This is a genomic window from Kitasatospora sp. NPDC017646 (assembly GCF_044329365.1).
Taxonomy (GTDB): domain Bacteria; phylum Actinomycetota; class Actinomycetes; order Streptomycetales; family Streptomycetaceae; genus Kitasatospora.
In genome coordinates, this window is record NZ_JBIRJC010000007.1 from 1 (window position 1) to 218,376 (window position 218,376).

Annotated in this window: 202 protein-coding genes, 7 pseudogenes and 1 riboswitch; of the genes and pseudogenes, 88 read left to right on the forward strand and 121 right to left on the reverse strand. The window is 72.8% G+C overall.

Annotation, left to right across the window (positions count from 1 at the left end; genetic code table 11):
• A partial coding sequence (locus ACH4J0_RS13545) for a hypothetical protein (protein ID WP_396239503.1) occupies positions 1 to 296 on the forward strand: 296 nt, incomplete at its 5' end.
• Between the two features lie 180 nt (positions 297 to 476).
• On the opposite strand, the gene tyrS is transcribed toward ACH4J0_RS13545, so the two are convergent.
• Positions 477 to 1,745, reverse strand: a complete 1,269-nt coding sequence (gene tyrS, locus ACH4J0_RS13550; protein ID WP_396239959.1) for a tyrosine--tRNA ligase — start codon at positions 1,743 to 1,745, stop codon at positions 477 to 479.
• Positions 1,746 to 2,050: 305 nt separating this feature from the next.
• Here tyrS and ACH4J0_RS13555 point away from each other — a divergent pair, with 305 nt between their 5' ends.
• A complete protein-coding gene (locus ACH4J0_RS13555) occupies positions 2,051 to 2,581 on the forward strand; it encodes an HNH endonuclease (RefSeq protein ID WP_030285730.1) in 531 nt (176 codons plus the stop codon).
• Positions 2,582 to 2,650: 69 nt separating this feature from the next.
• On the opposite strand, the gene ACH4J0_RS13560 is transcribed toward ACH4J0_RS13555, so the two are convergent.
• The 7 genes from ACH4J0_RS13560 to ACH4J0_RS13590 form a co-directional block, all read right to left on the reverse strand.
• The gene (locus ACH4J0_RS13560) at positions 2,651 to 4,639 is read right to left on the reverse strand and encodes a PQQ-binding-like beta-propeller repeat protein (RefSeq protein WP_396239505.1); all 1,989 of its coding nucleotides are present in this window, start codon (positions 4,637 to 4,639) and stop codon (positions 2,651 to 2,653) included.
• Positions 4,640 to 4,749: 110 nt separating this feature from the next.
• A complete protein-coding gene (locus ACH4J0_RS13565; protein ID WP_396239507.1) occupies positions 4,750 to 5,055 on the reverse strand; it encodes a 4a-hydroxytetrahydrobiopterin dehydratase in 306 nt (101 codons plus the stop codon).
• A gap of 44 nt (positions 5,056 to 5,099) precedes the next feature.
• Positions 5,100 to 5,279 carry a DUF1272 domain-containing protein gene (locus ACH4J0_RS13570; protein ID WP_396239509.1) on the reverse strand — a complete coding sequence of 60 codons (180 nt, stop codon included), beginning with the start codon at positions 5,277 to 5,279 and terminating at the stop codon, positions 5,100 to 5,102.
• Positions 5,280 to 5,341: 62 nt separating this feature from the next.
• Positions 5,342 to 6,100 carry a sulfite exporter TauE/SafE family protein gene (locus ACH4J0_RS13575; RefSeq protein WP_396239511.1) on the reverse strand — a complete coding sequence of 253 codons (759 nt, stop codon included), beginning with the start codon at positions 6,098 to 6,100 and terminating at the stop codon, positions 5,342 to 5,344.
• A gap of 217 nt (positions 6,101 to 6,317) precedes the next feature.
• Positions 6,318 to 7,370: an SPFH domain-containing protein gene (locus tag ACH4J0_RS13580; RefSeq protein WP_396239513.1), complete on the reverse strand. Its 1,053-nt coding sequence runs from the start codon at positions 7,368 to 7,370 to the stop codon at positions 6,318 to 6,320.
• A 10-nt stretch (positions 7,371 to 7,380) separates the two neighbouring features.
• Positions 7,381 to 7,803: an NfeD family protein gene (locus ACH4J0_RS13585; protein ID WP_396239515.1), complete on the reverse strand. Its 423-nt coding sequence runs from the start codon at positions 7,801 to 7,803 to the stop codon at positions 7,381 to 7,383.
• A 141-nt stretch (positions 7,804 to 7,944) separates the two neighbouring features.
• A complete protein-coding gene (locus ACH4J0_RS13590) occupies positions 7,945 to 8,736 on the reverse strand; it encodes an ABC transporter ATP-binding protein (protein ID WP_396239517.1) in 792 nt (263 codons plus the stop codon).
• Positions 8,737 to 8,885: 149 nt separating this feature from the next.
• Between ACH4J0_RS13590 and ACH4J0_RS13595 the strand changes: the two genes are divergently transcribed.
• Positions 8,886 to 9,689 (forward strand): hypothetical protein, encoded by an 804-nt coding sequence (locus ACH4J0_RS13595; RefSeq protein ID WP_396239519.1) that lies wholly within the window; start codon positions 8,886 to 8,888, stop codon positions 9,687 to 9,689.
• Here the strand turns inward: ACH4J0_RS13595 and ACH4J0_RS13600 are convergent.
• From ACH4J0_RS13600 to ACH4J0_RS13610, 3 genes are all read right to left on the reverse strand, one after another.
• A complete protein-coding gene (locus ACH4J0_RS13600) occupies positions 9,686 to 10,363 on the reverse strand; it encodes a response regulator (protein WP_396239521.1) in 678 nt (225 codons plus the stop codon). The two genes, ACH4J0_RS13595 and ACH4J0_RS13600, sit on opposite strands and share 4 nt — an antisense overlap.
• Positions 10,356 to 11,552 carry a GAF domain-containing sensor histidine kinase gene (locus ACH4J0_RS13605; RefSeq protein ID WP_396239523.1) on the reverse strand — a complete coding sequence of 399 codons (1,197 nt, stop codon included), beginning with the start codon at positions 11,550 to 11,552 and terminating at the stop codon, positions 10,356 to 10,358. The genes ACH4J0_RS13600 and ACH4J0_RS13605 overlap by 8 nt, the downstream gene beginning before the upstream one ends.
• A gap of 140 nt (positions 11,553 to 11,692) precedes the next feature.
• Positions 11,693 to 14,287 (reverse strand): FHA domain-containing protein, encoded by a 2,595-nt coding sequence (locus tag ACH4J0_RS13610; RefSeq protein ID WP_396239525.1) that lies wholly within the window; start codon positions 14,285 to 14,287, stop codon positions 11,693 to 11,695.
• Between the two features lie 237 nt (positions 14,288 to 14,524).
• On the opposite strand from ACH4J0_RS13610, the gene serB reads away from it, so the two are divergent.
• Positions 14,525 to 15,772 carry a phosphoserine phosphatase SerB gene (serB, locus tag ACH4J0_RS13615; protein WP_396239527.1) on the forward strand — a complete coding sequence of 416 codons (1,248 nt, stop codon included), beginning with the start codon at positions 14,525 to 14,527 and terminating at the stop codon, positions 15,770 to 15,772.
• Between the two features lie 83 nt (positions 15,773 to 15,855).
• Here the strand turns inward: serB and ACH4J0_RS13620 are convergent, their stop codons facing one another.
• The 3 genes from ACH4J0_RS13620 to ACH4J0_RS13630 form a co-directional block, all read right to left on the reverse strand.
• Positions 15,856 to 16,383 (reverse strand): SixA phosphatase family protein, encoded by a 528-nt coding sequence (locus ACH4J0_RS13620; protein WP_396239529.1) that lies wholly within the window; start codon positions 16,381 to 16,383, stop codon positions 15,856 to 15,858.
• Between the two features lie 70 nt (positions 16,384 to 16,453).
• Positions 16,454 to 16,576, reverse strand: coding sequence for an SGM_5486 family transporter-associated protein (locus tag ACH4J0_RS13625; protein ID WP_396239531.1), 123 nt, complete (start codon positions 16,574 to 16,576; stop codon positions 16,454 to 16,456).
• Between the two features lie 96 nt (positions 16,577 to 16,672).
• Entirely contained in the window at positions 16,673 to 17,953 is a 1,281-nt protein-coding gene (locus ACH4J0_RS13630; protein ID WP_396239533.1) for a CynX/NimT family MFS transporter, read from the reverse strand.
• 123 nt (positions 17,954 to 18,076) lie between these two features.
• Between ACH4J0_RS13630 and ACH4J0_RS13635 the strand changes: the two genes are divergently transcribed.
• Complete coding sequence (locus tag ACH4J0_RS13635) at positions 18,077 to 18,751, forward strand: FadR/GntR family transcriptional regulator (protein WP_396239535.1); 675 nt, start codon at positions 18,077 to 18,079, stop codon at positions 18,749 to 18,751.
• Between the two features lie 140 nt (positions 18,752 to 18,891).
• On the opposite strand, the gene fabI is transcribed toward ACH4J0_RS13635, so the two are convergent.
• A complete protein-coding gene (gene fabI / locus ACH4J0_RS13640; protein ID WP_396239537.1) occupies positions 18,892 to 19,659 on the reverse strand; it encodes an enoyl-ACP reductase FabI in 768 nt (255 codons plus the stop codon).
• Positions 19,660 to 19,661: 2 nt separating this feature from the next.
• Positions 19,662 to 20,381 carry a 3-oxoacyl-[acyl-carrier-protein] reductase gene (fabG, locus tag ACH4J0_RS13645; RefSeq protein ID WP_396239539.1) on the reverse strand — a complete coding sequence of 240 codons (720 nt, stop codon included), beginning with the start codon at positions 20,379 to 20,381 and terminating at the stop codon, positions 19,662 to 19,664.
• 313 nt (positions 20,382 to 20,694) lie between these two features.
• Between fabG and ACH4J0_RS13650 the strand changes: the two genes are divergently transcribed.
• The 6 genes from ACH4J0_RS13650 (at position 20,695) to ACH4J0_RS13675 (ending at position 26,760) form a co-directional block, all read left to right on the forward strand.
• Positions 20,695 to 21,840, forward strand: a complete 1,146-nt coding sequence (locus ACH4J0_RS13650) for an MBL fold metallo-hydrolase (RefSeq protein WP_396239541.1) — start codon at positions 20,695 to 20,697, stop codon at positions 21,838 to 21,840.
• A gap of 313 nt (positions 21,841 to 22,153) precedes the next feature.
• A complete protein-coding gene (locus tag ACH4J0_RS13655; RefSeq protein ID WP_396239543.1) occupies positions 22,154 to 23,755 on the forward strand; it encodes a TldD/PmbA family protein in 1,602 nt (533 codons plus the stop codon).
• Positions 23,755 to 25,152 carry a metallopeptidase TldD-related protein gene (locus tag ACH4J0_RS13660; protein ID WP_396239545.1) on the forward strand — a complete coding sequence of 466 codons (1,398 nt, stop codon included), beginning with the start codon at positions 23,755 to 23,757 and terminating at the stop codon, positions 25,150 to 25,152. The genes ACH4J0_RS13655 and ACH4J0_RS13660 overlap by 1 nt, the downstream gene beginning before the upstream one ends.
• A 32-nt stretch (positions 25,153 to 25,184) precedes the next feature.
• Positions 25,185 to 25,733: an RNA 2'-phosphotransferase gene (locus tag ACH4J0_RS13665; protein WP_396239961.1), complete on the forward strand. Its 549-nt coding sequence runs from the start codon at positions 25,185 to 25,187 to the stop codon at positions 25,731 to 25,733.
• A 145-nt stretch (positions 25,734 to 25,878) separates the two neighbouring features.
• On the forward strand, positions 25,879 to 26,262 hold the full coding sequence (locus ACH4J0_RS13670; RefSeq protein WP_396239547.1) for a DUF3099 domain-containing protein: 384 nt from the start codon (positions 25,879 to 25,881) through the stop codon (positions 26,260 to 26,262).
• Positions 26,263 to 26,541: 279 nt separating this feature from the next.
• Positions 26,542 to 26,760: a hypothetical protein gene (locus tag ACH4J0_RS13675; RefSeq protein ID WP_396239549.1), complete on the forward strand. Its 219-nt coding sequence runs from the start codon at positions 26,542 to 26,544 to the stop codon at positions 26,758 to 26,760.
• 23 nt (positions 26,761 to 26,783) lie between these two features.
• Here ACH4J0_RS13675 and moaA read toward each other — a convergent pair whose 3' ends face one another.
• The 4 genes from moaA to ACH4J0_RS13695 all read right to left on the reverse strand — a co-directional run bounded on the left by moaA (position 26,784) and on the right by ACH4J0_RS13695 (position 31,136).
• Positions 26,784 to 27,773 carry a GTP 3',8-cyclase MoaA gene (moaA, locus tag ACH4J0_RS13680; RefSeq protein WP_396239551.1) on the reverse strand — a complete coding sequence of 330 codons (990 nt, stop codon included), beginning with the start codon at positions 27,771 to 27,773 and terminating at the stop codon, positions 26,784 to 26,786.
• A 98-nt stretch (positions 27,774 to 27,871) separates the two neighbouring features.
• Positions 27,872 to 29,479, reverse strand: coding sequence for a cation acetate symporter (locus ACH4J0_RS13685; RefSeq protein WP_396239553.1), 1,608 nt, complete (start codon positions 29,477 to 29,479; stop codon positions 27,872 to 27,874).
• Positions 29,476 to 29,832, reverse strand: a complete 357-nt coding sequence (locus ACH4J0_RS13690) for a DUF485 domain-containing protein (RefSeq protein ID WP_396239555.1) — start codon at positions 29,830 to 29,832, stop codon at positions 29,476 to 29,478. Before ACH4J0_RS13690 ends, ACH4J0_RS13685 begins: the two co-directional genes overlap by 4 nt.
• 260 nt (positions 29,833 to 30,092) lie before the next feature.
• Entirely contained in the window at positions 30,093 to 31,136 is a 1,044-nt protein-coding gene (locus ACH4J0_RS13695) for a zinc-dependent alcohol dehydrogenase family protein (protein WP_396239557.1), read from the reverse strand.
• Positions 31,137 to 31,281: 145 nt separating this feature from the next.
• Between ACH4J0_RS13695 and ACH4J0_RS13700 the strand changes: the two genes are divergently transcribed.
• Both ACH4J0_RS13700 and ACH4J0_RS13705 read left to right on the forward strand, forming a co-directional pair.
• Positions 31,282 to 32,277 carry a DEDDh family exonuclease gene (locus ACH4J0_RS13700; RefSeq protein ID WP_396239559.1) on the forward strand — a complete coding sequence of 332 codons (996 nt, stop codon included), beginning with the start codon at positions 31,282 to 31,284 and terminating at the stop codon, positions 32,275 to 32,277.
• A 31-nt stretch (positions 32,278 to 32,308) separates the two neighbouring features.
• Positions 32,309 to 33,112 carry an SURF1 family protein gene (locus ACH4J0_RS13705; protein WP_396239561.1) on the forward strand — a complete coding sequence of 268 codons (804 nt, stop codon included), beginning with the start codon at positions 32,309 to 32,311 and terminating at the stop codon, positions 33,110 to 33,112.
• 24 nt (positions 33,113 to 33,136) lie between these two features.
• On the opposite strand, the gene trxA is transcribed toward ACH4J0_RS13705, so the two are convergent.
• Both trxA and ACH4J0_RS13715 read right to left on the reverse strand, forming a co-directional pair.
• Entirely contained in the window at positions 33,137 to 33,469 is a 333-nt protein-coding gene (gene trxA / locus ACH4J0_RS13710; protein ID WP_396239563.1) for a thioredoxin, read from the reverse strand.
• 3 nt (positions 33,470 to 33,472) lie between these two features.
• Positions 33,473 to 33,880, reverse strand: a complete 408-nt coding sequence (locus tag ACH4J0_RS13715; RefSeq protein WP_396239565.1) for a MerR family transcriptional regulator — start codon at positions 33,878 to 33,880, stop codon at positions 33,473 to 33,475.
• A 109-nt stretch (positions 33,881 to 33,989) separates the two neighbouring features.
• Between ACH4J0_RS13715 and ACH4J0_RS13720 the strand changes: the two genes are divergently transcribed.
• Positions 33,990 to 34,751: an SDR family NAD(P)-dependent oxidoreductase gene (locus ACH4J0_RS13720; protein WP_396239567.1), complete on the forward strand. Its 762-nt coding sequence runs from the start codon at positions 33,990 to 33,992 to the stop codon at positions 34,749 to 34,751.
• 1 nt (position 34,752) lies between these two features.
• Here the strand turns inward: ACH4J0_RS13720 and ACH4J0_RS13725 are convergent, their stop codons facing one another.
• The 9 genes from ACH4J0_RS13725 to ACH4J0_RS13765 all read right to left on the reverse strand — a co-directional run bounded on the left by ACH4J0_RS13725 (position 34,753) and on the right by ACH4J0_RS13765 (position 41,670).
• Complete coding sequence (locus ACH4J0_RS13725) at positions 34,753 to 35,391, reverse strand: alkaline shock response membrane anchor protein AmaP (RefSeq protein ID WP_396239569.1); 639 nt, start codon at positions 35,389 to 35,391, stop codon at positions 34,753 to 34,755.
• Entirely contained in the window at positions 35,388 to 36,014 is a 627-nt protein-coding gene (locus tag ACH4J0_RS13730; protein WP_396239571.1) for a DUF6286 domain-containing protein, read from the reverse strand. Before ACH4J0_RS13730 ends, ACH4J0_RS13725 begins: the two co-directional genes overlap by 4 nt.
• Positions 36,011 to 36,364, reverse strand: coding sequence for a hypothetical protein (locus ACH4J0_RS13735; protein WP_396239573.1), 354 nt, complete (start codon positions 36,362 to 36,364; stop codon positions 36,011 to 36,013). The genes ACH4J0_RS13730 and ACH4J0_RS13735 overlap by 4 nt, the downstream gene beginning before the upstream one ends.
• Entirely contained in the window at positions 36,364 to 36,555 is a 192-nt protein-coding gene (locus tag ACH4J0_RS13740; RefSeq protein ID WP_030285647.1) for a hypothetical protein, read from the reverse strand. Before ACH4J0_RS13740 ends, ACH4J0_RS13735 begins: the two co-directional genes overlap by 1 nt.
• Before the next feature lie 27 nt (positions 36,556 to 36,582).
• Positions 36,583 to 37,122 (reverse strand): Asp23/Gls24 family envelope stress response protein, encoded by a 540-nt coding sequence (locus tag ACH4J0_RS13745; protein ID WP_396239575.1) that lies wholly within the window; start codon positions 37,120 to 37,122, stop codon positions 36,583 to 36,585.
• A gap of 164 nt (positions 37,123 to 37,286) precedes the next feature.
• Positions 37,287 to 38,093: an enoyl-CoA hydratase/isomerase family protein gene (locus tag ACH4J0_RS13750; protein WP_396239577.1), complete on the reverse strand. Its 807-nt coding sequence runs from the start codon at positions 38,091 to 38,093 to the stop codon at positions 37,287 to 37,289.
• 232 nt (positions 38,094 to 38,325) lie between these two features.
• The gene (locus ACH4J0_RS13755; protein ID WP_030285640.1) at positions 38,326 to 38,559 is read right to left on the reverse strand and encodes a helix-turn-helix domain-containing protein; all 234 of its coding nucleotides are present in this window, start codon (positions 38,557 to 38,559) and stop codon (positions 38,326 to 38,328) included.
• 329 nt (positions 38,560 to 38,888) lie between these two features.
• The gene (locus ACH4J0_RS13760) at positions 38,889 to 40,487 is read right to left on the reverse strand and encodes an ABC-F family ATP-binding cassette domain-containing protein (protein WP_396239580.1); all 1,599 of its coding nucleotides are present in this window, start codon (positions 40,485 to 40,487) and stop codon (positions 38,889 to 38,891) included.
• Positions 40,488 to 40,689: 202 nt separating this feature from the next.
• Positions 40,690 to 41,670, reverse strand: a complete 981-nt coding sequence (locus tag ACH4J0_RS13765; RefSeq protein WP_396239582.1) for a hypothetical protein — start codon at positions 41,668 to 41,670, stop codon at positions 40,690 to 40,692.
• A 368-nt stretch (positions 41,671 to 42,038) separates the two neighbouring features.
• Here ACH4J0_RS13765 and ACH4J0_RS13770 point away from each other — a divergent pair, with 368 nt between their 5' ends.
• Positions 42,039 to 43,244, forward strand: a complete 1,206-nt coding sequence (locus ACH4J0_RS13770) for a glycoside hydrolase family 26 protein (RefSeq protein ID WP_396239584.1) — start codon at positions 42,039 to 42,041, stop codon at positions 43,242 to 43,244.
• A gap of 7 nt (positions 43,245 to 43,251) precedes the next feature.
• Here the strand turns inward: ACH4J0_RS13770 and ACH4J0_RS13775 are convergent, their stop codons facing one another.
• The 9 genes from ACH4J0_RS13775 to ACH4J0_RS13815 all read right to left on the reverse strand — a co-directional run bounded on the left by ACH4J0_RS13775 (position 43,252) and on the right by ACH4J0_RS13815 (position 54,235).
• Positions 43,252 to 44,412, reverse strand: coding sequence for a GNAT family N-acetyltransferase (locus ACH4J0_RS13775; protein WP_396239586.1), 1,161 nt, complete (start codon positions 44,410 to 44,412; stop codon positions 43,252 to 43,254).
• Complete coding sequence (locus ACH4J0_RS13780; RefSeq protein ID WP_396239588.1) at positions 44,409 to 45,350, reverse strand: YveK family protein; 942 nt, start codon at positions 45,348 to 45,350, stop codon at positions 44,409 to 44,411. The genes ACH4J0_RS13775 and ACH4J0_RS13780 overlap by 4 nt, the downstream gene beginning before the upstream one ends.
• Before the next feature lie 46 nt (positions 45,351 to 45,396).
• Positions 45,397 to 46,512, reverse strand: a complete 1,116-nt coding sequence (locus ACH4J0_RS13785; RefSeq protein WP_396239590.1) for a glycosyltransferase — start codon at positions 46,510 to 46,512, stop codon at positions 45,397 to 45,399.
• The gene (locus tag ACH4J0_RS13790; RefSeq protein WP_396239592.1) at positions 46,509 to 47,390 is read right to left on the reverse strand and encodes a polysaccharide deacetylase family protein; all 882 of its coding nucleotides are present in this window, start codon (positions 47,388 to 47,390) and stop codon (positions 46,509 to 46,511) included. Before ACH4J0_RS13790 ends, ACH4J0_RS13785 begins: the two co-directional genes overlap by 4 nt.
• Positions 47,380 to 49,212, reverse strand: a complete 1,833-nt coding sequence (locus ACH4J0_RS13795; RefSeq protein WP_396239594.1) for a lipid II flippase MurJ — start codon at positions 49,210 to 49,212, stop codon at positions 47,380 to 47,382. The genes ACH4J0_RS13790 and ACH4J0_RS13795 overlap by 11 nt, the downstream gene beginning before the upstream one ends.
• Positions 49,209 to 50,549 carry an O-antigen ligase family protein gene (locus tag ACH4J0_RS13800; protein ID WP_396239596.1) on the reverse strand — a complete coding sequence of 447 codons (1,341 nt, stop codon included), beginning with the start codon at positions 50,547 to 50,549 and terminating at the stop codon, positions 49,209 to 49,211. The genes ACH4J0_RS13795 and ACH4J0_RS13800 overlap by 4 nt, the downstream gene beginning before the upstream one ends.
• 6 nt (positions 50,550 to 50,555) lie before the next feature.
• On the reverse strand, positions 50,556 to 52,079 hold the full coding sequence (locus tag ACH4J0_RS13805) for a sugar transferase (RefSeq protein ID WP_396239598.1): 1,524 nt from the start codon (positions 52,077 to 52,079) through the stop codon (positions 50,556 to 50,558).
• Positions 52,080 to 52,471: 392 nt separating this feature from the next.
• Positions 52,472 to 53,626, reverse strand: coding sequence for a glycosyltransferase (locus tag ACH4J0_RS13810; RefSeq protein WP_396239600.1), 1,155 nt, complete (start codon positions 53,624 to 53,626; stop codon positions 52,472 to 52,474).
• Between the two features lie 168 nt (positions 53,627 to 53,794).
• Positions 53,795 to 54,235, reverse strand: coding sequence for an SRPBCC family protein (locus ACH4J0_RS13815; RefSeq protein WP_396239602.1), 441 nt, complete (start codon positions 54,233 to 54,235; stop codon positions 53,795 to 53,797).
• Between the two features lie 105 nt (positions 54,236 to 54,340).
• Here ACH4J0_RS13815 and ACH4J0_RS13820 point away from each other — a divergent pair, with 105 nt between their 5' ends.
• Positions 54,341 to 55,234, forward strand: coding sequence for a HipA family kinase (locus ACH4J0_RS13820; RefSeq protein WP_396239604.1), 894 nt, complete (start codon positions 54,341 to 54,343; stop codon positions 55,232 to 55,234).
• A gap of 71 nt (positions 55,235 to 55,305) precedes the next feature.
• Here ACH4J0_RS13820 and ACH4J0_RS13825 read toward each other — a convergent pair whose 3' ends face one another.
• The 5 genes from ACH4J0_RS13825 to ACH4J0_RS13845 all read right to left on the reverse strand — a co-directional run bounded on the left by ACH4J0_RS13825 (position 55,306) and on the right by ACH4J0_RS13845 (position 63,022).
• The gene (locus tag ACH4J0_RS13825; protein ID WP_396239606.1) at positions 55,306 to 55,641 is read right to left on the reverse strand and encodes a hypothetical protein; all 336 of its coding nucleotides are present in this window, start codon (positions 55,639 to 55,641) and stop codon (positions 55,306 to 55,308) included.
• A 158-nt stretch (positions 55,642 to 55,799) separates the two neighbouring features.
• The gene (locus ACH4J0_RS13830; RefSeq protein WP_396239608.1) at positions 55,800 to 57,290 is read right to left on the reverse strand and encodes a S8 family peptidase; all 1,491 of its coding nucleotides are present in this window, start codon (positions 57,288 to 57,290) and stop codon (positions 55,800 to 55,802) included.
• A 247-nt stretch (positions 57,291 to 57,537) separates the two neighbouring features.
• Positions 57,538 to 58,653 (reverse strand): amidohydrolase family protein, encoded by a 1,116-nt coding sequence (locus ACH4J0_RS13835; RefSeq protein WP_396239610.1) that lies wholly within the window; start codon positions 58,651 to 58,653, stop codon positions 57,538 to 57,540.
• Positions 58,654 to 58,695: 42 nt separating this feature from the next.
• Positions 58,696 to 60,144 carry a glutamine synthetase gene (locus ACH4J0_RS13840; protein WP_396239612.1) on the reverse strand — a complete coding sequence of 483 codons (1,449 nt, stop codon included), beginning with the start codon at positions 60,142 to 60,144 and terminating at the stop codon, positions 58,696 to 58,698.
• Between the two features lie 76 nt (positions 60,145 to 60,220).
• Entirely contained in the window at positions 60,221 to 63,022 is a 2,802-nt protein-coding gene (locus tag ACH4J0_RS13845; RefSeq protein ID WP_396239614.1) for an MXAN_6230/SCO0854 family RING domain-containing protein, read from the reverse strand.
• A 545-nt stretch (positions 63,023 to 63,567) separates the two neighbouring features.
• Here ACH4J0_RS13845 and ACH4J0_RS13850 point away from each other — a divergent pair.
• From ACH4J0_RS13850 to ACH4J0_RS13890, 9 genes are all read left to right on the forward strand, one after another.
• The gene (locus ACH4J0_RS13850) at positions 63,568 to 65,343 is read left to right on the forward strand and encodes a 3-hydroxyacyl-CoA dehydrogenase family protein (protein ID WP_396239616.1); all 1,776 of its coding nucleotides are present in this window, start codon (positions 63,568 to 63,570) and stop codon (positions 65,341 to 65,343) included.
• A 230-nt stretch (positions 65,344 to 65,573) separates the two neighbouring features.
• Positions 65,574 to 66,494 (forward strand): TetR family transcriptional regulator, encoded by a 921-nt coding sequence (locus ACH4J0_RS13855; RefSeq protein WP_396239618.1) that lies wholly within the window; start codon positions 65,574 to 65,576, stop codon positions 66,492 to 66,494.
• A 384-nt stretch (positions 66,495 to 66,878) separates the two neighbouring features.
• Positions 66,879 to 68,216 (forward strand): crotonyl-CoA carboxylase/reductase, encoded by a 1,338-nt coding sequence (gene ccrA / locus ACH4J0_RS13860; RefSeq protein WP_396239620.1) that lies wholly within the window; start codon positions 66,879 to 66,881, stop codon positions 68,214 to 68,216.
• A 10-nt stretch (positions 68,217 to 68,226) separates the two neighbouring features.
• Positions 68,227 to 70,257: a protein meaA gene (locus ACH4J0_RS13865; protein WP_396239622.1), complete on the forward strand. Its 2,031-nt coding sequence runs from the start codon at positions 68,227 to 68,229 to the stop codon at positions 70,255 to 70,257.
• Positions 70,258 to 70,300: 43 nt separating this feature from the next.
• Positions 70,301 to 71,263 carry an HpcH/HpaI aldolase/citrate lyase family protein gene (locus tag ACH4J0_RS13870; RefSeq protein ID WP_396239624.1) on the forward strand — a complete coding sequence of 321 codons (963 nt, stop codon included), beginning with the start codon at positions 70,301 to 70,303 and terminating at the stop codon, positions 71,261 to 71,263.
• Between the two features lie 11 nt (positions 71,264 to 71,274).
• Positions 71,275 to 71,778, forward strand: a complete 504-nt coding sequence (locus ACH4J0_RS13875) for a MaoC family dehydratase (RefSeq protein WP_396239626.1) — start codon at positions 71,275 to 71,277, stop codon at positions 71,776 to 71,778.
• Positions 71,779 to 71,964: 186 nt separating this feature from the next.
• Positions 71,965 to 73,167 (forward strand): acyl-CoA dehydrogenase family protein, encoded by a 1,203-nt coding sequence (locus tag ACH4J0_RS13880; RefSeq protein ID WP_396239628.1) that lies wholly within the window; start codon positions 71,965 to 71,967, stop codon positions 73,165 to 73,167.
• A gap of 518 nt (positions 73,168 to 73,685) precedes the next feature.
• Entirely contained in the window at positions 73,686 to 74,378 is a 693-nt protein-coding gene (locus ACH4J0_RS13885) for a phosphatidylserine decarboxylase (protein ID WP_270143134.1), read from the forward strand.
• Positions 74,365 to 75,243 carry a phosphatidylcholine/phosphatidylserine synthase gene (locus tag ACH4J0_RS13890; RefSeq protein ID WP_030285592.1) on the forward strand — a complete coding sequence of 293 codons (879 nt, stop codon included), beginning with the start codon at positions 74,365 to 74,367 and terminating at the stop codon, positions 75,241 to 75,243. Before ACH4J0_RS13885 ends, ACH4J0_RS13890 begins: the two co-directional genes overlap by 14 nt.
• Before the next feature lie 69 nt (positions 75,244 to 75,312).
• Here the strand turns inward: ACH4J0_RS13890 and ACH4J0_RS13895 are convergent, their stop codons facing one another.
• From ACH4J0_RS13895 to ACH4J0_RS13905, 3 genes are all read right to left on the reverse strand, one after another.
• Entirely contained in the window at positions 75,313 to 76,749 is a 1,437-nt protein-coding gene (locus tag ACH4J0_RS13895) for a hypothetical protein (RefSeq protein WP_396239631.1), read from the reverse strand.
• 462 nt (positions 76,750 to 77,211) lie between these two features.
• A complete protein-coding gene (locus ACH4J0_RS13900) occupies positions 77,212 to 78,339 on the reverse strand; it encodes an alpha/beta hydrolase (protein ID WP_396239633.1) in 1,128 nt (375 codons plus the stop codon).
• A 111-nt stretch (positions 78,340 to 78,450) separates the two neighbouring features.
• A complete protein-coding gene (locus tag ACH4J0_RS13905; protein WP_396239635.1) occupies positions 78,451 to 79,146 on the reverse strand; it encodes a transcriptional regulator in 696 nt (231 codons plus the stop codon).
• A gap of 194 nt (positions 79,147 to 79,340) precedes the next feature.
• A riboswitch (cobalamin riboswitch) is annotated at positions 79,341 to 79,471 on the forward strand.
• A 113-nt stretch (positions 79,472 to 79,584) separates the two neighbouring features.
• Here ACH4J0_RS13905 and ACH4J0_RS13910 point away from each other — a divergent pair.
• The 6 genes from ACH4J0_RS13910 to cpt are packed head-to-tail and all read left to right on the forward strand — an operon-like array spanning position 79,585 to position 86,842.
• Complete coding sequence (locus tag ACH4J0_RS13910) at positions 79,585 to 80,625, forward strand: cobalamin biosynthesis protein (protein WP_396239637.1); 1,041 nt, start codon at positions 79,585 to 79,587, stop codon at positions 80,623 to 80,625.
• Positions 80,622 to 82,136, forward strand: coding sequence for a cobyric acid synthase (locus ACH4J0_RS13915; protein ID WP_396239639.1), 1,515 nt, complete (start codon positions 80,622 to 80,624; stop codon positions 82,134 to 82,136). The genes ACH4J0_RS13910 and ACH4J0_RS13915 overlap by 4 nt, the downstream gene beginning before the upstream one ends.
• Positions 82,133 to 84,274, forward strand: coding sequence for a putative cobaltochelatase (locus ACH4J0_RS13920; protein WP_396239641.1), 2,142 nt, complete (start codon positions 82,133 to 82,135; stop codon positions 84,272 to 84,274). The genes ACH4J0_RS13915 and ACH4J0_RS13920 overlap by 4 nt, the downstream gene beginning before the upstream one ends.
• Before the next feature lie 5 nt (positions 84,275 to 84,279).
• On the forward strand, positions 84,280 to 84,885 hold the full coding sequence (gene cobO, locus ACH4J0_RS13925) for a cob(I)yrinic acid a,c-diamide adenosyltransferase (RefSeq protein WP_396239643.1): 606 nt from the start codon (positions 84,280 to 84,282) through the stop codon (positions 84,883 to 84,885).
• Positions 84,886 to 84,889: 4 nt separating this feature from the next.
• Positions 84,890 to 86,290 carry a cobyrinate a,c-diamide synthase gene (locus tag ACH4J0_RS13930; protein ID WP_396239645.1) on the forward strand — a complete coding sequence of 467 codons (1,401 nt, stop codon included), beginning with the start codon at positions 84,890 to 84,892 and terminating at the stop codon, positions 86,288 to 86,290.
• Between the two features lie 9 nt (positions 86,291 to 86,299).
• Entirely contained in the window at positions 86,300 to 86,842 is a 543-nt protein-coding gene (cpt, locus tag ACH4J0_RS13935; protein WP_396239647.1) for a chloramphenicol phosphotransferase CPT, read from the forward strand.
• A 549-nt stretch (positions 86,843 to 87,391) separates the two neighbouring features.
• On the opposite strand, the gene ACH4J0_RS13940 is transcribed toward cpt, so the two are convergent.
• From ACH4J0_RS13940 to ACH4J0_RS13950, 3 genes are all read right to left on the reverse strand, one after another.
• Positions 87,392 to 87,562: a hypothetical protein gene (locus ACH4J0_RS13940; protein ID WP_396239649.1), complete on the reverse strand. Its 171-nt coding sequence runs from the start codon at positions 87,560 to 87,562 to the stop codon at positions 87,392 to 87,394.
• Positions 87,563 to 87,567: 5 nt separating this feature from the next.
• A complete protein-coding gene (locus ACH4J0_RS13945; protein WP_396239651.1) occupies positions 87,568 to 88,089 on the reverse strand; it encodes a hypothetical protein in 522 nt (173 codons plus the stop codon).
• Positions 88,090 to 88,167: 78 nt separating this feature from the next.
• The gene (locus ACH4J0_RS13950; RefSeq protein ID WP_396239653.1) at positions 88,168 to 88,773 is read right to left on the reverse strand and encodes a TetR/AcrR family transcriptional regulator; all 606 of its coding nucleotides are present in this window, start codon (positions 88,771 to 88,773) and stop codon (positions 88,168 to 88,170) included.
• Positions 88,774 to 88,914: 141 nt separating this feature from the next.
• On the opposite strand from ACH4J0_RS13950, the gene ACH4J0_RS13955 reads away from it, so the two are divergent.
• Together ACH4J0_RS13955 and ACH4J0_RS13960 are read left to right on the forward strand one after the other, a co-directional pair.
• The gene (locus tag ACH4J0_RS13955; RefSeq protein WP_396239655.1) at positions 88,915 to 90,105 is read left to right on the forward strand and encodes an FAD-dependent monooxygenase; all 1,191 of its coding nucleotides are present in this window, start codon (positions 88,915 to 88,917) and stop codon (positions 90,103 to 90,105) included.
• A gap of 445 nt (positions 90,106 to 90,550) precedes the next feature.
• Positions 90,551 to 91,207 carry a class I SAM-dependent methyltransferase gene (locus tag ACH4J0_RS13960; RefSeq protein ID WP_396239657.1) on the forward strand — a complete coding sequence of 219 codons (657 nt, stop codon included), beginning with the start codon at positions 90,551 to 90,553 and terminating at the stop codon, positions 91,205 to 91,207.
• Between the two features lie 293 nt (positions 91,208 to 91,500).
• On the opposite strand, the gene ACH4J0_RS13965 is transcribed toward ACH4J0_RS13960, so the two are convergent.
• Positions 91,501 to 91,701 carry a hypothetical protein gene (locus ACH4J0_RS13965; RefSeq protein ID WP_396239659.1) on the reverse strand — a complete coding sequence of 67 codons (201 nt, stop codon included), beginning with the start codon at positions 91,699 to 91,701 and terminating at the stop codon, positions 91,501 to 91,503.
• A 185-nt stretch (positions 91,702 to 91,886) separates the two neighbouring features.
• Positions 91,887 to 92,399, reverse strand: a complete 513-nt coding sequence (locus ACH4J0_RS13970; RefSeq protein WP_396239661.1) for a MarR family winged helix-turn-helix transcriptional regulator — start codon at positions 92,397 to 92,399, stop codon at positions 91,887 to 91,889.
• Between the two features lie 130 nt (positions 92,400 to 92,529).
• On the opposite strand from ACH4J0_RS13970, the gene ACH4J0_RS13975 reads away from it, so the two are divergent.
• A complete protein-coding gene (locus ACH4J0_RS13975) occupies positions 92,530 to 93,543 on the forward strand; it encodes an EamA family transporter (protein WP_396239663.1) in 1,014 nt (337 codons plus the stop codon).
• A 77-nt stretch (positions 93,544 to 93,620) separates the two neighbouring features.
• On the opposite strand, the gene ACH4J0_RS13980 is transcribed toward ACH4J0_RS13975, so the two are convergent.
• The 4 genes from ACH4J0_RS13980 to ACH4J0_RS13995 all read right to left on the reverse strand — a co-directional run bounded on the left by ACH4J0_RS13980 (position 93,621) and on the right by ACH4J0_RS13995 (position 97,953).
• The gene (locus ACH4J0_RS13980) at positions 93,621 to 94,535 is read right to left on the reverse strand and encodes a hypothetical protein (protein ID WP_396239665.1); all 915 of its coding nucleotides are present in this window, start codon (positions 94,533 to 94,535) and stop codon (positions 93,621 to 93,623) included.
• 96 nt (positions 94,536 to 94,631) lie between these two features.
• A complete protein-coding gene (locus tag ACH4J0_RS13985) occupies positions 94,632 to 95,678 on the reverse strand; it encodes a TolB family protein (protein ID WP_396239667.1) in 1,047 nt (348 codons plus the stop codon).
• A complete protein-coding gene (locus ACH4J0_RS13990) occupies positions 95,675 to 97,012 on the reverse strand; it encodes an MFS transporter (protein WP_396239669.1) in 1,338 nt (445 codons plus the stop codon). Before ACH4J0_RS13990 ends, ACH4J0_RS13985 begins: the two co-directional genes overlap by 4 nt.
• Before the next feature lie 5 nt (positions 97,013 to 97,017).
• Entirely contained in the window at positions 97,018 to 97,953 is a 936-nt protein-coding gene (locus ACH4J0_RS13995) for an alkaline phosphatase family protein (RefSeq protein WP_396239671.1), read from the reverse strand.
• Positions 97,954 to 98,216: 263 nt separating this feature from the next.
• Here ACH4J0_RS13995 and ACH4J0_RS14000 point away from each other — a divergent pair, with 263 nt between their 5' ends.
• Both ACH4J0_RS14000 and cobC read left to right on the forward strand, forming a co-directional pair.
• Positions 98,217 to 99,575 (forward strand): cobalamin biosynthesis protein, encoded by a 1,359-nt coding sequence (locus tag ACH4J0_RS14000; RefSeq protein ID WP_396239673.1) that lies wholly within the window; start codon positions 98,217 to 98,219, stop codon positions 99,573 to 99,575.
• Complete coding sequence (gene cobC / locus ACH4J0_RS14005) at positions 99,572 to 100,618, forward strand: Rv2231c family pyridoxal phosphate-dependent protein CobC (protein ID WP_396239675.1); 1,047 nt, start codon at positions 99,572 to 99,574, stop codon at positions 100,616 to 100,618. The genes ACH4J0_RS14000 and cobC overlap by 4 nt, the downstream gene beginning before the upstream one ends.
• On the opposite strand, the gene ACH4J0_RS14010 is transcribed toward cobC, so the two are convergent.
• Together ACH4J0_RS14010 and ACH4J0_RS14015 are read right to left on the reverse strand one after the other, a co-directional pair.
• A complete protein-coding gene (locus ACH4J0_RS14010; RefSeq protein WP_396239677.1) occupies positions 100,605 to 101,399 on the reverse strand; it encodes an MOSC domain-containing protein in 795 nt (264 codons plus the stop codon). The genes cobC and ACH4J0_RS14010 overlap by 14 nt on opposite strands.
• Positions 101,393 to 101,932, reverse strand: coding sequence for a hypothetical protein (locus ACH4J0_RS14015; RefSeq protein ID WP_396239679.1), 540 nt, complete (start codon positions 101,930 to 101,932; stop codon positions 101,393 to 101,395). The genes ACH4J0_RS14010 and ACH4J0_RS14015 overlap by 7 nt, the downstream gene beginning before the upstream one ends.
• Positions 101,933 to 102,129: 197 nt before the next feature.
• Here ACH4J0_RS14015 and ACH4J0_RS14020 point away from each other — a divergent pair, with 197 nt between their 5' ends.
• A complete protein-coding gene (locus ACH4J0_RS14020) occupies positions 102,130 to 102,306 on the forward strand; it encodes a restriction endonuclease fold toxin-2 domain-containing protein (RefSeq protein WP_396239681.1) in 177 nt (58 codons plus the stop codon).
• 84 nt (positions 102,307 to 102,390) lie between these two features.
• Here ACH4J0_RS14020 and glnII read toward each other — a convergent pair whose 3' ends face one another.
• The 3 genes from glnII to ACH4J0_RS14035 form a co-directional block, all read right to left on the reverse strand.
• Positions 102,391 to 103,413: a glutamine synthetase gene (gene glnII / locus ACH4J0_RS14025; protein ID WP_396239683.1), complete on the reverse strand. Its 1,023-nt coding sequence runs from the start codon at positions 103,411 to 103,413 to the stop codon at positions 102,391 to 102,393.
• Between the two features lie 173 nt (positions 103,414 to 103,586).
• Positions 103,587 to 104,540: an SCO1860 family LAETG-anchored protein gene (locus tag ACH4J0_RS14030; RefSeq protein WP_396239685.1), complete on the reverse strand. Its 954-nt coding sequence runs from the start codon at positions 104,538 to 104,540 to the stop codon at positions 103,587 to 103,589.
• A 194-nt stretch (positions 104,541 to 104,734) separates the two neighbouring features.
• A complete protein-coding gene (locus tag ACH4J0_RS14035; RefSeq protein ID WP_396239687.1) occupies positions 104,735 to 105,412 on the reverse strand; it encodes a uracil-DNA glycosylase in 678 nt (225 codons plus the stop codon).
• Between the two features lie 601 nt (positions 105,413 to 106,013).
• Here ACH4J0_RS14035 and ACH4J0_RS14040 point away from each other — a divergent pair.
• A complete protein-coding gene (locus tag ACH4J0_RS14040) occupies positions 106,014 to 107,252 on the forward strand; it encodes an IS110 family transposase (protein WP_396239689.1) in 1,239 nt (412 codons plus the stop codon).
• Positions 107,253 to 107,266: 14 nt separating this feature from the next.
• On the opposite strand, the gene ACH4J0_RS14045 is transcribed toward ACH4J0_RS14040, so the two are convergent.
• The gene (locus ACH4J0_RS14045) at positions 107,267 to 107,695 is read right to left on the reverse strand and encodes an SMI1/KNR4 family protein (RefSeq protein ID WP_396239691.1); all 429 of its coding nucleotides are present in this window, start codon (positions 107,693 to 107,695) and stop codon (positions 107,267 to 107,269) included.
• A 166-nt stretch (positions 107,696 to 107,861) separates the two neighbouring features.
• On the reverse strand, positions 107,862 to 108,953 hold the full coding sequence (locus ACH4J0_RS14050) for an amidohydrolase family protein (protein ID WP_396239693.1): 1,092 nt from the start codon (positions 108,951 to 108,953) through the stop codon (positions 107,862 to 107,864).
• A gap of 43 nt (positions 108,954 to 108,996) precedes the next feature.
• Between ACH4J0_RS14050 and ACH4J0_RS14055 the strand changes: the two genes are divergently transcribed.
• A complete protein-coding gene (locus ACH4J0_RS14055) occupies positions 108,997 to 110,130 on the forward strand; it encodes a pyridoxal-phosphate-dependent aminotransferase family protein (protein ID WP_396239695.1) in 1,134 nt (377 codons plus the stop codon).
• 51 nt (positions 110,131 to 110,181) lie between these two features.
• On the opposite strand, the gene ACH4J0_RS14060 is transcribed toward ACH4J0_RS14055, so the two are convergent.
• Positions 110,182 to 111,822, reverse strand: a complete 1,641-nt coding sequence (locus ACH4J0_RS14060; protein WP_396239697.1) for an APC family permease — start codon at positions 111,820 to 111,822, stop codon at positions 110,182 to 110,184.
• Between the two features lie 417 nt (positions 111,823 to 112,239).
• Here ACH4J0_RS14060 and ACH4J0_RS14065 point away from each other — a divergent pair, with 417 nt between their 5' ends.
• Positions 112,240 to 113,817, forward strand: a complete 1,578-nt coding sequence (locus ACH4J0_RS14065; protein ID WP_396239699.1) for a phosphonate degradation HD-domain oxygenase — start codon at positions 112,240 to 112,242, stop codon at positions 113,815 to 113,817.
• Positions 113,818 to 113,833: 16 nt separating this feature from the next.
• Here ACH4J0_RS14065 and ACH4J0_RS14070 read toward each other — a convergent pair whose 3' ends face one another.
• The gene (locus ACH4J0_RS14070; protein WP_396239701.1) at positions 113,834 to 114,613 is read right to left on the reverse strand and encodes a GntR family transcriptional regulator; all 780 of its coding nucleotides are present in this window, start codon (positions 114,611 to 114,613) and stop codon (positions 113,834 to 113,836) included.
• A gap of 337 nt (positions 114,614 to 114,950) precedes the next feature.
• On the opposite strand from ACH4J0_RS14070, the gene ACH4J0_RS14075 reads away from it, so the two are divergent.
• From ACH4J0_RS14075 to ACH4J0_RS14145, 15 genes are all read left to right on the forward strand, one after another.
• Positions 114,951 to 116,123, forward strand: a complete 1,173-nt coding sequence (locus tag ACH4J0_RS14075; RefSeq protein ID WP_396239703.1) for an ABC transporter substrate-binding protein — start codon at positions 114,951 to 114,953, stop codon at positions 116,121 to 116,123.
• A gap of 6 nt (positions 116,124 to 116,129) precedes the next feature.
• Complete coding sequence (locus ACH4J0_RS14080) at positions 116,130 to 117,128, forward strand: ABC transporter permease (protein WP_396239705.1); 999 nt, start codon at positions 116,130 to 116,132, stop codon at positions 117,126 to 117,128.
• Positions 117,128 to 117,937, forward strand: a complete 810-nt coding sequence (locus ACH4J0_RS14085) for an ABC transporter permease (RefSeq protein WP_396239963.1) — start codon at positions 117,128 to 117,130, stop codon at positions 117,935 to 117,937. Before ACH4J0_RS14080 ends, ACH4J0_RS14085 begins: the two co-directional genes overlap by 1 nt.
• Before the next feature lie 31 nt (positions 117,938 to 117,968).
• A complete protein-coding gene (locus ACH4J0_RS14090) occupies positions 117,969 to 119,054 on the forward strand; it encodes an ABC transporter ATP-binding protein (protein WP_396239707.1) in 1,086 nt (361 codons plus the stop codon).
• A 45-nt stretch (positions 119,055 to 119,099) separates the two neighbouring features.
• A complete protein-coding gene (locus ACH4J0_RS14095) occupies positions 119,100 to 119,825 on the forward strand; it encodes an HAD family hydrolase (protein ID WP_396239709.1) in 726 nt (241 codons plus the stop codon).
• Between the two features lie 7 nt (positions 119,826 to 119,832).
• Positions 119,833 to 120,153 (forward strand): DMT family transporter, encoded by a 321-nt coding sequence (locus tag ACH4J0_RS14100; protein WP_396239711.1) that lies wholly within the window; start codon positions 119,833 to 119,835, stop codon positions 120,151 to 120,153.
• A gap of 88 nt (positions 120,154 to 120,241) precedes the next feature.
• Positions 120,242 to 120,733 carry a hypothetical protein gene (locus tag ACH4J0_RS14105; protein ID WP_396239713.1) on the forward strand — a complete coding sequence of 164 codons (492 nt, stop codon included), beginning with the start codon at positions 120,242 to 120,244 and terminating at the stop codon, positions 120,731 to 120,733.
• 115 nt (positions 120,734 to 120,848) lie between these two features.
• On the forward strand, positions 120,849 to 121,148 hold the full coding sequence (locus ACH4J0_RS14110) for a hypothetical protein (protein WP_396239715.1): 300 nt from the start codon (positions 120,849 to 120,851) through the stop codon (positions 121,146 to 121,148).
• Positions 121,145 to 122,458 (forward strand): putative T7SS-secreted protein, encoded by a 1,314-nt coding sequence (locus ACH4J0_RS14115; RefSeq protein ID WP_396239717.1) that lies wholly within the window; start codon positions 121,145 to 121,147, stop codon positions 122,456 to 122,458. Before ACH4J0_RS14110 ends, ACH4J0_RS14115 begins: the two co-directional genes overlap by 4 nt.
• Positions 122,455 to 123,129, forward strand: a complete 675-nt coding sequence (locus ACH4J0_RS14120) for a hypothetical protein (protein ID WP_396239719.1) — start codon at positions 122,455 to 122,457, stop codon at positions 123,127 to 123,129. The genes ACH4J0_RS14115 and ACH4J0_RS14120 overlap by 4 nt, the downstream gene beginning before the upstream one ends.
• Positions 123,126 to 123,755: a hypothetical protein gene (locus ACH4J0_RS14125; protein ID WP_396239721.1), complete on the forward strand. Its 630-nt coding sequence runs from the start codon at positions 123,126 to 123,128 to the stop codon at positions 123,753 to 123,755. Before ACH4J0_RS14120 ends, ACH4J0_RS14125 begins: the two co-directional genes overlap by 4 nt.
• A 113-nt stretch (positions 123,756 to 123,868) precedes the next feature.
• A complete protein-coding gene (locus tag ACH4J0_RS14130) occupies positions 123,869 to 124,198 on the forward strand; it encodes a WXG100 family type VII secretion target (protein ID WP_396239723.1) in 330 nt (109 codons plus the stop codon).
• A 33-nt stretch (positions 124,199 to 124,231) separates the two neighbouring features.
• Complete coding sequence (locus ACH4J0_RS14135) at positions 124,232 to 125,860, forward strand: hypothetical protein (RefSeq protein WP_396239725.1); 1,629 nt, start codon at positions 124,232 to 124,234, stop codon at positions 125,858 to 125,860.
• A 20-nt stretch (positions 125,861 to 125,880) separates the two neighbouring features.
• Entirely contained in the window at positions 125,881 to 126,441 is a 561-nt protein-coding gene (locus ACH4J0_RS14140; RefSeq protein ID WP_396239727.1) for a hypothetical protein, read from the forward strand.
• Between the two features lie 609 nt (positions 126,442 to 127,050).
• Positions 127,051 to 127,683 (forward strand): hypothetical protein, encoded by a 633-nt coding sequence (locus tag ACH4J0_RS14145; RefSeq protein ID WP_396239729.1) that lies wholly within the window; start codon positions 127,051 to 127,053, stop codon positions 127,681 to 127,683.
• A 7-nt stretch (positions 127,684 to 127,690) separates the two neighbouring features.
• Here ACH4J0_RS14145 and ACH4J0_RS14150 read toward each other — a convergent pair whose 3' ends face one another.
• The 3 genes from ACH4J0_RS14150 to ACH4J0_RS14160 form a co-directional block, all read right to left on the reverse strand.
• Positions 127,691 to 128,206, reverse strand: coding sequence for a pyridoxamine 5'-phosphate oxidase family protein (locus ACH4J0_RS14150; protein ID WP_396239731.1), 516 nt, complete (start codon positions 128,204 to 128,206; stop codon positions 127,691 to 127,693).
• A gap of 160 nt (positions 128,207 to 128,366) precedes the next feature.
• Positions 128,367 to 129,035, reverse strand: coding sequence for a phosphatase PAP2 family protein (locus ACH4J0_RS14155; RefSeq protein ID WP_396239733.1), 669 nt, complete (start codon positions 129,033 to 129,035; stop codon positions 128,367 to 128,369).
• Entirely contained in the window at positions 129,035 to 129,700 is a 666-nt protein-coding gene (locus ACH4J0_RS14160) for a DedA family protein (protein ID WP_396239965.1), read from the reverse strand. Before ACH4J0_RS14160 ends, ACH4J0_RS14155 begins: the two co-directional genes overlap by 1 nt.
• 168 nt (positions 129,701 to 129,868) lie before the next feature.
• Between ACH4J0_RS14160 and ACH4J0_RS14165 the strand changes: the two genes are divergently transcribed.
• The 3 genes from ACH4J0_RS14165 to ACH4J0_RS14175 all read left to right on the forward strand — a co-directional run bounded on the left by ACH4J0_RS14165 (position 129,869) and on the right by ACH4J0_RS14175 (position 133,172).
• Positions 129,869 to 130,261: a BlaI/MecI/CopY family transcriptional regulator gene (locus ACH4J0_RS14165; protein WP_396239735.1), complete on the forward strand. Its 393-nt coding sequence runs from the start codon at positions 129,869 to 129,871 to the stop codon at positions 130,259 to 130,261.
• On the forward strand, positions 130,261 to 131,409 hold the full coding sequence (locus ACH4J0_RS14170; RefSeq protein ID WP_396239737.1) for a M56 family metallopeptidase: 1,149 nt from the start codon (positions 130,261 to 130,263) through the stop codon (positions 131,407 to 131,409). Before ACH4J0_RS14165 ends, ACH4J0_RS14170 begins: the two co-directional genes overlap by 1 nt.
• Before the next feature lie 161 nt (positions 131,410 to 131,570).
• Positions 131,571 to 133,172, forward strand: a complete 1,602-nt coding sequence (locus ACH4J0_RS14175) for a GAF domain-containing protein (RefSeq protein ID WP_396239739.1) — start codon at positions 131,571 to 131,573, stop codon at positions 133,170 to 133,172.
• Here ACH4J0_RS14175 and ACH4J0_RS14180 read toward each other — a convergent pair.
• On the reverse strand, positions 133,091 to 133,591 hold the full coding sequence (locus ACH4J0_RS14180; RefSeq protein WP_396239741.1) for an SsgA family sporulation/cell division regulator: 501 nt from the start codon (positions 133,589 to 133,591) through the stop codon (positions 133,091 to 133,093). The two genes, ACH4J0_RS14175 and ACH4J0_RS14180, sit on opposite strands and share 82 nt — an antisense overlap.
• Before the next feature lie 330 nt (positions 133,592 to 133,921).
• Between ACH4J0_RS14180 and ACH4J0_RS14185 the strand changes: the two genes are divergently transcribed.
• The 4 genes from ACH4J0_RS14185 (at position 133,922) to ACH4J0_RS14200 (ending at position 138,450) form a co-directional block, all read left to right on the forward strand.
• Positions 133,922 to 135,223, forward strand: coding sequence for a hypothetical protein (locus ACH4J0_RS14185; protein ID WP_396239743.1), 1,302 nt, complete (start codon positions 133,922 to 133,924; stop codon positions 135,221 to 135,223).
• 170 nt (positions 135,224 to 135,393) lie between these two features.
• Positions 135,394 to 136,770: a TerD family protein gene (locus ACH4J0_RS14190; RefSeq protein ID WP_396239745.1), complete on the forward strand. Its 1,377-nt coding sequence runs from the start codon at positions 135,394 to 135,396 to the stop codon at positions 136,768 to 136,770.
• 160 nt (positions 136,771 to 136,930) lie between these two features.
• Positions 136,931 to 137,896 carry an SGNH/GDSL hydrolase family protein gene (locus ACH4J0_RS14195; protein WP_396239747.1) on the forward strand — a complete coding sequence of 322 codons (966 nt, stop codon included), beginning with the start codon at positions 136,931 to 136,933 and terminating at the stop codon, positions 137,894 to 137,896.
• 65 nt (positions 137,897 to 137,961) lie between these two features.
• Positions 137,962 to 138,450 (forward strand): GNAT family N-acetyltransferase, encoded by a 489-nt coding sequence (locus ACH4J0_RS14200; protein WP_396239749.1) that lies wholly within the window; start codon positions 137,962 to 137,964, stop codon positions 138,448 to 138,450.
• Between the two features lie 4 nt (positions 138,451 to 138,454).
• On the opposite strand, the gene ACH4J0_RS14205 is transcribed toward ACH4J0_RS14200, so the two are convergent.
• The 5 genes from ACH4J0_RS14205 to ACH4J0_RS14225 all read right to left on the reverse strand — a co-directional run bounded on the left by ACH4J0_RS14205 (position 138,455) and on the right by ACH4J0_RS14225 (position 144,289).
• Positions 138,455 to 139,147, reverse strand: a complete 693-nt coding sequence (locus ACH4J0_RS14205) for an RraA family protein (RefSeq protein ID WP_396239751.1) — start codon at positions 139,145 to 139,147, stop codon at positions 138,455 to 138,457.
• Between the two features lie 348 nt (positions 139,148 to 139,495).
• Entirely contained in the window at positions 139,496 to 140,425 is a 930-nt protein-coding gene (locus ACH4J0_RS14210) for a proline dehydrogenase family protein (protein ID WP_396239753.1), read from the reverse strand.
• Between the two features lie 160 nt (positions 140,426 to 140,585).
• Positions 140,586 to 142,214, reverse strand: a complete 1,629-nt coding sequence (pruA, locus tag ACH4J0_RS14215; RefSeq protein WP_396239755.1) for an L-glutamate gamma-semialdehyde dehydrogenase — start codon at positions 142,212 to 142,214, stop codon at positions 140,586 to 140,588.
• Between the two features lie 177 nt (positions 142,215 to 142,391).
• The gene (locus ACH4J0_RS14220; protein WP_396239757.1) at positions 142,392 to 143,696 is read right to left on the reverse strand and encodes an FAD-dependent oxidoreductase; all 1,305 of its coding nucleotides are present in this window, start codon (positions 143,694 to 143,696) and stop codon (positions 142,392 to 142,394) included.
• Positions 143,693 to 144,289: a PadR family transcriptional regulator gene (locus tag ACH4J0_RS14225; RefSeq protein ID WP_396239759.1), complete on the reverse strand. Its 597-nt coding sequence runs from the start codon at positions 144,287 to 144,289 to the stop codon at positions 143,693 to 143,695. Before ACH4J0_RS14225 ends, ACH4J0_RS14220 begins: the two co-directional genes overlap by 4 nt.
• A 144-nt stretch (positions 144,290 to 144,433) precedes the next feature.
• Here ACH4J0_RS14225 and ACH4J0_RS14230 point away from each other — a divergent pair, with 144 nt between their 5' ends.
• Positions 144,434 to 146,035 (forward strand): PucR family transcriptional regulator, encoded by a 1,602-nt coding sequence (locus ACH4J0_RS14230; protein ID WP_396239761.1) that lies wholly within the window; start codon positions 144,434 to 144,436, stop codon positions 146,033 to 146,035.
• A gap of 46 nt (positions 146,036 to 146,081) precedes the next feature.
• On the opposite strand, the gene ACH4J0_RS14235 is transcribed toward ACH4J0_RS14230, so the two are convergent.
• Both ACH4J0_RS14235 and ACH4J0_RS14240 read right to left on the reverse strand, forming a co-directional pair.
• Positions 146,082 to 147,608, reverse strand: a complete 1,527-nt coding sequence (locus tag ACH4J0_RS14235) for an alkaline phosphatase PhoX (RefSeq protein ID WP_396239763.1) — start codon at positions 147,606 to 147,608, stop codon at positions 146,082 to 146,084.
• A gap of 158 nt (positions 147,609 to 147,766) precedes the next feature.
• Positions 147,767 to 148,942 carry a hypothetical protein gene (locus ACH4J0_RS14240; protein ID WP_396239765.1) on the reverse strand — a complete coding sequence of 392 codons (1,176 nt, stop codon included), beginning with the start codon at positions 148,940 to 148,942 and terminating at the stop codon, positions 147,767 to 147,769.
• A 136-nt stretch (positions 148,943 to 149,078) separates the two neighbouring features.
• Between ACH4J0_RS14240 and ACH4J0_RS14245 the strand changes: the two genes are divergently transcribed.
• Positions 149,079 to 149,537: a VOC family protein gene (locus ACH4J0_RS14245; RefSeq protein ID WP_396239767.1), complete on the forward strand. Its 459-nt coding sequence runs from the start codon at positions 149,079 to 149,081 to the stop codon at positions 149,535 to 149,537.
• Between the two features lie 64 nt (positions 149,538 to 149,601).
• Here the strand turns inward: ACH4J0_RS14245 and ACH4J0_RS14250 are convergent, their stop codons facing one another.
• Positions 149,602 to 151,227: a hypothetical protein gene (locus tag ACH4J0_RS14250; protein ID WP_396239769.1), complete on the reverse strand. Its 1,626-nt coding sequence runs from the start codon at positions 151,225 to 151,227 to the stop codon at positions 149,602 to 149,604.
• A gap of 325 nt (positions 151,228 to 151,552) precedes the next feature.
• Between ACH4J0_RS14250 and ACH4J0_RS14255 the strand changes: the two genes are divergently transcribed.
• Entirely contained in the window at positions 151,553 to 152,884 is a 1,332-nt protein-coding gene (locus ACH4J0_RS14255) for an MFS transporter (RefSeq protein ID WP_396239771.1), read from the forward strand.
• A gap of 60 nt (positions 152,885 to 152,944) precedes the next feature.
• Here ACH4J0_RS14255 and ACH4J0_RS14260 read toward each other — a convergent pair.
• A pseudogene (locus tag ACH4J0_RS14260) lies at positions 152,945 to 153,514 on the reverse strand (Uma2 family endonuclease); the annotation flags it as partial.
• Positions 153,515 to 154,124: 610 nt separating this feature from the next.
• Between ACH4J0_RS14260 and ACH4J0_RS14265 the strand changes: the two are divergent.
• Positions 154,125 to 154,985, forward strand: a complete 861-nt coding sequence (locus tag ACH4J0_RS14265; RefSeq protein ID WP_396239773.1) for a hypothetical protein — start codon at positions 154,125 to 154,127, stop codon at positions 154,983 to 154,985.
• A gap of 297 nt (positions 154,986 to 155,282) precedes the next feature.
• Here the strand turns inward: ACH4J0_RS14265 and ACH4J0_RS14270 are convergent, their stop codons facing one another.
• The 8 genes from ACH4J0_RS14270 to ACH4J0_RS14305 are packed head-to-tail and all read right to left on the reverse strand — an operon-like array spanning position 155,283 to position 162,051.
• Entirely contained in the window at positions 155,283 to 155,657 is a 375-nt protein-coding gene (locus ACH4J0_RS14270) for a metal-sulfur cluster assembly factor (protein WP_396239775.1), read from the reverse strand.
• A 22-nt stretch (positions 155,658 to 155,679) separates the two neighbouring features.
• Complete coding sequence (sufU, locus tag ACH4J0_RS14275) at positions 155,680 to 156,132, reverse strand: Fe-S cluster assembly sulfur transfer protein SufU (RefSeq protein ID WP_033354873.1); 453 nt, start codon at positions 156,130 to 156,132, stop codon at positions 155,680 to 155,682.
• A 15-nt stretch (positions 156,133 to 156,147) separates the two neighbouring features.
• The gene (locus tag ACH4J0_RS14280) at positions 156,148 to 157,407 is read right to left on the reverse strand and encodes a cysteine desulfurase (protein ID WP_396239777.1); all 1,260 of its coding nucleotides are present in this window, start codon (positions 157,405 to 157,407) and stop codon (positions 156,148 to 156,150) included.
• The gene (sufC, locus tag ACH4J0_RS14285; protein WP_396239779.1) at positions 157,404 to 158,168 is read right to left on the reverse strand and encodes a Fe-S cluster assembly ATPase SufC; all 765 of its coding nucleotides are present in this window, start codon (positions 158,166 to 158,168) and stop codon (positions 157,404 to 157,406) included. The genes ACH4J0_RS14280 and sufC overlap by 4 nt, the downstream gene beginning before the upstream one ends.
• A 6-nt stretch (positions 158,169 to 158,174) precedes the next feature.
• Positions 158,175 to 158,492, reverse strand: a complete 318-nt coding sequence (locus tag ACH4J0_RS14290; RefSeq protein WP_207813275.1) for a bifunctional 3-phenylpropionate/cinnamic acid dioxygenase ferredoxin subunit — start codon at positions 158,490 to 158,492, stop codon at positions 158,175 to 158,177.
• 5 nt (positions 158,493 to 158,497) lie between these two features.
• On the reverse strand, positions 158,498 to 159,727 hold the full coding sequence (sufD, locus tag ACH4J0_RS14295) for a Fe-S cluster assembly protein SufD (RefSeq protein ID WP_396239781.1): 1,230 nt from the start codon (positions 159,725 to 159,727) through the stop codon (positions 158,498 to 158,500).
• A 56-nt stretch (positions 159,728 to 159,783) separates the two neighbouring features.
• Entirely contained in the window at positions 159,784 to 161,199 is a 1,416-nt protein-coding gene (sufB, locus tag ACH4J0_RS14300) for a Fe-S cluster assembly protein SufB (RefSeq protein WP_396239783.1), read from the reverse strand.
• 9 nt (positions 161,200 to 161,208) lie between these two features.
• Positions 161,209 to 162,051, reverse strand: a complete 843-nt coding sequence (locus ACH4J0_RS14305) for a helix-turn-helix transcriptional regulator (protein WP_396239785.1) — start codon at positions 162,049 to 162,051, stop codon at positions 161,209 to 161,211.
• Positions 162,052 to 162,215: 164 nt separating this feature from the next.
• Here ACH4J0_RS14305 and ACH4J0_RS14310 point away from each other — a divergent pair, with 164 nt between their 5' ends.
• Together ACH4J0_RS14310 and ACH4J0_RS14315 are read left to right on the forward strand one after the other, a co-directional pair.
• Complete coding sequence (locus ACH4J0_RS14310; RefSeq protein WP_396239787.1) at positions 162,216 to 163,145, forward strand: ABC transporter ATP-binding protein; 930 nt, start codon at positions 162,216 to 162,218, stop codon at positions 163,143 to 163,145.
• A gap of 47 nt (positions 163,146 to 163,192) precedes the next feature.
• On the forward strand, positions 163,193 to 163,912 hold the full coding sequence (locus ACH4J0_RS14315; RefSeq protein WP_396239967.1) for an ABC transporter permease: 720 nt from the start codon (positions 163,193 to 163,195) through the stop codon (positions 163,910 to 163,912).
• A gap of 76 nt (positions 163,913 to 163,988) precedes the next feature.
• Here the strand turns inward: ACH4J0_RS14315 and ACH4J0_RS14320 are convergent, their stop codons facing one another.
• Together ACH4J0_RS14320 and ACH4J0_RS14325 are read right to left on the reverse strand one after the other, a co-directional pair.
• On the reverse strand, positions 163,989 to 164,675 hold the full coding sequence (locus ACH4J0_RS14320) for an LAETG motif-containing sortase-dependent surface protein (RefSeq protein ID WP_396239789.1): 687 nt from the start codon (positions 164,673 to 164,675) through the stop codon (positions 163,989 to 163,991).
• 332 nt (positions 164,676 to 165,007) lie between these two features.
• Positions 165,008 to 165,142 carry a hypothetical protein gene (locus ACH4J0_RS14325; RefSeq protein WP_396239791.1) on the reverse strand — a complete coding sequence of 45 codons (135 nt, stop codon included), beginning with the start codon at positions 165,140 to 165,142 and terminating at the stop codon, positions 165,008 to 165,010.
• A 211-nt stretch (positions 165,143 to 165,353) separates the two neighbouring features.
• Here ACH4J0_RS14325 and ACH4J0_RS14330 point away from each other — a divergent pair, with 211 nt between their 5' ends.
• Positions 165,354 to 166,322 carry a heme A synthase gene (locus ACH4J0_RS14330; protein ID WP_396239793.1) on the forward strand — a complete coding sequence of 323 codons (969 nt, stop codon included), beginning with the start codon at positions 165,354 to 165,356 and terminating at the stop codon, positions 166,320 to 166,322.
• 47 nt (positions 166,323 to 166,369) lie between these two features.
• On the opposite strand, the pseudogene ACH4J0_RS14335 reads toward ACH4J0_RS14330, so the two are convergent.
• Together ACH4J0_RS14335 and ACH4J0_RS14340 are read right to left on the reverse strand one after the other, a co-directional pair.
• A pseudogene (locus tag ACH4J0_RS14335) lies at positions 166,370 to 166,582 on the reverse strand (NUDIX hydrolase); the annotation flags it as partial.
• 16 nt (positions 166,583 to 166,598) lie between these two features.
• A pseudogene (locus tag ACH4J0_RS14340) lies at positions 166,599 to 167,113 on the reverse strand (HD family hydrolase); the annotation flags it as partial.
• 234 nt (positions 167,114 to 167,347) lie between these two features.
• On the opposite strand from ACH4J0_RS14340, the pseudogene ACH4J0_RS14345 reads away from it, so the two are divergent.
• Positions 167,348 to 167,949: pseudogene (locus tag ACH4J0_RS14345) on the forward strand (methyltransferase); the annotation flags it as partial.
• A 43-nt stretch (positions 167,950 to 167,992) separates the two neighbouring features.
• Here the strand turns inward: ACH4J0_RS14345 and ACH4J0_RS14350 are convergent.
• The gene (locus ACH4J0_RS14350) at positions 167,993 to 168,139 is read right to left on the reverse strand and encodes a hypothetical protein (protein WP_396239795.1); all 147 of its coding nucleotides are present in this window, start codon (positions 168,137 to 168,139) and stop codon (positions 167,993 to 167,995) included.
• A 114-nt stretch (positions 168,140 to 168,253) separates the two neighbouring features.
• Positions 168,254 to 168,592 carry a hypothetical protein gene (locus tag ACH4J0_RS14355; protein WP_396239797.1) on the reverse strand — a complete coding sequence of 113 codons (339 nt, stop codon included), beginning with the start codon at positions 168,590 to 168,592 and terminating at the stop codon, positions 168,254 to 168,256.
• Between the two features lie 72 nt (positions 168,593 to 168,664).
• Between ACH4J0_RS14355 and ACH4J0_RS14360 the strand changes: the two genes are divergently transcribed.
• Positions 168,665 to 169,306 (forward strand): DUF2461 domain-containing protein, encoded by a 642-nt coding sequence (locus tag ACH4J0_RS14360; RefSeq protein ID WP_396239799.1) that lies wholly within the window; start codon positions 168,665 to 168,667, stop codon positions 169,304 to 169,306.
• A gap of 80 nt (positions 169,307 to 169,386) precedes the next feature.
• Here ACH4J0_RS14360 and ACH4J0_RS14365 read toward each other — a convergent pair whose 3' ends face one another.
• Positions 169,387 to 170,334 (reverse strand): heme o synthase, encoded by a 948-nt coding sequence (locus ACH4J0_RS14365; protein WP_396239801.1) that lies wholly within the window; start codon positions 170,332 to 170,334, stop codon positions 169,387 to 169,389.
• Positions 170,335 to 170,798: 464 nt separating this feature from the next.
• Between ACH4J0_RS14365 and tkt the strand changes: the two genes are divergently transcribed.
• The 5 genes from tkt (at position 170,799) to pgl (ending at position 177,598) form a co-directional block, all read left to right on the forward strand.
• Positions 170,799 to 172,898, forward strand: coding sequence for a transketolase (gene tkt, locus ACH4J0_RS14370; RefSeq protein WP_396239803.1), 2,100 nt, complete (start codon positions 170,799 to 170,801; stop codon positions 172,896 to 172,898).
• 85 nt (positions 172,899 to 172,983) lie between these two features.
• Positions 172,984 to 174,126, forward strand: a complete 1,143-nt coding sequence (gene tal / locus ACH4J0_RS14375) for a transaldolase (protein ID WP_396239805.1) — start codon at positions 172,984 to 172,986, stop codon at positions 174,124 to 174,126.
• 63 nt (positions 174,127 to 174,189) lie between these two features.
• A complete protein-coding gene (gene zwf, locus ACH4J0_RS14380) occupies positions 174,190 to 175,740 on the forward strand; it encodes a glucose-6-phosphate dehydrogenase (RefSeq protein ID WP_396239969.1) in 1,551 nt (516 codons plus the stop codon).
• On the forward strand, positions 175,737 to 176,813 hold the full coding sequence (opcA, locus tag ACH4J0_RS14385; protein ID WP_396239807.1) for a glucose-6-phosphate dehydrogenase assembly protein OpcA: 1,077 nt from the start codon (positions 175,737 to 175,739) through the stop codon (positions 176,811 to 176,813). Before zwf ends, opcA begins: the two co-directional genes overlap by 4 nt.
• The gene (pgl, locus tag ACH4J0_RS14390; protein ID WP_396239809.1) at positions 176,810 to 177,598 is read left to right on the forward strand and encodes a 6-phosphogluconolactonase; all 789 of its coding nucleotides are present in this window, start codon (positions 176,810 to 176,812) and stop codon (positions 177,596 to 177,598) included. Before opcA ends, pgl begins: the two co-directional genes overlap by 4 nt.
• A gap of 80 nt (positions 177,599 to 177,678) precedes the next feature.
• Here the strand turns inward: pgl and ACH4J0_RS14395 are convergent, their stop codons facing one another.
• From ACH4J0_RS14395 to uvrA, 11 genes are all read right to left on the reverse strand, one after another.
• A complete protein-coding gene (locus ACH4J0_RS14395) occupies positions 177,679 to 177,966 on the reverse strand; it encodes an RNA polymerase-binding protein RbpA (RefSeq protein WP_030308030.1) in 288 nt (95 codons plus the stop codon).
• Between the two features lie 204 nt (positions 177,967 to 178,170).
• Complete coding sequence (secG, locus tag ACH4J0_RS14400) at positions 178,171 to 178,407, reverse strand: preprotein translocase subunit SecG (RefSeq protein ID WP_030288291.1); 237 nt, start codon at positions 178,405 to 178,407, stop codon at positions 178,171 to 178,173.
• Between the two features lie 87 nt (positions 178,408 to 178,494).
• Positions 178,495 to 179,280, reverse strand: coding sequence for a triose-phosphate isomerase (tpiA, locus tag ACH4J0_RS14405; protein ID WP_396239811.1), 786 nt, complete (start codon positions 179,278 to 179,280; stop codon positions 178,495 to 178,497).
• Positions 179,281 to 179,284: 4 nt separating this feature from the next.
• Positions 179,285 to 180,487 (reverse strand): phosphoglycerate kinase, encoded by a 1,203-nt coding sequence (locus tag ACH4J0_RS14410; RefSeq protein WP_396239813.1) that lies wholly within the window; start codon positions 180,485 to 180,487, stop codon positions 179,285 to 179,287.
• Between the two features lie 151 nt (positions 180,488 to 180,638).
• Positions 180,639 to 181,646, reverse strand: coding sequence for a type I glyceraldehyde-3-phosphate dehydrogenase (gene gap, locus ACH4J0_RS14415; protein WP_396239815.1), 1,008 nt, complete (start codon positions 181,644 to 181,646; stop codon positions 180,639 to 180,641).
• Between the two features lie 402 nt (positions 181,647 to 182,048).
• Positions 182,049 to 183,029 (reverse strand): DNA-binding protein WhiA, encoded by a 981-nt coding sequence (gene whiA, locus ACH4J0_RS14420; protein ID WP_030288283.1) that lies wholly within the window; start codon positions 183,027 to 183,029, stop codon positions 182,049 to 182,051.
• On the reverse strand, positions 183,020 to 184,105 hold the full coding sequence (gene yvcK / locus ACH4J0_RS14425) for a uridine diphosphate-N-acetylglucosamine-binding protein YvcK (RefSeq protein WP_396239971.1): 1,086 nt from the start codon (positions 184,103 to 184,105) through the stop codon (positions 183,020 to 183,022). Before yvcK ends, whiA begins: the two co-directional genes overlap by 10 nt.
• Before the next feature lie 64 nt (positions 184,106 to 184,169).
• Positions 184,170 to 185,054, reverse strand: coding sequence for an RNase adapter RapZ (rapZ, locus tag ACH4J0_RS14430; protein ID WP_037830760.1), 885 nt, complete (start codon positions 185,052 to 185,054; stop codon positions 184,170 to 184,172).
• A 118-nt stretch (positions 185,055 to 185,172) separates the two neighbouring features.
• Positions 185,173 to 187,242: an excinuclease ABC subunit UvrC gene (uvrC, locus tag ACH4J0_RS14435; protein ID WP_396239817.1), complete on the reverse strand. Its 2,070-nt coding sequence runs from the start codon at positions 187,240 to 187,242 to the stop codon at positions 185,173 to 185,175.
• A gap of 66 nt (positions 187,243 to 187,308) precedes the next feature.
• A complete protein-coding gene (locus ACH4J0_RS14440) occupies positions 187,309 to 187,752 on the reverse strand; it encodes a Rieske (2Fe-2S) protein (protein ID WP_396239819.1) in 444 nt (147 codons plus the stop codon).
• A gap of 118 nt (positions 187,753 to 187,870) precedes the next feature.
• Positions 187,871 to 190,783, reverse strand: coding sequence for an excinuclease ABC subunit UvrA (uvrA, locus tag ACH4J0_RS14445; RefSeq protein WP_396239821.1), 2,913 nt, complete (start codon positions 190,781 to 190,783; stop codon positions 187,871 to 187,873).
• 270 nt (positions 190,784 to 191,053) lie between these two features.
• On the opposite strand from uvrA, the gene ACH4J0_RS14450 reads away from it, so the two are divergent.
• Both ACH4J0_RS14450 and ACH4J0_RS14455 read left to right on the forward strand, forming a co-directional pair.
• Positions 191,054 to 191,788 carry a maleylpyruvate isomerase family mycothiol-dependent enzyme gene (locus ACH4J0_RS14450; RefSeq protein ID WP_396239823.1) on the forward strand — a complete coding sequence of 245 codons (735 nt, stop codon included), beginning with the start codon at positions 191,054 to 191,056 and terminating at the stop codon, positions 191,786 to 191,788.
• 45 nt (positions 191,789 to 191,833) lie between these two features.
• Complete coding sequence (locus tag ACH4J0_RS14455) at positions 191,834 to 192,487, forward strand: MBL fold metallo-hydrolase (RefSeq protein WP_396239825.1); 654 nt, start codon at positions 191,834 to 191,836, stop codon at positions 192,485 to 192,487.
• Positions 192,488 to 192,753: 266 nt separating this feature from the next.
• Here ACH4J0_RS14455 and ACH4J0_RS14460 read toward each other — a convergent pair whose 3' ends face one another.
• A complete protein-coding gene (locus tag ACH4J0_RS14460; RefSeq protein ID WP_396239827.1) occupies positions 192,754 to 192,924 on the reverse strand; it encodes a hypothetical protein in 171 nt (56 codons plus the stop codon).
• Between the two features lie 196 nt (positions 192,925 to 193,120).
• Here ACH4J0_RS14460 and ACH4J0_RS14465 point away from each other — a divergent pair, with 196 nt between their 5' ends.
• On the forward strand, positions 193,121 to 193,876 hold the full coding sequence (locus ACH4J0_RS14465) for a GntR family transcriptional regulator (RefSeq protein ID WP_396239829.1): 756 nt from the start codon (positions 193,121 to 193,123) through the stop codon (positions 193,874 to 193,876).
• Between the two features lie 54 nt (positions 193,877 to 193,930).
• Here ACH4J0_RS14465 and ACH4J0_RS14470 read toward each other — a convergent pair whose 3' ends face one another.
• The 4 genes from ACH4J0_RS14470 to zapE all read right to left on the reverse strand — a co-directional run bounded on the left by ACH4J0_RS14470 (position 193,931) and on the right by zapE (position 199,405).
• On the reverse strand, positions 193,931 to 194,911 hold the full coding sequence (locus tag ACH4J0_RS14470) for a TerC family protein (protein WP_396239831.1): 981 nt from the start codon (positions 194,909 to 194,911) through the stop codon (positions 193,931 to 193,933).
• Positions 194,912 to 195,100: 189 nt separating this feature from the next.
• Positions 195,101 to 195,679: a TerD family protein gene (locus tag ACH4J0_RS14475; RefSeq protein ID WP_396239833.1), complete on the reverse strand. Its 579-nt coding sequence runs from the start codon at positions 195,677 to 195,679 to the stop codon at positions 195,101 to 195,103.
• A 262-nt stretch (positions 195,680 to 195,941) separates the two neighbouring features.
• A complete protein-coding gene (gene uvrB / locus ACH4J0_RS14480) occupies positions 195,942 to 198,032 on the reverse strand; it encodes an excinuclease ABC subunit UvrB (RefSeq protein WP_396239835.1) in 2,091 nt (696 codons plus the stop codon).
• A 326-nt stretch (positions 198,033 to 198,358) separates the two neighbouring features.
• Positions 198,359 to 199,405 (reverse strand): cell division protein ZapE, encoded by a 1,047-nt coding sequence (gene zapE / locus ACH4J0_RS14485; protein WP_396239973.1) that lies wholly within the window; start codon positions 199,403 to 199,405, stop codon positions 198,359 to 198,361.
• A gap of 134 nt (positions 199,406 to 199,539) precedes the next feature.
• Between zapE and ACH4J0_RS14490 the strand changes: the two genes are divergently transcribed.
• The 4 genes from ACH4J0_RS14490 (at position 199,540) to msrB (ending at position 202,798) form a co-directional block, all read left to right on the forward strand.
• The gene (locus ACH4J0_RS14490; RefSeq protein WP_043388873.1) at positions 199,540 to 200,316 is read left to right on the forward strand and encodes a pyrimidine reductase family protein; all 777 of its coding nucleotides are present in this window, start codon (positions 199,540 to 199,542) and stop codon (positions 200,314 to 200,316) included.
• A 65-nt stretch (positions 200,317 to 200,381) separates the two neighbouring features.
• The gene (locus tag ACH4J0_RS14495) at positions 200,382 to 200,843 is read left to right on the forward strand and encodes a hypothetical protein (RefSeq protein WP_030288263.1); all 462 of its coding nucleotides are present in this window, start codon (positions 200,382 to 200,384) and stop codon (positions 200,841 to 200,843) included.
• Between the two features lie 139 nt (positions 200,844 to 200,982).
• The gene (gene murC / locus ACH4J0_RS14500; RefSeq protein ID WP_396239975.1) at positions 200,983 to 202,371 is read left to right on the forward strand and encodes a UDP-N-acetylmuramate--L-alanine ligase; all 1,389 of its coding nucleotides are present in this window, start codon (positions 200,983 to 200,985) and stop codon (positions 202,369 to 202,371) included.
• Between the two features lie 22 nt (positions 202,372 to 202,393).
• Positions 202,394 to 202,798 (forward strand): peptide-methionine (R)-S-oxide reductase MsrB, encoded by a 405-nt coding sequence (msrB, locus tag ACH4J0_RS14505; RefSeq protein WP_396239837.1) that lies wholly within the window; start codon positions 202,394 to 202,396, stop codon positions 202,796 to 202,798.
• 46 nt (positions 202,799 to 202,844) lie between these two features.
• Here the strand turns inward: msrB and ACH4J0_RS14510 are convergent, their stop codons facing one another.
• The 8 genes and pseudogenes from ACH4J0_RS14510 to ACH4J0_RS14545 all read right to left on the reverse strand — a co-directional run bounded on the left by ACH4J0_RS14510 (position 202,845) and on the right by ACH4J0_RS14545 (position 210,558).
• Positions 202,845 to 204,038: a cytochrome P450 gene (locus tag ACH4J0_RS14510; RefSeq protein ID WP_396239839.1), complete on the reverse strand. Its 1,194-nt coding sequence runs from the start codon at positions 204,036 to 204,038 to the stop codon at positions 202,845 to 202,847.
• A complete protein-coding gene (locus tag ACH4J0_RS14515; RefSeq protein WP_396239841.1) occupies positions 204,035 to 204,673 on the reverse strand; it encodes a GTP-binding protein in 639 nt (212 codons plus the stop codon). The genes ACH4J0_RS14510 and ACH4J0_RS14515 overlap by 4 nt, the downstream gene beginning before the upstream one ends.
• Positions 204,651 to 205,013: a DUF742 domain-containing protein gene (locus tag ACH4J0_RS14520; RefSeq protein WP_396239843.1), complete on the reverse strand. Its 363-nt coding sequence runs from the start codon at positions 205,011 to 205,013 to the stop codon at positions 204,651 to 204,653. Before ACH4J0_RS14520 ends, ACH4J0_RS14515 begins: the two co-directional genes overlap by 23 nt.
• 92 nt (positions 205,014 to 205,105) lie before the next feature.
• A pseudogene (locus tag ACH4J0_RS14525) lies at positions 205,106 to 205,531 on the reverse strand (roadblock/LC7 domain-containing protein); the annotation flags it as partial.
• Positions 205,528 to 207,474 (reverse strand): ATP-binding protein, encoded by a 1,947-nt coding sequence (locus tag ACH4J0_RS14530; protein WP_396239845.1) that lies wholly within the window; start codon positions 207,472 to 207,474, stop codon positions 205,528 to 205,530. The pseudogene ACH4J0_RS14525 and the gene ACH4J0_RS14530, both read right to left, overlap by 4 nt.
• 106 nt (positions 207,475 to 207,580) lie before the next feature.
• Positions 207,581 to 208,591, reverse strand: coding sequence for an MBL fold metallo-hydrolase (locus tag ACH4J0_RS14535; RefSeq protein WP_396239847.1), 1,011 nt, complete (start codon positions 208,589 to 208,591; stop codon positions 207,581 to 207,583).
• Between the two features lie 121 nt (positions 208,592 to 208,712).
• Complete coding sequence (locus tag ACH4J0_RS14540; protein WP_396239849.1) at positions 208,713 to 209,516, reverse strand: hypothetical protein; 804 nt, start codon at positions 209,514 to 209,516, stop codon at positions 208,713 to 208,715.
• Positions 209,517 to 209,631: 115 nt separating this feature from the next.
• Positions 209,632 to 210,558, reverse strand: a complete 927-nt coding sequence (locus tag ACH4J0_RS14545) for a GNAT family N-acetyltransferase (RefSeq protein WP_396239851.1) — start codon at positions 210,556 to 210,558, stop codon at positions 209,632 to 209,634.
• 268 nt (positions 210,559 to 210,826) lie between these two features.
• Here ACH4J0_RS14545 and ACH4J0_RS14550 point away from each other — a divergent pair.
• From ACH4J0_RS14550 to ACH4J0_RS14560, 3 genes and pseudogenes are all read left to right on the forward strand, one after another.
• A pseudogene (locus tag ACH4J0_RS14550) lies at positions 210,827 to 212,139 on the forward strand (DUF692 domain-containing protein).
• A 27-nt stretch (positions 212,140 to 212,166) separates the two neighbouring features.
• On the forward strand, positions 212,167 to 213,243 hold the full coding sequence (locus tag ACH4J0_RS14555) for a TIGR04222 domain-containing membrane protein (protein WP_396239853.1): 1,077 nt from the start codon (positions 212,167 to 212,169) through the stop codon (positions 213,241 to 213,243).
• Positions 213,244 to 213,333: 90 nt separating this feature from the next.
• Positions 213,334 to 214,116 (forward strand): TIGR04222 domain-containing membrane protein, encoded by a 783-nt coding sequence (locus tag ACH4J0_RS14560; RefSeq protein WP_396239855.1) that lies wholly within the window; start codon positions 213,334 to 213,336, stop codon positions 214,114 to 214,116.
• A gap of 93 nt (positions 214,117 to 214,209) precedes the next feature.
• Here ACH4J0_RS14560 and hemQ read toward each other — a convergent pair whose 3' ends face one another.
• The 3 genes and pseudogenes from hemQ to ACH4J0_RS14575 form a co-directional block, all read right to left on the reverse strand.
• The gene (gene hemQ / locus ACH4J0_RS14565) at positions 214,210 to 214,935 is read right to left on the reverse strand and encodes a hydrogen peroxide-dependent heme synthase (protein ID WP_396239857.1); all 726 of its coding nucleotides are present in this window, start codon (positions 214,933 to 214,935) and stop codon (positions 214,210 to 214,212) included.
• Positions 214,932 to 216,362, reverse strand: a complete 1,431-nt coding sequence (gene hemG / locus ACH4J0_RS14570) for a protoporphyrinogen oxidase (RefSeq protein WP_396239859.1) — start codon at positions 216,360 to 216,362, stop codon at positions 214,932 to 214,934. Before hemG ends, hemQ begins: the two co-directional genes overlap by 4 nt.
• A gap of 34 nt (positions 216,363 to 216,396) precedes the next feature.
• Positions 216,397 to 216,810 (reverse strand): annotated as a pseudogene (locus ACH4J0_RS14575) (Uma2 family endonuclease); the annotation flags it as partial.
• Between ACH4J0_RS14575 and ACH4J0_RS14580 the strand changes: the two are divergent.
• Positions 216,799 to 217,173 carry a DUF523 domain-containing protein gene (locus tag ACH4J0_RS14580; RefSeq protein WP_396239977.1) on the forward strand — a complete coding sequence of 125 codons (375 nt, stop codon included), beginning with the start codon at positions 216,799 to 216,801 and terminating at the stop codon, positions 217,171 to 217,173. The pseudogene ACH4J0_RS14575 and the gene ACH4J0_RS14580 sit on opposite strands and share 12 nt — an antisense overlap.
• A 118-nt stretch (positions 217,174 to 217,291) precedes the next feature.
• The gene (locus ACH4J0_RS14585; RefSeq protein ID WP_396239861.1) at positions 217,292 to 218,248 is read left to right on the forward strand and encodes a DUF4349 domain-containing protein; all 957 of its coding nucleotides are present in this window, start codon (positions 217,292 to 217,294) and stop codon (positions 218,246 to 218,248) included.
• Positions 218,249 to 218,376 lie beyond the last annotated feature (128 nt).

Here is a 218,376-nt window from a genome sequence, read left to right on the forward strand (position 1 = left end):
ATGTCAACATATCTGGCGTTGACTTTTGGCACGCTGTTGAGTTCTCAAGGAACGGACGCTTCCTTCGGACCGCCTTCCAGCGGGCCCTCCGGGCGCTTCGTTCTTTCGTGTTCCCAGTTTACCAGATGTTTTCCGCTCCGTTTTCCGGAGTTTCATTCATCCAATTTTCCGAACTGGTCGGGCCGCTTTCCGCGACGACCACCACATTAGCGCATTCCGAGAGTCAATCGAAATTCACACCCACACCCGTTGACGGCAACGCCGACAGACCCAAGCGAATGGGCTTCGAGGTGTGAGAGTGGGTCTTGCTGAGTGGGGTGGCCGCTCCAGCGACTCGTTCAACACTAGGCCACCTGGAGGACATCGTCAAACGTCGAGGGCCGGATCTGTCCAGATCCGGCCCTCGGAGCTCAAAGCCGCAGCTCAGAGTGGGTGTGCTTTCAGCCAGTCGATCAACTGACAGGTCAGCGGACCGGTCAGCCGGCCGGGATCAGCTCCGCTGCCGCGAGGTTGCGCTTGCCGCGGCGCAGCACCAGCCAGCGGCCGTGCAGCAGATCGGCCTCGGTCGGCACCGCCTCCTCGTCCGTCACCTTGACGTTGTTGAGGTAGGCACCGCCCTCCTTGATCGTCCGGCGGGCGGCCGAGCGGCTCGGCGCCAGGCCGACGGCGACCAACAGGTCGACCACCGGCTGGAGTTCGGTGACCTCGGCCTTCGGAACCTCGGCCAGGGCCGCGGCCAGGGTCGGGGCCTCCAGGTCGGCCAGGTCGCCCTGTCCGAACAGCGCCTTGGACGCGGCGACCGCGCGCTCGTACTGCTCGGCGCCGTGCACCAGCGTGGTCAGCTCCTCGGCCAGGGCCCGCTGGGCGAGACGGGCGGCGGGGCGCTCGGCCGTCTCGCGCTCCAGCTCCTCGATCTCCTCCTTCGAGCGGAAGCTGAAGATCCGCAGGAAGTTGGAGACGTCCCGGTCGTCCGCGTTCAGCCAGAACTGGTAGAAGGCGTACGGGGTGGTCAGCTCGGGGTCGAGCCAGACCGTGCCGGACTCCGTCTTGCCGAACTTGGTTCCGTCGGCCTTGACGATCAGCGGCGTGGCCAGCGCGTGCACGGACTTGCCGTCGGCCTTGCGGATCAGGTCCGTGCCGGCGGTGAGGTTGCCCCACTGGTCGCTGCCGCCGGTCTGCAGGGTGCAGCCGTAGCGGCGGTTCAGCTCCAGGTAGTCCATGCCCTGGAGGATCTGGTAGCTGAACTCGGTGTAGCTGATGCCCGCGTCGGAGTTGAGCCGTCGGGCGACGGCCTCCTTGGCGATCATGTTGTTGACCCGGAAGTACTTGCCGACGTCGCGCAGCAGGCTGATGGCCGACATCCCGGAGGTCCAGTCCAGGTTGTTGACCATGCGGGCCGCGTACGGGCCCTCGAAGTCGAGGAAGCGGGAGATCTGGCCGCGCAGGCGCTCGACCCAGCCGGCCACCGTCTCGGGGTCGTTGAGGACGCGCTCGGCGGTGGGCTTGGGGTCGCCGATCAGGCCGGTGGCACCGCCGACCAGGCCGAGCGGGAGGTTCCCCGCCTGCTGGATGCGGCGCATGGTGAGGATCTGGACCAGGTTGCCGAGGTGCAGGCTGGGGGCCGTCGGGTCGAAGCCGCAATAGAAGGTGACCGGGCCGTCCGCGAACGCCTTGCGCAGTGCGTCCTCGTCGGTGGACAGGGCGATCAGCCCACGCCACCGCAGCTCGTCGACGATGTCCGTCACGGTCACGCTTCTCCTTCGATCGGGCGTCCGCCCGCTGTCGGCCCGGTTCGGTCGGGCCGCGGGGTCGGTACGGCTCCAGCCTGATAGAGCCTACGCGGTTCCGGCCAGCGAGTTTCCCCGAGGCACCGGGATGGCACCGGGCCTGGCCGGCGGCCCCGCTCCCCCCGGGCTCCTCTCCGACACCGGAAATTCCGTTGTTAGTCGGCTGCGAGCCCATTCAGAGTGGGTTCACCGCCGTGCGGCGGCAGTGACGTGTGTGGAGACGGTCGTGCCGCCGTGGCACGCCCGTGGGAAGGGTGTGCCGAGTGCGCAACACGCTGGTTCTGAACGCGAGCTACGAGCCCCTGACGACGGTGTCGCTCCAGCGCGCCGTCGTCCTGGTGCTCCAGGACAAGGCGGTGGTGGAGCAGGCGCACCCGCTGCGCTCGATCCGGGGGACGGGCGTGGCCGTCCCGGTGCCACGGGTGATCAGGCTGCAGAGGTACGTGAGAGTGCCCTTCCGACAACAGGCCCCGTGGTCCAGACGGGGTGTCCTGGCCCGGGACCAGCACCTGTGCGCGTACTGCGGGCGCCGGGCCACCACGGTGGACCACCTGCAGCCGAGGTCGCGCGGCGGCGAGGACAGCTGGATGAACACCGTGGCCGCGTGCGCGGAGGACAACCAGCGCAAGGCCGACCGGACGCCGGAGCAGGCCGGGATGAAACTGCTGCGGCGGCCGTTCGTGCCGACGCCGCAGGCCACCCTGATGCTGGCGCTCGGCCTGCGCGGCTCGGAGGCCCGCGAACTCGCCGACTGGCTACCGGCCGTACCGGGACAGCCGGTCACGGCGGCCTAGCGAGGGCCGGCCGGACCGGGCGGACGAGGGGCGGTCCGGTTTCGGGGCGCCGGGCTGCCCGGGCCGGGCTCAGTCCTTCGCCTGGTAGCCCGCCGCCGTGCCGTAGTTGGCCGCGTGTTCCGGTACCACGACCACCTGTCCGCCGCCGATCAGCACCCGCCCGGAGAGCAGCAACGAGCCGGTGCCGGGCGGGAAGTTGCCGCCGACCGCCTCCTGGCCGCCCGCCAGCGGGAAGCGGCCCAGGCGGGCGGGCTGGTCGCGGCGCTCGTCCGCGGCCAGCACCAGCGAGCCACCGTCGATGCCGACCGCCCGGGAGGTGCCCTTGGCTGCGGTCGGCGTCTTCCAACGCTGCTTGCCGGTGTCCAGGTCGTAGCCGACCGCGGACACCGGCCCGCCGCCGTTCGCCGGGGTCATCGCGGCGACCATCGTGCGGCCCTCGAAGAACACCTCGGGCGTGGCCGAAAACGTTCCGTGGGTGACGTTCAGCCGACCCGCGTCGGTGACCACCGGGATCTCGACCGCCGGGTCGCCGGCGGTGCCCCAGGCGAAGACCCGGTCGTCCTCGGGTTTCCCGCCGGTGGTGAGCACCACGGCCGGCTCCGCGGAGAGCACCGTCACCGTCTTCGGCTGGTTGTTCAGGCCCCGCCACCAACTGACCTTGCCGTCCGCCGCGTTCAGCGCGACTGCCTGGTCGGCGGGCGTCGAGTCGGCGCAGGAGGAGGCGACCAGCACGGTCTTTCCGCTGACGCCGCCGGACAGGGTGCAGAACTTGCCCTGTCCGGTGTACTGCCAGAGGTCCTTCCCGTCGGCCGCCGCCCAGGCCGCCACCCGGTCGTCGCCGACCGCGATCACCATGTCCGCGGTGACGCCGATCCGCGCCGAGTAGGCGTCCTTGGCGTCGGAGAGGTTCTTGGTCCAGGCGGTCTTGCCGGTCTTGGTGTCCACGGCGGCGACCAGGGTGCAGGGGCTCTTCGGGTCCGCCTGCGGCCGGAACAGGGCCGCGCCCAGCCCGGCCTGGTTCACCCCCGCCGAGAGCCCGCACGGGACGGCCCCGGCGGCCGGGGGCTCGACCGACCAGGTCGGCTTGCCCGCGTTCCGGTCGTACGCGTGCACGCCGGAGCCGTCGGCGCGGACCACCGCGTCGGCCAGCAGCCAGCTGCCGACCAGCGTGTCGTCGCCCCCGGGCTGCGCCGCGGCGGCGGGCTGCGCCGACCAGACCTTGGTGTGCGCCACCGCGAACCCGGGCTCGCCGCCGCTGGACGCGGACGCACTGCCGCCGCCCTCGGCACCGACCGTCACCGCCGCGGTTATCAGCACCCCGAGCGCGGCCACCCCGGCGCCCGCCCGCACCAGCAGGGCCCGCCGACTGGGCACGTGCTCCCCGGTCAGGACGGCCGCCCGCACCTTGTCCGCCAACGAGGAGGGGGAGGGGGATGAGGAGCCGGAACCGCCGGCGCCGCCGCGACCGCCGCGCCGAGCGGCCCGCGAGCGCCCGGCGGGCGCAGCAGCCGCGGCGGCCTCGACGGCCGGAACCGCCGGGGGCTCCTCGACGGACGACTCGACGGTCGACGCGGGCTCCGCCGGCGCTTCCTCGACGTGCACGTAGCCGTCGGCGGAGTACTCGGCCCCCGCCGGGACGTACAGTCCCTCCTCGACCGGCTGGACCTGCGGCGCGGCGGCGGGGTACGGCTGCTGCCCGTAATCCGGGTACTGCTGCTGGTACGGCTGGAACTGCTCCTGGCCGCCGTACGGCCCGTGGCCCTGGCCCTGGCCCTGGCCCTGGAAGCCCGTTCCCGGCAAGCCCTGTTCCTGGAACGCTCCCTGGAACTGTTCCTGGAACTGCCCCTGGAAGTAGCCGCCCTCGACGTACCCCGTCAGCCCGTGACCGCTCTGCTGCCCGTACGGGACCTGGTCGTACTGCCACTGCCCGGGCGGCTCCGGCTGCTGCCAGTGCGCCGGCTGCTGCTGCCGGTCGTCGTGCCCCTGCCAGTCCTGCCCGCCCTGGGGGTGCCACTGCTGCTGCTGGGCATGGGCGTCTCCGAAGGGCTCCTGTGCCACCGTTCCGTCCCTCCCAGCCCCCCAGCCGGCCTGCCGATTGCGGCAGTCAGCATCTCACGCCCGCCCGGGCCCGCCATCCGGGCCCTCGACGCGGGGGCGGGAGCCGGGGCTCAGGCCGCCGACTCGGCGCGCAGGGCCTCGTCGATGCGGGCGGCGAGGGTGAAGTCCAGGTCGGTGAGCCCGCCCGCGCTGTGGGTGGACAGCACGAAGCGCAGGGTGCGCCAGCGGATGTCGATGTCGGGGTGGTGGTCGAGTTCCTCGGCCTGCTCGGCCACGGCGACGACGACCCGGACCGCGGCGGGGAAGTCGGGGGCGTCGGCGCTGCGGACGATGCTGTCACCGTCCCGGCTCCACAGCGGCACGCCCGCCAGCGCCGCCGCGGTCTCGTCCTCGCTCAGTCGTGCCCTGCTGCTCATCGGTGCGCTCCGGGTGTCGTCGACGGGTGCCGGCGGGGTGCCGGTCAGGCGGCCTTGCGGCGCGGGCGGGTCACCAGCTCGCCGCCGCAGTTGGGGCAGTCGGCGGCCATGGCCTCGGTGCAGTCCGCGCAGAAGGTGCACTCGTAGGAACATATCGAGGCGGGGCCGTCGGCGGTCAGCGACACCTCGCAGCGCTCGCAGGTCTCACGCATCTCCAGGGCCATGGCCTGTTCCTCCGATGTCGGTACGGTCCGATGAGCGGTCAGACGTACGGTCTGACCACCGTTCAACTCAGCAACAGCTTGGTGACGGCCACCAGGCCGACCACCACGATGACCGCGCGCAGCGCGGCCGGCGGGAGGCGGCGGCCGACCTTGGCACCGAGCAGTCCGCCGACCAGCGAACCAGCGGCGATCAGCCCGGCGGCCGTCCAGTTCACCGTGGAGGTGAACAGGAAGAACAGTGCGGCGACCCCGTTGACGATCATCGCCAGGGCGTTTTTCACCGCGTTGATCCGCTGCAGGTCCTCCTGGAGCATCATGCCCATCAGAGCCATCAGCAGGACGCCCTGCGCGGCGCCGAAGTAGCCGCCGTAGATGCCGGTGAGGAACACCCCGGCCAGCAGCACCAGGCTGCCGTCCGGGTCGCCGTCGGCCCGGCGGCGGGCCGCGACGGCCTTGGCCACCCGGGGCTGGATCACCACCAGGACCAGGGCGAGCAGGATCAGCGCCGGGACGATCGCGTCGAAGGCGCCGCTCGGCAGCTTGATCAGCAGCAGCGCGCCGAGCAGCCCGCCGAGCAGTGAGGCGGTGCCCATGCGCCGCAGCCGGCGGCCCTGGCCGACCAGTTCGCGGCGGTAGCCGATCACACCGCTGAGCGAACCGGGCACCAGACCGAAGGAGTTGGAGACGTTGGCGGTCACCGGCGGGATGCCGACGGCGAGCAGCACCGGGAAGGTGATCAGGGTGCCGGAGCCGACGATCACGTTGATCATCCCGGCACCGACGCCGGCCACCAGGACGGCGATCGCCTCCCAGAGCGTCATGGGTCACCTCTCCTCTCGGTCCTGTCCGAGGGGATCATGCCGGACCCCGCCCCGGCCGGACCAGGCCCGGTCACGATTCGGGACGCACGCCACACCGCCGGAACGCCACACCGCCGGAATGCCGAACCACCGGTACGCCGAACCGCGCGCGAGGACCGGGAGAACGCCGAGGGCCCGCCACCACCGGGCAGCGGGCCCTCCACCGAACGCGGTCGGATCACTCCGGGTCGATCTTGCGGTACTCCCGCGCCGGGTCCACCCGCGGACGGGCGGCGCCCTTCTCGACGTCCACCGGCCGCGGCCCGGCCGCCGGGTCGAGCGGCACCTGGGTGGCCGCCGGGGGCGCCTGCGGGACGCTCGGCGCCGCCACCGCGCCGCCGTTGACGCCGCCACCGTTGCCGGTCAGGCCGGTGAAGGCGCCGCCGAGGCCCTTGAGCGCGTCGCCGACCTCGCTCGGGATGATCCAGAGCTTGTTGGAGTCGCCCTTGGCCAGCTCGGGCAGCGTCTGGAGGTACTGGTAGGCGAGCAGCTTCTGGTCGGCGTCGCCGTCGTGGATGGCCTCGAAGACCGTCCGGATCGCGGCGGCCTCACCGTCGGCGCGCAGCACCGCGGCCTGCGCCTCACCCTCGGCCCGGAGCACGTCCGCCTGCTTCTCACCCTCGGCCTTGAGGATCTGGGCCTGGCGCTGGCCCTCGGCGGTGAGGATCGCGGCGCGCTTGTCACGGTCGGCGCGCATCTGCTTCTCCATCGAGTCCTGGATGGAGGTCGGCGGCTCGATCGCCTTCAGCTCGACGCGGTTGACCCGGATGCCCCACTTGCCGGTGGCCTCGTCCAGCACCCCGCGCAGACCGGCGTTGATGACCTCGCGCGAGGTCAGGGTGGATTCGAGGTCCATCGAGCCGATGATGTTGCGCAGCGTGGTGACGGTCAGCTGCTCGATGGCCTGGATGTAGCTGGCGACCTCGTAGGTGGCCGCCCGCGGGTCGGTGACCTGGTAGTAGATGACGGTGTCGATGTTGACCACCAGGTTGTCCTGGGTGATCACCGGCTGCGGCGGGAACGGCACGACCTGCTCGCGCAGGTCGATGCGGTTGCGGACCCGGTCGATGAACGGGACGACGATGTTCAGCCCTGCGTTGAGCGTCCGGGTGTAGCGGCCGAAGCGCTCCACGATCGCGGCGCTGGCCTGCGGGATGACCTGGATCGTCTTGATCAGCGCGATGAAGGCCACCACGACCAGGACGACCAAAACGATAAGGACGGGTTCCACGGACTCTCCCCTAGACGACCAGGGCGGTCGCGCCCTGGATTTCGACGACGTCGACCTGCTGCCCGGGCTGGTAGACCTGGTCCGGGTGGAGCGCGCGGGCCGACCAGATCTCGCCGTTGAGCTTGATCCGTCCGCCCTCCCCGTCGACGGTTTCCGCGACGACCGCGGTGGCGCCCCGGAGCGCCTCGATGCCCATCTTGATCTGCGGGCCCCGCTGCAGCTGCCGGTAGGCGATCGGACGGACGAAGGCCACCAGCGCGACCGAGACCACCAGGAAGGTCACGGCCTGGAGGACCACTCCGGCGCCCAGTCCGGCGACACCGGCCGCCACCAGCGCGCCGACGGCGAACATGGCGAACTCCGGCATCGCGGTGAGCACCAGCGGTATGCCGAGGGCCGCGGCGGCCAGGAGCCACCAGATCCAGCTGTCCACACGTCCATCCTAGGGAGCGAAGGGCCTTCGAGGCGGACAGTTCCCGCAGGTCGAGGGGCGGAAACCGGTCGCTCGTGCGACCGGTTCCGACGAGCCTTCGCCAGGGCTTGCCGGCCAGGCCCCGGTTGGACGGACGGGGCGTCAGCCCAGCGGCAGACCCTGCGCCGACCAGCGGTCGCCGTGGCGCTCCAGGGTCAGCGGCAGGCCGAAGCACTTGGAGAGGTTGCGGGCGGTCAGCTCGGTGTCGATCGGACCGGCGGTGAGCACCTTTCCCTGGCGGATCATCAGTACGTGGGTGAAGCCGGGGGCGATCTCCTCGACGTGGTGGGTGACCATCGCCATGGCCGGCGCGAACTCGTCCTGGGCGAGCGCGCCGAGCCGGCGGACCAGGTCCTCCCGGCCGCCGAGGTCCAGGCCGGCCGCCGGCTCGTCGAGCAGCAGCAGCTCGGGGTCGGTCATCAGGGCGCGGGCGATCAGGGTGCGCTTGCGCTCGCCCTCGGAGAGGGTGCCGAACTTGCGGCCGGTGAGGTTGGCCATGCCCATCCGGTCGAGCAGGGCGAGGGCGCGGCCCTCGTCGGACTGCTCGTAGGTCTCCTGCCAGCTGACCGTCATGCCGTAGGCGGCGGTCAGCACGGTCTGCAGCACGGTCTGCTCGGCCGGCAGCTTGTCGAACATCGAGGCGCCGGCCAGGCCGATCCGGGAGCGCAGCTCGAAGACGTCGATCTCGTCCAGCTTCTCGCCGAGCACCGAGACCTTGCCCGAGGTCGGGAACAGGTACGAGGAGGCGATCTGCAGCAGAGTGGTCTTGCCGGCGCCGTTCGGTCCCAGGATGACCCAGCGCTCACCCTCCGAGATGGACCACGAGACCTGGTCGACCAGCGCGCGCCCCTCCCGGACCACGGATACGTCCACCAGCTCCAGCACGTCGCTCATGCCTACGCCTTCCCCAAATACAAAAATGTCGGCCGTCGGTGCGGGCGGCGAGCCTACTCCGGCGGCCGGTGGGCACGGGGTGGGTGCGCCGCACGCGCATGGGCAAACCTACGCCACGCGGATGACCGCCGATTCCGTAGGCTGGCCGGATGCTCGCGACTCCTGCCGACAATCCGTACGAAGAACCCCGTTCGGGGCGGCTGACCGCCTGGGGCAACGCCCTGCTGAGCGGTCTGGTGCCGCCCGACAACGCCGCCGCGGCCGTACTGGGCACCGACGAGGGCCACCGGGTGACCGGGCTGCCCGGGGACGCTCCGGGCGAGCAGCACGGGCTGACCTGGGCACTCGGCCGGCTGAGGGTGCTGGGCGTGAAGGGCCTGCGCCTCGCCCTGCCCTCGGACGGGCACCCGCTGGGGCTGACCGGCCCGGCGGCCTTCAACGAGCACGCCATGGCGGCGGGCGAGGCGGTGCTCGCGGTGGGCGTACCGCTCGGCCTGGTGCCCGAGGTCACCGTGTACGGCCCGGAGGGGGACCGCTCGGCCACCGTGCTGTGGCGCTGCGCCGAGGTCAACGACGCCCCGCCGGCCGACGTGCCCTCGCTGCACGAGGCCGAGCGCGAGCTGGCGGACGGGCTGCGCGAGGCGACCGTGCTGCTGACCCGGCTGGACGTGGCCGGCGCCGGTCCGGAGGCGCTGCGCGCCCTGGAGGCGTACCGCCGGCGCGGCCACGTCGAGCTGCTCGCTCCCGGCTACCCGCCGCGCGCCGTGCGGGTGCTGGAGTCCGCCCGTCAGGTGTCCGCCCTGCTGGCGATCGCCTCGGGCGGCCACGGCGCGGCCGTGAGCGCCTCCGAGATGGCCGCCCGCCAGTCCGTGCTGGCCCCCCTGCGGCGCACCGCCCGCCGTGCCCAGGTGGCGGCCTACAACGCCCTGGTGGACGAGCGCGAGGACCGTTAGGAGCGTCGCTGGGCCTCGCGGGTTTCGCGGGTCTCGCCGTTGCGGACGGCCCACAGCGCGGCCTGGGTGCGGTCGGCGAGGTCCAGTTTCATCAGGATGTTGGACACATGGGTCTTCACCGTCTTCTCCGACAGGTGGAGGCTGCGGGCGATCTCCCGGTTGGAGCGGCCGTCGGCGATGTGCCCGAGCACCTCGCGCTCGCGCTCGGTGAGGGTGCCGCCGCGGCCCTGCGGGGCGCGCGGGCCCTCGTCGGCGAGCAGCGCCTCGGCCAGTTCGGGCTGGAGCAGCACGTGGCCGGCGTGCACCGAGCGGATCGCACCGGCCAGCGCCTCCGGGTCCACGTCCTTGTAGACGTACCCGGCGGCGCCGGCCCGCAGGGCGGGGACCATGGTGCGGTGCTCGGTGAAGCTGGTGACGATCAGGATCCGGGCCCGGCTGCCCTCGCCCTTGAGCGTGCGCAGCGCCTCTATGCCGTCGACGCCGGGCATCTTGAGGTCCATCAGGACGACGTCCGGGTCGAGTTCGCGGGCGCGCTCGACGCCCTCGGCCCCGTCGGCGGCCTCCCCGACCACCTCGATGTCGTCCTGGACCTCCAGGAAGGTGCGCAGTCCGCGGCGGACCACCTGGTGGTCGTCGACCAGCAGGACGCGGATCGACGGCGTGCTCTCAGGCACCGGGGACCTCCATCTCGACGAGCGTCCCCTTGCCGGGGGCGGACTCCAGGGTGAGCGTGCCGCCGACGGCGGCCGCGCGGTCGCGCATCGAGGCCAGTCCGAGGTGCCGGCCCGCCCTGCGGACGGACTCGGGGTCGAAGCCGCGCCCGTCGTCGCGCACGCGCAGCACGGCGCCGCGGGCGGGGGTGCCGGCCAGGATGACGGTGACCCGGCGCGCGCCGGAGTGGCGCAGCGCGTTGTGCAGCGCCTCCTGGGCGACCCGTAGCAGCGCGGCCTCCTGGGCGGGCGGCAGGGCGCGGACGCCGTCGGCGACGAAGGCGAGGTCGGCGGTGTGCGCGCGGTCGAGGACCTGCACCTGGGAGGCGAGGGTGGCGCTCAGCCCGTCCTCCTCCAGGGCGGCGGGGCGCAGTTCGACCACCACGGCGCGCAGTTCGTCGGCGGCCTCGGCGGCGAGCCGGGCGACCTCGGCGAGTTCGGCGCGGGCGCGGGCCGGGTCGCGGTCGACGAGCTTGGCGGCGGCCTTGGCGGTCAGCCGCAGCGAGAAGAGCTTCTGCGAGACGGCGTCGTGCAGGTCGTGGGCGATCCGGGCGCGCTCGCCGGCCAGGGTGAGTTCGCGGCTGCGTTCGTACAGACGGGCGTTGGACAGGGCGAGGGCGGCGTGCGCGGCGAGGATCCGCAGCAGTTCCTCGTCGTGGTCGGTGAACAGACCGCCGCCGCGCTTGTTGGCGAGGAAGATGACGCCCATCACGCGGGGTTCGTCCTCGGTGGCCTCGGTGTCCAGGACGGGCATGCCGAGGAAGGCGTCCATCTCGGGGTGGGCGGTGGGCCAGCCCTCGAAGGCCGGGGCCTTGCGAACGTCGACGAGGCGGGTGGGGCCGGTCTCGTGCAGCAGTTCGGCGAGCACGCCGTGCTGACGGGGCAACGGACCGATCGCCCGCCACTGCTCGTCGGTGACGCCGTCGACCACGAACTGGGCGAAGCCTCCGTGGTCGTCGGGCACGCCGAGGGCCGCGTACTCGGCGTCGAGCAGGTCGCGGGCGGAAGCGGTGATGCGGCGCAGCACCTCGCGGACCTCCAGGTGCCGGCTCATCGCGAGCAGGGCCTGGCTGACGGCTTCGATGCCGGCCAGCGGGTCGCAGGCGGTGGGCGGGCCTTCGGGGGTCCGGTGGTCACCGGTGGTGCTGGGCATACCGCCAAACTACCGCCGCCGCGGCGGCGCTCGCGTCCGTCCCCGGCCGCCCCGGACGCAGGTCCGGGGACCTAGGACCGCCGGCACCACGAGGGCGGCCCTCCCCTGGTGGGGAGGGCCGCCCTGTGCGGTGCGGGCCGTCAGCCCTTCTGCATGACCTCCGGCTCGTGCCGGCGCTGCAGCCTGGTCACGATCACGCCGATCACGATCGAGATCACGAGCAGCACGCTCGCGTCGATCGCCCACTGGGCGACGGAGTGCTTCCACAGCGGGTCGTAGTTCGGGTGCTGGAAGTCCTTGTTCCAGGGGCCCATGAGCTGCGACAGGTTGAGCGTGGTGGACACGATGCCGGTGCCCCAGCGGGCGGGCATCAGCCAGGCGACCTGCTCCAGGCCGGGCTTGCCGAAGATCTGGAAGAGGCAGCCGGTGAAGACGACCTGGACGATGGCGAACATGACCAGCAGCGGCATGGTCTTCTCGGCGGTCTTCACCAGCGCGGAGATCATCAGGCCGAACATCATCGCGGCGAAGCTCAGCAGGATCATGCCGATGGTCATCTCGATCATCGGCATGTTCTGGACGATCAGGCCGTGCTCGGGGAGCTTGCGCGGCAGGAAGCCGACCGCGGAGATGATCGCGCCCTGGATCACGGAGAAGATGCCCAGCACGATGATCTTGGACATCATGTACGCCGAGCGGGACAGGCCGGTGGCCCGTTCCCGTTCGTAGATCGCCCGTTCCTTGATCAGCTCGCGGACGGAGTTGGCCGCTCCGGAGAAGCAGGCGCCGATCGCCAGGATCAGCAGGATCGTCGCGGCCCCGTTGTTCAGGTGGAGCTGGGTCTTCGGGTTGGGCGCGAGGCCCGGTTCGTTGGGGATCAGTACGCTGACCGCGCCGATGACCGCGGGCAGCAGCACCGACAGCGCCAGGAAGCCGCGGTCGGAGGCGAGCACCGACATGTAGCGGCGCATCAGCGTCCACAGCTGCGAGCCCCAGCTCTGCGGCTTGGGCGGCTTGATGGCCTCCTGTGCGACCTGGACGTGCTGCACCTCGCCCGCCTCGACGGTCGGGGCGGAGTACTGCTGGTAGTGCACCGAACCGCGGTAGCGGCCGGCCCAGTCGTGGTCCGGGAAGTTCTCGAAGGCCTGGAAGACGTCCGCCCAGGACTCGTACCCGAAGAAGTGCAGGGCCTCGTCCGGCGGGCCGAAGTAGGCCACCGAGCCACCCGGCGCCATGACCAGCAGCCGGTCGCAGAGCGCGAGTTCGGCGACGGAGTGGGTGACGACCAGGATCGTGCGCCCGTCGTCGGCGAGGCCGCGCAGCATCTGCATGACCTCGCGGTCCATGCCCGGGTCGAGGCCCGAGGTGGGCTCGTCCAGGAAGATCAGCGAGGGCTTGGTGAGCAGCTCCAGCGCGACCGAGACGCGCTTCTGCTGACCGCCGGACAGCGCGGTGATCTTGTTGTCGGCGCGCTTGTCGAGGCGCAGCTCGTACAGCACCTCGTCGATCCGGGCGTCGCGCTCGCGGGCCTCGGTGTCGCCGGGGAAGCGCAGCCGGGCCGCGTACTTGAGGCCCTTGCGGACGGTGAGTTCGCGGTGCAGGATCTCCGACTGCGGCACCAGGCCGATGCGGGAGCGCAGCTCGGCGAACTGCTTGTAGAGGTTGCGGCCGTCGTACAGCACCTCGCCGCGGTCGGCCGGGCGGTAGCCGGTGAGGGCGCGCAGCAGGGTCGACTTGCCGGAGCCGGACGGGCCGATGACGGCCACCAGGGACTTCTCCGGGACGCCGAAACTGACGTCGTTGAGCAGGATCTTCTTGGCGCCCTTGTGCTCGACCTCGACGGTCAGGTGGCGGGCGGAGAAGGAGACCGCGCCGGTGTCGACGAACTCCTGCAGCTGGTCGCCGACCAGCACGAAGCTGGAGTGGCCGACGGTCAGCCGGTCCTGCGGGCCCATCAGCTGGCGCTGCACCGGCTGGCCGTTGAGGAAGATGCCGTTGTGGCTGCCGAGGTCGACGATCTCGTAACGGCCGTCCGGCAGCTGGCGCAGCTCGGCGTGGTGGCGGGAGACCTGGAGGTCGGACACCACGATGTCGTTGTCCAGCGCGCGGCCGATCCTGACGGTGCGCATGCCGGCCGTCAGGTTGCGGATCATCGTCGGCTGCGGGCCGCCGCCACCGCCGTGCTGCGGCGGGGCCGGGAAGCCCTGCTGCTGCGGGAACCCGCCGTGCTGCGGCGGGTGCTGGTCCTGCGGCTGCGGCGGGTACGGCTGCTGCTGCGGCACGTACTGCTGCTGGGGCTGGCCCGGCCAGGCCTGCTGCGGCTGCTGGTACGGGTCCTGACCCGGCCACGGCTGCTGCGGGGCGGGCTGTTGGGGCGTCGGGCCGGGGCTGCGGCTGGTGACGGCCTCGTGCACCGGGGAGGGCTGCGGGGCGGCGGCGTGGGCGGGCGCGGAGAAGGCGAGTCGGGGCCCGTTCTGCGGGTTGCCCAGGTTGACGACGCCGCCGGGGAACAGCTGGGCCTGCATGGTGCGGGCGCCGGCCACGTACGTGCCGTTGGTGCTTCCGTGGTCGTCCAGCTGCCAACCGCTGCCGTTGAAACTGATGGTCCCGTGCTGCCAGGAGACCCTGGCGTCGTCGAACGGGAAGTCCGACTGCGGGTTGCGTCCGATGGTGTAGGACCGCCCGGGCTCAAGAGTCCGCTGCTGTCCGTTGATCTCAATGACGAGTTGCGGCACTGCTCGCCTGCCCCGCTCTCTCGGTTCCCCCGAATTCGGCCCCCGGCCGGGGTGCGCTGTTCCTCTGACTGACGGGGGGAATCATTCCAGCCCGCCGTCCGCCGATGAAAGTCACCCCGGGTGACTGTGACCAGGCTGCTACGCGCGGCTGCCGGCCGGGCCCGGAGAGCGCGGGCGTCCCGCGACGTGGGACGGGTGCCCTGGGCCCGGCGACCGACGGGTAGCGTGGGAGTCACCATGAACGCATCGCCCTTGGCCGCTGAGCCCCTCCCCGCCGCCCAGCCCCGGACCGCGGACGAGCGCACCCTGCTCGTCAAGGTGTTCGGCAAGGACCGCCCCGGCATCACCGCCGGCCTCTTCGCCACCCTGGCCGGCTTCGGCGTCGACGTGATCGACATCGAGCAGGTCGTCACCCGTGGCCGCATCACGCTGTGCGCCCTGGTCACCCCGCCCCACGCGCCCGGCGCCGAGGGCGGCCTGCGGGCCACCGTGCACCGCTGGGCCGAAGAGCAGAAGCTTCAGGCCGAGATCCTCTCCGGCATCGGCGACAACCGGCCGCGCCGCGAGGGCCGTTCGCACGTGACGGTGCTCGGCAACCCGCTGACCGCCTCCGCCGTGTCCGCGCTGACCTCCCGGATCACCGCGGCGGGCGGCAACATCGACCGTGTCTTCCGCCTCGCCAAGTACCCGGTGACGGCGGTCGAACTCGCCGTCTCCGGTGTGGCCACCGAGGAGCTGCGGGCCGAGCTGGCCCAGGAGGCGGCCACCCAGCGGGTGGACGTCGCGGTGGTGGCCGCCGGGCTGGAGCGCCGGGCCAAGCGGCTGATCGTGATGGACGTGGACTCCACGCTGATCCAGGACGAGGTCATCGAGCTGTTCGCCGCCCACGCGGGCTGCGAGGAGCAGGTGGCCGAAGTGACGGCGGCGGCGATGCGCGGCGAGCTGGACTTCGCCGAGTCGCTGCGGGCCCGGGTCGCGCTGCTGGCCGGGCTGGACGCCTCGGTGACCGAGAAGGTCCGCGCGGAGGTCCGGCTCACCCCGGGGGCCCGCACGCTGATCCGTACGCTGCAGCGCCTGGGCTTCCAGGTCGCGGTGGTCTCCGGCGGCTTCACCCAGGTGACCGACCACCTCGTGGACCTGCTGGGGCTGGACTTCGCGGCGGCCAACACCCTGGAGGTGGTGGACGGCAGGTTCACCGGCCGGGTGGTCGGCGAGATCGTGGACCGGGCCGGAAAGGCCCGCTGGCTGGCCCGGTTCGCCGAGCAGGCCAAGGTGCCGCTGGAACAGACCGTGGCGATCGGCGACGGTGCCAACGACCTGGACATGCTGAACGCGGCCGGGCTGGGGGTCGCCTTCAACGCCAAGCCGGTGGTGCGCGAGGCCGCCGACACCGCGGTGAACGTGCCGTTCCTGGACACCGTGCTCTACCTGTTGGGCATCACCCGCGAGGAGGTCGAGGCGGCCGACGGCCTCCCGGTCGAGTAGGGCGGCCGATCGGGCAGGTCCTGCGGAGGTACGTGAGGGGCGCGCGGATCAGATCCGCGCGCCCCTCACGTCTGCGTCGGACATCAGTCCTGCGGCGTGTGGTACGAGACCAGCTCGGCCACCCCCGGCTCGACACCCTTCCAGGAACCGCTGAAGCTGAGCACCGCGATCGCCGCCGTCGGGAAGCCGCCCAGGCGCAGCCGCTCCAGCGCGTCCCGGTCGCCGGCGTCCCCGGCCAGTACCTGGGTCAGGCCCAGCACCCCGGGGTTGTGGCCGACCAGCACCACGTCGGCGAACTCCTCCGGGGTCTCCTGGAGGACGGTGATGATCTCGCCCGGGCTGGCCTCGTAGATCCGGTCCTCGTACACCGTCTTGCGGGCCCGCTTGGGCAGCTCGTGTGCCGCCAGCTTCCAGGTCTCGCGGGTGCGCAGGGCGGTGGAGCAGAGCACGAAGCCGGGGTTGATACCGGAATCGGCCAGCCAGCGGCCTGCGTCCGGGGCCTGGTGGCGGCCCCGGTCGGCCAGCGGCCGCTCATGGTCGTCCACACCGTTCGGCCAGTCGGCCTTGGCGTGACGGAGAACGATGATCCTGCGGGGCGTGTCGGCGCTCATACCCAGCAAGCTTGGCAGAAAAGCGGCCCGGGGGCGCGACGCCCCCGGTCACCGCCACTCCCCCGGAGGGTCAGCCCACCGAGGCGGCGACGGTGGCGATGACCGCCACCAGCACCACGATGGCGCCGAAGGCGAGGGCGATGCGGCCGAGCTGCTTGCGGCCGTCGGTGGGATTCGGGTCGAGAACGGGCATGTCGGGAATTCTTCCACCCCGAACACGCCCGTCCTCCGCTGGCCCCACCGCCTTGGCCAGGCCTTGACCTTGCCGGTCAGGCGTTGACCTTGCCGGTCAGGCCTTGACCCGCTCGGCCGGGTGGACGGCCTCGTCCTCGATGTGCCGGGCCCGGGCGGCGCGCAGGCCGAACAACATCTGCGGCACCAGCAGCAGCGCCAGGAAGCCCAGCGGTCCGTACCACTGGCCGGTGGCCTGGTAGATCCGGCCGACCAGGATCGGGCCCGGGATGGAGATCAGGTAGCCGACGCCCTGGGCGAAGGCGGACAGCTGCGCCACCCCGCCCGAGGTCCGGGCGCGCAGCCCGATCATGGTCAGCACCAGCGGGAAGGCGCAGTTGGACAGGCCCACCAGGACCGACCAGACCCACGGCGCCCCCGCCGGGGCGAGCGCCAGACCGGCGTACCCGGCGATGCCGCAGGCGGCCAGCACCACCACGAACAGCCGCTGGTCGCCGCGCCGGGCGGCGAGGTTGGGCAGCACGAAGGAGACCGGCACGCCGATCACCATGGTGACCGCCAGCAGCACCCCGGAGGTGCCCTTGTCGACGCCGGAGTCCTGGAAGATCTTCGGCAGCCAGCCCATCACCACGTACGCGCCGGTGGCCTGGAGGCCGAAGAAGCAGGCCATCGCCCAGGCGGTGCGGCTGCGGGTGATCGGCAGCTTGGCGGCGGCGGCGCCGCCCGCCTGCTCTCCGCGCTCGCGCCTGGCGATCAGCACCGGGAGCCAGAGCAGCAGGGCGAGCGCGCCCAGGCCGGCCCAGACGCCCAGGCCGTAGCGCCAGTCGCCGCCGAGCGCGCTGGTCAGCGGCACCGTGACGGCGGCGGCCAGCGCGGTGCCCGCCGACAGCGCCATGGAGTACAGGCCGATCATCGGACCGACCTTCTCCGGGAAGTACCGCTTGATCACCACCGGCAGCAGCACGTTGGAGACCGCCACGCCGGCCAGGGCGAGCGCGGTGAGCAGCAGGAACACCGCGGTGCCGCCGGCGAAGGAGCGGGCCAGCACGCCCGCGGTGATCGCGCCCATGCCGGCCGTGACCACCGCGACCGGGCCGATCCGGCGGGCCGCCGCGGGGGCGGCGAAGCCGAACAGCGCGAAGCACAGCGAGGGGACGGCGGTGAGCAGTCCGGCCAGGGTCGGGTTCATCCCGAGGTCGGCGCGGACCTGGTCGAGCAGCGGCCCGAGGCTGGTGACCACGGGACGCAGGTTGACGGCGGCGGCGGCGATCGCGACGGCGAACAGCACGCCGAGGTACTTGGCGGGGGCGGAGGGCCGCTCGGTCTGCGGCCGGGCCCCGGTTCGTGGGGAGGCGGTGGTGTCTGCTGCGGGAGGCATGTGCGCCATCATAGAATGATGGGATGAATTGATGCACCTTGGAATTGACATGATGTGCCGACCGTTCATCCACCGGCCACCTCCCTCCAGGGGCCACCCACCCCGTAGTCGCAAGGAGTCCCCGTGGCGCTGTCCTCGCCGAGGCGCACCCCGCTGTCCGACCAGGTGATCGCGCAGCTGCGCGCCCAGATCACCTCCGGGGAGTGGCCCGTCGGCTCGCGCATCCCCACCGAGGCCGCCCTGGTCGAGCAGCTGGGGGTGGCCCGCAACACCGTCCGCGAGGCCGTCCGCGCCCTCGCCCACAACGGGCTGCTCGACATCCGCCAGGGCTCCGGTACCTACGTGCTCGCCACCAGCGAGCTGGCCGGGGTGATGCACCGCCGCTTCGCCGACGCCGACCAGGCGCAGGTCGCCGAGCTGCGGGCGGCGCTGGAGACCTCCGCGGCCGGCCTGGCCGCCCTCCGCCGCACCGAGCGCGACCTCGGTCTGCTGGACGCCGCGCTGGAGCGGCGCGAGGCCGCCTGGCGCTCCGGCGACGCCGAGGATTTCGTGCAGGCCGACGCCGCCTTCCACCAGGCGGTGGTAGCCGCCGCCCACAACGACGTGCTGCTGGCCGTCTACGCCGACCTCGGCGAGGTCACCCGCGAGCACCTGCGCAACGATGTCGGCCCCGAGCTGATCGCCGAGCGCTACATCGGCCACGACACCATCCGGGACGCCATCCGGGACGGCGACGCCCAGCGCGCCTCGGTCGAGGCCGGCCGCGCCATCGGCGCCTGCGCGACCGCCGAAGCGTGACCCCCTGTGCCCCTCCCGCCCGCCGCCGGGCGCTGCTGCCCCGGCACCGGCGGTCGGCGTCGGCGCGCCGTTCGGCTCGGGGAACGCCGCTGCCCGGCACCCCCTTCGCAGGGGTGCCGGGCAGCGGCGGTGTCAGCTGATCAGGCGCCGATGGCGTGCAGGCCGCCGTCCACGTGGATGATCTCGCCGGTGGTCTTCGGGAACCACTCCGACAGCAGCGCGACGATGGCGCGGCCGGCCGGCTCCGGGTCGCTCAGGTCCCACTTCAGCGGGGAGCGGTGGTTCCAGGTGTCGGCCAGGTCGCCGAAGCCCGGGATGGACTTGGCGGCCATCGAGCCGAGCGGGCCGGCCGAGACCAGGTTGCAGCGGATGTCCCGCTCGCCCAGGTAGCGCGCCAGGTAGCGGTTGGTCGCCTCCAGCGCGGCCTTGGCCGGGCCCATCCAGTCGTACTGCGGCCAGGCGAACTGCGCGTCGAAGGTCAGGCCGACGACCGCGCCGCCGTCCTGCATCAGCGGCAGCAGCGCCATGGTGAGCGACTTCAGCGAGTACGCCGAGACGTGCATCGCGGTGGCCACGGACTCCCACGGCGTGTCCAGGAAGTTGCCGCCCAGCGCGTCCTGCGGCGCGAAGCCGATCGAGTGGACGATGCCGTCCAGGGTCGGCAGGGTCTCGCGGACCTGGTCGGCGAGGCCGGCCAGGTGCTCCGGGTTGGAGACGTCCAGCTCCAGCACCTTGACCGGCTTCGGCAGCTTCTTGGCGATCCGCTCGGTCAGGCTCGGGCGCGGGAAGGCGGTGAGGATGATCTCCGCGCCCTGCTCCTGCGCGAGCTTGGCGGCGTGGAACGCGATGGAGGACTCCATCAGCACGCCGGTGATGAGGATCCGCTTGCCTTCGAGGATTCCACTCATGATCAGTGACCCATGCCCAATCCGCCGTCGACGGGAATGACGGCTCCGGTGATGTACGCGGCCTCGTCCGACGAGAGGAACCGCACGGTGGAGGCGACCTCGGCGGGCGCCGCGTAGCGGCCCAGCGGCACGCCCGAGACGATCTCCGCGCGGCGCTCGTCGCTGAGCACGGCGGTCATGTCGGTGTCGACGAAGCCGGGGGCGACCACGTTGACGGTGATGTTGCGCGGGCCGAGCTCGCGCGCCAGCGAGCGGGCGAAGCCGACCAGGCCGGCCTTGGAGGCGGCGTAGTTGGCCTGGCCCGGCGAGCCGGAGAGGCCCACCACGGAGGAGATCAGCACCACGCGGCCCTTCTTGGCCCGCATCATCAGCTTCGACGCGCGCTTGACCACCCGGAAGGCGCCGGTCAGGTTGGTGTCCACGACGGAGGTGAAGTCCTCCTCGGACATCCGCAGCAGCAGGGTGTCGTTGGTGATGCCCGCGTTGGCGACCAGCACCTCGACCGCGCCGTGCTTCTGCTCGATCTCGGTGAAGGCGGCGTCGACCTGGGCGGCGTCCGTGATGTCGCAACGCACCGCGAGCACGTCGTACTTGGCCAGTGCCTCGGGCACCTCACCCGAGCGGCTGGTGATGGCCACCTTGTCGCCCGTTTCGGCGAAGGCCTGGGCGATCGCGAGGCCGATGCCCCGGTTTCCTCCGGTGACGAGAACCGAGCGGCTCAACGATCCACCTCTCTCCGTGTGTGAGCGCGTACATCGGAATGCGTACGCAGTGTGACGCTATCGGGCGGTCGGCGGCGGCGGCGAATCGGGCTCCCACAGCGCCGCACCGGCGGAACTGTCGCAATCCGACAATCCGTCCCGCGGCGCCGGACGCCGCCCGGCCGCCCCCTCGGGCCGCAGCCCCGCCGCGACAGGGGCTACTGTGCGGGAACAACACGGGCGGGGGTGCCCGTTGCCCCCGTGGTGCGAACCGCCCCGGGGCCGGCCGTACCCTTCCCCGAAGAGTCCCGGCGAGGAAACGAAGGCAGGGCGCATGACCAAGGCACGGCCCGGGAGCACCCACCGGCGCGGACGACTGCTCGCCCTCACCGCCCTGGCGGCGGGCCTGGGCGCGACCGCCTGGTCGCTGCGCGACCTGCCCGCGGCGTTCGGCCGCCGCCCGGACGGCGAGCGCGAGGAGCGGGTGCGCGACTCCCCCCAGTACCGCGACGGCGTCTTCCACAACGCGCCCTCGACCCTGGCCCGGGCCGGCAGCACCCCCGACCTCGACCGCGACACCGTCCGCCGGATGCTGTTCCAGCGCGAGGGCCGCGTCCCGGCCCACCCGGTGCCCACCGTGCGCCCCGCCGCCGCGACCGGCCCGGCCGCCGAGGGCGTGGAGATCACCTGGTACGGGCACGCCTCCGCGCTGGTGGAGATCGAGGGCTCGCGCGTCCTGCTCGACCCGGTCTGGAGCGAGCGCTGCTCCCCCTCCGCCCACGTCGGACCCAAGCGGCTGCACCCGGTGCCGGTCGAGTTGGAGGAGCTGCCGCCGGTCGACGCGGTGCTGATCTCGCACGACCACTACGACCACCTCGACATGGCCACCGTCAAGCGCCTGGTGCGCAGCCAGTCCGCGCCCTTCGCGGTGCCGCTCGGCATCGGCGGCCACCTGCGCCGCTGGGGCGTCCCCGAGCACCGGATCATCGAGCTGGACTGGGACGAGACCTGCACCCTGGGCGAGCTGGTGCTCACCCTCACCTCCGCGCACCACTTCTCCGGCCGCGGCCTGACCCGCAACACCACCCTGTGGGGCTCCTGGGTGATCGCCGGCCCCCGCCGCAAGGTCTTCTACACCGGCGACTCCGGCTACTTCGAGGGCTACGCCCGGATCGGCGAGCAGCACGGCCCCTTCGACGCCGCCCTGGTCCAGATCGGCGCCTACGACGCGGCCTGGGCGGACATCCACATGACCCCCGAGGACGCCGTCCTCGCCCACCGTGACCTCCGGGCCGGGCTCCTGGTACCGGTCCACTGGTGCACCTTCAACCTGGGGCTGCACCCGTGGGCCGAGCCGATCGAACGGCTGCTCAAGGAGGCCAAGAACCAGGCCGTCCCGCTGGCCGTCCCGCGCCCCGGCGAGCGGGTCGACGTGGACAACCCCCCGGAGCTGGACGGCTGGTGGGAGGCCGTCTCCTGACGGCACCGGAGCGCCCTGGCCGAAACCGCAACGCACCGGGCCAAATGCGCTGGCCCGAAACCCGGTGGACGGGAAATGATGCGGTGGGGGCGCCCCAGCGGCGGCCGCCCCCCCCCCCCCCCCCCCCCGGGGGCCCCCGTTGCACCGCGCCCCCCCCCCCCCCACCCCCGCGCCGCCCCCTCCCCCCCCGGCGCCCCCCCCCGCCCCCCCCGCCCCCCCCCCGGGGGGGCCCCCCGGGGGGGGGGGGGGCGGGGGGGGGGGCCCCCCCCCCCCCCCCCCCCCCCCCGCCACCCCCCGCGACCTGGGAGCCCGATTGCCTCCGATCCCTCCGGCCGACAACGCCGGCGCCGAGCCCGCCCGCGCCGTCGACCCGCTGTTCCTCGCCCTCCCGCTGCGCTCCCTCGCCGACGCCGCCCTCAGCCGGGCCCGTGAACTGGGCGCAGGCCACGCCGACTTCCGCCTGGAGCGGGTCCGCAGCGCCTCCTGGCGGCTGCGCGACGCCCGTCCGGCCGGCACCTCCGACAGCGTGCAGCTGGGCTTCGCCGTCCGGGTGCTGCTGGACGGCGCGTGGGGCTTCGCCGCCGGGGTGGACCTCACTCCCGAGGCCGCGGCCGAGGTCGCCGCCCGGGCCGTCGCGGTGGCCCGGCTCTCCGGCGGGATCAGCCGGGCGGCCGGCTCCTCCGAGCGGGTCGAGCTGGCCGACGAACCCGTCCACCGGGACGTCACCTGGGTCTCCGCGTACGAGGTCAACCCCTTCGAGGTGCCGGACGCCGAGAAGACCGCCCTGCTCGCCGAGCGCAGCTCCCGGCTGCTGGCCGCCCGGGGCGTCTCGCATGTCCAGGCCGCCCTGCTGACGGTCCAGGAGAACAAGTTCTACGCGGACACCGCGGGCACCATGACGACCCAGCAGCGGATCCGGCTCTACTCCGACCTGGAGGCCACCTCGGTCGACGAGCGCACCGGCGCCTTCGACTCGATGCGCACCCTGGCCCCGCCGGTCGGCCGCGGCTATGAGTACCTCACGGGGGGCCGGGGGTCGTCCCCCGACGGACGCAGCCTGACCGGCACCGAGTGGGACTGGGACGCGGAACTCGCCGAACTGCCCGTCCTGCTGGCCGAGAAGATGAAGGCCCCGAGCGTCCGGGCGGGCCGCTACGACCTGGTCATCGACCCGTCCAACCTCTGGCTGACCATCCACGAGTCGATCGGCCACGCCACCGAGCTGGACCGCGCGCTCGGCTACGAGGCCGCCTACGCCGGCACCTCCTTCGCCACCTTCGACCAGCTCGGCAGCCTCCGCTACGGCTCCGACCTGATGCACGTCACCGGCGACCGCACCGCCGAGCACGGCCTGTCCACCATCGGCTACGACGACGAGGGCGTCGCCACCCAGTCCTGGGACCTGATCAGGGACGGCGTCCTGGTCGGCTACCAACTCGACCGGGCCATGGCCAAGTTGAAGGGGTTCGAGCGCTCCAACGGCTGCGCCTTCGCGGACTCCCCCGCGCACGTCCCGGTCCAGCGGATGGCCAACGTCTCGCTCCAGCCCGCCGCCGGCGGCCCCGACACCGAGGGCCTGTTCGCCGGGGTGGAGAACGGCCTCTACATCGTCGGCGACCGCTCCTGGTCGATCGACATGCAGCGCTACAACTTCCAGTTCACCGGCCAGCGTGCCTACGCCATCAAGAACGGCGAACTCGCCGGCCAGGTGAAGGACTTCGCCTACCAGGCCACCACCACCGACTTCTGGGGCTCGATGGCGGCGGTCGGCGGCCCGCAGACCTACGTCCTCAACGGCGCCTTCAACTGCGGCAAGGCGCAGCCCGGTCAGATCGCGGCGGTCAGCCACGGCTGCCCGTCGGCGCTGTTCCGCAACGTCAACGTGCTCAACACCCAGCAGGAGGCGGGTCACTGATGACCGCGATGCAGCCCCACGAACTCGTCGAGCTGGCGCTCGGCCTCTCCCGCGCCGACGGCTGCGTGGTGATCGCCGACGAGGAGTCCACCGCCAACCTGCGCTGGGCCGGCAACGCCCTGACCACCAACGGCGTCACCCGCGGCCGCCGCCTCACCGTGGTCGCCACCGTGGCCGGAGCCGAGGGCACCGCCTCCGGCGTGGTCTCCCGCGAGGCCGTCACCGCCGAGGACGTCGAGGGCCTGGTCCGCGCCGCCGAGGAGGCCGCCCGCGCGGCCGGCCCCGCCGAGGACGCCCAGCCGCTGGTCGCCGACCGGCCGCAGTCCCCGGACTTCACCGCGCCGCCCGCGGAGACCTCGATCGAGGTGTTCGACGCCTTCGGCCCGGCCCTCGGTCAGGCCTTCGCCCGCGCCGCCGCCCAGGGCGAACTGCTCTACGGCTTCGCCCGGCACGAGCTCACCACCAGCTACCTGGGCAGCTCCACCGGCCTGCGGCTGCGCCACGACCAGCCCACCGGCATGGTCGAGATCAACGGCAAGACGGCCGACCTCACCGGCTCGGCCTGGGTCGGCGCCGCCACCCGGGACTTCACCGACATCGACGTCCCGGCCCTGCACGCCGAACTCACCAAGCGCCTCGGCTGGGGCGCCCGCAGGATCGACCTGCCGGCCGGCCGGTACGAGACGCTGCTGCCGCCCTCGGCCGTCGCCGACCTGATGATCAACCTCCACTGGTCCTCCGCCGGCCGGGACGCCCACGAGGGCCGGACGGTCTTCTCCAAGCCCGGCGGTGGCACCCGGCTCGGCGACAAGCTCGCCGGCCTGCCGCTGACGCTGCGCGCCGACCCGGCCGAACCCGGCCTGGAGGCCGCCCCGTTCGTGCTGGCCCACAGCTCCGGCGGCGACGTCTCGGTCTTCGACAACGGCACGCCGGTCACCGCCACCGACTGGATCCGCGAGGGTGTGCTGACCGGCCTGGTCACCAGCCGCCACGCGGCCGGCCTCACCGGCCTGCCGCTGCGCCCGGCGATCGACAACCTGGTGCTGGAGACGGCCGACCAGGAGTCGGCGCCGACCCTGGACGAGATGATCGCCCGCACCGAGCGCGGCCTGCTGCTCACCTGCCTGTGGTACATCCGCGAGGTGGACCCGGCGACGCTGCTGCTCACCGGCCTCACCCGGGACGGCGTCTACCTGGTGGAGAACGGCGAGGTGGTCGGCGCGGTCAACAACTTCCGGTTCAACGAGTCCCCGGTCGACCTGCTCGACCGGATCACCGAGGCGGGCCGCACCGAACGCTGCCTGCCCCGCGAGTGGAGCGACTACTTCACCCGCACCGCGATGCCACCCGTGCGTGTCGCGGACTTCAACATGAGTTCGGTCAGCCAGGCCTCATAGCGGCCGGCCAACGGGGGGATACGAAGGACATGATGGACGAGAAGCGGCTGGTCAGGTCGAGCAAGATGCTGTCGCGCATCCTGCGCCACGAGCCGGAGCTGGTGGGGATCACCCTGGACGGCTCCGGCTGGGTCCGGGTCGAGGTCCTGCTCGACGCCCTCGCGGCGAAGGGCCGGCCGCTCACCAGGGCCGAGCTGGACCACGTCGTGGCCACCAACGACAAGCGCCGCTTCGGCTACTCGCCGGACGGCCTCTCCATCCGCGCCAACCAGGGCCACACGGTGGCGGTCGACCTCGGTCTGACCGCCACCGTGCCGCCCCACGTGCTCTACCACGGCACCGCCGACCGCCACCTGGCGTCGATCTTCCGCGAGGGCCTGCGCCCGATGACCCGGCAGGACGTGCACCTCTCGGCGGACACCGAGACCGCGACCCGGGTCGGCGCCCGGCACGGCCGCCCGGTCGTGCTGACCGTGAACGCGGCCGCGATGGCGGCGGCCGGCCACCGGTTCCGGCTCAGCGAGAACGGCGTCTGGCTCACCGCCGCCGTGCCCCCGCAGTACCTCTCCCGCCGCTCCTGACCACGGGCAGGGCCGTACGGCGCTCCTATCACGCCCGACCGGGTGGGCCCCGCCCACCCGGTCTCGTCGTGCCCGGCACCCGGGCGTACCGTGAGAAGGCCGCGCGGCACGGCGCGCGGGTGCGTGGACGAGGGCGGTAGGGCACATGGGCAAGAGCGCCGGAGGCGGACGGGTCTACCGGATCACGGGGGCACGCAGCAGCCTCTCCGAGGATGTCCGGGGTCGCCAGCGCCGCTACGTCATCTCGATGCTGGTCCGCACCCTCTGCGTGCTGCTCGCGGTGGCGCTGTGGGACGTCCAGCGCTGGCTCGCCTTCGCGGCGCTGGCGGGCGGTGTGCTGCTGCCCTACTTCGCGGTGCTGGTCGCCAACGCGGGCCGGGAGCAGGCGCCGGGACTGCCGAGCACCTTCGACTTCCCCTCCGAAACGCCGCTGATGCTCGGCCCCGGTGGTACGGGTGGGGCTGGTGCGCCGGCTGGTACAGGACAGGCAAAGGCCGCTGGCACCGAAACTTCACAGGGCGCGGACTGACTGTCCGGTTCACGGCGGTTGAGCCCGAATCGGCTCGACGAAAGCTCAGAAGAAGCTCAGATTAATCATGCAAGACCTCCCCATCCGAGGGTCCGGCCGTGACATACTGCGTACGCGCTCCGCATCCCCCGTCGGAGCGACGGACCGACGCCGGGCGGCTCCCCCCGTGGCTGCCCGGCGTCGCCATGCCCGGATCCGGCCGGGCCGGACGGCGCGGCGGAACGGCGTGACAGACTGGCGGTGACGACGCACCCGCCGAGCACCCGAGGACGGCCCCCGATGGAGACCCCGCAGACCCCGATCTGCTCCGCCAAGGGCTGCCGGGCGGACGCCCGTTGGGTGCTGGTGTGGAACAACCCCAAGCTGCACACCCCGGACCGCCGCAAGACCTGGCTCGCCTGCGAGGAGCACCGCGAGCACCTGTCCCAGTTCCTGGGCGTGCGCGGCTTCCTCAAGGAGGTCGTCGCCTTCGCCGACTGGGACTCCGCGGAGGACTAGCGACCCCGGCCCCAGCTGTACACCTAGCCGCCGATCGCCGACATCGGCCGCTCGGGCTGGTGGAACTCCGGGTCGTCGATCCCGGCCCCGGCCTTCTTGCCCCACATCGCCGCCCGCCACAGTGCGGCCAGCTCCGCGTCGTCCGCCCCCGAGCGCAGCGCGGTGCGCAGGTCGGTCTCCCCGGTCGCGAACAGGCAGTTGCGCACCTGGCCGTCCGCGGTCAGCCGGGTCCGGTCGCAGGCCCGGCAGAACGGCCGGGTGACGGAGGCGATCACACCGACCCGGCCCGGGCCGCCGTCCACCACCCAGCGCTCGGCGGGGGCCGCGCCCCGGCGCGCGGACGGCTCGGGGGTGAGCTCGAAGCGGGCCCGCAGCAGTTCGAGGATCTCGCCCGCGGTGACCATCGACGAGCGGTCCCAGCCGTGCTGGGCGTCCAGCGGCATCTGTTCGATGAAGCGCAGCTCGTAGCCCCGCTCCAGGCACCAGGCCAGCAGGCCGGCCGCCTCGTGGTCGTTGACCCCGCGCATCAGCACCGAGTTCAGCTTGACCGGCGCCAGCCCGGCCGCCTCGGCGGCGGCCAGCCCGTCCAGCACGTCCTGGTGGCGCCGACGGCGGGTGAGAGCGAAGAACACCTCGGGGTCGAGGGTGTCCAGCGAGACGTTGACCCGGTCCAGCCCGGCCTCGCGCAGCGCGGTGGCCGTGCGGGCCAGCCCGATGCCGTTGGTGGTCAGCGACAGCTCGGGCCGCGGCTCCAGCTCGGAGCAGGCGGCCACGATCGCGACCAGGCCGGGCCGCAGCAGCGGCTCGCCGCCGGTGAAGCGCACCTCGCGCACGCCCAGGTCGCGCACGGCCAGGGTGACCAGCCGGACGATCTCCTCGTCGGTCAGCAGGTCGGGCTTGGCCAGCCACTGCAGGCCCTCCTCCGGCATGCAGTACGTGCAGCGGAGGTTGCACCGGTCGGTCAGGGAGACCCGCAGGTCGACGGCCTGCCGTCCGAAAGTGTCGAGCAGCACGTGGCTTCCCTTCCCGAATAGCGGCCGGCTTCCCGAGAAAGCAGCCGGCCCGGCCACCATCGCGGCGGGGCCGGGCCAGCATAGTCATGCCGCAACGATCAGTGGGCGCCCAGCCCGGTGAGCGAGCGGACCTCCAGTTCAGCGTACTTCGCCGGGTCGGGGCGCTCCTTGGACAGGAGGGTGCCCAGCCAGCCGGCCAGGAAGCCGATCGGGATGGAGACCAGGCCGGGGTTCTCCAGCGGGAACCAGTGGAAGTCGGAGTGCGGGAAGAGCGAGGTCGCGCTGCCCGAGACGACCGGGGAGAAGACGACCAGCAGCACCGAGCTGATCAGGCCGGCGTAGACCGAGCTGACCGCGCCGGCGGTGGTGAAGCGCTTCCAGAACAGCGAGTAGAGCAGCGTGGGCAGGTTCGCGGAGGCCGCCACCGCGAAGGCCAGCGCCACCAGGGCGGCGGTGTTGAGCTTGTCCGCGTAGAGGCTCAGCACGATCGCGACCGCGCCGATCCCGACGGCCGCCCACTTGGCCGAGCGCACCTCCTCCCGCTCGCTCGCCTTCCCGCGCCGGATCACGTTGGCGTACAGGTCGTGCGCGAAGGAGGCCGAGGAGGCAAGGGTGAGTCCGGCGACCACGGCCAGGATGGTGGCGAAGGCGACCGCCGAGATCACCGCGAGCAGGATCGCCCCGCCGGTGGTGCCGCTGCCGCCGCCGAGCGCCTCGGCCAGCTGAGGGGCGGCCGCGTTGCCGGCCGCGTTGGCCGCCTTGATCCGCTTGCTCCCCACCAGCGCCGCCGCGCCGAAGCCGAGCGCCAGGGTCATCAGGTAGAAGACGCCGATGATGCCGATCGCCCAGAGCACCGACTTCCGGGCCGCCTTGGCGGTGGGCACGGTGTAGAAGCGGACCAGGATGTGCGGCAGACCGGCGGTGCCGAGGACCAGCGCGATGCCGAGGCTGATGAAGTCGAGCTTGGCGGTGCCGGTGCCGTACTTCTGCCCGGGCTGGAGGAAGGCCTCGCCCTTGCCGCTGGCGCTCGCCGCCGCGCCGAGCAGTTCCGAGGGGTTGAAGTGGTACTTGGCCAGCACCAGGACGGTCATCAGCGCGGCGCCGGCGATCAGCAGCACGGCCTTGACGATCTGCACCCAGGTGGTGCCCTTCATGCCCCCTATCACCACGTAGATGATCATCAGGGCGCCGACCGCGACGACGGTCCAGCGCTTGGCGGCGTTGCCCTCCACCCCGAGCAGCAGGGCGACCAGCGTCCCCGCGCCGACCATCTGGGCCAACAGGTAGAAGATCGACACCACGATGGTGGACACGCCCGCGGCGGTGCGCACCGGGCGCTGGCGCATCCGGAAGGCGAGCACGTCCGCCATGGTGAACCGGCCGGAGTTGCGCAGCGGCTCGGCGATCAGCAGCAGCGCGACCAGCCAGGCGACCAGGAAGCCGATCGAGTACAGGAAGCCGTCGTAGCCGGCCAGCGCGATGGTGCCGGCGATGCCGAGGAAGGAGGCGGCGGACATGTAGTCGCCGGAGATCGCCAGGCCGTTCTGGAAGCCGGTGAAACCGCGCCCGCCGGCGTAGAAGTCGGAGGCGCTGCGGTTCTGCCGCCCGGCCCAGAGGGTGATGGCGAGGGTCGTCAGCACGAAGAGCCCGAACAGGGCCATCGTCAGGCCGCGGTGATCGGTGGCGGAGCTGGCGAGCACGGTCATTCGGCGGCCTCCCGGGGGGCGTGGACGACGGCGCCGTGGGCCTGGCGGATCGCCGCGGCGGGCGGGTCGATCCGCCGGTCCGCGTAGCGGGCGTACCAGCCGGCGATGACGAAGGTGGTGACGAACTGCAGCAGCCCGAGCACCAGGGCCACGTTGACGTGCCCGAGGACCTTGGCGCCCATCAGGCCGGGGGCGTAGCAGGAGAGCAGTACGTAGAGCAGGTACCAGAGCACGAAACCGATGGTGACCGGGAAGGCGAAGCTCCGAAACGAGCGCCGCAGGGCACGGAACTCCTCGCTGTCGTCGATGAGTTGGACGTCCGTGGCGGTAGTGGTGATCGGCGGCGAATCCACTCTGTCTCCTCACTCCTTCGGCGTGGCGGTCACACGAGGGAATGAATCGAACGTGAGGGGCATCACATTCCTCGTGTGCGCCGCGCAATGCTAGGAGCGCCACGCCCACCCCGGAAGGGGTTGGCCGCGATCAGTCGGACGTTCACTCCGTCAGACTATCCATTTGGCTGAAAAACACCTCTCCTGTCACTCAAGGATCCGGCCCCGGCCACCGAAAAGGGGCGGCACCGACCAACGGTGCCACCCCTCTTGACGATGCGTCAGAACGCGATGCGGACCTTCAGCGCGGAGCGGTCGTCCATCGCCCGGTAGCCGTCCGGCACGCCGTCCAGGTTCACCGTCCGGTCGAAGACCAGGCCCGGCTCGATCGCGCCCGAGAGCACGTCCGGCAGCAGTTCGGGGATGTACGCCCGGGCCGGCGCGACCCCGCCGTTGAGCGAAACGTTTCGGCCGAACATCTGACCGATGTCGACGCCCGCGCTGCCGCCGTGCGGCACACCGACGTAACCGACGGCGCCGCCGTCCCGGGTGATCGAGATCGCCGTCCGCATCGACTCCTCGGTGCCGACCGCCTCCAGCACCGCGTGCGCGCCCAGCCCGCCGGTCAGCTCCTTCACCGCCTCGATCGCGGCCTCGCCGCGCTCGGCCACCACGTCCGTCGCCCCGAAGCGCCGGGCCAGCTCGGTCCGGGCGGGGTGCCGGCCCAGCGCGATGATCCGGCCGGCGCCCAGCCGGTTCGCCGCCAGCACGCCGCACAGGCCCACCGCGCCGTCGCCGACCACCGCGACCGTCGCGCCCGGACGCACCCGGGCCGACACCGCCGCGTGGTGCCCGGTGGACATCACGTCGGACAGCGCCAGCAGCCCCGGCAGCAGCTTCTCGTCACCCGCCGCCTCCTTGGGCAGCTTCACCAGCGTGCCGTCCGCGAACGGCACCCGGACCGCCTCGCCCTGGCCGCCGTCCGAGCCGACCTGCCCCCAGAACCCGCCGTGCGGGCAGGAGGTCTGCAGCCCTTCGAGACAGAACTCACAGACGCCGTCCGACCAGACGAAGGGGGCGACCACCAGATCACCCTTCGCGAAGCCGCGGACCTCGGCGCCGACCTCCTCGACCACGCCCAGGAACTCGTGCCCGATCCGCTGCCCGGCCACCCGCTGGGCCACCCCGCGGTAGGCCCACAGGTCACTGCCGCAGATGCAGGCGTTCACCACCCGCAGCACCACGTCCGTCGGGTGCTGGATCACCGGGTCCGGTACCTCTTCGATCCGGATGTCGTTCGGTCCGTGGATCACCGTGGCGCGCATGCGTTCTTCCTCACACAAATCCGGCCGGGCGGCCGGAAACGATCTCGACCAGATGTACGACACCCCCGCCGACCACTCTATTCCGGCCGCCCGGCCGGAACATGCCGACCGGACCCGACCGGCTCGCCCCTTATCCTGTTGGACCATGCAACCGATCCAGCCCGAGACGTACGGCGCGCCGCGGACCGCTCCGGTCCCCGCCCAGCGCTCCGCCGCCCCCGCCGAGGGCTTCGCGGTCGTCGACGTCGAGACCACCGGTCTCGGCCGCTCCGACCGCGTCATCTCGGCGGGCGTCTACCAGCTGGACCACGACGGCGAGGTCACCGACCACTGGTACACCCTGGTCAACCCCGAGCGGGACCCGGGCCCGGTCTGGATCCACGGCCTCACCGCCGAACTGCTCTCCGGCGCCCCGACCTTCCCCGAGATCGCCGACGAGTTCTCCGCGCGGCTGGAGAGCCGCGTCCTGGTCGCCCACAACGCGCTCTTCGACTGGAACATGATCTCCCGCGAGTTCTCCCGGGCCGGCCGCCGCGCCCCGGTCGAGCAGCGGCTGTGCACCATGGTGCTCTCCCGCGACCTGCGCCTCCCGCTGCCCAACGGCAAACTCTCCTCGCTCGCCGCCCACTTCGGCGTCCAGCAGCGCCAGGCCCACAACGCCCTGGACGACGCCCGGGTGCTCGCCGAGGCGTTCCGCCCCAGCCTGCGCCTGGCCCGGCTGGCCGGCCTCCCGCTGCCGCTGCAGACCTGCGTCGCGGTCACCGACCTCGGCGAGGACGAGCCCGCCACCCCCGGCCGCAGCAACTGGACCGGCTCCCAGTACCGCCAGGCCAAGAAGCGCCCGCCCTGCCCGTACCCCAACCCGGGGCGTTGGGAGGACGGAAAGCCGCTGGTCCAGGGCATGCGGGTGGCCTTCACCGGCGACACCGCCACCGACCGCGAGGTGCTGGAGGACCGCGCCGTCGAGGCCGGCCTGCACATCGCCACCTCCGTCAGCCGGCTGACCAGCCTGCTGGTCACCAACGAGCCGACCAGCTGGAGCGGCAAGGCCCGCAAGGCCCGCGACGTCGGCACCCCGATCGTCACCGAGGACGCCTTCCTCCAGCTGCTGCGCGAGGTCGCCCCGCACCCCGGTGCGTGAGTCGGTTGTGAGGTCGGCGTACCGTTCCCATGTGTACCGATTTCTGCTGACCCGCCAGTGGCTGATCACCATGTTGATCGGGCTGCTGCTGATCCCCGCGACGATCAAGCTGGGCTTCTGGCAGCTGCACCGCCACGAGGCGCGGGTGGCCCGGAACGAGCTGATCGGCAAGGCCCTCACGGCATCCCCGACGCCCTTCGACACCCTGTCGCCGGCCCCCGGCGCCACGGTGCCCTCCGACCTCACCTGGCGCGCCGTGACGGCCACCGGGCAGTACGACCCGGCGCACGAGTTCGTGGTCCGCAAGCGGACCGACTCCAACGGCACCATCGGCTACTTCGTCGTCACCCCGCTGAAGCTCTCGGACGGCAAGGGCACCGTCCTGGTCAACCGAGGCTGGGTCCCCTCCGGTGACGGCGCCACCGAGTACCCGCCCGTCCCGGCCGCCCCGGCCGGCGAGGTCACCCTCACCGGCCGGCTGCGCGCCGACGAGACCACCGGCAGCAGCGGCGGCTTCGTCAAGGACCGGGCCGGTCTCCCCGCCCGCCAGTTCAACCTGATCAACACCGAACAGCAGTCCAGGGAGACCGGCACCACCCTCCTCGGCGGCTACCTGGAGCTCACCGCCACCACCCCGGCCCCGGCCGACCAGCCCGAGCTGATCCCCGAGCCCGACCACTCGGACATCGGCCCGCACATGGCCTACGCCATCCAGTGGTGGCTCTTCACCGCGATGATCCCGGTCGGCGTCTGGGTGCTCATCCGGCGCGAGGCCAAGGACCGCGCCAAGCAGGCCGCCGAGCCCGAGGTCGAGCTCGACGCCCTTCCCGCCTGAGGCCCGGCCGCACCGGAGGACGTCCTAGAGGACGTCCTCCAACTCCCGCAGCAGCCGCGCCTTCGCCCGGGCGCCCACCACCGACCGCACCGGCCGCCCGCCCCGGAACAGCATCAGCGTCGGCATCGACAGCACCCCGTACGCCGCCTGGGTCCGGGGGTTGCGGTCAACGTCGACGCTCACCACCCGCATGCGGTGGGCCTCCTCCCGCGCGACGTCCGCCAGCACCGGCGCCATCATCCGGCACGGCGGGCACCAGTCCGCCGTGAAGTCGACCAGCACCGGCCCCTCGGCCGCCAGCACCTCCGCCGCGAAGGTCTCGTCCGTCACCGCCGGCACACCCGCGATCTGCACCATCGTCTACTCCTCCGTCAGTTCACACAGGGGCGGCTGCTCGGAGACGGCGAGTTCGTCCCGCGCCCGAACGGCCCGTTCGAACTGCCCGGCCACGTGCGCGCGCACCTCCTGGAGCCGACCGATGCACTCGTCCAGCTCGGCGAGCTTGCGCCGGTAGACCTCCAGCGAGGCCGGGCACGAATCCCCGTCCGGGTGCCCGGCCCGCAGGCACTCCACGAACGGCCGGGTCTCCTCCAGTTCGAAGCCGAAGTCCCGGAGCATCCGGATCTCCCGCAGCAGCCGCAGGTCGCCCTCGTCGTACGCCCGGTACCCGTTGCCCGCCCGCCGGGCCGGCAACAGCCCCAACTGCTCGTAGTACCGCAACGCCCGTGTGGTCGTCCCCGCCCGCTCCGCCAACTCCCCGATCCGCACGCCGAACCACTCCTCCCGAACAGCCGGTACCGACCGTAAACCTTCTCCCCGACGTCAACGCCAGTGCGAATCCGCGGGCGGCCCAGGTCCTGTCCGGCAAGATGTCCCCATGGATCTCGGACTGAAGAACAAGGCCTACGTCGTCACCGGCGCCACCCGGGGCCTCGGCCTCGCCACCGCCCGCGAACTCGTCGCCGAAGGCGCCCACGTGCTGGTCAGCGGCCGCACCCGGGATGCCGTCGACGCCGCCGTCACCGAGCTCGACGCCCTCGGCACCGCCCACGGCCTGGTCGCCGACAACGCCGACCCGGACGCGGCCGAGCGCCTGATCGCCGAGGCGAACGAGCGCTTCGGCCGCTTCGACGGCATCCTGATCAGCGTCGGCGGCCCCCAGGCCGGCCCGGTCGAGACCACCCCCGAGTCCGCCTGGCGCGACGCCTTCGAGTCCGTCTTCCTCGGCGCGCTGCGCCTCGCCCGCACCGCGGCCGCCGCCCTGCCCTCCGGCGGCGTGATCGGCTTCGTGCTCTCCAGCTCGGTCCGCCAGCCGATCCCCGGCCTCGGCATCTCCAACGGCCTGCGCCCCGGCCTCGCCATGGCCGCCAAGTCCCTCGCCGACGAGCTCGGCCCCCGCGGCATCCGGGTGCTCGGCCTGCTCCCGGGGCGGATCGACACCGACCGGGTCCGCGAACTCGACGCGCTCACCCCCGACCCGGAGGCCGCCCGCGCCGAGGCCGGCGCCACCATCCCGCTCCGCCGGTACGGCACCCCCCAGGAGTTCGGCACGGTCGCCGCGTTCCTGCTCTCCCCCGCCGCCTCCTACCTGACCGGCGTGATGGTCCCCGTCGACGGCGGCGCCCTCCGCTCCCTCTGAGCTACTCCAGCTGACGGTGCCCCCGCCGACCCCGGCGCCGCCGCTCGGCGGGGGCCTCCCGCAACACCCGGATCCGCAGGTCCGCCGGCAGTTCCGCCAGCCCCAGGCTCCGGACGGCGTCCACCCGCGGGCCGCCCTCGAAGTGCTCCACCAGCCCAACCGGATCCCCGCCCGGCGTCAGCCGTACGGCTCCGCGCAGCCGGGGGTGTCCGGGCGCCCGCACCAACCGCACCCCGGCCCGCTCGACCTCCGGCAGCACCGCCGTGCCGTGCTCCAGCGCCTCCTCCAGCGCCCGGGCGCTCACCTTCAGCCGCAGTCCGCCCGCCCCCGGAGTCGGCACGTCGATCCGGTGCAGACCGGTCCGCCGCACCTGCGCGACCAGCCACCACGCCATCCCCACCACCAGCACCGCCAGCGCGCCGATCACCGTCGGCCACCACCAGGAGGACTCCACCCAACGCCCCCGGGAGCGCGCGCTGAGCACCGGCTGGTCCGGCGAGGTCAGCGGCCACCAGCCCGGCGGATCGACACCCAGCCGCCGGTACAGGTCCAGCCCGCCCGCCAGCACCAGCACCCCGACCCCCAGCAGCACCGCTCCCACCAGCCCCAGCAGCAGCCGGTTGACGACCGTCCGCCTCACCCCGCCGCCTCCCCCGCCCGGTCGTCCGGCTGATCGGGTGCCCCGTCGGCCACCCCTCCGGCCGCCCCGCGCCAGGACCGCACATCCAGCCGCAGCGGCCGCGCCAGGCCGACCCGTCCCAGCTCCTCCCGCAGCTGCCGCTGCACCACCGCCGGATCCACCGGCCCGCTCACCGACACCCGCACCCGCCGCCGCCCGACCCTGATCCGCAGGTGGTCGATGCCCGTCAGCCCGGCGGCCCGGTCCGTCAGCAGGTGCTCGATCCCGGCCCGCTCGATCGCCGCTCCCGTCCCCCCGTACGGCCGCAGCACCAGCCACCGCCGCAGCCCGGGAGCGATCGCCAGCCACAGCAGCCACCCGCCCAGCAGGACCGAGCCCCCGGCCCCGATCAGCACCCACGGGTCGTCCAGGTGACGCGTGGCCAGCTCGTCCGCGAACTGCGCCCGCCACCGCCGGGCCGGCTGCCCGGCCCGCACCGCGACCACGTCGTACAGCAGCGCCCCCGCCGCCACCAGCACCACCGTGGCGACCACCGCCGCCGTCGCCGCCCGCCCCGCCCGCAGCCGGGGCACCTTCCGCGCCGAGCCGACCCCGGGGTCGGTCCGTTCCCCGCCCCGGCTCACCACGCTCCCCCGGCGACCAACTTCTCGACCTCCACGACCACTTCGGACACCCTGGTCCCGGTCAGCCCGACCACCCGCGTCGCCACCCGCTCCCGTACGGCCCGGGCGAGGCCCGCGAGGTCGGCGGGGAAGGGCGCGTCGACGGCCACCCGGACGGTCACCGTGCTGCCCGGCCGGGCCACCGTCACCCGGGGTGGCACCCCCTTCACCGACCGCCCGGCCCACGCCTCGGCGAGCACCTCCCGGGCCGCCTTCCCCGCGATCCGTGCGTACACCCGGTCGGCGACCCGGAGCCGCCCCCGGCGGGCCGCGCCGGGGGCGGGGGCAGGAGCGGGAACCGAGGTCCCCATCAGCGCCGCCGGTCGCGGCCGCGGAGCAGGTCCCCGAGGTCGCCCAGGTCGATGTCGCTCTCCAGCAGCCGCCCGGCCACGAAGCCGACCAGTCCGAGCGCCGCCACCAGCAGGAACGCCGCGAACCCGCCGAAGTACCCGGCGAAGCCGAGGGCCATGCCCACCACCAGGCCGACGATGGCCAGGTTCATCCGCTACTCCCTCGTCCTCGCCGGGCGCTACTTGAGCTTGGGTCGCTGTCCGGGTGCCGTCACCTGCTCCTCTTCCTCCTCGAACTCCGGTTCGTCCGGGAGGTGGACGTCGTTGACGGCGATGTTGACCTCGACGACCTCCAGGCCGGTCATCCGCTCGACCGCGTCGATGATGTTCTCCCGCACCTGGCGGGCGAGTTCGGGGATCACCACGCCGTACTCCACCACCAGGGCGATGTCGATCGCGGTCTGCTTCTCGCCGATCTCGGCCTTGATCCCGCGCCCGACACTGGACTTGCCGCCGGGCACCCGGTCCCGCATCGCGCCGAAGGTGCGGGCCAGCCCGGAGCCCAGCGCGTGGATGCCCGCGACCTCGCGGGCGGCCATCCCGGCGACCTTCTCCACCACGCCGACGGCCAGCACCGTACGGCCGCGCTCACCGGCCGACCGTCCGCCGTCCCCGCCCGCGCTCGTGCCCGGTACGGGTCTGGCACCGGCGAGCGGTCCGGGCGCCGTCGCACCGCCGGGGGTCTTGTGCATGGTCGCTGGCGTCGGAGTTTCAGGCATGGGGCATCTCCCTCGTAGCGGCTCCAGCTATATCGCAAACCTCTCCAACTCTGGCATTTCGCCACGACCCCCGCCCGCCGAGCGCGCCCTCGGAAGCGTCCGGAAACGCCGAGCCCGGCACCGGGGCTCTCCCGGGGCCGGGCCTCCCAGCACCTCGACGACGGTCAGTCGCCGATACCGGCGAGCTCCCGCAGCCGTCGCGCCTGTGCCACCCGTTCGGCCGAACGCTGCTCGTCGTACGACCGACCGGAGGCGCCCTGGAGCAGCGCCTTGGTCTCGATCACGGCCCCGCGCGGAGCGGCCAGCAGGGCGGCTGCGAGGTCCCGGGCGGCGGAGTCCAGCTCCTCGCCGGGGACACCCAGGTTGGCCAGCCCGATCGCGACGGCCTCCTCCGCGCCGACCCAGCGGCCGGTCGCGCAGATCTCCAGCGCCCGGGCGTAGCCGACGAGTTCGACCAGCGGCTTGGTGCCGGCCAGGTCGGGGACCAGGCCGAGCGAGGTCTCCTTCATCGCGAACTGGACGTCGTCGGCCACCACCCGCAGGTCACAGCCGAGCGCGAGCTGGAAGCCCGCCCCCACCGCGTGGCCCTGGACGACCGCGATGGAGACCAGGTCGGCGCGCCGCCACCAGGTGAAGGCCTCCTGGTACGAGGCGATGGCGTCGTCCAGCTCCTCGTCCGCGGAGCCGGCCAGCTGGAGGAAGGTGGGCTCGCCGGGGATGCCCTCGGGGGTGAACATGGCCCGGTCCAGTCCGGCCGAGAAGGAGACGCCCTCGGCGCGCAGCAGCACCACCCGTACGCTGCCGGGCAGTTCGCGCCCGGCCTGGGCGAGGGCGCGCCAGAGCGCGGGCGACTGGGCGTTGCGCCGCTTGGGCTGACAGAGGGTGACGACGGCGAGCTCGCCGTCGATCTCCAGGCGGACGCCGTCCCGCTCCCAGCTCGGGGCCTGCGGGTCGGTGGCGGGGGCGTTCATGCGGAAACCTCCGGTGGCGGGGGACGTGGCTACCGGAGAGTAACAAACCTGGACGCGGACGGGCAGAGCCCCGGCCCGGAAAGATCGGCACGGGGAGAGGGGGCCGGGTTCCGGACATGACGATCGGCGGCCGGTCCACTCGACCCGAGGGCGGACGCCCAGCTGTGGTCAGCTGTCGTCTCCTCGGTCGGCGCCCTGCCGCCGCGCCACCCAGCTTGTAGCCGACGGACCGTCAGGAACCGGCCGCGGCAGTCGCCTTGTTCTTGCCCCGCGTGGCACCACCGCGGCCCCGGAGGATCACTCCGGACTCGCTCAGCATCCGGTGCACGAAGCCGTACGAACGACCGGTCTCCTCCGCGAGAGCGCGAATGCTCGCCCCGGAGTCGTACTTCTTCTTGAGATCGGCCGCGAGCTTCTCACGCGCGGCACCGGTCACCCGGCTGCCCTTTTTCAGAGTCTCGGCCACCCGTGCCTCCTCGTAGCGTTGCTCGGTCAGATTCCCATGATCACCCATCGACCGCGTCCTGGCCACCCATTCGACAAGGTCGATGTCGCAAATGCGTGGTCCTGCGGTGGTGATCCGAGTGCACAACGGCGCTCACGCAGAGTGCACGCCCCCAGGTGGGGTGCCGCCGCATGCCGAGAAAGAGCTGATCAGCAGCGTCGGCCCGACCACGATCGAGTGGCGGGGCCGACGGGAAGTGCTTAAACGGAATCCGGGTCTTCTTCATTCCCGGACACGCCGAAAAGACTAGATTTTCTGGTCCGAAAAGCGGATGGGGCGTCTACATCCGGTCAGGCCAGCGAGACCAGATCGGCGTAGGACGGGTTCCACAGGTCCTCGACCCCGTCCGGCAGCAGGATGATCCGCTCCGGGTCGAGCGCCTCCACCGCGCCCTCGTCGTGGGTGACCAGCACGACCGCACCGGAGAACTCGCGCAGCGCGCCCAGGATCTCCTCACGGCTGGCCGGGTCGAGGTTGTTGGTGGGCTCGTCCAGCAGCAGCACGTTGGCGGAGGAGACCACCAGGGTGGCCAGGGCCAGACGGGTCTTCTCACCACCGGAGAGCACCCCGGCCGGCTTGTCGACGTCGTCGCCGGAGAACAGGAACGACCCGAGGATCTTGCGGATCTGCACCAGGTCGGTGTCCGGCGCGGCCGAGCGCATGTTCTCCAGGACGCTGCGCTCCGCGTCGAGCGTCTCGTGCTCCTGGGCGTAGTAGCCGATCTTCAGACCATGGCCCGGGATCACCTCGCCGGTGTCCGGCGCCTCCACCCCGGCCAGCATCCGCAGCAGGGTGGTCTTGCCGGCACCGTTGAAGCCCAGCACCACGACCCGGGAGCCCCGGTCGATCGCCAGGTCGACGTCGGTGAAGATCTCCAGCGAGCCGTAGGACTTGGACAGGCCGCTGGCCGTCAGCGGGGTCTTGCCGCAGGGGGCCGGGTCCGGGAAGCGCAGCTTGGCGACCTTGTCGTTCGCCCGGACCTGCTCCAGACCGGAGAGCAGCTTGTCGGCGCGGCGGGCCATGTTCTGGGCGGCCACCGTCTTGGTCGCCTTGGCACGCATCTTGTCGGCCTGCGCGTTCAGGGTCGCGGCCTTCTTCTCGGCGTTGGCCCGCTCGCGCTTGCGGCGCTTCTCGTCGTCCTCGCGCTGCTGCTGGTACTGCTTCCAGCCCATGTTGTAGACGTCGATGGCGGAGCGGTTGGCGTCCAGGTAGAAGACCTTGTTGACGACCGTCTCGACCAGGTCGACGTCGTGCGAGATGACGATGAAGCCGCCCTTGTAGGTCTTCAGGAAGTCCCGCAGCCAGACGATCGAGTCCGCGTCCAGGTGGTTGGTGGGCTCGTCGAGCAGCAGCACGTCGGAGTCCGAGAACAGGATCCGGGCCAGCTCGACGCGACGGCGCTGACCGCCGGAGAGGGTGTGCAGCGGCTGGCCCAGGATGCGGTCCGGCAGGCCCAGCGCGGCGGCGATGGTGGCGGCCTCGGCCTCGGCGGCGTACCCGCCCTTGGTGAGGAACTCGGTCTCCAGGCGCGCGTACTTCTTCATCGCGTTGTCCCGGGTGGCGCCCTTGCCGTTGGCCATCCGGTCCTCGTTCTCGCGCATCTTCTTCAGCACGGTGTCGAGGCCGCGGGCGGAGAGGATGCGGTCCTTGGCGAGGACGTCCAGGTCGCCGGTGCGCGGGTCCTGCGGGAGGTAGCCGACCTCGCCCGAACGGGTGACCGTACCGGCGGCGGGCAGCCCCTCGCCGGCCAGCACCTTGGTGAGCGTGGTCTTGCCGGCACCGTTGCGCCCGACCAGGCCGATCCGGTCGCCGGCGGCGACCTTGAAGCTCGCGGACTCGATCAGGATCCGGGCACCGGCACGCAGTTCGAGGGCGTTGGCGGAAATCATGGCTGGGACTACTCCTGGGACGTGGGCGGGCGGCCGGGTACGGGCCCGGGCTGCGGGAAGTGGGGCTTCATCGGCGGTCGGCGCGGTGGAACTGGGCGCCGCCGCCCGCTATTGCCCGGAGAAGATAGCCATGGCGGCCAGTCTACCGGGCCGCGCGAAACGCCCCGGGGACTACCGCCCCGGGGTACCCGCAGGGGCTCGGCTACTGCTGCGCGGCCGCCGCGTCGGTCGCCGGGGCCGCGGGGACGGTCGCCGTCGGGCTCGCCGACGGGTCGGCGCAGCCGCTCCGCGGGCGGACCGCGGCGAACGGCGCGTCCACACTGGAACAAGCTGTCTCGGGGGCCGCCGCCTTGGTGTCGAAGACCTTGGGCGGCACGACCGGGCCGTCGGTGATCTCCACCCGGCTGCCGTCCAGCGCCTTCACGGTCGCGGCCGGCCCGGTGATCATCGACCACCCGTTGCTGTCCAGCCGGTAGCCGGTGATGCCGCCGGAGACGGCCACCCCGCTGCCGTTGGTGCAGGTGCGCGGGATGAGCACGGCGTAGTCGGTGTGGACGGTGCGCAGCGGGTCGTAGAGGCAGCCGTTGGAGGGCCGGTCGTTGTACCGCAGGTCACCGTCGGCGTCGCGCAGGCCCATGGTCAGGTTCGGCGTCACCACGGCCAGCCAGGGCGAACCGTCCCGCTGGACGGTGTGCAGCGCGGCAGCGGCCCGCTGTTCGGCGGCGTCCTTGCGCTGGGCGTCGGTCCGCTTGTCCGCGCCCGGCTCGCCGTCGGCCCGCAGGTAGTCCGCGAGGCCCGGCACGGCGCGGTGCCAGCGCACCTCGTGGTCGCCCGGGCGCACCGAGGTGACCAGGCCGTCGTCCCAGACCACGATCGCGTTGTCGCCGGCCATCGCAAGGTAGAGCGCTTCGGCGCCCTCTCGGCGGTACGTCCAGGCCCGCTCGCCGGTCTCCTTGTGGTACGCCTCCAGTCCGGGGCCGACCACCTTGAGGTCCAGCTCGGCCGAACTGACCGACTGGGAGTTCACCGGGGTCGCGTCCGCGTCCCCGGGCCCCGCCACCCGGTCGCCGAACGGCACCGGCTTGTTCGCGTGCGCCGCCGCACCGGCCGCAAGGACCAGCATCACCGCCAGGGCAGGCAGGATCGAACGGGGGGTGAGGACACGCGGCGGCTTCCAGGACACGGCCGGAGCGTACCTTTCACCGGGCGCGCGAGTCAGCCGGAATCGCCCCCGGGCGGCCCCGCCCACCGCACGCCCGATCGTGCGCCCCCGTCCCGTACGCCCGCCCGCCCACCTGCGCCGTCGGGCCCCGGGCCGGTCGGCCGGGCTCTCCGCGACGGGTCCCGTCAGCCCCGTCGGACCGTTACAGAGCTGATACACGCGGCCGGACCGACGGGGTGTTGCGGCAGACGGCGTTCGAATATCGCCCACTTTAGGGTGACATTCGGCTTTTCCCTCCGTCGCCGGGCCTACTGTCGGCGAGCGTGGCGCGACCGTCCGTGGACGGGGTCACCGTCCACCCCCGCCCCGCGACGTCCGGAGGACAGACCATGCGCATCGGCCGCCTGACGCTGGCCGCCGCCAGTCTGCTGCTGATGGCCCCGGCCAGCGTCCCGGCCGGGACGCCGCTCAGCCAGACGGAACGGCACGCCCTCTCCTCGGACGCCTTCGAGCCGCGCGGCGCGGCCCCCCGCCCACCGGTCCAGCGGCCCGAACACGAACCGCCGTTCGGCGCCTTCGTCGGCTCCTGGGACAAGTACATCCCGCAGATCGGCAAGTACGCCCAGTGGCTGGGCAACGCGAACATGCAGGTCGGCCACACCTATCTGGCGGGCAACGGCTGGGCGGACATCGAGGGCGAGCCGGTGGTGCTCGGCATGTGGTCGCAGTGGCGGCTCGCCGACCCCTCCCGGCTGCTGGTGCTCGGCGTGCCCATGCTGGTCCCCAACGAGGCGCACGTACCGGACGGCGAGGTCGCCCGGCTGCTCGGCCAGGGCGCGCGCGGCGACTTCGACGGCCACTTCCTCCGGCTCGCCCGCCGGCTGGTGGCGCTCGGCGGCGCGGACACCGTGATCACCCTCGGCTGGGAGATGAACGGCGTCACCTACACCCACCGCTGCAAGCCCGACCCCTCCGCCTGGAAGGCGTACTGGCGGCGGATCGTCGGGGTGATGCGCTCGGTGCCCGGGCAGCGGTTCCGTTTCGACTTCGCCCCCAACCGGGGCCTGGACGCCGTCCCGTGGACCAAGTGCTACCCCGGCGACGACGTGGTCGACATCATCGGCATGGACAGCTACGACCAGCCGGCCGGCAGCACCTTCGACGACTACGTGCGCGAGCCGTACGGGCTGCAGGACCAGGTGGAGTTCGCGGCCAGGCGCGGCAAGCCGGTCTCGTACCCGGAGTGGGGGCTGTTCCGCAACGGCGACAACCCCGAGTTCGTCCGGCGGATGGTCGACTGGATGCGCACCCACGACACCGCCTACCAGACCGTCACCGACTACTGCCCGCACGGCTTCTTCCAGTGCCGGAGCAATCCGCGCTCGACCGCGGCGTTCAGGCAGCTGATGTCCGGTTCGCCGGGGGCGCCGGTGGTGGTGCCGACGGCGCCCCCGGCCCCGATCGCGCCGGTGGCGCCCAGTGCTCCCACCGCGCCGACCCGGCCGGGCCCGCCCGTCCTTCCGGGCGCGACCGCGAGCCCCTCCGCCGGTGCGTCGCCGAGCCCGTCCGCGACCGGGACGCCGTCGCGGCGCTGAACGACGGTCAGGCCCGGCGACGGGCCAGCAGCGCCTCCTTGAGCCGGGGGAAGCGAGTGCGCAGCTGCTGCACCGCCATGTGCCGGGCGCGCACCGCGCCGGCCCGGGCGGCGGCCGCCGGGGCCACCCCGGCCGGGCCCAGCAGCAGACGCTGGTTGGGCAGCCGGTCCGGCCGCCAGCGCTGCTTGTACGGTTCCTGGCCGCGCAGCAGGCCGAGCAGCGGGATGCCCGCGCCGACCGTCTCGTCCAGGGCCGCGCTGAACAGCAGCCCGGCGATGTCCAGCCGCTCGCGCAGCGACGGGTGGGCGCCGTACATGTACAGCCCGCCGAAGGAGGGGCAGAGCAGCAACAGGTTGACCGCGACCAGCTCGCCGTCCAGGTGGAACTGGTGGACGGCCGCCCGGCCGGTGGCGACCAGGCCGACGGTGGACTCGGTCAGGTGGCGGGCGAAGCGCTCGGTGCGGTGCTCGGCGGTGACGCCGCGCTCCTGCCACTGCAGGAAGTGCAGCCGCAGCAGCCCTTCCAGGGCGGCCGGCACCTCGTCCAGCGGCGTGGAGCGGACCCGCACCCCGGCCTCGGCGATCTTGCGCAACTTCACCCGGCTGCGCTGGGCGGTCTTGCCGGGCACCCGCTTGAGCAGCCGCTCCATCGGGACGGCCGGGAGGTACTGGCACAGCGAGTCCTCGTGGCGGCGGCGGGAACCGCGCCAGTGCCCGTACACCCGCTGCATCGCCGCCTCGGGGTGCACCTCGCGCAGCTCCAGCCAGTGCCAGGGGCGGGTGAGCGGGAGGGCGGCGGCGAACTCGGCGGCGGCCCGGTCGGCGCAGTCGTCGTCGAGCAGGACATCGCCGTAGTCGACCAGCCCGGCGCCGAGGCCGGTGAGACCGCCGAACGGGCCGCCGCGCCGCATGAAGGCGCCGGCGCCGACCAGCCGGCCGTCGCGGCGGACCAGCACCACCAGCAGCGCGCCGGGGCGGCCGTAGTGGCGCCACCAGGAGCGCTGCCAGGCGGCGGCCTGGAAGAAGGTGGCGGTCCGGCAGCGGGCCGCCAGGTCGTCCCACTCCTCGGCGACGGTGTCCAGGGCGTCGTCCTCGCGGCGCAGCTCGGTGGTCCACACGGGCGCGGTCGACTGGGCCGGCAGGCCGGCGGCGCGGGCCTCGGTGCTCATCGCCCGCTCCCGGCAGCGGCCTTCTCCTCGACCGGGGGCTCGGACGCCGTGTCGGGCTTGCCACCCGGGGCGGCTGCGGCCTTCGCTTCGGTCTTCGCGGAGGACTTCGCGGGAGTCCTCGGCTCCGCCTTCGCGGCAGTCTTGGGCTCGGCCTTCGGGTCGGTCTTCGGCTCGGCCTTCGCCCGGGTCCGGCTGCTCTGCGTCGCGCTGCGCGGGCGGGGCGTGGCCGGAGCCGGCGCCGGCGCCGGCGCCGGGGCGGCCTCGACGGGCTCGGGAGCCTTCGGTGCCGCGGACGCCACCGGCACCGCGGGCGCCGCCGGGGTCCCGGGGGTCTCGGGGGTCCTGGGGGTCTCGGGGGTCTCCGCCTCGACGGCGGCCGCTCCGCCGCGCCGACGGGTCATCAGCACCAGCGACCCGAGGAGCAGCCCGGCCGAGGCGCCGACCGCGACGTCCAGCTTGGCGGAGGGCGTGGTCGGCTTGTCCGGCGCGGCGGCCGGGGCCAGCGTCACCAGCCGGACGTTGGTGTCCTTGCTGCTGGTGTTGGCGAAGGCGACCAGCGAGCGGGCCACCGCGTCGGCGGTCCCGGCGGCCTCCCGGGCGCCGGACCCGGTGCCGGTGATCTCGATCATCGGGGCGTCCGGGGAGGTCGTCCCGGACACCAGGGACTCCAGCTCGGTCCGGGTGTGGCCGGTCTCCGCGGCCGCGGCCGCGAGCACCTGGGGCTGGCCCGCGAGCCGCCCGTACGCCTGGGCGAAGTTGGTCGCGGTCCCCGCCTCCCCCGGGTTCTGCGGCACCACCAGGACATAGGCGCTTGCGGAGTAGGAGGGGTGCGAGACGACGGCGTACCCGGCGCCGGCCACGGCGCCCAGCGGCACCGCGAGCGCCACCGGCCACCAGCGGCGGACCAGGTGGCGGGCGCTTCGACGCGGTGTGGTCATGGCTGTGACTCCTTGGATCGGGGACGGCGGTACCGGCGGCGGGCGGTCAGACGCGGGCCAGCCGGTCGTAGAGGGCGCCCAGGTCGGCGGCGACCCGGGCGATGTCGTAGTGGCCGACGGCCGGGGGGTGCGGCAGCGGGCCGGCGATGTGGCCGCTCAGCTGTCGCAGGTCACGCAGCGCGGCGGCGTACGCGGCGGGCTCGGAGGGGATGCGGCGGGCCTGCGGGGCGGCGCTGGGCGGGAGTTCGTCCAGCGCCGGGCAGGCGCTGTGCCGCACCGGCAGCCCGGCCGCGAGGCCCTCCAGCACGCCGAGGCCGAAGGTCTCCGCGGTGGAGGGGGCGGCCAGCACGTCCATCGCGGCCAGCAGATCGGGCACGTCGTCGCGCTCGCCGGTGAGCACCAGCCGCTCCCGCACGCCGAGTTCGGTGGCCCGGCGCTCCAGTCCGGCGCGCTCGGGGCCCTCGCCGACCAGCACCAGCCGGGTCGCGGGGTCGAGGTCGACGAGCGCCGTCACCAGCACCTCGAAGCGCTTGCCCGGGACCAGCCGACCGACCCCGCCGACCACCCAACTGCTCTCCGGCAGACCGAGTTCGGCCCGGACCCGGCCGCGCGCCGCAGACCGCTCGGCCGGCGGGCGGCAGTAGCCGGCGGTGTCGATGCCGTTGGGGATCAGCTCGATCCGGGCCGGCGGGACACCCCAGGAGCGCAGTGTCTGGGCGACCTGCCGCGAGACCGCGACGGTCGTGCTGCCGAGCCGTTCGGCGGCCAGGTAGAGGCCCTTGACGCCCCGGGTGACCGGTCTGCCCTCGATCACCCCGGTGTGCAGCGAGTGCTCGGTGGAGACCACGGCCCGCACCCCGGCCAGCCGCGCGGCCAGCCGGCCGTACAGCTGGGCGCGGTACAGATGGGTGTGCACCAGGTCGTAGCGGCCGGCCCGGACCAGCCGGACCAGCCGGGGCAGTGCGCCGAGGTCCCGGTTGCCGCGCATGCCGAGGTGGTGGACGGTCACCCCGTCCGCGCGCAGCGCGTCGGCGACCGCACCGGGATTGGTCAGGGCGAGCACCTCGCACCGCTGGTGCGGCGGCAGGTGCCTCAGCAGCAGCTGGAGTTGGCGCTCGGCGCCGCCCGAGGCGAGCCCGGTGACGATGTGCAGCACCTTCACGGTCGACGCTCCGGGACCGTCCGCTCGCCTCCGGGCCGGGTCAAGCGGCCGCGCCTCAGCTCGGTGACGGCGTCCCGCAGCCGGTGCCGGCCCTTCTTGGCGCGCAGCCGCCAGGCGCCGTCGCGGTCGCCGACGTAGCAGCGGGGCAGGGCGAAGCGGCCGGTGAGCGGGGAGTGGGCGATGGCGCAGGCGTAGTCGTACCCGGCGTCGCGCACGGCCAGGACGGCGGGCGCGTCGACGGCGCCGTACGGGTAGCAGAAGCCGGTGACCGGGCCGCCGACCGCCTCCTCCAGCAGGCGCCGGCTCTCCCGGGTCTGCACCGCGAGGACGTCGGCGGGCAGGCCGGGCAGTGCCCGGTGGCCGAGGCCGTGCGAGCCGATCTCCCAGCCGGCGGCGGCGAGTTCGGTGACCTCCTCGACGGTGAGCAGCTTCTTGCGCGGCCCCTCGGTGTCCCAGCCGTTGTCCTGGCCGAGGAGGTCGGCGACCACGTACGCGGTGGCGGTGAAGCCGTACGCCTGGAGGATCGGTACCGCAAAGCGGGCGAAGTCGGCGTAGCCGTCGTCGAAGGTGAGGCCGACCAGCTTGTCGTCGCGCCCGTGGGCCCGGGCCCGCATCAGCTCGCGGACCGAGACCCCGCGCTGCCCGCGCCTGTGCAGCCAGGCGATCTGCTCGGCGAACCGCTCGGGGCTGACGGTGAGTTGGTACGGATCCTCCTCCTCGACCGCCACCGAGTGGTACATCAGGATCCACGGCGAGGAGGAGCCGGGATCAGCGGGTTCGCCGGCCGGACGGCGGCTCCTGGGCAGTCGCGCCCGGTCGGGCGGGGCGTTGGTGACGCCCGCCTGAGCCGAACGGACGGTTCCCCGTTCACTGTCCATGGGGAAGCTTCCCTTCATCGGCGACGGTTGGCGGGTTGGGGGCCTCTCCGGCGGACCTCGTCGGATCGGCGGCTGACGACGCGGCGGGCTGCACGCTCGGACGCCGAGGGTCCGACGGGATCCGCCCGAGAGGCCCCCGACCCATGGCCCGGGCGGCGGCGAGGACCGGGCCGCGCACCTCGCGCGCACCGATTCCGGTGCCGAGGGCGGCGAAGCCCAGCGCCACGGCGAGGCCCCCGGCGAGGGTCGAGAACAGCGGGTCGGCGGCCAGGCCGGCGACGGCGGCGCCCAGTGCGGTGGCCCCGGCGGCGGTGACGACCAGCCGGGCGTGGCCGCCGAGCACCCGGCGCAGCCGCAGCGGGATGCCGCGCAGCACCAGGCCGCGCAGCAGCAGCGCGGCGGTCGTGGTGATCCCGGCCGCGTTGCCCGCGGCCAGGCCGAGGGCGCCGAAGCGCGGCGTGGCGAGCAGGCCGACGGTCACGGTCACGCCGAGGCCGAGCAGCATCGCGGCGAGCGGGTACCAGTCCAGCAGTCGGCGGCCGCCGTCCTCGGCGCGCGGGTCCCCGGCCCGGCGGACCACCGGGCACAGCGAGAAGTACGGGCGGATCATCACGCCGGTCAGCGCCTGGGCCGGCAGGCCGAAGCTGTACACCCGGATGACGGCGGCGGTGGCGGCCGTGTCGTGGGGGCCGAAGGCGCCGCGCTGGAACAGCATCGAGACCACCGAGGGGGCGCAGGCCATCAGGAAGGCGGTGCCGAGCAGGACGACCGCCGCGGCCTGTCCGAGGTCCTTCTCGACCCGGTCGCGGGCGGCCGTGAGGTCCCCCGCCGCGAGCGCCCGGGCGACCAACGGGAAGGTCACGGTGCAGATCAGGATGCCCGCCGTCATGGCGAGTTGGGAGACCTTGGCGGCGTAGTTGAGGTGCGAGATGGTGCCGGGCGGCAGCACCGAGCCGAGGTAGCGCTCGACGAAGACCTGGGACTGGCGGGTCAGTGTGAAGGCCGCCACCGGCAGCAGGGCCAGCGGCATCAGCACCAGGGTGTTGCGGCCCCGCCCGCTGCGGCCGGTGCCGGCGTGGCCGGCCCACAGCCGGCGCAGGAACGGGCCGACCAGAAGACCGGCCATCAGCAGGCTGCCGAGCGCCACGCCGAGGGCGGCGGAGCGCACGCCGAGCAGGCCGTGGAAGGCGAACAGCAGGACCAGGATGCCGAGGTTGTAGGCGACGTAGATGCCGGCCGGGGCGGTGAAACCGTGGTGGGCGCGCAGCGCGGCGGCCAGGTAGCCGGCCACCCCGAAGGGCAGCACGGTGACCGCGGTGATCCGGGTGCAGACGACGGCCAGGCCCGGGTCGGGCAGGCCGGGGGCGAGCAGCTCGACCAGCTGGGGGGCGCCCACGGCGACGGCCAGCGCGAGCCCGCTGAGCGCCAGCAGCAGCCAGGGCAGGGTGGCGCGGACCAGGTGGCGGACCGGGTCGGGGGCGTCCGGGTCCTCCTCGCGCAGCACCAGGGCGAGGGCGAAGGCGGGCACCATGAGGAAGGACATGGCGTCCTCGATCAGCAGCGGTGCCGCCGTCTCGGGGACGGTCCAGGCGACCAGGAAGGCGTCCGTGCCCTGGCTGGCACCGAAGTAGCGGGCCAGCAGGAGGTCGCGCAGCAGCCCGAGTCCGGAGCCGGCCGCGCTGAGCACGGCGGTGATGCCGAAGGCCTTGACGAGGAACCCGCCCCGAGGCGCCGGGGCGGGCCCGGCGGCGGGGGCCTCGACGGGGGCGCCGCGGGGGGCGGGCAGGGCGGAGGCGAGTGCGGCGGGCCGGTCCGTGGTCACAGTGCCATCGCCCGCTCGTCACTTCCGGCGCCGGGCGCCTCCTGGCGGGCCGCGCGGGCCGCCAGGCCGAGGACGACGGAGGTCAGCACGGTGGTGGTGCCCCCGATGTCGGCGTAGAGGGAGTCGACCAGCACCCAGGTGAGCAGGGCGAGGGCGGCGAGGACGGTGCCGCCGCGGCGGCGGAGACAGCCGAGCAGCAGGCCGAGGAAGAGGGCCGCGTAGGCGGTGATGCCGATCAGGCCCTGCTCGCTGAGCACCAGGAAGTACATGTTGTGCGGGGACAGCAGCGGTTCGCGCTGGAAGCCGATGGTGGAGTCGGCGGCGTCGCTGCCGGAGGACAGCCGCAGCGGGGCGTGGCTGTCGCGCAGCTCGGGGAAGGCCTTCGGGCCGGCGCCGTGGACGGGGTGGTCCTGCCAGATCCGCCCGGCGGTGGTCCACAGGTCGTAGCGGTCGGAGACGGACTGGTCGGGCGCGGCGGAGACCGAGCCGATCGAGCTGAGCCGCTGCGTGACGCCGGAGGCGCCGAGGCCGAGGCCGCCGATCAGGACGACGGCCGCGGCCAGGCCCAGCACCGCGCCGCGGACCAGCAGCCGGGCGTCCGCGCGCAGCAGCAGCACGGTGGCGGCGACGCCGGTGGCGATCCAGCTGCCGCGGCTGAACGAGACGGCGAGGGGGAAGGCCAGGAAGGCGGCGGCGGCGAACATCGCGCGTCGAAGCCGGGCGTTGCCGCCCTGGCCGCGCTCGCCGAGGGCGAGGGCGAGGGCGGCGAGCAGTCCGAAGCTGACCACGGCGGACATCGCCATGATGTCCAGCGCGCCGAAGGTGCCGACGGCCCGGATCGGCTGGCCGGTGTAGGAGGCGCCGGTGCGGGTGAGGTACTGGTTCGTGCCGACCACGCCCTGGATCAGGGCGGCGAGCACGAAGGAGCCGAGGACGAGCCGCTGGTCGGTGCGGTCGCGCAGCGAGCAGAGCACGGCGGCGGGCACCAGGACGAACACCTGGGTGAGCCGGACGAAGCCGGTGAGACTGGTGGACGGGTCGATCGAGCCGGCGGTGGCGACGGCGGCGGCGACCACGACGCCGCCGAACAGCACGCCGGTGGCCCGGCTGATCGCGGGCAGCCGTCCGCGCAGCAGGTTGAGCGCGGTGAGCGCGACCAGTGCGAGCGAGGCGACGTCGGCGGCGGTGACGTGGACGGCCGCGGTGACGTCCTTCTCCCCGGTGGGCACGCAGACCAGCAGGACGGTGGCCGCGGCGAGCAGGCTCGGCCGGTCCGCGAGCGCGCGCAGGGCCCGCCGCGAGGTCGGGCGTGGAAGGGCCGGAAGAGTCAGGGCCACGCCGGATCAGCTCCCGTCCGGGTGGAGCATCAGGGCCGCGGTGCGGCACAGGATCTTGACGTCCTGCCAGAGGCTCCAGCTCTCGATGTAGCGGTTGTCGAAACGGGCCCGGTCCTCGATCGAGGTGTCCCCGCGCAGACCGTTGACCTGGGCGAGGCCGGTGAGGCCGACCGGGACGCGGTGGCGGTCGGCGTACTCGGGGTAGGCCTGGCTGAACCGCATGACGAAGTACGGGCGTTCGGGGCGCGGGCCGACCAGGCTCATGTCGCCGCGCAGGACGTTCCACAGCTGGGGCAGCTCGTCCAGCGAGCTCTTGCGCAGCAGGCGGCCGACGGCGCCCATCCGGTGGTCCTGGGAGATGTTCCAGCGGGTCGCCGACTCGTGCTCGTTGCTGGGGCGCAGGGTGCGGAACTTCAGGACGGTGAAGACCTGCCCGTCCAGGCCGGTGCGCTGCTGGCGGAAGAGCACGCCGGGGCCGGTGTCGAAGCGGACGGCGAGGGCGCACAGCACGAGGACGGGGGCGAGCAGCAGCAGGCCGACCGCGGCGGCGGTGACGTCCAGGGCTCGCTTGACGGCCCAGCCGGGGCGGCGCATGGCCGGGCTGCCGAGCCGCAGGCAGGGGAAGCCCCAGAGGTGGTCGGCGCCGGCGATCGGGGCGGTGGGCAGCGAGCCGTGCTCGCGCAGCGCAGGCACCAGCCAGACCTGGCAGCCGAGCCGGGCGGCGTCGCGCAGGGCTGCGGCGGTCTCGGCCTCGTCGGCCGCTCCGGCGGTCGCGATCACGTGGTGGATCCGGTGCCGGCGGACCTCGCGCTCCAGCGCCTCGCGTCCGCCGAGGACGGGCAGGCCGGTGTCGCCGACCAGCAGCGGGGGGTCGGCGTCCAGGAAGCCGACCGGGCGCATGCCGTACTCGCCGTGCTCGCTGAGGGCGGCGGCGACCTTGCGGCCGAGCCGGCCGGCGCCGAGCACCAGGACGGGGCTGGGGTGGCCGCGGCGGATCCGCCGGACCAGGTGGTAGAGGAAGCCGCGGCCGACGGCGGCGATCAGCAGCTGGGCGCCGAGCAGGGCGGTGAGGCGGGCCGGGGTGACCGGGCCGCAGTCGGGCCAGCGGCCGTCGAGGCAGCCGGCCAGGGTGACGGCGAAGGCGGTGGCGACCACGACCCGGACGGCGAGGGCGGGCAGTTCGTCCAGGACGGACAGGGTGAGCCGGCTGCGGTAGAGGCCGCCGGCCAGGTTGAGCAGCAGGAGCAGGGGCAGGACGGCGGCGGCGCCGAGCAGCGGGGCGAGCGGGACGGTCGGGTCGATCACCCGGTTGGCGATGCCGGTGGCGGTGCACAGCGCGATCGCGTCGACCTGGACCAGCGCGAGCGGCAGGGCGAGCCGGGAACGGGTCGCCCTGCGGTGCCGGCGGAGCGGCGGCACGGCCCGGGTGTACGCCGCCCCGGTCGGCCGGTCGAGCAGCCCGGTGCCGGGCAGCCGCGGTCCGGACAGGGGCCCGCCGGATCGCGGCACGCTCTCGTGGTCAATGGTCATCAGCGCACGAACTCCCCTGCTGTGTGCCCGGGGTGACGGCCCCCCGCACCGATGGACGAGGGGCGGCCGTCCCGGCCCGGTGGGCGCGGTCCTGGCAGCACCTGCTATCGCTGGCGGCTCTCGATGGTCCTGCGAAGGGGCCGATCGCGGAGATACCGGCCACCGTGGACGCGGCCGCGACGGGACCGGACGGGAATTTCCGGGACGGAATCGAAACGAAGCAGGAGAAATCCGACATTACCGAATCTGGCCATGCCGACCGGAAGTTGACTTGCCGTTTCATTCCAGCCGCCCAGTAATAGATATTTCGGATTAAACGCCTCGTCCTTGTCCGGCTGAGGGTGCGAATACTCCAGCGCCGGAACGGCGGGGATTCACGGCATGTGAAACGATCAGATCCGCTCTGGGACACGGGCCCGGCGCCGTCCGGCGGCTGGCCCGGCGCCCAGCAGGTCGCGGTACAGGGCATCCACCTGTTCGACCACGGTGCGGACGTCGTGCCTGGCGACCACGTGGTCCCGCAGCCGGGCGCCGCGCCGCTCGCACTCGATCGGATCGGACAGCGCTTCCGCCATCCGGGTGGCGAGCGCGTCCACCGCCTCCGGCGGCACCACCGACTGCGCGCGCGCCGCCTGCGGCAGGCACTCCCGGGCGCCCGGCACGTCGGTCAGCAGCACCGGACGGGCGGCCGCCATCGCCTCCAGCGGCGCCAGCGCCATGCCCTCCCAGCGCGAGGGCAGCACCACCAGGTCGGCCGCCGCCAGCCACGGGCGCGGATCCGGCACGTCCCCGACCAGCCGGACCCGGCACAGCTCGGCCGACTCCCGGACCGTCTCCGCCACCCGCTGCTCCTCGGGCCCGCCGCCGACCAGCGCCAGCCGGGCCTGCGGCACCCGGCGCAGCACCTCCGGCCAGGCGGCCAGCAGCACGTCCTGGCCCTTCTGCCGGCACAGCCGCCCGACGCAGACCACCAGGGGCGCGTCCAGGTCCAGCCCGAGCGCGATCCGGGCGGCCCGGCGGTCGGCCGGCGCGTAGTGGCGGACGTCGACGCCGTTGGGCACCACCGCCCAGTCGGCGTGCACCCCGGCGGCCACCCCGTCCACCCGCTCCTGGACGCTGACGCACAGCAGCCGGTGCGCCCAGCGGGTCGCGAAGCGCTCCCAGCGCAGGGTGGCGGCGGCCATCGGGCCCTCCACGGCGGCGAAGGACCAGGCGTGCGGCTGGAAAACGGTCGGCACCGCGCCGCGCACGGCCAGTCGGCCGGCCAGCCCGGCCTTGGCGCTGTGCAGGTGGACCACGTCGGGCGCGGCGGCCCGGACGATCCGGCGCAGCCGCCAGGCCTCGGCGGCGGTGGCCGGGCCGGGCGGGCGGGCGGCGGCCCAGTCCTGGACCAGCGCGCCCACCGCGGCGGCCTCCTCGGCCAGCCGCCCGCCGCGCGGGCAGGCGACCAGCACCCGGTGGCCGGCCTCGCGCTGCCCCCGGACCAGGTCGACGACGACGCGGGCGACCCCGCCGTCCACCGGCTGCGAAATGTGAAGGATCGTCATATGCACGGCGGCGAGCCTAGGGTGGCTTCCCCGCGCCGCGTGGCCACCGTCACCCCCAGGTGGCGGCCCGTCCACCCGTACGGCTTGCGGCTCGTACGGGCGGGCGACCCGCTCGAAATTCCGGGCGATTCGCCCGGTTCACCGGAACGGCTGGTACTCCGGCCGGGTTCAGCGGACCTCGGCGGCCAGGTTGGCCAGCACCTGGTCGTGGATCCGGTTCAGGCCCTTGGGGGCGAAGGTGCGCTCGAAGAAGCCGCCGATGCCGGTCGCGCCCTGCCAGGTGGCGGTGACGGTGACCTTGGAGCGGCCCTCGCCGGCGGCCGAGACGGTCCAGGTGATCACCATGCTGGAGTTGGCGTCCTTCTCCACCAGCTGGTCAGGCTCGGGCGCCGAGACGGTGAACAGGCAGTCGCGCACCCGCTTCTCGGTGGCCTGCAGCTTCCAGTGCACCTGGGTGCCGGCGCCGGTGCCGCCGACCCGCACCTCGTACTCGCTGTACTGCGCCGGCAGCAGCTTCGGACGGGTCACCTGGTAGTCGGCCAGGGCCTCGTACACCCGCTCGGGGGCCGCGTCGTAGACCCGCTCCGTGGTGGCCTGCACCTGTCCCATGACCTTGCTCTCCTCGTGTGGTGGGTACCGGTCTCCGGACCGCTCTCACCGGCAAGCCAATCACAGCGGCGGGGCGGACCGGCCCAAGGGGATAGGGTGACCGGTGTGCTCGATCTGGTGACTGCGCTGCGCTACGTGGACCCGCTGCGGGCCGGCGGCTCGGTGCCGGGCGTCGTGGAGACCGACGACCTGGGGACGTACGTGGTCAAGTTCACCGGTGCCGCCCAGGGGCGCAAGGCACTGGTGGCCGAGGTGATCGTCGGCGAACTGGCCCGCCGGCTCGGGCTGAGAGTGCCGGAGCTGCGGCTGGTGGACTTCGATCCGGTGGTGGCCGCGGACGAGCCGGACGCCGAGATCCAGGACCTGCTCAAGGCCAGCGCCGGGCTCAACCTCGGGATGGACCTGCTGCCCGGGGCGGCGGACTACCGGCCGGGGATGATCCCGGTGGACTCCGCCGAGGCCGGGCGGGTGGTCTGGCTGGACGCGCTCACCGGCAACGTCGACCGCACCGTCCACAACCCCAACCTAGTGGTCTGGCACAAGCGGCTCTGGCTGATCGACAACGGCGCCGCGCTGATCTTCCACCACCGCTGGGCGACCGCCGAGGCGTCCGTCGGCAGGCGGTACGACCTCAGCGCCCACGCGCTCGGCGCCTGCGCCCCGGACGTCCGGCTGGCCGACGAGGACCTCGGGCCGCTGGTCACGGTCGAGCTGCTGGAGCAGGTGGTGGCGCTGGTTCCGGACGAGTGGCTGGCCGACGAGCCCGGCTTCGACTCGGTGGACGCCGTGCGGCACGCGTACGTCACCCACCTGGCTGCCCGGGCGGTGCTCTCCGAGGAGTGGCTGCCGGAGGGCTTCGCCACGCCGGAGCAGCTGCGCGAGGCGGAGCTGCGGCGTGCGGCCCGCACCCGGGCCGGTCGGCCGGCGTGGCTGCAGGAGGTGCCGGACCTGCACGGCAAGCCGTCGGTGGAGACGGTCTGGGAGCACCACTTCGAGTGAGGGCGGGGCTTCGGATGCGCGCCTGGGGCGTGTCCGGCTGTTCCCGCCGGGTGCGAACCGTCGGACACGCCTCAGAGCCAGGCGACACCGGCCTGGTGGAGCCAGCCGAAGTTCACGACTGAGGCGCCGAGCAGCAGGCCGGAGCTCATCACCGCGAACGCGGTGTCCCTCGGCAGCCCCTGGGCCCGCGCGATCAGGGCCGCGAGGCCGAGGCCGAGCAGCGGGCCGCCGACCAGCAGCAGGGGGAAGACCAGCCCGCCGACCCCGCCGAGGGCCAGCCCGTACGTCCCGACCACCACGGCGCACAGGACGATCGGCGCCAGCATCGGTACGGCGAGGAGGAGTTGACCCACGCCCAGGGCCAGTGCCAGCCGGTTCCGCCGGGCGGGAAGCGTCGTCTCTGCCATGTCGCTCAACTCCTGTGAGGGCTCCGGGTACGGGTCCATCCTGTTGGCCGGCCGGGCCCGCGCCCTGAGTACGGGTACTCAAACGCGGCTGGGGAGCGGGGCCATGGGCCCCGCTCCCCAGCTCAGTGTCCGGTGTTCAGCGCTCGGTGGTCAGCGCGTCAGCGCCACCACTGGACCGCCTTCTCGGCGTTGATGATGCCCGCGCCGTAGAAGCCGTTGTCGTCCGCGCCGCCCTCGCAGGTGGCCTTGAACTGGCCGGTGTTGCCCGGGTTGTACACGCCGGTCGGGCAGGCGTGGGACTCGGCCTGGTTGGTAAGCAGCTCGGTCAGCTCGTCCGGGCTGGCCCACGGGAACGTGCTGGCGAGCAGCGCGACCACGCCGGTGACGTGCGGGGTGGCCATCGAGGTGCCCTGCATGTACCCGTACTTGTTGCCCGGGATGGTCGACAGGATGCGACCGTTCTTGTCCGGGGTGTTCGGGATCTGGTAGCGGGCGTCACCGCCCGGCGCGGCGACGGTGACGACGCCCTTGCCGTAGCTGGAGTAGTACGACTTGTCGCCGTTGACGCCGACCGCGGAGACCGCGACCACGCCGGGCAGCTCGGTCGGCAGCGACAGGCAGTCGTTGGTGACCGGGCGGGTGCCGGGCTTGGTGTCGTCCGGGCTGGAGACGTCAGTGGTCTTGTGCGCCAGGTCGATGTTCTCGTTGCCCGCGGCGGCGACGTTCAGGACGCCCTTGCGCTGCGAGAAGGCGACGGCCTTGCGGATCGCGTCCGAGATCGCTGCCTGGTCCTTGTCGTTGGGGCAGTTGAACATCCACGGGTCGACGTAGTAGCTGTTGTTCGTCACCTTGAAGCCGTGCTCGCCGGCCCAGACGAAGCCGCAGACCGCGTTCTCCGGGTAGATGAAGCCACCGTCGTCGACGACCTTGACCGCGGCCAGCTTCACGTCCGGGGCGATGCCGACGACGCCCTTACCGTTCTTGGCGGCGGCGATCGTGCCGGCCACGTGGGTGCCGTGGTCGCTGGTGGTCGGCTGCCACGCCTTCCAGTCGGTGTTCGTCTTGCCGTCGATGCAGGAGACCGACTGCGAGGCGTCCACGTTGGCGGCCAGGTCCTCGTGGGTGGCGTCGATGCCGGAGTCCAGGACGCCGACGGTGACCTTGCGGCTGCCGAGCGAGATCTTGTGCGCCTTGTCGACGCCGATCTGGCGCATGTCCCACTGGTTGGGCTCGTACGGCTCCTGGCCGTCCGCGGCGGCGGCGGCGCCGGTCGGCTCGGCGGCGACCTCGGCCTTGCCCTGGTCCGCGGCGAGGATGCCCTTGGTGCGGCTGGCACCGACGGAGTCTACGCCCTTGGCCAGGCGCAGCTTCTCCGCGAACTTGGTGTCGTTCGAACGGGCGACCACGACGCCGACCTGCTCGTACGACTGGACCACCGTGCCGCCGAGGCCGGTGATGGCCTTCTCGACCTTCTGCACCTGGCCGTGGTTGGCCTTGGTGTTGACGACGTAACTGAGCAGCGGACCGGTCGTCGAGTCGCCGGTGGGCGCCGCGACGGCGGTGCCGGCCGGGAGCGCGAGGGCGCCGGCGGTGGCGAGCACGAGGCCCACTGCCGCGTACCGGGTCCGGCTGATCCGAGGAACTCTCATTGGGGTTGGCCCTCCCGAGTCGTCATGCGGCAGCTGCGGTGTGGCAGGTGCGCTGGGATGACCGGGACGTTAATGAATATTCGATGAAAAGCGCAAGAGGTAGTCATCCAATCGTCACATCTCAACCAACAGCGGAGGTTAGCGCCCCATCGGCCAACAGGGGCAACAGAGCTGGAGATTGTTAAAAAGTGATGGTTCGATGACGAGCCGACGTGGCCGGGCATGTACGCGGAAACCGCCGGAACGCCTACTGGAGCGCGTACAACCGGCGTGCGTTGTCGGCGGCGAGCAGTCGCGCCAGCCGCTGGGCGTCCGAGGCCGAACAGGCGCCGGCCGCCTGCCAGTCGGAGAGCAGCATGCCCAGTCCGTACCGGAACTGTGCGGCGCCCACCGCGAACAGTTCGGGAAGTCCGTAGGCATCGGTGGAGAACAGGAGTTTTCCGAACGGCACCAGTTCCAGCATCTCGCCGAGCACCGCCGCCACCCGCGGACCGGTGTAGGAGGCCGTCAGTCCGAGATCCGTGTACACCGTGGGAAAGGCCTGGGCGAGCCAGGCGGCCTGCCGGTGGTACGGATAGCCGTGCAGCAGCACCAGCGGGACGCCGCTCGGCTCGGCGGCGCGGACGAAGTCGGCCAGCAGGGACGGGTCGGCGCGGTGAAGGGTGAGGTCGGGATCGCCGAAGCCGGTGTGGAGTTGGAGCGGCAGGCCCAGTTCGGCACAGACGTCCACGGCCGTCCAGAGCAGGTGGTGCAGCAGCACCGGGTCGGCCAGCCGGCCGCGCCCGCCGCCCAGCCATGCCCCGGCGGCGGCCACCACGGCCGGGCACGCGGGCCGTTCGGCCGGGGCGGCCAGGCCGTGCCGGTAGGCGAGCACCGACTTGACCGCGACCGCACCGGTGGCGGCCGCCACCAGCGCCTCGCCGACGGCCCGCGGCCAGTCCTCGGCACCGCCCGACACCGTCTCGGCCACCGACTCCAGCCGGACCACCTCGCGCACCACCGCCCCGGTGGCCCCGGCGAGTTCGGTCAGCGGCAGCAACTCACGGCCGGCGGCGGCGGTCAGCCCGGTGTCCACCAGGCAGACGTCCAGCCCGGCGGCCGCGAGCAGCCTTCGGGTGGCCTCGGCCGCGCCCAACTCGCGCCGCCGGGCCAGGTAGTCGGCGACCGGGGCGTGCGGGGGCAGGCCGAGCACAGGCGGGCACCAGCGCCGCACGGCCAGGCCGAGCGCGCTGTCGAAGGGCGAACACCCGGGGGCGGGCGGTCGGTCGGACTCGGTGAGCAGCCCGGCCAGGGCATCGTCGGCCAACTCGGCGGCCACCACGCTGTGGCAGTGGTGGTCGACCAGCGCACCGACCTCCAGCATCCGAGCCTCCGGTGCCTCCGGGACCTCCGGCCGGGCCACCGGTCAGTACCGCCAGCGCGTAGCCGCGACCAACTCCTCCGGGCCGACGGCCGCGTACCGCTCGGCCTCGGCCCGGCGCACCGCCAGCACCGCCTGGTGGAGCGGCTCGCCGAGCGCCTCGCGCAGCACCGCCGAGCGCTCGTACGCGGCGATCGCCTCGGCCGGGCCCTCTGGCAGCCGGGGCACCGTGCCGGGCTCGGCGGCGGCCGGGTCACCGGTGAACTCCGGGGGCAGGGCGTGGCGTTGCTCCAGCCCGGCGAGGCCGGCAGCGATCACCGCGCCGACCGCCAGGTACGGGTTGGCGCTCGCGTCGAAGCACTTGACCTCGGCGTTCGCGGCGGCGGCCCGCTCCCCGGTGGAGCCGGTGACCAGGCGCAGCGCGGCCTCCCGGTTCTCCAGGCCCCAGCACTGGTACGCCCCGGCCCAGTGCGATGGCACCAGCCGCAGGTACCCGGCCGGGCTGGAGCAGCCCAGCACCAGGAGTTCGGGCAGGGCCTGGAGCACCCCGGCGAGGAAGCCCTCGGCCTCGGCCGTCAGCCCGTGCGGGCCGGAACCGCCGTGGCAGAGATTGCGGCCGTCCCGCCAGAGGCTGAGGTGGAGGTGCCCGCCGTTGCCGACGCCGTCGGGCTCGACCACCGGGGCGAAGGACGTCCGCAGGCCGTACCTGGCGGAGACGGCGCGGACGGTCTGCCGGACCAGGACGGAGGTGTCGGCGGCGCCGACCGGGCCCTCGGCGGCGACCGAGACCTCGAACTGACCCGGGGCGTACTCGGGGTGGATCTGCAGCACGCCGAGCCCCTGCTCGCCGAGGGCGCGCAGGACGTCCCGCAGGTAGTCGGAGAGGTCGGTGAGGCGGTGCATGCCGTACGCGGGGCCGTGCGTCGGGTACTGCGGCGGCTCGTTCGGGGGCCCCGCCAGGGCGACCACCCACTCGACCTCGATGCCCGCCTTGAGGCTCAGCCCGCGGGCGGCGGCCGCGGCCTCCATCCGGCGGGCGAACAGCCGTTGGCAGCCGGGGTGCGGGCCGCCGGCCTGGGTGTGGCGGTCCCCCGGGGCCCAGGCCCAGCCGGGCTGGGCGGCCAGCGGGACGAGCCGGTCGAGGTCGGGGTAGAGCCTCAAGTCCCCGGTGGGGCCGCCGATGACCGGACTGGTGGTGATGGCGTCGTCGGCGAGGAACACGTCGAAGCAGGGCGCGGTGCCGATGCCCCACTGAGCCGCGTGCACCAGGGCGCCGAGCGGCACGGCCTTGACCCGGGTGATGCCGGCGTTGTCCACCCAGGTGACGGCCACCGCCTCGACGGCGGCGGTGCGCAGCCGGTCGGCCGCCTCCTCGGCCCGCGCGGCGCGCTCGGCCCGCGGGGGCAGCGCGACGGCGGCCGCGAGGGCGGCGGACGCGCCGGGGCCGGACGGCTGGGCCGGGTCGGCGGCCTGGGAGGCGGTGACAGTGCTCATGTCACCATGCTGCCCCGCCGACCCGGGGTGGGTAACTCCCCTATCGAGTGGAACGAACGGACGCCCGTCCGCCCGTTCACTCGTTCGGGGATGCGACGTCCGGGGATGCGACGTCCGGGGATGCGACGTCCGGGGACACGACGGTCGGTGCCGCGACGGTCGGTGCCGCGCCGTCCGGAGCGAAGCGGGCCACCAGCTCCCCCGCGGTGATCCGCTCCAGGGCGTCCGGCGCCCCGTCCAGCGGCCCCGGGTAGAGCCGGTAGAGCGTCCCGCTCGCCCCCGCCGGGGCGGGCACGTCGGCGTGCACCAGGGCCGTGAACGCCCGGGCGCCGGCCAGTCGTTCGACGATCAGCCGGGCGGTGTCGTCCGGCGGCTGCTCGGTGCGGTGGTCGCTCTCGTGCCGTCCGCGCACCCGCTCGGCGAAGGCCGCCACCGGTTCGTCCGCCCCCCGGCGGTAGCGGCCGAGCCCTCGGCCGGTCCGGTCCCGCACCCACACCTCGTCGCTGCCGGCCGCGGCGGCGGCGCAGCCGAGGTCCCACAGGGTGGCCCGGGAGCCGGGGGCGAAGTGGGTCAGCACCGAGTCGGCCAGCGAGCCGATCTCGGCGTGATGGCGGTGGACGTCGTGGAACCCGGCGCCGGAGCCGACGTTGAGGTCGGTCCAGGTGTGGGTGCGGGTCTGCAGGTCGACGATCATCGGCACGCAGATCCTGGCCTCCCCGGCGAGGTCCAGTCGCTGGCGCACGCTCCCCGGGTGGAAGCTGCCGGTGCGCTGCCGGGCCGCCTCGGAGGGGGTGAGGGTCATGAAGCCGGCGAAGGCATCGGTGAGGTCCTCGAAGGGGACGTCGTTGTAGCTGAAGACCACCACCACGGCGTACCGGGCGCGGGCCTCGCCCAGCGCCCGCAGGTCGAGGTCGACGAACTCGGTGGCGCCGTGCGGCGGCGGGGCGGTGGTGAAGTCGCCGGAGTGCACGGCGGCGCGCGGGCCGACCACCAGCCGGGTGTAGTCGCACAGGCCGGTGAACTGCCATTCCTCGTCGTAGAAGGCGACCGACAGGTCGAGGTCCACCCGCTGGTGCGCGCGCTGCATCCAGTGCACGAACAGGCGCAGTCGCTGCCCCTCCGGGAGCCGCTGCACGCTGCCGCGGGGCACCGCGACCAGGGTCCTGGCACTGGCGCGTTCGGCGAACGGGACGACCAGGTCGGCCAGTCCGGCGTCCAGCACGGCCACCTCGTAGCGCCCGACCTCCGCCGCCGATCGCTCGGCCCGGCGCAGCAGTTCGGCCTCGATCAGCTCGCAGACCGGCGCGCTCAGCGCGGCGGGGACGGGCTTGCCCCAGTCGGAGCGGGCGTGCGCGGAGGCGACCCGGCCGCGCGGGAAGTACAGCCGCCGCTCGCCGATCCCGCGCGGTGCGCGCAGCCGCCCGTACGCGCCGAGCAGCGGTCCGGGGGCGACGGCGCGCAGGGCCTGCGGCAGCGCGTCGACGAGTTCGGCGGACAGTGGCTCGCCGGGGAGCCAGGAGGCCTGCACCCGCAGCAGGTGGTGCAGTCGGCGCACCAGTTCGCCGGGGCGGGTGGCCAGCAGCCGGAGGGCGGCGGGCAGGTCGCCCTGGGCGAGGGCGTGCTCGACCCGGGCGGCGAAGGTCTCGACGGTGAGCCGGGTGTGGCCGGCGGGCGTCTCGCGCACCCGTAGCGGGGCGGGCGCCTCGCGCAGCTGCGGGCCGAGGCCGTGCAGGTCGAGGTCGCTCTGCCGGACGACCGCGAAGGCGGCGGCCGCGTACGGGAAGCGGGCGCGGTGCTCGTACGGGTGCAGCAGTTCGCCGGCCCGCAGCCAGGCGGCGCGGTGGCGGCGCAGGTCCTCGGCCAGGGTGCCGACCGGGAACGCGTCCAGGACGGCGAGGAGTTCGCGGCGCAGCGGGCGGGGCAGGTTGCGCAGCCGCAGCGTGCGGGCGGTCGCCGGCAGCAGGTCGGGCTCGGCGCCGGACCAGGCCCAGATCAGCCGCAGCACGTCGGTGGCGGTGGTGAGGTGGGCGGCGAGCAGCAGGCGGGTGTGCTCCGGGTCACGGCGCAGCAGGGCGGCCAGCACGGTGGCGCGGCTCTCCCGGACCGGGATCGCGGCGGGCAGCCAGGTGGCCGGGTCGGCCGGAGCGTGGTCGAGCAACAGGGCGAGGTCCTCGCGCTCCTGCGGGCTGAGCGGGGTCTGCCGGGTGAGCAGGGCGGCGAGGGCGGTGCCGGCGAGCGCGGCGGCGTCGCCGGTCCCGGCCAGGCGCAGCGGCTTGAGCGTGCGGCCCGCGTCCAGGTCGCGGGCGGCCTTGCGGGCGCCCCTGGTGTCGGTGGGCAGGTGGGGCTCGTGCTCCAGCGGTACGCCGCAGAGCGGGCAGTGGCGTGCGCCGTCGTCCTCGGTCAGCTCCAGGAAGCAGTCGAGGCAGAGCAGGTGGGCGCAGGGAGCGAGGGCGCCGATCCCGGCCTCCAGGCTGGTGCGCTCGCAGACCAGGCAGAGCTGGCTGGACTGGCGGAGCAGGTAGCCGCGGATGAGGACGGAGTAGTCGACGTGGGCGTGCGAGGGCACGCCGTCGGGGAAGCGGCGGAACAGCGGCTGGTGGCGGCGGTCGCTGCCGAGCAGGGCCTCGATGCCGGCCAGCAGCCGGGTGCCGGCCTCGGCGAGGTCGGCCGGGCGCAGCCGGCGGAGCGCGTCGCGCAGCGGCTTGGTGAGGACGTGGCCGAGCCGGGCCAGGTCGGCTTCCAGAGCCACCAGGCCCTTGGCCGTCCACGGGTCCGGTTCGCCGGGCGCGGCCCCGGGCGCGACCAGGACCTGTCCGTGGTGGCGCAGCAGGTAGGGGTCCAGGGGGCTCCCGGGCCCGGTGGTGTTCGGCTTCTTCACTTCTCTGTCCCCCGCTGGATATGACGAAGCGGGGGCGGAGAGTGGGCGCACTCGGGTCATGTGAAAGATGAGGAGAAGGAAGCACGCCGCGGAGCCGCCCCCGCGTCGATCACCCTAGCGAATCCGGCTCCGGGCGCCGAACGGTTTTCCGCCGCCGCCCTCTTCCTACCGGCGAGTAGCTTCGCTACAGTGGCCGCACGCACCACCGCCGGGCTTCGGGAGCCGCACCGGCGGGAGGTCGCGGTCGCCGTGTCCCCGGCGCCCGCGCGGTGCTCTTCACCGGCCGGTGCCGCGAACCGCGGCGGGCCGGGTTTCTCTCCTCGTGTCAGCGTCGCTTCCTTCACCTTCGAGCGCCTGAGCACCACGGCACACCCCGCAGTTCGGCCGGAGCGGACCGGCCGACGCCCGGGTCTGCCGGACCCGTCATCTCCCCAAGCCCCCGCGCGTGGACCCTCCTCCGGCGGCGGCCGCCCCCGTTTCACCGACGGGCGCGGCGGCCCGCCCGCCGGAGCACGCGCGGGCCCTTCATGACTAGGAGTCAGGACATGGAGCGTCCCTTCCCCACCGTGGCCGTCGTCGGCCTCGGCACGATGGGTGCCGGCGTCGCGGTGGCGGTCGCCAGGAGCGGCCGCCGGGTGATCGGCATCGAGGCCACCGAGGACTCGGCCGCCCGGGCGCTGGCCCGGATCGAGGAGGCGACCGCGCACGCGGTCGACCGGGAGCGGATCACCGCCGAGGAGCGCGCCGCGCTGCTGGCCCGGATCTCGGTCGGGCACGCGCTGGCGGCCGCCGCCGGGGCGGACCTCGTGATCGAGGAGGTCCCCGAGCAGCTGGAGCTGAAGCGGGAGGTCTTCGCCGAGCTGGACCGGATCTGCCCGGAGGGCACGGTGCTGGCCACCGGCACCACCGCCCTGTCGGTGACCCGGATCGCGGCCGCGACCGCCCGTCCGGACCGGGTGCTCGGCCTGCACTTCTTCAACCCGGTGCACACCATGAAGCTGGTCGAGGTCGTCCGCACCGTGCTGACCTCGCCGCGGACCGCCGAGGACGCCGCCGCCTTCGCCCGCGACCTGGGCAAGGAACCGGTGGCGGCCGGCGACCGGGCCGGTTTCGTGGTGAACGGCCTGCTGTTCGCCTACCTGAACCAGGCCGCGGCGATGTACGAGTCCAAGTACGCCTCCCGGGAGGACATCGACGCCGCGATGCGGCTCGGCTGCGGCCTGCCGATGGGCCCGCTGGCGCTGCTCGACCTGATCGGCGTCGACACCGCGCGCACCGTGCTGGAGGCGATGTACGAGCAGTCCCGCGACAAGCTGCACGCGCCCGCGCCGATCCTCGGCCAGCTGGTCTCGGCCGGGCTGCTGGGCCGCAAGTCCGGGCGCGGCTTCTACACCTACGAGGCGCCGGGCTCCTCCAGGGCCGTGGACGCGGTGACCGGACCGGCCGGCGCCGGGGTGCCCGGCCGTACCGTGCGCACGGTCGGGGTCTGCGGCTCGGGCACGATGGCCACCGGCATCGCCGAGGTGTTCGCCAAGGCCGGGCACCCGGTGCTGCTGGCCGCCCGCAGCCAGGAGAAGGCCGAGCGGGCCAAGGCGCAGCTGGCGAAGTCGCTGGAGCGCTCGGTCGCCAAGGGCCGGCTGAGCGGGGAGCAGCGGGACGCCGCGCTGGCGCTGGTCACCCCGGTCGGCCAGTACTCCGAGCTGGCCGAGGTGGACCTGGTGGTCGAGGCGGTCGCCGAGGACCTGGCGGTCAAGCGGGAGCTGTTCGCCACCCTGGACAAGATCGTCCGCCCCGGCGCGGTGCTCGCCACCACCACCTCCTCGCTGCCGGTGATCAGCTGCGCGACCGCCACCACGCGGCCGCAGGACGTGATCGGGATGCACTTCTTCAACCCGGCCCCGGCGATGAAGCTGGTCGAGGTGGTCTCCACCGTGCTGACCGCCCCGGACGTCACCGCGACGGTGCTGGAGCTGACCGCGAAGGTGCGCAAGCACCCGGTGGAGTGCGGCGACAGGGCCGGATTCATCGTCAACGCGCTGCTGTTCCCCTACCTGAACGACGCGGTGCGGATGCTCCAGGAGCACTACGCGACGGTGGACGACATCGACACCGCGATGAAGCTGGGCTGCGGCTACCCGATGGGCCCCTTCGAACTGCTGGACGTGGTCGGCCTCGACGTGTCGCTGACCATCGAGCAGGTGCTGCACCAGGAGTTCCGCGAGCCGGGCCTGGCCGCCGCGCCGCTGCTGGAGCACCTGGTGGCGGCGGGCTGCCTGGGCCGCAAGACCGGCCGCGGCTTCCGCGACCACGCGCGCCGGTGACCACGGCACGGGCCGGGGGCGAGCAGCTGCCGTACGACCCGGCGGCGGGCGCGGGCGGCTCCTACGGCAACGGCGGCGCCGCGTACGGCTCCGGGTCCGCCGCGCGACCCGGCTGGACCCCGGGGGCGGTGTCCGCGCGCTGGCCCAGGCCCGCCGTGACCGGCCCGGTCGCGCCGGTGCGCCGGGGAAGGGCCGCGGGCACCCAGCCCGGGCCGTGTAGCGTTCCGGACATGGATCGGGTTCAGTCAGCCTCCCCGCAGCACTCCGCCGGACCGCGCGGCACCGACCGGACGGCCGGCCCGTCCGGGGGCGCCGCGCCGGAGGCGGGGCCGGGCAGCCGCCGGGCGGCGGCGCAGCGTCAGCAGATGCGCCAGGACCTGGCCGCGGCGGCGATGGAGCTGTTCGCCTCACAGGGCTACGAGGAGACCACGGTCGACCAGATCGCCGCGGCCGCCGGGGTGGCCCGGCGCACCTTCTTCCGGTACTTCCGGTCGAAGGAGGAGGCGATCTTCCCCGACCACGACGACACCCTGGTCCGGGTGGCCGACCTGCTGGCCAGCGCCGAGCCGGAGGAGCACCCGCTGGACGTGGTCTGCCGCGGCATCAAGGAGGTGCTGCGGATGTACGCCTCCACCCCGGGGGTGTCGGTCGCGCGGTACCAGCTGATCCGTCAGGTCCCGGCGCTGCGCGAGCGCGAGATCGCCGTGGTGGCCCGCTACGAGCGGCTGTTCACCCGCTACCTGCTGGGTCGGTTCGACACCGGCGAGCCCGTCCCGTCGGGCTGGCAGCGCGGCGGCGAGGACGACTCGATGCTGGCCGAGGTGTCGGCGGCGGCGGTCGTCGCGGCGCACAACCACGTGCTGCGGCGGTGGCTGCGGGCCGGCGGCCGGGGTGACGTGGAGGCGCAGCTGGACCACTCCTTCGAGGTGATCCGGCGGACCTTCTGGGCCGCCAGCTCGCCGGGTGCCAGACGCCGGGGTTCGGTGGTGGCACCCGGTGCCAGTGGGATGCCAGGGGACGGAGTGGCGGAGAGCGCACTGAGTGCCAGCCCCGGAGGTGAGGTGCTCATCACAGTGGCCCGGACGGACGCTCCGCTGGACGTCGTGGTGGACAGCATCCGGGCCGCGCTGAGCAGCGTCAAGGACGCCTGAGCCCCGTAAAACAGCAGGTCAGAGGCAGATCCAGGGCCCGCGCCGAATCGTCAGCGCGGGCCCTCGGCGTACCCGCACTACGCGCGTCCCGCACCTTCCCGGAGCGCCGGAATTCCTGACACCCGGTGTCTTTACGAGTGGCACAGGGTGCCACTACCTTGTTACCCACCAGTCGCGGCGCCGCGGCTCCCCACCTCGGCGCGCCGTCGTCCGGCGTTCCCACACCCCGGGAGCAGTGCCAGACCAAGCAGTGCCGGACCCTCCCGGAACCACCACCGGGCGACCGCCTGACCGTCAACCACCCACCTCAGCGAAGCCGGTGTCCGCTCCCGGCTCCCCCAGACGCCCTGTGACCCTCACACAGGTACGCCTTCGGAGGCAGCCATGCAGGAAATCCTCGACGCGATCCTCAGCTCCGACGCCACGTCGGCGGACTTCGCGGCGATCAAGCTCCCCGAGTCCTACCGGGCGGTCACGCTCCACAAGGACGAGGAGCAGATGTTCGCGGGCCTCGACAGCCGCGACAAGGACCCCCGCAAGTCCCTTCACCTCGACGACGTCGCCCTTCCCGAGCTGGGCCCGGGCGAGGCGCTGGTCGCCGTCATGGCCAGCTCGGTGAACTACAACACCGTGTGGAGCTCGATCTTCGAGCCGGTCTCCACCTTCGGCTTCCTGGAGCGCTACGGCCGGCTGTCGCCGCTGACCAATCGCCACGACCTGCCGTACCACGTGCTCGGCTCCGACCTCGCGGGCGTGGTGCTGCGCACCGGCGCCGGCGTCAACTCCTGGAAGCCCGGCGACCAGGTCGTCGCCCACTGTCTCTCGGTCGAGCTGGAGTCCCCCGACGGCCACAACGACACGATGATGGACCCGGAGCAGCGCATCTGGGGCTTCGAGACCAATTTCGGCGGCCTCGCCCAGATCGCCCTGGTGAAGACCAACCAGCTGCTGCCCAAGCCCAAGCACCTCACCTGGGAGGAGGCCGCCTCCCCCGGTCTGGTCAACTCCACCGCGTACCGCCAGCTGGTCTCGCGCAACGGCGCCGGCATGAAGCAGGGCGACAACGTGCTGATCTGGGGCGCCAGCGGCGGCCTCGGCTCGTACGCCACCCAGTACGCGCTGGCCGGCGGCGCCACCCCGATCTGCGTGGTCTCCAGCGAGGCCAAGGCCGACATCTGCCGCGCCATGGGCGCCGAGGCGATCATCGACCGCTCCGCCGAGGGCTACCGGTTCTGGAAGGACGAGAACAACCAGGACCCGCGCGAGTGGAAGCGCCTGGGCTCGAAGATCCGCGAGTTCACCGGCGGCGAGGACGTGGACATCGTCTTCGAGCACCCGGGCCGGGAGACCTTCGGCGCCTCGGTGTACGTCACCCGCAAGGGCGGCACCATCGTCACCTGCGCCTCCACCTCCGGCTACATGCACCAGTACGACAACCGCTACCTGTGGATGTCGCTCAAGCGGATCGTCGGCTCGCACTTCGCCAACTACCGCGAGGCCTTCGAGGCCAACCGCCTGGTCGCCAAGGGCAAGATCCACCCGACCCTCTCCAAGGTCTACACCCTGGAGGAGACCGGCCAGGCCGCTCTCGACGTCCACCACAACAAGCACCAGGGCAAGGTCGGCGTGCTCTGCCTGGCCCCCCAGGAAGGCCTGGGCGTGCGCGACCAGGAGCTGCGCGAGAAGCACCTGCCCGCCATCAACCGCTTCCGGAACGTGTGAGACGGAACCGATGACCGAGCCCCAGAAGCGCGACCGCCCCTGGCTGATGCGCACCTACGCCGGCCACTCCACCGCGAGCGACTCCAACGCGCTCTACCGGCGGAACCTGGCGAAGGGTCAGACCGGCCTGTCCGTCGCCTTCGACCTGCCGACCCAGACCGGCTACGACTCCGACCACGTCCTCGCCCGCGGCGAGGTGGGCCGGGTCGGCGTCCCGGTCGGCCACGTCGGCGACATGCGCACCCTGTTCGACGGCATCCCGCTCGAACGGACCAACACCTCCATGACGATCAACGCCACCGCGATGTGGCTGCTGGCGCTCTACCAGGTGGTCGCCGAGGAGCAGGGCGCCGACATCGCCAAGCTCACCGGCACCACCCAGAACGACATCGTCAAGGAGTACCTGTCGCGCGGGACGCACGTCTTCCCGCCCGGCCCGTCGGTCCGCCTGATCACCGACATGATCGCCTACACGGTCGGCAACATCCCCAAGTGGAACCCGATCAACATCTGCAGCTACCACCTCCAGGAGGCCGGGGCCACGCCCGTCCAGGAGATCGCCTACGCGATGTGCACCGCCATCTCGGTGCTCGACGCCGTCCGCGACTCCGGCCAGGTGCCCGCCGAACGGATGGGCGACGTGGTCGCCCGGATCTCCTTCTTCGTCAACGCCGGCGTGCGCTTCGTCGAGGAGATGTGCAAGATGCGCGCCTTCGCCCAGCTCTGGGAGAAGGTCACGCTGGAGCGGTACGGCGTCACCGACCCGAAGCAGCGCCGGTTCCGCTACGGCGTCCAGGTCAACTCGCTCGGCCTGACCGAGGCCCAGCCGGAGAACAACGTCCAGCGGATCGTCCTGGAGATGCTGGCCGTCACCCTCTCCAAGGACGCCCGCGCCCGCGCCGTCCAGCTGCCCGCCTGGAACGAGGCGCTCGGCCTGCCGCGCCCGTGGGACCAGCAGTGGTCGCTGCGGATCCAGCAGGTACTGGCGTACGAGTCCGACCTGCTGGAGTACGGCGACCTCTTCAACGGCTCCGAGGTGATCGAGGCCAAGACGGCCGCCCTGCTCGCGGGCGCCGAAGCGGAGATCGCCAAGGTGACGGAGATGGGCGGGGTGATCCCGGCCGTCGAGTCCGGCTACCTCAAGTCCAACCTGGTCGCCTCGCACGCCGCCCGCCGGGCCCGGATCGAGTCCGGCGAGGACAAGATCGTCGGTGTCAACTGCTTCGACACCACCGAGCCCAGCCCGCTCACCGCCGACCTCGACACCGCGATCATGGTGGTCGACCCGGCCTCCGAGCAGTCCGTGCTCGCGGCCCTGGAGGCCTGGCGCGGCCAGCGCGACGAGGCCGCCGCCCAGGAGGCGCTGGCCGGGCTCAAGGCCGTCGCCGCCACCGAGGCCAATCTGATGCCGGCCACCCTCGCCTGCGCCCGGGCCGGCGTCACCACCGGCGAGTGGTCCTTCGCCCTGCGCGAGGTGTTCGGCGAGTACCGCGCCCCCACCGGCGTGGGCGGCGCGCCCGTCGCGGTCGCCGCCGAGCCCGGCGGGGAGCTGGAACAGGTCCGCGCCGCCGTCGCCGCGACCGCCCAGGAGCTGGGCGCCGGCAAGCTGCGCCTGCTGGTCGGCAAGCCCGGCCTGGACGGGCACTCCAACGGCGCCGAGCAGATCGCCGTCCGGGCCCGCGACGCCGGGTTCGAGGTGGTCTACCAGGGCATCCGGCTCACCCCGGAGCAGATCGTCTCCGCCGCCGTGGCGGAGGACGTGCACTGCGTGGGCCTGTCCATCCTCTCCGGCGCCCACACCGAGCTGGTGCCGGACGTCCTGAAGCGGCTGCGCCGCGCCGGGGTGGAGGATGTCCCGGTGATCGTGGGTGGCATCATCCCGGCAGCGGACGGCGAGGCCCTCAAGGCCGCCGGCGTCGCCGCCGTGTTCACCCCGAAGGACTTCGGCATCACCACCATCATCGGCCGGATCGTGGACGAGATCCGGCTGGCCAACGAGCTCCAGCCGTGGACGCCCGCACCGACCGCGGCCACGAACTGACCAGCTGACCAGCTGACCACTGGGAAGGAACCGAACCACCCCCATGACCACTGTCAACCGCCTGCGCCCGCGCCGCTCCTGCCTCGCCGTACCGGGCAGCAACCCGCGCTTCCTGGAGAAGGCCCAGGGGCTCCCGGCCGACCAGGTCTTCCTCGACCTCGAGGACGCCTGCGCCCCGCTGGTCAAGGAGAGCGCCCGCCACACCATCGTCGACGCGCTGAACAACGGCGACTGGGGCGACAAGACCCGCGTCGTCCGCGTCAACGACTGGACCACCCACTGGACCTACCGCGACGTGATCACCGTGGTCGAGGGCGCCGGCCCCAACCTGGACTGCATCATGCTGCCGAAGGTCCAGGACGCCGAGCAGGTCAAGGCGCTCGACCTGCTGCTCACCCAGATCGAGAAGACCATGGGCTTCGAGGTCGGCAAGATCGGCATCGAGGCGCAGATCGAGAACGCCAAGGGCCTGATCAACGTCGACGCCATCGCCGAGGCCTCGCCCCGGCTGGAGACCATCATCTTCGGCCCCGCCGACTTCATGGCCTCGATCAACATGAAGTCCCTGGTGGTCGGCGAGCAGCCGCCCGGCTACGGCGCCGACGCCTACCACTACATCCTGATGCGCATCCTGATGGCCGCCCGCGCCAACGACCTCCAGGCGATCGACGGCCCCTACCTGCAGATCCGCAACCAGGAGGGCTACCGCGAGGTCGCCCGCCGCTCCGCCGCCCTCGGCTTCGACGGCAAGTGGGTGCTGCACCCGGACCAGGTCGCCGCCGCGAACGAGATCTACTCGCCCTCGCAGGAGGACTACGACCACGCCGAGCTGATCCTCGACGCCTACGACTACTGCACCTCCGAGGCGGGCGGCGCCAAGGGCTCCGCGATGCTCGGCGACGAGATGATCGACGAGGCCAGCCGCAAGATGGCGCTGGTCGTCGCCGGCAAGGGCCGGGCCGCCGGCCTGCAGCGCACCACCAAGTTCGAGATCCCGGAAAGCTGAGGGCCTGAGCCATGCAGTTCGGACGCACCTACGAGGAGTTCGAGGTCGGCGCGGTCTACAAGCACTGGCCCGGCAAGACGGTCACCGAGTACGACGACCACCTCTTCTGCCTGCTCACCATGAACCACCACCCGCTCCACATGGACACCAACTATGCGGAGAGGACGACGGACTTCGGCCGGAACGTCGTGGTGGGCAACTACGTCTACTCGCTGCTGCTCGGCATGTCCGTCCCGGACGTCTCCGGCAAGGCGATCGCCAACCTGGAGATCGAGTCGCTGCGCCACGTCGCGCCGACCTTCCACGGCGACACCATCTACGGCGAGACCACCGTCCTCGACAAGTGGCCGTCCAAGTCCAAGGACGACCGCGGCATCGTCCACGTCGAGACCAAGGGGTACAAGCAGGACGGCACGGTCGTCTGCGTCTTCCGTCGCAAGGTGATGGTGCCGACCGCGACGTACACCAAGGAGCGCGGCGGCGAGCAGCCCGGTCGCCCCGAGCCGCTCTCCTGACCCTCTCCCCTCTATAGGGACCCCTTCCACTCATGGGGCCCCTTCCGCACAGACCCCGGACGGGAAGGCCGCCGTCATCGGCCGACCCCCACCCGGTCGGGGGCCCTGCTGCCGCAGCCACGCCGGCAGGGCCCCCGGAAATCTCCCCCCCCCCCCCGCCCTCTTCAGACATTCCGGAGCCGCACGATGGGACGCCTCGCACAGACCGACGGCCTCACCGAGATCCAGCGGGACATCCTCGCCACCGTGCGGGATTTCGTCGACAAGGAGATCATTCCGGTCGCGACCGAGCTGGAGCACAAGGACGAGTACCCCACCGCCATCGTCGAGGGCATGAAGCAGCTCGGGCTGTTCGGCCTCACCATCCCCGAGGAGTACGGCGGCCTCGGCGAGTCCCTGCTCACCTACGCCCTGGTGGTCGAGGAGATCGCCCGCGGCTGGATGTCGGTCTCCGGCATCGTCAACACCCACTTCATCGTGGCGCACATGATCAACGCCCACGGCACCCAGGAGCAGAAGGACCACTTCCTGCCGAAGATGGCCGCCGGCGAGATCCGCGGCGCTTTCTCGATGTCCGAGCCCGGCCTCGGCTCCGACGTTTCGGCCATCTCCACCAAGGGCGTCAAGGACGGCGAGTTCTACGTCCTCAACGGCCAGAAGATGTGGCTCACCAACGGCGGCACCTCCACCCTGGTCGCGGTCCTGTGCAAGACCGACGAGGGCGGCAGCACCCCCTACAAGAACATGACCACCTTCCTGATCGAGAAGACGGCCGGCTTCGGCCCGAACCCGACCGTCCCCGGCCTCACCGTGCCCGGGAAGATCGAGAAGATGGGCTACAAGGGCGTCGACACCACGGAGCTGGTGCTGCAGGACGTGCGGATCCCGGCCGACCGCATCCTCGGCGGCGTCCCGGGCCGGGGCTTCTACCAGATGATGGACGGCGTCGAGGTCGGCCGCGTCAACGTCGCCGCCCGCGGCTGCGGCGTCGCCCGCCGCGCCTTCGAGCTCGGCATCTCCTACGCCCAGCAGCGCTCCACCTTCGGCAAGAGGATCGCCGAGCACCAGGCGATCCAGTTCAAGCTCGCCGAGATGGCCACCAAGGTCGAGGCCGCCCACCAGATGATGGTCATGGCCGCCCGCAAGAAGGACAGCGGCGAGCGCAACGACCTCGAGGCCGGCATGGCCAAGTACCTGGCCTCGGAGTACTGCAAGGAGGTCGTCGAGGACGCCTTCCGGATCCACGGCGGCTACGGCTTCTCGAAGGAGTACGAGATCGAGCGCCTCTACCGCGAGGCCCCGATGCTGCTCATCGGTGAAGGAACTGCGGAGATCCAGAAGATGATCGTCGGACGCCGGCTCCTGGAGGAGTACAGGATCGCCGAGTGACGGCCCGGTCCCGCGCCCGGGCGCGGGACCGCCGAGTGATCGCGGGGCCGCCCCGATTGACGGGCCGCCCCCACCGAACCGCCGGTCGACGGGCGTGCGGGCCCGTCCCGGCAGAGTGCCGTGCCCCGTCACGGGCCCGGCCTGGTCCGCCAGGGTCCGGCACGGCCTCCGGAAAGCGGCCGCAGGGCGTACAGCTGCAACGACGCGCCCTGCGGCCGCTTCCGTACACCTTCTTCCGGCCGCTACAGGCCGTGTCCCCCACGGGTTCCGTCACCCACCCTGCTGAGACAAGAGTCACCAGCCGTGTCCGGTCCCTTGGGAACCGGACCGGGGCGAGCTACGGTCGTAGAGGCAAGGTGCGCGCACGCGCTCCCACCGGACACATGAACGAGCAGGCGGGTTGCCCACCCACCGTGTGCTCCCGATAGCATCCACCGGGACAGCAAGCCGTCCCTCTATTACCGATCCCGCGGTGGCCCCCGTCCAGCGGCCATGATCCCCCGCGACAAAGGTCTTCGATGCCCATCAGCCCGTCCCCTCACACCTCCGTCACGGACCGCGATGCCCTCGCAGCCCCGACGGCCGGTCGGCGACCCCGCGTGACCATCGCGCGCGGAGCCACCCCCTGGTTCGTCCCCACCCTCGCCACAGCCGCCGTGACCACCGCCCTCACCCGGCGCAGCGGCAAGTGGGCCCTGGCGGCGGTACCGGCCTGTGCGCTCAGCGCGGGCATGCTGTGGTTCTTCCGCGACCCCGAGCGTGAGATCGGCACGGGCAGAGTGATCTCCCCCGCCGACGGCGTGGTCCAGAGCATCGACGCCTGGCCGGACGGCCGCACCCGGGTCGCGATCTTCATGAGCCCGCTGAACGTCCACGTCAACCGCGCGCCCCTGCCGGGCACGGTGACGTCGGTCGAGCACGTCGCGGGCGGTTTCGTACCGGCGTTCAACAAGGACAGCGACCAGAACGAGCGGGTCGTCTGGCACTTCGACACCGAGCTCGGCGACATCGAGATGGTGCAGATCGCGGGGGCCGTGGCCCGTCGCATCGTGCCGTACGTGGCCGCCGGAACCAAGGTCGAGCAGGGCGACCGGATCGGTCTGATCCGGTTCGGGTCCCGGGTCGACACCTACCTGCCGGCCGGCGTCGAGGTCGGCGTCGAGGTCGGCCAGAAGACCACAGCCGGGGTGACGCGCCTTGACCGTGACTGATCCTGAGACAATCGTCGGCCTGGACGACGAGGAGACGGCTCTGCGCCGCCGCCGCTGGGCGCGCGACCGCGAGCTGCGCGCTCCGCGCTCCCCGCAGCACCTGTCCACCGCCGACTTCCTGACCCTGGGGAACGCCGTCTGCGGCTTCCTGGCGATCTACTCGATCACCACCGGGGTCCTGATCCCGCACATCACCAACCCGGACGCCGCTCCGGACCGGCACAGCGCGGCCACCGCCGTCACGCTGCTGCTGATCGGCTCGATGTGCGACCTCTTCGACGGCCTGGTGGCGCGCAAGCTCCGCTCCTCCGCCCTCGGAGCGGAACTCGACAACCTCGCCGACCTGATCAGCTTCGGCATCGCGCCGGCCTACTTCGTCGCGGTCTGGGGCATGGTCTCGCAGGGCTCCAACCGGACGCTCTCGGCGCTGATCGCGCTGACCGTGCTGCTCGCGGTGGTCCTGCGGCTGGCCCGCTTCTCGGCCGTCAAGATGCGGCCCGGGGTGTTCCAGGGCATGCCCTGCCCGATGGGCGCGATGACGGTGATCGCCATCGTGCTGCTCGACCCGCCGTTCCTGCCCGGTCTGCTCGCCATCTTCGGCGCGGCGTACCTGATGGTCAGCCGGATCGAGTACCCGAAGCCGCAGGGGCTGCTGGCCACCGCGACGCTCTGTTGGGTCGTCGTGGCGATCGGCTGCCTGGCCGCCTGGGCGACCGGGCTGCCCGGTGGCGACACGCTGATGCACGTCGGCGCGTTCGCCCAGATCACCCTCGCCGCGATGGCGCCGCTGCTGGTCATCCGGCGCAAGGTCGGGCAGAAGGTCGGCGACGTCCGCGCCCGGCGGGCGGAGTCGCGGCTCGGCTGAGCCCGCTCGTCCCGACGGGAAGGGCCCGGAACCTGACGGTTCCGGGCCCTTCCCGCGTTCCGGTGGGGGTCACGCGCCGCCGGTGTGGACGCTGAAGGCGGAGCGGCGGGCCGCCCGGGCCACGCCCGGGTCCGGGTGCACGCCGGAGACCGCCGTCAGCACCGAGGCCGCCCGCGGGTGCCCGGACTGCCGGGCGCGGGCGAACAGCCGGACCGGGTCGCCCGCCGAGGCGCCCTCCACGTGGCCCACCAGCAGCTCCGTCTCGCCGTGGTCCAGCACCGCCGCCGCTGTGTCCACCCACAGCCAGGCCGCGTCCTCGGCGCCCAGCACGTCCGCCGGGGAGACCCCCTCGTCGGCGCGCTCGGCCAGCCACAGCAGCGCGTACGGGCGCAGCACCGGCTCGTCCACCGCCGCCCGCACCGCCTGCTCGGCCGGGCCGCCGGCCACCCGCAGCGCCTCGAAGGCCAGGCCGCGCACCAGCGCGTCGTCGCCCTGGGCGGCGTCCAGCAGCTCGGCCACCGCGCGGTCCGCCGGGCGGGCCGCCACCCAGGCGCGGAACTCCGCCCGGGCCGGGCCCGGCGAGTAGTCCGCGCAGGCGTGCAGCAGCTCGAAGGCGCTCTGCTCGATGTGCCCGGCCGCGGTCTGGGCGACCGTGCAGATCTCCTCCAGCTTCGCCCGCACCGCCCAGTGGCCCAGCGGGGACAGCTCGGCGGCATCGTTCCTGCGCACCACGGCGCCGACCGCCGCCAGGCCGTCCAGCATCCAGTCCAGGACGGCGGCCACGTCGGAGGGCGCGGCCGGGGTGTCGATCTGCGGCGCCCGGCAGGTGCCGCGGACGGCGGACACCGCCGAGGCGGCGTGCGGCACCGGCGACAGGCCCGGGTTGCCGAGGCCGGCACCGACCCGGCGCTCGTCCAGGCCCCGGCGCAGCAGCTCCAGCAGCTCGCTCTCGGCCACCGGGCCGTCCACCAGGTGCAGGAAGGACAGCAGCTGCGGGGCCTGGTCCACGGCCTGGCCGGCCAGGACGGCGAACACCCCGCGCAGCGCGGCGGGCGGCACCGGGGCGAGCAGCGTCCAGGCGTCGAACAGGCCGGACCAGCCGCGCACCACGGCCTCGTCGTCGTGCTCCCAGGCGTGCAGGCGCCAGCCGGGGCCGGCCCCGCCGTCCCGGGCCTCCACCAGACCCACCAGCAGCGCCTGTCCCCACGCCTTGGCGGCGGCGCCGACCGTCATGGCCAGTGCCCGGCCGGCCGCGCGGGCGTCCTCCGGGAGCAGTTCGCCGCGCTTGTCGACCTCTTCCAGTTCCCCCGCCCAGCGGGCGATCCGGACGGCGTCCACCAGCATCCGGCGGGCCAGCGGCGCCAGCTCGGCCGGCGCGGGGAAGCCCTCCGGGACCGGAACCCGGCCCCGGCCGGGTGCCGGCGCGGGCCCTCGTCGCCGGGGTACACCGGCCCCGCCCGGCCTGCCACCGGAGGGCCGGTGGGCCGTACCGGGGAGACGGGTCACCGTCGCACCGGTACCGATCGTCGGCGGGAGCGGGGCATCACGGTCGCGCGGGTTCCGAGACGTCACGTCGAGCAGTCTTCCCCTTGCACCGGCCTTCTGTCACATCCGGTTGTCCGTACGAGCGCACGACCGGGTACCGCACCTCCGCAAGATCGGGCAACAGCGGCAAACCGCCTGGCCGGAAACGTGTGGCCGGGGCATGCCACGGTTGGAGCGGGGCGTCGCGCTGCCCGTCCGAGCGGTCACGTTGCGTGTCGGGCGCGGGGTTTTCCGGAGCGGCGGGGGTGGGTGCGGGCGGAAGCGGAGGGCTGGAATCCGGCCAGGTGTCATGTGCCCGATGGACGGTGACGGTGCGCCGGAAGTCGGCGGGGACGACTTCCGGTGCGGTGGGAAGGGGTTCGACTTCCGATATTCGGGAGCAAACTTTCTCCTTTACCGTTTCACGTCGCGCACCCGCCGGATTCAGAGCAGCGGGGTGAGCCAGCGCCGGAGGAGTTCCGTGTAGTGGTCGGGGGCCGAATTCCACAGGGCCGCGTGTTCGGCGCCCGGGAAGCGCTGGAGGTTCACCACGTCCTGGCGGGCGGCAGCCAGTCGCTCCACGGTGTGGAAGGGGGCGATCCGGTCGTCCGGGCTGTGCAGGACCAGCGTGGGCACGCGCAGGTCCGCGCCCTGGGCGAGGCGGGAGGAGTCCACGACGTCCACGCCCGTGCGCCCCTGCCCCCGCGCGGCGGGCGCGCCGCCCGGTCCGGCGGCGGCACCGGTGAAACCGGCCCGGGCGGCGTCCCGCCGGGCGACGCTCGGGAGGTCGAGCACCGGCGAGTCGAGGATGAGCCCGCTGATCGCGTGGGCCCACGCGGAGCGGGCCGCGGTCTGCAGGACCATGGTGGCGCCCACCGACCAGCCGTAGAGGATCACCCGGCCCGCGCCGCCGTCGAGCGCCAGCCGCACCGCCGACTCGATGTCCCGCCACTCGGTCTCGCCGAAGTGGCTGTAGCCGCCCGGGGAGGCCGGGGCGCCCTCGTCGCCGCGGTAGGTGACGACGAGGGCGAACAGTCCGAGGCGGTGCAGGACCGGCAGGACCGGAAGGGCCTGCTGGCGGTCGGCCTCGGAGCCGTGCACGAGGATCACCCAGGTGCCGCGCTTGCCGTCGAGCCGCCAGGCGGGAAGGGCACCGAGTTCGCCGTCGGCGGCGGTGGCGCTGTAGGTCAGGCCGAGGGCCCGGGTGGGGTCGCCGAGGTGCACGCGCGGGGTGAAGCGGACCTCGGTGCCGGGTATCAGGGTGCCCCGGTCGGCCCGGACCAGCCGCCGGGTGACGCCCTGCGCGTCGCGGTGCAGGATCTCCTCGACGACCGCGTGCCCGTCGTCTCCCCACTCGACCGCCCAGCGGCCGGGCCGCAGGCTCTCCGGGCGGCGGTTGAAGGTGACCCGGTCGGCGCCGAGGCTGTGCACCACCACCGGTCCGGTCTCCGGCTCGACCGCCCCCACCCCCGGGCTGACCATTCGCTCGTAGGACCGGCGGCCTACTACCAGGACGGCGACCCCGGCCCCGGCGGCGGCGGCCGCCACGACCGCTGCGGTTCCCCAGCGCATTTCGTTCCCCGCTCTGTTACACGGACCCGGACGGTTTTCGAGCACCAGTCCACCGGGGCTCCGCGCCCCCGGCCACCGGACAGGGCCGTCCGGGGGACGGATCCGGGGCGGTCAGACAGGGATGGCGGGGTCGTGGGTGCTGAGGAGGTGCCAGAAGCGGGGAGTGACGGGTGGGGTGGAGGTGCGGGACTGGGTGGTGGTGCCCCAGTGGGAGGGGACGTGGTGTTCCTGCTGGAGGACGGGGAGGACGGCGGCGAGGTCGGCTTCCGGGACGGGCACCAGGCGGGCGAGCGGGCGCAGGTGGGGCTGCCAGCGGCCGGCCACGCACTGGCGCAGGAGGCCGTCGAGGGCCTCGGCGCGGCCGGTGGCCTCGACCAGTTCGGTCAGCCGCAGGCCCAGCACCTGGGCGAGGGCGTGGGTCTGGTCCGGGTCTCCGTCCCAGTGGCCGGTCAGTTCGGCCTGCCGGTAGGCGGGCAGCGTCACCCCGGTCCGCTCGGCGACGGTTTCCTGGCCGAGCTCCCGGGCGAGGCGGTGGTCGCGCAGGCTCACCGGACGGCCGTCCATCAGCTGGGCGGCCGGGCACCAGAGGGCGCGGGCCAGGGCGATGAACTCGGGCTCGCCGGGGCGCAGCTCGCCGTCCTCCCAGGCGAGCACGTGACCGGGCAGCAGCCGTACGCCGTGCGCGGCCATGCCCTCGGCGACCTGCTCGGGGGTCAGTCCGAGGCCGGCCCGGTGGGCGCGGGCGGCCCCGGGGGAGAACGGTACGGGGGACGGGGCGGCAGTGGTGGGGGACTTTCTGCGGCGCATGGCACCGAACCGTAGGTGTGGCCCCGGGCCCGTCCCAGCCGCCGAACGCACGAAGTGGAGCTGACGGGCCCTCCCCCGCGCTGGGCGATCGCACAGGGCCGGTACCGGTCGCGGGTGTGACCGACCCCTCCTTGACCTCGGTTGACTCCCGGTTCGGCCGCGTGATGGGATCCTGGGGCCAAACGGAGGCATGGAGAGGAAGCCGGTGCGAGTCCGGCGCGGTCCCGCCACTGTCACCGGGGAGCACGTTCGGAATCGCCACGGCGGGCCGTCAGGAGCCGCTGGAAGGCCCGGGGGTGCGTCCGACCCGGAAGCCAGGAGACTCTCGCCCCCGGTACGTCGATCCAGGGCGCGGACCCTGAGTGAGGACACCCACGCGATGCAGGCTGCCCCGCCCCGTCGGACTCCTGGCACCCCGCTGCCGAGCAGCCCGCCGCCGTGCGCCCCCTGACCCGCGCCGCCGCCTTCGCGCTGGGCGCCGTCGCGGGCTACGCCGCCGACGCCCGTTTCGCCGACCCGCGCCGCGGCCACCCGGTCGCCCTGTTCGGCAGCGCCGCGACCCGCCTGGAGCGGCGCGTGTGGCGCGACGACCGTGCCGCCGGAGCCGGGTACACGGCGCTGTGCGTGGGCGCGGTCGCGGCCGGTGCGCTGGCCCTGGACCGCACGGTCGGGCGCCGTCCGCTGGGCCGCGCCGCGCTGGCGGCCGCCGCGACCTGGACGGTGCTCGGCGGCACCTCGCTCACCCGGGAGGCCCGCACCATCGGCCGTTCGCTGGCCGCGGGCGATCTGACGGCCGCCCGGGAGCGGCTGCCGCACCTGTGCGGGCGCGATCCCAGCGCGCTGGACGGGCAGCAGGTCGCCCGGGCGGTGGTCGAGTCGGTGGCCGAGAACACCGCCGACGCCGTGGTGAACGCGCTGGCCTGGGGCGCCCTGGCGGGCACCCCGGGGCTGCTGGCCTTCCGCGCCGTGAACACCCTGGACGCCATGGTGGGCCACCGCTCGCCCCGCTACGCCCGCTTCGGCTGGGCCTCGGCCCGGCTGGACGACGTCGCGGGCTGGCCGGGCGCCCGGCTCACCGCGCTGCTGACGGTGGCCGCCGCGCCCGAGCCGCGGACCGCCTGGCGGGTCTGGCGCCGGGACGGCTCCGCGCACCCGAGCCCGAACGCCGGCCAGGCCGAGTCGGCCTTCGCGGGCGCGGTGGGCGTACGGCTGGGCGGGACGCTCCGGTACCCGCACGAACCGAAGGGCGCCCCGGAGCCGAGAGCGACGAGCGAGGAGCCCCCGGAGGCGAGTGCGGAGCCACGTGAGCGGGTGGAGCACCGGCCGGTGCTGGGCGCCGAGTTGCGGCCGGTGACGGTGGACGACATCGAGCGGGCCTGCACGCTGTCCCGGCGGGTGGGCGCGCTGGCGCTGGGTACGACGGTCGCGGGGCACGTCCTGCTGCGGCTGCTGTTCCGGAAGAGGAGGGGTGGGGCATGAACAACGCGCTGCTGGTCGCCGGGACGACCTCCGACGCGGGCAAGAGCGTGGTGACGGCCGGGATCTGCCGTTGGCTGGCCCGCCAGGGCGTGCGGGTCGCGCCGTTCAAGGCGCAGAACATGTCGCTGAACTCCTTCGTCACCGCGGACGGCGCCGAGATCGGCCGTGCCCAGGCGATGCAGGCGCAGGCCGCCCGGGTGGCGCCGGAGGCGGCGATGAACCCGGTGCTGCTGAAGCCCGGCGCGGACGGCCGTAGCCAGGTGGTGCTGCTCGGCCGGCCGGTCGCCGAGGTGGGCGCGCTGGACTACCGCGAGCGCAAGCCCGTCCTGCTGGAGCGCGCCCTGGAGTGCCTGGCGGACCTGCGCCGGCGCTACGACGTGGTGGTGTGCGAGGGCGCCGGCTCGCCCGCCGAGATCAACCTGCGCGACCGGGACATCGCCAACATGGGACTGGCCACGGCCGCCGCCCTGCCGGTGCTGGTGGTCGGGGACATCGACCGCGGCGGGGTCTTCGCGGCCATGTACGGGACGCTGGCGCTGCTGTCCGCGGAGGACCAGCGGCACGTGGCGGGCTGGTTCGTCAACAAGTTCCGCGGCGACGCCCGGCTGCTGGCGCCCGGGCTGGAGATGCTGCGCGAGCTGACCGGCCGTCCGGTGCTGGGCACGCTGCCGATGCTGCCGGGGCTGTGGCTGGACGCCGAGGACTCGCTGGACCTGTCCACGGTGGTCGACCGGGTCGACGGCCGCGGGCCGCTGGGGGCGGACGTGCTGCGGGTGGCCGTGGTGCGCCTCCCCCGGCTGTCCAACTTCACCGACCTGGACGCGCTGGCGCAGGAGCCGGGCGTGCTGGTGCGCTGGGCGACCCGGCCGGAGGAGCTGGCCGACGCCGACCTGGTGGTGCTGCCCGGCACCCGGGCGACCGTCGCGGACCTCGCCTGGCTGCGTGAACGGGGCCTGGAGCCGGCGCTGAAGGCGCGGGCGGCGGCCGGACTGCCGGTCCTCGGGGTCTGCGGCGGCTACCAGATGCTGGCGCGCTCGATCGAGGACGAGGTGGAGTCCGGGGCGGGGCTCGTCGACGGGCTGGGACTGCTGCCGACCGACGTCCGCTTCGGCGCTGAGAAGGTGCTGGCGCGCCCGGTCGGCGAGGCGTACGGGCAGCGGGTCGAGGGCTACGAGATCCACCACGGGATCGTGGCGGTCGAGGGCGGCGAGGCCTTCCTGGACGGCTGCCGGGTCGGCTCGGTGTGGGGCACCACCTGGCACGGCGCACTGGAGAACGACGGCTTCCGCCGCGAGTTCCTGCGCGAGGTCGCCGAGTTGGCGGGGCGGGCGTTCGTGCCGGCGCCGGACACCTCCTTCGCCGCGGCGCGCGAGGCCCGGCTCGACCGGCTGGGCGACCTGATCGAGGAGCACGCGGACACCGACGCGCTGTGGAAGCTGATCGAGGGCGGGGTGCCGGCGGCCGGAACGCTGCCGTTCCTCCCGCCCGGGGCACCTGGGAGTGACGCATGAGTGACGTCCGCTATCCGTTCACCGCGATCGTCGGCATGGCCGACCTGCGGCTCGGGCTGCTGCTGAACGCGGTCTCCCCGGCCGTGGGCGGCGTGCTGGTGCGCGGCGAGAAGGGCACCGCGAAGTCGACCATGGTGCGCGCGCTGGCCGGGCTGCTGCCCTCCATCGCCACCGTGGACGGCTGCCGCTTCGCCTGCGACCCGGCCGCGCCGGACCCGCAGTGCCCGGACGGCCCGCACCCCGCCTCGTCGTCCGCTTCCGAATTCCCCTCGCAGCTCGTCGAGTTGCCGGTCGGCGTGGCCGAGGACCGGATCGTCGGCTCGCTCGACCTGGAACGCGCGCTCGCCGAGGGCGTCAAGGCGTACGAGCCCGGTCTGCTGGCCAAGGCGCACCGCGGCGTGCTGTACATCGACGAGGTGAACCTGCTCCAGGACCACGTGGTGGACCTGCTGCTGGACGCCGCCGCGATGGGCCGCTCGTACGTCGAGCGCGAGGGCGTGTCGGTGCGGCACGCGGCGCGGTTCCTGCTGGTCGGCACGATGAACCCGGAGGAGGGCGAGCTGCGGCCGCAGCTGCTCGACCGCTTCGGCCTGACCGTCGAGATCGCCGCCACCCGGGACCCGGCCGAGCGCGCCGAGGTGGTCCGGCGCCGGCTCGCGTACGACGCGGACCCGGCCGGCTTCGCGGCGCGCTTCGCGGCGGAGGAGCGGGAGCTCGCCGAACGCATCACCGCCGCACGGGAACTGCTGCCCAAGGTCGAGCTGACGGACGTGGCGCTGCGTCAGATCACCGCCGTCTGCGCGGCGTTCGAGGTGGACGGCCTGCGCGCGGACATCGTGATGGCCCGCACCGCGGTCGCGCTGGCCGCCTGGGCCGGGCGGGCGGAGGTGCTGGAGGAGGACGTCCGCAAGGCCGCCCAGCTGGCCCTGCCGCACCGGCGCCGGCGCAACCCGTTCGACGCTCCGGGGCTGGACGAGGAGCAGTTGGACCGGACGCTGGAGGAGCACGCCCAGCCGGAGGACCCGGAGCCCGAGGGCGACGGGCCCGGCCCGGACGGGGACGGCCCGGACGGGGACGGCCCGGACGGGAACGGCCCCGACGGCGGCGGCGGCCCCGACGGCGGCGGCGCCCCGGAGCCCTTCGACGGCGGCGCCCCGCAGGCCCCCGCCGCCGGGAGCGGCGCTCCGGACGCCGAGGCGCCCGCGCAGCAGCCCGTCCCCGCCCAACACCCGGCCCCCGCCCGCGAGTCGGCCCCCGTCGCGGCCGGGGACCCGTACCGGACCCGGCTGTTCACCGTGCGGGGCACCGGCCGCGGCGCGCAGGGCCGCCGCTCCCCCGCCGAGACCACCGGCGGGCACACCATCCGGGCCCGCCGGCCCCGGGGGCCCCTGAGCCGGCTGCACCTGACCGCGACCATCCAGGCCGCCGCGCCGCACCAGGTGGCGCGCGGGCGGGCCGGCCGGGCGCTGGTGCTGCACAAGGACGACTTCCGCGAACAGGTGCGCCAGGGACGGGAGTCCAACCTCGTCCTGTTCGTGGTGGACGCCTCCGGTTCGATGGCCGCCCGGCAGCGGATGACCGCCGTGAAGGGCGCGGTGCTGTCACTGCTGATGGACGCCTACCAGCGCCGGGACAAGATCGGCATGATCACCTTCCGGGGCGCGGACGCCGAGCTGGCGCTGCCGCCCACCTCCTCGGTGGAGGTCGGCGCGGCCCGGCTGGAGTCGCTCCCCACCGGCGGGCGGACCCCGCTGGCCGCGGGCCTGCTGCGCGCCCACGAGGTGCTGCGGGTGGAGCGCCTGCGCGACCCGAACCGGCGCCCGCTGCTGGTCGTAGTGACCGACGGCCGGGCCACCGGCGGGCGGGACGCGCTCGCCCGCTCGCAGCGCGCGGCCGCGCTGTTCGCCGCCCAGGGCACGGCCAGCGTGGTGCTGGACTGCGAGTCCGGACCGGTCCGCCTGGGCCTGGCCCGTACCCTGGCCGGGCTGCTCGGCGGCAGCGCCGTCAGCCTGGACGAGCTGCGCGCGGAGGGCGTGGCCTCGCTCGTCCGTGAGAACCGCGAGGACCATGCGAACCGTGCGGCTCGCGCGGGCCGTGCGAGCCGTGCGACCACCACTCCGATGCGAAAGGCGGCCTGACCGACATGCCCAAGGGCGTCCCCGAGAGCGTTCCCGACGACGGCCTGACCACCCGCCAGCGCCGTACCCAGCCGATCACCGCCGTGCACACCGGCCCGGGGAAGGGCAAGTCCACGGCCGCCTTCGGCATGGCGCTGCGGGCCTGGAACCAGGGCTGGTCGGTCGGGGTGTTCCAGTTCGTGAAGTCCGCCAAGTGGAAGGTCGGCGAGGAGAACGCGCTGCGCGTGCTCGGCGCCTCCGGCGAGGGCGGCACCGTCGACTGGCACAAGATGGGCTCCGGCTGGTCCTGGATCCAGCGCTCCGCCGAGCAGGAGATGTCCAGCGAGGAGGCGGCCAAGGAGGGCTGGGAACAGGTCAAGCGGGACCTCGCGGCCGAGACCTACCGCTTCTACGTTCTGGACGAGTTCACCTACCCGATGCACTGGGGGTGGATCGACCCGGAGGAGGTCGTCTCGGTGCTCGAGGACCGCCCGGGCAGCCAGCACGTCGTCATCACCGGCCGGTACGCGCCCGAGGCGCTGACCGGGTTCGCCGACCTGGTCACCGAGATGACCAAGGTCAAGCACCCCATGGACGCCGGCCGCAAGGGCCAGCGTGGCATCGAGTGGTGACCTCTTGAGCGACGTCCCCCGCCTCGTCGTCGCCGCGCCCTCCTCCGGCGCCGGCAAGACCACCGTCGCCACCGGTCTGATCGCGGCGCTCGCCGCGCGCGGGCTGGCGGTGTCGCCGCACAAGGTCGGCCCCGACTACATCGACCCGGGCTACCACGCGCTCGCCGCCGGGCGCCCGGGCCGCAACCTGGACGCCTTCATGTGCGGGCCGGAGCGGATCGCCCCGCTGTTCCTGCACGGCGCCGCGGGGGCGGACGTCGCGGTGGTCGAGGGGGTCATGGGCCTGTTCGACGGCGCCTCCGGGCGCGGCGAGCTGGCGTCCACCGCGCACGTCGCCAAGCTGCTACGGGCGCCCGTGGTGCTGGTCGTGGACGGCTCCTCGCAGTCCCGCTCGGTGGCCGCGCTAGTGCACGGCTTCGCGTCCTGGGACCCGCAGGTGCGCCTCGCCGGGGTGATCCTCAACCGGGTCGCCTCCGACCGGCACGAGCAACTCCTGCGCGAGGCCCTGGAGGAGGGCTCCGGGGTGCCCGTCCTGGGTGCGCTACGCCGCTCGGCGGCGGTGGCCACGCCGTCCCGGCACCTCGGGCTCGTCCCGGCGGTGGAGCGCTCGGCGGAGGCGCTCAAGGCGGTCGCGGACATGGGCTCCCTCGTCGCGGCTTCGGTCGATCTGGACGCCGTACTGGAACTCGCGCGTAGCGCACCCGAGTTGGACGCAGAACCGTGGGACCCGTCGACGGAGGTCGCGCCGGTCGCCGGACGGCCGCGGATCGCGGTGGCGGGCGGCGCCGCGTTCTCCTTCTCGTACGCCGAGAACGCCGAACTGCTCGGCGCGGCGGGAGCGGAGGTCGTCCCCTTCGACCCGCTGCACGCCTCGGCGCTGCCGGAGGGCACGGCCGGACTGGTCATCGGCGGCGGCTTCCCGGAGCTGTACGTACGGGAGTTGAGCGGTAACGCGGCGCTGCGCTCGGCCATCTCCGCGTTCGCCGCGGCGGGCGGGCCGGTCGCCGCCGAATGTGCCGGACTGCTGTACCTGGGGCGGGAGTTGGACGGCCTGCCGATGTGCGGGGTGCTGGACACCGGCGCCCGGATGACCGAACGGCTCACCCTCGGCTACCGGGAGGCCGTCGCCCTGCACGACTCCCCGCTCGCCCCGGCCGGCACCCGGGTGCGCGGGCACGAGTTCCACCGGACGGTCTGCGAGCCGGGCGCGGGCGACCACCCGGCCTGGGGCTGGCGCCTGCCGGCCGGACCGCGCACCGAGGGCTTCGCGGGCGGCACCGTGCACGCCTCGTACCTGCACCTGCACTGGGCCGGGACGCCCGCGCTGGCCTCGTCGTTCGCCTCCGCCGCAGCGGCCTTCCAGACCGGCTCCGATCCCGGGACGGGGTCGGGCGAGCGACCGTAGAGTGGCCGCATGCATGTGATCGTCCTCAACGGCGGCTCCAGTTCCGGCAAGTCGAGCATCGCCCGCCGCCTCCAGGAGCTGCTGCCGGAGCCCTGGCTGCACCTCGGCGCGGACACCATGGTGGACGCGCTGCCGCCGTGGCTGCTCGGCGGGGACGGCGGGATCGGGGGCCTGGAGGACGGTGACGGCACGGTGGCCGTCGGACCGGTCTTCGCCCGGCTGGACGCCGCCTGGACGGTCGGCGTGGCGGCGATGGCCCGGGCCGGGGCCCCAGTCCTGGTGGACGAGGTGTTCCTCGGCGGGGCCGCCTCGCAGCAGCGGTGGCGCACGGCGCTGGAGGGCCTGGACGTGCTCTGGGTCGGCGTGCGCTGTGACCCGGCGGTGGCCGCGGCCCGGGAGGCCGCGCGCGGCGACCGGGTCGCCGGGATGGCCGCCGCCCAGGCCGCGGCGGTGCACGAGGGCGTCGCGTATGACCTGGTCGTGGACACCTCGCAGGCCTCGCCGGACGAGTGCGCCCGGCTCGTCGCCGCGCGGGTGACCGCAGCGCAGTGAGCCCCGCGCGTACGACCTCGCGCGGTTGACCGTCCGGCAGCGACCGCCCTTCCCGCGCAGGCCCCCACATGGCCGGGCAGTACGAGTACACCGCCGAGACCAGGTGCCGGTAACCAGGGCACCGGCACCAGCGACTACCGCTCCTACTCCCCCCGACGTCGAGGTGTCCGCCGAGGGACTGCCGGCCATCCCCGGCTCCGCCGACCCCCGTCTTCCGCGGCGGCAGGGCCCGCTGGAACCCGGAGCAGCCGCTGCTCGTCGCGCTCTCCCGGTGCCACCTGCTCCCGTACCCGCACCTGTGCGCGGCGAACGGCGTCGTGGTGACCTCGTACGTCGACCGGCCGGTCGGCCACCATGGCCGTGTCGCCGGAGGGCGGGCACTTCACCTCGGTGGCGCTGCACCCGCGGGTCGAGGTCGCCGGGGCGGGCACGGCGGAGCAGGCGCTCGCCCTGCACGCGCAGGCGCACCGGGTCGGCTTCATCGCCGGCTCGGTCGACTTCCCGGTGCGGCACGAGCCCTGGGTGGCGGTCGGGTTGGAGGCCGGCGGGCTACAGGGCGAGCGTCTGCCAGCCGCGGGTGATCTGGTCGTGGACGGCCGCCGGGTCCGGCGGCGTCGGCTGGGCCGCCGCGAGCGCCGCCGGCAGGCCGGTACCGTCCGCCGGGCGCTGCGCCGGATCGATGGCCAGGGCCCGGGTGACGACGGTGCTCGTGGACGGCACGCGGCTCACCGCCACCGGCGGCGGGCCGGGCACCCTGACGTACATGGCGCGAGCACCAGTCCGGTCAGCCGTGCCCGGGTCGAACCGGACGTCCAGATCTCCCGGGGCAGGCCGACGGTCAGCAACTTGCGCTGGGTCAGGTACCAGAGCGACAGCCACAGCAGCAGGAACCCGATGAAGAGCACGAGGTACCGGGTCCGCGCCACGGCCTGGGAGATGTGCCATTCGCGGGCGAGGTACACGGCGTTGTCGAGGCCGAACGGCCGTTCCAGCAGGTAGCAGCTGTGGAGGTCCTCGAAGTACACGGCGAAGTACGCTCCGACGCCGGCGACCAGACCGACCGCCAGCTCGCCGAAGGTCGCCCCGAGGCCGCCCGGCGCTCCCTCGGTCGCGTCCGCGCCGGTGGCCGCCAACGCCCGCCGTCGGGTGGCCGTTTGGGCGCGCACCAGCACCGGAAGGGCCACCAGCCGCACCAGCAGCGCCGAGCCGATCGTGAGCACCAGCGCCATGACGAGCAAGTCCGGCATGTTTCCCCCTGCCTGATCGGGCAAAGGGAGTACAGGGGGCCGCCCGGGGCCGCCCGTCTTCCGCTGTCAGCCCCCCTCTCAGGCTTCCTCGTCCAACAGCGCGGTGAGGTAGCGGTCGATCTCGACGCGCAACTCCTCCGGCATCGGCACCTGCCAGTGCCCGCTGCCGGCCGTCGCGTTGAACAGCACGCCGTCGCACCAGCGGATCAGCCGGCGGGCGTCCGACTCCGGGTCGGTGGAGCCGGAGGCGGCGAGCAGCTCGGCGGCGAGCTGGGCGAAGCGGGCGCCCAGGCGGTCGTAGACGGAGCGCAGTTCGGGCCGGCGGGTGGCCTCCAGGGCGAGTTCCAGGCGGGCAAGGGTGAGCCTGCGGCCGCTGGTGAGCGCCTGGAAGAGCGCCTCGGCGCCGACCTCGACCAGCAGTTCGCGCGGCGGGAGGGTGGCCCCCGACAGCTCGCCCTCGATGAGGACCGGGTAGTCGGCGGTCTCCCGCTCGACGATCCGGACGAGCACGAGTTCCAGCAGGGCGGCCCTGGTCCGGGCCAGGTTGGAGGTCGAGCCGGCGGGCAGGCCGGAGGCGTCGTCCACGGCGCGGTGGGTGAGCCCGCGCAGGCCGGCATCGGCGATCAGGTCGATGGCGGCGTCGGCGATCAGGGTCGGTCGCGGGGGCGTCAGCGGGGGTGTCATAGGTCCGATCATGGCCTTTCCGGTCGGGCTCCCCTAACTCACTACAGCCGTAGTTTACGGCTCACTACACATGCAGTACGGTGCTGAAGCAGCGGACACTACGCCTGTAGTGACCGGATCGTGCGAGAAGAGGAGCCCCTCATGCCTCCCATGGGCCTGCACCAGGCGATCGTCATCGGCGGTGGCATCGGCGGCCTCAGCGCCGCGCTCGCGCTTCACCGGCAAGGCATCCCCGTCACCGTCCACGAACGCGCCGCCTCACTGGAACCGGTCGGCGCCGGACTCGCCCTCGCCCCCAACGCCCTGCGCGCCCTCGACCGGCTCGGTGTCGGCCACCGGCTGCGCGCCCTCGCCGCCCCGCACCCCGCCATCGGCGTGCGCCACCCCTCCGGCCGCTGGCTCGCCCGCACCAGCACCGCCGCGGTCGAGGCCCACTTCGGCGACCCGATCGCCGCGGTTCCCCGCGCCGACGTCATCGCCGCCCTGCTCGACGCCCTCCCGGAGGGCACCGTCCACACCGACTCCCCCGCCACCGTCATCGACCCCGGCGACGACCGGCACCCCGCCGTCGTCCGCACCGCCGACGGGGACCGGAGCGCCGGACTGGTCGTCGCCGCCGACGGCATCCGCTCCGCCACCCGCGGCCTGCTCTTTCCCGGACACCCCGGCCCGCGCTACAGCGGCTTCACCACCTGGCGTTCCATCGTCACCCCGGACCGCCGCCCGACCGCCGCCGGAGAGGTCTGGGGCCGCGGCCGGCTCGCTGGGATCGTCCCGCTCGCCGACGGCCGGGTCTACGTCTACGGCGCGGCCCTCTCCCCGGCCGGCGCCCGGGCCGCCGCCGGCGAACACGCCGAACTCCAGCGGCTGTTCGGCGACTGGTGCGCGCCCGTCCCCCAGCTGTTCAGCCTCGCCGAACCCGACCGGCTTCTCCGCAACGACGTCTGGGAGCTCGCCGACCCCCTGCCCGCCCACCACCACGGCCGCGTCGCCCTCCTCGGCGACGCCGCCCACGCCATGTGCCCCTTCCTCGGCCAGGGCGCCTGCCAGGCCATCGAGGACGCCGTCGTCCTCGCCTCCCTCCTCGGTCCCGAAACCGCCGACCCCGCTGCCGCCCTCCCCACCTACAGCGCCACCCGCCTCCCCCGCACCACCGCCATCGTCACCGCCTCCCGCCGCGCCGGCGCCCTCATCGCCCTCCACAGCCCGGCCGCGACCCTCCTGCGCACCATCGCCCTCACCCTCGCCGACCTCCTCCCCACCCGCACCCTCCTCCGCCGCTCCGCCTCGATCTACGACTGGCGGCCCCCAGCCCCGGTGCGAGGGGCGTGAGGAGACCGCGTCCCTTCGGACGAGCACCCTCACCTGGCGAACGGAGGGTTCTCGCCCCGGCTACGCGTCGGTGTCCTTCGGGTGCCGGGGCGAGGCCCGGACGAAGTGCACTGTGCGAGTCGCCTCGTCCACCAGGTACCGCACCCGGCCGCCGGCCGTCACCTCGTACTCCCACTGCGGAAGCTCGACACCTCCCAGAACCCGGGTCGCCAGGCGCCCTCGGAGCCGGTGCTGCCGATCCGGATCCGTTCTGGCGAGCGGGTTCGCCCGCAGGGCTTCAAAGCATCGGCTCGAGAGGTCGGAGAAGGACACAGTGAGGGTCGACATGACTCGACGCCAATTCGGAATACGTTCCGAAGTCAAGGGCGATTGCTGCGCACGCGTGATCGGCCGAGGCCGGGCGAGGCCCGGCCCGGTGTCGGTGGTGATTGCGACGATGGGTGGCATGAGTGACTCCAGACGGGCCATCGCTGACTACTGGGACGCTGCCGCACCGGGCTTCGATGACGAGCCGGATCACGGGTTGCGGGCGGCCGGGACGCGGGAGGCGTGGGGGCGGCGGGTTCGGGGGTGGCTACCGACAAGAACGGTGGACGTGCTCGATGTCGGCTGTGGAACGGGCTCGTTGGCGGAGTTGGTCGCGACGGGCGGGCATCGGGTGGCCGGGGTGGACCTGGCACCGCGGATGGTGGCGCGGGCGCGGGCGAAGCTGGCGGCGGCCGGGGTGGCGGGGCGGTTCCTGGTGGGGGACGCGAGCGCGCCGCCGGTGCGGGAGGGCAGCTTCGACGTGCTGCTCTGCCGGCATGTGATCTGGACGCTGCCCGACCCGGAGCGGGCCCTGCGCGCCTGGGTGCGGCTGCTCCGGCCGGGCGGGCGGCTGGTGTTGGTCGAGGGCCGGTGGCGCGAGACCGCAGGGCAGGCGGAGCCGTACGTCGCCGGAGCGGAGCGGCTGCCGTGGGGCGGCGGCGTCGGGGCGGAGGAACTCGCGGCGGCAGTGCGGCCGTTGGTCGCCGAGCTGCGCGTCGAGCCGCTCAGCGGGGACGCCGCCCTGTGGGGCGGACCGGTGGACGACGAGCGCTACGCGGTGGTCGCCGGCCTGTAGCGGGCGGTCATGATCCGCTGCCGAAGGTGCCGTTGAGCGGGTCGCGGCGGAGGCAGACGGCGCAGCGGAGGCGGGTGTAGATCGCCACCGTGCCCATGCAGACGTCCTCCCGGCCGTCCATCGGGGTCGCCGAGGCGGCCGGCTTCCCGCACTCCAGGCACGAGCGACGGGGCCGGGCGGCTGTCCCTGGGGGTCCTGTGCTTCATCAGGCCTCTCCTCCAGTAGGGCGTCCCGATGGAGTAACGCGGCCGGGCGGGTAGTGGTCACGCGAACTACCGCAGCGTCACGGCGGTTCAGCCGAATCGCAGGCGTATCGCCTCGCTAGTGCCGTGGCCGAGGCGGGCGGCCCAGGCGAGTGCCTCGGCCATCGTGACCTCGGGACCGGCGAGGCGGGCGGCCGCGAGGGTGGGCGGTACCCGGTCCGCGTCCAGCAGTTCGCTCCACTGGCGGCTGTCGAGGGCGAGGTAGCGCAGACCGGGGAGTTCGGCGAGCACGGCGAGGTCGCGGACCGCCGCGTCGGCGAGGTGGAGGCCGTGCAGGTTCGGCAGGGTGCGCAGGACGGCCAGGCCCGCCGGGGCGGATGTGGTCGACTCCAGTGCCGCGCCACGCGCTCGATCACTGTCCCGCCCCCCGGCGTCCGGTGCTGCGGACCAGCATGGCAGGGGGCACTGACAGCCGCTCAGTCGACGAGGGACTCGGTGTCGCCGTGGGCGACGAGGAGCTTGCGCAGCAGGGTGTCGAGCTGGGCGCGTTCGTCGGCGTCGAGGGCGGTGAGGATGCGCTCCTCGTTCTGGAGGTGGCCGGGCAGGGTGGCGTCGATGAGTTCCTTGCCGGCCGGGGTGAGGCGGACCAGCACGGCGCGGCGGTCGGTGGGGCAGGGGTTGCGTTCGACCAGGCCCTTGGCGGAGAGCTTGTCGACGCGGTTGGTGATGGCGCCGGAGGTGACCATGGCGGACTTGAGCAGGGCGCGGGCGTTGAGCTCGTAGGGCTCGCCGGAGCGGCGCAGGGTGGCGAGGACGTCGAACTCGGAGGAGTCCAGGCCGCAGGTGAGGAAGTACTCGCGGAGGGCGTTGTCGACCCGCACGTTGAGCCGCCGGAGCCGGCCGATCAGGGCCATGGCCTCCAGGTCGAGGCCCGGGTCGACCCTCCGCCACTGCTCGGCGATGTCGTCGACGGTGTCGCGTTGCTGCATGACCTGTCATCTCCCTCTGGGTACCGCCACTGCCAAATATCTTAACATTCACATACTTGACGTTCGCCGATCCGGGGCGTAGAAATATCTCAACGTTCAGATAGTCAACGTTGAGGGGATCGGGATCACCATGGACCGCAAGCGCGCAGGGATCGCCGCCACCGCCGCACTCGCCCCGGCCGCCTGGGGCACCACCTACCTGGTCACCACCCAGCTGCTGCCCGAAGGCCGCCCGCTGCTGCTCGCCGCGCTGCGGGCGCTGCCGGCCGGGCTGCTCCTGCTGATGATCGGCCGCACACTCCCCAAGGGGCGCTGGTGGGGGCGCGCGGCGGTGCTGGGGATGCTCAACATCGGATTGTTCTTCCCGCTCACCTTCGTCGGCGCCTACCGCCTGCCCGGCGGCGTCGCGGCCACCATCGGGGCGATCCAGCCGCTGCTGGTCGCCGGGTTCTCGATCGGCGTGCTCCGCGTACGGCCCGGGCGCCGCGCGCTGCTCGCCGGGCTGGCCGGCGTCGGCGGGGTGGCGCTGCTCGTGCTCAAGAGCGGGGCGAAGCTGGACGGCGTCGGGATCGCCGCGATGGTCACCGCGATCGGGCTGATGGCCATGGGCACCGTCCTCACCCGCCGCTGGGGCCGCCCGGAGGGGGCCACCATGGTCGACCTCACGGCATGGCAGCTGCTCGCCGGCTCGGTCTTCCTGGTCCCGCTCGCGGCGGTGGTCGAGGGCGCGCCGCCGGCCCTGAGCGCCTCCAACCTGGCGGGCTTCGCGTACCTCGGGCTGTTCAGCACCGCGCTCGGGTACGTCCTGTGGTTCCGCGGCATCGAGCGGCTCGGCGCCGGGCCGGCGTCCTTCCTGGGACTGATCAACCCGGTGGTGGCCACCGTCGGCGGCCTGGTCGTGCTCGGCCAGACCCTCACCCCGTGGCAGGTGCTGGGCCTGGTGCTGGCGTTGGGCGCCATGCTCATCGGCCAGGCCCCGGCCCGCCGGGGCGCCACGGCGGGCCCGGCTCCGGCGCCGCGGGCAGCCGCCGCCGAGGCACCCGCAGCTCAGGCACCCGCAGCTCAGGTATCCGCAGGTCAGGTACCGACGGCCCCGGCACCCACGGCTCGGACCGAACCGCTCCGGACGGCAGCCGCCCGCTGACGGTCCCAGCCCCTCCGCCCCGTTCGCCCCGCCCGGCACCACCGCCCGGCGGGGCCCGAGCGCTTTCCGGCGCCTCCTCAGCCGGTGGCGCGGACGTAGATGTCGGCGGCCCCCGGCAGGCCGCCCGGGATGGTGGCGACGTAGATCCGGCGGGCCGTCGCGGCCCGGGCGGCGACGGCGGACGGGGTGGCGCTGGGCGTCCAGGTCGGGGTGGGGCTGGGCGTCCAGGTCGGGGTGGGGCTCAGGGTCGGAGTCGGCCTCGGCGCATCGTCCCCAGGGGCGTCGTCCCCCGGGGCGTCGTCCTCGGGCTCACCGGCCACAGCCGCGCTTCCCGCGCCGTCCGCGTCGTCAGGGTCGGCCCCCGCCGACGTCGGCTCCGCCGCGATCGCGACGGGCGCGGCAGAAGCGGCAGAATCGGCAGAAGCGCCAGGCGTCCCCGGCACGGCGGAAGCGGCAGGCGTGCCCGGCGTAGCGGGCGTCTCGGGCGTGCCCGCCGCGCTCGGCCCCGAAGAAGGCGCGGAGCCCGGCGCCGGCTCCTCCGGCAGCTCCGGCGCCTCCGCCGGCTCGTCACCCCCGAGGGCGGCGGCGAGATCCGGCGGCAGCGGCGCCGCGGGTCCGGGCTCGGGCAGGTCGTAGGTGCGCAGGAAGTCGCCGAGGCCGGGTTCCTTGCCGCCGCCGAGCCGGTAGTGGAGGTAGGCGATGGGCGCGCCGTCCGAGGTGCGGGTGTAGACGGCGCCGACCGGGACGTAGTAGCGGCCGGCGCCGGGGTGCTGGGAGGGGTGGAGGCCGGCCAGGCGCTCGGCGCGGTCGCGGTCGGTCTCCCGGCCGCCGACGCCTCCGGCGGTGAGCGCGTTGACGCCGCGCACCACCAGGGCGGCGGCGACGGACACGCACAGCACCAGTCCCACGGCGACGGTGCGCCGCAGGACCGGGCGGCCGTGCAGGGCGGGCCAGGAGTCGGTGACCATGCGCTCGGGTGGGATGCCGTCCACGGTTGTCTCGCTCCCCCGTTCGATCAGGACGCCCGGCCGGACCCTTCGGTCGGGGCGTCACACTGTGCTCGACGTGGGACGGTAGCGGAGAGTTCCTCAGCCGAGGTAGGCGGGGGCGACGGCAGCCCTGGTGACCAGCCGCGCAGCGCCGGAGCCGTCCGCCGGGACGGTCCACAGGTCGGCGCCGTAGTCGCCCGGCAGGGCGTAGAGCAGGGTGCCGTCGTCGGACCAGAGCGCCTGGTCGTCGATGTTGCGCTGCTCGGCGGTGGCGGTCTCGGTCCCGGTCGCCAGGTCGAGCACGTACAACCGCCAGGGGGCGTCGGGCGACAGGCCGGGGACGCGCTTCTTGTAGGCGATGCGGGTGCCGTCCGGGGAGAGGGACGGGCATTCGACGTTGTCGTGGAGGGTGGTGAGGGTGCGGGCGGCGAGGTCGCCGCGGACGAGGTGGGTCCGCCCGGAGGTGGCGAGGGTGGCGTAGAAGATGTCGTCGTCGGCGAAGGTGACGCCCCAGATGTTGACGTCGTGCGCCTGGTACGGGTGGCCGTCCTTGATGACGGCGAAGTCCTCCAGGTTCTCCCGCAGGTTCCAGTCCCGCACGTCCACGATCGAGGTGCGGGTGGAGAAGTCGGTGCCCGCGTAGGAGTCGCCGCTGACGAAGACCGTCCAGGCGGCGAGGTGCCCGGACGGGGAGACCCGGGCGCGGGTGGGGATGCCGGCGGCGGGGAAGGAACGCCGTTCGCGCAGGTGGTCGTCGAGGACGACGGCTCGGTAGGTGTCCTCCAGAGCGCCGTGCTGGGCCTGGAGGCAGATGCCGGTCCCGGCTGCGGCGTGGAAGCGCAGGCACTGGGTGCCGGAGGCGGTGCGCGCGCCGTCGGGGTGGTCGGCGGGGACGGTGGTGACCTCGTCCCGGTGCGGGCCCCAGGCCATGTTGCGGAACAGCAACTGACGGCCGTTCGGGGGGACTTGGAGGGAAACGTTCCCGGGGCTGACGGCCGGCCCGCCGGACTGGGCCTCGTCCCGGCGGGCGGTGCGGTCGGCCGCGTGGAGGACGGCCCCGGTGCCGACCGCGCCGAGCACCAGCACGGCGACCAGCAGCACGATCACCCTGGCACGGTTGGTCTGCAGGTTGTTCGGCAGGTTCACGCACTCTCCTCGGCAGCAAGGGTCCCGTCGGCCACGACGGTCCCGGACGAACGCAGCACCACCGCCGCACCGGCCACGCACAGCGCCAGCGCTCCCGCCGACCAGGCCAGCGCGGTCGGACCGCCCACCGCGCTCCACAACGCGCCGAACAGCAGCGAGCAGCCGAACCGGGCCAGCGCCTGCCCGGTGCCGACCAGGGCGAGCCCCGCACCGCGCTGCCCGGCGGGTACGGCGTCGGCCACGGCGGCGGCGAGCACGCCGTCGGTGGCGGCGTAGAACGAGCCGTGCAGCACCAGGACGCAGAGCACCGCGGGCAGTCCGCGCAGCGGCGAGAGCAGCAGCCCGTACGCGAGCAGCAGCACCCCGTGCCCGAGCAGGAAGAGCCGGCGGCGCCCGATCCGGTCGGCGAGCGAACCCAGCGGGACGGCGAGCAACAGGAAGGCGGCCGCGGTGCCGAGCGGCAGCAGGGGGAACAGGTCGACGGACAGGCCCAGCCGGCGTTGGATCAGCAGGTAGAGGAAGGAGTCGCTGACGGTGGTGAGCCCGAGCAGCACGGCGCACGCGGTGAGCCGGCGCAGGCCTGGCAGGCGCAGCAGGGTGAGACCGCTGCGCAGCGTCGGCGCGACAGCTGACGACTGGTCACCGCCCTGCCGATGGGGCACGAACAGCAGCAGGATCAGCACGCCCAGCGCGGCGACGCAGGAGCTGACCGTGAACACCGCGTCGTAGCCGTGCCGTTCGCCGCCGTCCGCGAGCATCGGGCCGCCGGCCAGGCGCAGCACCAGGAAGGCGGTGAGCGGGCCGAGCAGGGCGCCGGCCGTGTCCATCGCCCGGTGCACGCCGAACGCCCTTCCGCGGTGGGCGGGTTCGGTGGCCAGCGAGATCATCGCGTCCCGGGGCGCGGTGCGCAGGCCCTTGCCGGTGCGGTCGACGGCGATGACGGTGCCGATCAGCGGCACGGTGTGGACGAACAGCAGTAGCGGCCGGCACAGCGCGGACAGTCCGTAGCCGACGGCCGCGACGGCCTTGTGGCGGGCGGCCCCGTCGCGGCCGCGGCGGTCGGCGAGGTGGCCGCCGACCAGCCGGACCAGGGCGCTGAAGCCGTTCTGGATGCCGTCGAGCAGGCCGAAGCCGAGCGGGGAGAGGCCGAGTCCGGTGAGCAGGTAGAGCGGGAGCACGGCGTTGACCATCTCGGAGGAGACGTCGGTGACCATGCTGACGGTGCCGAGGGCGAGGACCGCCCCCGGCACGGCGCGCAGGGCGGCGCCCCGCCGCACCTGGCCGGTGGCCGGTGCGACGGGGGCCTTGGAACTGCGGGAGTCCGCGACGTACACCGGTGTCAGTTCCAGATGCCGGTGATGTCGGCGGCGTCGGCGGAGTTGCCGGCGTGGGCGTTGACGCCGGCCAGGTCCTCCAGGGTGTGGAGCACGTCGTAGTGGTTGTAGGTGGTGGCGGTGGAGCTGCCGGGGGCGACGTGGGCGCCGTAGACGAGGGTCGGGATGCGGTTGCCGGCCAGGCGGTTGTCCTCGTCGAAGGTCACGACCAGCAGGCTGTTGTTGCTCTTGGCCCACTGGGCGTACGCGTCGAGGTTCGTCTGGAGCCAGGAGTCGCCGGTGCCCACCGAACAGTCGTGCATGTCGTCGCACAGGTCCGGGATGACGAAGGAGACCTTGGGCAGGGTGGTGAAGTCGGTCGGGAACGCGTCCATGCCGTAGGCGCTGGAGGTGGGCACGTTGCCGAAGCCGAACCACGGGTTGTGCTTCTGCGCGTAGTTGCCGCTGCTGCAGTCGGTGGCGCCGACGGACGGCAGGCCCTCGTTGTAGCTGGCCCAGGTCTGGTTGGCGGCGAGCAGCTCGGAGGCCAGGTTGGGCTGCTGCAACGCGCCGACGTCCACGCAGCTGTCGTCCGTGACGCCCTGCGCGCTGCCGGAGAAGATCATGTAGTAGTTGGGCTGGCTCGGGTGGGTGAGCGCGTACGACTGGGTCAGCTTCGCGCCGCCGGCGGCCAGGGTGCCGTTGATGTACGGCGCCTTGGAGCTGCCGATGACCTGCGAGTACGCGTGGTTCTCCAGCATGACGACGACGACGTGGTCGGGCGAGGGAAGGCCGGCCGCGGTGTCGGCGGCCGCGCTGCCGCCGGCGGCCCACAGGCCGAGCGAGCCGGCGACCAGGCCGAGGCCGGCGGCGAGGGCGGTGATCGGGCGGAGCCTGCGGCGACGTGCGGGGCGCGGGCCGGCGGTGGGGGTGCCGGGGGTGCGGAGTCGTGCGAAGGCCATGGGGTCCTCCGGTTGTCGGGGCTTCCCGGGCGGGAGCGCCGAAAACAGTAGGATCGCGGGGGTGTCGTGTACCGCACAAGAGAGGTGAAGAACAGGAGAACAGCTGCGAGGCGGTGCCGGTACGGAGCACCCGGGTGCGCGGCGACCGGGCCTCCACGTCCGCGTCGGACGTCACACGCGCCGCGATTGACCCGTTTCGGCCGCGCATGGTGGGATCACGGGGGCCCTCAGCGCAGGGCCGGGGACGGCAAGGAGTGCGGTACGTGATCGGACTGGTCGCCATCTACGGGCCGGGCCGCCCGCTGGCCGACGAACTGCAGGCCCTCTGGCCGGAGAGCTGCCACGTCTACCGGGCCTCGCGCGGCAACTGCTTCCAGGGGCCGGAGGCGATGCAGTTCGCCCTCGGCCGCCACCGGCAGGTGATCGCCGTCGGCTCGCTCGCCTCCGTCGTCGGACTGCTGACCGACGGGCGCGTCGACGTCCCGCGCGGCGCCGAGGTGCTCTGCGTGGACCCGGGACGGCGCTGGGTGATCCCGCTGACCCACACCGACTCGGCCGAGGAGCTGGCCCGCGAGGTGGCGTCCGCCCTCGGGGTCACCCCGGTGTTCACCGGCCCGCTTCCCGCCCCCGAGAACCCGCTGGACGTCCTGACGCCGCACGCCGTGCGCCACTACCGGGGCGGTGCCACCGCGACCGCCGAGGCGGCGGCGGACGGACGCCCCGTGCGGCTGGTCACGGAGGTGCCGCACCCACTGCCCGCGCTGCCTCCGAACGTCCGGCCGGACGCGCCGCAGGACGCCCCCGTCCTGCGGATCACCGACCAGGAGGACCCTGACGGCGACGACCTCCTGGTCGTCCCGCGCACCCTGGTCGTCGGCATCGGCGCGGGCAGCGGCGCCGAGGCGGCCGACGCGATGAAACTGCTGATGGCCGTGCTCGAGGAGACCGGCCACCTGCGCTCGGCGATCGCCCGACTGGCCACCGTGGCCGGCAAGGGGGAGCACCCGGCGGTGCGCTGGGCCGCGCGCTGCCTGAACGTGCCGGTGGACGAGCACCCGGCGGAGGAGCTGGCGCGACTCACGGTGCCGAACCCCTCCGAGGCCGTCGGGACGGCGGTCGGCACGGCGAGCGTCGCCGAGGCGGCGGCGCTGGCGAGCTCCGACGGCGGTCAACTCGTCGTCGCCAAGCGGAAGTCGGCGACGGCCACGGTGGCGATCGCCCGGGCCGCGGTGCGCGGACGGCTGGCACTCGTCGGCCTCGGGCCCGGGGCGCACGACCTGCTGATGCCGCGCGGGCTGGCGGAACTGCGGCGCGCCTCGGTGGTGGTGGGGCGACCCGAGGCGGTCGCGGCGGTGGCCGAGCTGCTCCGGCCGGGGACACGGCGGATCGCGGTGCCGGAGCCCGGGACGATACGGAACACTCGCGGAGTGGTGCTCGACTGGGCCGGAGTCGCGACGGACGACACCGGACAGGTCGTCGACCACACCGGGGCGGCCGTCACCCTGGCCGCGCACGGGCACGCCGTCGCCCTGGTCGCCCTCGGCGACGGCGCGGAGCTCACCGTGCCGCCCGGAGCGTACGAGGTCCTGCGGGTGCCCGGTCTGCCCGAGGCCTCCGCATGACCGCCCACGAGCCCGACCTGCGCCACCACGGCGACGCCGAGGTGCGGGCCGACGGGCGCGGCCTGGTCGACCTCACGGTCAACGTCCGCACCGGAACGCCCCCGGCCTGGCTGCGGGAGCGCCTGGCCGCCACCCTCGGCGACCTCGCCGCCTACCCCGACCAGAGCGCCGCCCGCGCCGCGGTGGCCGCCCGGCACGGGCGCCCGGCCGAGGAGGTGCTGCTCACCTCGGGGGCGGCAGAGGCCTTCGTCCTGCTCGCCCGAGTGCTGACGGCACGTCACATCATCATCGTTCACCCGCAGTTCACCGAGCCGGAGGCCGCGCTGCGGGACGCCGGGCACCGGGTGCACCGGGTGCTGCTCTCCCCCGAGGACGGCTTCCGGCTGGACACCGTCCCGGAGGAGGCGGACCTGGTCGTCCTCGGCAACCCGACCAACCCGACCTCCGTTCTGCACCCCGCCGAGGCCGTCGCCGCGCTCGCCCGGCCCGGGCGCACCCTGGTGGTGGACGAGGCGTTCATGGACACCGTGCCCGGCGAACGGGAGTCCCTCGCCCCTGCCCGGGACCTGCCCGGCCGGGTCGTCGTCTTGCGCAGCCTCACCAAGACCTGGGGCCTGGCCGGGCTGCGGATCGGCTACGTGCTCGGGCCGGCGCCGCTGATCTCCGCCCTCGGCGCAGCGCAGCCGCTCTGGCCGGTCTCCACCCCGGCACTGGTCGCCGCCGAGGTGTGCAGCGGCCCGTCAGCCCTGGCCGAGGCCGAGCAGGCGGCCGCGGAACTCGCGCTCCGGCGGGCGTACTTGATGAAGGGCCTGGCCGCCTTCCCGGCGCTGCGGGTGTACGGCGAGCCGGCCGCCTCCTTCGTCCTGGTCCGGCTGCCGGGTGCGGCCGCGGTCCGCGAGCGGCTGCGCGAGCACGGCTTCGCCGTCCGGCGCGGGGACACCTTCCCCGGCCTCGGCGAGGACTGGCTGCGGATCGCCGTACGGGATGAGGAGACCACCGACCGCTTCCTCAACGCCCTGGAGACTGTGCTCAGTTCAGCCTGACCTCGGCGCCTGGCTCGATCCGGCCCGGCGTCAGCACCTGCGCGTACACCCCCGCGCAGGGCAGCGCCGGCATCCCCTCCAGCGGGACCAGCCGGTTGCGCTCGGCCGGCACTCGCAGCGACTCCGCCCGGCGGGGCAGCGGACCGTGCCGCAGGGTGGGGACGGCGCAGCGCGGGGTGGGCGCCACGATCCGCAGCCGAAGCGTCTCCCCGACGGCCAACTCCCGCCCCACCCAGGCGTTCTCGACGAAGCCCTCGCCCTCGGTGCGGAGCACCAGGTTCGGCCGGTAGCGCTCGGCCTCGACGCCGACGGCGCACAGGGTGGCGTCGGTGATCAGGTGCACGGGCGCGAAGTCGAAGAAGCCGCCCTCCGGAGCGGCCCGACCCAACGCGTTGACCGTCACCGGGACTTCCGCCTCGATCCCGCGCGCCAGCACCTCCTCCGGCACCGCCCGCTCGACCGCCGCCCCGGGCGGGCGCTCCGCGATCAGGGCGAGCTTGCGGCCGAGCGCCTCGGACAGCTCCGTCTCGTCCGCGGACCGCCCGTCCGGCCCGGTGATCGCCACCCCACCGTCCGCGGTCGCCGCCGCCGAGTACCGCAGCAGCCCCGCCCAGAGCCGGGGGTTCTTCGCACTGGCCAGCCGCCCGGTCGCCAGGTCCAGCAGCGCCCGCTCCCGGTCCCCGGCCACGCCCCGCCCGGACACCTCCGCCGCCGAAAGCTCCTCCCCCAGCAGCGACTTCACCGGGTAGCGGCGCAGCCGCTCCACGTGGCCGATCAGCACGAGGCCTCCTCCGCCCACTCCCGCAGCGCCGCGAAGTGCAGCTCCCGCAGCCCCGCCCGGGGATCGACCCAGAGCGGCAGCGCCTCGCCGGGATGGTTCGCCGCGATCCACTCGATGTCCTGTGGCCCCAGCTCGTCGTCCACCCAGACGAACGGCCGCCCGTCCGCCCAGGCGACCAGCTCCCTGGTCTTCCAGTGCAGCCCGTCCGGATCCGTGCCGAACAGGTTCGTCCAGGGGATGTACGGGAGTTCGGGCAGTCCGACGCGCGGGCCTATCAGGCTGTTCGCCTCGGCCATCCAGGTGGTCGCCCACACCAGCTCGTACGGCAGCGCCAGCAACTCCGGCCCGTGCGCCGGGTTCAGCCACACCCGCAACGGCTCGACCTCCTCCCGCGGCTGCGGCGCGTGCCTGGCCACCCAGGAATCGGGCAGCAGCCGGTGGGCGCCGTACCCCTCCGGACACCGGCTGTCCGGCGCGGCATAGGGATTGAGCGGTCCGTCCACGTCGAGCAGGAGCAGCGGTCGTCGGGTCATGCCGTGAATTGTCGGACGGCCGAACGGGATTGACCAGTGATTTGCACCGGCGGACCGGGAGGCTGCGGCTTGCCGAACAAGGGATCGATCCCGCGATATCGTCCCGGTACGACGAATGAGCCGGGGGGCACCGTTGCCAGAGTACCGAGTGTCAACGAACCGACTCGTACTGCAAGGACAAGCCGTTCCTCGGGAACATGCCCAGAGACGACTTCAACGAAATGAGGGACTACGCAGAAGCGATCCCCGAGTCGAAGGGCATGGTTCGACATGTCGATCTGGCGACCAATGATCCCGAGAGCGTCGTCTACTGGCAGTACATGATGGCTCTCAACCACGTTCCGGGCGACGCTCGGTACGCACCGGCTCCGTGAGTCGCGGCCGAGGAGTGACGCAACGCCCGCAGGCCCTCTCCCGGGCGGGGGAGGGCCTGCGGGCGTGAGTGCCTCAGGGGCGGGTCAGACCTGGCCGGCCTTCTCCAGGGCCTCGCAGCAGGTGTTGATCAGGAGGCGGGTGACGACGTAGGGGTCGACGTTGGCGTTCGGGCGGCGGTCCTCGATGTAGCCCTTCTGCTCCACCTCGACCTGCCACGGGATGCGGACCGAGGCGCCGCGGTCGGAGACGCCGTAGCTGTAGACGTTCCACGGGGCGGTCTCGTGCTTGCCGGTCAGGCGGGACTGGATGTCGTCACCGTACTGGTTGACGTGCTCCAGCACCTTCTCCTGGGAGGCGCCGAGCGACTCGCAGGCGGTGATGATGGCGTCGTAGCCCTCGCGCATCGCCTTGGTGGAGAAGTTGGTGTGCGCACCCGCGCCGTTCCAGTCGCCACGGGCCGGCTTGGCGTCCAGGGTGGCGTCGATGCCGAACTCCTCGGCGGTGCGGTAGAGCAGGTAGCGGGCGATCCACAGGTCGTCCGAGACGGTCAGCGCGTCGACCGGGCCGATCTGGAACTCCCACTGGCCGGGCATGACCTCGGCGTTGATGCCGCAGATGGCCAGGCCGGCGTCGATGCAGCGGTCCAGGTGCAGCTCGACGATCTCGCGGCCGAAGACCTCCTCGGCGCCGACACCGCAGTAGTAGCCACCCTGCGGGGCCGGGAAGCCGCCCTCCGGGAAGCCGAGCGGGCGGGAGCCCTTGAAGAAGGTGTACTCCTGCTCGATGCCGAAGATCGACTCCTGCGCGGTGTACTTCTCCTCGACCTCGCGCAGCAGGGCGCGGGTGTTGGACTCGTGCGGGGTGCCGTTCGTCTCCAGGACCTCGCAGAGGACCAGGATGTTGTCGCCGCCGCGGATCGGGTCCTTGACGACCTTCACCGGCTCCAGCACGCGGTCCGAGGCGTGGCCCTCGGCCTGGTTGGTCGAGGAACCGTCGAAGCCCCAGGTGGGGATCTTGTCGGCGTTCGGCAGGACGCGAGTCTTGGAGCGGAGCTTCGCGGTCGGCTTGGTGCCGTCGATCCAGATGTACTCGGCCTTGATTGCCACGGCTGGTCCCTCGCAGTGCTGGGTGGTGGGTGCCCGCGTAGCGTCGCAAGCCGCCGTTTCCCGGTTGTTCCTCTCGTGTAACGCGCATGTGAACCAACCGTCCGCATTGACACGGTTACGGTGCGGGAGTGCCGGGCACGGCACCCCCCGCCGCAACCGGTGTCCGGCCGTGCTCAGTGCCGGCGGGCGTGCGCGGCCCGGCGGCGCCGGGTGGCCCACAGGGCGGCCGCGCCGCCCGCGACCAGGGCGGCGGCTCCGGCCGCCAGCGGGCCGGTGGCGCTGCTGCCGCCGGTGCTGGCGAGCCTCTCGGGCTTTTCCACCGCCGCCTGGGGCACCGCGGCCCGCGAGGTGGTCGTGTCGGCGACCGGCTGGGCGGTGGCCGCACCGGTGGGCGCCGTGCTCGGGGTGTCCGTGGGGGCGGGGGCGACGGGCTTCTCACAGCTCACCGAGGCGACGGTGATCGTACCGGTGACCTTGGCGACGTTCAGGTTCAGCGGATTCACCTCCACCTGCACCTCCAGGGCCGAGGCGGCAGCGGTGGTCGTGGTGGTGGTCTTCTTGGAGAACTCCACCGAGACGCTGCCGACCAGCGGCACGTCCACCTTGGTCGGGCCGTACAGCCCGACGGTGACGGGCTTGCCCAGCACGGTCAGCTTGGCGGGCGCGACCACGTCCGCGGTCGGCTGCCCGTCGACCGGGCAGGTGGCCTCGGCGCTCATCGCCTCCAGCCCGAGCAGCGCGGTGGCGGGCAGGCCGGGAGCGTGCACGTCGGCGTTGACCAGCTTGACGGAGGCGGCGGTGCCCTTGGCGTCGACACGGGTGACGGACGTGCCGACGTCGGCCTTGACCAGTTCGACCGGGCCCCGCTGGTCGACGCCGTCCACCTTGGCGGTGAGGGCGGAGCCTCCCCCGGTCTCCGGCTGGGGGGACCCCCCTCGCCGGGCGGGTGCCTCCACCTTGTTGAGCGCGATGTCCACCGGGACGTCCACGGCGTTGTTCAACAGCTTGACGTCCAGGGCGACTTCGGCGGTGACCGCGCGCGCCTTGCCCTGCGGGGCGACGGGCGAGGCGGCGGCCGGGGAGGGAGCGGCCTGGACGGGCGCGGCGGTGAACAGTGCGCACGCCACCGTGGCAGCGGCTGCAGAAACGATTCGATGAGAAGACATGGCGGTACCCCCACGCAGATGAAACGATGAGCCGCCAGTCTTCTCGAACGATCCGTCACATGAGCACCACAGGACGTCATTTCACCCGTTGGAGTGAGATTGACGTTCCCCCCTGACCCGGATCTGCTACGGGCCGCTCGGACGCGTCGACTCCCCTACGGCAGCCGCCAGTCCACCGGCTGGGCTCCCTGCCGCACCAGCAGCTCGTTCGCCCGGCTGAACGGCCGCGAGCCGAAGAAGCCGCTGCTGGCGGAGTACGGGCTCGGATGCGCCGACTCGATCGCCGGGACGTCCCCGAGCAACGGCCGCAGGTTACGGGCGTCGCGGCCCCACAGGATCGCCACCAGCGGGCCGCCGCGCGCCACCAGCGCCCGGATCGCCTGCTCGGTGACCTCCTCCCAGCCCTTGCCCCGGTGCGCGGCGGGCTTGCGCGGGGCGGTGGTCAGCGCCCGGTTGAGCAGCAGCACACCCTGGTTCGTCCACGGCGTGAGGTCCCCGTTGGACGGCTGCGGCAGGCCGAGGTCGTTGCCGTACTCCTGGAAGATGTTGATCAGGCTCGCCGGGATCGGCCGCACCTCCGGCCCCACCGAGAAGCTGAGCCCGACGGCGTGCCCGGGGGTGGGGTACGGGTCCTGGCCGACGATCAGCACCCGCACGTCGGCCAGGGGCTGCTGGAAGGCCCGCAGCACGTTCGGCCCGGAGGGCAGGTAGGTGCGGCCGGCGGCGATCTCGGCGCGCAGGAAGTCGCCCATCGCGGCGACCCGCCCGGCCACGGGCTCCAGGGCGGTGGCCCAACCGGGCTCGACGATCTCATTCAGTGGACGCGGTGCCATGGGCGTCACCCTAATTCCTTGTTAGCGGATGGTGGGAGCCAGGGGTTGCCACCGGTCCGTTCGAGCGCCGGGGCGTGATGCCTTCGCTCACCCGGGCCGTTGAGGTCTCCCGATAGAGCGGCACGCGGCCCGGCGCTCGTGGTGGTGGCGGTCGCGTGGACGTCGGGCGGATGCCTTCGTGATTCCGGGCCTTCTGAGGCCTACATCAAGAGCGGCACTGGCGGCCCCTCGCGGCTGCCACCACAGAGCAGGGGGGTGGCAGCCGCGAGGCACCGGGTCGTACGCCTGGAGCCGTCTGGGCACTCGATCTCTATATCCAGAGCGGCGGCGCTCGGTGTCCTCAGGGTTGCCACCACCGTCAACACTGCCCGCTTGATCACTCGTTGGTGTTGGTGGTGCGAGCCCGCCGCACGGCGACCTCTCGATCTACCCGAGCTGCCTGAGCTCCCTCAACAGACCGAGGCCCGCGCGGCGCGCTGGTGCCACGAACGGCTAGTGAGGTGGCGGACCGACCGGGTGGTCGAGTCCTGGAATTAGGTCGCTGCGTGGCCCGCACGCGCTCGCAACCAGCGCAAACACCCGCGCCCCTGGGGAGGGAACCTTGATCTACTGCGGCATCGACTGGGCCGAGAAGACACACGACGTCGCCCTGGTCGACGACTCCGGCCACCTACTGGCCAAGCGTCACATCACCGACGACACGGCCGGCTACAAGATCCTGCTGGACCTGCTTGCCGAGTACGGCGACACCGAGGACAACCCGATCCCGGTCGCCATCGAGACCTCGCGCGGGCTGCTGGTCGCGGTGCTGCGGACCGGCAAGCGCCGGGTGTTCGCGATCAACCCGATGGCCGCCGCCCGTTACCGTGACCGGCACGCCGTCTCCCGCAAGAAGTCCGACCCTGGCGACGCGCTGGTCCTTGCCAACATCCTGCGCACGGACATGCACGCCCACCGGCCCCTGCCGGACGACAGCGACCTGGCCCGCGCCATCGCCGTCCTCGCCCGGGCCCAGCAGGACGCGGTCTGGAACCGGCAGCAGATCGCCAACCAGCTCCGCTCCCTGCTGCGCGAGTACTACCCCTCCGCTCTGGAAGCCTTCGCCAAGTGGGACAACGGCCTGTGCCGCCCAGAGGCCCGCGAGCTCCTCAAGATCGCCCCCACCCCCACGACAGCCGCACGCCTGACCCGCACCCAGATCACGGCAGCCCTCAAGCGGGCCGGCCGCAAGCGCGGCATCGAACCGGAAACCGAGCGCCTGCGCGAAGCCTTCCGCACCGACTGGGCCCGCCAGCCCGAGCTGGTCGAGGACGCGCTCGGCAAGCAGATGCTCGCCCTGCTCGGGCAGCTCACGGCCGCCTGCACCGCCGCTGATGACCTGGCCCAGGCAGTGGAGGAGGCCTTCCCTCAGCACCCGGACGCCGAGATCATCCTCAGCTTCCCCGGCCTCGGTATCCAGCTCGGCGCCCGGGTGCTCGCCGAGATCGGCGACGACCGCACCCGCTTCGCCGATGCACGCGGCCTCAAGGCCTACGCCGGCGCCTCACCCGTCACCCGCGCCTCTGGCAAGAAGTCGAGCATCACCCGCCGGTGGGTGAAGAACGACCGCCTCAACCACGCCGGCTACCTGTGGGCCTTCGCCGCCCTCAGCGCCTCACCCGGCGCCAAGGCCCACTACCGACGCCGCCGCGACGTCGGCGACTGGCACGCCGCCGCCCAGCGCAACCTGTTCAACCGCATGCTCGGCCAGCTCTACCACTGCCTCAAGGCCCGCCAGCCCTTCGACGAACACACAGCCTTCCCGACCCCGCAAGTGGCCCTCTCCACGGCTGCTGCATAGACCAGGGATGGTCGCTAGAGGTTGATCTTGCCGGTGACCCACCAGTCGAGGTACTTCGCCAGGCCGGGTGCTACCCAGGTCCGGCTGTCGTTCTCGTGGTCCCAGACGAACACGTCGGGGCGGCGGGTGTGCGGGACGAGCGCGAACTGATCGCCGTTGCCCGCGTCGCCGATGAAAAGCAGGGGGTCGAACGGCATGTAGAGCTTCGCCAGGTCGGCGTCACGTCGGAGGACCAGGTTGTCGGTGGCGATCCGTTCGATCGGCCAAATCAACTCCAGCCCGTACTCAGCTTCGACGCCGTTGCTCTCTCGCAGCAGCGCGGCCAGCTCGTCCGGCAGCGGATGGCCAAGCAGCTGCTGGGCCTCGGCGAGAGCGGCTTCAGGCGCCGGCGGGTGCAGCGTCAGCTCTCCCGGCAGCGCGCCAATCAGCTCAGTCCAGATCACTGATGCCCCACTCCGATCCCCAAATCGAACGAATCGACAGGCTACATGGGCATCCCGAGCCATCAGCTTGACGGCTTCACACCGTGAGGTGTCTATCGGCCGATGCCGACAGGGCGTCACCGCGGACGATCACGTGGATGATCACGCGAAAGACCACCGCGAAGGGTCACCCCACCGGTCGCCCCCGCAGCACCACCAGCAACGGATCCGCGAGCACCCTGACGTCCGCCCGGGGGTCCTCCCCGTACACCACGAAGTCGGCCGGCGCGCCCTCCTCCAGCCCCGGCCGCCCGAGCCAGGCCCGCGCGGCCCAACTCGCCGCCGACAGCGCCTCCGCCGGGCTCAGCCCCGCCTTCACCAGCTCCGCCACCTCGTCCGCGACCAGCCCGTGCGCCAGCGAGCCGCCCGCGTCCGTGCCGACGAACACCGGGATGCCCGCGTCGTGGGCGGCGCCGACGGTGTCGTAGCGGCGCTCGTGCAGCCGCCGCATGTGCGCCGACCAGTCCGGGAACTTGGCCTCCCCACCGGCCGCCAGCTGCGGGAAGGTGGCGATGTTGACCAGCGTCGGGACGATGGCGACACCGCGCTCGGCGAAGGCCGGGATCAGCTCCTCGGTCAGCCCGGTGGCGTGCTCGACGCAGTCGATCCCGGCGGCCAGCAGGTCCGGCAGGGACTCGGCCGCAAAACAGTGCGCGGTGACCCGCGCACCCTCCTCGTGCGCCGCCGCGATCGCCTCGGCCAACGCGTCGCCGGGCCAGCAGGCGGCGAGGTCGCCGCGCTCCCGGTCGATCCAGTCGCCGACCAGCTTCACCCAGCCGTCGCCGCGCCGGGCCTCGGCCCGCACGTACGCGGCGAGGTCGCCCGGCTCGATCTCGTGGGCGTAGTTGCGGATGTAGCGGCGGGTGCGGGCGATGTGCCGCCCGGCCCGGATGATCCGGGGCAGGTCCTCGCGCTCGTCGATCCAGCGGGTGTCGGCGGCCGAACCGGCGTCGCGGATCAGCAGGGTGCCGGCGTCACGGTCGGTGAGCGCCTGCTTCTCGCTGGTCTCGGCGTCCACGGCGCCGTGCGCGTCCAGGCCGACGTGGCAGTGCGCGTCCACCAGACCGGGCAGCACCCAGCCGGTCACCGTCCGGACGTCCCCGGCGGTCGGCGGGCGGGTGAAGCTCACCCGGCCGTCCACCACCCAGAGTTCGTCCCGGACCTCCTCCGGACCGACCAGTATCCGACCCCGGACGTGGAGCACCGCGCCATCACTCATGGCCGCACTCTACCGACGGGCGGGTTCCGTGCAAGCAGCCGGAATGCGGCAGACTCGTTGCCGCACCCACCGTCCCCGCAGCGAAAGGCCGCATGCCGTGAGCCCCTTCCTCGACCTCCCCCCGCTCAGCGCCGCCGGGTTCGCGGCGATCGAGGACCAGGTGGCCGCGCTGCTGCACACCGAGGCCGACGTGATCGTCACCCAGGGTGAGGCCCTGCTCCCGCTGGAGGCCGCGATCCGCGGCGCCGCCCACCCCGGCTCCACCGCGCTCAACATCGTCACCGGCCCGTACGGGCAGACCTTCGGCAACTGGCTGCGCTCCTGCGGGGCCACGGTCGTCGACCTCGCCGTGCCCTTCGACAGCGCGGTGAGCGCCGAGCAGGTGGCCGAGGCGCTCCAAAGCCACCCTGAGATCGACTTCGTCTCCCTGGTGCACGCCGAAGCCGCCACCGGCAACACCAACCCGGTCGCCGAGATCGCCGCCGTGGTCCGCGAGCACGGCGCCCTGCTGATGCTCGACGCGGTCGCCTCGGTCGCCGCCGAGCCGCTGCTCACCGACGAGTGGGGCATCGACCTGTGCGTGATCGGCGGCCAGAAGGCGATGGGCGGCCCGGCCGGGGTCTCCGCCGTCTCCGTCTCCGAGCGCGCCTGGGAGCGGATCGCCGCCAACCCGGCCGCCCCACGCCGCTCCTACCTCTCCCTGCTCGACTGGAAGGAGCGCTGGACCGACGCCGGTCGGACCGTACTCCCGCACGCCCCGGCCCAGTTGGAGATGCTCGCACTCGGCGCCTGCCTGGACCGGATCGCCGCCGACGGCCTGCCCACCGTGATCGCCCGCCACCGCGCCGCCTCCGCCGCCACCCGGTCCGGCGTGCGCGCCCTCGGCACGCTCACCCCGTACGTCCACGAGGACGCCCACGCGGCCCCGGTCGCCACCACCCTGCGCACCCCGGCCGGCCTGCACGCCGCCGAACTCGCGGCCACCCTCGACCCGTCGCTGCCCGTCCAGCCCGGCGGCGGTGCGCTGGCGGCACAGATGCTGCGGGTCAACCACTACGGCCGGGCGGCCTCGCTGGACACCGTCCGCGCCTGCCTCACCGCGCTCGCGGACGCCACGGAGGCCGACGGCGCGAAGGCCCTGGCGGCCGCCGAGGCGGCCTGGGACGCGACGGTCTGAGACACGGAGCGGCCCCGGTCATGGAGACCGGGGCCGCACCCGCACGAGCGCTCAGTGCCCGCCCGCGTCCACCACCTCGACGCCGCGGATGTTGCGCTCGATCGCCTCCGCCGGGAGCGCGACGGACAGCGCCCAGTAGTAGACGACCAGCGAGAACACCACCACGACCACGATGTCCCACCACAGCGGCAGGTTCCCTTCGGCGCCCACTCCGAAGGAGCCCTGCCACGAGATGATCCCCATCCCGACGAGGTAGGCCGGCAGCCACTGCCCCGCCTTGAAGTCCATCCGCGGCGCGTTCGGCACCCCCTTCGCGGCGGCGTACGCGGAGTACCCGCCGAGCAGCAGGTATCCGATCACGATCGCCAGCCCGAGGCGCCACAGGGTGTCCCAGCCCGCCCAGTAGATGACCAGGCTGGCCACCACGAAGGCGATCGGCGAGATGACCGTGCCGCCCGACAGGTGGTACGAACGCTCCATCCCCGGCAGCCGCTTGCGCAGCACCCCGAAGGCCAGCGGCGCGCCCGCGTACATCAGCACGACGGCCGAGGTGATGAAGCCGACCAGTTTCTGCCAGCTCGGGAACGGCAGGAAGCAGACCACCCCGGCGATCCAGGCGATGAGCAGGCCGAGCCAGGGCACCGAGTTGCGGTCGGTGAACTGCAGGGCCTGCGGCGCGTAGCCGTTGCGGCTGAGGCCGTAGGTGACCCGCGAACTGGAGGTGATGTAGACGAGCCCGGTGCCGGCGGGCGAGACCACGGCGTCGATGAACAGGACCGTGGCCAGCCAGCCCAGGCCGATCAGCACCGCCAGGCCGGCGAACGGCCCGCTGACGCCGGGGTAGGTGAGCTTGCTCCAACCGCCCGCGACGGTCTCCGGCGGCAGCGCGCCGATGAACACCACCTGGAGCATCACGTAGATGATCGTGCCGATCACCACCGAGCCGAGCACCGCCCGGGGGATGTCCTTCCGTGGGTTGCGGCTCTCCCCCGCCCACTGGATGGCCTGCTCGAACCCGAGCAGCGCGAAGATCACCCCGCTGCTGCTGATCGCCGCCAGCACGCCCTTGGCGCCGTCGGGCGCGAAGCCGTGCACGTCGAAGTTGGAGCCGTTGAACTCGGTGATCCCGAGGGCGAAGATGGTCAGGACCGGGATGGCGACCTTCCAGACGGTGGCCGCGCTGTTGGTGTGCGCGAGCAGCCGGACGCCGAGGAAGTTGATCGCGACGAAGACACCGAGCAGGACGGCCGCGACGACGAACCCGCCGGCGGTCAGCGTCAGGTCCTTGTTCAGCAGACCGTCCGCCCAGGTCCAGTGCTGGGCGTAGTTGATCATCGCCTGCACCTCGATCGGCGCGATGGTCGCCGCCTGCAGCCAGGTGAACCAGCCGAAGGACATCCCGGCGAATCCGCCGAAGGCGTAGTGGGGGTAGCGCGCCGTACCGCCCGCCACCGGGAACAGCCCGCCCAGTTCCGCGTGGATCAACGCCAGCAGGATGATCGCCACCGCACCGATCCCCCAGGAGAGCAGGGCGGCCGGCCCCGCCGCCACCGCTGCCTTCTGCGCCCCGAACAGCCAGCCGGACCCGATGATCGCGCCGACCGAGGCCCAGAGCAGCCCAGCGAGGCCGACCTCGCGTTTGAGCCCGCTTTGCCCGGCGGCAGCCGGACTCGTGTTCGTCCTGTGAGCCATGGGGGCGGTCACCTCTCGATCCGGGGGGAAATCCACCCCGACAGTGCCGCAGCTCCGGCGGGACCCTTCACCCCGAAACACCCTCCGACCTGCGCCCTCACCCGAACGGTCGCAGGGGGCTCACGGCATGTGGGCCCGCCTCGGGCACCGCCGCCGAGGACCGTCTCCGTTCCGCGCCCGGCAGCCCACGCCAGGGCCCGTCGTGCGGGCAGGACGGGGCCGCACGACACGGCAAGCCGACTCGGGACGGCACCTCGGCGAGCAGCGCAGTTCCGGCAACCACTTTCGGCCACTCCTCCCGGCACAGTTTCCGCAGCGTTCACTCACCCGGCACGCAGAACTCACCGCAGACAGGCAGGCTCCCGACCACGGAGAGAAGTTGGCTATACAACTCCACCCGAGAAGGAGGAGACAGACATGACCGAGCAGCCCCCGCCCCACTGGCTGCGCGACAACTGCCCGTGCGCCGAGTGCCGGGACCCGCGCAACGGGCAGAAGCTGTTCCAGATCGACGACCTGCCGCCGGACCTCACCATCTCGGCGAGCGAGGAACTCGACGGCAGCCTGGAGGTCCTCTGGTCCGACGGCCACCGCTCCCGCTACCCGCTCACCTGGCTGCACGCCACCGACGAGGGCGACGGCCGCACCGAGCAGGGCAAGCGGCTGTGGACGGCCGCCGACTTCGCGCGCGGCATCCCCGAGGCCGACTGGGAGGCGTACCTCACCGACCCCGCCGAGCAGGCCGCCGTCCTCGCCGCCGTACGGCGCAGCGGTTTCGCGCTGCTGCGCGGAGTGCCCACGGTGGAGCGGCAGGTGCTGCGGGTGGCCGAGAGCTTCGGCTACGTCCGGGTCACCAACTACGGCGAGTTGTTCGACGTCCGGGTCGAACCCGACCCGAACAACCTCGCGTTCACGGACGAGGCCATCGCCCCGCACACCGACAACCCGTACCGGGACCCGGTCCCCACCCTCCAGCTGCTGCACTGCCTGGAGAACTCGGCGACCGGCGGCGACTCCGGCCTGGTGGACGGTTTCACGGCGGCCGCGATCCTCCGGGACGAGTCCCCCGAGGACTTCGAGGCCCTCACCCGCACCCCCGTCCCCTTCGTCTTCCGTGACCGCCGCACCGAACTGCGCGCCGACCGCCCGCTGATCGAGGTGGACCCGTTGGGCCGGATCCGCGAGGTCCGCTTCAACAACCGCTCGATCGGTACCCTGCGCGGGACCGGCCGGGAGGCCTTCTACGCCGCCTACCGCCGCTTCGCCGCGATCACCCTGCGCCCCGAGCTGCGGCTCGCCTTCCGCCTGGACCCCGGCGACTGCCTGATCTTCGACAACACCCGCCTGCTGCACGCCCGTACCGCCTTCGAGCAGGACGGCCGGCGCCACCTCCAGGGCTGCTACGCCGACCTGGACGCCCTGCACAGCGCGCTCGCCGTGCTGCACCGTCGCACCGCCGCCCTGGACGAGCTGGCGGAGCTGTTCGCGGGCGAGGGTGCCGGGGAGTACCTGGGCGAGGCGGTCACCACGGCCGAGCACATGCTCCAGGCCGCCGCCGCTGCCGAAGCCGCCGGGGCCCCCGATCACCTGGTCGCCGCCGCGCTGCTGCACGACGTCGGACACTTCCGGGGAACCCTGCACGGGCGTGACCTGATGCGGGGTCTGGACAACCACCACAGCGACAGCGGCGCCGACTGGCTGGCGCGCTGGTTCGGCCCGGAGGTCACCGAGCCGGTCCGGCTGCACGTGGCCGCCAAGCGCTACCTGTGTGCCGTGGAGCCCGGGTACCGCGCCGGGCTCTCCGCCGCCTCCGAGTACACCCTCACCGTCCAGGGCGGCCCGATGGACGACCACGAGGCCGCCGCCTTCGCCCGACTCCCCGGCGCCGCCGACGCGGTGACCGTCCGCCGCTGGGACGACCAGGCCAAGGAACCGAACACGACCACGTCCACCTTCGACCACTACCGCCCGCTGCTCGCGGCGCTGATGAGGTGACCGGATGCCCGGGAGTTCAGTCCAGCTCCCGGGCGTGCCGCGAAAGCGCCGACGTGGCCAGCGAGTTGTGCACGCTGAAGGCCACCGTCCCCGGCAGGTAGCGGTCCTGGGACCACTCCACCGGCGTGCCGGTCGGGTCGGTCGTGCGCCGCCGCTCGCGCAGCAGCGGGCCGCCCCGGCGGCAGCCGAGCAGCCGGGCGTCCTCGGCGTTGGCCGCGACGATGTCGATGGTGTGGTCGGCGTCGGTGAACAGGATGCCGTGCTCGCGCAGCACCTCGGTGTGGGAGACCACGTCCGGCGGCAGTTCGGCGACGATCTCGCCGACCCGCGGCGGGTAGACGGTGCGCTCGACCATCACCGGCGTGCCGGACAGGGTCCGCAGTCGGACCGTCACGTACACCTCGGCGCCCGGTTCCAGGCGCAGTTGCTCGCGCTCGGCGGCGTCGGCCGGGCGGCGCACCAGGGAGTCCAGGATGCCGCCGGGCTCCTCACCCATCGAGTACGCCCAGTGGGTGAAGCTGAGCAGTTCGGAGAAGCTCTGCACCCGGGCGCCGCCGAGGACCACCCGCCGGGTGCCGCGGCGGGAGGTGACCAGCCCGTCGGAGCGCAGCACGGCGAGCGCCTGGCGGACGGTGCCGCGGGAGACCCCGTACTGCTCGGCGAGCGCGCCCTCGGCGGGCAGCCGGCCCGCCTCGCCGTACGCGCCGGTGGTGATGGCCTCGCGCAGATCGGCGGCGACCTTGCGGTACAGGGCGCCGGTCGCACGCTCGACGGGGCGCCCGGGCTCTACTGCCACGTCAGTCAATGTCCCTCCTGGGGCGGTGTCCTGCGCAGCCGTACCGGCGCGGACAGCCCGACCTTATCCCGCTGCGCGGTTCGAGCATCGCACCGAACGGATCACGCTCAGATGGCCGGATTCCACCGTTCCCGCAGCCGACCCCGGTTCTGGGCCGTCCGTTCACCTTCCCGTCACCGGACTTCGGGTTACTTACCCCCGACGGCGAAGTTGGCTAGTCAACTCGGACGGCTCCGAACTCTCTCCGGACCCTTCTCGGACGGTTCCGAACCGCCGCTCGCCCGATCCCCCGTTCAAGACACCCGCTTGCAGTTCCCCCGTCTCAGGAGACTGACCCGTGTCCCTGCACCGCGCCCGCTCCGCCGCCTTCGCGGCCGTTCTGACCGCCGCCGCGCTGTCCCTCACCGCCTGCGGTTCCGCCGGCTCCTCCTCCGCGAAGGCCGGCAGCAACGACCTCTCGGGCGGCAAGAGCGCCAAGACCGCCACCTCGGTCGCCGACTTCGGCGGCATGGACGCGCTGGTCGCCGCCGCCAAGAAGGAGGGCAAGCTGCACGTCATCACGCTGCCGCGCGACTGGGCGAACTACGGCAAGCTGATGGACGACTTCAAGGCGAAGTACGGCATCGACATCGAGGACGAGAACCCGGACGGCTCCAGCCAGGACGAGATCAACGCGATCACCTCCCGCAAGGGCCAGGACCGCGCCCCCGACGTCGTCGACCTCGGCTCGGCCTTCGCGATCAGCGCCGGCAAGCAGGGGCTGCTCGCCCCCTACAAGGTGACCGACTTCGACAAGATCCCGGCCACCATGAAGGACGCCAACGGCCTGAGCTACAACGACTACGGCGGCTACATGTCGATCGGCTGCGACGCCAAGAAGGTGTCCACCTGCCCGAAGACCTTCGCCGACCTGCTCAAGCCCGACTACAAGGGCATGGTCGCCCTGAACGGCAACCCGACCAAGGCCGGTGCCGCCTTCGGCGCCGTCTACGCGGCCGCGCTCGCCAACGGCGGCTCGCTGGACAACATCCAGCCCGGCATCGACTTCTTCGGCAAGGTCAAGCAGGCCGGCAACTTCAACCCGGTCGAGGTCACCCCGGCGACCATCGAGAAGGGCGAGACCCCGATCAGCATCGACTGGTCCTACCTGAACGCCGGCTACAGCGACAAGTTCAAGGACAAGGGCATCGACTGGCAGGTGGCCATCCCCTCGGACGGCTCCTACGCCCAGTACTACAACCAGGCGATCAACAAGGACGCCCCGCACCCGGCCGCCGCGCGCCTGTGGGAGGAGTACCTCTACAGCGCCCAGGGCCAGAACGGCTTCCTCGGCGGCTACGCGACCCCCGCCCTGTTCGACGCCATGAAGAGCGCCGGCACCGTGGACGCGACCGCCGCCGCCAAGCTGCCGACCGTCGAGAAGCCCTTCACCACCTTCCCGACCCAGGACCAGACGGACGCGGCCAAGAAGGTCGTGACCGAGAACTGGGCCAAGGCGATCGCGGGCTGACCTGAGATGACCACGGCTCCCACCCCGGTGCCGGCCACCGCCTCCGCCGCCCAGAGCGGCGGGGGCGCCCCCGGCCCCGCCTCCTCCCCCACCACCGCCACGGCCACGGCGTCCACCGGGACGACCACGACCGGGGCCCCCCGCCCGACCGGGCGCCGGGCCCGCGGCAGCCGCGCCTGGCTCGCCGCCCTCCCCCTGGTGCTCTTCTTCGTGATCGGCTTCGGCCTGCCCGCCGTCGCGATCGCCATCGGCGCCTTCACCACCTCCTCGGACGCCCCCGACGGCGGCGGCACCTTCACCACCGACAACCTCACCGGCTCCCTCCAGGGCGCCTACTGGACGGCCCTGTGGGGCAGCGTGAAGCTCTCGCTGCTGACCGCGCTGATCGCCACCGTGGTCGGCCTGCCGCTGGCCCAGGCCGTGGCGACCTCCCGGTTCCGGGCCTTCCGCGAGGCCGTGATGTCCGCCTCCGGCGTGCTCGCCAACTTCGGCGGCGTCCCGCTGGCCTTCATGTTCGTCGCCACCCTCGGCAACTCCGGCGAGGTCACCAAGAAGCTCGGCCTGACCAAGCACGGCTGGAACCTCTACACCTTCTCCGGCCTGTCGGTGGTCTACCTCTACTTCCTGGTGCCGCTGATGGTCATCACCATCACCCCGGCCCTGGAGGGCCTGAAGGCCCAGTGGCGCGAGGCCGCGTCCAACAACGGCGCCACCTCGCTGCAGTACTGGCGGCACGTGGCCCTGCCCGTCCTGCTGCCCTCGCTGCTCGGCGGCTTCGTGCTGCTGTTCGGCGCCTCCTTCGCCGCGTACGCCACCGCCGAGGCCATGGTGGGCAGTTCGGTGCCGCTGATCTCGATGCAGATCGGCGACGCGCTGTCCGGCAACGTCCTGGTCGGCCAGGGCAACCTCGCCCTCGCCCTCGGCCTCGACATGATCGTGGTCGCCTGCCTGGTGATGGCCCTGTACCTGCCCCTTCAGCGCCGGAGTGCCAAGTGGCTCGCCTGATCGATCGCATCCGTTTCGGCCGCGGCCTGGTCCTGCTGATCTGCGGGATCTACTTCGCGGTGCCGATGGCCGCCTCGCTGTGGTTCAGCGTCGACGACAACAAGGGCGGCACCACCTTCCGCGCCTACACCGAGTTGCTGAACGCCCCCGGCTTCACCGACAGCCTGGTGCTGAGCCTCGAACTGGCCGCCGTCACCGTGGTGGTGCTGCTGCTCCTGCTCGTCCCGGCGGTGCTCGCCGCCCGGCTCGGTGCGCCGAGGCTGCGCCCGGTGATCGAGATCATGTGCTCGATGCCGCTGGTCGTCCCGGTCGTCGCCCTCACCACCGGCATCATCGGCGTGCTGCGCTGGGGCCCGGACTACCTCCAGGACACCCCGTTCTTCCAGACCGTCGTGGCCATCCAGAACCCGGACTTCCCGATCGTCCTGGTCATCGCGTACGTGCTGATGGCGCTTCCGTTCGCCTACCGGGCGATCGACGCCGGCCTGCGCGGCGTGGACGTGGTCACCCTGGTCGAGGCCGCCCGCAACTGCGGTGCCGGCTGGCTGCGCGCGGTGTTCACCGTCGTCCTGCCCAACCTGCGCAGCTCGCTGCTGAACGCCGCCGTGCTCACCGTCGCCCTGGTGCTCGGCGAGTTCACCACCGCCTCCATCCTCGGCTTCACCCCCTTCTCGGTGTGGATCAACTCCAACGGCAAGAGCGACGGCCAGATGTCCGTCGCGGTCTCGATGCTCAGCCTGCTGATCGTCTGGCTCGTCCTGCTGCTGATGTCCGCCGTCGGCCGCGGCCGCAAGGCCGCCCGGTCCTGAACCACCCACCGCTTTCCAGGAGTCACCAGTCATGACCACGGCCACCGCCCTCGCGAACGGCGTCTCGCTCGCCCCCGGCAGCGCCACCGTCGAGTTCCGCTCGCTGCGCCGCGCGTTCGGCGCCACCACCGCCCTCGACGGGCTGGACCTGACCGTCCACCCCGGCGAACTGCTCGCCCTGCTCGGCCCGTCCGGCTGCGGCAAGACCACCGCGCTGCGCATCCTGGCCGGCTTCGAGCAGCACGACTCCGGCGAGGTCCTGATCGACGGCCGGGACATCACCGCGATCCCCGCCCACAAGCGCGACGCGGGCATGGTGTTCCAGTCGTACAGCCTCTTCCCGCACCTGACCGCGCTGGACAACGTCGCCTTCGGGCTGCGGATGCGCGGCACCGGCAAGGCCGAGCGCCGCACGCGCGCCCAGGAGCTGCTGGAGCTGGTCGGCCTGCCGCACCGCGCCGAGCACTACCCGCACCAGATGTCCGGCGGCCAGCAGCAGCGCATCGCGCTCGCCCGCGCGCTCGCCCTCCAGCCGCGCGTGCTGCTGCTGGACGAGCCGCTGTCCGCGCTGGACGCCAAGGTCCGCCTCCAGCTGCGCGAGGAGATCCGCCGGCTCCAGCAGGAGCTGGGCATCACCACCCTGTTCGTCACCCACGACCAGGAGGAGGCGCTGTCGATGGCCGACCGGGTCGCCGTACTGCGGGCCGGGAGGCTGGAGCAGTGCGCCACCCCGTCCGAGCTGTACGGCCGGCCGGCCACCGCCTTCGTCGCCGAGTTCGTCGGCACCATGAGCCGCATCCCGTGCACCCGCACCTCGGACGGCGTCGAGGTGCTCGGCCGACGGCACGCCGTCGACGGCGAGGTCCCGGCCGACGGCGAGCTCCAGGTGCTGGTCCGCCCGGAGAACGTCCTGCTCAGCCCGTCCGGGACGGGACCGGCGCTGGTGGTCACCGCGTCCTTCCTGGGCGCCGTCACCCGGCTGACCGTCCGCCTGGACGACGGCACCGAGGTGAAGGCCGACCTGCCAACCGAGGCCGCCGCCGCCCTGCCGACCGGCTCCCGCGCCGAGCTCACGCTGCCGCAGCGCCCGGTGTTGGTGGACCGCCGCGCCGCCTGAGAACCTCTTCCCCGCACCGACCGAAGAACCACCGAAGGTACCGCCATGCCTGAAGCCGCCCTGCCCGAACCCGCCCTGCCGGGGTCCCTCCCGTCCGGGGGGCCCGCCGCGCTCCCGTCCGCCGTCCTCTTCGACATGGACGGCACCCTGGTCGACACCGAGCAACTGTGGTGGCAGGCCGCCGCCGAACTCGCCGAGGAGCTGGACCACCCGCTCACCGACCGGGACGCCCCCGAGGTGCTCGGCCAGGCCGTCGAACACACCGCCGCCCACCTGCACCGGGTCAGCGGCACCACCCGCACCGAGGCCGAACTCGCCGCCCGGCTGGGCGAGTCCTTCGCCGGCAAGGTCGCCGCCGAGACGGTGCCCCGCCCGGGCGCGCTCGCCCTGCTGGCCGCCCTGCGCGAGGCCCGGGTGCCCACCGCACTGGTCTCCGCCTCGCCGCGCCTGGTGGTGGACCTCGTCCTCTCCTCCATCGGCCGCGACTGGTTCGCCGTCACCCTGGCCGCCGAGGACACCGCCCGCACCAAGCCCGCGCCGGACCCGTACCTGGCCGCCGCCGAGCGGCTCGGCCTGGACCCGGCCGCCTGCGTCGCCGTCGAGGACACCCCGACCGGGGTCACCTCCGCCGCCGCGGCCGGCTGCGCGGTGCTCGCCGTGCCGTCCACCGCCGTCCCGATGCCCGACGGCGACCGGATCACCCTGCTGGACAGCCTGGAACGGGCCGACCTCGCGCTGCTGGGGAAGCTCTGCGCCGCCCCGGCCGTTTGACAGCGACATGCCCTACGTCCTGCTCGCCCTCGCGATCCTGAGCGAGGTCTGCGCCACCAGCTGCCTCAAACTTACCGAGGGGTTCACCCGCCTCTGGCCCAGCCTGGGGGTGGGGATCGGCTACGCGCTGTCCTTCTTCCTGCTCGGCCGCGCGCTCAAGCACATCCCGGTCTCGGTCGCGTACGCGGTCTGGTCGGGAGCCGGGACGGCGGCCGTCGCCGGGATCGGCGTGGTCGCCTTCGGCGAGTCACTGGGGAAGCTGCAGATCCTGGGGATCGCGCTGATCATCGTCGGGGTGGTCGTGCTCAATCTCAAGGGCAGTCACTGACGTCTCGTCAGTTCGCTCTCCCTCCGGGCCGGGTCGGGACGTCGGATGCGCCGACGCCCCGGCCCGGCCCGTTCGCTACCGTGTCCCCATGACGAGCCCCCGACCGCACCACTACCGATTCGTACACCGCGAACTCTCGCGCCACCTGCTGCAGTTCGGACCGCAGGTGACCAGTCCGGCCCCGAACGGCGGCAGCCTGGTGCCCGCCTTCACCAAGCTCTGGAACAGCCTGGGCGAAACCCTTCCGCCCGAGGACCGGCTGCCCAGCGACGGTCTCGACTGCCGCCACGTCGAAGTCGAGGGCCACCGCCTGCTGTTGGTCACCCTGCCCACCCCGGTCGGCTCGACCGAGGCGTACTTCTGCGCCTCCGTCCTACCCAAGGGCGCCACGGCCGTCCGCTACCTGACCCTGGAGCACGCGGTCAACCCGTTCGACGGCAGCCCCGGCACCGTCCTCGGCGAGTGGACCACCGAGAGCCACCTCAACCACGGCCCCGGCCCGTCCCCCGTCGCCGACCTCTTCGTCGCCTCGGTGGTGCAGCTCGTCGCCCCGAAGAGGCGCGGCTTCTGGCGCCGTTGACCCACCCCGGCCACTTCCTCCCCCGCAAGTGTGAGTGCTCCCGCGGCACGGATCGCCCACGCACCGAACGGCGTTATGCTCGGCCGGTCCGACCACCGACGCACCGGGGGAGAAAGTGGCCGATCTCACGGTCAGTCCCGAGTTCCTCGCCAAGCTGGCCAAGGACCTGAAGGGCTGCTGCGACGAACTCGACCAGGGGATGGAGGCGCTCAGGGAGGCCGGCCGCGACGGGCTCGGCTTCGACTTCCTGGAGGACGCCGGCAAGCACTTCCAGGAGAAGTGGGAGTTCGGGCTGAAGAAGGTCCGCGAGTGCGTCAAGGTCCTCGACGAAGGCCTGGAGAAGGCGCAGCAGTCCTACGCGGGCACCGAGCAGAACGTCACCAGCGCCCTGACCCCCGTGCAGGGGCAGTCGTGACCGACCCCGCACCCGACTGGTCCGGCCTCGGCTTCAACCCCACTCCCGGCGATCCCACCGCCGTGGCCGGCCTCAGCAGCAGCCTGCGCCGGGTCTCCCAGCACCTCACCGGCGTCCACGGCACGCTCTCCCGGATCTCCGACAACCAGGGCCAGTGGACCGGCGAGGCCGCCAAGGCCTTCGCCACCCGGTTCGGCAGGCTCCCCGGCTACCTCCGGGACGCCGCCGACTCCATCACCGCCGCCTACCAGGCCCTCGACGTCTGGTACCAGGCACTCACCGAACACCAGCCCAGGGCCGCCGAGTTGGCCCGCGCCGCGGTCACCGCCAAGCAGAACAGGGAACAGGCCGAACAGGCCCACCGCACCGCGGCCGCCGCCCCCGACCTCGCACTGGCCGGCAAGAGCTTCACCGACGACGCCTCGCTCGCCGCCGCCGAACAGCGCTACAACGCCGCCAAGAAGCACCTCGACGCGGCCGCCGAGCTCGTCAACAGCGCCACCACCACCCTCACCGACCTCCGGAGCCAGGCCCACGAGCTCGCCGCAGGCCACAGGTCCGACGCCCACAAGACAGCCACCGCCATCCGCAAGGCCGCCGACAGCAAGGCCCCACCGGAGCCGGGCCTGCTCAGCCGGGTCGGCACCTGGCTGAAGGACCACGGCGCCGACCTGCTCACGGTGGCCGCGGGCGTCTGTGGCGTCGCGGCGATCTTCTTCCCCGCCTTCGCCCTGCCCGCGATCCTGCTGAGCGTCGCGGCTGCGGGCGCCCACGCGCGGCAGTACGGCATCAGCGGGCTGCTGCCCACCAGCACGGCGAACCTGGGCAACGACCTGACCCTGGCCGGTGACCTCCTCGGAGCGATTCCCGGCGGGGCAGTCCTCAAGGGCGGGTTCACCGCGTTCAGGACCGCCCGGGCCACCGGCACCGGCGTGAGGGCCTCCGTGGGCGTCGGCGCCACCGAGGTCCGTGCCGCCGCCAGGGCGATCGACCCGGCCGGCCCCGTCTTCACCACGGCGATCGAGAAGCCCGCCGCCGCACTCGGGCTCTCGAAGGCCACCGCGATGAACATCTCCGACGGCGTGCAGGCCACCGCTACCGTGGCGCTCACCGCGCCCACCGCGTACGGCCTCACCCAGGACGACGCGAGTCCCGGGCTGACCGCGGCGGTGAACTGCACCACCGGCTCCGGCAACGTGATCAACGGCACCGGAAGCGCCATCGAGGGCAGTGGCAAGAGCCGGATCGTGGCCGGCCTGCTCGGTGCCGGCAGCGCGGTCGCGACCGGGGTGTGGGGAGCGGCCCGTTGACCGTCCACACCGACGCCCCGTCGTTCTGGCTGTCCCTGCCCGACGGATTCACCGCCATCGATCTGTCCGAGGACCCGGGCGACCGGATGTGCCGGATCGTGGACGGGCTGCACGCGCTCGCCGATGTGAGCGCCGAGCAGAAGCTCGGCATCACCATCGCCGCCGAGAGCGCCCTCCAGGCGCAGCTGCGCGAAGGAGCGGTCCACGTCTCCAACTGCCTGGTGCCAACCGACGAAGGCACGATCGCCCAGGGCGTGCTCGCCCTCTTCCTCCGCCAGGAGGAGCTGGAACCCCGCGGCACGTACCCGCAGCGCGCCGCCCAACAGCTCACCGCCGCCTGGCCGGACGCGGAGGTCGCCGTCCTCGACTTCACTCCCGGCCGCGCCGCTGTGGTCGCCCGCGACCTGTCCGTCCCCGTTCCAGGGGCGCTCCACGGCCCACCGGGCTCGGGCGCGATGACTGTCCGCCAGCTCGAGGTGCTGATCCCACACCCGTGGAGCCCCCACGTGCTGGCGGCCGTCTTCACCACCCGGAACCTCGACCACTGGGAGGGCTGGCTGCCGGTGGTCGGCGCCGCGATCGGCGGCATCTCCTTCTATCCGCCCCGCAACGAGGCGCTGGACGACCGCCCGCCCGAGCAGTGGGACAACATCCGCAAGGCCTTCGGATGAGCACCGCCGCTTCCGAACAGGTCACCCGCAGCGGCATGCGCCCACTGGGCGGCGCGCTGGCCCTCGTCGCCCTCTCCACCGCCCTGATCACCGGCACAACGGCGCTGGACGTGTACGTCAACCCGTTCCTCGCCTCGATCGTGGGACTCTGCTACCCCGTGATCATGCTGCTCGCCCTCGTCGTACGGCGCGACGCCGACTGCCATCCCGCCTTCCAGAAGCGGTTGTTCGGCTGGGGCACGGGAATCTCCGGCATCGCCCTCGTCGCATATCTGTCGGGTTCCACCGCATGGACGAACCTGATCCTGGAATCGGGCCGAACCGTCCAGGCCGTGGTCCTCAACGAGAAGACCACCGACTCCCTCCACGGCACGGGCCGGGCGTACACCCTCGCCTCGACCGAGCTGGCCGACGAAGTCCCCGGCGGCCCCCTCGAACAGAACTCCCCCCGATTCAGGCCGGGCGACGTGATCACCGTCCGCATGGATCCCGCCGGTCGGGTCGCTCCCAAGCTTCCCGGCGAAGTCGGCTCCTCCGCCTACCTGGTGGCGTCCCTCGGCTGCAACGCGGCGATCGCGGGCATCCTGCTCTGGTCCGCGCGCAGACCCCGGTCCACGGAGGGCTGAGCCAGCCGCCCGCACGTGACCTGCCTCACGCACCCCACTGAAACCCCCGCCCACTGCCCCGGCGTCCTGTTCTTCGCGCTTTCTGACGAACAGGTAGTACGGGGGATGACACCATGGCAGATGACGCAGCGAAAGCCGGCGGTCCGGAGTTCAAGATCAGGCCGGGGGAACTGAAGGACGCCGCTCCGACCTTCGAGAACCAGAGCAAGGCGCTCAAGGAGGCGCTCGACAAGCTGAGGCACAGCCTCGCCGAGGCCGGCAGTCCCTGGGGCGGCGACAAACAGGGCAACGAGTTCGCGGCGGCCTACAACGGCCCGCACGACCACGTGCTCTCCGGGCTCGACATCCTGGTCCAGGGACTCGCCAGCATCCACGACGGCCTGGTCGCCCACGCCGACAACCACACCGACGCGGACGAGAAGGCCCGGAAGGACCTCACCTGATGGCCGGCGGTCGATGCCGGAAGGCGGCGTCCCATGGGTGAGTCCGCGGCCGCGAAGGCCGTCCAGAAGGTCACCGGCATGTGGTGGCCGGACGCCGACCCGGACAAGCTGCGCACGGTCGCCGACGCGTGGGAGGCGATGGCCACCGCCATCGACAACGTCACCGCCCCCACCAACCAGGCCGCCGCCGCCATCGTCGCCAACAACCACGGCCCCGCGATCGACGCCTTTGGCAAGTTCTGGAGCCGGTACTACGGCGGCAAGGACGCCGCGGGCAAGGGCAAGGGCTGGCTGCCCGAAACCGCCGACGCCTGCCGCGCCCTCGCCAAGGCGCTGCGCGACTTCGCCCACGAGGTGGACAAGGCGATCAAGAAGCTGGAGGAGGAGGCCGCGATCGTCGGCGGCACCCTGGTCGTCGGCACCGCCCTGGCCATCGTCACCTTCAGCATCTCGGCGGACATCGCCGCCGCCACCGCCGCGGGCATCGTCGCCACCGCCGCGTCGGTCGGCGTCGCCGTCTCCGAGGCCATCGCCACCATCGCCGCCACCGTCCTGGTCGGCGCCGCCTTCGGCGCGGTGGAGGCGATCACCGTCGACCTCGCGGTTGCTCAGCCCATCCGCGTCGAGCTGTTCGGCGACGGCGGCTACAGCCTCACCGAGGCCGTCGACTCCGCCCAGACCGGCGAAATCATGGGCGCCGCCGGCGGCGGCCTCGGCGCCGGCGCCCGTGTCGTGACCACCGCGGCCGAGGGCACCGAGAACGCCTCCGTCGCCCTCGCCGGCCTCGCCAAGGTCGCGAACGCCGCCGACACCGTCCCCGGCCGCATGATCACCGGCGCCGGCCTCACCTACGGCTACGACACCGCCTTCAAAACCGGCCCCGTCATGCCCCTCGACCTCATCCTCGGCGCCGTCGGCAGCGCCGCGGGGCCGGGGGGCAGCACCCCGAAGCGCCGCCCTAGCTTTACCGGGGCCGAGGCTAACGGCTTTTCTCGCAAGCCTGATGGCACTCCCGAGCCATGGGTGTCCGACTCCGGATCACCATACGTGCACGATCCATTCAGTAGCGAGCCCATCAACCTCAAGGCCGTGAGGCTGTATGAGGAATACCGCACCAGGACCGACGACGTCGCGGAGGTGGCATTGGAGACAAAAGTCGATCCCCGAATTGTCGAGGTCGCGAAGAAAAATCTCATGGTGAACCGCCATGACGTGCAGGTCGGCCCCGGCGAGGAAAATGTCATGAAAGACGTCTATTTTGAACCAGAGTGGGAGATCGCTCGGCGCTGGAACGCCGCCGTGAAAGGAATCAAAGGACCGGCCGACACCGTCGACATCCTTCGCACAGTCTTGGCTCATGAGTACATAGAGGCTAAGCTCTTCGAAGCTGGCCTTCCATACCTACCCAGCCACCCCGACTGCTGGGAAGACGGCATCAGACCGGTCGCCCACCCCGAACACTTCAGCGCCCACCAAATGGCACCCAACAGTTTCAATAAGCTCGACTTCTCCAGTGATACCCTAGTCAGCTCGCTCTGGATCTGGAAGAAATACGGCATCGAGGTTCCGCCCATCCCGATTGCCGACGATCTCTCAAATCTCGACGTCCTGGTTGACGCAATTAAATCCCACATTCGCGCGAAAGGTCACGACCTCAAGTGAGTTCCGCTGCCGTGCAGTCAATGGTTGATCGCCTCAAGGCCATCAACTGGAGGTCGCCCGCCGAGGCCATGGAGAAGAGTTATTCACGCGCCGCGCTGATGGAGGAGTATTTCCGGCGGGCCGCGCTCTGGCTCGATGCCTATGGAGATACCAAGTATTGGCCGTTCTTCGACCTCGCCGCCATCGTCGCTCCAACCGTTCGTGCCGACCCGGCGGTGATCGCGGACATCGAGGAATTCATCGATGACGCATCCGGCTCGTCGTACGCCATGGACAGCGGCGCGGCTGCCGTCCATTGGGCCGCCCTGGCCAGCACGCCCGGGACGCAACTGCACCCGCTGCCGGACCCGTTCGAGCCCCTGCTCCGACTCTACGAGCGCGGCGGCTCCAGCTTCCGCCTCACCAACGGCTTCATCGACTTCGGCATGATCATGGTCCCGCGTGGCAATTGGCGCATGCACCTGTCCCTGACCCCCGTCGTCGAGCTGAACGACGAAGCCCTCGATGCGCTGGACGAGCGTAAGTGGGCCGAATTCAACGCACTTGCAGAGCGCGCCAACGAGTCGACTGGACACAGCTGACCGCCCCTCGCCCGAAAGGGCCGACACGGCATCGGCACGGCGATGACCAAACGTTCCGTCGGCATCAAGTGGGACCAGGCCCAGAAGTCCACAACGAGCATGTGGGCTCGCGATCCCGGCTGATGATCGAGTACCTTCGCCGGTCCTCACTCTGGGCCGAGGTGCTGGAAGGACCGCCAAGGCGGCCCATCTTCAACATCTCATTGACTGCATGCGTGATCATGGTGATCGACCGATCGTGGCTCGCGGCCGTGCCCATCAGTTCGGCCCAGGCCTCACGTAGATTCGAACGCGCGCCTGGTCGTCCATCACGGTTACTGAGCTGGTCCGCGCTCACGCCGTACAGTCGGCACAGCGCCTCGACATCCTGATCGTCCGCACCGACGAGGTCCTTCTGACCCGCACCGTCCGCCCCACCGTCCGGCGTCGTCGATGAGCAGGAAGTCGGCCCGACTTCTCATGCCTTCGTCGGCGGCTCCGGCGCGGCCGGAGCCGCCGGCGCTCCGAACCGTCACAGCTGTTCGCCGTCGCCCCCCGGCACCCCGCCCGGTGGGCGTCAGGGGCCAGGCGTACGCTTCCACCCCGTCGTACCGAGTACCGGGGGGAACCATGGCGGGACCGAGAACCAGACGCGGGACGATCACGCTGACGGCCGCGCTCGTGGTGGCCGTGCCGGCGGGGACGTTCGGGCTGGTGGCGGTAAGTACCTACATGGGGTTCGGCACGGCGTTGCTGCTCGGGCTGGTGGTCGCGGTGGCCTGGATCATCGGGGTGGTCCGGCTGCTCGGGCCGGTCGGCTGCTGGGTGGCGATCGTGTCCGTCGCGTTGTGGGGCGGGGCGCTGGGGGAGGCGATCTCGGCGCGGGACGCGGTGATCCTGAACGCCCGCGGGGTCACGGTGACGGCCCGGGTCTCGCAGGTGCACGACCATCCGCAGGACAAGCACCCCAACTCGACGTACGACCTGGTCGGCGAACTCGGCCTGCCGATCCCCAACGGCACGGTGTACGGGAGCCTCCACGCGCACGCGGTCGGCGACCGGGTGCTGGTCCGGTACGACCCGGAGGGCGTCGCGGCCGCGGCAGCCCCGGACGACATCGACTTCTCGAAGGACCTGGCGATCGCCGGTGCCCTGGACGCCGTCCTGATGGCGATCGTCGGCAGCCTCGGCGTGGCCGTAGTCCGCAATGGCCGGCCGCGCCGGGTGCCGTTCCGGCGGGACACGGTCGTCGGAGAGCGCTGAATGCGCTTCAGGACCGCACCACCCGCGCCCGCAGGTAGTTGCGGCGCCCGAAGTTCGGCTCGTCGACCGCCGTCAGTTCCTCGACCTGGAAGCGGTACAGCGCCGCGGCCCCGCCGCCGGTGACGTACTGCCGCCGGGTCTCCTCGTCCTGGGCGAAGGCCGGGTAGCGCCCCCGGTAGGCCGCGAGCGCCGCCTCCGCCTGCCGCCCCCAGGCCTCGCCCGCGCTGCCGGTCAGCTGGAGGCCGCGCAGCTGTTCGCCGAAGGCGGGCGGAGGCAGGAAGACGGTGGCGGCGGCCCGGGCCTCTTCGGCGAGGTGGTGGCTGTGCCGGGTGGAGCGCTCGCTGACGAAGTAGAGGACGAGGTCCTCGTCGTACGCGAAGAAGGCCAGGTTGGCGTGCGGCCCGTACTCGTGGCCGGCGGTGGCGAGAGTGAGCACCATGGCTTCGGCGAGCAGGCCCTCGACGCCCTTGTGCGGCAGGTCGCCCGGCCAGTCCCCCTGCGTGATGTCGAGTCGGTACGGCATTCGGCACTCCCTCCGCTGGCGCCCGGTGCCTCCGCGCCCTGGGCGCGCCTGAGAACGACTGAGCCGGGCGGGCGCCCCGGTCAGGGGCCCCACGCCCGGCTCACATGCTCCACCCGCCGTCCGAAACCGGACAAGGGGTGGGCCGCTCAGGAAGCGGGCACTACCGCGCCCGGTGCGAGGCGTACCCGCGGGTCACCACCGGCACCGTGCCGGGGCCCAGCAGGGAGCGCAGCGCGCCCGCGCGCATCTTGTCCACCAGCGGCCCGCAGCGCCCGGCGAGCGGGGCGAGCACCAGCGCCACCAGGAGGCCGACGAGCGCGCCCACAGCCACGTCGTGCGGGTAGTGCACGCCGACCCAGACCCGGGAGGCGGCCATCAGCACCGCGAAGACGGTGGCGACGGCGCCGAGCCGACGGCTGACGAACCAGAGCGAGATCGCGGCGGCGAAGGCGATCACCGAGTGGTTGCTCGGGAAGGACCAGTCACCGCTGGTCGCGCTGGGGCAGGTCTCCAGCGAGACGCTGCCGGGGATCTGGGCGCACGGCCGGACCTCCTCGACCATGCTCTTGAGGACGGAGTTGACGCCGTACGCGACGACCACGATGACCGGGGAGGCCAGCACCCTGGCCATCACCGCGGAGTCGGCGCCGCGCGCCCGCCACCAGGCGTAGAGCATGAAGAGCGCGAACAGCCCGAGGCCGATCGCCGACCAGACCTTGATCACGTCGTCCAGCCAGTGCGGGGCCGACTGCGCCCACCCGTTGACCCGGGTGTAGAGGCTGCCGTCGATCCCGCTGCCGTCGTAGACGGCCAGGGCCCGAGAGGACATCACACGTCACCTCCGTGACGGCGCGCCTTACGGGCGCGGAACAGTTCGAGAACAATGGGGAGCACGGAGACAACTACTACCAGACCGATGATCGGCAGCAGATACTGGTCGATGCCGGGTATCGAGGAGCCGAGCCCGTACCCGGCCAGCACCACGCCGACGGTCCAGACCGCGCCTCCCGCCACCTGCCAGACGGTGAACGAGCGAACCGGCACTTCGAGCACGCCGCAGAGCGGATTCAGCACCGTCCGGACCACCGGGATGAACCGGGCGAGCACGATCGCCTTGCCGTGCCCGTACCTGGCCAGCAGCACCTCGGCCCGCTCGACGCCCTCCAGCAGGCTCCTGCGCTTGGTACGGCCGAGCAGCGCCCGCCCGCCCCGGCGACCGATCAGGTAGCCGACCTGGGCCCCGGCGAGCGCGCCGACCAGGGCGGCGGGCAGCACCTGCCACAGGTGCAGCTGCGGGCCCTTGGTGGCACCGGGGACGCAGAGCAGACCCGCGGTGAACAGCAGCGAGTCGCCGGGCAGGAAGAAACCCACCAGCAGGCCGGTCTCGGCGAAGAGCACCACGGCGATGCCGAGCGCGCCGAAGGCGGCGAGCAGCGAGGACGCGTCCAGCGGGTTCACCGCGAGGTGGGAGGCCACCGCGAGGTGCGGGCCCACGGCGAGGTGGGCGGCCGGATCGGCGGGGAACTGGAGCAAGGCTGGCGGACCTCCCGTACGTTGGGGGGCGGTTTCTCCCGCGGTTCGCCGCAGAGACCCGCCCAGGACCGTCTACAGTTACGTAGACGGTCTACATGACTGTAGACGAAAGCTGGAGGAAGCGCCGCCATGTCCGACGTACCGTCCGCCCGCCGGCCCGCCGGTGAGCTGGAGGCCGAGGTGCTGGCCGCCCTCTGGTCCGCCCGGCAGCCGATGACGCCCCAGGACGTCCAGACGGCGCTCGGCGGTGACCTCGCCCGCACCACCATCGCGACGATCCTCGCCCGGCTGCACGACAAGGGGACGGTCGAACGCACCCGGGCCGGTCGCGCCTACGCGTACACCCCGACCGTCCAGGACACCGCGGGCCTCGCCGCCCGCCGGATGCACACCGAGCTGGGCCGCGAGGCCGACCGCTCCACCGTGCTCGCCCGCTTCGTCTCCGACCTCTCCGCCGAGGACGAGCAGCTGCTGCGCGAACTGCTCGGCGACGGCGGACCGGGACCGGCGGAGGCACCGTGATGCTCGCCGTCTGGGCGCCGCTGCTGCTGCCCTTCCTCGCCGTCCCGCTGGCCCGCCGCCTCGCGGAGACGATGCCGCCCCGGGCCGCCGCCTGGCTGCTGGCCGGCACGGCCGCCGTCCTGGCCGGCGGCACCCTCTGCTCGCTCGGCCTGCTGGCCGCCGCCGGGCTGCTCCAGCTGCCCCCGGTCGCCGCCCTCGGCCACCTCTCGCTGCCCTGGCTCACCGCCGCCGCGCCCAGCGCCCCGCCCGCGGCCGCCCTGGCCGGCCTGGCGCTCGCCGCGCTCACCGCGCTGGCGGTCCGGACCGCCCGCCGGCGCCGACTGGACCTGCGCGCCGCCCGGGCCGCCCTGCCCGCCCTGTCCGTCCAGCCCGCCGCGTCCGCCGCGTCCACCCACGGGCCGCGCGCGGTCGGCCCCGCCGGTCCGTACGCGGGCGACGGCCCCGCCGATGACCAGCATTCGGACACGCGCCCCCGGAGCGCCTCCGTGCGCCGGGCGCGCGCCACCCGGTGGCTCGGGACCGTCGCGGCACTGCGGCAGCCCGCCGAGCACCCGCTCACCGTGCTGGACGACGAGCGCGCCGACGCCTTCGCCCTCCCCGGCCGCCTGCGCCGCCCGGGCCAGGCCGGCGAGCCCGGCCGGATCGTGGTCACCTCCGGGATGCTGCGCGCCCTCAGCGGGCCCGAGCGCTCCGCCCTGCTCGCCCACGAACGCGCCCACCTGGCCGGCCGCCACCACCTGTTCCTCGCCCTCGCCGAGCACGCCGCCGACCTCCACCCGGCGCTTCGCCTGCTGCGCGCGCCCCTCGGGTACCACCTGGAGCGCTGGGCCGACGAGGTGGCCGCAGCCCAGGTCGGCGACCGCGCCGTGACCGCCCGCGCGGTCGGCCGGGCCGCCCTGGCCGCCAGCCGTTCACCCTGGCCGGCCCGCCCCCGGCTGGTCGCCGCGGCGCACTCCGGCCCGGTCCCGCGCCGGGTCGCCGCCCTGCTCCAGCCCCGCCCCTCCACCACCCCGGCCACCCGGCTGCGCGCCGTCGCCCTGGCCCTGGCCGCCTGCCTGGCGCTGACCACGGGCGCCACCCTGGAGGCCACCGCTGACCTGCACCACACCGTCGAGGTCGCCCAGCACGAACCGGGCGCGGAGCGCTAGGGAGCCGCTCAGCACGAAGCGCCGGTGCGCCTCGGAACGGTTTCGTACCGATCGGTATGCGGAGTTGCCGGACCCTGTCCCCGTGCGCCCACCGCACCCGTACGCTTTCGTCAGCGCGTCGACCCCGGCGCGTCCTCGAACGGCGGCGAGGAGCATCACGAGTGCGGCAGACCGGACGGCAGTCCCGACGACCAGAGCGCCGCACCCCGCCGACCGCGGCGGAGCTGGCCAAGGTCCACGAGCGCACCCTCGCCGACGCCGCCGCCCGCGAACTCACCCTCCCCGAGACCGGGGGACCGGGCGGACCGGGCGGACGCGGCGGACGCGGCGGTCCAAGCGGCCCCGGAGGCCCGAACGGGCCGGGCCTGCTCGAACCCCGCCCCGAGATCGGCGACTCCTGGGCGCGGCTGCGCCGCCTCGGCCTCGACCCCGACAGCGGCGCCGCCGCCGTCCTGCTCGGCCCCGCCGAACTGGAGCAGCGCCGCCGGTCCAGCGGGCTCGACAACGTCATGCCGGTGCTGCGCGAGACCCTGCTCGAACCGGTCGGCCAGGCGCCGCTGATCCTCGCCATCGCCGACGCCGAGGGCCACGTGCTCTGGCAGGAGGGCGAGCGCGGCCTGCGCCGCAGCGCAGACCGGATCGGCTTCGTCACCGGCGCCCGCTGGATCGAGGAGAGCGTCGGCACCAACGGCATCGCGGTCGCGCTGCGCGCCCAGCGCCCGATGCACGTCCACTCCGCCGAGCACTACCTGCGCAGCCACCACACCTGGACCTGCGTGGCCGCGCCCGTGCACGACCCGGCCACCGGCCGGCTGGTCGGCGCGATCAACCTCAGCGGCCCGGCCCACAACGTCCGCCCGTACCTGCTCCAGCTCACCGCCACCGCCGCCCGGCTCGCCGAGACCGAGCTGCGCGCCCACCGGCTGGAGGCGCTCAACCAGCTGCGTACCCTGGCCGCCCCGCTGCTCGCCCGGGTCGGCGGCCCGGCCCTGGTGGTGGACGCGGCCGGCTGGACCGCCGCGTCCGCCGGGCTGCCACCGCCCAGCCGGCTCCGCATCCCCAGCGAGGGCTGGGCCCCGGCCGCCGTGCACTGGGTGCCGGGGCTGGGCGAGTGCGTGCTGGAACCGCTCGCGGACGGCTGGCTGGTGCGGCCGGTCCGTCCGCCCGAGACGGACGGCTCCGGAACGGTGAGCGCCGAACAGGCCGAGGGCGCCCGACTCCTGCTCGACCTGCGCAGGCCGGACCGCCCCGAACTGTCCGTCCACGCCGCGGCCGACAGCTGGTCGCACCCGGTCAGCCCGCGCCACGCCGAACTGCTGCTGCTGCTCGCCACCTCCCGCGAGGGCAGCACCGCCGCGCAGCTCGCCGAGGCGCTGTTCGGCGACGCGGGGCGGACGGTGACGGTCCGGGCCGAGCTGTCCCGGCTGCGCCGCTACCTGGGCGGCCTGCTGGCCCACCGGCCGTACCGCTTCGCCGACTCGGTGCTGGTCACCGTGCAGGGGCCGGAGGACCCGTACGACCTGCTGCCCGCCTCCACCGCGCCGGCCGTACGGCGGCTGCGGGCGGAGCTGGCGGCTGACCGGGTCCGGCTGCCGGGCTCCGCGGCGCCCCCGCCCGCGCCGCGGCCATCACCACCGCCCTCACCCGTGCCCTCACCGCGTTCGCACGGCGGGCCCGGGGCTCAGCCGCCCGCGAGCAGTGCGGCCAGCTGGGCGTCGGTGGGGCCGCAGTCGCGTTCCTGCTCGACCGAGACCAGCGCGTAGGTACGGTCCAGCCAGGCCTGCACCCGGGGCTTGGACGCCTCCAGCAGGGCGCTGCCGTGCGGGGATTCGAGCGCCAGGTGCAGCGTCGAGCCGTGACAGGGGCAGTACGCCGGCCACAGCTTGACGTCGCCCTGGCCGCTCAGCGTCTGGAGGCCGTCGCGCAGCAGGTCGCGGGAGAACACCCAGTCCGCCTCGTCCGGACGCCCCAGATGGAAGGTCAACAGCACCTCGTAGGGGCGCGCGGCGGCGAAGCGGAACCGGGTGCGCACCTCGCCGACCACTTCATCGCCCAGCGAGATCCGCAGCGTCAGCACCTCCTCCACCGCCGCCGGAGCGGCGGTGGAGCCGCCCCCATCGCCGCCCGTGGGGGTGGCGGCGAGGGGGGCACTGGAGGCTGCGGACAGCGGGTCGGGCGGCATGACGGTCTCTCCGGGAACGGCGCGGGATGCCATCAGCCTGCGCCACCCGCGGCCGGGCGGGCAAGGGTTGCAAGGGGGTTGCAACGCCGCCTCCTCCGGTCCGACCGACCTTCGCCCCAGTTGTCAGACGGACCGTCAACTTCCGCTCCCGGAAGGGACGTCCGTAGAATGGAGGGATCCTGTCCGCCCTTCGGCCACCCGCTGGTACGCTCTCCCCCTCCCGACGCGGGCCCACGGCGGGACCGGCCCGGGACGGCCGGATCCGGGCCCGTCGCCGGTGCGTGGGAGAATACGGCGACGCGACGGCAACTTCGGGGAGGGAGGGGTCCGGTGGCTGTGCGTGGGGAGACCGCGCGGGACGTGCAGCACGAGCCCGCACGGCAGGGTCGGCACGGTCGGCCACGCCCGTTCGGCGGCCGGTTCCGGCTGCCCACCCTTCGCTTCTCCGGCGCCGCGATGGCCATGTCCACCGTCGTCGGCATCAGCATCGCCACCACCCTCCTGCTGAACGAGCAGCAGGGCATCGGCCGTCGGGCCGGCGTCGCCCGGGTCGGCACCACTCCGCCGCCCAGCCCCGGCGCCACCGACCAGGCCGAGGCGGCCTCCGACCGGACCACGGACCCGGCCGCGCCGCCCTCCGGCCGTCCGCGCGACCCGAAGCCCTCGGGGCACGCCTCGACCCACCCGTCCGGCTCGGCGAACGCCGCCGCCACGCCCCCGGCCGGGCTGCGGGCGGGAACGGCCGCCCCGGTCACGCCGTCGACCGGCGGCCAGGCCTCCGCCGGGCACGACCCCCGGTCCTCGGCCGGCATTCCCGCGAACGGCGCCGGTACGGGCGGGCAGCCGGACGCCGGGGCGTCGCCCTCGGCGCAGCCCTCCGCGCCGTCCACGCCGTACGCGCCCGCCGCCGGACAGCCCGATGCCGGTCTGGTCGGCGCGGCCCAGGCCGGGGCCGGTCAGACCGACGCCGGGCAGTCCCCGCACCCGCCCGGCCTCCAGCCCACCACCCCGGCCCGGCCCGGACCCGCCTTCCCCGCGCCCGGCCGCCCGCTGCCGCCACCCGCGGCCGCCGTCCCGGCCCCGGGGCCGGATGCGGCCCCCGGGGACTCCGGCGCGCCCGCCACCGACGCTCCCGACACCGGCACCCCGGAGACCAACGACTCCGAGGCCCACGACTCCGCACCGGAGGCCGACCAAGCCCTGACCGGCACCGGCCTGACCACCGCGGTCGGACGCGACGGCCTCCGGCACACGCTCGACCTCACCGTGGCCGAGCCGGTCACCGCCCTCCAAGCCGAATTCCGGCTGGCACCGGGCGAGTTGGCCACCGGAATCGGCGCCGCCTGGACCGACCTGCCGGGCGCCGTGGTGACCACCCAGCAGGAACGCGGCACCCTGGTCTACCGCTTCACCACCCCGCCCGGCACCGACGTCAAGCCCGGCCGCTACGCCTTCGCGGTGCGCGGCACCCGCCCGACCGACCAGGTCGCCCCGGTGCGCAAGCCCGGCCCGCAGGAGAGCTGGAACGCCGCCGCCTTCGGCATCGACCACCCCCGCGCGGTCGCCGCCCTCGGCGGTTTCGGGCCGCTGCTCGCGCAGCCCGCCCAGCCCCTGACACACCAGGCCCGCTGACCGCCCGTCGGCCGGTCGGTCCTCCGAGCCGCCCGCCGGTCGGACCGCCCGACGACCAGGCAGCTCACCGGGCTCATCCCCGCACCCACGTTCGTTACTGTGGGCAGCACCCGACCCGGCGCCCCACCGGCCACGGACCGGGCCGTCGTTCCGCATCCGAGGAGGAGACCTTGTCCACCGTCCTGACCCAAGGCGGCAACGCACCGCTGACCGCCGCGCGGGTGACCGTCGAGGTCACCTCGCCCAAGGCGCTGGACGTCTCCGGCCTGCTGCTGACCGACGCCGGCAAGGTCCGCTCGGACGCCGACTTCGTCTTCTTCAACGCCCCGCACGGGCCCGGCGTCAGCCTCCGTCCGGCCGCCGCCGGTGCGCCGGACGCGATCACCGTCGACACCCCGGCCGTCCCGGCCGACATCAGCAAGGTCGTGATCACCGCCAGCCCGGCCGACCAGTCCGCCACCTTCGCCGGGATGGAGCCCACCGCCACCCTGCGGGACGCCGACACCGGCGAGGTGCTGCTCACCTTCACTCCGCCCCGACTGGGCCTGGAGACCGCGCTCATCGTGGTCGAGGTCTACCGGCGCAACGGCGTCTGGAAGGTGCGCGCGGTCGGCCAGGGCTACGCCGACGGCCTGGCGGGCATCGCCACCGACTTCGGCGTCACCGTCGACGACTCCCCCACGCCGGCCCCGCAGCCGACACCGGCCCCGGCCTACGCCTCCGACTCGGCCTCGGACTCGCAGAGCGCGCCGACCGTCCAGATCCACTCCCCCGCCGACGTCGCCCCGCCGACCCCGCCGCTGCCGCCCGTCCCCCCGGTGCCGCCGGTGCCGCCGGTGCCCCCGGTCGACCCCCGGATCGCCCTCGCCACCGTCCCGTCGATGCCGTCGACGCCGCCGATGCCGTCGACGCCCACCATGCCCCCGGCGCCGCCCGCCGCACCCCCGGCCCCGGCCCCCGCCGAGCGCCCGAAGGTCACCCTGGACAAGGGCCGGGTCAGCCTGGTCAAGGGCAGCTCCGTCTCCCTGGTGAAGAACGGCCGCCCCTTCCTCTCCTCGGTCCGGATGGCCCTAGGCTGGCAGTCCGCCGCCCGCGGCCGGGACATCGACCTGGACGCCTCCTGCCTCGCCTTCGACGCCCGGCACCAGCGTCTGGAGACGGCCTGGTTCATGAAGCTGACCATCTTCAACGGTGCGGTCGCCCACTCGGGCGACAACCTGGTCGGCGGCGACGGCGGTGACGACGAGGCGATCACCGTCCACCTGGAGGGCCTGCCGGCCGAGGTCCACGCGCTGGTCTTCGTGGTGAACTCCTTCTCCGGCCAGAAGTTCACCGAGCTGCGCAACGCCTACTGCCGCCTGGTGGACGTCCGCACCGAGGAGGAACTGGTCCGCTTCGACCTCACCCAGTCCGAGCCGCGCACCGGCGTGGTGATGTGCAAGCTGGTCCGCCGCCCCTCCGGCGAGTGGGAGATGACGGCGCTGGGCGAGTTCGTCGACGGCAAGACCGCCCGGGCGATGATCGAGCCCTCCGCCGCCCTCCTCTGACCCGCGCCACTCCCACAACCCCACAACGTCACATCCACGCCAGCGAATTCACCCTCCCGAGGCATCAAGTCGCACACGCGCCGACTCGATTGACTCTCCGGGGGGGGTGAATCGACTCTCCTCTGCACTCCCGCATTCGCGCACCCGTTGAGGAGAGACCGTGCCCCGCTTCCCGTCCCGCCTCGCCGTCGCCGGCTCCGCCGTCGCACTCACCGCCGGCCTGATCGCTCCCACCGCCGCCCAGGCCGCCATCAAGCCCGCCACCCGCGCCGGCACACTCAAGTGGGCCGTCCTCGGCGACTCCTACACCGCGGGCGTCATCGAGGCCACCGGCGACCTGACCGACGCCCGGGACGGCTGCGCCCGTACCACGGGCTCCTATCCCGAGATCATCCGCCGCGATCTCGGCTCCCAGGTCGACCTGCGCAACGCCAGTTGCAGCGGCGCCACCACCCTGGACGTCTACGCGAACAAGTTGAGCCCGCTCGGCCGCCCGCTCCCGCCGCTCGGCACCGACCCCAACGCCCCCTACGCGCCCGTCCCGCCGCAGGTCGACGCCGTGGACCCGGACACCCAGGTGATCACCGTCGGCATCGGCGGCAACGACCTCGGCTTCGCCGGGATCCTCAAGGACTGCATCGAACTCGGCGCCGCCCGCCTCGGCCAGGGCACGCCCTGCAAGGACAAGTACGACGCCCGGATCCCCGGCCGGCTCAACCAGTTGCGCACCGACTACGCCACCATGCTCGGCGCGCTGCACACGCAGGCCCCGTCCGCCCGGGTCGTCACCGTCGGCTACCCGCACCTGATCCCCGAGGACGCCGCCCGCTGCCAGTACGGCAATCCCCTGCAGTTCGCCACCTTCACCACCGGCGACCTCGACTGGGCCCGCACCCGCGTCCTGGAGCCGCTCAACCTGGCGATCGAGCAGGAGACCTCGGCCCAGCAGGACACCTACGTCGACCTCTACCCCGGCTCCGCCGGGCACGGCGTCTGCGACGCCGCCCACTGGCTGGACGGCGTGCTGACCGACGTCCTGCCCCTCAAGTACGGCCTGGTGCACCCCAACGCCAAGGGCCAGGCCTTCGTCGCCGCCCAGGTCGAGGGCACCGTCCTCGGCAGCTGACCGCCCCTTCGGCGAGCACCGGAAAACCACTGGCCCGACCACCCGTTGGCGATCATCCTGGTCGGATGCACATCCGCGAAGCCACCCCCGAGGACTGGCCGGCCATCTGGCCGTTCTTCCACACCATCGTCGCCGCCGGCGAGACCTTCCCCTACCCCCTCGACATGCCCTCCGAGCTGGGCCGGGAGTGGTGGATGCACTCCGCCCCCGACCGCACGGTGGTCGCCGTCGACGAGGACGGCACGGTCCTCGGCACCGCCACGATGAACCGCAACCGCCCCGGCAACGGCGCGCACGTGGCCAGCGCCAGCTACATGGTCGACCCGGCGCACCACGGCAAGGGCATCGGGCGGGCCCTGGTCGAGTACACCCTCGACTGGGCCCGCCGGGCCGGGTTCCGCGCCATGCAGTTCAACGCGGTGGTCGCCAACAACCACCACGCCGTCAAGCTCTACCGGTCACTGGGCTTCGAGATCGTCGGCACCGTTCCCGAGGCCTTCCACCACCCCGTGGACGGCTACGTCGGCCTGCACGTCATGCACCGCCCGCTCTGAGGACTCACTCCTCGATCGCCCCGCCGACCGCGCGCAGGTGCCGCCGGAAGCTGTACGACGGGTCGGCGGCGCGCCGCTCCAGGTACTCGTCGAACCGGGTCTGCCCGCGCAGTGTGTCCCCGGCCGCGATCCGGTCGGCCTGCGCGCGCTCGGTCCGGGCGATCCCGGCGGCCGTCTCCAGCACCTCCTCGACCCGGTCGGCCGGCACGAACAGCACCCCGTCCGCGTCCGCGAACACCACGTCCCCGGCGGTCACCAGGTGCGGCCCGACCCGCGCCGACACCAGTGCCTCCGGCTCCCGCCCGTCCAGCCGCAGCGGCCCCAGCGGCAGCGCGCCGTAGCTGAACACCGGCAGCCCGATCTCCACCAGCTCCGGCGTGTCCCGGTGCAGCCCCCACACCACGATCCCGGCCACACCGGCGGCGCGCGCCTCCAGCACCGCGAGGTCCCCGACGCAGGCCTCGTCCGTCCGCCCGCCGTTGTCGATCACCAGCACGTCCCCGTCCCGCGCCGCCCCGTACGCCTCCAGGAACACGTCCACGCTCCCGTAGTGCCGCACCGGCAGCGCCCGCCCCGCCACCCGGGCCCCGGCGGTCACTGCGCCCACCCCCGCCGGCGCCGCCCGCACCGCCACCCCGAGCCGTACACAGGCATCCGCCACCAACGGTGTGGACAACCCCTCGAACTGCTTCATCATCCCCAACTCCTCTCACCAATAGCCCAGTTGACCAGCACCTGAATCCTACGCCGGGCCTCAGACTCACATCATCGAGTGAAAGCCCGCCGTGTACCGCATATCCCGGCCCAGCCGCGAATAGCGTGACGCCCATCTGAAGGAGGGGCATCATGAGTGCTGTGGCGCATGAGCAACCGATCACGGGCTCCCCATCGCAGGCCGACATCCTGCTGGCCGCCTTCGGCGAACCGCTCGCCCTCCCCGCCCCCGTTCGACTTCGAGCTCGACACCAAACCCTTCCTCTGAGAAACACGCGACGGCCCGCACCCCCCGTCAGGGGTGCGGGCCGTCGCGTTGCCCGGCGCCGGGTCAGTTGCGGGTGGCCATGGCGCGCAGGAAGAAGGTGAGGTTGGCGGGGCGCTCGGCGAGGCGGCGCATGAAGTAGCCGTACCACTCCTGGCCGTACGGGAGGTAGACCCGCATGGTGTTGCCCTCGCCTGCGAGGCGCAGCTGCTCCTCGGGGCGGATGCCGTACAGCATCTGGTACTCGAAGGAGTCCCGGGTGCGGTTGTTCCACTGGGCCAGCTGGCCGGCGATCTTGATCATGTTGGGGTCGTGCGAGGCGATCATCGGGTAGCCCTCGCCCGCCATCAGGACCTTCAGGGCGCGGACGTACGCGAGGTCGACCTCGTGCTTGCCCTGGAAGGCGACCGACTCGGGCTCCTTGTAGGCGCCCTTGCACAGGCGCACGCGCGAGCCGGCGCCGGAGAACTCGCGGCAGTCGGCCTCGGTGCGGCGCAGGTAGGCCTGGAGCACGACGCCCAGCCAGGGGAAGTCCGCCCGCAGCTCGCGCGCGATGGCGAGGGTGGAGTCGGTGGTGGTGTGGTCCTCCATGTCGAGGGTCACCGTGGTGCCCGCGTCGGCGGCGGCCTCGCAGATGCGGCGGGCGTTCTCCAGCGCGATCTTCTCGCCGTCCACCGGCAGGAACTGGCCGACGGCCGACAGCTTGACCGACACCTCGGCGCCGGCGGCGAGGCCGGTCTCCTTGAGGGCCTTGAGCAGGTGCTCGTACGCCTCGGCGGTGCCGGCGGCCTGGGCGGCGTCCTTGGTGTCCTCACCGAGGTGGTCGAGGGTGACCTTGCGGCCGGTGGCTACGAGGTCGTCGCAGGCGGTGACGGCGTCGTCGAGGACGTCACCGGCGACGAAGCGCTCGACTATCGCGTGGGTCGGGGGGAACTTCTCGACCACGGTGCGGACCTGCGGGGACCGGGAGGCCGCGAGAAGGGCGGAACGGAGCATCGTGACTCCTGGAGCTGGTGTTTCCAAGGGTGGCAGAAAGGGGGCCGGGGCGGCGGTACGGGGGTGATCCGCCGCCCCGGCGGGGCGGCGCCCGGCTGCGGGACCGGGCGTCGCGGGTGACCGTTGGCTTCTACAGCGGACCGGTCGGCAGCAGGGCTGGTCAGCCCATGTGCGGGTAGCGGTAGTCCGTCGGCGGGACGAAGGTCTCCTTGACCGAGCGGGTCGAGGTCCAGCGCGCCAGGTTCTGCTTGGCGCCGGCCTTGTCGTTGGTGCCGGAGGCCCGGCCGCCGCCGAAGGGCTGCTGGCCGACGACGGCACCGGTCGGCTTGTCGTTGATGTAGAAGTTGCCGGCCGCGAAGCGCAGCTTGTGCATCGCGTCCTGGGCCGCCGCGCGGTCCTGGGCGATGATCGAGCCGGTCAGGCCGTAGGCCGACACGGACTCCATCTGGGCCAGCATCTCCTCGTACTTCTCGTCCTCGTAGACGTACACGGCGAGGATCGGGCCGAAGTACTCGTCGCGGAAGTACTCCGAGGCCGGGTCCTGGCAGACCAGGACGGTCGGGCGGACGAAGTAGCCGACCGAGTCGTCGTAGGTGCCGCCGGCCAGGACCTCGACGGAGTCGTCGGCGTGGGCACGGTCGATGGCGGCCTTGTTCTTGGCGAAGGCGCGCTCGTCGATGACGGCCGACATGAAGTTGGACAGGTCGGTGACGTCGCCCATGGTCAGGCCCTCGACCTCGGCGGCGAACTCGTCCTTGAGGCCGGCCCACAGCGAGGCGGGGACGTAGGCGCGGGAGAGCGCCGAGCACTTCTGGCCCTGGAACTCGAAGGCGCCGCGGGTCATCGCGGTCTTCAGCACGGCCGGGTCGGCGGACGGGTGGGCGACCAGGAAGTCCTTGCCGCCGGTCTCGCCGACGATCCGCGGGTAGGTGCGGTAGCCGGCGATGTTGTTGCCGACCTCGCGCCACAGGTGCTGGAAGGTGGCGGTGGAGCCGGTGAAGTGGATGCCGGCCAGCGCCGGGTGCTTGAGCGCCACGGCGGAGACGTCCAGGCCGTCACCGGTCACCATGTTGATGACGCCCTTGGGCAGGCCGGCCTCCTCCAGCAGCTGCATCAGCAGGTGCGCGGAGTACTGCTGGGTCGGGGACGGCTTCCACAGCACCACGTTGCCCATCAGCGCGGGCGCGGTCGGCAGGTTGCCGGCGATCGCGGTGAAGTTGAACGGGGTGATCGCGTAGACGAAGCCCTCCAGCGGGCGGTGGTCGCTGCGGTTCCACACGCCGTCCGAGGAGATCGGCTGCTCGGCCATGATCTGGCGGGCGAAGTGCACGTTGAAGCGCAGGAAGTCGACCAGCTCGCAGGGCGTGTCGATCTCGGCCTGCTGGGCGGTCTTGGACTGGCCGAGCATGGTGGCGGCGGCCAGGGTCTCGCGCCAGGGGCCGGCCAGCAGGTCGGCGGCCTTGAGGAAGATCGCGGCGCGGGAGTCGAAGGAGAGCGCCTGCCAGGCCGGGGCAGCGGCCAGGGCAGCGTCGATGGCGTCCTGCGCGTCGGCCTGGGTGGCGTTGCGCAGGGTGCCGAGCCGAGCCGCGTGGTTGTGCGGCTGGACGACGTGGATCTCGGTGCCGCCGCCCATCCGGCGCTCACCGTTGATCGTCATGGTCAGCTGGACCGGCTCCTGGCCGCCCAGCTCCTTCAGCTTGGCCTCCAGACGGGCCCGTTCCGGGCTGCCGGGGGCGTAGCTGTGGACCGGCTCGTTCACCGGCGCGGGGACCTGGGTCACAGCGTCCATAGAGCGCACGCTCTCCTTCGTTCAATGCGGGGGGATTGCCTGCGCGGGTCGCACGCAGGCCACAGCACGAACGCTATTCCTGCCTGCCCGGCGTCTTGTTTGGCCGGGCGGCTAAAGTCCCCCGTACGGCGTTGTCCGCCCCGACGAAGGCGGTCACGCCGCGGTCACGACCGCCCGTCAGGCGGCCCGCCCCGCACGCCTCGGCCGGACCACCGACGCCGCCGGTGCCACCGGCACCACCCGTCGCTCCCAGTCGATCCGGTACCCGTGCACCGGGCGCAGCATCTTCTCCGGGCTCATGAAGGTCCGCATCATGATCGGCGCGACCAACCGGAACACCATCCGCCCGACCGGCCCGGAGGCCTTCTGGTTGTTGGTGCGCTCGGCGTCGGCGGCGATCTTCTCCACCCGGGGCCGGCGCAGCGCCGCGTACGCGGCGAAGGCCTCGGTGTGGTCGGGCAGGTCGCGCAGGCAGCGGGCGAGTTCGACGGCGCTCTCGACGGCCAGCGAGACGCCCTGTCCCGAGCTGTTGGACGGCGCGTGCACGGAGTCGCCGACCAGCACCATCCGGCCGCGGTACCAGTGCGGGACGGACGGCATGATCTCCAGCCGGGGGAAGGTCTCGACCGTCCCGGCGTCGGCGACCCGCAGCACCTCGCGGGCGGGCAGGTCGTCGGCGTGCAGCTCGCGGCAGCGGCGCAGCCAGTCCTCCGGGCTGACCGCGCGGGCCTGCTCGTGGCTGAGCCGTTCGGGCTGCGGGATGTTGCTGAACCAGGCGGTACCGCTGCCGTCGGCCAGGCCCCAGTAGCCGAAGAAGGCGCGGGCGCCGTTGGCGAAGTGCACGGTCTCGCCGCGTCCGGCCCGGCCGGGCAGCCGGTACGGGCTGTAGCCGCCGACTCCGAGCAGGCCGGTGTACCGGGCGGCGGGCGCGGCCGGGTCGATCAGGGTGCGGACGGTCGATCCGGTGCCGTCGGTGCCGATCAGCAGGTCGCCGGTGGCGCTGGTGCCGTCGGCGAAGTGCGCGGTGATGCCGTCGGCGGTCTCCTCGGCGCCCACCAGCCGTTTGCCGTAGCGCACTTGGACGCCGGTCTCGCGCAGCCGCCGCTGGAGCACCTCGTACATCTCGGCACGGCGCATCAGCCGCCCGCGCGGCAGGTCGGGGAGGCCTGCGAACTCGGCCAGCGTCCCGCCCTTGCCGTCCTCGATCACCATCGGTCCGACCGGCTGCCCGATCCGGGCGACCTCCGCCTCCAGCCCGACGACGGCCAGGGCGCCGAGTCCGTTGGGGGCGATCATGAAGACCCCGCCGATGCCCTCGGCGGAGGTCTCGTAGGCCTCGAAGACCTCCGCCTCGATGCCGGCCCTGCGCAGCGCCAGCGCCGTCACGGGACCGGCGATGCCGCCGCCGATGACCAGGGCCTTCCTCGCGGTACGAGCGGTACGAGCGGCGCCGGCAGGGCCGGCGGTACCCGGTGCGTTCATTGCAGACTCCCGAAGTGCTCCTGCCAGGTCCGGATGAAGTCCGGCTCCTGGAGCTGTGAGATGAGGCGCTCGACGAAGGCGATCTCGGTGTCCATGCCGCCGACCCGGTACTCCTCCTCGATCAGGAAGAGCCAGCCGACGCCCTCCTCGGTGGCCTTGCGCAGCGTCGCCCGGATGCCCGCCACCTCGGAGGTCAGCGCGGCCCGTCGCCGCTCCAGGAGCTCCGCGGCCTCGGCCGGCGGGAGCACCATGAGCAGCGACAGCGAGACCCCGAACGCGGGGTACTCGTGCTGCGGTTCGGCGACGAGTTCGCGCATCCAGTCGTAGAGCTCCGTCCGCCCCTCCTCCGTGAGGGCGTAGACGGTGCGCTCGGGCCGCTGGGTGTCGCGGACGGTCTCCTGCTCGACGACGAACCCGGCCTTCCGCAACTGCTCCACGACCATGTACAGCGAGCTGCGGTTGTACTTGATGTTGCGGTCCTTGGCGTGCTCCTTGAGCCGGCGACCCATCTCGTACGGGTGCATCGGCTCGGCCAGGAGTTCGGCCAGGACCGCGAGGGCCAGCGGGTTCGACACCTTGCGTCGCTTCGCCACGAGACGTCCTCATCTCTTGGTCAGTACTGACTATCCACTCCTGAATAGTCAGAGTCAACTAACTAGGAACCACGGACAGGAACTCTGTCCGCCCGGCTAAAATCAACCACACACCGTTGTCCGGGCGGATGAAGGAGGCGCGGAGTGACCACCCCCGGCCTCCCGCTCCGCCAGCTGCTGATGTCCCTGGGTGAGCCGCTGGTCGAACTCCAGGCCGCTCCCCAGGGCTTGGACGTCCCCGTGCGCGACGTCGCGATCCTCGACCCGGAGGACCCGCCCGCCGCCGCCCCCGGCGAACTCGTCCTCGCCATCGGCGCCCGCGGCCGGGCCGCCCTCCCCGCCCTGCGCGCGGCCGGCCGGGCCGGCGCCGCCGCCGTCGCGGTCAAGCTGGACGCCCCCGGCCAGGCCGACGCCCTGCGCGAGGCCGCCACCGACGCGGGCGTCGCCCTGCTCTCGGTCCGCCGTGAGACCCGCTGGGAGCACCTCGACTCGCTCGCCCGGGCGATCATCGCCGGCCCGGACGCCCCGGACTCCCCGGGCGCCCCCGAGCCCAACGCCGGCGACCTCTTCTCCCTGGCCCAGACCGTCGCCGTGCTCACCAACGGCATCGTCTCGATCGAGGACACCTCCAGCCGGGTGCTCGCCTACTCCCGCTCCTCCGACTCCGACGAGGTCGACGACCTGCGCCGGCTGTCCATCCTCGGCTGGCAGGGCCCGGAGCCGTACCTCTCCAAGCTCCGCGAGTGGGGCATCTTCCAGCACCTGCGCAGCTCGGACGCCCCGATCGCGGTCGAGCCGCACCCCGAACTCGGGCTGCGCCGCCGCCTCGCGGTCGGCATCCGGGCCGGGGCGCAGCCGCTCGGCACCATCTGGGTACAGGAGGGCGCCCAGCCGCTGGCCCCGCTGGCCGAACAGGCCCTGGTCGGCGCCGCCCGGGTGGCCGCCGCCCAACTGGTGCGCCGCCGCCGCGAGTTGTCCGCCGACGTCCGGCTCACCCAGACCCTGCTGACCGGACTGCTGGAGGGCTCCACCGGTCCCCAGTCGCTCGCCACCCACCTCGGCCTGGACCTGCGCCGCCCGGCCACCGTACTGGCGTACAGCGCCCACACCACGGAGGCGCTGCACCGCTCCGACGTCACCGGCCTGATCTCGGTGCACACCGCCGCCCGGCACCGCACCGCTCTGCTCGCCCCGATCGAGTCCCGGGTCTACGTGCTGCTACCCGAACTCCCGCCGGGCCTGCCGATGACCACCGTCCGCGGCTGGGCCGACGAGGTGGTCACCGCCGCCCGGGAACACCTCGGCGTCCCGCTGCGCGCCGCGATCGGCTCGACCGTCGACGGCCTCTCCCAGGTGCCGGACTCCCGCGCCCAGGCCGACCGGATCCTGGACGCGATGGGCCGCGGCGGAGTGGACCTGGACGTCGCGGCGCTGATCGACGTCCAGGCCGAGGTGCTGGTCAGCGAGATGCTGGCGCTGCTCCAGGAGCGCGGCGGCCTGCGCGACCCGCGGCTCACCGCGCTCACCGAGTACGACCGCCGGCACGGCACCCGGCTCGCCGAGTCCGTGCTCGCCTGGCTGGACGCGCTCGGCGAGGTCCGAACCGCCGCCGACGCCCTGCACATCCACCCCAACACCCTGCGCTACCGGGTGCGCCGCGCCGAGCAGTTGACCGGCATCGACCTCGCCCAGCCGCAGCAGCGGCTGCTGGCGATGCTGCAACTGCGGCTGCCCGCGGACGACTAGGGGCGGGCCCCGGGCCCACGGGCAGCCCCGTGCGCTTCGGTACGCGTCAGGCGCCGTACCCCTGGCCGCGCTCGTGCTCCTTCAGCCGGCGCCACGGCCCGCTGATCGCCAGCTGGATGCCCGGCTCCTGGATGTTGGCGAACAGGGTCCGGCCGTCGTCCGAGAACGTCACCCCGGTGAACTCGCTGAACTCGGGCTTCCCGGCGCTGCCGGTGTTCAGCTCGTTGCGGGCGATCGGGTAGACCAGCCCGTCCTCGGTGGCGCCGAACAGGTGCGAGACGCCGTTGCCGTCCTCGGCGATCACGATGCCGCCGTACGGCGAGACGGTGATGTTGTCGGGGCCGTCGTAGTTGTCGTGGTCGCCCCAGACGTCGGAGTTGACGCCCAGCAGCACCTTCAGCGTGATGGTGCGGCGGGCCGGGTCGAAGAACCAGACCTGGCCGTCGTGCTGCAGCGGACTCTCCGAACGGGCGTAGCTGGAGACGAAGTAGAAGCCGCCGTCACCCCACCACATGCCCTCCAGCTTGCGGGCCCGGGTGACCTCGCCCTCCTTGAACTGCTTGCGCACCGAGGCGCTCCGGGCGTCGCGGTCCTGGACCTTGACCCAGTCCACGCCGTAGACGGTGCCGACCTGGGTGGCGCGGGACAGGTCGTCGACGAACCTGCCGCGCGAGTCGAAGACCTTGAAGGCCTCCAGCACCCCGGCGTCGGCGGCGAGCTTGCGCAGCTGGTGGCGGCCGTGCCGGAAGCCGGCCGGCGGGGTCCAGCGGTAGAGCAGGCCGTTGGGGTTGGCCGCGTCCTCGGTCAGGTAGACCTGCCCGCGCTTCGGGTCCACCACGACGGCCTCGTGCGCGTAGCGGCCGAAGGCCTTCACCGGCTGCGGGTCGCGGTTGTAGTCGTCGTCGAAGGGGTCGACCTCGAAGACGTAGCCGTGGTCCTTGGTGAAGCCGTTCCTGCCCGCCCGGTCCTCGGTCTCCTCGCCGGACAGCCAGGTGCCCCACGGGGTCACCCCGCCCGCGCAGTTGGTGGAGGTGCCGGCGATGCCGACCCACTGCTCGACCGAACCGTCCCGCTTGGCGTGCACGATGGTGCAGCCGCCGGCGGCGCCCGGATCGTAGACGTGGCCCTCGGTCAGCGGCACCGGGTGCGGCCAGTTCGCCCGGGCGCCGGACAGCTCGTGGTTGACCACCATCAGGTTGCCGCCGCGCTCGTCCTCGAAGGCGGAGGTGCCGTCGTGGTTGCTAGGGGTGAACTCGCCGGTGCGCAGCCGGGTTTCGCCCGCCCGGTTGAGCACCCGGTACGAGAAGCCCTCGGGCAGCGACAGCAGCCCGGCCGGATCCGGCACCAGCGGGCCGTAGCCGATCGCGGCACCGCCCGCCGCGTTGGTCCCGGCAACACGTGCGGCACCTGCGGAACCGGCAGCACCAACGGTCCCGGCGACCGGCAGCTCGCCGCCGACCGGCGCGGCGATCGCACCGGGGGCGCTGGCCAGCGCCTCGGCGCCGCCGGCGATCAGCACGCCGGCCCCGACGAGGGCGGAACGGTTGACGAAGTCCCGGCGGGACAGCGACATGGCGGCAACTCCTGAGGGGTGTACGGGCGTCGAGGCGGGTCGTCGACGCCCAGCAGCCTCCGCCGCAGGGGTGAACCCGGCATGACGCCCACCTCACACCGAGGCGGCCATTTGCCGACTGATGACCGACTGATGACCATCGCTTTACCGGGCGCCGGTCAGCCGCGCCCCGCCCGCCACTGCTCCCAGGCCGACAGCCACAGCTGCTCCGCCAACCGCTGCTCCTCCCAGGCCCCCTCCCCGCCGCTGCCCGGCCGCTCCCGCCACATCTGCTCCCAGGCCCGCTGGGCCGGCAGGCTCGCCACCGCGCTGGCGAACACCGTGTACCGGACGACCTCCTCGACCGCCGCCTCCCCCTCCGGCGTGCCGACCAGCCAGTGCGTCTGCTGGGACAGCCGGTTGAGGTGGTTGACCATCGAGGTCACCGCCGCCGCGGCCTCCTCCCGGGTCTCCGTGGCGAGGCGCATCTGCTGGCGCACCGCCGCCTCCCAGCGCACCGCGCAGACGTCCCCGCGCAGCCCGCGCGGCAGCCGCGGCGTACGCCCGACCCGCACCTGCGCCTCGATCGCGGCGGCCTCCGCGATGCTCTGCGCGATCAGCTCCCGGTGCGCCTCCAGGCCTACGGCGGGCGGCAGTTCGCGCTCCTCGACCGGCACGTACCGGGCCCGCCGGGAGGCGAGGTCGCGCAGCAGCTCGGTGCGCCCGCGCAGATGGCACTCGAAGTCCCTGAGCCCGCCGAGCTCCACGCAGCCGGGCGGCAGCCCGCGCCCGCACACCGTGACGGCCTGGCCGCCGACCCGCAGCCGCCCGGCCCAGACCAGCCCGACCGGCCCGTTCCCGCCCGACGCCACCGGCCGGTCCTCGTGCACCTCCACCGGGCAGGACTCGCCGTCCACCGTGATCCACTCGCGCAGTGCCCGCACCCGGCCCGGACCGTCGCCCTCGTCGATGCCCAACTGCTCGTAGACGCGGTCGCGTTCGTCCTCGACCACGTCCTCCAGCTCGGGCAGCACCTCGCAGTCGTCGGCCCCCGGCCGGTAGGTCCGCACCGTCACGTACGGTCCGGCCGCGCTGGTCCAGTCACCGACCTGCACCTCGACCCAGCGCAGCTCGCCGCCGCAGGTCTCGAAGGCCGCCAGCGCCTCGCCGCGGCCCGTCGGCCCGACCACGCCGTACACCGGGAAGTCCACCGCGGCGAGGGTCCGGCGGGAGAACTCCTCCTGGTCGGCGAAACGATCCTGCCTGCCCGACCGCTCCGGCCCCGACCGCTCGGCGTTCCACTCCCGGGGCTCCTGGGGCCTTCCGCCGTTCTCCCGCACCATCCTGTGCCGCACCCCCGAGTCCTCGCGCCCGCACCGCTGACGCCACCTTACGTGGCCGCAGCTGCCGGGTCATCAGCTCCGCTGCCGGACGGGGCCGGTGGCCGTGTCAGTCGGGCCCGTTGTCAGCCGCGCTCCCTACGCTGGCGGCATGACAGCACAGAACGGCGCAGCCCAGCCCGCCTTCCCCGCCCGGATCAGCATCGTCACCCTCGGCGTCTCCGACCTCGACCGCAGCGCCCGCTTCTACGAGGACCTCGGCTGGAAGCGCTCCTCCGCCTCCAGCCCGGAGATCGTCTGGTTCCGCACGGCCGACTCGGTGCTCGGCCTCTTCCCCAGCGAGGAGCTGGCCGCCGACGCGGGCGTGCCCGCCACCGGCGAACCGTCCTTCCGCGGCGTCACCCTCGCGGTGAACCTGGAGTCCCCCGCGCTGGTGGACGCCGCGCTTCGGACGGCGGTCGAGGCCGGCGCCGTGGTGGTCAAGCCGCCCGTCCAGACCGGCTGGGGCGGCTACTCCGGCTACTTCGAGGACCCGGACGGGCACCTGTGGGAACTGGCCCACAACCCGTTCTTCCCCTTCACCGAGGACGGCTCGCTGGACCTCCCGTAGAGCGCCGGCCCTCGGAGGGCCGGCCCCCGTCCCTCGGGGAGCGCCGAGCCCTCGGGCCGGCGGCTCAGCCCTTGGACCGCGCCTTGAAGGCCGCCTTGCGCGCCTCCTTGGCCAGTGCCCGGTCCGTGTGCAGCTCGCCGATCGCCTCCAGGACGTCCGCCGTGTACGGGTGGTCGACCCGCCACAGCTCGCCGAACCACGCCGCCGGATCGCCCTTCACCGGCAGGTCGGCGATCAGCTCGCGCAGCAGTGCGGCATCGCCGCCGCTGTCCAGCAGCTGGGCGGCGAAGGTGTCGACCACCGTCCACAGCGCCATCGCCCGGTCCGGCACCGGCACGTCCGCCGCGCCCATCGCGGACAGCCAGGCCCGGGCCGAGCCGCCCAGCTCCCGGTCGTCCAGCACCTCCCGGACGGCGGGCTCGGCGTCCGCCCCCAGCAGGTTCAGCGCCGAGAAGCACAGCATCCGGCGCAGCGGCCCGTACGCGTCGTCGCCGCGGGCCGCCGCCAGCAGCTCCCGCGCCGCCGGCACCGGCTCCCGACCGGCCACCCAGACCCGCAGCTCCTCCTCCGGCAGCACGTTGGCCGACTCGCACACCCCGCGCAGCAGCTCGGCCGCGTCCCCCCGGGCCAGCTCGCCGACCAGCGGCGCGTCGTAGCCGTCCTCCAGCAGCCACTGCCGGATGCCGTACTGGCCGAGCGGGGTGAGCCGGACCAGCCCGAAGCGGGCCGACTCCTCCTCGTCCAGCGGCGCCTCGCCGACGACGGGCTCCTCGCCGTCCTCCTCGTCGAACAGGTCCGGGTCGATCGGGTGGTAGTCCAGCAGGCCCAGTTCGGCGAGGTCGCCCAGCATCGGGTCCAGGGCGACCATCACGTCCGTGATGTCGCCGAGCAGCTCCTCGCTCGGCTCCTCGCCCTCCGGCACGACGAGCAGCGCGGCCAGCACGCCGAGCGGCACGGTCTCGTTGCCCGGGTCGGCGAAGGCGGTGGTCTCGTACAGCACCTGGAGCGCCTCGTCGAGCAGTTCGGCGGCGGCGTCCCGGGCCTCCTCGACCTCGCTCAGGCCGTCCTCGTCCTCGTCGCCACCGGCCTCCGCGGCGGGCTCCTCGCCCTCCTCCTCTTCCTCCTCCGGCAGCGAGTCCGCCTCCACCGCCAGCTCCCGGACGATCCCGGCGGCGGTAAGCCACAGCTCCAGGACGGTGTCCGGGTCCCCCTGCTCGGCGGGCTCCAGGTCCGGACCCGGCACCGCGACGTGCTCGCCGTCCTTGGTCGTGCCCAGCTCCACCAGGTCCAGGTCGCAGGCCAGCGACCAGGCCCGCAGCGCCTCGACCTCGGCCTCCTCCGGCACCTCGCCGTCGGCCGGGGCCAGCCCCAGCAGCCGGGCGGCGGGCGCCCGGTCCTCCTCGACCAGGTCGCCGAACTCGTCCACCACCCGGTGCGGGGCCGCCCAGCGGGCCAGCGCCAGCGCGTAGCCGAACATCGGGACGGCCTTCGCCTGCTCGGCCAGCTCCTGTTCGGCGGGCAGCTTCACCGGCGGCACCAGGACCGCCGTGTCGTCCAGGTCCTCGTCGTCCAGACCGTGCGCGGCGAACGCCCCGTAGAGGTCCTGGAGCTCCATATCGGCGGGCAGCACGGCCTCGGCCGCACCCTCCCCCACCGACGCCCCACCGTTCTTCCGACGTCGTCCGGCCATCGTTGTGCGCTCTCCCTCAGCCAGCGGTCAGCTCGAACAGCTCCGCGTACCGATCTACCACCTCAGCGTATAGGCCGGGCACCCCCGATGCCCGGCCGCAGGGAGCGCGCGCAGGGGCGCGCGCCGTTTCCGTGCGCCCACCCTTTATCCTTCGAACTGGTGTCTGCGCACACCCCGTGCAGTCCACCGGGCAACGAAGCCCGAATCCTCAGCTCATCCGCTCCACCAGGGAGCCCCGCACCGCGGCCACACCACAGCGCCTCAGGACGGGCGCACCGGCACACCCCGCCGACCCGGTGGTGCCCTGCCACAGGAGACCCCTCACATGGCGGACCTCTCCCCCGCCGGCTCCGGCCTGCGCACCGCGCAGCTCGACGGACGCCGACTGTCGGAGGCCCTGCTTCCCCTGGAGCTCGCGCCGCGCGCCCAGCTCCAGCTCGCCGCGATCAGCCGCTGGAACGCGCTGCGCGGAGTCCGCGTCGGCCTGGTCGCCGCCGCCCTGCTGTTCATGCTGATCGGTGCCAACCTGGCGACACCGATCTACCCGCTCCTCCAGCAGCGCCTCGGACTCGGCCCGCTCGACACCACGATCCTCTTCACGATCTACGTGTTCGCGCTGGTCCCGGTGCTGGCCATCGTCGGCCACTGGTCCGACCACCTCGGCCGGCGCGCCCTGATCCTGCCCGCCGTCGCCCTGGCCGCCGCGGGCGACGTCGTGTTCGCCACCTCCGGCAGCTTCTGGCAGCTGGCGGTCGGCCGCGCCGTCCAGGGCATCGCCGTCGGCCTGTCCACCGGCGCCGCCGGAGCCGCCCTCGGCGACCTGCTGCCCGACCACCCGACACTCGCCGCCAAACTCACCCTGGCCTGCTCCGCGGGCGGCGTCGCCCTCGGCCCGGTCGTCGGCGCTCTGCTGTCCGGCGGCTCGGACCCGCTGATGACCCCGTTCCTGCTGCACGCCATCGCCCTGCTCGCGCTCTGCGTACCGCTGGCCGTCGTCCACCCCCGGATGCCCGGCCGCAACCGCCCGCCGGCGTCCCCGCCGCGCATCACCACCCCGGCCCACCTGCGCCCCCAGCGCCTGCGGCTGCCGCGCACCGGCCGCCGCGAGTTCCTGCTCGCCGCCTCGGCCGGCTTCATCTCCTACGCGGTCTTCGGCGTCTACCTCAGCCTGGCGCCGGCCTTCGCCGCCAAGCTGCTGCACACCCCCTCCCACCTCGTCGGCGCGATCGTGGCCGCCCTGTTGCTCGGCTCCTCGGCCGCCGCCCAGCTGACCGTGCCCCCGACCTCCGACCGTCTGGTCATCGCCCTCGGCATGACCGGCCTGGCCACCGGCCTCGCCCTGGTCGTCGCCGCCGGCTACACCGGCACCCCGGCCCTGCTCTTCATCGGCAGCGTCCTCGGCGGCGCCTGCCAGGGCGTGGCGTTCCGCTCCCTGTTCACCACCGCCGTCGCCGCGATGAACCCGGAACGCCGGGGCTCCGAGATGAGCTCCCTGTGGATCATCGTCTACCTCGGCAGCTCCCTGCCCATCGTCGCCGTCGGCGCCCTCGTCAAGAGCTACGGCCTCCTCCCCGCCGTCAGCGGCTTCGCCACCGTCGCCGCCGCCCTCTGCGCCGCCCTCGCGGTGGCCGTCGCCCGCAAGCCCAAGCAGGCCTGAGCACCGAAGACGCCGCTGCCCGGGACTTCCGAAGAAGTCCCGGGCAGCGGCGTTCCGGCCTCATGTCCAAGGCTTCCATCTGTCGGTGGCAACCTCGATGTCGAAGGGCTTCGGCAGACGAACGGTTTCGCCGAACTTCCACTCCCCCAGAACCTCGTATGCCCCCTCGGCCTTGTTCGGCTCACCGAACAGAGTGACGCCGGGCTGCCGCGGGTCACGGTCCACCAGCAGGTAGTGGGGCACTCCGGTACGCGCGTACCCGTTCCACTTAGTGGGCTCTACCTGCCGGCCGAACATCGGGCGACGGTCGTACCGGGCATTGGACGGGGAGGTCACCTCGACCACCAGTTCAAGATCGCCCGGGTGGACGTACAGCACGTCCTTGGCCCGATTCCCGGCCTCGACGTCCCGATGCGCGATCGCCATGTCCGGGACGTAACCCTCCCCGATCTCGATAAGGTCCAGGTTGATCGTCCGAATAGCCCGCCACGGGAACGCCGGGTCGGTAGCTCTCGCGACCGCCACCGAGTCCTGGATGTCCACGAAGATTCCCTCGTGGAGGTGAACCGGCGATGGCGACACAACGATCCCCCCTCCGATCACCTCAACCCGCGTGCCGTCATCCGGGAGCCGGAGGTATTCCTACGGATTGACGCTCACCTAGCAGCCGGACGAACTCGGCGGCCTGCCGATCGAGCGTTTCCACCAGGCGCTGATCGCCGAGGGCGCCACCGAGTTCGACCGGCCCGGCTCCACCTGCCCCCTCAACCACCTCGCGCTGTACCAGCAGCCCAGCATGCTGTTCCCCGGCCACCCGCACTCCCGCCGCCGCTACCAGGCCGGGGACTTCCCCATCGCCGAGCACGCTTACGCCCACACGATCAAGCTCCTGGTCTGACACCGTGAGAAGGATCTCGAACTGGCCGAGCAGTACGTCCGCGCGGCCATCAAGATCAGCGACCATCACAAGGAGCTGTTGTGACCGTCACCTCCCCCGAGTTCGTGGCCGGCCTGGCGGCCGCGTCCTGCTCCTGCGACGCAACTGCCAATAGCGATCTCGGCGGGCGCGGACCTTGGAAGGCGACCCAACCGGGTTGACCCGCGCTGGTCACGTACTGAATGTCGCGAACGTCTCACACTGCGTCAAGTGGCGTGGTACGTTCCGTAATCCAACCGAAAACAGGCGACCCCGGCGGTGCTGGAACACCCCGGGGTCCGGCAACAGGAGCCAACACTCCCGATGCGCATCTATCGTAGCGCCCACGTGCGCAACTTCACCGTGCTTCCCAACGCCGTTCTCCAGTACCGGCGGCTGAGCTACACCGCCCGAGGTCTGCTCGCGGACCTGCTATCCCGCCCCGACGGCTGGCGTGAGGACGGTCGGCACATGGCCGACACCAGTCCTCAGGGGCGCGGCGCGATTCGCAAGGCTCTAAAGGAACTCACCGACGCCGGGTACTACCGCGTCGAAAAGATCCGCATGCCCGACGGCACGATCATCACCGAGACCCACGTCTACGACACCCCGCAGCCCGTGCGACCGAGTGCCCCCCTTCCGGCGTCCGGTGGAGGGGCCACCGGTCGCACTGACGGCTCCGTAGTAAAGAACCGGCAACAAGAACCCACCCTCCCGCCGCCTCCGGATCCCGAGACCGAGGAGGTTCGGGCAGCCGTGGCCACCCTGTTCCGGGTGATCCGTCCCGAGCCGCGTCTGCGTCTCGGCGAAGCCGAGGCCCGGGAGTTGGCACCCCTGGTCGCGCAGTGGATGGCGCGCGGCAGCACATCCACCGACCTGGCCCACGCCCTGCTACCGGGCCTGCCCGCCCCGATGCACTCGGCGGCGGCCGTGCTCCGCCACCGCCTGGAACACAAGATGCCGCCCGCCCGGCCCGCCGCACAGCCAACAGCCCGGTACTCCGAGTGCGCCAAGTGCCACGACCCCGTGCCCCGACCGGGCATCTGCCGCCCGTGCGCTGGCCTGACAACCCGCACCCCCACGCCGGGCCCGGGAGCAGAGGTGGCCGCCGCAGGTGCCGCCCGAGTCCGAACCGCGCTGCGCTCCGCACTGACCGGCAGTCGACCCGCACACATCGCCGCCTGACACTGGCTGTCCGACCGGTCCGAAGGGGCTCCGGCAGGACGGGGTCTCCCGCTTCCGGTAGGTACATCGCCCTGCCTCACCAGCGCCGCGTGCCGCCTGGCCGGGCGGCACGCGGCCAAGCCGGGGTGGGCACCCGCCGGGAGGCGGGTGGGGGGTGGACGGTGGGGGGTGGACGGTGGGGAACGGCGCTGAACCTTCTCAGCGAAGCCGATCACGCACGGGTGTTCCCCCCGCAGGAACGCCGCTGCCCGGGACTTCCGAAGAAGTCCCGGGCAGCGGCCACGGCGAAGGCACCGGTCAGACGTTGAAGCCCAGCGCCCGCAGCTGCTCGCGGCCGTCGTCGGTGATCTTGTCCGGGCCCCACGGCGGCATCCAGACCCAGTTGATCCGCAGGTCCTGGACCAGACCGTCGGTGGCGGTCTTGGCCTGGTCCTCGATGACGTCGGTGAGCGGGCAGGCCGCCGAGGTGAGCGTCATGTCGATGGTGGCCACGTCGGACTCGTCGATGTGGATGCCGTAGATCAGGCCCAGGTTGACGACGTCGATGCCCAGTTCGGGGTCGACGACGTCCATCAGGGCCTCGGTCAGGTCCTCGACCGAGACGGTGCCGGCGGTGGTGCCGACGATGCCGAGCGGCTGCTCCTCCGCGGCGGAGGGGGTTTCGTCAGTCATGGTCTTGTCCTCCTTCGCGGATTCAGTCGTTCACAGCGGGGTTCTGGGCGAGCGCCTGGGCGGTGGCGTCCTTCCAGGCCATCCAGCTGAGCAGGGCGCACTTGACCCGGGCCGGGTACTTGGAGACGCCGGCGAACGCGACCGCGTCCTCCAGCACCTCCTCGTCGCCCTCGCCCTGGCCCTTGCTCTGCATCAGCTCCAGGAAGGCCTCCTGGACGGCCTGCGCCTCGCCGACGGTCTTGCCGACCACCAGGTCGTTCAGCACCGAGGCGCTGGCCTGGCTGATCGAACAGCCCTGGGACTCGTACGAGACGTCGGCGACCTTCGCGCCGTCGAGCTTCACCCGCAGGGTGATCTCGTCGCCGCACGTCGGGTTGACGTGGTGCACCTCGGCGTCGCCGTCCCGCAGCCCCTTGCCGTGCGGGTTGCGGTAGTGGTCCAGGATGATGTCCTGGTACATCGAGTCGAGCTTCATGTCCTGCGCGTCCCGTCAGCCGAAGAAGTTCCGGACGTGGTGCAGGCCGTCGATCAGCGCGTCGACCTCGCCCGGCGTCGAGTACAGGTAGAACGACGCCCGCGTGGTCGCCGGAATTCCGTACCGCAGGCAGACCGGCCGCGCGCAGTGGTGCCCGACGCGCACGGCGATGCCCTGCTCGTCCAGCACCTGGCCCACGTCGTGCGGGTGGATGTCGCCGAGCGTGAAGGAGATCGCGGCGCCGCGGTCCACCGCCGTGCGCGGACCGATGATCCGCAGGTCCGGGACCTCCAGCAGGCGCTCCACCGCGTACTCGGTGATCGCGTGCTCGTGCGCCGCGATCTTCTCCATGCCGATGCCCTGGAGGTAGTCGATGGCCGCGCCCAGCCCGACCGCCTGGGCGATCGGCGGGGTGCCGGCCTCGAACTTGTGCGGCGCCGGGGCGTAGGTGGACGAGCCCATGGTGACGGTCTCGATCATCTCGCCGCCGCCCAGGAACGGCGGGAGATCCTCCAGCAGCTCCTGGCGGCCCCACAGCACGCCGATGCCGGTCGGGGCCAGCATCTTGTGGCCGGTGAAGGCGACGAAGTCGGCCTCCAGCGCCTGCACGTCCAGCACCATGTGCGGTGCGGCCTGCGAGGCGTCGATGACGACCAGCGCGCCGACCGACTGCGCCTTGCGGACGATCGTCTCGACCGGGTTGATGGTGCCCAGCAGGTTGGAGACCAGGGTGAAGGAGACCACCTTGGTCTTCTCGGTGATCAGCTCGTCGATGTTCGACAGGTCGAGCCGGCCCTCGTCGGTCAGCCCGAACCACTTGAGCTTCGCACCGGTGCGCTGCGAGAGCAGCTGCCACGGGACGATGTTGGAGTGGTGCTCCATCTCCGTGATCACGATCTCGGAGTCGGCGTCGACCCGGTACGGCTCGTCGGCCCAACCGAGCATGTTGGCCACGAGGTTGAGCGACTCCGAGGCGTTCTTGGTGAAGATCACCTCGTTGCGGCTCGGCGCGTTGACGAAGGCCGCGACCTTGTCGCGAGCGCCCTCGTACATTGCCGTGGCCTCCTCGGCGAGCACGTGCACGCCGCGGTGGACGTTGGCGTTGTGCCGCTCGTAGTAGGCGTTCAGGGCCTCCAGCACCTGGCGCGGCTTCTGCGAGGTCGCCGCGTTGTCCAGGTAGACCAGCGGCTTCCCGTCGTGCAGCACGCGCTGAAGGACCGGGAAGTCCTTGCGGATCGCGTCGGTGTCGAGCAGACCGGTCAACGGATGCGTCACTCGGATGCGCCGCCCTTCGCATACGCCTCGTAGCCCTCGTTCTCCAGCTTGTCGGCCAGCTCGGCGCCGCCGGACTCGACGATGCGGCCGCCCGCGAAGACGTGGACGTAGTCGGGCTTGATGTACCGCAGGATGCGGGTGTAGTGGGTCACCAGCAGAGTGCCGACCTCGCCGGTCGAGCGGACCCGGTTGATGCCCTCGGAGACGATCCGCAGCGCGTCGACGTCCAGGCCGGAGTCGGTCTCGTCGAGGATCGCGATCTTCGGCTTGAGCAGCTCCAGCTGGAGGATCTCGTGGCGCTTCTTCTCACCGCCGGAGAAGCCCTCGTTGACGTTGCGCTCGGCGAAGGCCGGGTCCATCTGGAGGGCGGCCATCGCCTCCTTGACCTCCTTCACCCACAGCCGCAGCTTCGGGGCCTCGCCGCGGACGGCGGTGGCGGCGGTGCGCAGGAAGTTGCTGACCGAGACGCCCGGGACCTCGACCGGGTACTGCATGGCCAGGAAGACACCGGCCTTGGCCCGCTCGTCGACGGACATCTCCAGGACGTCCTCGCCGTCCAGCAGCACCGAGCCGCCGGTCACGGTGTACTTGGGGTGGCCGGCCAGCGAGTAGGCCAGGGTGGACTTGCCGGAGCCGTTCGGACCCATGATGGCGTGGGTCTCGCCCTGCTTCACGGTCAGGTCGACGCCCTTCAGGATCTCGCGCGGGCCGTTCTCGGCCTCGACGGAGACGTGCAGGTCGCGGATTTCAAGGGTTGCCATGTGTACTCAGGACTCCTGGTTGACGGAGACGAGCACATCGTCCCCTTCGATCTTTACGGGGTAGACAGCGACCGGCTTGGTGGCGGGCAGGCCGGAGGGCTTGCCGGTGCGCAGGTCGAAGCTGGAGCCGTGCAGCCAGCACTCGATCATGCAGTCCTCGACCTCGCCCTCGGAGAGCGAGACGTTCGCGTGCGAGCAGATGTCGTTGATCGCGAACACCCCCTCGTCGGTGCGGACGATCGAGACCGGCACGCCGTTGAGGTCCACGCGCTTGGGCACGTCCTCCTGGAGGTCGCTCAGCGCGCAGGCACGGAGGAAGCTCATCGGGTTCAGACCGCCGCTTCCAGCTCGGCGTCGATCTTCTCCATGAGCTGCTCCTGGACCTCGGCCACGCCGATCTGCTGGAGCAGCTCGGCGAAGAAGCCGCGGACCACCAGGCGGCGGGCCTCGTCGGCCGGGATGCCGCGGGCCATCAGGTAGAACAGCTGCTCGTCGTCGAAGCGGCCGGTCGCCGAGGCGTGGCCGGCGCCGACGATCTCGCCGGTCTCGATCTCCAGGTTCGGGATCGAGTCGACCCGGGCGCCGTCGGTGAGCACCAGGTTCCGGTTGAGCTCGTAGGTGTCGGTGCCGAGCGCCGCGGCGCGGATCAGCACGTCGCCGACCCAGACCGCGTGGGCATCCTGGCCCTGCAGCGCGCCCTTGTACGCCACGTTCGACCGGCAGTGCGGCTTGTCGTGGTCGATGACCAGGCGGTGCTCCAGGTGCTGGCCGGCGTCGGCGAAGTACAGGCCGAACAGCTCGGCCTCGCCGCCGGGGCCGGCGTAGTTGACCCGCGGGTGCAGGCGGACCAGGTCGCCGCCGAAGGTGACGACGACGGACTTGAACGAGGCGTCCCGGCCGACCAGCGCGTTGTGCTGGGCGACGTGGACGGCGTCCCGCTCCCAGTCCTGCACGGAGACGAAGGTGAGCTTGGCGCCGTCGCCGACCAGGAGCTCGACGTTGGCGGCCCGGGTGCCGGCGCCCGTGTGGTTGAGCACCACGACGGCCTCGGCGAACGGCTTGACGTCGATCACCACGTGGGCGAAGCGGACCCCGCCCTCGGCTCGCACGTCGATCTTGACCGGCTCGGTCAGCACCGCGTCCTTGGGGACGGTGACCACGAGCGCCTGCTCGAAGGCGCTGAAGGCCTGCGCGGCGACCCGGTCGACCGGGGTGCCGGCCTTGCCCAGGCGCGCGTCGTCCCGGCCGACGGTCTCGGCGGTGACGCCGGCCGGCAGCGCGAAGTCGACCTTGTCCTCGCCGCGCTCGGCGGTGACGGCGGTCCCGTCGTGCAGCCCGCCGAGGCGGTGCAGCGGGGTGAACCGCCAGTCCTCCTCGCGGCCGTGCGGCACCGGGAAGTCGTTCACGTCGAAGGACGGCTTGACCGCGACGCGCGCGTCGATCGGCTGCTGGACCGCGGTCCGGCCGGTGCCGGGGCCGGCGAGCTGCGCGCCCGCGCCGGCGGTGCCGACCTCGATCGAACCGGCGGTGGTGGAGCCGGTGGTGTTCTGCTCAGCCATGGCTGTTCGTAGTGCTCTCTTCCTCGGAAATCAGTGGACGGCGGTGGCGGCGGGGGTCAGCCGACCGCGCCCTCCATCTGCAGCTCGATCAGCCGGTTGAGCTCCAGCGCGTACTCCATCGGCAGCTCGCGCGCGATCGGCTCGACGAAGCCGCGCACGATCATGGCCATGGCCTCGGTCTCGGTCAGGCCGCGGCTCATCAGGTAGAACAGCTGGTCCTCGCTGACCTTGGAGACGGTCGCCTCGTGGCCCATGGACACGTCGTCCTCGCGGACGTCCACGTACGGGTAGGTGTCCGAGCGGGAGACGGTGTCGACCAGCAGCGCGTCGCACAGCACGTTGGACTTGGCACCGTGCGAGCCCTCGCCGATCTCGATCAGACCGCGGTAGGAGGTCCGGCCGCCGCCGCGCGCCACCGACTTGGAGACGATGTGCGAGGAGGTGTTCGGCGCCATGTGCACCATCTTGGCGCCGGCGTCCTGGTGCTGGCCCTCGCCCGCGAAGGCGATCGACAGGGTCTCGCCCTTGGCGTGCTCGCCCATCAGGTAGACGGCCGGGTACTTCATGGTGACCTTGGAACCGATGTTGCCGTCGACCCACTCCATGGTCGCGCCCTCGTACGCCACGGCGCGCTTGGTGACCAGGTTGTAGACGTTGTTCGACCAGTTCTGGATGGTCGTGTAGCGGCAGCGGCCGCCCTTCTTGACGATGATCTCGACGACCGCCGAGTGCAGCGAGTCGGAGGAGTAGATCGGCGCGGTGCAGCCCTCGACGTAGTGGACGTAGGCGTCCTCGTCGACGATGATCAGCGTCCGCTCGAACTGGCCCATGTTCTCGGTGTTGATCCGGAAGTAGGCCTGGAGCGGGATGTCGACGTGCACGCCCTTCGGCACGTAGATGAAGGAGCCGCCGGACCACACGGCCGTGTTCAGCGCGGCGAACTTGTTGTCGCCGGCCGGGATGACGGTGCCGAAGTACTCCTTGAACAGCTCCGGGTGCTCGCGCAGCGCGGTGTCGGTGTCCAGGAAGATGACGCCCTGCTCCTCCAGGTCCTCGCGGATCTGGTGGTAGACGACCTCGGACTCGTACTGGGCGGCGACACCGGCGACCAGGCGCTGCTTCTCCGCCTCCGGGATGCCCAGCTTGTCGTAGGTGGCCTTGATGTCCGCCGGCAGGTCCTCCCAGGACTCGGCCTGCTTCTCGGTGGAGCGGACGAAGTACTTGATGTTGTCGAAGTCGATGCCGGAGAGGTCGGAACCCCAGGTGGGCATGGGCTTCTTGCCGAACAGCTTCAGGCCCTTGAGCCGCAGGTTCAGCATCCACTCGGACTCGTTCTTCTTCGCGGAGATGTCGCGGACGACCTCCTCGCTGAGCCCGCGCTTGGCCGCGGCACCGGCGGTGTCCGGGTCGGCCCAGCCGTACTCGTAATTGCCCAGGCCCTCGAGCTCCGGGTGCGAAACGGTGTCAGTCATGCGAGCTTCCTAACGCGCGGACGCAGAATCTTCGGTGGACGTACCGGCAGTCGGCACTGCATCGGAACCGTTGCCCGCGGGGCGCTGGGCGGGCGACGATGCGGCACCGGGTGCCGGCACATAGGTGGTGCAGACCCCGTCGCCGTGGGCGATGGTGGCCAGCCGTTGCACATGGGTGCCCAGGAGCTGGGAGAAGACCTCGGTCTCCGCCTCGCAGAGCTGCGGGAACTGCTCGGCGATGTGCGCGACCGGGCAGTGGTGCTGGCAGAGCTGGGCGCCCGCCGGGGCCTTGGCCACGGCCGACGGGACACGCCGCACCGTGGCAGCGTACCCGTCCGCGCTCAGCGCCTCGGCGAGGGCCTCGGGGCGCTCTCCGGCCCCGGCCTGCCGCAGGGTCTCCTGGTACTTCTCGCCCTGCTTGCCGAACCGGGCACGGGCGAAGGCGGCGACCGCCTCCTCCCCCGCCTTGCCGCCGCCCACCGCGTCCGAGATCCAGCGCAGCGCGTCGGCCGCGAGCTGGTCGTAGGCCTGGTAGAAGGCGTCCCGGCCGGCGTCGGTGAGGGCGAAGACCTTGGCCGGACGGCCCCGGCCCCGGCTGCCGTAGACCCGCTGCTCGCGGGACTCCACGAGGCCGGCGGCGGCCAGGCCGTCGAGGTGGCGGCGGACGGCGGCGGCGGTGAGGCCGAGCCGGCTCGCCAGGTCGGCGGCGGAGGAGGGGCCGTGGTCCAGGATCGACCGGGCGACCCGGTCCCGGGTGGCGCGGTGGCCCTCCAGCAGCACCTCGGCCGCCGTCACGGGCACGTCGCAGTGGGAGGCCGACTCGGCCTCCTGCTGCTGGGCGTGCTCGCGCATGTTTTTCACAACACCAGTGTTGCGTAATTACTTCCGCGAGGACAAGCCGTGACCCACGCCTCACCGGTGTCATCTGTCACGCAGGCAAGCCTTACCTGATCAGCGGAAACGATCACCAAGGCCGGTGTCCGGTCCGCCCGTTCGGTCCTCTTAGACTCGCCGGTATGAACTCCGTACCCGCGGTAGAGATCGCCGGGCTGGTCAAGCGCTACGGCGACAAAGCCGCGGTGGACGGCCTCGACCTCACCATCGCACGCGGCGCGATCACCGCCGTCCTCGGCCCCAACGGCGCCGGCAAGACCACCACCATCGAGACCTGCGAGGGCTACCGCCGCCCCGACGCCGGCACCGTCCGCGTCCTCGGGCTCGACCCGGCCGCCCAGAGCACCGCGCTGCGGCCCCGGATCGGCGTCATGCTCCAGTCCGGCGGCGTGTACGCGGGCGCGCGCGCCGTCGAGATGCTGCGGCACACCGCCAAGCTGCACGCCCACCCCCTGGACGTCGACGCCCTGGTCGAGCGCCTCGGCCTCGGCTCCTGCGGCCGCACCACCTACCGCCGGCTCTCCGGCGGCCAGCAGCAGCGGCTCGCCCTGGCGATGGCCGTGGTCGGCCGCCCCGAGCTGGTCTTCCTGGACGAGCCCACCGCCGGCCTCGACCCCCAGGCCCGCCGCGCCACCTGGGAACTGGTCCGGGACCTGCGCCGGGACGGCGTCACCGTGGTCGTCACCACCCACCACATGGACGAGGCCGAGCAGCTCGCCGACCACGTCGCGATCGTCGACCGCGGCAAGGTCATCGCGGGCGGAACCACCGAGGAGCTCTGCCGCGGCGGCGCCGACGACGCCCTGCGCTTCGACGGCCCGCCCGGACTCGACCTCGGCCCGCTGCTCAAGGAGCTGCCCGCGGGCGCCACCGCCACCGAGGCCGCCCCCGGCCACTACCGCGTCGAGGCGCCCGTCGACCCCAGCAGGCTGCTGGCCACCGTCACCGGCTGGTGCGCGGCCTCCGGCATCCTGCCCGAACGGCTGTCCGTGCAGCGCCGCAGCCTCGAAGACGTCTTCCTCGACCTGACCGGACGGGAGCTCCGCTCGTGACCACCGTGGACTACTCCCCGAAGCCGGGGTCGGCACCGGTCGGCCGGATGCTGCTCGCCCAGACCGCCTTCGAGACCCGGATGCTGCTGCGCAACGGTGAGCAGCTGCTGCTCACCGTGGTCATCCCGACCGTGCTGCTGGTGCTGTTCTCCGCCGTGGACGTCGTCGCGGTGGAGGGCCCTGGCAAGCGGGTCGACTTCCTGGCGCCCGGCCTTCTCGCACTGGCCGTGATGTCCACCGCCTTCACCGGGCAGGCCATCGCCACCGGCTTCGAGCGCCGCTACGGCGTGCTCAAGCGGCTCGGCGCCAGCCCGCTGCCGCGCTGGACCCTGCTGACCGCCAAGACCGGCTGCGTGCTGGTCACCGAGGTGCTGCAGGTCGCCCTGCTGTCGGTGATCGCGCTGGCGCTCGGCTGGTCCCCGCACGGCAACCCGCTGGCCGTCGCCGCGCTGCTGGTCCTGGGCACCGCCGCCTTCTCCGGGCTCGGCCTGCTGATGGCCGGCACCCTCAAGGCCGAGGCGACGCTGGCCGCCGCCAACCTGGTGTTCATCCTGCTGCTGCTGGCCGGCGGGGTGATCGTGCCGCTCGGCAAGTTCCCCGGCGCGGTGCGGTCGGTACTGGAGCTGCTGCCGATCTCGGCGCTCTCCGACGGCCTGCGCTCGGTGCTCCAGCACGGCGCCGGAGTGCCGTGGTCGGACCTCGGCATCCTGGCCGGCTGGGCCGTCCTGGGGCTGGCCGCGGCCGCCCGCTTCTTCCGCTGGGAGTGAGCCCCTCCTCGGAGATGCGCGACGCCCCCCGGCCTCAGCTGGCCGGGGGGCGTCGCGCGTTCCGGTCGAGTACCGGTCAGCCCTGGCTGCCGCCGCGGCGCTTGCGGGCGAGCAGCACCAGCGCGCCGCCGACCAGCACCACGCCGCCGCCGACCGCCGCGATCACCGGGGTGGCGTCGCTGCTACCGGTCTGGGCGAGCGCCGGGGCGCTGGTGGCGGGGGCCGGCGCCGGAGCGGCCGGGGTCTGGCTGGGGGTGGGGGTCGCCGACGGGGTCCTGCTCGGGGTGGGCGTCGCCGACGGGGTCATGGTCGGCGACGGGGTGGGGGTGGGAGTGGGAGTCTTGGTGGGGGTGGGGGTGGGGGTCGGGGTGGGTGTCGGGGTAGGGGTGTGGCACGGCGCGATGGTCTGGGTCTCGTCGATGCTCCAGCCCTTCTCGGCCGGGGTCTCGGTGGTCTTCACCACCAGGTGCGCCGTGACCGGGGCGTCGTGGTCCTTCACCTGGAAGGTGCCGTGGAACTCCGCCGGGAACTCCTTGGCGTCCAGGACCTTCTCCTCACCGATGGTGAGGCTGACGGTGTTCTTCACGTCGGGCTTGGGGCTGTAGTTGATCAGGTCGATCACGACCTTGTCGCAGGTCACCGACCAAGTCGGCACGTGCGCCGAGGCGTTGGTGGCCAGCGCCAGGGGAAGGAGGAATCCGGCCGCCGCCGTGCCGGCGAGTGCCGTCGCACCGATCCGCATGTGCCGCTGCTGTCGCGCCATTACGCTGTTCCCCTCCGAACGGTCTTGCGCAGCAGGCGCGTTGAGTGGATCGCGGTGGCCCGCTACGACATGTCCGGGGGACTCTACCGGCACTCCCGCACCGCACCACACCCCGCCGTGCGACCGGATTTCGCCTGTCGGTCCGTTCCCGGATGTGCTTGACCAGCTCATCACGGCTGCGACCTCGCAGAACACGGCTTCGGCGAACTTGAATGAACTTCGTCACTTCGGCCACAGAGCAGCGCCCTCGGCGATCGGACTCGATCACCGAGGGCGCAATGTCGATCACTCGACGAACGGGCCGGAGCGTTCCGACGGCTCAGGCCTTCCGTTCAGGCCCTGCCGGCCGCCTTGCGCCGGTGCACCACCACGATCCCGCCACCGGCCGCCAGCACCACGACACCGCCGATCGCCAGCGGCAGCGAGCCGCCGACCGCGAGCGCGGCGGCTGAGGTGGGTATGCGCATGTGCAGGATCTCCGCTGGACGGCTGCGGAGGCGGTGGAGGAACGAGCCAAAAAGGCATGGACCATTCCGCACTCTTTCGGCCTGTCGAGCGATTGGTCAAGACCACTCGCCGCCATGTCCGAACAGTCCGGTTTGTGTCACCGGTCACTCCGGCCCCGCCCGCCCGCGCCCCGGCCCAAGATCGCCTGTAAGGCCGCCTACGATTGGTGCCGTGCGTACCCCCTTCTCCCTGCTCGCCGAGCGCTGGCAGCCCTCCGCCGCGATGGTCCGGCGCGCCGCGTTCGCCGCGCTGGTGATGAGCGTGGTGATCGTCGTCACCGGCGGCGCCGTCCGGCTCACCGCCTCCGGCCTCGGCTGTACGACCTGGCCCCGCTGCACCGGCGACAGCCTGACGCCCACCCCCGAGATGGGCTTCCACGGCGTCGTCGAGTTCACCAACCGGATGCTCACCTACGTGCTGAGCGCGGCCGTCGGCTGGGCCATCCTGGCCGCTCGCTGCCACCGGCCGTGGCGGCACAGCATGACCAGGCTCGGCTGGGCGCAGTTCTGGCTGGTGATGAGCAACGCCGTGCTCGGCGGCATCACGGTGCTGACGGGCCTGAACCCGTACACCGTCGCGGGACACATGATCGCCGCAATGGCCCTGGTCTGGGTCGCCCTGCTGATGTGGGAGCGCAGCAAGGAGGGCGACGGCGCACCCGAGCTGGCTGTGGCCCGCCCCATCCACCAGCTCTCCTACGTCCTGGTCACGGTCGTCGGCCTGCTCGTCGCGGCAGGCACCCTGGTCACCGGCGCCGGCCACCACCCGGGTACGCCGCAGGACAACAAGATCGTCCCGCGTATCCCGATCGACTACGACAGGCTCGCGCAGTTCCACGCCGACTTCGCCTTCGTTTCGGTCGGCCTGACCATCGCACTGATCTTCGTCTTCGCGGCCGTCAAGGCTCCGCAGGCTGCCAAGGCCCGTACCAAGGAGCTGCTGGCAGTTCTGCTCCTCCAGGGCGTCCTGGGTTTCATCCAGTACTTCACGGACGCCCCCGAGCTGATGGTCGGCCTCCACATGCTCGGCGCGACGCTGACGTGGATCGCCGCTCTCCGCATCCCGCTCGCCCTCCGCACCCGCGAGGAAGTGGCCTTGGAGCAGCTCCCCACCCAGACCCCGCAGACCGCCGCAGTCTGAGCTCTTTCCGAAGGCCCCCATCCAAACGGATGGGGGCCTTCGACGTGTCACAACAGCTGCCGCCCGTCATGGCTGCGAACACTCGGCACCGCGTCCTCCCCAAGCGCGTCCAGGACACGCACGGCATAGGCCTCCGCCATGCGCTCCGCCACGTCGCCCACCGTGAGCCAGCCGACCTCCACCGTCTCGTCCGAGAGCCGCTCCACCCCGCCGTCCGGCCGACAGCGGAAGACGAGGGCGACGACCCCTCGGCTCACACTCATGCACGGAAGACCCGAGGTAGACCTTCTGCCACGCCGGCGAGGTCATCGTGAGAGCTGCCTCGGCCAGTTCCCGGGCGGAGTCGGTTTCAGGCTGCCGAGGCTGCTGTCGATCCAGGGCTGGACGTTCTGGTAGCCCTGCTCCCGGTACTCGACGGCTTGGAGGAGGCATTCGAGCTTGTCGGCGTCGTGCGCGACAACCACCTCCAGGCTCTCACCGTTCTCGTACTCGGAGATGACGGCGTTGACCCCGGTTACGACAGCGGGGTGGGCGGCGCTGACCTGGTCGGCAGTCACCCGCTCGTTTGAGGCTGCGGTCAGGCATCGCCGGCCGATGTGCGGAATGTCCCCGATGCGGGTCTCCTGCGTGTCGTGGAAGAGACACAGCAGGGCGACCTTCGCCGGGTCGGCACCCTCCATCATCGCGAGGACTGCACCCACGACACCGGTGCGGAAGGAGTGTTCAGCGATCGTCTCGGGGTCCTTCACCCCGGCAATCCACCAGCCCGACCGCTTCGCCCGCTTGAGCATCCCCGCCTCGAACAGGTACCCCGCAGTGCCCTTCGCCTGCCCGTTCTCTGCCACGGCCGACCTCTCTCAAACGCCGTAACCGCTTGTCCGGAGACCGTAGTACACAGATTCCAACTTGCGCCGAGACTCGGAAGACAGAGTTCCATCGTCGAGCAGAACACCGACTCTTCCAGCCAATTCCCGTGCCACATAAGGATCGGAGTCGAGCAGGTTTCGGCGAGAAAGGATCAGGGCCCAGATGGAATGAACTACCGGCTCATCGCCACCTGTTCGGTCCGCTACGTCCCGGTCCCATGGCTGCACCAGGTGAAGCCCGGCAGCCGGATCCTGGTCACCCTGTCCGGCTGGTCCTACGGCTTCGGCCTCGCGCTACTGACCGTGACTGGCTTCGGGCAAGCCACCGGCCGCTTCCTGCCCGGCTACACCAGTTTCATGATCGCCCGCCCCGACGACCGGCCGCCCCGCCAAAGCCTGTCGCTGCTCCCGGGAGACGAACGCCCGACCCGAATCGACCCCGAGATCATCAGCACCTGGACGGGCAGTTGGGTCGCGCAGCTAGCGGCGCCCTCGGCCGAGCGGATGGGAGTCGGCGGACAGCAGATCCTCTCCGACGTGGCCACCGGCTCACAGGCCCGGACCACGCCCAACCCCAAAGGCGGGTGGACCGTCGTCCAGCGCGGCCCGCTCCGGCTCTGGGACCAGGTGGAGAGCGCCGTCGAAGCCTGGCAACAGGCCGGCGAGCCGCACCAGGAGGACTTCGGGGCACCATCTCCGAGTCAGGGCAACGCGTGTGGATCGGGCACGAGAACGGCCCGGGCTGGAACCTGCCCATCTGAAACGGCGAACGGCCCGGCAGCCGCCCCGCACGGGGAGCCGGTCCTACTCAGGCCTGCGGCGGGCGCGGACCAGCGCGGCGGCGATCGCGAGGGGGAAGGACAGCAGGAAGAGCGTCACCGCGGGCCACAGCGGGTCGCCGTCAGCGATCGCGCTCACGAGCGCGCGGACACCGGCACCGATGATATGCATGCGCGTACCGTAGCGTCACCCCTCGCCGGGCCGTCCAGTGCCCCTGACCAGCGAGAACGGCCCGGCTCCCCCACCCAGGGGGAGCCGGGCCGTCAGCGTTCGAACCAGGCGCGCTCAGCCGCCGAGCTGGATGCCGGCCATGCGCTTCCACTCGTACGAGCCGGTCTTCACCTTCAGCCCCAGCTCGCCCTCGAAGTCGTCGTGCAGGGTCAGACCGGCCAGCTCGGCGGCCCGGCGGCCGACGGCGTAGCTGGGAGCCACCTGGTCGCCCCAGGCGCCGTCCGCGCCGACCACGACGATCCGGGTGGCCGCGGTGCCGACGTACTCGACGACCGCGTCGGCGCTGCCGCCGTGCTGCTGGGCGAAGCTGGTCAGGTGCTTGGCGATGCGCTTGGCGCGGCGCTCGGTACGGGCGTCCGGCGCGGCGGCGGTGTCGGTCGATGCGCTGCTCATGCCCGCATGCTACCCACCGGTAGACGACCTGGCGACGGGAGCACCCTGTGCACCGGGACACATACTCGCACCATGACGTTCAAAGGCTGGCCGACCGAGGCGCTCGACTTCTACGAGCACCTGGAGGCCGACAACTCGAAGACCTTCTGGCAGGCCCACAAGGAGCAGTACGACGACGCCGTACGGGCCCCGATGGAGGAGCTGCTCGCCGAGCTGGAGCCGGAGTTCGGGCCGGGGAAGATCTTCCGCCCGAACCGGGACGTCCGCTTCAGCGCCGACAAGTCCCCGTACAAGACCCACATCGGCGCGCACCTGGAGTCCGGCGGGTACATCCAGCTCTCCGCCGACGGCCTGGCCTGCGGCAACGGCATGTACCAGCTCGCCCCCGACCAGTTGGAGCGCTACCGCGCCGCCGTCGCCGAGGACGTCAGCGGCGCCGAGCTGGAGCGGGTGATCGGCCGGGTGGAGCAGGCGGGCCCGCGGGTCCACGGCCGTGACTCCCTCAAGTCCGCCCCGCGCGGCTACGCCAAGGACCACCCCAGGATCGAGCTGCTGCGGCACAAGGGCCTGGTGGCCTGGCAGGACTGGGAGCCCGCGAAGTGGCTGGGCACCCGCGCCGCCCGCACCCGGATCGTCGACTTCCTGCGCGCCTCCCAGCCGCTGCGGGACTGGCTGGACGGCCACGTCGGCCCGTCGGAACTCCCGTCCCGCTGAAACCCGTCCCCACTCCCGTCCCGCTGGAACGCGAAGAGCCCCGGTCCACCAGGACCGGGGCTCTCTCCGTCCGACAAGCCCTACTTCACGAACGGGTCGATCGCGCACACCACGAACAGCAGCGACAGGTAGGTGATCGACCAGTGGAACAGCCGCATCTCCTTGAGCTTGGCGCCCACGATCCCGGCCTTGGCCCGCCCGTACAGCGCGTGCGCCTCGCGCAGCCAGAAGCCGCCGAGCAGCACCGCGGCGACGGGGTACAGCCAGCTCATGTGCCCCAGCGGCCAGACCGCCAGCGAGACCGCCACCATCACCCAGGAGTAGGCGACGACCTGCTTGCCGACCGCCACGTTGCCCTTGAGGACCGGGAGCATCGGCACGCCGGCCCGCTCGTAGTCGTCGCGCACCTTCATGGACAGCACCCAGGTGTGCGGCGGCGTCCAGAAGAAGACCACCAGGAACAGCGCAACCGCCGCCCAGGACACCGAGTTCGTCACCGAGGACCAGCCGATCAGCACCGGCATGCAGCCGGCGATGCCGCCCCAGACGATGTTCTGCGAGGTGCGCCGCTTGAGTCCCAGCGTGTACACGAACACGTAGAACAGCAGCGCGCCGAGCGCCAGTCCGGCGGAGAGCCAGTTGACGCCGAAGCCGAGCAGCAGGGTGGAGAGGACCCCGAGCACGATGCCGAACACCAGCGCCTCGCGCGGCGACACCATCCCCGTGACGATCGGCCGACGCTCGGTGCGGGACATCAGGGCGTCGATGTCGCGGTCGATGTACATGTTGAGGGCGTTGGCGCCGCCCGCCGAGAGGTAACCGCCGACCACGACCTTCAGCACCAGCAGCATGTTCGGCACGCCCTGCTGGGCCAGGAACATCACCGGCACGGTGCTCATCAGCAGCAGCTCGATGATCCGCGGCTTGGTCAGTGCGACGAACGCGCCGACACGGGCCCCGATGGGCCGGTGCGCAGGAGTCGCCCCGGTGACCCCGGCGGGACGGGTTTCGACGGCGGTCACTAACACCCCAACTGAAGATGAATCCTCGCAGGCGTCCACAGGAACGAAGGGTCCCGAAATCGTCCGCTCTGCGCGTACCACGCCACCTTAGACGCTCCATATATCCCATCCGGCTCCGGGGTCCCCCGGCGAGGCGGATGGCACACCCCCGGGTCAACCGCCTGGGTGAACCCACGAAGCGGCCCCGGCGCGCCTGCGCAACCCGTCCCGACCACCCGGGCGGCGCGCCCAGGCAAACCGGGAGAGCCTGGGACAAAACAAGCCGTACCGCCCTAGTGGGAATCACCATGCGGAAATCCCGGTTGTCCCGGCACGGAGGGTGATGCCCGGCCCGGACGGTAGGCTCGCACGCAGAAGCGGGATCTACCCTCCGTGACCGGCACCATCCACAGTCGGGACCACAGCGCCGTGGCCGACCCGGTCCCCATTCACGGGGTCACTCTTCACAATGGAAGGAGCCCTGAGACAGGGTGAGCACTGCGCCGACGAACGCATTCGAGTGGAGCGACCTGGATGAGCGCACGGTTGACACGGCGCGCGTCCTGGCGATGGACGCTGTCCAGAAGGTCGGTAACGGGCACCCCGGGACGGCCATGTCCCTCGCCCCCGCCGCGTACCTGATCTTCCAGCGCTTCCTGCGCCACGACCCGACCGACCCGGCCTGGGTCGGCCGCGACCGCTTCGTCCTCTCCCCCGGGCACACCAGCCTTACGCTCTACACCCAGCTGTACTTCTCGGGCTACGGCCTGGAGCTGGACGACCTCAAGGCCTTCCGGGTTGCCGGCAGCCGTACCCCGGGCCACCCCGAGCACGGCCACACCGCGGGCGTGGAGACCACCACCGGCCCGCTCGGCCAGGGCATCGCCAACGCGGTCGGCATGGCGATGGCCGCCCGCTTCGAGCGCGGCCTGTTCGACCCGGAGGCGGCCGCCGGGGAGTCCCCCTTCGACCACACCATCTGGGCCATCGTCTCCGACGGCGACCTGGAGGAGGGCATCTCCGCCGAGGCCTCCTCGCTGGCCGGCCACCAGAAGCTGGGCAACCTCGTCGCCCTCTACGACGACAACCACATCTCGATCGAGGGCGACACCGAGACCGCCTTCTCCGAGGACGTCCTGAAGCGCTACGAGGCGTACGGCTGGCACGTCCAGCGCGTCACCCCGAAGGCCAACGGCGACGTCGACGTCGAGGCCCTCGCCGCTGCGCTGGCCGCCGCCAAGGCCGAGACCTCCCGCCCGTCGATCATCGCGATGCGCACGATCATCGCCTGGCCGGCCCCGGACGCCCAGAACACCGCCAAGGCGCACGGCTCCGCGCTCGGCGCCGCCGAGATCGCCGCCACCAAGAAGGTCCTGGGCTTCGACCCGGAGAAGACCTTCGAGGTCAGCGACCAGGTCATCGAGCACGCCCGCAAGGTCATCAAGCGCGGCAAGGCCGCCCGCGACCAGTGGCAGCAGGGCTTCGAGGCCTGGCGCGCCGCCAACCCGCACCGGGCCGCCGAGTTCGACCGCATCCAGGCCGGCGAGCTGCCCGAGGGCTGGAAGAAGGCCGTCCCGACCTTCCCGGCCGGCAAGGACGTCGCCACCCGCAAGGCCTCCGGCGAGACCCTCAAGGCGCTCGGCGCGGTGATCCCGGAGCTGTGGGGCGGCTCGGCCGACCTCGCGGAGTCCAACCTCACCACCATCGACGAGGACAGCTCCTTCCTCCCCGAGGGCAACCCGCTGAAGTCCGCCAGCCCGTTCGGCCGGACGATCCACTTCGGCATCCGCGAGCACGCCATGGGCTCGACCATGAACGGCATCGCCCTGCACGGCAAGACCCGCATCTACGGCGGCACCTTCCTGGTCTTCGCCGACTACATGCGCCCCGCCGTCCGCCTGGCCGCGCTGATGAAGCTGCCGGTCACCTACGTCTGGACGCACGACTCGATCGGCCTCGGCGAGGACGGCCCGACCCACCAGCCGGTCGAGCACATGGCCTCGCTGCGCGCCATCCCGGGCCTGTCCATGGTCCGCCCGGCCGACGCCAACGAGACGGCCGTCGCCTGGCGCACCGTCATCGAGCGTCAGACCACCCACCCCGGCCCGGTCGGCCTGGCGCTCACCCGCCAGAACGTCCCGACCTTCGACCGCGAGGTCTTCGCCTCCGCCGAGGGCACCGCCAAGGGCGCCTACGTGCTGGCCGAGGCCTCCAACGGCGACCCGCAGCTGATCCTGCTGGGCACCGGCTCCGAGGTCCAGCTGGCCGTCCAGGCCCGCGAGGCCCTGGAGGCCGAGGGCATCGCCACCCGGGTGGTCTCCGTCCCGTCCTTCGAGTGGTTCCAGGAGCAGGACCAGGCCTACCGCGACAGCGTGCTGCCGCCGTCGGTCAAGGCCCGTGTCTCGGTCGAGGCCGGCATCGCCCAGGGCTGGCGCGAGCTGGTCGGCGACCACGGCCGGATCGTCTCGCTGGAGCACTTCGGCGCCTCCGCCGACTACAAGGTGCTGTTCGAGGAGTTCGGCCTGACCGCCGAGCGCGTGATCGCCGAGGCGCACAACGCCCTGCGCGCCCTGGAAGCCGTCAACCGCTAGTTCCGCTCCGGCCGCGTACCTCGCCCGCACGCGGGTACGCGGCCCCTCTGACTACCCCACGAAGCAGAAGAAGGACTGAAGCACCATGACTGACGCACTGAAGCGCCTCAGCGACGAAGGCGTTGCGATCTGGCTGGACGACCTCAGCCGCAAGCGGCTGAACTCCGGCAACCTGGCCGAGCTGGTGCAGAACAAGCACGTGGTGGGTGTCACCACCAACCCGACCATCTTCCAGAAGGCCATCGCCGGCAGCGGCGACACCTCCTACGACGGCCAGCTGCGCGACCTCGCCGTCCGCAAGGTCACCACCGAGGAGGCGATCCGCATGATCACCACCTCGGACGTGCGCGACGCCGCCGACGTGCTGCGCCCGGTCTACGACGCCTCCAACGGCCGCGACGGCCGGGTCTCCATCGAGGTCGACCCGCGCCTGGCGCACGAGACCGCCCCGACCGTGGCCGAGGCCAAGCAGCTGTGGTGGCTGGTCGACCGCCCGAACGTCTTCATCAAGATCCCCGCCACCGAGGCCGGCCTGCCGGCCATCAGCGAGGTCATCGGCCTGGGCATCAGCGTCAACGTCACGCTGATCTTCTCGCTGGAGCGCTACAAGGCCGTCATGGACGCCTACCTGACCGGTCTGGAGACCGCCAAGGCCAAGGGCCTGGACCTCTCCCAGATCGAGTCGGTCGCCTCCTTCTTCGTGTCCCGCGTGGACACCGAGATCGACAAGCGCCTGGACAAGGTCGGCGGCGACGCCAAGAACCTGCGCTCCAAGGCCGCCCTGGCCAACGCCCGCCTCGCCTACCAGGCGTACGAGGAGGTCTTCGGCTCGGTCGACGGCAAGACCGACGGCGGCGCCCGCTGGAAGGCCCTGGAGGCCGCCGGCGCCAAGCCGCAGCGCCCGCTGTGGGCCTCCACCGGCGTCAAGGACCCGGCCCTGCCGGACACCCTGTACGTCACGGAGCTGGTCGCCCCGGGCACCGTCAACACCATGCCCGAGGCCACCCTGGACGCCGCCGGCGACCACGGCGTGGTCAGCGGCAACACCATCGTCCCCAACTACGCCGACGCCAAGGCCGTCCTGGACGCCGTCGCGGCGGCCGGCGTCGACTACGACGACGTGGTCCAGGTCCTCGAGGACGAGGGCGTGCAGAAGTTCGAGCAGTCCTGGCAGGAGCTGCTCGACACCGTCACCGCCTCGCTGGCCTCCTTCGCCACCGAGAAGTGACCTTCGCTCACACACTCAGCGCACGAAAGCGGAGCACACCAAGTGAGCACTGATTTCCCCGAGTTGACGTCGGACGCGGACGACCTCGCACCCTCCCCCGTCAACCCGCTTCGTGACCCCTCCGACCGGCGGCTCCCGCGCATCGCGGGGCCGTCCGGCCTGGTCATCTTCGGGGTCACCGGCGACCTGTCCCGCAAGAAGCTGATGCCGGCCATCTACGACCTGGCCAACCGCGGCCTGCTGCCGCCGGGCTTCTCCCTGGTCGGCTTCGCCCGCCGCGAGTGGGACAACGAGGACTTCGCCCAGGAAGTCCACGACGCGGTCAAGGAGCACGCCCGGACCCCGTTCCGCGAGGAGGTCTGGCAGCAGCTCGCCAAGGGCATGCGCTTCGTCCACGGCACCTTCGACGACGACGACGCCTTCGACAAGCTCCGCGAGACCATCGAGGAGCTGGACAAGGCCCAGGGCACCGGCGGCAACTTCGCCTTCTACCTGTCCGTCCCGCCGAAGTTCTTCCCGACCGTCGTCCAGCAGCTCAAGAAGCACGGCCTGGCCGACCCGCCGCAGGGCTCCTGGCGCCGCGCCGTCATCGAGAAGCCCTTCGGCCACGACCTGGAGAGCGCCCAGGAGCTCAACAAGGTCGTCCACGAGGTCTTCCCCCGGGACGAGGTCTTCCGGATCGACCACTACCTGGGCAAGGAGACGGTCCAGAACATCCTGGCGCTGCGCTTCGCCAACCAGATGTTCGAGCCGATCTGGAACCGGTCGTACGTCGACCACGTGCAGATCACCATGGCCGAGGACATCGGCATCGGCGGCCGGGCCGGCTACTACGACGGCATCGGCTCCGCCCGTGACGTCATCCAGAACCACCTGCTGCAGCTGATGGCGCTCACCGCCATCGAGGAGCCGGCGTCCTTCCACCCGAAGGCGCTGGTGGCCGAGAAGCTCAAGGTGCTCAGCGCCGTCAAGCTCCCGACCGACCTCGGCCGGCACACCGTGCGCGGCCAGTACGCGGCCGGCTGGCAGGGCGGCGAGGAGGTCGTCGGCTACCTGGACGAGGACGGCATCGACCCCGACTCCAAGACCGACACCTACGCGGCCATCAAGCTGGAGATCAACAACCGCCGCTGGGCGGGCGTCCCGTTCTACCTGCGCACCGGCAAGCGGCTGGGCCGACGGGTCACCGAGATCGCGGTGGTCTTCCAGCGCGCCCCGTACCTGCCCTTCGACTCCTACGCGACCGAGGAGCTGGGGCAGAACGCCCTGGTCATCCGGGTCCAGCCGGACGAGGGCGTGACGGTGCGGTTCGGCTCCAAGGTGCCGGGCACCTCCTTCGAGGTCCGGGACGTCACGATGGACTTCGCCTACGGCGAGTCCTTCACCGAGTCCAGCCCGGAGGCGTACGAGCGGCTCATCCTCGACGTGCTGCTCGGCGACGCCAACCTGTTCCCGCGCCACCAGGAGGTCGAGCTCTCCTGGCAGATCCTCGACCCGATCGAGAAGTACTGGGACACCCACGGCAAGCCCGCCCAGTACGCGGCGGGCACCTGGGGCCCCACCGAGGCTGACGAGATGCTCGCACGAGACGGCAGGAGCTGGCGCCGGCCATGAAGATCGACCTCACCAACACGACGTCCAGCAAGATCAACGCCGCCCTGATGGAGGCGCGCCGGGCCAGCGGCTCCACCGCCGCCGGCATGGTGCTCACCCTGGTGATCGTGACCGACGAGGGCAGCGCCTACGACGCCCTCAAGGCCGCCAACGACGCCTCCCGCGAGCACCCGATGCGCACCCTCGCGGTGATCAAGCGCGCTGGCCGCTCGCCCCGGGCCCGCGCCGAGACCCGGCTCGACGCCGAGATCCTGGTCGGCTCGGACGCGGGCTCCGGAGAAACGGTTGTCCTGCGCATGCACGGCGAACTCGCCTCGCACGCGCAGTCGGTCGTCCTGCCGCTGCTGCTGCCGGACGCCCCGACCGTGGTCTGGTGGCCGGAGAACGCCCCGCTGCACCCGGCGCAGGACCCGCTGGGCGCGCTCGCCCAGCGCCGGATCACCGACGCCGTCACCGCCGAGTCCCCGGTCGGCCAGCTCGGCCAGCGGGCCCAGAGCTACACCCCGGGCGACACCGACCTCGCCTGGACCCGGCTCACCGGCTGGCGCTCGATGCTGGCCGCCGCGCTGGACCAGCGGCCGTCCACCATCGTCTCCGCGGCGGTCGAGGGCGAGTCCTACAACCCCAGCGTCGAACTGCTCGGCCTGTGGCTGCTCAACCGGCTGCACGTGCCGATCGAGCGGGTCGTCACCGGTGGCCCCGGCATCACCGCGGTGCGCCTGCGCACCAAGGACGGGGACATCACCCTGGACCGCCCGGACGGCCTGATGGGCATGCTCTCCATGCCCGGCTCGCCGGACCGCCAGGTGGCGCTCAAGCGGCGCGAGACCTCGGAGCTGATCGCCGAGGAACTGCGCCGGCTGGACCCGGACGACATCTACTCGACGGCCGTGCGCACGCCCGTCGAGCGGCTGCGCGAGCACGACGACACCGTCCCGGCGGCCGCCGAGCAGATCGCCCAGGCGGTCGAGGCCTCGGTGGCCGAGACGGACAGTGGACCGGGCGAGGCGGAGAAGAAGCCCGCCGCGAAGAAGGCCGCCGGCAAGCGCGCCGCCGCCAAGGACGGCGCATGACCAGGGCCGTTCCGCAACTGGTGGTCCACCGGGACAAGGAGCTGATGGCCCAGGCGGCCGCGGCCCGGCTGATCACCCGGATCGTGGACGCCCAGGCCGCCCGCGGCACCGCCTCGGTGGTGCTCACCGGCGGCCGCAACGGCAACGCCCTGCTGGCCGCGATCGCCGCCTCCCCGGCGCGCGACGCGGTCGACTGGGGCCGGCTGGACCTCTGGTGGGGCGACGAGCGCTTCGTGCCCGCCGCCGACGGTGACCGCAACGCCGTCCAGGCCCGCGCCGAACTGCTGGACGCCGTCCCGCTCGACCCGGCGCGGGTGCACGAGATGCCCGCCTCGGACGGGGCGGACGGCTCCGACGTGGAGGCCGCCGCCGCGCGCTACGCGCAGGAGCTGGCGAAGGCCGCCGAACCGGGCGACCGGCTCGGCGTCCCGGCCTTCGACGTGCTGCTGCTCGGCGTCGGCCCGGACACCCACGTCGCCTCGCTCTTCCCGGAGCACCCGGGCGTGCGGGAGACCGAGCTGACCGTGGTCGGCGTGCGCGGGGCCCCCAAGCCCCCGCCGACCCGGATCTCGCTCACCCTCCCGGCGATCCGGGCGGCCCGCGAGGTCTGGCTGCTGGCCGCCGGCGAGGACAAGGCGGGCGCGGTCGCGCTGGCCCTGTCCGGCCCCGGCGATCTCCAGGCGCCCGCCTCCGGCGCGTACGGCCGCAGCCGCACCCTGTGGCTGCTGGACCGCGCCGCCGCGGAGCGGATCCCCGCCCAGCTGTACCCGCCGGCCTCGGCCTAGCCGCGGAGAACGCCGAAGGGGCGCCACCGTCACGTGACGGTGGCGCCCCTTCCCGCTTCTCCGACACTCGGCTCGCGCGGTCAGATCTCGCCGCGCAGCTTGGCCAGCGCCTCGGCGAGGATCGCCTCGCCGTCGGCGTCGGTGCGCCGCTCGCGGACGTAGGCGAGGTGGGTCTTGTACGGCTCGTTGCGCGAGGGCGCCGGCGGGTTGTGCTCGTCCTGCCCGGCCGGGAAGCCGCAGCGCGGGCAGTCCCAGGTGTCCGGGATGACGGCCTCGGCGGCGAAGCTGGGCCGGGTCTCGTGCTTGTTGGCGCACCAGAAGGAGATCCGGTTGCGCGGAGCGGACTCGCCGCGCTCCGCCTCACCCATCGGGCCGGCCCCGACCCTGCTGCCACGGATGGCGTTGCCACTTGCCACGGTCTGACTCCCTGCGTGCTGGTGCGCCGACCCGCCGCGGTACGCGTCGGTGGCGAAAGTCGTCCTAGTGTAAGCAGGACCTAAGCTTCCGCCACCATCGCCTACGCCCCGACCGTCCAAGGATAGGCGCTCGGGCGACGGGGCGTCAGGGTTGTGTCAGCTCTTGTACTTCAGGACCAGGCCCAGCACCAGGATGCAGGCGAACCAGCCGATGCCCACCACGATGGTGATGCGGTCCAGGTTGCGCTCGGCCACCGCCGAACCGCCGCCGGTCGACATCGCGCCGCCGCCGAACATGTCCGACAGGCCGCCGCCCTTCCCCTTGTGCAGCAGCACCAGGAGGATCATCAGCAGGCTGAAGACGATCAGGGCAATCGAGAACCCGAGAACCACGGCGGGACCAACTCTCTCGTATCTTCGGCGAAGGGGCCGGGCCGCGTACGGCGGTCCGGCCCCAAAGCCTACGTTGCTGCGGCGGCGTTAGCCTACTGCCTGCTCACGGTAGCGCACGATCTTGACGAACTCGTCGGCGTCCAGCGAGGCACCGCCGATCAGGCCGCCGTCGATGTCGGGCTTGGCCATCAGGCCGGCCGCGCTCGACGACTTGACCGAACCGCCGTACAGCACGCGGACCTTGTCGGCCAGCTCGGCGTCGTACAGCTCGGCGATCCGCCGGCGGATGGCGGCGCAGACCTCCTGCGCGTCCTCCGGGGTGGCCACCTCGCCGGTACCGATCGCCCAGACCGGCTCGTAGGCGACCACGACGGACTCGGCCTGGTCGGCCGGGACGCCCTCCAGGGCACCGTCCAGCTGGGCCAGCGTGTACTCGACGTGGGTACCGGCCTTGCGGATCTCCAGCGGCTCGCCGACGCACAGGATCGGGGTGACCCCGGCCCGGTAGGCGGCCTTGACCTTGGCGTTGACGATCTCCTCGTTCTCGCCGTGGTACTGGCGGCGCTCCGAGTGGCCGATCACCGCGTAGGTGCACTGGAGCTTGGCCAGCATCGGGCCGGAGACCTCGCCGGTGTAGGCGCCGCCGTCGTGCTGCGAGATGTCCTGCGAGCCGTACTTGATCTTCAGCTTGTCGCCGAAGACCAGGGTCTGCACCGACCGCAGGTCGGTGAACGGCACCAGGACGGCCACCTCGACGGCCTCGTAGTCCTTGTCGGCCAGCGCGAAGGCCAGCTTCTGGGTGTGCTGGATGGCCTCGAGGTGGTTGAGGTTCATCTTCCAGTTGCCCGCCATCAGCGGGAGACGCTCAGTCATGCTTTCAGCCTTCCAGGGCGGCGAGACCGGGGAGGGTCTTGCCCTCCAGGTACTCGAGGCTCGCGCCACCGCCGGTCGAGATGTGCCCGAACTTCGTCTCGTCGAAGCCCAGGATGCGGACGGCCGCGGCGGAGTCGCCGCCACCGACCACGGTGAACGCTGCACTGTCGGTCAGGGCCTGAGCGACGGCCTTGGTGCCGTTCGCGTAGTCCGGGTGCTCGAAGACGCCCATCGGGCCGTTCCAGAACACCGTGCCGGCGTCGGCCAGCTTCGCCGCGTAGAGCTCGCGGGTCTTCGGGCCGATGTCCAGGCCCTCCTTGTCGGCCGGGATCGCGTCCGAGCCGACGACCTCGTAGTTCGCCGGGGTCTTGCCCTTGAGGTCCGGGAACTCGGCGGAGACCAGGACGTCCACGGGCAGGACGAACTCGACGCCCCGCTGCTCGGCCTCGGCCAGGTAGCCCAGGACGGTCGGGACCTGGTCCTCCTGCAGCAGCGAGATGCCGACCTCGTGGCCCTTGGCCTTGAGGAAGGTGTACGCCATGCCGCCGCCGATCAGGATCCGGTCGGCCTTCTTCAGCAGGTTGTCGATCACACCGAGCTTGTCCGACACCTTGGCGCCGCCGAGCACGACGACGTACGGGCGCTCGACGTCCTCGGTGAGCTTCTTCAGCACGCCGACCTCGGTGGCGATCAGGTCGCCGGCGGCGTGCGGCAGCAGGGCCGGCAGGTCGTACACCGAGGCGTGCTTGCGGTGCACGGCGCCGAAGCCGTCGCCGACGTACAGGTCGGCCAGGGTGGCCAGCTGCTCGGCGAAGGCCTTGCGCTCGGCGTCGTCCTTGCTGGTCTCACCGGCGTTGAAGCGCAGGTTCTCCAGCAGCGCGACCTCGCCGTCGGCCAGCGCGGCGACGGCGGACTCGGCGGACCCGCCCACGGTGTCGGCGGCGAAGGCGACCGGCCCGCCGAGGATCTCGCCGAGTCGCTCGGCGACCGGGGCCAGCGAGAACTGCGGGTCCGGCGCGCCCTTGGGACGGCCGAGGTGGGAGGCGACGACGACCTTGGCACCGCGCTCGACGAGCTTGGCGATGGTCGGGGCGACGGCGCGGATCCGGCCGTCGTCGGTGATCCGGCCGTCCGACAGCGGGACGTTCAGGTCGGCGCGTACGAAGACGCGCTTGCCGGCGACGTCCAGGTCTTCGATGGTCTTCACGGGTTCTTCGGTCTCCTGGGGAGATGGTTGATGCGCAGAGGCGGCACGGCGCAGGGGCCGCCTGAGAAGTCCTTGTACGCAGAGCGAGGGCCCGGTCGGCACGTTCCGCCGTCCGGGCCCTCGCCCCTACATCACGTCAGCTCCCACCGCGTCAGAGCTGCCCGCCGACGAGGGCGACCAGATCGACGACGCGGTTCGAGTAGCCCCACTCGTTGTCGTACCAGCCGAGCACCTTGACCTGGTTGCCCTGGACCATGGTCAGGCTGGAGTCGAAGATGCAGGAGGCCGGGTCGTTGACGATGTCCGAGGAGACGATCGGGTCCTCGGTGTAGGCCAGGATGCCCTTGAGCGGGCCCTCCTGCGAGGCCTTCTGGAAGGCCGCGTTGACCTCGTCCTTGGTGACCTCGCGCTCCAGGGTGACGACCAGGTCGGTGATCGAACCGGTCGGGACCGGGACGCGCAGCGAGGTGCCGTCCAGCTTGCCCTTCAGCTCCGGCAGGACCAGGGCGGTCGCCTTGGCGGCGCCGGTCGAGGTCGGGATGATGTTCTGCGAGGCCGCACGAGCACGGCGCAGGTCCTTGTGCGGGAAGTCCAGGGTCACCTGGTCGTTGGTGAACGCGTGGACGGTGGTCATCAGACCCTTGACGATGCCGAAGCTCTCGTTCAGCACCTTCGCCATCGGCGCCACGCAGTTGGTGGTGCAGGAGGCGTTGGAGATGACGTGGTGGTTGGCGGCGTCGTACTTGTCGTCGTTGACACCCAGGACGATGGTGACGTCCTCGTCGGTGGCGGGCGCCGAGATGATGACCTTCTTCGCGCCGGCGGCGAGGTGCTTCTTCGCGGCCTCGGCCTTGGTGAAGATGCCGGTGGACTCGACGACGATGTCGGCGCCCAGGGCGGCCCACGGCAGGTTGGCCGGGTCACGCTCGGCGGTCACCTTGAAGGTGCGGCCGTCGACGGTGATGCTGTCCTCGGTGTGCGAGACCTCGCCCGGGAAGGTGCCCAGGGTGGTGTCGTACTTGAGCAGGTGAGCCAGGGTCTTCGTGTCGGTGAGGTCGTTGACACCGACGATCTCGATGTCCGCGCCCTGGGCCTTGACGGCGCGGAAGAAGTTGCGGCCGATGCGGCCGAAGCCGTTGATGCCTACCCGGATCGTCACGAACCGATCTCCTCGTTAGGTACGCCGGCGCTGAGCCGACGGGGATGAGATTTGGGAAGTCCCCGACCGCCTACGACCCTACCTCTCCCGGGCCTGGGAGGGCACATCGCGCCACCTGGCAAGACGTGGCGTGGCGCGATGCCGAGCCCTCCGTCCCTGCCGCCCCGGGCCGTTGGTCCTGGTCAAGTGGTCTTGACCAATTTGGAATCTCCGTCCGATCCCGTCCGGGCCCGGACACGGCGACGGCCGGTGCCCCGGAATCCGGACACCGGCCGTTGCTCGCCCGCTCGCCTCCGGGGCGCTCCGACCCGGTGCCGGCGGTCGGCGCTCCCTCTCTTCTCCCTTTCGGCACCGGCGCGCCCTTCGTCCTCGGGGCGGGTGCCTCGCGCGCGAAGCGCTGCGTCAGTTGAGCGCCATCTCGTCGGTCAGGTTGGCCTCGGTGCTCGGCAGACCGAGCTCGGCGGCGCGCTTGTCGGCCATCGCCAGCAGGCGGCGGATCCGGCCGGCCACCGCGTCCTTGGTCAGCGGCGGGTCGGCGAGCGCGCCCAGCTCCTCCAGCGAGGCCTGCTTGTGCTGCATCCGCAGCTGGCCGGCCGCGGCCAGGTGCTCGGGCACCTCCTCGCCGAGGATCTCCAGCGCGCGGGCCACCCGGGCGCCGGCCGCCACCGCGGCCCGGGCCGAGCGGCGCAGGTTGGCGTCGTCGAAGTTGGCCAGCCGGTTGGCGGTGGCCCGGACCTCGCGCCGCATCCGGCGCTCCTCCCAGGCGAGCACCGACTCGTGTGCCCCCAGCCGGGTCAGCAGCGCGCCGATCGCGTCGCCGTCGCGGATGACCACCCGGTCCACCCCGCGCACCTCGCGGGCCTTGGCCGGGATGCCGAGCCGACGGGCCGCGCCGACCAGCGCCAGCGCCGCCTCGGAACCGGGGCAGGTGATCTCCAGCGAGGAGGAACGGCCCGGCTCGGTGAGCGAGCCGTGCGCCAGGAAGGCTCCGCGCCAGGCGGCCTCGGCGTCGCAGGTGGCCCCGGAGACGACCGCCGGGGGCAGGCCCCGGATCGGCCGGCCTCGACCGTCCACCAGGCCGGTCTGGCGGGCGAGCAGCTCGCCGTCCTTGACCACCCGGACGACGAAGCGGCTGCCGCGCCGCAGGCCGCCGGGCGCCATCACCACGAGGTCGGAGGAGTGTCCGAAGATCTCCAGCAGATCCTTGCGCAGCCGCCGTGCCGCCGCCCCGGTGTCCAGCTCCGCCTCGATCACGATGCGGCCGCTCACGATGTGCAGCCCGCCCGCGAACCGCAGGATCGCCGACACCTCCGCCTTGCGACAGCAGGCCCGGGTGACCGGGAGCCGGCTGATCTCGTCCTTCACCGCTGGAGTCATCGCCATGGCCCGATCCTTCCATGTGTCCGGAAAATCCGGTCGTACGCGGCGGCCAACAGCTCGGGGTCGTGTCGCGGGGTGCCGTCGGTGCGGGCCACCGTACCGAGCACCAGAGCGGCGCCCATCCGTTCGGCGGCCTTCTCCAGACCGGCCAGGTCCGCCTGGCCGAAGGCGCCGCCCGTGACGGCGCACTCGTCCACCAGGATCGCATCCACCGCGAGGCCGGGAGCGTGGTCGGCGATGACCTCCAGGTGGCGCTGGGGGGTGAATCCCTCGGTCTCGCCGGGCTGCGGGGCCAGGTTCAGGGTGAGCAGGCGGCGGGCGCGGGTCTCCATCAGCGCCTTGGCCAGCTCGGGCACCAGCAGGTGCGGAAGCACGCTGGTGAACCAGGAGCCGGGGCCGAGCACCACCCAGTCCGCCTCCCGGACCGCGGTGACCGCCTCCGGCACGGCCGGCGGCTCGTCCGGCAGCAGCCGGATCGACTGCACGGTGCCGGGGGTGGCCGCGACGCTGGCCTGGCCGCGGACGGCCGAGACCTCGGCCGGGCGGGCCGGGTCGTGGCCGCGCACGGTCGCCTCGATGTCCAGCGGTACCGCCGACATCGGCAGCACCCGGCCCTGGACGTTCAGCAGCCGGCCGACCCAGTCCAGCGCCGCCACCGGGTCGCCCAGCTTCTCCCAGAGCGCGACGATCAGCAGGTTGCCGACCGCGTGGCCGCCCAGCTCGCCGTTGCCGGTGAAGCGCTGCTGGATCACCTCGGACCAGGTGCGGCCCCAGTCGTCGTCCCCGCACAGCGCGGCGAGCGCCTTGCGCAGGTCACCGGGCGGCAGCACCCCCAGTTCCTCGCGCAGCCGCCCGCTGGAGCCCCCGTCGTCGGCGACGGTGACCACGGCGGTGAGGTCGCTGGTGAGCCGGCGCAGCGCGGACAGCGAGGCGGACAGGCCCTGGCCGCCGCCGAGCGCGGTGATCCGGGGTGCCGGATTGGCCCGGGCGGGACTGCTGCGCGGACGGCTCGGCGACGGGATGCCCGTCCGTTCGCCGGTCCTGCTCTGCGGCTGCCGCCCGGGCACGTATCCCGCCACACTCACCTCGCGTTCCTCGACCCCGCCACCGGCTCCGCCGGCGGCCCGGCAGGGAAGGCGGCGGTTACTCCCGTCCCATGTCACGGTGGACGAGCACCGTCTCGACTCCGTCGGCGATGAGACGCTTGGTCAGACGCTCGGACATGGCGACGCTGCGGTGCTTGCCACCGGTGCAGCCTACGGCAAGCGTCATGTAGCGCTTCCCCTCCCGCCGGTAGCCCTCGGTAACGATCCGGAGCAGTTCGGCGTAGCCGTCCAGGAACTCGTTGGCGCCGGGCTGCTGGAAGACGTAGTCGGCGACGTCCGCGTCGGTGCCGGTGCGGGCCCGCAGCTCGGGCACCCAGTGCGGGTTGGGCAGGAAGCGGCAGTCCACCACGAGGTCGGCGTCGACCGGCAGGCCGTACTTGAAGCCGAAGGACATCACGGTGGCGCGCAGTTCGGGCTCGTCGTGGTCGGCGAACTGGGCGTCCAGCTTGGCGCGCAGCTGGTGCACGTTGAGGTTGGAGGTGTCGATCACCAGGTCGGCCTCGCCGCGCAGGTCGCGCAGGAGGTCGCGCTCCTGGGCGATGCCGTCCACGATCCGGCCGTCGGCCTGCAGCGGGTGCGGGCGGCGGACGCTCTCGAAGCGGCGGACCAGGGCCTCGTCGGAGGAGTCGAGGAAGACCACCCGCAGCCGGACGCCGCGCTTCTCCAGCTCGTCCAGCGAGGTGAGCAGGTCGTCGAAGAACTGGCGGCCGCGGACGTCCACGACCACGCCGATCCGGGCGACGTTGCCCTGGGAACGGGCGCCCAGGTCGACCATGGTGGGGATCAGGGCCGGCGGCAGGTTGTCCACCACGAACCAGCCCAGGTCCTCCAGGCACTTCGCGGCGGTGGAGCGGCCGGCTCCGGACATGCCGGAGATGATCACCAGCTCCGGCGCGTTCTCAGCCACGTCTGACACGGTCACTTCGGTTCCCCGCTCTCGGTCTTTCTACTGGGGAGAACGCGCACGGCACGGCCGCCCTTCCCCGTCCCGGACAGGCGGGCGGGTTCGGGGCGCGCCGATGGACGGGCGGCGCGGGCCGTCATGGCGTCTCCTGGGATGGTGCGGTCTGGGGTGCTGCGGCCACCGGCTCGGCGGCTTGGTCGGCCCCGTCCTCGATGATCTCGCCGGTCGCGGTGTTGACCGCGGGTGCGGCGGGTGTACGGGACGACAACGCCGCCGCAACAGTCTCCGCGGTGCGGCGTCCGATGCCGGGTACTGCGCAGATCTCGTCGACGGTGGCGGCCCGGAGCTTCTTCAGCGAGCCGAAGTGCTTGAGCAGCGCCCGGCGGCGAGTTTCGCCGAGGCCCGGGACGGAGTCCAGTTCCCCGGCGGTGAGTCGCTTGGAACGCTTGTTGCGCTGATAGCTGATCGCGAAGCGGTGGGCCTCGTCGCGCACCCGCTGGAGCAGGTAGAGGCCCTCGCTGGAGCGCGGCAGCACGACCGGGTCGTCCTCGCCGGGCAGCCAGACCTCCTCCAGGCGCTTGGCCAGGCCGCACAGCGCGACGTCGTCGATGCCGAGTTCCTCCAGGGCGCGCCTGGCGGCGGCGACCTGCGGCTGGCCGCCGTCGACCACCAGCAGCTGCGGCGGGTAGGCGAAGCGCTTGGGGCGGCCCTCCTCGTCCCGGGCGCCGGCGGCGGGGCCGGGTTCGGCGGTGGCGGGCTCGTCCTCCTCCGGGACGGCCCATTCGCCGGTCTGCTCGCGCTCCTGGAGGTAGCGGCGGAACCGGCGGCTGATCACCTCGTGCATCGAGCGGACGTCGTCCTGGCCCTCGAAGCCCTTGATCTGGAAGCGCCGGTACTCGCTCTTGCGGGCCAGGCCGTCCTCGAAGACGACCATCGAGGCGACCACGTCCTCGCCCTGGAGGTGGGAGATGTCGTAGCACTCGATGCGCAGCGGGACGGAGTCCAGCTCCAGCGCGTCGGCGATCTCCTGGAGGGCGCGGCTGCGGGTGGTGAGGTCGGAGGCGCGCTTGGTCTTGTGCAGTGCGAGCGCCTGCTGGGCGTTGCGCTGCACGGTGGCCATCAGGTCCTTCTTGTCGCCGCGCTGCGGGATGCGCAGGTCGACCTGGCTGCCGCGCAGGCCGCTCAGCCACTCCCGGACGGGGGCGAGCGGCTCGGGCAGGGCGGGGACGAGCACCTCGCGCGGGACGGACTCGTTGCGCTCGTCCGGGGCGGCGGCGCCGTAGAGCTGCTGGAGGGCGTGCTCGACGAGTCCGGCGGTGTCGACGTCCTCGACCTTGTCGGTGACCCAGCCGCGCTGGCCGCGCACCCGGCCGCCGCGGACGTGGAAGATCTGGACGGCGGCTTCGAGTTCGTCCTCGGCGACGGCCAGCAGGTCGGCGTCGGTGGCGTCGGCGAGCACGATGGCGTTCTTCTCCATCGCGCGCTTGAGGGCGCCGATGTCGTCCCGCAGCCGGGCCGCCTTCTCGTACTCCATGTCGGCGGCGGCCTCCTGCATCCGGTCTTCCAGCCGGCGCAGGTAGTTGCCGGTGCGCCCGGCCATGAAGTCGCAGAAGTCCTCGGCCAGTTCGCGGTGTTCGTCCGCCGAGACCTTGCCGACGCAGGGGGCGGCGCACTTGCCGATGTAGCCGAGCAGACAGGGGCGGCCGACCTGCCGGGCGCGCTTGAACACGCCGTTGGAGCAGGTGCGGACGGGGAAGACGCGCAGCAGCAGGTCGACCGTCTCGCGGATCGCCCAGGCGTGCCCGTACGGACCGAAGTAGCGCACGCCCTTCTTGTGCGCCCCGCGCATCACCTGGACCCTCGGGTACTCCTCGTCGAGGGTGACGGCGAGTTCCGGATAGCTCTTGTCGTCGCGGTACTTGACGTTGAAGCGGGGGTCGTACTCCTTGATCCAGGAGTACTCCAGCTGGAGCGCCTCGACCTCGGTGGCGACCACGGTCCACTCCACCGAGGCGGCGGTGGTGACCATGGTCGCGGTGCGCGGGTGCAGCCCGGCCAGGTCCTGGAAGTAGGACGACAGGCGCGGGCGCAGGCTCTTGGCCTTGCCGACGTAGATGACCCGGCCGTGGGCGTCACGGAACTTGTAGACGCCCGGGGAGGTCGGGATCGCGCCCGGCGCCGGGCGGTAGGTGCTCGGGTCAGCCATGGCTCCACCGTACCGAGTGCGGTCGGGGCCGCGGGGACGGGATCGAGAGGGAGGCGCTCAACTGCTTCAGCTCGGGGTCACCTTGAGGTTCCCGCCCTCGACCGTGACGGCGTAGGCGGGCAGCGGGCTGGGGGCCGGGCCGTCCTGCACCGCGCCGTCGGCGATGCCGAACCGGCTGCCGTGGCAGGGGCACTGGATCTGCTCCTGCTTCACCTGGTCCACGATGCAGCCGGCGTGGGTGCACTTGGCGCTGAAGGCCTTGTACTGGCCGGCGGCGGGCTGGGTCACCACGATCTTCTGCTCGCGGAAGACCTTGCCGCCGCCCTCCGGGATCGCCGAGGCCGGGCCGAGGTCCACCGCGCCCTGGGGGGCGCTGCTCTTCTCCGAGGAACCGGCGGAGGAACTGCAGCCGGTGACGGCCACGGTGCCCCCGGCCGCCAGGACGGCCGCGGCACCGCAGAGCAGGGTGCGCCGGGAGGTGGCGGGGCTGGTCTCGGGGGCCTCGGACATCGGTGCGCTCCTACGGGTTGCTGCTGCTGCGAGGGACCACGGAAGTCTATGCCGCACGCGCCCCGCCGCTCCCCGGGCGCCTCGTGAGCGTCCTGGGAGCGGCGGGGCGGGCGGGGGCCTACTTCTTGGCGGCGGCGGCCCGCTTGCGCGGTGCCTTCTTGGCCGGCGCCGCGACCGGTGCGTCCGCGAAGTCACCCGGGAGGATGTCCCGCAGGAACTTGCCGGTGTGACTCTCCGACACGGCCGCGATCTGCTCCGGCGTGCCCTCGGCGACCACCGTGCCGCCGCCGGAGCCGCCTTCGGGGCCCATGTCGACGATCCAGTCGGCGGTCTTGATCACGTCGAGGTTGTGCTCGATCACGATCACCGTGTTGCCCTTGTCGACCAGCCCGCTGAGCACCTTGATCAGCTTGCTGATGTCCTCGAAGTGCAGACCGGTGGTCGGCTCGTCCAGCACGTAGACCGTCCGCCCGGTGGAGCGCTTCTGCAGCTCGGAGGCCAGCTTGACGCGCTGCGCCTCGCCGCCGGAGAGCGTCGGCGCGGACTGGCCGAGCCGGACGTAGCCGAGGCCGACGTCGTTGAGCGTCCGCAGGTGGCGGGCGATCGCGGGGACGGCCTCGAAGAAGGCCAGCGCCTCCTCTATCGGCATGTCCAGCACCTCGGCGATGGACTTGCCCTTGTAGTGCACCTCCAGCGTCTCCCGGTTGTACCGGGCACCGTGGCAGACCTCGCACGGCACGTAGACGTCCGGCAGGAAGTTCATCTCGATCTTGATGGTGCCGTCGCCGGTGCAGTTCTCGCAGCGGCCACCCTTGACGTTGAAGGAGAACCGGCCCGGGAGGTACCCGCGGACCTTGGCCTCCTGGGTCTCCGCGAAGAGTCGGCGGACGTGGTCGAACACCCCGGTGTAGGTGGCCGGGTTGGACCGCGGGGTGCGGCCGATCGGCGACTGGTCGACGTGCACCACCTTGTCCACCAGGTCGGTGCCGGTGATCCGGGTGTGCCGGCCGGGCACGCTGCGGGCGCCGTTCAGCTCCCGGGCGAGGTGGGTGTAGAGGATGTCGTTGACCAGCGTCGACTTGCCGGAGCCGGAGACGCCGGTGATCGCCGTCAGGGTGCCGAGCGGGAAGCCGACCGTGACGTCCTTGAGGTTGTGCTCGCGGGCGCCGTGCACCGTCAGCTGGCGCTTCTTGTCCCGGTCGCGGCGGGTGGCCGGGATCGGGATGGACCGCTTGCCGGAGAGGTACTGGCCGGTCAGCGACTCCTTGTTGGAGAGCAGCTGCTTCAGCGAACCGGAGTGCACCACCTTGCCGCCGTGCTCACCGGCGCCCGGGCCGATGTCGACCACCCAGTCCGCGGTCTTGATGGTGTCCTCGTCGTGCTCGACCACGATCAGGGTGTTGCCGATGTCGCGCAGCCGCACCAGCGTCTCGATCAGCCGGTGGTTGTCCCGCTGGTGCAGGCCGATGGACGGCTCGTCCAGCACGTACAGCACGCCGACCAGGCCGGAGCCGATCTGGGTGGCCAGCCGGATGCGCTGGGCCTCGCCGCCGGACAGGGTGCCGGCCGCGCGGTCCAGGGAGAGGTAGTCCAGGCCGACGTCGACCAGGAAGCGCAGCCGCTCGTTGACCTCCTTGAGGACCCGCTCGGCGATCTGCTTGTCCCGGTCGTTGAGCTTCATCGCGCCCAGGAACTCGGCGCAGTCGCTGATCGACATCGAGGAGACGTCGGCGATCGACTTGTCCTCGACGGTGACCGCCAGCACCACCGGCTTGAGCCGGGTGCCCTGGCAGGTCGGGCACGGCACCTCGCGCATGTAGCCCTCGAAGCGCTCGCGGCTGCTGTCGCTCTCAGCCTCGGTGTGCCGGCGCTGGATGAACGGGACGGCGCCCTCGAAACCGGTGCTGTAGGAGCGCTCGCGGCCGAAGCGGTTGCGGTAGCGGACCTGCACCTGGTGCTTGTGCCCGTACATCAGCGCCTTCTTGGCGCGGGCGGGCAGCCCGGCCCAGGGGATGTCGGTGCGGAAGCCGAGCTCCTCGGCGAGCGCGTCGATCAGGCGCTGGAAGTAGTCCTTGGCGTGCCCGGCCGACCACGGGTGGATCGCGCCCTCGTCCAGTGAGCGCTCCGGGTCGGGCACGACCAGCTCCGGGTCGACCTCCATCCGGTTGCCCAGGCCCGAGCAGTCCGGGCAGGCGCCGAACGGCGAGTTGAAGGAGAACGAGCGCGGCTCCAGCTCCTCGAACGACACGTCGTCGTACGGGCAGTAGAGGTGCTCGGAGTACATCCGCTCGCGTTCGGGGTCGCCCTCCGGGAGGTCGACGAAGTCGAGCACGACCATGCCGCCGGACAGCCGCAGGGCCGTCTCCACCGAGTCGGTGAGCCGCCGCTTGGCGCTCTCCTTGACGGTCAGGCGGTCGATGACCACCTCGACGGTGTGCTTCTCCTGCTTCTTCAGCTTCGGCGGCTCGGCGAGCTGGATCGTCTCGCCGTCGACCCGGGCGCGGGAGTAGCCCTTGGACTGGAGGTCGGCGAAGAGGTCGACGAACTCGCCCTTGCGCTCGCGCACCACCGGGCTGAGCACCTGGAAGCGGGTGCCCTCGGTGAGCTCCAGGACCTTGTCGACGATCGCCTGGGGCGACTGCTTGGCGATCGGGCGGCCGCAGTGCGGACAGTGCGGCTTGCCGATCCGGGCGAACAGCAGGCGCAGGTAGTCGTAGACCTCGGTGATCGTGCCGACGGTCGAACGGGGGTTGCGGTTGGTGGACTTCTGGTCGATCGAGACGGCCGGGGAGAGGCCCTCGATGAAGTCCACGTCGGGCTTGTCCATCTGCCCGAGGAACTGACGGGCGTAGGAGGACAGCGACTCGACGTAGCGGCGCTGGCCCTCGGCGAAGATCGTGTCGAAGGCGAGCGAGGACTTGCCGGAGCCGGAGAGGCCCGTGAAGACGATGAGGGAGTCGCGGGGCAGATCGAGCGAGACGTTCTTGAGGTTGTGCTCGCGAGCACCGCGGACGATGAGGCGGTCGGCCACTGCTTCTGGCGCCTTTCTCCGGGGCGAGAGGGCTTGCGGTGTGAGGTGTTCTTCTTCCAGGATGCGGCAGCCAGCCTACTAGCTCAGACGTTCGAATCACGACCTTGTCCAGCCGGGACCACCCGAACGAGTGAGAGCGCCTCCCGGACCGTCCGTACCCGGACCGAAAAACCCCTGCTCAGGGCCGGGGAATCGGCGGTAGCGTCGGCTGGTCAACGAGCGGGGCCCGCTCCGGGCAACGCGCCGTCGCGTACGGAAGGCAGTTTTTCGATGACCGACCCGCAGTCCGCAGCCGCCGTCGCCGCCGGGCGGCTGAGCCTGGTCGAGCGCAGCACCCGGCGCATGCTGGACACCGTCTCCCGGCTGAAGGCCGAGGCCGTCGCCGAGCCCTCCGCGCTCCCCGGCTGGACCCGCGGCCACGTGCTCGCCCACCTCGCCCGCAACGCCGACTCCCTGGTCAACCTGCTGACCGGCGCCCGCTCCGGCACCGACATCCCCCAGTACGCCAGCGAGGGGGAGCGCGAGCAGGGCATCGAGGACGGCGCCGGCCGCCCGCTGGACGCCCAGCTCGCCGACCTGAGGGAGTCGCACCAGCGCTTCCTCGCGGCCGTCGCGCTGATGACCGACGAGGACTGGGCCGCCGAGGTGCGCCACCGCTCCGGCGCCGTCTTCCCGGCCTGCGACCTGGTCTGGAAGCGCCTCGGCGAGCTGGAGTACCACCTGGTCGACCTGGACGGCGGCTACTCCCCCGCCGAGTGGCCGGAGGAGTTCGCCGTCACCGAGTTCCACAAGCTCGCCCTCCGGCTCCACGGCACCGACCTGCCCGCCGTCGAGCTGGTCGCCGAGGACACCGGGGACCGCGGCCTGATCGGCTCGGGCCCGGACCCGCTGACCGTCCAGGGCACCGTCCGCGCCCTGCTCGCCTGGCTCACCGGCCGCTCCGACGGCGCCGGCCTGCGCCGCGCCCCCGACATCGCGCTCCCCCAGCTTCCCCCGCTGGGCTGACGGCGCGAGGATGATCCCAGGACCGACACAGCGAGGAGCGGACGGATGACGTACCACGGAGCGGTCAAGGTCGGCGGACCGCCGGACGTGCGGGAGCTGGCACACCTGATGATCACCAAGGTGGCCGTCGGGCCGTACGACAACAACGCCTACCTGCTGCGCTGCCGGGCCACCGACGAGCAGCTGCTGATCGACGCGGCCTCCGACGCCCCGGTGCTGCTGGAGACCGTCGGGGACGACCTCGAAACCGTGGTCACCACCCACCGGCACCACGACCACTGGGGCGCGCTCGCCGAGGTGGTCGCCACCACCGGCGCCCGCACCGCCGCCGGGCAGCACGACGCCGAGGGCATCGACGTGCCCACCGAGCTGCTGCTCGCCGACGGCGACAAACTGCGGGTCGGCGACGTGGAGCTCACCGTCCGGCACCTGGTCGGGCACACCCCGGGCGCGATCGTGCTCATCTACGACGACCCCCAGGGCCATCCCCACGTCTTCACCGGCGACTGCCTCTTCCCCGGCGGCGTCGGCAACACCTGGGGCGACCCGGAGGCCTTCAGGACCCTCTTCCGGGACGTCAACGAGAAGATCTTCGACGCCCTCCCCGACGAGGCCTGGGTCTACCCCGGCCACGGCAACGACACCACCCTCGGCGCCGAGCGCCCCCACCTGGAGGAGTGGCGCGAACGCGGCTGGTGACGAATTCCGGGCCGGTCGGCTCCGCCCGGAGCCGACCGGCCCGAATCACGGCTCGTCTCTTGAGAGATGCCGGGCACACGCGCACGACGGCTCCATGCAGAGACACACCAGGGCGACCGCCCCGGACAGCTCCCTGATTCCGCGAGGACAGGCCCAGTGCGCATCGAGCTGGCACTCGGCGCTGACGTAGCGCCCGGCCCTGCCCACATCGAAGCGGATCACGAGGCCGGTCGGCGGGTCCGACCGGCCTCGTGACGCAGCAGCGGTCACGACCAGGCTCCCATGTTGATCATGTTGAAGTCCTCCAGCTCGACCCAGACGATGACCTCACCCGTGGCGTCGATGGAGCCCCACTCGCAGCCCGACCGCAGGATGTCGAGGACCTCGGTCCACTGCGTGGACGACGTATCGGCCGGCGCGGTCGTCGAAAGTCGCACGCGACCCGCTTTTCCCTTGGTGATTCGCACGGGAGCCCCAGCAGCCTGGCCGAGAGAGGCCTTGAACAGACTTGTGCGCATGCCAATCTGCGCCGACGCCCTCCTTATCGGTACGGTGAAAGCGTATCGATAGAGCAGCCCCGCGAGCGTTACGGTGTCAGCCGCAACGCACCATTCGGAGCGAGGAGGCCGAGGCGTGAGCGACACACCCTCTTACCTGCACGTCGCGGACGCCTTGCGCGGCCACATCACCTCCCGGCGGCTTCAGCCGGGCGATCGAATGCCGTCCATCAGTGCGCTTCAGCGCGAGCACAACGTCTCGACCGGCGTGGTCCAGCGGGCCTACGCCGTGCTGATCGACGAAGGACTCGTGCTCGCGCGCCCGGGCGCCGGTTACTACGTCAAGTCCCAGGAGCCACCGGCCGTTCTGGTGCGACGCCAGCGCGTGGCACCCGGCGACGGTTCGCCGACCGAGTCCGCCCTCGCCCGGCAAGGCGTGGTCGGAACTTGGCGGCACGAGTCGCAGCCTCGTGCCGCCGACACCCGGATCGCGGCCCGGCTGGAGATCCAGCCTGGCGATCCGGTGATGCACACCAGCTACGTCTACCTGGCCGACGGCGAGCCGGCTCAGCTGGCCGAGAGCTGGGAGCCCATGGCAATCACCGGCGGCAGCCTGATCGTCCTGCCAGAAGCCGGCCCGCACGCAGGCATCGGCGTCGCCGACCGGATGGCCCTCATCGGCATCGAGGTCGGCGTGCCGGTCGAACGGGTCACGGCCCGCCAGGCCACTCGCTCCGAGGCACAGGCCCTAGGTGTCGCGCCCGCTGTGCCCGTGATGGCGATCGAGCGCACCTACTACGACCAGGCCACCGGCCGCCCGGTCGAGACCGCAGACATCGTGCTGCTCGGCTCGCGCTGGGTGACCGAGTACGGCCGTCGCCCACAGAACTGAGCCCCGCCGCCGGATCGCATCCGGCGGCGGGGCCCCAAAGCTTCCTTATCCCGTTCAGGCGTCGAGCTTCTCGGGCTCGCGCTCGGCCTGCTCCTGCTTCTTGGAGGCCATCAGGCTGGTCACCGTCGTCACGGCCAGGACCGCCACGATGAAGCCCAGCGAGAGCGGGATGCCGATCTCCGGGACGTGCGCGCCGGCCTCGTGGGCGGCGTGCAGGACCAGCTTCACGCCGATGAAACCGAGGATCACCGACAGGCCGTAGCTCAGGTGGACCAGCTTCTTCAGCAGGCCGCCGATCAGGAAGTACAGCTGGCGCAGGCCCATCAGGGCGAAGGCGTTCGCCGTGAAGACGATGTACGGGTCCTGGGTGAGGCCGAAGATGGCCGGGATCGAGTCCAGGGCGAACAGCACGTCCGTCGTACCGATCGCCAGCATCACGATCAGCATCGGGGTGATCAGCCGGCGACCGTTCTCCACGATGAAGAGCTTGGTGCCGTGGTACTTGTCGGTCGACGGGAAGCGCTGCGTGATCGACTTGAGCAGGCGGTTCTCCTCGAACTCCTCGTCCTCCTCGTCGGCCCGGGCCTCCTTGATCAGCTTCCAGGCCGTCCAGATCAGGAAGGCGCCGAAGATGAAGAACACCCAGGAGAACTGGGTGACCAGCGCCGCGCCGCCGGCGATGAACACCGCTCGCAGCACCAGGGCGATGATCACACCGAACATCAGCACGCGCTGCTGGTAGATCCTGGGCACCGCGAACTTGCCCATGATCAGAATGAAGACGAAGAGGTTGTCGACGCTGAGCGACTTCTCGGTGATGTATCCGGCGAAGAACTCACCCGCCGGCCGCCCGCCGGAGTGCCACCAGAGGAAGCCGCCGAAGAGCGCCGCCAGCGCGATCCAGACGGCCGTCCAGATCCCGGCCTCCTTGACCGAGACCTCGTGCGGCTTGCGCCCCCCGATGAAGAAGTCCGCCACGATCAGTGCGATCAGCACACCGATCGTGGTGGCCCACATGGTCACGGAAACGTCCATTACTGCTCCTCCGGCAGCTAGGCGAGACAGGTCGTCACTGCCGGAGGTCTCTTCCGCCCATCGGGCCAGCGCCCCGGGGTGCCGCGACGGGCACCCGTGATGACGGGGTCGGCTGTCGAGGAATACTCCCCTCCGCTGCCATCGAGGGTAACAGAAGAGGCAAAGGAAGGTAAATAAGGTAAAGAACGGTCAGAGGAACGGCTCGATCGCGGGCAGCAGGTCCTGGAACGTCCGCCCCTTCGCCGGGGCACCGATCGCCTGCATCTCCCAGCCGCCGTCGCCGTCCCGGACCACCTTCGCCATGATCTGACCGGTGTGCGGCCCGCCGCCCGCCAGCTCGTACCGGGCCAGCTCCGAGCCGGTGGTCTCGTCCAGCAGCCGGCAGTGCGCCCGGCTCACCTCGGCGAAGGTCTGCCCGGTGTACGAGCTGACCGTGAACACCACCTGGCTGATGTGCGCCGGCACGTGCAGCAGGTCGACCAGGATCGCCTCGTCGTCCTCGGCGCCGGAGCCGCCCTCCAGGTTGTCCCCGGTGTGCCGTACCGAGCCGTCGGTGGACTCAAGGTGCTGGAAGAACACCACGTCGGTCGGCGTCTTCTCGGCGTACAGCAGCGCCGAGGCGTCCAGGTCGATCTTCCTGGTCCGGCTGCCGAACAGGCCCCGCTTGGGGGCGGCCTGCCAGCCGAGTCCCATCCGGACCACGGTCAGGGAGCCGCCCGCCCCCTTCTGGAGACTGACCCGCTGCCCCTTGGCAAGGTTCACCGACACGACGTTGTCCTCTCTGCCGGCCACGCGGTCGCTGCCGCACGGCTCCCCGGTGGAACACCCCGTCGCCGTCCCCCGGCTGAGGCCCCCTCTGCTGGCGGCCCGCATCCCCGTCCCGAGGGCACGGTGCCGCAGGCCAGCCTAGGGCCTGCGGCACCCGCGACTCCTCCGGGTTACCCCGTTTGTGGCAAGGATGAGACACCGCCGGGCGGTTGCCCCCCGCAGGTGCGGGGAAGAGCCGTGGCCCGGCGCCCCGGACACCCCGTCAGGCCACCCCCGCCTCGCGCATCTGCCGCAGCTCCTTCTTCAACTCCTTCACCTCGTCGCGCAGCCGGGCCGCGACCTCGAACTGGAGGTCGGCGGCCGCCGTGTGCATCCGGTCGGTCATCTCCTGGATCAGCTCCGCCAGCTCGGCGGCCGGCATCGACTTGGCCGGCTTGCGCTCCGCGCCCAGCGTCGGCACCGGGGCCTTGCCCTTCCCCTGGTTCCGGTACCCGGTGGAGAGCAGCTCGTCGGTGTCCACGTCCTCGCGGGCGAGGGTGTCCAGGATGTCGCCGATCTTCTTCCGCAGTGGCTGCGGGTCGATCCCGTGCTCCTTGTTGTAGGCCTGCTGCACGGCCCGGCGGCGGTTGGTCTCGTCGATCGCCTTCTCCATCGACGGGGTGATCCGGTCCGCGTACATGTGCACCTGGCCGGAGACGTTGCGGGCGGCGCGGCCGATCGTCTGGATGAGCGAGGTTCCGGAGCGCAGGAAGCCCTCCTTGTCCGCGTCCAGGATCGCCACCAGCGACACCTCGGGCAGGTCCAGGCCCTCGCGCAGCAGGTTGATGCCGACCAGCACGTCGAACCGGCCGGCCCGCAGCTCGCGCAGCAGCTCCACCCGGCGCAGGGTGTCCACGTCGCTGTGCAGGTACCGGACCCGGATGTCCAGGCCGAGCATGTAGTCGGTGAGGTCCTCGGCCATCTTCTTGGTCAGCGTGGTGACCAGGACGCGCTCGTCCCGCTCGACCCGCTTGCGGACCTCGTGCACGAGGTCGTCGATCTGGCCCTCGGTCGGCTTGACGATCACCTCGGGGTCGATCAGTCCGGTCGGGCGGATGATCTGCTCGACCTGACCGTCGCCCCGCGACAGCTCGTAGGGGCCCGGCGTCGCCGACAGGTACACCGTCTGACCGATCCGGCCGAGGAACTCCTCCCACTTCAGCGGGCGGTTGTCCATCGCGGACGGCAGCCGGAAGCCGTGCTCGACCAGGGTGCGCTTGCGCGAGGCGTCGCCCTCGTACATCGCGCCGATCTGCGGGACGGTGACGTGCGACTCGTCGATGACCAGGAGGAAGTCCTCCGGGAAGTAGTCCAGCAGGGTGTTCGGCGGGGAGCCGGGCTCGCGGCCGTCGAAGTGCATCGAGTAGTTCTCGACGCCCGAGCAGGTGCCGATCTGGCGCAGCATCTCGATGTCGTAGGTGGTACGCATGCGCAGCCGCTGGGCCTCCAGCAGCTTGCCCTGCTTCTCCAGCTTGCCGAGCGTCTGCTCCAGCTCCTGTTCGATGCCGGTGATCGCCCGCTCCATGCGCTCGGGGCCGGCCACGTAGTGCGAGGCGGGGAAGACGTAGATCTGCTCGTCCTGGCTGATGATCTCGCCGGTGAGCGGGTGGAGGGTGTAGAGCGACTCGATCTCGTCGCCGAACATCTCGATCCGGACGGCGAGTTCCTCGTACACCGGGAAGATCTCGATGGTGTCGCCGCGGACCCGGAAGGTGCCGCGGGTGAAGGCCAGGTCGTTGCGCGCGTACTGGATGTCCACGAAGCGGCGCAGCAGCACGTCGCGGTCGATCTCCTGGCCGACCTTGAGCGGGACCATCCGGTCCACGTACTCCTGCGGGGTGCCGAGGCCGTAGATGCAGGAGACGGACGCGACCACGATCACGTCGCGGCGGGTGAGCAGTGAGTTGGTGGCCGAGTGGCGCAGCCGCTCGACCTCCTCGTTGATCGAGGAGTCCTTCTCGATGTAGGTGTCCGTCTGCGGGACGTACGCCTCGGGCTGGTAGTAGTCGTAGTACGAGACGAAGTACTCGACGGCGTTGTTCGGCAGCAGCTCGCGGAACTCGTTCGCCAGCTGCGCGGCCAGCGTCTTGTTCGGCGCCATCACCAGGGTGGGGCGCTGCAGCTTCTCGATCATCCAGGCCGTGGTGGCCGACTTGCCGGTACCGGTGGCACCGAGCAGCACGACGTCCTTCTCCCCCGCCCTGATCCGCCGTTCCAACTCGGCGATCGCCGTCGGCTGGTCACCGTTCGGCTGGTAGGGGCTGACGACCTCGAAGGGCGCCACGGACCGCTCAATACTCGTGATGGGACGCACGCCTCCACCGTACGACCCCCGACTGACAACCGGCGCCGCTCCGGTCGGGCCGCGTGCGCCTCGCACCTCATGGCGGGCTCGCGGGCGGGGTCGATGCGCACAGCGGCGTCGGAGGCGGCGGCGAGCAGCCCGATCAGCGGCAGGGTCGGGTCGACCCCGCTCTCCTCGATGCTCTCGACGGTCTCCTCGTCGAGCCCGGCCGCCCGGTACTCCCCGCTCTCGCGGTGCTCCGGCGGAACGACCCGACGGGTGCGGTAGCCGCCGCTCCTCGTCCCTTGTCGTAGAGCTGGTGACCGCAGCGAACGGCCAGGACGAGGGTCACGGGCTCAGGACTTCGCACTGTCGCGGGCGAGGGCGACCAGGCGGGATATCGCGCGCAGGTACTTCTTGCGGTAGCCGCCGCGCAGCATGTCCTCGGGGAAGACCCGGTCGAAGGGCAGGCCGGAGGCGGTGATGGGCAGCTCGCGGTCGTACATCCGGTCGGCGAGGACGACCAGGCGCAGCGCGGTGGACTGGTCGTCGACCTGCCGCACGCCGCGCAGGCAGACCGCGGTGACGTCGTCCAGGAGCGCGCCGTAGCGGCTGGGGTGCACGGCGGAGAGGTGGCCGAGCAGGGCGTCGAAGTCGTCCAGGGAGGCGCCGGGGGTGCGGGCGGCGACGGCCTCGACGGTGTCGTCGGCGTACGGCGGCGGGGCGTCGGGCAGGCCGCGGTGGCGGTAGTCCTGGCCGTCGATCCGCATCGGGCGGAAGTGCGCGGACAGGCCCTGGATCTCGCGCAGGAAGTCGGCGGCGGCGAAGCGGCCCTCGCCGAGCTTCTCGGGCAGGGTGTTCGAGGTGGCGCACAGCTTGACGCCGTTCTCGACCAGCCGGCCGAGCAGCGTGGAGACCAGCACGGTGTCGCCCGGGTCGTCGAGCTCGAACTCGTCGATGCACAGCAGGGTGTGCCCGGAGAGGGTCCGGACGGCCTGCTGGAAGCCGAGCGCGCCGACCAGGTTGGTCAGCTCGACGAAGGTGCCGAAGGCCTTGGGGCCGGGGGCGGCGTGCCAGAGCGAGGCGAGCAGGTGGGTCTTGCCGACGCCGTAGCCGCCGTCGAGGTAGACCCCGGCCGGGCCGGTGGGCGCGGGGGCGGAGCGGCGGAACCAGCTGCGCTTGGGTGCGGAACCGTTTCCTCTCCCGAGGGTGCCGGCGAACTGCTCCAGGACCTGGACCGCCTCGTACTGGCTGGGCTGGGTCGGGTCCGGGATGTACGTCCCGAAGCTCACGTCGGCGAACCGGGGCGGCGGGACCATCTCGGCGACCAGCCGCTCGGCGGGCACGACGGGGCGGCGGTCGGTGAGCGCGATCGGGTTGCCGGCCGGGCTCGCGGCGGCTATCGGGTCGGTCGCGGTGGCGGGGCGGGAGGCTGCGGGCACGGTAGTAGAGGGTACGCCTGGTCCCGGCCGCCCCCGAAACCCCTCCGGACCTCCTGCGGGCCCCCTCCGGAGCGCTCCGGTGGAACACTGAGGACATGCAACAGTTGATCAGCCCGCTGGGTGCTCCGGTCGCCGATCCCTCCGATCTGGAGTCGCTCGCCGCCGTCTACGCGTACCCCGACCAGGTGAATCGGGGGCGCCCGTGGCTGCGCGCCAACATGGTGTCCGGGCTGGACGGCGGGGCGAGGCTCGACGGCCTGTCCGAGGGCCTGTCCAGCGACGCCGACAAGCGGATCTTCGGGGTGCTGCGGGCGCTGTCGGACGTGGTGCTGGTGGGCGCCGAGACGGTCCGGGCGGAGGGCTACCGGCCGGCCCGGGCCCGTCGGGAGTTCGCGGCCGCGCGGGCGGCGGCGGGGCAGTCCCCGGCGCCGGCGATCGCGATCGTGAGCCGCTCGCTGGATTTCGACCTGGGCGCGCCGCTGTTCACGGAGCCGCTGGTCAGGACGGTGGTGATCACGGTGGAGGACGCCCCCGAGGAGCGCCGCCGGGAGGTCGCCGAGGTGGCCGACGTGGTGCTCGCCGGGCGCGGCTCGGTGGACCTGCGGGCGGGGGTGGCGGCCCTGGTGGAGCGGGGCTGGACGCGCCTGCTGACCGAGGGCGGGCCGCGGCTGCTGGGGCAGCTCGCGGCGGCGGACCTGCTGGACGAGCTGTGCCTGTCGCTGGCCCCGCTGGTCACGGGCGGCGACGCGCCGCGCATCCTCCACGATGCGGAAATGCCTGACGTGCAACGGATGCGGCTGGTCTCATTGATCGAGCAGAAAGGATTCCTCTTCACCCGCTACCTGCGTCACCCGGGTTCGGAGACCCCGTGACCCCCCGATCGTGATCCCGTTATGCGATGCCGGGGCCCGGGGGCCGGCCACTGGAAGGGACTCACGTGTTCAAGACGGTACTGATGATCGAAAAGGCTCTCTCGGACGCGGACGTGGAGCTCGTCACGACGCTCCACAGCGACGAGAAGGTGTCCTTCGTCGTCCTGATGCAGCCGCGCGGCAAGCAGGACGAACTGCTGCGGGCGCTCGACGACGTCGCCCTCGGCCACCTCGACAAGGTGGTGCGCGAGCACGACGAGTCCGAGAGCGGCCCGACCGTGGCCAGCGAATCGCTGGAGCACAGCCTGCGCCACCTGCGCGCGGCCGGGGCCGAGGCGATCGGCGAACTGGTCGAGGACAGGCCGCTGGAGCGGCTGCGCGTGGCGGTCGAGGAACACCGGGCGGACGAGGTGGTGGTGCTCACCTCACCGCACTTCGTGGAGGAGTTCTTCCACCGCGACTGGGCCTCCCAGGCCCGGCACAAGGTGGGGGTGCCGGTGCTCAGGCTGTTCGCCAGCGACTCGTAGGTCCCTGGCCCGGTGCGCCGGTGGTGCAGAATCGTCCTTGCGGTCCGCCCGCGAGGACGATTCGCACGTCGCGAGGACCCACCTGCCCACCCAGCCCCCGCCCCTACGGAGCCACGCCTTGAACGACGCCGCGCACGACCTGCACGCCCCGCACTTCATCGGCATCGGCGGCGCCGGGATGTCCGGCCTGGCGAAGATCCTCGCAGTGCGCGGTGCCAGCGTCTCCGGCAGTGACTCCAAGGAGTCCGAGACCATCCTCGCGCTGCGCGCCCTCGGCGCGACCGTGCACGTCGGCCACGCCGCCGAGCACGTCCCGGACGGCGCCAGCAGCATCGTGGTCTCCAGCGCGATCCGCGCCGACAACCCGGAGCTGGTCGCCGCCCGCGAGCGCGGCATCCCGGTGGTACACCGCTCCGACGCGCTGGCCGCGCTGATGGGCGGCCGCCGGGCTCTGGCGGTGGCCGGCACCCACGGCAAGACCACCACCACCAGCATGCTCGCCGTCGCCCTCGGCGAGCTGGGCCTCGACCCGTCCTACGCGATCGGCGGCGACCTCGACGCCCCCGGTTCCAACGCCCAGCACGGCACCGGCGAGATCTTCGTCGCCGAGGCCGACGAGAGCGACCGCAGCTTCCACAAGTACGCGCCCGAGGTGGCGATCGTGCTCAACGTGGAGCTGGACCACCACGCCAACTACGCCTCGATCGACGAGATCTACGAGTCCTTCGAGACCTTCGTCGGCCGGATCACCCCCGGCGGCACCCTGGTCGTCTCCGCCGACCACGACGGCGCCCGCGAGCTGACCTCCCGGATTTCCGGCCGCGAGGGCCTCACCGTGGTGACCGTCGGCGCCGCCGAGGACGCCGACCTGCGTGTCCTCTCGGTCGTCGCCCGCGGCATGACCAGCGAGGTCACCGTGCTGCTGGACGGCTCCGAGCTGACCTTCACCGTCTCGGTGCCCGGGCGGCACTACGCCCACAACGCGGTGGCCGCGCTGGCCGCCGGCGTCGCGCTGGGAGTCCCGGCCGCCGACCTGGCCAAGGCGCTCGGCGCCTACACAGGCGTGCGCCGCCGCCTCCAGCTCAAGGGCGAGGCGGCCGGCGTCCAGGTGATCGACTCCTACGCCCACCACCCGACCGAGATGACCGCCGACCTGGAGGCGATCCGCGAGGGCCTGGAGGGCGAGGGCCGCGTCCTGGTGGTCTTCCAGCCGCACCTGTTCAGCCGCACCCAGCAGCTCGCCGAGGAGATGGGCCAGTCCCTGGCGCTGGCCGACGCCTCCGTGGTGCTGGACATCTACCCGGCCCGCGAGGACCCGATCCCGGGCGTGACCAGCGAACTGATCATCGACGCCGCCCGCCGGGCCGGCGCCGACGTCACCCCCGAGCACGACTTCGCCGCCGCCCCCGCTCTGCTGGCCGGCCTGGCCCGCCCGGGCGACCTGCTCCTCACCATGGGCGCGGGCGACGTCACCAACCTCGGGCCAGAAATTCTCAAGCACCTCGCGAACGTTGCCTCCAACGTCTGACGTACGCCGAGCGGGAGTCGTGATGAGCTACGAGATCCAGAAGACCGAGGCCGAGTGGCGCAACCAGCTCAGCCCCGAGGAGTACCACGTGCTCCGTGAGGCGGGCACCGAGCGCCCCTTCGTCGGCGAGTACACCGACACCAAGACGGTCGGCGTCTACAGCTGCCGGGCCTGCGGGGCGGAGCTGTTCAGCTCCGAGACCAAGTTCGACAGCCACTGCGGCTGGCCGTCCTACTACGCGCCGCTGGCCGAGGACCGGGTCGAGTACATCGAGGACACCTCGCTCGGCATGCGCCGGGTCGAGGTGCGCTGCGCCCGCTGCGGCGGGCACCTGGGCCACGTCTTCGAGGGTGAGGGCTACGGCACCCCGACCGACCAGCGGTACTGCATCAACAGCATCTCGCTGAGCCTGCGCCCGGCCGAGTAGGAGCGGCGCCGGAGGGCCCGGACGGAGACCGTCCGGGCCCTGGGTGCTATCCGGACACCGGGGCGAAGCGGACCGGGAGGTGGACCAGGGCGCGGTGGAAGGGGCCCGGGCGCCAGAGCAACCCGGCGGCCGGGGTGGCGAGTTCCAAGTCGCTGAGTCGGCTGGTGAGCTGTTCGATGGCGGTGATGGCGATCAGCAGGGCCGGGTCGCGGGCGGGGCAGGCGTGCGGGCCGGCGGCCCAGGCCAGGTGGGCGCTCTCGCCGCTGCGCAGCTCGCTGCCGTCGGTGGGCGGCGCGGCCTGGGAGTTGGCGGCCGCGTACGAGACCAGCACCAGGGAGCCCGCCTCGATCTCGCGGCCGTGGAAGGTGATGTCGTAGCGCGGGTAGTGGGCCGAGAGGTTGGCCATCGGCGGCTCGTGCCACAGCACCTCGTCGATCGCCTGGTGGGCGGTCATCGCGCCGCCGAACAGCGAGCCGGCGTAGCGCGCGTCGGTGAGCAGGCGCAGCAGGGCGTTGCCGATCAGGTTGGTGGTCGGCTCGTGCCCGGCGATCATGGTCAGGGTGATCTGCCGGATCACCTCGTCGTCGTCCAGCCCGACCGGGTGGGTGACGAACCAGGAGGCGAGGTCGTGCCGGGGGCGCTCCCGGCGCTCGGCGACCATCGCGGTGACCACCGCGACGAGCTTCCCGTACGCGGCGCCGGCCCGGGCCGTGGACTCGATCAGGCCGGTGATCGCGGCCACCACGTCGGCGCGCTGCTCCTCCGGTACTCCGAACCAGGTGGTGAGCACGAAGGCGGGCAGCTGGCGGGCGTACTCGGCGATCAGGTCGGCGTGGCCGACCGCGGCGAAGCGGTCGATCAGCTGGTGGGCGGCCTCGGCGACCTGGCGCTGCAGCCGGTGCGGCTCGAACAGGGCGAGGCCGTCGGTGATCACCGCGCGGTAGCGGGCGTGCGTCGCGCCGTCGCTGAACAGGGCGGTGGGGCGGTAGCCGAGCACCGGCAGCAGCGGGGAGTCCGGCGGGACGGTCGCCTGCCAGGCGCGGGAGTCCTTGGAGAAGGTGTCGGTGTCGCGCAGCAGGTCCAGGGCGGCCTGGTAGTCGGTGACCAGCAGGGCTTCGACGCCGGGGGCGATCTCCACCGGGGCGACCGCGCCGTGGCGGCGCAGCCGCTCGTACACCAGGTGCGGGTCGGCGGCGAAGACCGGGCCGTAGATCGGGGTCGGTCGGGTCTCGACGGTCACGGGCGCTCCTGGGCGTCGGTGGAGGCGGCGGGCAGGGTGTCGAGGACGTGCTCGGCCAGGGCGATCAGCGCGTCGAGGCTGCTCCCGCGCCGGCGCGCGTCGCACAGCAGCAGCGGGGTCGCGGCGTGCAGGTCCAGGTGGGCGCGCAGCACCTCGGGCGGGTGGTCCGGGGAGTCCGGGAAGCGGTTGACGGCGACGGCGTACGGCAGGCCCTGCTCCTCGACCATGTCCATGATCTCGAAGGAGTCGGCCAACCGGCGGGTGTCGGCGAGCACCAGGGCCCCCAGGGCGCCTCGGGCGATGTCCTGCCAGAGCGGGAAGAAGCGGCGCTGGCCGGGGGTGCCGAACATGTAGAGCACCGTGTTGCCGGGCAGGGTGAGCCGGCCGAAGTCCACCGCGACGGTGGTGGTGGACTTCTCGGGCAGTCCGGCCAGGTCGTCCACCGGCCGTCCGGTCTCGGTCATCGCCTCCTCGGTGTGCAGGGTGGCGATCTCGGAGAGGGTACGGATGAGGGTGGTCTTGCCGACCCCGAACGGGCCGGCGACCACCAGTTTCATCAGCGTCTGGTCGCGATCGGGCAGGTAGCCCACCCGGCTCGGCCGGTCATGCGGGCTACCGGAGGGCACGGAGTCCAACGAGGAGCCTCTCGACGATGGAGCGGTCGGTCTGCTGGGCGCGCGGGATCGGCGCGCGGGCGTGCAGGCAGCCCGCCTCGACCAGGTCGGCCGCGAGGAAGACGGTGGCGCTGACCGGCAGGCGCAGGTGCGCGGCGGCCTCCACCACGGTCAGCGCGCCGGGGCGCAGCAGTTCCCAGAGCCGACGGTGTTCGGGTTCGAGTCCGGTCGGCGGTTCGGCGCGGTCGGCCCGGTCCGCGAACAGGACGGTCAGCCGCTCGAAGCCTTCGGTGCCGGGTCGGCTGCGGCCGCCGGTGGCGAGGTAGGCGGGCACCATCCGCCTGCGGGGGACGGCGGTCATGACCCGGGGGTGGTGCCCTGCGAACCGACGCCCCGCGAACCGACGCCCGGTGCGCCGGCACCCCTCGTTCCGGCACCCCTCGTTCCGGCACCCCTCGTTCCGGCGGCCTGCTGCCGGGAGGGACTGGCGAGCGCACGGCCCAGGGCGGCGACCTGGACCTGCATCTGGTAGGCCACGTTGCCGAGTTGGGCGTCCGGCGCGGTGAACACGGCGAGCGAGGTGTTCTCCCCGGCGGGGACGACGATGGCGTAGCCGAGGTCGGACTCCACCACGGTCTGGGCCAGCCGCGGCCGCTCGGTGTCGGTGAAGGCGCTGGTGAAGGCGCGGGCGGCGGCGTGCACGGTGGCGGTCATCGCGGCGACCCGCTCGGCGGAGGCCCGGCCGAGGCCGTCGGAGGCGCCCTCGACGAGACCGTCACCGGTGGCGACCACCGCGTGCAGCACCCCCGGCAGCTCCAGCAGCGGGTTCAGCACCCAGGAGATCTCTTCGGTGGCGGTCGGGCTGGGCGAGCTGCTCACTGCTCGGCTCCTTCTAAGGTCGGTCCGGTGGCGTGGTCACCGGTGTCACGGCCGGCGGGGGTGTCGCCGGTGCCGGCGGTCCCGCCGGCTTCGCTCGGTGCACGGGTTCCACTGGTCGTACGGCTGTCACTTGTCGTACGGGTCCCATCGGTCGTACGGCTGTCACTGGTCGTACGGCTCGCATCGGCGGCGCGGCTCGCGGCGCCGCCGTCGGCGGCCTGCGCGGCGGCGGCCCGGCCGGAGTCGGTGCCCCGTTGCAGCGCCTGCCAGTGGGCGGCGGCCTGCTCGGGGGTGCGGACGTACGGCGTGGGCTGCTCCCCCGGGCCGCTCCCCGCCCCCTGCTCCACGCCCGCCGGGCCCATGCCCGCGCCCGCGCCCGCGCCCGTCCCCGGCTCCTCGGCGGTGAGCGGGCGGCGGCGGCGCCGGCTGGGCAGTCCGCTGCCGTCCCCGCCCTGGACGGCGCCCGCCTCCGGGTCGGGCACCACGTGGATGGACGGCGCCGCGTGCGGGCCGGGCTGGTTGTGGCGGTCGGCGAGCACCGGCCCGTCCTGCCGCTCGTCGGCGTCGCGCATCGGCGGGACGGCCGCGACGGCGGGCGCCTGCACCGGGCCGCTTCCGGCCCGCAGCGGCAGCGGGGTGAGCACCGACAGCGGCTGTTCGTCGTCCACCACCGTCACCAGCGCGGCCGGGATGCGCAGGATGGTCCGCATGCCGCCGTACGGCGAGGGCTCGATGTGGCAGGCGAAGCCGTACTGGCGGGCCAGCTTGCCGACCACCGCAAAGCCGGTCTTGGGCGGGTTGCCGAGTTCGGTGAGCAGCACGTCGGGCGGCCCGGCCAGCAGTCGGCGGGCCCGGCGCAGCTGGTCCTCGTCCATGCCGATGCCGCTGTCGTCGATGATCACCAGCGCGCCGCGGCCGCCCTGCTGCACGGTGACCGGGACGTCCGTCTCCGGGTGGGAGTACGCGGTGGCGTTGGCGAGCAGCTCGGCGATGGTGATGGCGATCGGCTCGGCGGCCCGGGCGACCACGGCGAGCCGCTGCTCGCGCAGGTGGTTGGCGACCTTGATCCGGGCGTAGCCGGGCACCCGGGAGAGCGCGCCGACGACCACCTCGGCGAGCGGGGAGTCGGTCCGGGCCAGGCCGGGCCAGGCCTCGCAGAGCACGGCGACGGTCTGGATCCGGCGCAGCGCGACCTCGTTGCGGAAGTCGACCTCCAGCAGCCGGGGGTCGTCGTTGTCGTGCTGGAGCTGCTGGACCAGGCTCTGGATCTGGTACAGCAGGGTCTGGATCCGGGAGGTGGCGCCGCGCATGGCGGCCCGGGCGGCGGCGTCGACCCGCTCGCGCTCGTCGGCGAGGGCCGCGGTGGCGGCGTCCAGGACGGACTGCAGCGCCCGGACGGCCTCGGGGCCGACGGCCTGTGCGTCCAGCGGGCCGACCATCGGGGCGTTGGCGTGGGTCAGCCGGACGGCGGTGGCGGCGACCCGCTCCTGGGCGAGGTGGCCGATCTCGGCGAGCAGCGCGGCGGTGTGCCGCTCGGCGGCGGCGAGCCGGGCTTCGGCGTCCGCCGCGCGGCCGGTCGCCTCCGTGACCCGGGCGTCAGCCTCGGCGACCCGGGCGTCAGCCTCCGCCGCCAGGGCGCGCGCCGCCTCGCCCTGCCGCTCGGCGTCACCCGCGGCCCGCCGGGCCTCCCGGGCGCGGTCCTCGGCCCGCCGGGTCTGCTCGGCGGACTGCCGGGCGGCCTCCCGGACCTCGTCCAACTCCTGTTCGGCCCGGGCGAGTCGGCTCTCGGCGGCGCGGGTCTGCTGCTCGCCGTGGCCGAGGGCGGCCTCGGCGGCCGCCGCCCGGGTGACGGCCCTGGCCCGGCCGCGGGCGAGCACGACCGTGGCCGCGGCGGCGACCAGCGCCAGGGCGATCAACGCGGTCAGCGCGATCTGCGTCGTCATCGGAGTCCTCGGGTGTCCTCGCTGGTGGGCCCGGGCCGTCGCCCGGCGTTCGGTTCCTGTCGGTGGTCCGGACGGAGCGCCGGGCGGCGCGGTGGCCGTCCGGGGATCAGTACCGGGCGGAGCGCGGGTGCGGGATGCGGTTGGCGTCCTCCGCCAGTTCGCGGGCCACCAGGGCGACCTGGCCCATGGCGTCCAGGACGCCGGGCAGTTCGGAGCCGTCCAGGTGCCGGTACTCGGCCGCGACGGTGAGCACCAGCCGCTCGGGCAGGCCGAGTTCGGGGTGGCGCTGCTCGGCGATCACCCGGCGGGCGGCGTCCAGCGCGGGTATCCCGGCGGCGTGCAGGGCGTGGGCGCGCTCGCGGACGTACGCCAGGTAGCCGATGTGCTCCCGGACGCCGTCGCGGTCGAGCACCGGGCCGTGACCGGGGACGAAGATCTCCGCGCCGGTGGCCAGGGCCTGTTCGCAGGCGCCGATGATGTTCTCCAGCGGGCCGGCCCAGTGCGAGGGGTGGTCGCCGGGCTGCTCGGGGGTCGAGGAGAAGATCACGTCGCCGGTGAACACCGCGCGCTGGTGCGGGAGGTGGACCATCAGGTCCCCGCCCGTGTGGGCGGCGGGCAGGCTGGTGATCTGCACCGGGTAGCGGCCGACCTTCAGCTCCAGCTCGCCGGTGAACACGGTGTCGGGGTGCACCGGTTCCGTGGTGGACCAGTCGAAGCGGCCGAAGTGCTCGCGGAGGTAGCCGCCGAGCGGGGAGTCCGGGTCGCTGTTGGCGAGCAGCGCGTGCTGCTGCTGGGGGGTGGGCTCCCAGTGGATGTGCTCCAGCGCCTCGCGGGTGGCGATCACCTCGGCATCGGGGAGCACCCCGGCGCCCCACAGGTGGTCGCCGTTGGCGTGGGTGACGACCACCCGGTCGATGTCGACCCCGGTGGGCAGCAGGCGCCTGCTGGCGGCGAGGAACTCCCCGGCCAGTGAGGGGTCGTACGGGGTGTCGATCCAGAGCGCGGTGGCCTCTGAGGCCAGCAGGCCGCAGTTGGCCAGGCCCCAGCCCCGCTTCGGGGGGAGCCACACGTACAGGTCCTCGGCAATCGCGCTCACGTTCGCACGGTTGATCGTCATGCGCGCGATTATGCCCATGTCGTGTCAGGGATGGGGCAAAACCGCTACGGACGACCGGAGTTCGTACCCCGGTCCCTCCCGCCCTGTCCGGATTCGTACCACGTGGTCGAGACCAGTCGTCTCACTTATCGGGACGACTGATGGACACTTCGCCCCGGAACCCCGACGGGACGTCGGACCGCGGCGCGGGGAGGATCCGGCAGACCTCGACCGTGACGTCCACGGTGTCCAGCCCGATCACCCGCCCCTCCACCGCGACGAATCCGTTCTCCCCCGAGCGGAACAGCGCCGCCAGCGGAGAGCTGCGGCTCGCCGAGGTCAGCGCCTCCACCGCCATCGCCGAGCCGAAGGCGAACACCCCGCAGAGCACCACGCAGGGCGCGTGCCGGGGCGTGTGCGTGACGAAGAGGAAGCCGTGGTCGCGGATCAGCTCCCCGGCCGGGTTGTACAGCGCCTCGAAGGTCATGCCGCCCCAGCGGGCTCGGGCCTCGTCCGGGTACTCGATGGCGAAGTCCGGGAACACCGCCTCCAGCACCCCGGCGGAGTAGGAGTTGACGCTCGGTCCGCCGATCGAGAAGGTCGGCATCCGCGGATCCTGCGCCCCGGCCACCACCAGCTCGATGGTCGCCTTCCGGTTGACCTTCCGCAGCAGGTCGGTCAGCTCGGCTATCGCCCTGGCCTCGGCCATCGGCACGAACAGCACGTTCTTCGGCCCCCGGCTGGTCAGCTGGCAGCCGTCCGAGGTGAAGGCGAACTCCGCCACCTCCAGGCTCGGAATCACGATCTGCACCCGGCTGTAGGGCGCCACCAGTGCCCGCAGGAAGCCGTAGCGCAGGAACAGTCTGGTACGGGCGAGGGAGCGGGCCGCGAGGAAGCCGATCACGGCCGGGACGGATGCGATCAGCACCTGGAGCAGGATCTCCATATGATCCCCCGGAGGAAGACTCGACCACGAACTGTGCGCCCTGGTTAAGTCCCCGCCCGTGGCCGAAAATACCCCCATCGGGCGATCCGGAGCGTGGCGATCTCCGCACCGATCGTCACACCAGGCGCTTGATCCCCTTCCGCTCCCCCGCGCAGCGCTCGTACCCGAGCCAGGAGTTGACCGCCAGCATCGGCGCGTTGGTGGTGTCGTTGCTGGTGTACGCGCGCCGGTACCCGGCCGCCGCGGCGAGCCGCAGCGACTCCAGCTTGGCCAGCTTGGCCAGACCTCGGCCGCGGAACTGCCGCCGGCAGGCGGTGAACGCGGACCAGTAGCGGTCCACCCCGTCGGTCTGCGCCATGGCGAACGCGGCCGGCTCGCCGTCCACCACGGCCACCACCGTCAGCCCCGGATCCAGGTCCGGCCGGGCCCAGTCGCCCCGCAGCCACTCCTCGTACTCCAGGGCGTCCATCTCCACCTCGCCGGGCTCGTCCCGGATCGCGTCCGCCTCCACCAGGAACAGCGGGCGCGGATCGTCCGCCCAGCCGGTGGCCGGGCGCAGCTCGACGCCGGCCGGCCGTACGGGCGCCTGCGGCAGGGGCAACGTCAGGTCCCGGCCGCCGAACTGCGCGGTACGCCCGAGCTCGTAGCCCCGGGCGGTGGCGAAGGCCAGGGAGGCGGGCTCCTCGTCCAGCCAGGTGTGCAGCTCCCTCACCCCGTGGCCGGCCAGGTGCCGTTCGGCCGCGGCCAGCAGCGCGGTGGCCGCGCCGCGCCGCCGGAACCCGGGCAGCACGCTGCCGTTGGCGTAGCCGACACCGGTGGCCGTCGTCCCGAGCACCACCCCGCAGCGCACGGCGCCGACCACCCGGCCGTCCAGCTCGGCGACGAAGGTGCGGAAGTGCTGGTCGGAGTCCTGCCGGGTGTTCAGCCAGAGCAGGGCCTCGGCCGTCATCACCAGGTGCTCGCGCCCGGCCCGGTGGGCGGCCGCCACTGCCTCGGCGTCGCCGGGGCCGAAGTCACGGATCGTCAGTGCGGTGATCGTCATGAATCCCCACGCTATCCGCCGCCGACCGCCGACCGCCTTCGGTTTTCCACTCCCCGCCCGGCCCCACCTGGGGAGATGCTCGCGACCGGGGGCCGAAGTCCCTGATCGCCAGGACGGCAAGCTCAAATAATGCTCTGAGAAGGCCGGGTGAGGCTTGGCAGCCACCTCGCCCGGGGACATCCTCAGCAACACGGCCGCGCGGTCCTGGCGACGACGCCCGCACCGCCCGACGGCCCCCCCAACCCAGCCCTCCGAAGGGGGCGCACTGATGACTTCCCCTGCCTCCGCGACCCGACCCGGTGTCGGAGCCGGAACCGAGCTCGGCGTCGGGCTCGGCTGGCGCAGCGAGATCGACACCGTGGTCGAGCGTCAACCCGGCCTGGACTGGGTCGAGGTGGTCGCCGAGAACGTCTGCGCCGACCACCTGCCCACCTCTCTCACCGTGCTGCGCGAGCGCGGCGTGACCGTCGTCCCGCACGGCGTCGGCCTCGGCCTGGGCGGCGCCGGGCTGCCCGACCCCGAGCGGCTCGGTGAGCTGGCCGCGACGGCGCTCGCGCTCGGCTCCCCGCTGGTCACCGAGCACCTGGCCTTCGTCCGGGCCGGCGGCCTGGAGGCAGGCCACCTGCTGCCCGTCCCCCGCACCCGGGACTCGCTGCGGGTGATCGCCGAGAACGTCCGGATCGCCCAGGACCAGCTGCCGGTGCCGCTCGCCCTGGAGAACATCGCCGCCCAACTCGCCTGGCCCGACGACGAGTTCACCGAGGGTGAGTTCCTCGCCGAACTCGTCGCGCGGACCGGCGTCCGACTGCTGATCGACGTCGCCAACCTGCACACCAACCGGGTCAACCTCGGCATCGATCCGGCCGCCGAACTCGACCGCCTGCCGCTGGAGGCGCTGGCCTACGTGCACGTCGCCGGAGGCACCCTGGTCGACGGCGTGTGGCACGACACCCACGCCCATCCCGTCACCGAACCGGTCCTGGAGGTCCTGGCCGAACTGTGCGCGCGGGTCGCACCGCCCGGCGTCCTGCTGGAACGGGACGCCAACTTCCCGCCGCCCTCCGAACTGGCCGGTGAACTGGACGCCATCCGCCGGGTGCTGGAGGGGAGTACCCCGCGATGAACGACCTGGACCGCGCCGAGCGCCCCGTGGGCGAGGGCACGACCGCCGCCGCCCGGGAGCGCCTGGCCCGGCGGCAGGAGGAGCTGCTGGCCGCCCTGGTGGCCGGCGGGCCCGTCCCGCCCGGCTTCGACCCGGACCAGGTCCGCGCCCAGTCCACCGGCCTCGCCGCCAAGCGGCGCGACACCACCGCGAAGATCGCCCCCGACCTGCCCCGCCTGCTCGGGGCTCAGTACGGGCCGCTCTTCCTCGGCTACGCCCGCACCCACCCGCAGACCGGCGGCTACCGCGCCGACGCCCGGGCCTTCGCCGCGTGGGTGCTCACCGGCGGCGGCCCGCCCGCCGCCGACCACCGCCGCGCCCTGGAGCAGTGGCTCCAACGGGCTCCCGAGCAGACCGAACGGGCCGGACGGCCACCCGGTCCGCTCACCCGCCTGCGCCGGGCCCTGCGCGGCCGCTGACCCAATCCACACCTCGGGGGAACGCCCATGTGGCACAACAGCTACTTCATCGTCCCGGCCGTCCTGCTGGTCGCGGCCGGACTGTACGCCGCCCGGACCCGTCAGCGGGTCGGGCACGTCCCGCACCCCAAGGGCCTGCCCGGCCGCGGACTGCCGCTGCTGGACACCGCCTTCCTGGCCGGCGGCCCCGGCCGGGTCTTCGACACCGCGCTGGTCCGGATGCACCTCGGCGAGCAGGTCGTGATCAACCGCTCCGGCCTGGTCACGCTCACCGGCGCCAAGCCGTACGACGCCGTCGACCAGGCGGTCCACGATGCCGTCGGCCCGACCGGCAGCCGGGAACTCGGCACGCTGCGCCGCATGGTGATGCGCTCCGCCGCCGTCCAGGAGATCGGCGACCGGCTCGCCGACCGCGGCCTGATGCGCCGCCCCGAGCGGATGCAGCGGGCCCGCACCGCCCGCCGGCTGCTCTGGCTCGCGATGCTCGACGTCGTGGTCTTCGCCGTGCTCGCCCTGCTGCTCGACGACAACGAGGCCCTCCACGACCGCCCCAACCTCTGGATCCCGGGCTTCCTGCTGCTCCTCGGCGCCGTCGCCCTGGCCACCAGCACCCCGGCCGAGGGCCGGATCACCCCCGCCGGCCAGCGCCAGCTCTCCCTGATGCAGGGCAGCACCCCGTGGACGCCCAGCGCGGGCATCTCGCCCAGGCTGGCGGGCGGCGCGGTGCTGGGCGCGCTCGCGCTCGGCGGGCTGGCCGCCGCCGGGCTGGAGAACCTCGAACTGGAGGAGGCGATGACGGCCGCGGCGGCCCACGAGGAGGCGGTGCGGCAGGCCACCGCGAGCGCCTCGTCGTCGTCCTCGTACTCATCCTCCCCGTCCTCCTCGTCCTCCTCGTCCTGCGGCAGCTCCGCCACCTGGTGCGGCTCCTCCGGGTCCTCCGGTTCCACGACGTCGAGTTGCGGCTCCTCGCACCACTCCAGCTGTAGTTCCTCTCACTCCAGCTGTGGTTCCTCCCACTCCGGCTGCGGTTCCTCCCACTCCAGCTGTGGTTCCTCGTCCTCCAGCTGCGGGTCCAGCTGCGGCGGTGGTTGCGGCGGTTCCTGACCTCCGCAGCCCCGCGGCCGACGTCACAGTTCGGTATCGCGGTCCGGGAAGCCGTTCCCCGCGCCGTGGCCCCAGGCATACAACAAGCCCATGTGGTTGCTGTTCCTGATACCGGCCTGTATCGCGGCGGTGTTGTCCTGCCTTCGGCTGGTGCGGATGACCGCCACCGCCGACGCCCTCGCCGACCAGGAACGGCTGCGCCCCCCGGAGGCCGTCGGCATCGGGCTCTACGAGACGGCGTACCTGGCCGGCGGCCCGGACCGGGTGGTGGAACTCGCCCTCGTCCTGATGGCCGGCCGCGGCCGGCTGCACCTCGCCCACACCGGCTGGACCACCGTGGTCGACCCCAAGGGCCGCAGCCGCCTGGAACGCGCCGTCATCTCCACCGTCGGCCCCGAGGGCCAGTGCCGGACGGACGACCTGCGCCGGGCGATGGCCGAGCACCCCACGGTGCTGGAGATCGGCGCCCGGCTGGCGCTGGCGGGCCTGGCCACTCCGGCTCTGATCCAGCGCAACACCGTGGTGGTGGTCCGACACGTCCGGCACGCGCTGCTGCTGACCATGGTGCTGCTGGCCGCCTCGCTCTCGCTCAGCGGCCTCACCGGCGGTGACACCGTCGCCCCGCTCGCCTGGTTCTCGCTGCCCCTGGTGCTGACCGCGGGCACCCTGCTGATGGCGAGGGTCGACGTCTACCCGTACACCCGCTGGGCCTCCCCGATCGGCCAGGAGGTCCTGCGCGAGGTCCGCCCGGCCCGTCAGCACGGCCTCGCCGACGACGAGGAGCGCGAACTGCTCACCGCCGTCGCCATCAACGGCCCGGCCGTCCTGCCCGACGCCCGCCTGCGCGCCGCCCTCCGCCCCCACCGGGCCTGACATCCGCCTCCGTCCCGCCCCGCAACGGCCGCAGGCCGGCTCCCTCCGTGCCTCAGCAGCGGGGGGAGCCGGCCTCCGTACGGCGTGGGCGGGTCAGACCAGGCCGTTCAGCAGCTCGCTCACCGGCTTGCGGCGGCCGGTGAAGAACGGCACCTCCTCGCGGACGTGCATCCGCGCCCGGGAGGCGCGCAGGTCGCGCATCAGGTCGACGATCCGGTGCAGCTCGTCCGCCTCGAAGGCGAGCAGCCACTCGTAGTCGCCGAGCGCGAACGAGGCCACCGTGTTGGCCCGCACGTCCGGGTAGCCGCGCGCCTGCATGCCGTGCTCGGCGAGCATCGCGCGCCGGTCCTCGTCGGGCAGCAGGTACCAGTCGTACGAGCGGACGAACGGGTACACGCAGACGTAGTCGCGCGCGCGCTCGTCGGCGAGGAACGCCGGGATGTGCGACTTGTTGAACTCGGCCGGGCGGTGCAGGGCCATGTTCGACCAGACCGGCTCCAGCAGGCGGCCCAGGCCGGTGCGGCGGAAGCGGTTGTACGCCTCCTGGAGGTCGTCCGAGTCCTCGGCGTGCCACCAGACCAGGATGTCGGCGTCCGCGCGCAGCCCGGACACGTCGTAGGTGCCGCGCACCGTCACGTCCTTGGCGGCGAGCTGGGCGAACAGCTCGTCCACCTCGGTGGCCAGGGCGGTGCGGTCCTCGGGCAGGGCGCCCTTGAGCTTGAACACCGACCACATGGTGTAGCGGATGACCTGGTTCAGGTCGCGCGCCTTCTTCTTCTCGGGCTGCTGCTCCGGCTCCCGTTCAACGCTCTCAGTCATGCGCCCATTGTCCTCTCCGTGGAAGCTTCCCCGGTCGCCGGGGTCAACAGTTTGTCGATGGCCGCCGCGGCGGCTGCCGCCGAACCGATGCAGGCCGGAATCCCCACCCCGTCGTACGCGGCGCCGCACAGCGCCAGCGCCCCCACCGCCTCCGCCGCCGCCCGCACCCGGGCCACCCGGTCCAGGTGGCCCACCGGGTACTGCGGCAGGCCGGCCGCGAAGCGCGACACGAAGGTGTCGTACGGCCTGGCGGTCAGGCCGATCGCCTCCTCCAGGTCCGCCAGCGAGCGGGCCACCAGCTCCTCGTCCGGCAGCTCCAGCACCTCGTCCTCGCGGTGGCGGCCCAGCGAGGTGCGCAGCAGGAACGCGTCCGGGGCGGAGCGCTCCAGCCAGCCCCACTTGTTGGAGGAGAAGGTCGAGGCCTTGATCCGGCGGCCGTCCACCGGCGGCACCAGGAATCCGCTGCCGACGGGCGGTTCGGCCAGGTCATCACGTCGGAACGCCAGGGTCACCAGCGCCATTCCCGCGTACTCGACGGTGTCCAGCTCGACGGCGGCCGCGGGGGCGTCCGCACGAAGCAGCCGGGCGGCGGCCGGCGCCGGGACGGCCAGCACCACGGCGTCCGCGGTCAGCACCTCACCGCCGGCCGTTACCCGCCAGCCGTCGGGGGTGCGGCGCAGTTCCTTCACGGGGGTGTCCGTGCGCAGGTCCACGCCCGCCTTGACGCAGGCCGCGGCGACCGCCTCCGGCAGCGTGCCCAGGCCACCGCGCAGGCCCTGGAACACCGGGGTGCCGACCACCTGGGGCCGGGAGGCCAGCTCGTGCACCCCCTCGACCAGCGAGCCGCCGCCCCGGGCGATCGGCAGCAGCTGCGGCACGGCGGCGCGCAGCGAGATCTCGTCGGCGCGCCCGGCGTAGACGCCGCCCAGCAGCGGCTCGACCAGCCGGTCCACCACCTCCCGGCCCAGCCGGTCGGCGACGTAGCGGCCGATCGCGACGTCCGCCCCGACCTCGGTGGCCCGCTCGTTGCGGGCCCGCTCCAGCCCCTCCGCGGTGAGCACCCCGGAGGCGGCCAACGCCTCCAGGTCCCCGGGGACGCCCATCACCTGCCCGCCCGGGAGCGGCCGCAGCGCGCCCCGGGTCCAGATCGCCGCCTTCGCCGTGGTCGGCGGCTCCAACTCCTCGGCGAGGCCGACGGCCCGCGCCAACTCGACCGCCTCCGGCCGCCGCGCCAGCACCGATTCGGCCCCGAGGTCCACCCGGACCCCGCCGACCTCCCCGCCCCACAGCTTCCCGCCGACCCGCCCGGACGCCTCCAGCACCGTGACCCGCGCCCGCGCCGGCCCCCCGGCCGCCCCGCTCAGGAAGGCGGCCGCAGCCAGCCCCGCGATCCCACCACCGACGACGACGACCTGTGCATCCGACATGCTTCGCAGTCTCGCAGGTCTTTACGCGGAACCCTCAATCCGCTGCACGCCCGCTGTTGGGCACCAGCCCGTCCAGGTCGATCTCGATCGGGAAAGGCACCGAACGTTCGAGCTTGCCTCGGAAGATCCCGGCTGGGACATAGGAAGAGGTCGCGTGCTCCGGCTCGAAGACGTGCACCACCGACAGGCCGTCCTCCTCCTCGACGATCCAGTAGCGCGGGATGCCGGCCTCGGCGTACTTGCGAAACTTGACCGTACGGTCGCGGTGCACTGACTCCGGGGAGACAACCTCGACGACGAGGGCCACCTCATCGGGACTGAACTGGGTGCGATCGGGGTCGAACTCGGCCTGGACGACAAGCACGTCCGGCTCAGGGCGGTTTCGTTTGTCGAGCTTGATCGACATCTCCCTGCCGACCCGGTGTCCCTTCGGCACCTGGCGGCGCAGCGTGTAGACGAGGTGGCGCAGGGGCGGGCGGTCGTGGTCCGTCCGGAGGGGGCGGGTGGGTTGCCGACGCCTCGGCCGGCGGCGGAGATCGTGGGCGGGGACGGGGCTGACGTGCTGGACGGGCGGGCGCGGGTGGTGGACGCGACCGGGGCGGACCGCACCGCGGAGTTCGTGGCCGGGGCCCGGGCGGCGCTCGCGGCCGCGGAGGAGGCGGGGGCGCGGCGGGCGGTGCTGATGGCGCGCAGTCCGTCCTGCGAGTGCGGGCAGGTGTACGACGGGACGGTCTCCGGGGAACCGCGGCCCGGGGGCGGGGTGACGGCGGCGCTGCTGCGGCGGGCCGGGTTCGAGGTCAGCGCCGGGTAGGCCGTGTCCCTCCCGCCGCCGAGCTGTGATGGACTCGCGATCTCCGGGGCTGGTCCGTGCGGCCGGCTCTCCCGTCCAATGGTGAGCAGTGCCAACGGACTTGGGGAGGGGCCCGGGAATGGGACGACAGGCGAGAGCCGGAGCGTCGGCGGCGGCGGTGGCCGCGGCGGTGCTGCTGGTCGGGGGCTGCGGCGCGGGCGGCTCGGGGGATTCGGCGAAGAACGACTCGGGCGCGGCCCCGGCGAAAGCGGCCGGCCAGGGCGGCGGGACGGCCGCGCCGGCTCCGGCGAACGCCCAGGCCTCCGGCGCCCCTGCGGCGGCCGGGGTGACTCCGGTCGCCGACACCCGAGCGATCTCCTACAGCGCACAGCTCGCCCTGCGCACCAAGGACGTTCCCCAAGTGCTGGCCAAGGCGCGGGACCTGACGAACGCCTCGGGCGGCTACGTGGGCGGCGAGTCGGTCAGCGGCGGGGGTGCGGACGAGTCCGGCCAGCTGACGCTCAAGATCCCGTCGGCCGCCTACCAGCAGACCCTGGACCAGCTGTCCGCCCTGGGTGAGGTGGTGTCCCGCAAGAGCCAGGCGGACGACCTGACCCAGCAGGTCGCGGACGTGGCGAGCCGGGTGCGGACCCAGCAGGCGAGCGTGGACCGCGTGCGGGCGCTGATGGCGGAGGCCAAGACGCTGAGCGACATCACCTCGCTGGAGGGCGAGTTGAGCCGCCGCGAGGCGGACCTGGAGTCGCTGCAGAAGCAGCAGAAGGAGCTGTCCGCCCGGACCTCGTACTCCACCGTGACCCTGGACGTCCGCCGGGACACCGCGGCACCGACGCCGACCGCGACACCGGAGGACGAGGGGCAGGGCTTCGGCGAATCGGTCGGTTCCGCGCTCGGCGGCGGCTGGCACGTGCTGGTGACGATCGCGCAGGCGCTGGCGGTCGCGCTCGCCGCCGTGGCACCGTTCCTGCTGGTGCTGGGGGTCCCGGCGGCGCTGGTCCACCGGTACTGGCGCCGGACCCGCCCGCGGCCTGCCCCACCCGGTGAAGCCGGTGAAGCCGGCCCGGCCGAGGAGGACTGACCGGTGCGACGGTGGCGGGCCCCCGCGCCCGGGGCCCCCCCCCCCGGGGCGGCCGCGCGCGCGGGCCGCGGGCACGTAGGCGTCCACGCGCCAGAGGGCGGCCGGGTCCATGGACGGCCTCCAGCCCT

What these genes read in the sequence shown, in the direction of transcription:
- ACH4J0_RS13565 (WP_396239507.1), bottom strand. Translation starts at nt 5,055, where the DNA reads ATGAGCAGCAGGGCACGACTGAGCGAGGACGAGACCGCGGCGGCGCTG.
- ACH4J0_RS13570 (WP_396239509.1), bottom strand. Translation starts at nt 5,279, where the DNA reads ATGGCCCTGGAGATGCGTGAGACCTGCGAGCGCTGCGAGGTGTCGCTG.
- ACH4J0_RS13575 (WP_396239511.1), bottom strand. Translation starts at nt 6,100, where the DNA reads ATGACGCTCTGGGAGGCGATCGCCGTCCTGGTGGCCGGCGTCGGTGCC.
- ACH4J0_RS13590 (WP_396239517.1), bottom strand. Translation starts at nt 8,736, where the DNA reads ATGAGCGACGTGCTGGAGCTGGTGGACGTATCCGTGGTCCGGGAGGGG.
- ACH4J0_RS13595 (WP_396239519.1), top strand. Translation starts at nt 8,886, where the DNA reads ATGCTCGCGACTCCTGCCGACAATCCGTACGAAGAACCCCGTTCGGGG.
- ACH4J0_RS13605 (WP_396239523.1), bottom strand. Translation starts at nt 11,552, where the DNA reads ATGCCCAGCACCACCGGTGACCACCGGACCCCCGAAGGCCCGCCCACC.
- serB (WP_396239527.1), top strand. Translation starts at nt 14,525, where the DNA reads ATGAACGCATCGCCCTTGGCCGCTGAGCCCCTCCCCGCCGCCCAGCCC.
- ACH4J0_RS13620 (WP_396239529.1), bottom strand. Translation starts at nt 16,383, where the DNA reads ATGAGCGCCGACACGCCCCGCAGGATCATCGTTCTCCGTCACGCCAAG.
- ACH4J0_RS13625 (WP_396239531.1), bottom strand. Translation starts at nt 16,576, where the DNA reads ATGCCCGTTCTCGACCCGAATCCCACCGACGGCCGCAAGCAGCTCGGC.
- ACH4J0_RS13630 (WP_396239533.1), bottom strand. Translation starts at nt 17,953, where the DNA reads ATGCCTCCCGCAGCAGACACCACCGCCTCCCCACGAACCGGGGCCCGG.
- fabI (WP_396239537.1), bottom strand. Translation starts at nt 19,659, where the DNA reads ATGAGTGGAATCCTCGAAGGCAAGCGGATCCTCATCACCGGCGTGCTG.
- ACH4J0_RS13650 (WP_396239541.1), top strand. Translation starts at nt 20,695, where the DNA reads ATGACCAAGGCACGGCCCGGGAGCACCCACCGGCGCGGACGACTGCTC.
- ACH4J0_RS13660 (WP_396239545.1), top strand. Translation starts at nt 23,755, where the DNA reads ATGACCGCGATGCAGCCCCACGAACTCGTCGAGCTGGCGCTCGGCCTC.
- ACH4J0_RS13665 (WP_396239961.1), top strand. Translation starts at nt 25,185, where the DNA reads ATGGACGAGAAGCGGCTGGTCAGGTCGAGCAAGATGCTGTCGCGCATC.
- ACH4J0_RS13670 (WP_396239547.1), top strand. Translation starts at nt 25,879, where the DNA reads ATGGGCAAGAGCGCCGGAGGCGGACGGGTCTACCGGATCACGGGGGCA.
- ACH4J0_RS13675 (WP_396239549.1), top strand. Translation starts at nt 26,542, where the DNA reads ATGGAGACCCCGCAGACCCCGATCTGCTCCGCCAAGGGCTGCCGGGCG.
- ACH4J0_RS13685 (WP_396239553.1), bottom strand. Translation starts at nt 29,479, where the DNA reads ATGACCGTGCTCGCCAGCTCCGCCACCGATCACCGCGGCCTGACGATG.
- ACH4J0_RS13695 (WP_396239557.1), bottom strand. Translation starts at nt 31,136, where the DNA reads ATGCGCGCCACGGTGATCCACGGACCGAACGACATCCGGATCGAAGAG.
- ACH4J0_RS13700 (WP_396239559.1), top strand. Translation starts at nt 31,282, where the DNA reads ATGCAACCGATCCAGCCCGAGACGTACGGCGCGCCGCGGACCGCTCCG.
- trxA (WP_396239563.1), bottom strand. Translation starts at nt 33,469, where the DNA reads ATGGTGCAGATCGCGGGTGTGCCGGCGGTGACGGACGAGACCTTCGCG.
- ACH4J0_RS13720 (WP_396239567.1), top strand. Translation starts at nt 33,990, where the DNA reads ATGGATCTCGGACTGAAGAACAAGGCCTACGTCGTCACCGGCGCCACC.
- ACH4J0_RS13735 (WP_396239573.1), bottom strand. Translation starts at nt 36,364, where the DNA reads ATGGGGACCTCGGTTCCCGCTCCTGCCCCCGCCCCCGGCGCGGCCCGC.
- ACH4J0_RS13740 (WP_030285647.1), bottom strand. Translation starts at nt 36,555, where the DNA reads ATGAACCTGGCCATCGTCGGCCTGGTGGTGGGCATGGCCCTCGGCTTC.
- ACH4J0_RS13745 (WP_396239575.1), bottom strand. Translation starts at nt 37,122, where the DNA reads ATGCCTGAAACTCCGACGCCAGCGACCATGCACAAGACCCCCGGCGGT.
- ACH4J0_RS13750 (WP_396239577.1), bottom strand. Translation starts at nt 38,093, where the DNA reads ATGAACGCCCCCGCCACCGACCCGCAGGCCCCGAGCTGGGAGCGGGAC.
- ACH4J0_RS13760 (WP_396239580.1), bottom strand. Translation starts at nt 40,487, where the DNA reads ATGATTTCCGCCAACGCCCTCGAACTGCGTGCCGGTGCCCGGATCCTG.
- ACH4J0_RS13770 (WP_396239584.1), top strand. Translation starts at nt 42,039, where the DNA reads ATGCGCATCGGCCGCCTGACGCTGGCCGCCGCCAGTCTGCTGCTGATG.
- ACH4J0_RS13775 (WP_396239586.1), bottom strand. Translation starts at nt 44,412, where the DNA reads ATGAGCACCGAGGCCCGCGCCGCCGGCCTGCCGGCCCAGTCGACCGCG.
- ACH4J0_RS13780 (WP_396239588.1), bottom strand. Translation starts at nt 45,350, where the DNA reads ATGACCACACCGCGTCGAAGCGCCCGCCACCTGGTCCGCCGCTGGTGG.
- ACH4J0_RS13790 (WP_396239592.1), bottom strand. Translation starts at nt 47,390, where the DNA reads ATGGACAGTGAACGGGGAACCGTCCGTTCGGCTCAGGCGGGCGTCACC.
- ACH4J0_RS13805 (WP_396239598.1), bottom strand. Translation starts at nt 52,079, where the DNA reads ATGACCATTGACCACGAGAGCGTGCCGCGATCCGGCGGGCCCCTGTCC.
- ACH4J0_RS13810 (WP_396239600.1), bottom strand. Translation starts at nt 53,626, where the DNA reads ATGACGATCCTTCACATTTCGCAGCCGGTGGACGGCGGGGTCGCCCGC.
- ACH4J0_RS13815 (WP_396239602.1), bottom strand. Translation starts at nt 54,235, where the DNA reads ATGGGACAGGTGCAGGCCACCACGGAGCGGGTCTACGACGCGGCCCCC.
- ACH4J0_RS13825 (WP_396239606.1), bottom strand. Translation starts at nt 55,641, where the DNA reads ATGGCAGAGACGACGCTTCCCGCCCGGCGGAACCGGCTGGCACTGGCC.
- ACH4J0_RS13830 (WP_396239608.1), bottom strand. Translation starts at nt 57,290, where the DNA reads ATGAGAGTTCCTCGGATCAGCCGGACCCGGTACGCGGCAGTGGGCCTC.
- ACH4J0_RS13835 (WP_396239610.1), bottom strand. Translation starts at nt 58,653, where the DNA reads ATGCTGGAGGTCGGTGCGCTGGTCGACCACCACTGCCACAGCGTGGTG.
- ACH4J0_RS13840 (WP_396239612.1), bottom strand. Translation starts at nt 60,144, where the DNA reads ATGAGCACTGTCACCGCCTCCCAGGCCGCCGACCCGGCCCAGCCGTCC.
- ACH4J0_RS13850 (WP_396239616.1), top strand. Translation starts at nt 63,568, where the DNA reads ATGGAGCGTCCCTTCCCCACCGTGGCCGTCGTCGGCCTCGGCACGATG.
- ACH4J0_RS13855 (WP_396239618.1), top strand. Translation starts at nt 65,574, where the DNA reads ATGGATCGGGTTCAGTCAGCCTCCCCGCAGCACTCCGCCGGACCGCGC.
- ccrA (WP_396239620.1), top strand. Translation starts at nt 66,879, where the DNA reads ATGCAGGAAATCCTCGACGCGATCCTCAGCTCCGACGCCACGTCGGCG.
- ACH4J0_RS13865 (WP_396239622.1), top strand. Translation starts at nt 68,227, where the DNA reads ATGACCGAGCCCCAGAAGCGCGACCGCCCCTGGCTGATGCGCACCTAC.
- ACH4J0_RS13870 (WP_396239624.1), top strand. Translation starts at nt 70,301, where the DNA reads ATGACCACTGTCAACCGCCTGCGCCCGCGCCGCTCCTGCCTCGCCGTA.
- ACH4J0_RS13875 (WP_396239626.1), top strand. Translation starts at nt 71,275, where the DNA reads ATGCAGTTCGGACGCACCTACGAGGAGTTCGAGGTCGGCGCGGTCTAC.
- ACH4J0_RS13880 (WP_396239628.1), top strand. Translation starts at nt 71,965, where the DNA reads ATGGGACGCCTCGCACAGACCGACGGCCTCACCGAGATCCAGCGGGAC.
- ACH4J0_RS13885 (WP_270143134.1), top strand. Translation starts at nt 73,686, where the DNA reads ATGCCCATCAGCCCGTCCCCTCACACCTCCGTCACGGACCGCGATGCC.
- ACH4J0_RS13900 (WP_396239633.1), bottom strand. Translation starts at nt 78,339, where the DNA reads ATGCGCTGGGGAACCGCAGCGGTCGTGGCGGCCGCCGCCGCCGGGGCC.
- ACH4J0_RS13905 (WP_396239635.1), bottom strand. Translation starts at nt 79,146, where the DNA reads ATGCGCCGCAGAAAGTCCCCCACCACTGCCGCCCCGTCCCCCGTACCG.
- ACH4J0_RS13915 (WP_396239639.1), top strand. Translation starts at nt 80,622, where the DNA reads ATGAACAACGCGCTGCTGGTCGCCGGGACGACCTCCGACGCGGGCAAG.
- ACH4J0_RS13920 (WP_396239641.1), top strand. Translation starts at nt 82,133, where the DNA reads ATGAGTGACGTCCGCTATCCGTTCACCGCGATCGTCGGCATGGCCGAC.
- cobO (WP_396239643.1), top strand. Translation starts at nt 84,280, where the DNA reads ATGCCCAAGGGCGTCCCCGAGAGCGTTCCCGACGACGGCCTGACCACC.
- cpt (WP_396239647.1), top strand. Translation starts at nt 86,300, where the DNA reads ATGCATGTGATCGTCCTCAACGGCGGCTCCAGTTCCGGCAAGTCGAGC.
- ACH4J0_RS13945 (WP_396239651.1), bottom strand. Translation starts at nt 88,089, where the DNA reads ATGCCGGACTTGCTCGTCATGGCGCTGGTGCTCACGATCGGCTCGGCG.
- ACH4J0_RS13950 (WP_396239653.1), bottom strand. Translation starts at nt 88,773, where the DNA reads ATGACACCCCCGCTGACGCCCCCGCGACCGACCCTGATCGCCGACGCC.
- ACH4J0_RS13955 (WP_396239655.1), top strand. Translation starts at nt 88,915, where the DNA reads ATGCCTCCCATGGGCCTGCACCAGGCGATCGTCATCGGCGGTGGCATC.
- ACH4J0_RS13960 (WP_396239657.1), top strand. Translation starts at nt 90,551, where the DNA reads ATGAGTGACTCCAGACGGGCCATCGCTGACTACTGGGACGCTGCCGCA.
- ACH4J0_RS13970 (WP_396239661.1), bottom strand. Translation starts at nt 92,399, where the DNA reads ATGCAGCAACGCGACACCGTCGACGACATCGCCGAGCAGTGGCGGAGG.
- ACH4J0_RS13975 (WP_396239663.1), top strand. Translation starts at nt 92,530, where the DNA reads ATGGACCGCAAGCGCGCAGGGATCGCCGCCACCGCCGCACTCGCCCCG.
- ACH4J0_RS13995 (WP_396239671.1), bottom strand. Translation starts at nt 97,953, where the DNA reads ATGGCCTTCGCACGACTCCGCACCCCCGGCACCCCCACCGCCGGCCCG.
- cobC (WP_396239675.1), top strand. Translation starts at nt 99,572, where the DNA reads ATGACCGCCCACGAGCCCGACCTGCGCCACCACGGCGACGCCGAGGTG.
- ACH4J0_RS14015 (WP_396239679.1), bottom strand. Translation starts at nt 101,932, where the DNA reads ATGACCCGACGACCGCTGCTCCTGCTCGACGTGGACGGACCGCTCAAT.
- ACH4J0_RS14020 (WP_396239681.1), top strand. Translation starts at nt 102,130, where the DNA reads ATGCCCAGAGACGACTTCAACGAAATGAGGGACTACGCAGAAGCGATC.
- ACH4J0_RS14035 (WP_396239687.1), bottom strand. Translation starts at nt 105,412, where the DNA reads ATGGCACCGCGTCCACTGAATGAGATCGTCGAGCCCGGTTGGGCCACC.
- ACH4J0_RS14050 (WP_396239693.1), bottom strand. Translation starts at nt 108,953, where the DNA reads ATGAGTGATGGCGCGGTGCTCCACGTCCGGGGTCGGATACTGGTCGGT.
- ACH4J0_RS14055 (WP_396239695.1), top strand. Translation starts at nt 108,997, where the DNA reads ATGCGGCAGACTCGTTGCCGCACCCACCGTCCCCGCAGCGAAAGGCCG.
- ACH4J0_RS14060 (WP_396239697.1), bottom strand. Translation starts at nt 111,822, where the DNA reads ATGGCTCACAGGACGAACACGAGTCCGGCTGCCGCCGGGCAAAGCGGG.
- ACH4J0_RS14065 (WP_396239699.1), top strand. Translation starts at nt 112,240, where the DNA reads ATGACCGAGCAGCCCCCGCCCCACTGGCTGCGCGACAACTGCCCGTGC.
- ACH4J0_RS14080 (WP_396239705.1), top strand. Translation starts at nt 116,130, where the DNA reads ATGACCACGGCTCCCACCCCGGTGCCGGCCACCGCCTCCGCCGCCCAG.
- ACH4J0_RS14090 (WP_396239707.1), top strand. Translation starts at nt 117,969, where the DNA reads ATGACCACGGCCACCGCCCTCGCGAACGGCGTCTCGCTCGCCCCCGGC.
- ACH4J0_RS14095 (WP_396239709.1), top strand. Translation starts at nt 119,100, where the DNA reads ATGCCTGAAGCCGCCCTGCCCGAACCCGCCCTGCCGGGGTCCCTCCCG.
- ACH4J0_RS14100 (WP_396239711.1), top strand. Translation starts at nt 119,833, where the DNA reads ATGCCCTACGTCCTGCTCGCCCTCGCGATCCTGAGCGAGGTCTGCGCC.
- ACH4J0_RS14105 (WP_396239713.1), top strand. Translation starts at nt 120,242, where the DNA reads ATGACGAGCCCCCGACCGCACCACTACCGATTCGTACACCGCGAACTC.
- ACH4J0_RS14125 (WP_396239721.1), top strand. Translation starts at nt 123,126, where the DNA reads ATGAGCACCGCCGCTTCCGAACAGGTCACCCGCAGCGGCATGCGCCCA.
- ACH4J0_RS14130 (WP_396239723.1), top strand. Translation starts at nt 123,869, where the DNA reads ATGGCAGATGACGCAGCGAAAGCCGGCGGTCCGGAGTTCAAGATCAGG.
- ACH4J0_RS14135 (WP_396239725.1), top strand. Translation starts at nt 124,232, where the DNA reads ATGGGTGAGTCCGCGGCCGCGAAGGCCGTCCAGAAGGTCACCGGCATG.
- ACH4J0_RS14140 (WP_396239727.1), top strand. Translation starts at nt 125,881, where the DNA reads ATGGTTGATCGCCTCAAGGCCATCAACTGGAGGTCGCCCGCCGAGGCC.
- ACH4J0_RS14145 (WP_396239729.1), top strand. Translation starts at nt 127,051, where the DNA reads ATGGCGGGACCGAGAACCAGACGCGGGACGATCACGCTGACGGCCGCG.
- ACH4J0_RS14150 (WP_396239731.1), bottom strand. Translation starts at nt 128,206, where the DNA reads ATGCCGTACCGACTCGACATCACGCAGGGGGACTGGCCGGGCGACCTG.
- ACH4J0_RS14155 (WP_396239733.1), bottom strand. Translation starts at nt 129,035, where the DNA reads ATGTCCTCTCGGGCCCTGGCCGTCTACGACGGCAGCGGGATCGACGGC.
- ACH4J0_RS14165 (WP_396239735.1), top strand. Translation starts at nt 129,869, where the DNA reads ATGTCCGACGTACCGTCCGCCCGCCGGCCCGCCGGTGAGCTGGAGGCC.
- ACH4J0_RS14170 (WP_396239737.1), top strand. Translation starts at nt 130,261, where the DNA reads ATGCTCGCCGTCTGGGCGCCGCTGCTGCTGCCCTTCCTCGCCGTCCCG.
- ACH4J0_RS14180 (WP_396239741.1), bottom strand. Translation starts at nt 133,591, where the DNA reads ATGCCGCCCGACCCGCTGTCCGCAGCCTCCAGTGCCCCCCTCGCCGCC.
- ACH4J0_RS14200 (WP_396239749.1), top strand. Translation starts at nt 137,962, where the DNA reads ATGCACATCCGCGAAGCCACCCCCGAGGACTGGCCGGCCATCTGGCCG.
- ACH4J0_RS14205 (WP_396239751.1), bottom strand. Translation starts at nt 139,147, where the DNA reads ATGATGAAGCAGTTCGAGGGGTTGTCCACACCGTTGGTGGCGGATGCC.
- ACH4J0_RS14210 (WP_396239753.1), bottom strand. Translation starts at nt 140,425, where the DNA reads ATGCTCCGTTCCGCCCTTCTCGCGGCCTCCCGGTCCCCGCAGGTCCGC.
- pruA (WP_396239755.1), bottom strand. Translation starts at nt 142,214, where the DNA reads ATGGACGCTGTGACCCAGGTCCCCGCGCCGGTGAACGAGCCGGTCCAC.
- ACH4J0_RS14220 (WP_396239757.1), bottom strand. Translation starts at nt 143,696, where the DNA reads ATGAACGCACCGGGTACCGCCGGCCCTGCCGGCGCCGCTCGTACCGCT.
- ACH4J0_RS14235 (WP_396239763.1), bottom strand. Translation starts at nt 147,608, where the DNA reads ATGTCGCTGTCCCGCCGGGACTTCGTCAACCGTTCCGCCCTCGTCGGG.
- ACH4J0_RS14245 (WP_396239767.1), top strand. Translation starts at nt 149,079, where the DNA reads ATGACAGCACAGAACGGCGCAGCCCAGCCCGCCTTCCCCGCCCGGATC.
- ACH4J0_RS14250 (WP_396239769.1), bottom strand. Translation starts at nt 151,227, where the DNA reads ATGGCCGGACGACGTCGGAAGAACGGTGGGGCGTCGGTGGGGGAGGGT.
- ACH4J0_RS14255 (WP_396239771.1), top strand. Translation starts at nt 151,553, where the DNA reads ATGGCGGACCTCTCCCCCGCCGGCTCCGGCCTGCGCACCGCGCAGCTC.
- ACH4J0_RS14265 (WP_396239773.1), top strand. Translation starts at nt 154,125, where the DNA reads ATGCGCATCTATCGTAGCGCCCACGTGCGCAACTTCACCGTGCTTCCC.
- ACH4J0_RS14270 (WP_396239775.1), bottom strand. Translation starts at nt 155,657, where the DNA reads ATGACTGACGAAACCCCCTCCGCCGCGGAGGAGCAGCCGCTCGGCATC.
- sufU (WP_033354873.1), bottom strand. Translation starts at nt 156,132, where the DNA reads ATGAAGCTCGACTCGATGTACCAGGACATCATCCTGGACCACTACCGC.
- sufC (WP_396239779.1), bottom strand. Translation starts at nt 158,168, where the DNA reads ATGGCAACCCTTGAAATCCGCGACCTGCACGTCTCCGTCGAGGCCGAG.
- ACH4J0_RS14290 (WP_207813275.1), bottom strand. Translation starts at nt 158,492, where the DNA reads ATGAGCTTCCTCCGTGCCTGCGCGCTGAGCGACCTCCAGGAGGACGTG.
- sufD (WP_396239781.1), bottom strand. Translation starts at nt 159,727, where the DNA reads ATGGCTGAGCAGAACACCACCGGCTCCACCACCGCCGGTTCGATCGAG.
- sufB (WP_396239783.1), bottom strand. Translation starts at nt 161,199, where the DNA reads ATGACTGACACCGTTTCGCACCCGGAGCTCGAGGGCCTGGGCAATTAC.
- ACH4J0_RS14305 (WP_396239785.1), bottom strand. Translation starts at nt 162,051, where the DNA reads ATGCGCGAGCACGCCCAGCAGCAGGAGGCCGAGTCGGCCTCCCACTGC.
- ACH4J0_RS14310 (WP_396239787.1), top strand. Translation starts at nt 162,216, where the DNA reads ATGAACTCCGTACCCGCGGTAGAGATCGCCGGGCTGGTCAAGCGCTAC.
- ACH4J0_RS14315 (WP_396239967.1), top strand. Translation starts at nt 163,193, where the DNA reads ATGCTGCTCGCCCAGACCGCCTTCGAGACCCGGATGCTGCTGCGCAAC.
- ACH4J0_RS14320 (WP_396239789.1), bottom strand. Translation starts at nt 164,675, where the DNA reads ATGGCGCGACAGCAGCGGCACATGCGGATCGGTGCGACGGCACTCGCC.
- ACH4J0_RS14325 (WP_396239791.1), bottom strand. Translation starts at nt 165,142, where the DNA reads ATGCGCATACCCACCTCAGCCGCCGCGCTCGCGGTCGGCGGCTCGCTG.
- ACH4J0_RS14350 (WP_396239795.1), bottom strand. Translation starts at nt 168,139, where the DNA reads ATGCATATCATCGGTGCCGGTGTCCGCGCGCTCGTGAGCGCGATCGCT.
- ACH4J0_RS14355 (WP_396239797.1), bottom strand. Translation starts at nt 168,592, where the DNA reads ATGAGCAGCGCATCGACCGACACCGCCGCCGCGCCGGACGCCCGTACC.
- ACH4J0_RS14360 (WP_396239799.1), top strand. Translation starts at nt 168,665, where the DNA reads ATGACGTTCAAAGGCTGGCCGACCGAGGCGCTCGACTTCTACGAGCAC.
- tal (WP_396239805.1), top strand. Translation starts at nt 172,984, where the DNA reads ATGACTGACGCACTGAAGCGCCTCAGCGACGAAGGCGTTGCGATCTGG.
- opcA (WP_396239807.1), top strand. Translation starts at nt 175,737, where the DNA reads ATGAAGATCGACCTCACCAACACGACGTCCAGCAAGATCAACGCCGCC.
- pgl (WP_396239809.1), top strand. Translation starts at nt 176,810, where the DNA reads ATGACCAGGGCCGTTCCGCAACTGGTGGTCCACCGGGACAAGGAGCTG.
- ACH4J0_RS14395 (WP_030308030.1), bottom strand. Translation starts at nt 177,966, where the DNA reads ATGGGTGAGGCGGAGCGCGGCGAGTCCGCTCCGCGCAACCGGATCTCC.
- tpiA (WP_396239811.1), bottom strand. Translation starts at nt 179,280, where the DNA reads ATGACTGAGCGTCTCCCGCTGATGGCGGGCAACTGGAAGATGAACCTC.
- whiA (WP_030288283.1), bottom strand. Translation starts at nt 183,029, where the DNA reads ATGGCGATGACTCCAGCGGTGAAGGACGAGATCAGCCGGCTCCCGGTC.
- uvrC (WP_396239817.1), bottom strand. Translation starts at nt 187,242, where the DNA reads ATGGCTGACCCGAGCACCTACCGCCCGGCGCCGGGCGCGATCCCGACC.
- ACH4J0_RS14440 (WP_396239819.1), bottom strand. Translation starts at nt 187,752, where the DNA reads ATGTCCGAGGCCCCCGAGACCAGCCCCGCCACCTCCCGGCGCACCCTG.
- ACH4J0_RS14450 (WP_396239823.1), top strand. Translation starts at nt 191,054, where the DNA reads ATGACCGACCCGCAGTCCGCAGCCGCCGTCGCCGCCGGGCGGCTGAGC.
- ACH4J0_RS14455 (WP_396239825.1), top strand. Translation starts at nt 191,834, where the DNA reads ATGACGTACCACGGAGCGGTCAAGGTCGGCGGACCGCCGGACGTGCGG.
- ACH4J0_RS14470 (WP_396239831.1), bottom strand. Translation starts at nt 194,911, where the DNA reads ATGGACGTTTCCGTGACCATGTGGGCCACCACGATCGGTGTGCTGATC.
- ACH4J0_RS14490 (WP_043388873.1), top strand. Translation starts at nt 199,540, where the DNA reads ATGCAACAGTTGATCAGCCCGCTGGGTGCTCCGGTCGCCGATCCCTCC.
- msrB (WP_396239837.1), top strand. Translation starts at nt 202,394, where the DNA reads ATGAGCTACGAGATCCAGAAGACCGAGGCCGAGTGGCGCAACCAGCTC.
- ACH4J0_RS14520 (WP_396239843.1), bottom strand. Translation starts at nt 205,013, where the DNA reads ATGACCGCCGTCCCCCGCAGGCGGATGGTGCCCGCCTACCTCGCCACC.
- ACH4J0_RS14530 (WP_396239845.1), bottom strand. Translation starts at nt 207,474, where the DNA reads ATGACGACGCAGATCGCGCTGACCGCGTTGATCGCCCTGGCGCTGGTC.
- ACH4J0_RS14535 (WP_396239847.1), bottom strand. Translation starts at nt 208,591, where the DNA reads ATGACGATCAACCGTGCGAACGTGAGCGCGATTGCCGAGGACCTGTAC.
- ACH4J0_RS14540 (WP_396239849.1), bottom strand. Translation starts at nt 209,516, where the DNA reads ATGGAGATCCTGCTCCAGGTGCTGATCGCATCCGTCCCGGCCGTGATC.
- ACH4J0_RS14545 (WP_396239851.1), bottom strand. Translation starts at nt 210,558, where the DNA reads ATGACGATCACCGCACTGACGATCCGTGACTTCGGCCCCGGCGACGCC.
- ACH4J0_RS14555 (WP_396239853.1), top strand. Translation starts at nt 212,167, where the DNA reads ATGTGGCACAACAGCTACTTCATCGTCCCGGCCGTCCTGCTGGTCGCG.
- ACH4J0_RS14560 (WP_396239855.1), top strand. Translation starts at nt 213,334, where the DNA reads ATGTGGTTGCTGTTCCTGATACCGGCCTGTATCGCGGCGGTGTTGTCC.
- hemQ (WP_396239857.1), bottom strand. Translation starts at nt 214,935, where the DNA reads ATGACTGAGAGCGTTGAACGGGAGCCGGAGCAGCAGCCCGAGAAGAAG.
- hemG (WP_396239859.1), bottom strand. Translation starts at nt 216,362, where the DNA reads ATGTCGGATGCACAGGTCGTCGTCGTCGGTGGTGGGATCGCGGGGCTG.
- ACH4J0_RS14585 (WP_396239861.1), top strand. Translation starts at nt 217,292, where the DNA reads ATGGGACGACAGGCGAGAGCCGGAGCGTCGGCGGCGGCGGTGGCCGCG.